This window comes from Paenalcaligenes sp. DL 463 (assembly GCF_057475185.1).
Genome location: NZ_JBYBKX010000001.1, coordinates 1,318,765 through 1,549,450 on the forward strand (window position 1 = coordinate 1,318,765; position 230,686 = coordinate 1,549,450).

At 49.2% G+C, this 230,686-nt stretch carries 215 protein-coding genes and 1 tRNA gene (2 of these 216 running past the window's edge); 157 read left to right on the top strand and 59 right to left on the bottom strand.

The window, feature by feature from the left end; genetic code table 11:
• The 3 genes from gph to ompA form a co-directional block, all read right to left on the bottom strand.
• A protein-coding gene (gph, locus tag AC2UZI_RS06160; RefSeq protein ID WP_486942931.1) for a phosphoglycolate phosphatase crosses the window boundary here: on the bottom strand, window positions 1-557 show its 5' portion. It extends 115 nt beyond the left edge of the window; 557 of the gene's 672 nt are visible here — the first part of the coding sequence; its start codon is at window positions 555-557; the stop codon falls past the left edge of the window.
• Between the two features lie 7 nt (window positions 558-564).
• Entirely contained in the window at window positions 565-1,278 is a 714-nt protein-coding gene (gene ubiG, locus AC2UZI_RS06165; protein WP_486942932.1) for a bifunctional 2-polyprenyl-6-hydroxyphenol methylase/3-demethylubiquinol 3-O-methyltransferase UbiG, read from the bottom strand.
• 93 nt (window positions 1,279-1,371) lie between these two features.
• The gene (gene ompA, locus AC2UZI_RS06170) at window positions 1,372-1,965 is read right to left on the bottom strand and encodes an outer membrane protein OmpA (protein ID WP_486942933.1); all 594 of its coding nucleotides are present in this window, start codon (window positions 1,963-1,965) and stop codon (window positions 1,372-1,374) included.
• A gap of 420 nt (window positions 1,966-2,385) precedes the next feature.
• Between ompA and gyrA the strand changes: the two genes are divergently transcribed.
• From gyrA to AC2UZI_RS06235, 13 genes are all read left to right on the top strand, one after another.
• The gene (gyrA, locus tag AC2UZI_RS06175; protein WP_486942934.1) at window positions 2,386-5,127 is read left to right on the top strand and encodes a DNA gyrase subunit A; all 2,742 of its coding nucleotides are present in this window, start codon (window positions 2,386-2,388) and stop codon (window positions 5,125-5,127) included.
• Window positions 5,128-5,139: 12 nt separating this feature from the next.
• Window positions 5,140-6,255 (top strand): 3-phosphoserine/phosphohydroxythreonine transaminase, encoded by a 1,116-nt coding sequence (gene serC, locus AC2UZI_RS06180; protein WP_486942935.1) that lies wholly within the window; start codon window positions 5,140-5,142, stop codon window positions 6,253-6,255.
• Complete coding sequence (gene pheA, locus AC2UZI_RS06185; protein ID WP_486942936.1) at window positions 6,248-7,333, top strand: prephenate dehydratase; 1,086 nt, start codon at window positions 6,248-6,250, stop codon at window positions 7,331-7,333. Before serC ends, pheA begins: the two co-directional genes overlap by 8 nt.
• 99 nt (window positions 7,334-7,432) lie before the next feature.
• Entirely contained in the window at window positions 7,433-8,335 is a 903-nt protein-coding gene (locus AC2UZI_RS06190) for a prephenate dehydrogenase (RefSeq protein WP_486942937.1), read from the top strand.
• The gene (gene aroA, locus AC2UZI_RS06195) at window positions 8,332-9,654 is read left to right on the top strand and encodes a 3-phosphoshikimate 1-carboxyvinyltransferase (protein WP_486942938.1); all 1,323 of its coding nucleotides are present in this window, start codon (window positions 8,332-8,334) and stop codon (window positions 9,652-9,654) included. Before AC2UZI_RS06190 ends, aroA begins: the two co-directional genes overlap by 4 nt.
• Entirely contained in the window at window positions 9,651-10,325 is a 675-nt protein-coding gene (gene cmk, locus AC2UZI_RS06200; RefSeq protein ID WP_486942939.1) for a (d)CMP kinase, read from the top strand. The genes aroA and cmk overlap by 4 nt, the downstream gene beginning before the upstream one ends.
• A 124-nt stretch (window positions 10,326-10,449) precedes the next feature.
• Complete coding sequence (gene rpsA / locus AC2UZI_RS06205) at window positions 10,450-12,168, top strand: 30S ribosomal protein S1 (RefSeq protein WP_486942940.1); 1,719 nt, start codon at window positions 10,450-10,452, stop codon at window positions 12,166-12,168.
• A gap of 5 nt (window positions 12,169-12,173) precedes the next feature.
• Complete coding sequence (locus AC2UZI_RS06210; protein ID WP_486942941.1) at window positions 12,174-12,497, top strand: integration host factor subunit beta; 324 nt, start codon at window positions 12,174-12,176, stop codon at window positions 12,495-12,497.
• 175 nt (window positions 12,498-12,672) lie between these two features.
• Window positions 12,673-12,993 carry a lipopolysaccharide assembly protein LapA domain-containing protein gene (locus AC2UZI_RS06215; RefSeq protein WP_486942942.1) on the top strand — a complete coding sequence of 107 codons (321 nt, stop codon included), beginning with the start codon at window positions 12,673-12,675 and terminating at the stop codon, window positions 12,991-12,993.
• A gap of 19 nt (window positions 12,994-13,012) precedes the next feature.
• Entirely contained in the window at window positions 13,013-14,278 is a 1,266-nt protein-coding gene (lapB, locus tag AC2UZI_RS06220) for a lipopolysaccharide assembly protein LapB (protein ID WP_486942943.1), read from the top strand.
• Window positions 14,275-15,204 carry a D-glycero-beta-D-manno-heptose-7-phosphate kinase gene (gene rfaE1 / locus AC2UZI_RS06225; RefSeq protein WP_486942944.1) on the top strand — a complete coding sequence of 310 codons (930 nt, stop codon included), beginning with the start codon at window positions 14,275-14,277 and terminating at the stop codon, window positions 15,202-15,204. Before lapB ends, rfaE1 begins: the two co-directional genes overlap by 4 nt.
• Window positions 15,201-16,193, top strand: coding sequence for an ADP-glyceromanno-heptose 6-epimerase (rfaD, locus tag AC2UZI_RS06230; RefSeq protein ID WP_486942945.1), 993 nt, complete (start codon window positions 15,201-15,203; stop codon window positions 16,191-16,193). Before rfaE1 ends, rfaD begins: the two co-directional genes overlap by 4 nt.
• A gap of 111 nt (window positions 16,194-16,304) precedes the next feature.
• Window positions 16,305-16,622, top strand: a complete 318-nt coding sequence (locus AC2UZI_RS06235; RefSeq protein WP_486942946.1) for a ComEA family DNA-binding protein — start codon at window positions 16,305-16,307, stop codon at window positions 16,620-16,622.
• Window positions 16,623-16,721: 99 nt separating this feature from the next.
• On the opposite strand, the gene AC2UZI_RS06240 is transcribed toward AC2UZI_RS06235, so the two are convergent.
• Window positions 16,722-18,305 carry a methyl-accepting chemotaxis protein gene (locus AC2UZI_RS06240; RefSeq protein WP_486942947.1) on the bottom strand — a complete coding sequence of 528 codons (1,584 nt, stop codon included), beginning with the start codon at window positions 18,303-18,305 and terminating at the stop codon, window positions 16,722-16,724.
• 207 nt (window positions 18,306-18,512) lie between these two features.
• On the opposite strand from AC2UZI_RS06240, the gene cysM reads away from it, so the two are divergent.
• Window positions 18,513-19,418: a cysteine synthase CysM gene (gene cysM, locus AC2UZI_RS06245; protein ID WP_486942948.1), complete on the top strand. Its 906-nt coding sequence runs from the start codon at window positions 18,513-18,515 to the stop codon at window positions 19,416-19,418.
• Window positions 19,419-19,514: 96 nt separating this feature from the next.
• Here the strand turns inward: cysM and mltB are convergent, their stop codons facing one another.
• Complete coding sequence (gene mltB, locus AC2UZI_RS06250; RefSeq protein ID WP_486942949.1) at window positions 19,515-20,681, bottom strand: lytic murein transglycosylase B; 1,167 nt, start codon at window positions 20,679-20,681, stop codon at window positions 19,515-19,517.
• An 11-nt stretch (window positions 20,682-20,692) separates the two neighbouring features.
• Between mltB and AC2UZI_RS06255 the strand changes: the two genes are divergently transcribed.
• From AC2UZI_RS06255 to AC2UZI_RS06290, 8 genes are all read left to right on the top strand, one after another.
• Window positions 20,693-21,619 (top strand): histone deacetylase family protein, encoded by a 927-nt coding sequence (locus tag AC2UZI_RS06255; RefSeq protein WP_486942950.1) that lies wholly within the window; start codon window positions 20,693-20,695, stop codon window positions 21,617-21,619.
• 176 nt (window positions 21,620-21,795) lie between these two features.
• Window positions 21,796-22,545 carry an electron transfer flavoprotein subunit beta/FixA family protein gene (locus tag AC2UZI_RS06260; protein WP_486942951.1) on the top strand — a complete coding sequence of 250 codons (750 nt, stop codon included), beginning with the start codon at window positions 21,796-21,798 and terminating at the stop codon, window positions 22,543-22,545.
• 1 nt (window position 22,546) lies between these two features.
• Window positions 22,547-23,476 (top strand): electron transfer flavoprotein subunit alpha/FixB family protein, encoded by a 930-nt coding sequence (locus AC2UZI_RS06265; RefSeq protein ID WP_486942952.1) that lies wholly within the window; start codon window positions 22,547-22,549, stop codon window positions 23,474-23,476.
• Window positions 23,477-23,591: 115 nt separating this feature from the next.
• A complete protein-coding gene (locus AC2UZI_RS06270; protein ID WP_486942953.1) occupies window positions 23,592-25,412 on the top strand; it encodes an acyl-CoA dehydrogenase family protein in 1,821 nt (606 codons plus the stop codon).
• A gap of 124 nt (window positions 25,413-25,536) precedes the next feature.
• Window positions 25,537-26,178, top strand: a complete 642-nt coding sequence (locus AC2UZI_RS06275) for a peroxiredoxin (protein ID WP_486942954.1) — start codon at window positions 25,537-25,539, stop codon at window positions 26,176-26,178.
• Window positions 26,179-26,329: 151 nt separating this feature from the next.
• On the top strand, window positions 26,330-26,551 hold the full coding sequence (locus AC2UZI_RS06280) for a hypothetical protein (protein WP_486942955.1): 222 nt from the start codon (window positions 26,330-26,332) through the stop codon (window positions 26,549-26,551).
• A gap of 228 nt (window positions 26,552-26,779) precedes the next feature.
• On the top strand, window positions 26,780-27,157 hold the full coding sequence (gene rplS / locus AC2UZI_RS06285; RefSeq protein WP_486942956.1) for a 50S ribosomal protein L19: 378 nt from the start codon (window positions 26,780-26,782) through the stop codon (window positions 27,155-27,157).
• Window positions 27,158-27,226: 69 nt separating this feature from the next.
• On the top strand, window positions 27,227-27,964 hold the full coding sequence (locus tag AC2UZI_RS06290) for an NUDIX hydrolase (RefSeq protein ID WP_486942957.1): 738 nt from the start codon (window positions 27,227-27,229) through the stop codon (window positions 27,962-27,964).
• A 30-nt stretch (window positions 27,965-27,994) separates the two neighbouring features.
• Here AC2UZI_RS06290 and rsgA read toward each other — a convergent pair whose 3' ends face one another.
• Both rsgA and AC2UZI_RS06300 read right to left on the bottom strand, forming a co-directional pair.
• Complete coding sequence (gene rsgA / locus AC2UZI_RS06295) at window positions 27,995-28,897, bottom strand: ribosome small subunit-dependent GTPase A (RefSeq protein ID WP_486942958.1); 903 nt, start codon at window positions 28,895-28,897, stop codon at window positions 27,995-27,997.
• On the bottom strand, window positions 28,887-30,137 hold the full coding sequence (locus AC2UZI_RS06300) for a M48 family metallopeptidase (protein WP_486942959.1): 1,251 nt from the start codon (window positions 30,135-30,137) through the stop codon (window positions 28,887-28,889). The genes rsgA and AC2UZI_RS06300 overlap by 11 nt, the downstream gene beginning before the upstream one ends.
• A 52-nt stretch (window positions 30,138-30,189) precedes the next feature.
• Between AC2UZI_RS06300 and orn the strand changes: the two genes are divergently transcribed.
• The 6 genes from orn to AC2UZI_RS06330 are packed head-to-tail and all read left to right on the top strand — an operon-like array spanning window position 30,190 to window position 35,966.
• Window positions 30,190-30,738: an oligoribonuclease gene (gene orn, locus AC2UZI_RS06305; RefSeq protein WP_486942960.1), complete on the top strand. Its 549-nt coding sequence runs from the start codon at window positions 30,190-30,192 to the stop codon at window positions 30,736-30,738.
• A gap of 45 nt (window positions 30,739-30,783) precedes the next feature.
• Window positions 30,784-31,245, top strand: coding sequence for a holo-ACP synthase (gene acpS / locus AC2UZI_RS06310; RefSeq protein WP_486942961.1), 462 nt, complete (start codon window positions 30,784-30,786; stop codon window positions 31,243-31,245).
• The gene (gene nagZ, locus AC2UZI_RS06315) at window positions 31,232-32,290 is read left to right on the top strand and encodes a beta-N-acetylhexosaminidase (protein WP_486942962.1); all 1,059 of its coding nucleotides are present in this window, start codon (window positions 31,232-31,234) and stop codon (window positions 32,288-32,290) included. Before acpS ends, nagZ begins: the two co-directional genes overlap by 14 nt.
• Window positions 32,253-34,076 (top strand): excinuclease ABC subunit UvrC, encoded by a 1,824-nt coding sequence (gene uvrC / locus AC2UZI_RS06320; RefSeq protein ID WP_486943727.1) that lies wholly within the window; start codon window positions 32,253-32,255, stop codon window positions 34,074-34,076. Before nagZ ends, uvrC begins: the two co-directional genes overlap by 38 nt.
• Before the next feature lie 29 nt (window positions 34,077-34,105).
• Window positions 34,106-34,675: a CDP-diacylglycerol--glycerol-3-phosphate 3-phosphatidyltransferase gene (gene pgsA, locus AC2UZI_RS06325; RefSeq protein ID WP_486942963.1), complete on the top strand. Its 570-nt coding sequence runs from the start codon at window positions 34,106-34,108 to the stop codon at window positions 34,673-34,675.
• A 1-nt stretch (window position 34,676) separates the two neighbouring features.
• Window positions 34,677-35,966 carry an MFS transporter gene (locus AC2UZI_RS06330; RefSeq protein WP_486942964.1) on the top strand — a complete coding sequence of 430 codons (1,290 nt, stop codon included), beginning with the start codon at window positions 34,677-34,679 and terminating at the stop codon, window positions 35,964-35,966.
• A gap of 19 nt (window positions 35,967-35,985) precedes the next feature.
• Here the strand turns inward: AC2UZI_RS06330 and queF are convergent, their stop codons facing one another.
• Window positions 35,986-36,810, bottom strand: coding sequence for an NADPH-dependent 7-cyano-7-deazaguanine reductase QueF (queF, locus tag AC2UZI_RS06335; RefSeq protein ID WP_486942965.1), 825 nt, complete (start codon window positions 36,808-36,810; stop codon window positions 35,986-35,988).
• A gap of 275 nt (window positions 36,811-37,085) precedes the next feature.
• On the opposite strand from queF, the gene aceA reads away from it, so the two are divergent.
• The 10 genes from aceA (at window position 37,086) to AC2UZI_RS06385 (ending at window position 45,257) form a co-directional block, all read left to right on the top strand.
• Window positions 37,086-38,393: an isocitrate lyase gene (gene aceA / locus AC2UZI_RS06340; RefSeq protein WP_486942966.1), complete on the top strand. Its 1,308-nt coding sequence runs from the start codon at window positions 37,086-37,088 to the stop codon at window positions 38,391-38,393.
• A 173-nt stretch (window positions 38,394-38,566) separates the two neighbouring features.
• Window positions 38,567-39,526, top strand: coding sequence for a hypothetical protein (locus AC2UZI_RS06345; RefSeq protein WP_486942967.1), 960 nt, complete (start codon window positions 38,567-38,569; stop codon window positions 39,524-39,526).
• Between the two features lie 8 nt (window positions 39,527-39,534).
• Entirely contained in the window at window positions 39,535-39,711 is a 177-nt protein-coding gene (gene ccoS / locus AC2UZI_RS06350) for a cbb3-type cytochrome oxidase assembly protein CcoS (RefSeq protein WP_486942968.1), read from the top strand.
• Between the two features lie 172 nt (window positions 39,712-39,883).
• Window positions 39,884-41,368 carry a cytochrome-c oxidase, cbb3-type subunit I gene (gene ccoN / locus AC2UZI_RS06355; RefSeq protein WP_486942969.1) on the top strand — a complete coding sequence of 495 codons (1,485 nt, stop codon included), beginning with the start codon at window positions 39,884-39,886 and terminating at the stop codon, window positions 41,366-41,368.
• A gap of 14 nt (window positions 41,369-41,382) precedes the next feature.
• Window positions 41,383-42,039, top strand: a complete 657-nt coding sequence (ccoO, locus tag AC2UZI_RS06360; RefSeq protein WP_486942970.1) for a cytochrome-c oxidase, cbb3-type subunit II — start codon at window positions 41,383-41,385, stop codon at window positions 42,037-42,039.
• Window positions 42,040-42,041: 2 nt separating this feature from the next.
• Complete coding sequence (locus AC2UZI_RS06365; RefSeq protein WP_486942971.1) at window positions 42,042-42,215, top strand: cbb3-type cytochrome oxidase subunit 3; 174 nt, start codon at window positions 42,042-42,044, stop codon at window positions 42,213-42,215.
• Entirely contained in the window at window positions 42,208-43,110 is a 903-nt protein-coding gene (ccoP, locus tag AC2UZI_RS06370) for a cytochrome-c oxidase, cbb3-type subunit III (RefSeq protein ID WP_486942972.1), read from the top strand. Before AC2UZI_RS06365 ends, ccoP begins: the two co-directional genes overlap by 8 nt.
• A gap of 47 nt (window positions 43,111-43,157) precedes the next feature.
• The gene (gene ccoG / locus AC2UZI_RS06375) at window positions 43,158-44,675 is read left to right on the top strand and encodes a cytochrome c oxidase accessory protein CcoG (protein ID WP_486942973.1); all 1,518 of its coding nucleotides are present in this window, start codon (window positions 43,158-43,160) and stop codon (window positions 44,673-44,675) included.
• Window positions 44,676-44,715: 40 nt separating this feature from the next.
• Window positions 44,716-44,949, top strand: coding sequence for a FixH family protein (locus AC2UZI_RS06380; RefSeq protein ID WP_486942974.1), 234 nt, complete (start codon window positions 44,716-44,718; stop codon window positions 44,947-44,949).
• Window positions 44,950-45,014: 65 nt separating this feature from the next.
• Window positions 45,015-45,257, top strand: coding sequence for a hypothetical protein (locus AC2UZI_RS06385; RefSeq protein WP_486942975.1), 243 nt, complete (start codon window positions 45,015-45,017; stop codon window positions 45,255-45,257).
• A gap of 34 nt (window positions 45,258-45,291) precedes the next feature.
• On the opposite strand, the gene fnr is transcribed toward AC2UZI_RS06385, so the two are convergent.
• Window positions 45,292-46,020, bottom strand: a complete 729-nt coding sequence (gene fnr / locus AC2UZI_RS06390; RefSeq protein ID WP_486943728.1) for a fumarate/nitrate reduction transcriptional regulator Fnr — start codon at window positions 46,018-46,020, stop codon at window positions 45,292-45,294.
• 425 nt (window positions 46,021-46,445) lie between these two features.
• On the opposite strand from fnr, the gene clpB reads away from it, so the two are divergent.
• Entirely contained in the window at window positions 46,446-49,046 is a 2,601-nt protein-coding gene (gene clpB, locus AC2UZI_RS06395) for an ATP-dependent chaperone ClpB (protein ID WP_486942976.1), read from the top strand.
• Window positions 49,047-49,144: 98 nt separating this feature from the next.
• On the opposite strand, the gene AC2UZI_RS06400 is transcribed toward clpB, so the two are convergent.
• Window positions 49,145-49,831, bottom strand: a complete 687-nt coding sequence (locus tag AC2UZI_RS06400; protein ID WP_486942977.1) for an epoxyqueuosine reductase QueH — start codon at window positions 49,829-49,831, stop codon at window positions 49,145-49,147.
• 31 nt (window positions 49,832-49,862) lie between these two features.
• On the bottom strand, window positions 49,863-52,622 hold the full coding sequence (gene glnE, locus AC2UZI_RS06405; RefSeq protein WP_486942978.1) for a bifunctional [glutamate--ammonia ligase]-adenylyl-L-tyrosine phosphorylase/[glutamate--ammonia-ligase] adenylyltransferase: 2,760 nt from the start codon (window positions 52,620-52,622) through the stop codon (window positions 49,863-49,865).
• A gap of 97 nt (window positions 52,623-52,719) precedes the next feature.
• Here glnE and AC2UZI_RS06410 point away from each other — a divergent pair, with 97 nt between their 5' ends.
• A complete protein-coding gene (locus tag AC2UZI_RS06410) occupies window positions 52,720-56,334 on the top strand; it encodes a YhdP family protein (protein ID WP_486942979.1) in 3,615 nt (1,204 codons plus the stop codon).
• 45 nt (window positions 56,335-56,379) lie between these two features.
• Here AC2UZI_RS06410 and gdhA read toward each other — a convergent pair whose 3' ends face one another.
• From gdhA to trxA (AC2UZI_RS06425), 3 genes are all read right to left on the bottom strand, one after another.
• Window positions 56,380-57,720 (bottom strand): NADP-specific glutamate dehydrogenase, encoded by a 1,341-nt coding sequence (gdhA, locus tag AC2UZI_RS06415; RefSeq protein WP_486942980.1) that lies wholly within the window; start codon window positions 57,718-57,720, stop codon window positions 56,380-56,382.
• A 298-nt stretch (window positions 57,721-58,018) separates the two neighbouring features.
• On the bottom strand, window positions 58,019-59,275 hold the full coding sequence (gene rho, locus AC2UZI_RS06420) for a transcription termination factor Rho (protein WP_486942981.1): 1,257 nt from the start codon (window positions 59,273-59,275) through the stop codon (window positions 58,019-58,021).
• Window positions 59,276-59,345: 70 nt separating this feature from the next.
• Window positions 59,346-59,672, bottom strand: a complete 327-nt coding sequence (trxA, locus tag AC2UZI_RS06425; protein ID WP_486942982.1) for a thioredoxin TrxA — start codon at window positions 59,670-59,672, stop codon at window positions 59,346-59,348.
• A gap of 235 nt (window positions 59,673-59,907) precedes the next feature.
• Between trxA (AC2UZI_RS06425) and AC2UZI_RS06430 the strand changes: the two genes are divergently transcribed.
• The 13 genes from AC2UZI_RS06430 (at window position 59,908) to AC2UZI_RS06490 (ending at window position 76,899) form a co-directional block, all read left to right on the top strand.
• Window positions 59,908-61,869 (top strand): DNA topoisomerase IV subunit B, encoded by a 1,962-nt coding sequence (locus AC2UZI_RS06430; protein ID WP_486942983.1) that lies wholly within the window; start codon window positions 59,908-59,910, stop codon window positions 61,867-61,869.
• Window positions 61,870-61,903: 34 nt separating this feature from the next.
• Window positions 61,904-64,213, top strand: a complete 2,310-nt coding sequence (parC, locus tag AC2UZI_RS06435) for a DNA topoisomerase IV subunit A (RefSeq protein WP_486943729.1) — start codon at window positions 61,904-61,906, stop codon at window positions 64,211-64,213.
• A gap of 77 nt (window positions 64,214-64,290) precedes the next feature.
• The gene (locus tag AC2UZI_RS06440; RefSeq protein WP_486942984.1) at window positions 64,291-65,325 is read left to right on the top strand and encodes a CDP-6-deoxy-delta-3,4-glucoseen reductase; all 1,035 of its coding nucleotides are present in this window, start codon (window positions 64,291-64,293) and stop codon (window positions 65,323-65,325) included.
• 64 nt (window positions 65,326-65,389) lie between these two features.
• On the top strand, window positions 65,390-66,643 hold the full coding sequence (locus AC2UZI_RS06445; protein ID WP_486942985.1) for a D-amino acid dehydrogenase: 1,254 nt from the start codon (window positions 65,390-65,392) through the stop codon (window positions 66,641-66,643).
• A gap of 8 nt (window positions 66,644-66,651) precedes the next feature.
• Window positions 66,652-67,950, top strand: a complete 1,299-nt coding sequence (locus AC2UZI_RS06450) for an extracellular solute-binding protein (RefSeq protein WP_486942986.1) — start codon at window positions 66,652-66,654, stop codon at window positions 67,948-67,950.
• Window positions 67,951-68,056: 106 nt separating this feature from the next.
• The gene (locus AC2UZI_RS06455) at window positions 68,057-69,016 is read left to right on the top strand and encodes a TrbG/VirB9 family P-type conjugative transfer protein (protein ID WP_486942987.1); all 960 of its coding nucleotides are present in this window, start codon (window positions 68,057-68,059) and stop codon (window positions 69,014-69,016) included.
• Window positions 69,013-70,593 carry a type II secretion system protein GspD gene (locus AC2UZI_RS06460; protein WP_486942988.1) on the top strand — a complete coding sequence of 527 codons (1,581 nt, stop codon included), beginning with the start codon at window positions 69,013-69,015 and terminating at the stop codon, window positions 70,591-70,593. The genes AC2UZI_RS06455 and AC2UZI_RS06460 overlap by 4 nt, the downstream gene beginning before the upstream one ends.
• Window positions 70,593-71,783 carry a hypothetical protein gene (locus AC2UZI_RS06465; protein ID WP_486942989.1) on the top strand — a complete coding sequence of 397 codons (1,191 nt, stop codon included), beginning with the start codon at window positions 70,593-70,595 and terminating at the stop codon, window positions 71,781-71,783. The genes AC2UZI_RS06460 and AC2UZI_RS06465 overlap by 1 nt, the downstream gene beginning before the upstream one ends.
• Window positions 71,784-71,809: 26 nt before the next feature.
• Window positions 71,810-72,235, top strand: a complete 426-nt coding sequence (locus AC2UZI_RS06470; RefSeq protein ID WP_486942990.1) for a hypothetical protein — start codon at window positions 71,810-71,812, stop codon at window positions 72,233-72,235.
• A gap of 11 nt (window positions 72,236-72,246) precedes the next feature.
• Entirely contained in the window at window positions 72,247-73,980 is a 1,734-nt protein-coding gene (locus tag AC2UZI_RS06475) for an ATPase, T2SS/T4P/T4SS family (protein ID WP_486942991.1), read from the top strand.
• Window positions 73,973-75,127, top strand: a complete 1,155-nt coding sequence (locus AC2UZI_RS06480) for a type II secretion system F family protein (RefSeq protein WP_486942992.1) — start codon at window positions 73,973-73,975, stop codon at window positions 75,125-75,127. The genes AC2UZI_RS06475 and AC2UZI_RS06480 overlap by 8 nt, the downstream gene beginning before the upstream one ends.
• Before the next feature lie 36 nt (window positions 75,128-75,163).
• Window positions 75,164-75,808 carry a prepilin-type N-terminal cleavage/methylation domain-containing protein gene (locus AC2UZI_RS06485; protein WP_486942993.1) on the top strand — a complete coding sequence of 215 codons (645 nt, stop codon included), beginning with the start codon at window positions 75,164-75,166 and terminating at the stop codon, window positions 75,806-75,808.
• Between the two features lie 17 nt (window positions 75,809-75,825).
• A complete protein-coding gene (locus AC2UZI_RS06490; protein WP_486942994.1) occupies window positions 75,826-76,899 on the top strand; it encodes a type II secretion system protein in 1,074 nt (357 codons plus the stop codon).
• Window positions 76,900-76,985: 86 nt separating this feature from the next.
• Here AC2UZI_RS06490 and AC2UZI_RS06495 read toward each other — a convergent pair whose 3' ends face one another.
• On the bottom strand, window positions 76,986-78,200 hold the full coding sequence (locus tag AC2UZI_RS06495; protein WP_486942995.1) for a urate hydroxylase PuuD: 1,215 nt from the start codon (window positions 78,198-78,200) through the stop codon (window positions 76,986-76,988).
• A 64-nt stretch (window positions 78,201-78,264) separates the two neighbouring features.
• A complete protein-coding gene (uraH, locus tag AC2UZI_RS06500; RefSeq protein ID WP_486942996.1) occupies window positions 78,265-78,618 on the bottom strand; it encodes a hydroxyisourate hydrolase in 354 nt (117 codons plus the stop codon).
• 193 nt (window positions 78,619-78,811) lie between these two features.
• Here uraH and AC2UZI_RS06505 point away from each other — a divergent pair, with 193 nt between their 5' ends.
• From AC2UZI_RS06505 to trmD, 7 genes are all read left to right on the top strand, one after another.
• Window positions 78,812-79,570: a GntR family transcriptional regulator gene (locus AC2UZI_RS06505; RefSeq protein WP_486942997.1), complete on the top strand. Its 759-nt coding sequence runs from the start codon at window positions 78,812-78,814 to the stop codon at window positions 79,568-79,570.
• Between the two features lie 8 nt (window positions 79,571-79,578).
• Window positions 79,579-80,517, top strand: a complete 939-nt coding sequence (puuE, locus tag AC2UZI_RS06510) for an allantoinase PuuE (protein WP_486942998.1) — start codon at window positions 79,579-79,581, stop codon at window positions 80,515-80,517.
• Window positions 80,518-80,676: 159 nt separating this feature from the next.
• Window positions 80,677-83,307 (top strand): alanine--tRNA ligase, encoded by a 2,631-nt coding sequence (gene alaS / locus AC2UZI_RS06515; protein WP_486942999.1) that lies wholly within the window; start codon window positions 80,677-80,679, stop codon window positions 83,305-83,307.
• A gap of 4 nt (window positions 83,308-83,311) precedes the next feature.
• On the top strand, window positions 83,312-83,557 hold the full coding sequence (locus AC2UZI_RS06520) for a sulfurtransferase TusA family protein (protein WP_486943000.1): 246 nt from the start codon (window positions 83,312-83,314) through the stop codon (window positions 83,555-83,557).
• Between the two features lie 131 nt (window positions 83,558-83,688).
• Window positions 83,689-83,949, top strand: coding sequence for a 30S ribosomal protein S16 (rpsP, locus tag AC2UZI_RS06525; protein WP_486943001.1), 261 nt, complete (start codon window positions 83,689-83,691; stop codon window positions 83,947-83,949).
• Window positions 83,950-83,993: 44 nt separating this feature from the next.
• Complete coding sequence (gene rimM / locus AC2UZI_RS06530) at window positions 83,994-84,596, top strand: ribosome maturation factor RimM (RefSeq protein ID WP_486943002.1); 603 nt, start codon at window positions 83,994-83,996, stop codon at window positions 84,594-84,596.
• Between the two features lie 93 nt (window positions 84,597-84,689).
• The gene (gene trmD / locus AC2UZI_RS06535) at window positions 84,690-85,448 is read left to right on the top strand and encodes a tRNA (guanosine(37)-N1)-methyltransferase TrmD (RefSeq protein ID WP_486943003.1); all 759 of its coding nucleotides are present in this window, start codon (window positions 84,690-84,692) and stop codon (window positions 85,446-85,448) included.
• A 101-nt stretch (window positions 85,449-85,549) separates the two neighbouring features.
• Here trmD and AC2UZI_RS06540 read toward each other — a convergent pair whose 3' ends face one another.
• Entirely contained in the window at window positions 85,550-88,405 is a 2,856-nt protein-coding gene (locus tag AC2UZI_RS06540; protein ID WP_486943004.1) for a valine--tRNA ligase, read from the bottom strand.
• A gap of 251 nt (window positions 88,406-88,656) precedes the next feature.
• Between AC2UZI_RS06540 and ndk the strand changes: the two genes are divergently transcribed.
• The 19 genes from ndk to rpoD all read left to right on the top strand — a co-directional run bounded on the left by ndk (window position 88,657) and on the right by rpoD (window position 109,906).
• Window positions 88,657-89,082, top strand: a complete 426-nt coding sequence (ndk, locus tag AC2UZI_RS06545; RefSeq protein ID WP_486943005.1) for a nucleoside-diphosphate kinase — start codon at window positions 88,657-88,659, stop codon at window positions 89,080-89,082.
• 43 nt (window positions 89,083-89,125) lie between these two features.
• Entirely contained in the window at window positions 89,126-90,280 is a 1,155-nt protein-coding gene (rlmN, locus tag AC2UZI_RS06550; RefSeq protein ID WP_486943006.1) for a dual-specificity RNA methyltransferase RlmN, read from the top strand.
• Entirely contained in the window at window positions 90,280-90,768 is a 489-nt protein-coding gene (locus AC2UZI_RS06555) for a helix-turn-helix domain-containing protein (protein WP_486943007.1), read from the top strand. Before rlmN ends, AC2UZI_RS06555 begins: the two co-directional genes overlap by 1 nt.
• The gene (gene ispG, locus AC2UZI_RS06560) at window positions 90,765-92,048 is read left to right on the top strand and encodes a flavodoxin-dependent (E)-4-hydroxy-3-methylbut-2-enyl-diphosphate synthase (RefSeq protein ID WP_486943008.1); all 1,284 of its coding nucleotides are present in this window, start codon (window positions 90,765-90,767) and stop codon (window positions 92,046-92,048) included. Before AC2UZI_RS06555 ends, ispG begins: the two co-directional genes overlap by 4 nt.
• A 43-nt stretch (window positions 92,049-92,091) precedes the next feature.
• Complete coding sequence (hisS, locus tag AC2UZI_RS06565; RefSeq protein ID WP_486943009.1) at window positions 92,092-93,381, top strand: histidine--tRNA ligase; 1,290 nt, start codon at window positions 92,092-92,094, stop codon at window positions 93,379-93,381.
• Between the two features lie 3 nt (window positions 93,382-93,384).
• Window positions 93,385-94,020 (top strand): YfgM family protein, encoded by a 636-nt coding sequence (locus AC2UZI_RS06570; protein WP_486943010.1) that lies wholly within the window; start codon window positions 93,385-93,387, stop codon window positions 94,018-94,020.
• 2 nt (window positions 94,021-94,022) lie between these two features.
• Window positions 94,023-95,183 (top strand): outer membrane protein assembly factor BamB, encoded by a 1,161-nt coding sequence (bamB, locus tag AC2UZI_RS06575; protein ID WP_486943011.1) that lies wholly within the window; start codon window positions 94,023-94,025, stop codon window positions 95,181-95,183.
• Window positions 95,184-95,188: 5 nt separating this feature from the next.
• A complete protein-coding gene (gene der / locus AC2UZI_RS06580) occupies window positions 95,189-96,565 on the top strand; it encodes a ribosome biogenesis GTPase Der (protein WP_486943730.1) in 1,377 nt (458 codons plus the stop codon).
• Window positions 96,562-97,650, top strand: coding sequence for a histidinol-phosphate transaminase (gene hisC, locus AC2UZI_RS06585; protein WP_486943012.1), 1,089 nt, complete (start codon window positions 96,562-96,564; stop codon window positions 97,648-97,650). The genes der and hisC overlap by 4 nt, the downstream gene beginning before the upstream one ends.
• Before the next feature lie 111 nt (window positions 97,651-97,761).
• Window positions 97,762-97,998: an RNA chaperone Hfq gene (gene hfq / locus AC2UZI_RS06590; protein ID WP_486943013.1), complete on the top strand. Its 237-nt coding sequence runs from the start codon at window positions 97,762-97,764 to the stop codon at window positions 97,996-97,998.
• Between the two features lie 72 nt (window positions 97,999-98,070).
• On the top strand, window positions 98,071-99,165 hold the full coding sequence (gene hflX / locus AC2UZI_RS06595) for a GTPase HflX (RefSeq protein ID WP_486943014.1): 1,095 nt from the start codon (window positions 98,071-98,073) through the stop codon (window positions 99,163-99,165).
• Window positions 99,140-100,468, top strand: a complete 1,329-nt coding sequence (hflK, locus tag AC2UZI_RS06600) for an FtsH protease activity modulator HflK (protein ID WP_486943015.1) — start codon at window positions 99,140-99,142, stop codon at window positions 100,466-100,468. Before hflX ends, hflK begins: the two co-directional genes overlap by 26 nt.
• A gap of 9 nt (window positions 100,469-100,477) precedes the next feature.
• Complete coding sequence (hflC, locus tag AC2UZI_RS06605) at window positions 100,478-101,362, top strand: protease modulator HflC (protein WP_486943731.1); 885 nt, start codon at window positions 100,478-100,480, stop codon at window positions 101,360-101,362.
• 157 nt (window positions 101,363-101,519) lie between these two features.
• The gene (locus AC2UZI_RS06610) at window positions 101,520-102,689 is read left to right on the top strand and encodes an ATP phosphoribosyltransferase regulatory subunit (RefSeq protein WP_486943016.1); all 1,170 of its coding nucleotides are present in this window, start codon (window positions 101,520-101,522) and stop codon (window positions 102,687-102,689) included.
• Window positions 102,690-102,758: 69 nt separating this feature from the next.
• On the top strand, window positions 102,759-104,054 hold the full coding sequence (locus AC2UZI_RS06615) for an adenylosuccinate synthase (protein WP_486943017.1): 1,296 nt from the start codon (window positions 102,759-102,761) through the stop codon (window positions 104,052-104,054).
• A 263-nt stretch (window positions 104,055-104,317) separates the two neighbouring features.
• Window positions 104,318-104,869 carry a phosphoribosyltransferase gene (locus AC2UZI_RS06620; protein ID WP_486943018.1) on the top strand — a complete coding sequence of 184 codons (552 nt, stop codon included), beginning with the start codon at window positions 104,318-104,320 and terminating at the stop codon, window positions 104,867-104,869.
• A 303-nt stretch (window positions 104,870-105,172) separates the two neighbouring features.
• Window positions 105,173-105,385, top strand: a complete 213-nt coding sequence (rpsU, locus tag AC2UZI_RS06625) for a 30S ribosomal protein S21 (RefSeq protein ID WP_238664740.1) — start codon at window positions 105,173-105,175, stop codon at window positions 105,383-105,385.
• Entirely contained in the window at window positions 105,382-107,358 is a 1,977-nt protein-coding gene (dnaG, locus tag AC2UZI_RS06630) for a DNA primase (protein WP_486943019.1), read from the top strand. The genes rpsU and dnaG overlap by 4 nt, the downstream gene beginning before the upstream one ends.
• 352 nt (window positions 107,359-107,710) lie before the next feature.
• The gene (rpoD, locus tag AC2UZI_RS06635; RefSeq protein WP_486943732.1) at window positions 107,711-109,906 is read left to right on the top strand and encodes an RNA polymerase sigma factor RpoD; all 2,196 of its coding nucleotides are present in this window, start codon (window positions 107,711-107,713) and stop codon (window positions 109,904-109,906) included.
• Between the two features lie 165 nt (window positions 109,907-110,071).
• On the opposite strand, the gene guaD is transcribed toward rpoD, so the two are convergent.
• From guaD to xdhA, 4 genes are read right to left on the bottom strand one after another with little or no spacing between them, the layout of a single operon-like run.
• The gene (guaD, locus tag AC2UZI_RS06640; RefSeq protein WP_486943020.1) at window positions 110,072-111,412 is read right to left on the bottom strand and encodes a guanine deaminase; all 1,341 of its coding nucleotides are present in this window, start codon (window positions 111,410-111,412) and stop codon (window positions 110,072-110,074) included.
• A gap of 22 nt (window positions 111,413-111,434) precedes the next feature.
• Window positions 111,435-112,406 (bottom strand): xanthine dehydrogenase accessory protein XdhC, encoded by a 972-nt coding sequence (gene xdhC / locus AC2UZI_RS06645; RefSeq protein ID WP_486943021.1) that lies wholly within the window; start codon window positions 112,404-112,406, stop codon window positions 111,435-111,437.
• Complete coding sequence (gene xdhB, locus AC2UZI_RS06650) at window positions 112,406-114,760, bottom strand: xanthine dehydrogenase molybdopterin binding subunit (RefSeq protein ID WP_486943022.1); 2,355 nt, start codon at window positions 114,758-114,760, stop codon at window positions 112,406-112,408. The genes xdhC and xdhB overlap by 1 nt, the downstream gene beginning before the upstream one ends.
• Complete coding sequence (gene xdhA, locus AC2UZI_RS06655) at window positions 114,757-116,256, bottom strand: xanthine dehydrogenase small subunit (protein WP_486943023.1); 1,500 nt, start codon at window positions 116,254-116,256, stop codon at window positions 114,757-114,759. Before xdhA ends, xdhB begins: the two co-directional genes overlap by 4 nt.
• Window positions 116,257-116,413: 157 nt before the next feature.
• Here xdhA and AC2UZI_RS06660 point away from each other — a divergent pair, with 157 nt between their 5' ends.
• The 3 genes from AC2UZI_RS06660 to AC2UZI_RS06670 all read left to right on the top strand — a co-directional run bounded on the left by AC2UZI_RS06660 (window position 116,414) and on the right by AC2UZI_RS06670 (window position 119,895).
• Window positions 116,414-117,373 carry a LysR family transcriptional regulator gene (locus tag AC2UZI_RS06660; RefSeq protein ID WP_486943024.1) on the top strand — a complete coding sequence of 320 codons (960 nt, stop codon included), beginning with the start codon at window positions 116,414-116,416 and terminating at the stop codon, window positions 117,371-117,373.
• 317 nt (window positions 117,374-117,690) lie between these two features.
• The gene (locus AC2UZI_RS06665) at window positions 117,691-119,064 is read left to right on the top strand and encodes an NCS2 family permease (protein ID WP_486943025.1); all 1,374 of its coding nucleotides are present in this window, start codon (window positions 117,691-117,693) and stop codon (window positions 119,062-119,064) included.
• A gap of 69 nt (window positions 119,065-119,133) precedes the next feature.
• Window positions 119,134-119,895 (top strand): LamB/YcsF family protein, encoded by a 762-nt coding sequence (locus AC2UZI_RS06670; protein ID WP_486943026.1) that lies wholly within the window; start codon window positions 119,134-119,136, stop codon window positions 119,893-119,895.
• Here the strand turns inward: AC2UZI_RS06670 and AC2UZI_RS06675 are convergent, their stop codons facing one another.
• The 3 genes from AC2UZI_RS06675 to AC2UZI_RS06685 form a co-directional block, all read right to left on the bottom strand.
• Window positions 119,896-120,078: a DUF3008 family protein gene (locus tag AC2UZI_RS06675; protein ID WP_486943027.1), complete on the bottom strand. Its 183-nt coding sequence runs from the start codon at window positions 120,076-120,078 to the stop codon at window positions 119,896-119,898.
• A 76-nt stretch (window positions 120,079-120,154) separates the two neighbouring features.
• Entirely contained in the window at window positions 120,155-121,351 is a 1,197-nt protein-coding gene (locus AC2UZI_RS06680; RefSeq protein ID WP_486943028.1) for a benzoate/H(+) symporter BenE family transporter, read from the bottom strand.
• A gap of 38 nt (window positions 121,352-121,389) precedes the next feature.
• Window positions 121,390-121,611, bottom strand: coding sequence for a DUF3820 family protein (locus AC2UZI_RS06685; protein WP_486943029.1), 222 nt, complete (start codon window positions 121,609-121,611; stop codon window positions 121,390-121,392).
• Window positions 121,612-121,973: 362 nt separating this feature from the next.
• Between AC2UZI_RS06685 and AC2UZI_RS06690 the strand changes: the two genes are divergently transcribed.
• The 7 genes from AC2UZI_RS06690 to AC2UZI_RS06720 all read left to right on the top strand — a co-directional run bounded on the left by AC2UZI_RS06690 (window position 121,974) and on the right by AC2UZI_RS06720 (window position 128,331).
• Entirely contained in the window at window positions 121,974-122,351 is a 378-nt protein-coding gene (locus AC2UZI_RS06690; RefSeq protein ID WP_486943030.1) for a DUF4168 domain-containing protein, read from the top strand.
• A gap of 238 nt (window positions 122,352-122,589) precedes the next feature.
• The gene (locus AC2UZI_RS06695; RefSeq protein ID WP_486943031.1) at window positions 122,590-123,360 is read left to right on the top strand and encodes a DeoR/GlpR family DNA-binding transcription regulator; all 771 of its coding nucleotides are present in this window, start codon (window positions 122,590-122,592) and stop codon (window positions 123,358-123,360) included.
• Window positions 123,357-124,421 (top strand): ABC transporter ATP-binding protein, encoded by a 1,065-nt coding sequence (locus tag AC2UZI_RS06700; RefSeq protein ID WP_486943032.1) that lies wholly within the window; start codon window positions 123,357-123,359, stop codon window positions 124,419-124,421. The genes AC2UZI_RS06695 and AC2UZI_RS06700 overlap by 4 nt, the downstream gene beginning before the upstream one ends.
• Before the next feature lie 47 nt (window positions 124,422-124,468).
• Window positions 124,469-125,725, top strand: coding sequence for an ABC transporter substrate-binding protein (locus AC2UZI_RS06705; protein WP_486943033.1), 1,257 nt, complete (start codon window positions 124,469-124,471; stop codon window positions 125,723-125,725).
• A 20-nt stretch (window positions 125,726-125,745) separates the two neighbouring features.
• A complete protein-coding gene (locus AC2UZI_RS06710) occupies window positions 125,746-126,636 on the top strand; it encodes a carbohydrate ABC transporter permease (protein WP_486943034.1) in 891 nt (296 codons plus the stop codon).
• Between the two features lie 9 nt (window positions 126,637-126,645).
• Complete coding sequence (locus tag AC2UZI_RS06715) at window positions 126,646-127,491, top strand: carbohydrate ABC transporter permease (RefSeq protein WP_486943035.1); 846 nt, start codon at window positions 126,646-126,648, stop codon at window positions 127,489-127,491.
• Window positions 127,492-127,506: 15 nt separating this feature from the next.
• A complete protein-coding gene (locus AC2UZI_RS06720) occupies window positions 127,507-128,331 on the top strand; it encodes a metallophosphoesterase (RefSeq protein WP_486943036.1) in 825 nt (274 codons plus the stop codon).
• Between the two features lie 61 nt (window positions 128,332-128,392).
• Here the strand turns inward: AC2UZI_RS06720 and catA are convergent, their stop codons facing one another.
• The 10 genes from catA to AC2UZI_RS06770 form a co-directional block, all read right to left on the bottom strand.
• Entirely contained in the window at window positions 128,393-129,343 is a 951-nt protein-coding gene (gene catA, locus AC2UZI_RS06725; protein WP_486943037.1) for a catechol 1,2-dioxygenase, read from the bottom strand.
• Between the two features lie 35 nt (window positions 129,344-129,378).
• The gene (gene catC, locus AC2UZI_RS06730; protein ID WP_486943038.1) at window positions 129,379-129,669 is read right to left on the bottom strand and encodes a muconolactone Delta-isomerase; all 291 of its coding nucleotides are present in this window, start codon (window positions 129,667-129,669) and stop codon (window positions 129,379-129,381) included.
• 15 nt (window positions 129,670-129,684) lie between these two features.
• Window positions 129,685-130,812 (bottom strand): muconate cycloisomerase family protein, encoded by a 1,128-nt coding sequence (locus AC2UZI_RS06735; RefSeq protein ID WP_486943039.1) that lies wholly within the window; start codon window positions 130,810-130,812, stop codon window positions 129,685-129,687.
• A 159-nt stretch (window positions 130,813-130,971) separates the two neighbouring features.
• Window positions 130,972-131,748: a 1,6-dihydroxycyclohexa-2,4-diene-1-carboxylate dehydrogenase gene (locus AC2UZI_RS06740; protein WP_486943040.1), complete on the bottom strand. Its 777-nt coding sequence runs from the start codon at window positions 131,746-131,748 to the stop codon at window positions 130,972-130,974.
• An 11-nt stretch (window positions 131,749-131,759) separates the two neighbouring features.
• Window positions 131,760-132,785 carry a benzoate 1,2-dioxygenase electron transfer component BenC gene (gene benC / locus AC2UZI_RS06745; protein ID WP_486943041.1) on the bottom strand — a complete coding sequence of 342 codons (1,026 nt, stop codon included), beginning with the start codon at window positions 132,783-132,785 and terminating at the stop codon, window positions 131,760-131,762.
• An 8-nt stretch (window positions 132,786-132,793) separates the two neighbouring features.
• Window positions 132,794-133,279 (bottom strand): benzoate 1,2-dioxygenase small subunit, encoded by a 486-nt coding sequence (benB, locus tag AC2UZI_RS06750; RefSeq protein WP_486943042.1) that lies wholly within the window; start codon window positions 133,277-133,279, stop codon window positions 132,794-132,796.
• A complete protein-coding gene (benA, locus tag AC2UZI_RS06755) occupies window positions 133,280-134,647 on the bottom strand; it encodes a benzoate 1,2-dioxygenase large subunit (protein ID WP_486943043.1) in 1,368 nt (455 codons plus the stop codon).
• Between the two features lie 112 nt (window positions 134,648-134,759).
• Window positions 134,760-135,734 carry an AraC family transcriptional regulator gene (locus AC2UZI_RS06760; RefSeq protein WP_486943044.1) on the bottom strand — a complete coding sequence of 325 codons (975 nt, stop codon included), beginning with the start codon at window positions 135,732-135,734 and terminating at the stop codon, window positions 134,760-134,762.
• A 292-nt stretch (window positions 135,735-136,026) separates the two neighbouring features.
• Window positions 136,027-136,293 carry a hypothetical protein gene (locus AC2UZI_RS06765; protein WP_486943045.1) on the bottom strand — a complete coding sequence of 89 codons (267 nt, stop codon included), beginning with the start codon at window positions 136,291-136,293 and terminating at the stop codon, window positions 136,027-136,029.
• 136 nt (window positions 136,294-136,429) lie between these two features.
• Window positions 136,430-136,843: a YchJ family protein gene (locus AC2UZI_RS06770; protein ID WP_486943046.1), complete on the bottom strand. Its 414-nt coding sequence runs from the start codon at window positions 136,841-136,843 to the stop codon at window positions 136,430-136,432.
• 386 nt (window positions 136,844-137,229) lie between these two features.
• Here AC2UZI_RS06770 and nagB point away from each other — a divergent pair, with 386 nt between their 5' ends.
• Together nagB and AC2UZI_RS06780 are read left to right on the top strand one after the other, a co-directional pair.
• Window positions 137,230-137,991: a glucosamine-6-phosphate deaminase gene (gene nagB, locus AC2UZI_RS06775; RefSeq protein WP_486943047.1), complete on the top strand. Its 762-nt coding sequence runs from the start codon at window positions 137,230-137,232 to the stop codon at window positions 137,989-137,991.
• Window positions 137,992-138,213: 222 nt separating this feature from the next.
• Window positions 138,214-139,401, top strand: a complete 1,188-nt coding sequence (locus AC2UZI_RS06780) for an MFS transporter (protein WP_486943048.1) — start codon at window positions 138,214-138,216, stop codon at window positions 139,399-139,401.
• A 15-nt stretch (window positions 139,402-139,416) separates the two neighbouring features.
• On the opposite strand, the gene AC2UZI_RS06785 is transcribed toward AC2UZI_RS06780, so the two are convergent.
• Window positions 139,417-139,641 carry a hypothetical protein gene (locus AC2UZI_RS06785; RefSeq protein ID WP_486943049.1) on the bottom strand — a complete coding sequence of 75 codons (225 nt, stop codon included), beginning with the start codon at window positions 139,639-139,641 and terminating at the stop codon, window positions 139,417-139,419.
• 190 nt (window positions 139,642-139,831) lie between these two features.
• Here AC2UZI_RS06785 and AC2UZI_RS06790 point away from each other — a divergent pair, with 190 nt between their 5' ends.
• The 5 genes from AC2UZI_RS06790 (at window position 139,832) to AC2UZI_RS06810 (ending at window position 142,773) form a co-directional block, all read left to right on the top strand.
• Window positions 139,832-140,032 carry a YqaE/Pmp3 family membrane protein gene (locus tag AC2UZI_RS06790; protein WP_486943050.1) on the top strand — a complete coding sequence of 67 codons (201 nt, stop codon included), beginning with the start codon at window positions 139,832-139,834 and terminating at the stop codon, window positions 140,030-140,032.
• A 119-nt stretch (window positions 140,033-140,151) separates the two neighbouring features.
• Window positions 140,152-140,228: transfer RNA gene (locus tag AC2UZI_RS06795), tRNA-Ile, on the top strand.
• A 178-nt stretch (window positions 140,229-140,406) separates the two neighbouring features.
• Complete coding sequence (locus AC2UZI_RS06800; RefSeq protein WP_486943051.1) at window positions 140,407-141,036, top strand: pyridoxamine 5'-phosphate oxidase family protein; 630 nt, start codon at window positions 140,407-140,409, stop codon at window positions 141,034-141,036.
• 43 nt (window positions 141,037-141,079) lie between these two features.
• A complete protein-coding gene (locus tag AC2UZI_RS06805; protein WP_486943052.1) occupies window positions 141,080-141,892 on the top strand; it encodes a hypothetical protein in 813 nt (270 codons plus the stop codon).
• Window positions 141,893-141,936: 44 nt separating this feature from the next.
• The gene (locus tag AC2UZI_RS06810; RefSeq protein ID WP_486943053.1) at window positions 141,937-142,773 is read left to right on the top strand and encodes a metallophosphoesterase; all 837 of its coding nucleotides are present in this window, start codon (window positions 141,937-141,939) and stop codon (window positions 142,771-142,773) included.
• 601 nt (window positions 142,774-143,374) lie between these two features.
• Here AC2UZI_RS06810 and AC2UZI_RS06815 read toward each other — a convergent pair.
• The 4 genes from AC2UZI_RS06815 to AC2UZI_RS06830 form a co-directional block, all read right to left on the bottom strand.
• The gene (locus AC2UZI_RS06815) at window positions 143,375-143,902 is read right to left on the bottom strand and encodes a hypothetical protein (protein ID WP_486943054.1); all 528 of its coding nucleotides are present in this window, start codon (window positions 143,900-143,902) and stop codon (window positions 143,375-143,377) included.
• Between the two features lie 20 nt (window positions 143,903-143,922).
• Window positions 143,923-144,420 carry a multidrug/biocide efflux PACE transporter gene (locus tag AC2UZI_RS06820; protein ID WP_486943055.1) on the bottom strand — a complete coding sequence of 166 codons (498 nt, stop codon included), beginning with the start codon at window positions 144,418-144,420 and terminating at the stop codon, window positions 143,923-143,925.
• Window positions 144,421-145,386: 966 nt separating this feature from the next.
• Window positions 145,387-146,574 carry an MFS transporter gene (locus AC2UZI_RS06825; RefSeq protein ID WP_486943056.1) on the bottom strand — a complete coding sequence of 396 codons (1,188 nt, stop codon included), beginning with the start codon at window positions 146,572-146,574 and terminating at the stop codon, window positions 145,387-145,389.
• A gap of 148 nt (window positions 146,575-146,722) precedes the next feature.
• Window positions 146,723-147,256 (bottom strand): methylated-DNA--[protein]-cysteine S-methyltransferase, encoded by a 534-nt coding sequence (locus AC2UZI_RS06830; RefSeq protein ID WP_486943057.1) that lies wholly within the window; start codon window positions 147,254-147,256, stop codon window positions 146,723-146,725.
• 126 nt (window positions 147,257-147,382) lie between these two features.
• Between AC2UZI_RS06830 and AC2UZI_RS06835 the strand changes: the two genes are divergently transcribed.
• Window positions 147,383-147,808 carry a VOC family protein gene (locus AC2UZI_RS06835; protein WP_486943058.1) on the top strand — a complete coding sequence of 142 codons (426 nt, stop codon included), beginning with the start codon at window positions 147,383-147,385 and terminating at the stop codon, window positions 147,806-147,808.
• Window positions 147,809-147,838: 30 nt separating this feature from the next.
• Here AC2UZI_RS06835 and AC2UZI_RS06840 read toward each other — a convergent pair whose 3' ends face one another.
• The 6 genes from AC2UZI_RS06840 to AC2UZI_RS06865 all read right to left on the bottom strand — a co-directional run bounded on the left by AC2UZI_RS06840 (window position 147,839) and on the right by AC2UZI_RS06865 (window position 152,866).
• Window positions 147,839-148,846: a YeeE/YedE family protein gene (locus AC2UZI_RS06840; RefSeq protein ID WP_486943059.1), complete on the bottom strand. Its 1,008-nt coding sequence runs from the start codon at window positions 148,844-148,846 to the stop codon at window positions 147,839-147,841.
• 35 nt (window positions 148,847-148,881) lie between these two features.
• Window positions 148,882-150,177 carry an NAD(P)/FAD-dependent oxidoreductase gene (locus AC2UZI_RS06845; RefSeq protein WP_486943060.1) on the bottom strand — a complete coding sequence of 432 codons (1,296 nt, stop codon included), beginning with the start codon at window positions 150,175-150,177 and terminating at the stop codon, window positions 148,882-148,884.
• Window position 150,178: 1 nt separating this feature from the next.
• A complete protein-coding gene (locus AC2UZI_RS06850; protein WP_486943061.1) occupies window positions 150,179-150,535 on the bottom strand; it encodes a c-type cytochrome in 357 nt (118 codons plus the stop codon).
• Between the two features lie 169 nt (window positions 150,536-150,704).
• Window positions 150,705-151,031 carry a thiosulfate oxidation carrier complex protein SoxZ gene (gene soxZ / locus AC2UZI_RS06855; RefSeq protein WP_486943062.1) on the bottom strand — a complete coding sequence of 109 codons (327 nt, stop codon included), beginning with the start codon at window positions 151,029-151,031 and terminating at the stop codon, window positions 150,705-150,707.
• Between the two features lie 13 nt (window positions 151,032-151,044).
• A complete protein-coding gene (locus tag AC2UZI_RS06860) occupies window positions 151,045-151,551 on the bottom strand; it encodes a thiosulfate oxidation carrier protein SoxY (protein ID WP_486943063.1) in 507 nt (168 codons plus the stop codon).
• Entirely contained in the window at window positions 151,538-152,866 is a 1,329-nt protein-coding gene (locus tag AC2UZI_RS06865; RefSeq protein ID WP_486943733.1) for an FAD-dependent oxidoreductase, read from the bottom strand. Before AC2UZI_RS06865 ends, AC2UZI_RS06860 begins: the two co-directional genes overlap by 14 nt.
• 244 nt (window positions 152,867-153,110) lie before the next feature.
• On the opposite strand from AC2UZI_RS06865, the gene AC2UZI_RS06870 reads away from it, so the two are divergent.
• The 5 genes from AC2UZI_RS06870 (at window position 153,111) to AC2UZI_RS06890 (ending at window position 157,671) form a co-directional block, all read left to right on the top strand.
• On the top strand, window positions 153,111-153,536 hold the full coding sequence (locus tag AC2UZI_RS06870; RefSeq protein ID WP_486943064.1) for an OsmC family protein: 426 nt from the start codon (window positions 153,111-153,113) through the stop codon (window positions 153,534-153,536).
• 155 nt (window positions 153,537-153,691) lie between these two features.
• Window positions 153,692-154,213 (top strand): cytochrome b, encoded by a 522-nt coding sequence (locus AC2UZI_RS06875; protein ID WP_486943065.1) that lies wholly within the window; start codon window positions 153,692-153,694, stop codon window positions 154,211-154,213.
• A 175-nt stretch (window positions 154,214-154,388) separates the two neighbouring features.
• Entirely contained in the window at window positions 154,389-155,549 is a 1,161-nt protein-coding gene (locus tag AC2UZI_RS06880; protein ID WP_486943066.1) for an aminotransferase class V-fold PLP-dependent enzyme, read from the top strand.
• A 79-nt stretch (window positions 155,550-155,628) separates the two neighbouring features.
• Entirely contained in the window at window positions 155,629-156,795 is a 1,167-nt protein-coding gene (locus AC2UZI_RS06885) for a PQQ-dependent sugar dehydrogenase (RefSeq protein ID WP_486943067.1), read from the top strand.
• A gap of 9 nt (window positions 156,796-156,804) precedes the next feature.
• The gene (locus tag AC2UZI_RS06890) at window positions 156,805-157,671 is read left to right on the top strand and encodes a pirin family protein (protein ID WP_486943068.1); all 867 of its coding nucleotides are present in this window, start codon (window positions 156,805-156,807) and stop codon (window positions 157,669-157,671) included.
• 38 nt (window positions 157,672-157,709) lie between these two features.
• On the opposite strand, the gene AC2UZI_RS06895 is transcribed toward AC2UZI_RS06890, so the two are convergent.
• Window positions 157,710-158,417, bottom strand: coding sequence for a glutathione binding-like protein (locus AC2UZI_RS06895; protein WP_486943069.1), 708 nt, complete (start codon window positions 158,415-158,417; stop codon window positions 157,710-157,712).
• A 369-nt stretch (window positions 158,418-158,786) separates the two neighbouring features.
• On the opposite strand from AC2UZI_RS06895, the gene AC2UZI_RS06900 reads away from it, so the two are divergent.
• On the top strand, window positions 158,787-159,152 hold the full coding sequence (locus tag AC2UZI_RS06900) for an HPF/RaiA family ribosome-associated protein (protein WP_486943070.1): 366 nt from the start codon (window positions 158,787-158,789) through the stop codon (window positions 159,150-159,152).
• Between the two features lie 9 nt (window positions 159,153-159,161).
• Window positions 159,162-160,277, top strand: coding sequence for a baeRF3 domain-containing protein (locus AC2UZI_RS06905; protein WP_486943071.1), 1,116 nt, complete (start codon window positions 159,162-159,164; stop codon window positions 160,275-160,277).
• Between the two features lie 20 nt (window positions 160,278-160,297).
• Here AC2UZI_RS06905 and AC2UZI_RS06910 read toward each other — a convergent pair whose 3' ends face one another.
• On the bottom strand, window positions 160,298-161,614 hold the full coding sequence (locus AC2UZI_RS06910) for an MFS transporter (RefSeq protein WP_486943072.1): 1,317 nt from the start codon (window positions 161,612-161,614) through the stop codon (window positions 160,298-160,300).
• Between the two features lie 235 nt (window positions 161,615-161,849).
• On the opposite strand from AC2UZI_RS06910, the gene AC2UZI_RS06915 reads away from it, so the two are divergent.
• The 5 genes from AC2UZI_RS06915 (at window position 161,850) to AC2UZI_RS06935 (ending at window position 172,607) form a co-directional block, all read left to right on the top strand.
• Window positions 161,850-167,744, top strand: a complete 5,895-nt coding sequence (locus tag AC2UZI_RS06915; RefSeq protein ID WP_486943073.1) for an alpha-2-macroglobulin family protein — start codon at window positions 161,850-161,852, stop codon at window positions 167,742-167,744.
• A gap of 3 nt (window positions 167,745-167,747) precedes the next feature.
• Window positions 167,748-169,997 (top strand): penicillin-binding protein 1C, encoded by a 2,250-nt coding sequence (gene pbpC, locus AC2UZI_RS06920; protein ID WP_486943074.1) that lies wholly within the window; start codon window positions 167,748-167,750, stop codon window positions 169,995-169,997.
• A 99-nt stretch (window positions 169,998-170,096) separates the two neighbouring features.
• Window positions 170,097-170,714 carry a SecDF P1 head subdomain-containing protein gene (locus tag AC2UZI_RS06925; RefSeq protein WP_486943075.1) on the top strand — a complete coding sequence of 206 codons (618 nt, stop codon included), beginning with the start codon at window positions 170,097-170,099 and terminating at the stop codon, window positions 170,712-170,714.
• Between the two features lie 9 nt (window positions 170,715-170,723).
• On the top strand, window positions 170,724-171,170 hold the full coding sequence (locus AC2UZI_RS06930) for a hypothetical protein (protein WP_486943076.1): 447 nt from the start codon (window positions 170,724-170,726) through the stop codon (window positions 171,168-171,170).
• A gap of 141 nt (window positions 171,171-171,311) precedes the next feature.
• On the top strand, window positions 171,312-172,607 hold the full coding sequence (locus AC2UZI_RS06935; protein WP_486943077.1) for an aspartate carbamoyltransferase: 1,296 nt from the start codon (window positions 171,312-171,314) through the stop codon (window positions 172,605-172,607).
• 74 nt (window positions 172,608-172,681) lie between these two features.
• Here the strand turns inward: AC2UZI_RS06935 and AC2UZI_RS06940 are convergent, their stop codons facing one another.
• Entirely contained in the window at window positions 172,682-173,584 is a 903-nt protein-coding gene (locus AC2UZI_RS06940; RefSeq protein ID WP_486943078.1) for a recombination-associated protein RdgC, read from the bottom strand.
• 464 nt (window positions 173,585-174,048) lie between these two features.
• Between AC2UZI_RS06940 and recA the strand changes: the two genes are divergently transcribed.
• The 23 genes from recA (at window position 174,049) to AC2UZI_RS07055 (ending at window position 195,487) form a co-directional block, all read left to right on the top strand.
• Window positions 174,049-175,137 carry a recombinase RecA gene (recA, locus tag AC2UZI_RS06945; RefSeq protein ID WP_486943079.1) on the top strand — a complete coding sequence of 363 codons (1,089 nt, stop codon included), beginning with the start codon at window positions 174,049-174,051 and terminating at the stop codon, window positions 175,135-175,137.
• Between the two features lie 5 nt (window positions 175,138-175,142).
• A complete protein-coding gene (gene recX, locus AC2UZI_RS06950; RefSeq protein WP_486943080.1) occupies window positions 175,143-175,676 on the top strand; it encodes a recombination regulator RecX in 534 nt (177 codons plus the stop codon).
• Window positions 175,677-176,030: 354 nt separating this feature from the next.
• A complete protein-coding gene (locus AC2UZI_RS06955; protein WP_486943081.1) occupies window positions 176,031-176,609 on the top strand; it encodes a DUF2889 domain-containing protein in 579 nt (192 codons plus the stop codon).
• A 74-nt stretch (window positions 176,610-176,683) separates the two neighbouring features.
• Window positions 176,684-177,844 (top strand): ADP-forming succinate--CoA ligase subunit beta, encoded by a 1,161-nt coding sequence (sucC, locus tag AC2UZI_RS06960; protein ID WP_486943082.1) that lies wholly within the window; start codon window positions 176,684-176,686, stop codon window positions 177,842-177,844.
• 21 nt (window positions 177,845-177,865) lie between these two features.
• A complete protein-coding gene (sucD, locus tag AC2UZI_RS06965; protein ID WP_486943083.1) occupies window positions 177,866-178,747 on the top strand; it encodes a succinate--CoA ligase subunit alpha in 882 nt (293 codons plus the stop codon).
• Window positions 178,748-178,996: 249 nt separating this feature from the next.
• The gene (locus AC2UZI_RS06970; protein ID WP_486943084.1) at window positions 178,997-179,710 is read left to right on the top strand and encodes a TerC family protein; all 714 of its coding nucleotides are present in this window, start codon (window positions 178,997-178,999) and stop codon (window positions 179,708-179,710) included.
• The gene (locus AC2UZI_RS06975; RefSeq protein WP_486943085.1) at window positions 179,707-179,832 is read left to right on the top strand and encodes a hypothetical protein; all 126 of its coding nucleotides are present in this window, start codon (window positions 179,707-179,709) and stop codon (window positions 179,830-179,832) included. Before AC2UZI_RS06970 ends, AC2UZI_RS06975 begins: the two co-directional genes overlap by 4 nt.
• Before the next feature lie 3 nt (window positions 179,833-179,835).
• Complete coding sequence (gene hemC, locus AC2UZI_RS06980) at window positions 179,836-180,786, top strand: hydroxymethylbilane synthase (RefSeq protein ID WP_486943086.1); 951 nt, start codon at window positions 179,836-179,838, stop codon at window positions 180,784-180,786.
• A 2-nt stretch (window positions 180,787-180,788) separates the two neighbouring features.
• A complete protein-coding gene (locus tag AC2UZI_RS06985; protein ID WP_486943087.1) occupies window positions 180,789-181,601 on the top strand; it encodes a uroporphyrinogen-III synthase in 813 nt (270 codons plus the stop codon).
• Window positions 181,602-181,625: 24 nt separating this feature from the next.
• Window positions 181,626-183,203 (top strand): uroporphyrinogen-III C-methyltransferase, encoded by a 1,578-nt coding sequence (locus AC2UZI_RS06990; RefSeq protein ID WP_486943088.1) that lies wholly within the window; start codon window positions 181,626-181,628, stop codon window positions 183,201-183,203.
• Window positions 183,204-183,212: 9 nt separating this feature from the next.
• Window positions 183,213-184,703, top strand: coding sequence for a heme biosynthesis HemY N-terminal domain-containing protein (locus tag AC2UZI_RS06995; protein ID WP_486943089.1), 1,491 nt, complete (start codon window positions 183,213-183,215; stop codon window positions 184,701-184,703).
• A 25-nt stretch (window positions 184,704-184,728) separates the two neighbouring features.
• Window positions 184,729-185,268: an inorganic diphosphatase gene (ppa, locus tag AC2UZI_RS07000; RefSeq protein ID WP_486943090.1), complete on the top strand. Its 540-nt coding sequence runs from the start codon at window positions 184,729-184,731 to the stop codon at window positions 185,266-185,268.
• Window positions 185,268-185,963: a fumarylacetoacetate hydrolase family protein gene (locus AC2UZI_RS07005; protein ID WP_486943091.1), complete on the top strand. Its 696-nt coding sequence runs from the start codon at window positions 185,268-185,270 to the stop codon at window positions 185,961-185,963. The genes ppa and AC2UZI_RS07005 overlap by 1 nt, the downstream gene beginning before the upstream one ends.
• A 269-nt stretch (window positions 185,964-186,232) precedes the next feature.
• Entirely contained in the window at window positions 186,233-186,496 is a 264-nt protein-coding gene (locus tag AC2UZI_RS07010) for a Flp family type IVb pilin (RefSeq protein ID WP_486943092.1), read from the top strand.
• Window positions 186,496-187,788, top strand: a complete 1,293-nt coding sequence (locus AC2UZI_RS07015) for a hypothetical protein (protein WP_486943093.1) — start codon at window positions 186,496-186,498, stop codon at window positions 187,786-187,788. Before AC2UZI_RS07010 ends, AC2UZI_RS07015 begins: the two co-directional genes overlap by 1 nt.
• On the top strand, window positions 187,788-188,414 hold the full coding sequence (locus AC2UZI_RS07020; RefSeq protein ID WP_486943094.1) for a TadE/TadG family type IV pilus assembly protein: 627 nt from the start codon (window positions 187,788-187,790) through the stop codon (window positions 188,412-188,414). The genes AC2UZI_RS07015 and AC2UZI_RS07020 overlap by 1 nt, the downstream gene beginning before the upstream one ends.
• Window positions 188,414-189,163, top strand: coding sequence for a hypothetical protein (locus tag AC2UZI_RS07025; protein WP_486943095.1), 750 nt, complete (start codon window positions 188,414-188,416; stop codon window positions 189,161-189,163). Before AC2UZI_RS07020 ends, AC2UZI_RS07025 begins: the two co-directional genes overlap by 1 nt.
• Entirely contained in the window at window positions 189,160-190,164 is a 1,005-nt protein-coding gene (gene cpaB / locus AC2UZI_RS07030; RefSeq protein ID WP_486943096.1) for a Flp pilus assembly protein CpaB, read from the top strand. The genes AC2UZI_RS07025 and cpaB overlap by 4 nt, the downstream gene beginning before the upstream one ends.
• 109 nt (window positions 190,165-190,273) lie before the next feature.
• Window positions 190,274-191,662: a type II and III secretion system protein family protein gene (locus AC2UZI_RS07035; RefSeq protein ID WP_486943097.1), complete on the top strand. Its 1,389-nt coding sequence runs from the start codon at window positions 190,274-190,276 to the stop codon at window positions 191,660-191,662.
• Entirely contained in the window at window positions 191,649-193,328 is a 1,680-nt protein-coding gene (locus tag AC2UZI_RS07040; protein WP_486943098.1) for a TadA family conjugal transfer-associated ATPase, read from the top strand. The genes AC2UZI_RS07035 and AC2UZI_RS07040 overlap by 14 nt, the downstream gene beginning before the upstream one ends.
• A gap of 58 nt (window positions 193,329-193,386) precedes the next feature.
• Window positions 193,387-194,235 carry a type II secretion system F family protein gene (locus tag AC2UZI_RS07045; protein ID WP_486943099.1) on the top strand — a complete coding sequence of 283 codons (849 nt, stop codon included), beginning with the start codon at window positions 193,387-193,389 and terminating at the stop codon, window positions 194,233-194,235.
• Between the two features lie 2 nt (window positions 194,236-194,237).
• Window positions 194,238-195,110, top strand: a complete 873-nt coding sequence (locus AC2UZI_RS07050) for a type II secretion system F family protein (RefSeq protein WP_486943100.1) — start codon at window positions 194,238-194,240, stop codon at window positions 195,108-195,110.
• On the top strand, window positions 195,110-195,487 hold the full coding sequence (locus AC2UZI_RS07055; RefSeq protein WP_486943101.1) for a hypothetical protein: 378 nt from the start codon (window positions 195,110-195,112) through the stop codon (window positions 195,485-195,487). The genes AC2UZI_RS07050 and AC2UZI_RS07055 overlap by 1 nt, the downstream gene beginning before the upstream one ends.
• A 21-nt stretch (window positions 195,488-195,508) precedes the next feature.
• Here the strand turns inward: AC2UZI_RS07055 and AC2UZI_RS07060 are convergent, their stop codons facing one another.
• Window positions 195,509-196,318: a BPSS1780 family membrane protein gene (locus AC2UZI_RS07060; protein WP_486943102.1), complete on the bottom strand. Its 810-nt coding sequence runs from the start codon at window positions 196,316-196,318 to the stop codon at window positions 195,509-195,511.
• Window positions 196,319-196,344: 26 nt separating this feature from the next.
• A complete protein-coding gene (locus AC2UZI_RS07065) occupies window positions 196,345-197,313 on the bottom strand; it encodes a homoserine kinase (RefSeq protein ID WP_486943103.1) in 969 nt (322 codons plus the stop codon).
• A 282-nt stretch (window positions 197,314-197,595) separates the two neighbouring features.
• Here AC2UZI_RS07065 and dusA point away from each other — a divergent pair, with 282 nt between their 5' ends.
• Window positions 197,596-198,549 carry a tRNA dihydrouridine(20/20a) synthase DusA gene (gene dusA / locus AC2UZI_RS07070; RefSeq protein WP_486943734.1) on the top strand — a complete coding sequence of 318 codons (954 nt, stop codon included), beginning with the start codon at window positions 197,596-197,598 and terminating at the stop codon, window positions 198,547-198,549.
• Here the strand turns inward: dusA and AC2UZI_RS07075 are convergent.
• Both AC2UZI_RS07075 and AC2UZI_RS07080 read right to left on the bottom strand, forming a co-directional pair.
• Window positions 198,546-199,001 carry a CBS domain-containing protein gene (locus AC2UZI_RS07075; RefSeq protein ID WP_486943104.1) on the bottom strand — a complete coding sequence of 152 codons (456 nt, stop codon included), beginning with the start codon at window positions 198,999-199,001 and terminating at the stop codon, window positions 198,546-198,548. The genes dusA and AC2UZI_RS07075 overlap by 4 nt on opposite strands.
• A complete protein-coding gene (locus AC2UZI_RS07080; RefSeq protein ID WP_486943105.1) occupies window positions 198,988-200,358 on the bottom strand; it encodes a YihY family inner membrane protein in 1,371 nt (456 codons plus the stop codon). Before AC2UZI_RS07080 ends, AC2UZI_RS07075 begins: the two co-directional genes overlap by 14 nt.
• Window positions 200,359-200,435: 77 nt before the next feature.
• Here AC2UZI_RS07080 and AC2UZI_RS07085 point away from each other — a divergent pair, with 77 nt between their 5' ends.
• The 14 genes from AC2UZI_RS07085 to AC2UZI_RS07150 all read left to right on the top strand — a co-directional run bounded on the left by AC2UZI_RS07085 (window position 200,436) and on the right by AC2UZI_RS07150 (window position 215,258).
• Window positions 200,436-200,843 carry a DUF2069 domain-containing protein gene (locus tag AC2UZI_RS07085; protein WP_486943106.1) on the top strand — a complete coding sequence of 136 codons (408 nt, stop codon included), beginning with the start codon at window positions 200,436-200,438 and terminating at the stop codon, window positions 200,841-200,843.
• A 12-nt stretch (window positions 200,844-200,855) separates the two neighbouring features.
• The gene (locus AC2UZI_RS07090) at window positions 200,856-202,322 is read left to right on the top strand and encodes a protein adenylyltransferase SelO (RefSeq protein WP_486943107.1); all 1,467 of its coding nucleotides are present in this window, start codon (window positions 200,856-200,858) and stop codon (window positions 202,320-202,322) included.
• A 79-nt stretch (window positions 202,323-202,401) separates the two neighbouring features.
• The gene (aroC, locus tag AC2UZI_RS07095) at window positions 202,402-203,472 is read left to right on the top strand and encodes a chorismate synthase (protein ID WP_486943108.1); all 1,071 of its coding nucleotides are present in this window, start codon (window positions 202,402-202,404) and stop codon (window positions 203,470-203,472) included.
• A gap of 15 nt (window positions 203,473-203,487) precedes the next feature.
• A complete protein-coding gene (locus AC2UZI_RS07100; RefSeq protein ID WP_486943109.1) occupies window positions 203,488-204,315 on the top strand; it encodes a M48 family metallopeptidase in 828 nt (275 codons plus the stop codon).
• Between the two features lie 185 nt (window positions 204,316-204,500).
• Complete coding sequence (gene leuC / locus AC2UZI_RS07105) at window positions 204,501-205,904, top strand: 3-isopropylmalate dehydratase large subunit (RefSeq protein ID WP_486943110.1); 1,404 nt, start codon at window positions 204,501-204,503, stop codon at window positions 205,902-205,904.
• A gap of 9 nt (window positions 205,905-205,913) precedes the next feature.
• A complete protein-coding gene (gene leuD, locus AC2UZI_RS07110) occupies window positions 205,914-206,564 on the top strand; it encodes a 3-isopropylmalate dehydratase small subunit (protein WP_486943111.1) in 651 nt (216 codons plus the stop codon).
• 97 nt (window positions 206,565-206,661) lie between these two features.
• Entirely contained in the window at window positions 206,662-207,738 is a 1,077-nt protein-coding gene (gene leuB, locus AC2UZI_RS07115; RefSeq protein WP_486943112.1) for a 3-isopropylmalate dehydrogenase, read from the top strand.
• A gap of 37 nt (window positions 207,739-207,775) precedes the next feature.
• Window positions 207,776-208,897, top strand: coding sequence for an aspartate-semialdehyde dehydrogenase (asd, locus tag AC2UZI_RS07120; RefSeq protein ID WP_486943113.1), 1,122 nt, complete (start codon window positions 207,776-207,778; stop codon window positions 208,895-208,897).
• Window positions 208,898-210,304 carry a type IV pilus assembly protein FimV gene (locus AC2UZI_RS07125; RefSeq protein WP_486943114.1) on the top strand — a complete coding sequence of 469 codons (1,407 nt, stop codon included), beginning with the start codon at window positions 208,898-208,900 and terminating at the stop codon, window positions 210,302-210,304.
• 20 nt (window positions 210,305-210,324) lie between these two features.
• Entirely contained in the window at window positions 210,325-211,140 is an 816-nt protein-coding gene (gene truA / locus AC2UZI_RS07130; protein WP_486943115.1) for a tRNA pseudouridine(38-40) synthase TruA, read from the top strand.
• 136 nt (window positions 211,141-211,276) lie between these two features.
• A complete protein-coding gene (locus tag AC2UZI_RS07135) occupies window positions 211,277-211,918 on the top strand; it encodes a TRAP transporter small permease subunit (RefSeq protein WP_486943116.1) in 642 nt (213 codons plus the stop codon).
• On the top strand, window positions 211,915-213,597 hold the full coding sequence (locus AC2UZI_RS07140) for a TRAP transporter large permease (protein ID WP_486943117.1): 1,683 nt from the start codon (window positions 211,915-211,917) through the stop codon (window positions 213,595-213,597). The genes AC2UZI_RS07135 and AC2UZI_RS07140 overlap by 4 nt, the downstream gene beginning before the upstream one ends.
• Before the next feature lie 99 nt (window positions 213,598-213,696).
• Window positions 213,697-214,353, top strand: coding sequence for a phosphoribosylanthranilate isomerase (locus AC2UZI_RS07145; protein ID WP_486943118.1), 657 nt, complete (start codon window positions 213,697-213,699; stop codon window positions 214,351-214,353).
• 83 nt (window positions 214,354-214,436) lie between these two features.
• Window positions 214,437-215,258: a TlpA family protein disulfide reductase gene (locus tag AC2UZI_RS07150; RefSeq protein WP_486943119.1), complete on the top strand. Its 822-nt coding sequence runs from the start codon at window positions 214,437-214,439 to the stop codon at window positions 215,256-215,258.
• A 14-nt stretch (window positions 215,259-215,272) separates the two neighbouring features.
• Here the strand turns inward: AC2UZI_RS07150 and AC2UZI_RS07155 are convergent, their stop codons facing one another.
• Together AC2UZI_RS07155 and AC2UZI_RS07160 are read right to left on the bottom strand one after the other, a co-directional pair.
• Window positions 215,273-216,274 (bottom strand): bile acid:sodium symporter family protein, encoded by a 1,002-nt coding sequence (locus tag AC2UZI_RS07155; RefSeq protein WP_486943120.1) that lies wholly within the window; start codon window positions 216,272-216,274, stop codon window positions 215,273-215,275.
• Window positions 216,275-216,282: 8 nt separating this feature from the next.
• Window positions 216,283-216,999, bottom strand: coding sequence for a glutamine amidotransferase (locus AC2UZI_RS07160; protein WP_486943121.1), 717 nt, complete (start codon window positions 216,997-216,999; stop codon window positions 216,283-216,285).
• A 202-nt stretch (window positions 217,000-217,201) separates the two neighbouring features.
• Between AC2UZI_RS07160 and AC2UZI_RS07165 the strand changes: the two genes are divergently transcribed.
• A complete protein-coding gene (locus AC2UZI_RS07165) occupies window positions 217,202-217,684 on the top strand; it encodes a YajQ family cyclic di-GMP-binding protein (protein WP_486943122.1) in 483 nt (160 codons plus the stop codon).
• A 3-nt stretch (window positions 217,685-217,687) separates the two neighbouring features.
• Here the strand turns inward: AC2UZI_RS07165 and AC2UZI_RS07170 are convergent, their stop codons facing one another.
• Window positions 217,688-218,449 (bottom strand): ABC transporter permease, encoded by a 762-nt coding sequence (locus AC2UZI_RS07170; protein WP_486943123.1) that lies wholly within the window; start codon window positions 218,447-218,449, stop codon window positions 217,688-217,690.
• Window positions 218,446-219,375, bottom strand: coding sequence for an ABC transporter ATP-binding protein (locus AC2UZI_RS07175; RefSeq protein WP_486943124.1), 930 nt, complete (start codon window positions 219,373-219,375; stop codon window positions 218,446-218,448). The genes AC2UZI_RS07170 and AC2UZI_RS07175 overlap by 4 nt, the downstream gene beginning before the upstream one ends.
• A gap of 149 nt (window positions 219,376-219,524) precedes the next feature.
• Between AC2UZI_RS07175 and tadA the strand changes: the two genes are divergently transcribed.
• From tadA to AC2UZI_RS07195, 4 genes are all read left to right on the top strand, one after another.
• Window positions 219,525-220,049, top strand: coding sequence for a tRNA adenosine(34) deaminase TadA (tadA, locus tag AC2UZI_RS07180; RefSeq protein ID WP_486943125.1), 525 nt, complete (start codon window positions 219,525-219,527; stop codon window positions 220,047-220,049).
• 66 nt (window positions 220,050-220,115) lie between these two features.
• A complete protein-coding gene (locus AC2UZI_RS07185; protein ID WP_486943126.1) occupies window positions 220,116-221,054 on the top strand; it encodes an LD-carboxypeptidase in 939 nt (312 codons plus the stop codon).
• Between the two features lie 67 nt (window positions 221,055-221,121).
• Window positions 221,122-222,723 carry an ABC-F family ATPase gene (locus AC2UZI_RS07190; protein WP_486943127.1) on the top strand — a complete coding sequence of 534 codons (1,602 nt, stop codon included), beginning with the start codon at window positions 221,122-221,124 and terminating at the stop codon, window positions 222,721-222,723.
• Between the two features lie 12 nt (window positions 222,724-222,735).
• On the top strand, window positions 222,736-223,338 hold the full coding sequence (locus AC2UZI_RS07195) for an IMPACT family protein (RefSeq protein WP_486943128.1): 603 nt from the start codon (window positions 222,736-222,738) through the stop codon (window positions 223,336-223,338).
• 88 nt (window positions 223,339-223,426) lie between these two features.
• Here AC2UZI_RS07195 and trxA (AC2UZI_RS07200) read toward each other — a convergent pair whose 3' ends face one another.
• Together trxA (AC2UZI_RS07200) and AC2UZI_RS07205 are read right to left on the bottom strand one after the other, a co-directional pair.
• Window positions 223,427-223,807 (bottom strand): thioredoxin, encoded by a 381-nt coding sequence (trxA, locus tag AC2UZI_RS07200; protein ID WP_486943129.1) that lies wholly within the window; start codon window positions 223,805-223,807, stop codon window positions 223,427-223,429.
• 95 nt (window positions 223,808-223,902) lie between these two features.
• Window positions 223,903-225,189: an NCS2 family permease gene (locus tag AC2UZI_RS07205; protein WP_486943130.1), complete on the bottom strand. Its 1,287-nt coding sequence runs from the start codon at window positions 225,187-225,189 to the stop codon at window positions 223,903-223,905.
• A 230-nt stretch (window positions 225,190-225,419) separates the two neighbouring features.
• Between AC2UZI_RS07205 and tsaD the strand changes: the two genes are divergently transcribed.
• Entirely contained in the window at window positions 225,420-226,460 is a 1,041-nt protein-coding gene (gene tsaD, locus AC2UZI_RS07210) for a tRNA (adenosine(37)-N6)-threonylcarbamoyltransferase complex transferase subunit TsaD (RefSeq protein ID WP_486943131.1), read from the top strand.
• Window positions 226,461-226,465: 5 nt separating this feature from the next.
• On the opposite strand, the gene plsY is transcribed toward tsaD, so the two are convergent.
• Window positions 226,466-227,110: a glycerol-3-phosphate 1-O-acyltransferase PlsY gene (plsY, locus tag AC2UZI_RS07215; protein WP_486943132.1), complete on the bottom strand. Its 645-nt coding sequence runs from the start codon at window positions 227,108-227,110 to the stop codon at window positions 226,466-226,468.
• 103 nt (window positions 227,111-227,213) lie between these two features.
• On the opposite strand from plsY, the gene surE reads away from it, so the two are divergent.
• From surE to rlmD, 4 genes are all read left to right on the top strand, one after another.
• Window positions 227,214-227,972: a 5'/3'-nucleotidase SurE gene (gene surE / locus AC2UZI_RS07220; RefSeq protein ID WP_486943133.1), complete on the top strand. Its 759-nt coding sequence runs from the start codon at window positions 227,214-227,216 to the stop codon at window positions 227,970-227,972.
• Window positions 227,956-228,774, top strand: coding sequence for a protein-L-isoaspartate(D-aspartate) O-methyltransferase (locus AC2UZI_RS07225; RefSeq protein WP_486943134.1), 819 nt, complete (start codon window positions 227,956-227,958; stop codon window positions 228,772-228,774). The genes surE and AC2UZI_RS07225 overlap by 17 nt, the downstream gene beginning before the upstream one ends.
• A gap of 39 nt (window positions 228,775-228,813) precedes the next feature.
• Entirely contained in the window at window positions 228,814-229,623 is an 810-nt protein-coding gene (locus tag AC2UZI_RS07230) for a peptidoglycan DD-metalloendopeptidase family protein (RefSeq protein ID WP_486943135.1), read from the top strand.
• A gap of 199 nt (window positions 229,624-229,822) precedes the next feature.
• Window positions 229,823-230,686, top strand: the 5' portion of a protein-coding gene (gene rlmD / locus AC2UZI_RS07235; protein ID WP_486943136.1) for a 23S rRNA (uracil(1939)-C(5))-methyltransferase RlmD. The gene runs 450 nt beyond the window's last position; only the first 864 of its 1,314 coding nucleotides appear in the window; the start codon lies at window positions 229,823-229,825; its stop codon lies off the right edge, out of view.

A 230,686-nucleotide genomic window follows, 5' to 3' on the forward strand; every position in this document is an offset into this window, starting at 1 on the left:
GCTGCTACCACCGTGGCCATGCCGGCGGCCTTACCTGCTTGAATGTCGCGCTGGTCGTCGCCGATATAGATACATTGCTTAGCATCAATTTTAGCGGCAGCTGCAGCGTGTAATAACGGCGCTGGGTGCGGTTTGATGTGTGGAGTGGTATCACCGCCAACCAAAACCACGCAGTGTTGATGTAAACCAAGGTGTTCTGCAAGCGGCTTAGTGAGGTATTCGGTTTTATTTGTCACGATACCCCAAGGTAAGCCCATCTCGGCTAAGTGATCCAGCATCGTTTGCACCCCATCAAAAAGGGTGGTGAGTTGGGTCATGTTTTGTTCGTAATCGACTAGAAATTTCTTTTTATAGGTTTCGTAGTCGGGGTCGTCGGCGTTGATGTCTAAAGCCGCTTTTAAGAGGCCTCTGGCACCGTGCGAGGCATAGGGGCGTAATGCGGCATAAGGTAAAGCTTCCAGGCCACGCGCTAAGCGTAAACGGTTGGCGGCGGCGGCAAGATCAGGGGCCGAGTCGGCCAGAGTGCCGTCGAAATCAAACAGTACAAGTTTTTGCATGATAGATTTAATTGTGTTTACGAGTAGCCAGCAAGTAGTTAACGGATGAATCGGACGTTAAGCTGTAGTGTTGGGTTAAGGGGTTGTATTCAAGTCCACGTAAATCGTGTGTACTTAAATTAGCCTGACGCGCAGAACGAGATAATTCGCTTGGTTTAATAAACGATTCGTAGTGATGGGTGCCAGTGGGTAGCAGTTTCAATAGGTATTCCGCTCCAACGATGGCATACAAAAACGACTTAGGATTACGATTCAAGGTGGAAAAAAATACCCAGCCGTTTGGTTTGACGAGTGTAGCGCAAGCGTGAATGATCGATGCTGGGTCTGGTACGTGTTCCAGCATTTCCATGCACGTGACAATATCGTACTGTTCGGGCTCGTCAGCAGCTAGAGTTTCGGCGCTGCGTAATTGGTAATCTACCGATATGCCGGTATCTAAACTATGAAGACGTGCGACTTTGAGGGATTTTTCGGCAAGATCAATGCCAGTGACTGCAGCCCCTTCTTTTGCCATGGCCTCGGCTAAGATGCCGCCACCACAGCCCACATCGACTATTTTTTTATTTTCTAACGAGCCAGCATGTTGAATAATCCATCCTAAACGTAGGGGATTGATGGCATGTAAGGGCTTGAACTCACTAGTAGGGTCCCACCAGCGAGAGGCTAGTGCACTGAATTTTTCGATTTCGGCAGGGTCGACGTTAACGCTACGATTAGGCATGGGCACTAAACACTATACAGAAATGAATAAAGGCTCCGACTAGCGGAGCCTTTATTGTATAGCTTTTCAGCTAAATACGTGACTTAACCCGTATTACTGCTTGCGTGAACCAACAATCTCGATCTCAACGCGACGGTTTTGTGCGCGTCCTTCACGAGAGTCGTTGCTGGCTACAGGCTGTAGTTCGCCTTTACCTTCGGTGTAGATGCGATCAGCAGGTACGCCTTTGCTGACTAGATACTCTTTAACAGAGTTAGCACGACGCTCGGAAAGCTTCTGGTTATACGCTTCTGCACCGATAGAGTCAGTGTGACCAGTAGCGATTAACGTTTCGAGTTCTACCGTATTAACTTGGTCTGCAATTTGATCTAGAACTTGACGGCCTTCAGGCTTCAATGATGATTTATCGAAGTCAAAGAAAGTGTCTGCGTTTAGAACAACTTTAGTTGTGGTTGGAGCAACAACTGGTGCTTCTGCTTGTGCAACGGGTACACCGTCACAACCGGCGATACCGGTAGCAGGAGTCCAGAAGTTATTGCGCCAGCACAGTTCGTTCGTGCCGTTTTTCCATACGTCGCCGAACGGGTTTTGCCAGTTATTTACTTCGCCTGATTGTGCTGACACAGCACCAGAGGCTGTGGCTGCCGCAAAGGCGAGTGCAAGTGCGATTTTGGAGGGTTTATTCATGTTTCTCCTCGTTGAGCTGATGCTGTTAATTGACTGCAGCGAACCCCTGCCGCTTATTTAACGGAACCAGTATAACAAGACTATGGGCTCGCCATAATATTGTGCTGGGTTTCATGCGTGTTAGCCCGAATCTTAAGACATTTATGCTCGGTTCGTTAAGCAGGAATAAGAGTTATGCCGTAGATAGGTCGAATTAAGGCCGTTACACCCCTTTATTGTGGGTTTTTGGCAACAAGGACGATGTAATGGATAATAGTTGCTCATGTATTCCGTCGTTTTGAGTAATTTGATCCTTGTTGCCGCTATCTGTCGCTCTTTTCAAGGATCAATTCTATAGAAGGGCGGAGTAAGTGCTAGAATTTCTTATTCGCCCGAGAATGGCCCGCTTCTTGCTTAACCTATATCGATAAAGACATTTATATGGATTCCTTTGCCAAGGAGACTCTTCCTATATCGTTGGAAGAAGAAATGCGTCGCAGTTACCTTGATTACGCGATGAGCGTAATTGTGGGGCGCGCACTACCTGATGTACGTGATGGCTTAAAGCCGGTGCATCGACGTGTGCTGTTTGCCATGCATGAATTGAATAATGACTGGAACCGCGCTTACAAAAAGTCGGCTCGTATTGTGGGTGACGTGATTGGTAAGTACCACCCGCATGGCGACTCCGCGGTTTACGACACGATTGTTCGCCTCGCCCAAGATTTTTCTATGCGCTATATGCTCGTCGATGGGCAAGGGAACTTCGGCTCTGTTGATGGCGATAGTGCAGCGGCGATGCGTTACACCGAGATTCGCTTAGCCAAAATCGCGCATGAAATTCTTGCGGATATCGATCAAGAAACTGTCGATTTTGTACCGAACTACGACGGCAGTGAGCGTGAGCCTGCATTATTACCTTCGCGTCTTCCCAATTTGCTTATCAATGGCAGCTCGGGAATTGCTGTGGGTATGGCCACTAACATCGCTCCCCATAATCTGGCGGAAGTTGTTGCAGGCTGCCTCTATTGTCTTGAGCACCCCGAGTGCTCAGTAGATGACCTGATTGAGTACATTCCCGCCCCAGACTTTCCAACAGGGGGCATTATTTACGGGATGTCTGGTGTTCGAGAAGGCTATCGCACAGGCCGCGGGCGAGTCATCATGCGTGCTAAGGCGCACTTTGAAGACATGGATCGTGGTGGGCGTCAGGCTATTGTTATCGATGCCTTGCCGTATCAGGTTAATAAGAAATCGCTGCAAGAGCGCATTGCTGATCTGGTTAACGAGAAGAAAATTGAAGGTATCTCTGATATTCGGGATGAGTCCGATAAAGATGGGATGCGTTTAGTTATTGAGCTGAAGCGCGGTGAAGTGCCTGAAGTTATTCTCAATAATTTGTACAAAAACACGCAGCTACAAGAAACTTTCGGGATGAATATGGTAGCGCTGGTCGATGGCCAGCCGCGCTTGCTTAACCTAAAACAACTGGTTGAGTACTTTTTGCTGCATCGTCGCGAAGTCGTTACACGCCGTACGGTGTTTCAGTTGCGTAAAGCGCGTGAGCGTGGCCACGTGTTGGAAGGTCTTGCGGTGGCTTTGGCGAATATCGATGACTTCATCGCTATTATTCGTGCTGCTCCTACGCCACCTGTTGCTCGCCAAGCCTTAATGGATCGTAACTGGGATGCGGCGTTGGTTCGTGACATGCTGTCTCGTGCTGACGAGAACGCTATTCCGGGCGGCCGTATTGCTTACCGTCCTGATGGCTTGGCTGCGGCCTATGGCTTGCAAGAAGACGGCTTATACCGTCTGACTGAAGTTCAAGCGCAAGAGATCTTGAACATGCGCTTGCAACGCTTGACGGGCTTAGAGCAAGACAAAATTGTCGACGAGTATAAAGAAGTGATGGCTCGTATTTCCGACTTGCTCGATATTCTTGCACGTCCAGAGCGTGTCACGGCGATTATTGGTGACGAGTTAACGCAAATCAGAGACGAGTATTCACGAAGCGATAAAGATGGTCGCCGCTCTGAGATTGAGCACAACGCGACGGAGCTAGACACCGAAGATCTCATCACGCCCATGGATATGGTGGTGACGCTTTCTCATGCGGGTTATATAAAAAGTCAGCCTCTTTCAGAGTATCGGGCACAGCGTCGCGGTGGGCGAGGTAAGGTGGCCACCACAACCCGAGAAGATGATTGGGTTGATCAGTTGTTTATCGCTAATACACATGATTTCCTCTTGTGCTTCTCGGACCACGGTCGGGTTTATTGGTTGAAAGTATGGGAAGTGCCACAAGGGTCAAGAAACTCTCGTGGTCGTCCTATCGTCAACATGTTCCCCTTGGTCGAGGGGGAAAAGATCACGGTGGTGTTATCCATTAAAGAATTCAGCGACGAACAGTATGTCTTTATGGCGACGTCGCGCGGAACTGTTAAAAAGACACCGCTCTCTCATTTCTCGAACCCTCGCAAAGCCGGTATTATCGCTGTGGATCTTGATGAGGGTGACTTCCTGATCGGTGCTCAGCTAACAGATGGTAAGCACGATGTGATGCTGTTTTCGGACGCGGGTAAAGCGGTACGCTTTGACGAAGGCGACGTACGACCCATGGGCCGCACGGCACGCGGTGTGCGTGGTATGCGCTTAGACGAAGGCCAGACGGTGATTTCCTTATTGGTGGCGGATGCCGAGAACGAGCTAGAGGTCGGCGAGGTAATCGAGAGCGCCGAGTCTGACAATGTCGAGTCATCGGGACGTTTGTCTGTGCTGACAGCAACAGAAAACGGCTATGGTAAACGCACGGCGATTAGCGAGTACACGCGTCATGGTCGCGGGACCAAAGGCATGATTGCGATTCAATCGTCGGCCCGTAACGGAAATCTGGTGGGCGCCGTATTAGTCGATACCTCAGACGAAATCATGCTCATTACTAACGCCGGTGTGTTGGTACGCACCCGAGTCGAAGAAATTCGTGAAATGGGGCGCGCTACACAAGGGGTCACGCTCATAAACGTTGAAGGGGAAAGTAAGCTTTCAGGCGTTTACCGTGTGGTTGAAACCGATGTGGATGCTGAGGACGATGACGAGGCGTTAGGGACAGAGAATGCCCCAGATAGCGAGGCGTCAACAGGCTCAGACACCGCAATAGATAGCGACGACACTAGCGATAATTAATAACGAATAGGATTGGAAATGCGTCCGTGGAATTTTTCTGCAGGCCCGTCTGTGCTTCCAGTGGAAGTGTTAGAGCAAGCCGCTGCTGAAATGTTGGATTGGCAGGGCAGTGGTATGTCAGTGATGGAGATGAGCCATCGTGGCAAAGAGTTCGTGCAAATTCGTAATGAAGCCGAGCGAGATTTGCGTGATTTGCTGAATGTGCCTGACGAGTTCGAGGTGTTGTTCATGCAAGGTGGTGCACAAGCGCAGAATGCAATCGTGCCGATGAACTTGTTGGGCTTGAAGCCCGGACGCAAAGCAGACTATGTGGTGTCAGGCAGTTGGTCTCAGAAGTCACAAGAAGAGGCGGCCCGCTATGGAGATATCCGCATAGCGGCATCGTCTTCGTCTACACGTCAGATTGATGGTTGTGAGCGTCTGCCTTATGCATGGTTTCCCGAAGTAGCGAGTTGGGATTTACGCGCTGATGCGTCTTACACTCACGTGTGCAGTAACGAGACGATTAGCGGTGTAGAGTTCACGGATTGGCCGCGTTGCGATGCGCCTTTGGTCGTCGATGCGTCGTCAAACATACTCTCTCGTGCTTTTGATTTTAGTCGCATCGATATGCTTTATGCTGGGGCGCAGAAAAATGCTGGGCCAGCCGGCGTGACGCTTGTCGTAGTACGTAAGTCATTGCTTGGGGCCGCGGATCCGTTGTGTCCTGGCGCCTTTAATTACGAAACTGTGGCTGCTAATAAGTCGATGTTTAACACGCCACCTACCTATGCCATTTATATTTCAGGCCTGGTCTATAAGTGGTTAAAAGCAAAAGGCGGCGTTGCGGCCATCGAGCAGAAAAATGCTCAAAAAGCCCAGTTTTTATACGATTTTTTAGATGCGTCTGCTTTTTATGTAAATCGTGTTGAGCCCAATGTGCGTTCGCGCATGAATGTGCCGTTTCAGCTACATAATGAGCAGCTTGAGCCCGTTTTTCTTAAAGAGGCCGAGCAGGCAGGGCTTTTGCAATTAAAAGGGCATAAAAGCGTGGGGGGGATGCGCGCATCAATCTACAACGCGATGCCTCTTGAAGGTGTAACCGCTTTGGTTGATTTTTTGAAAGATTTTGAGCGACGTCATGGCTAAAACATTACAAGAACGTTTGGCACCGTGGCGTGCAGAAATAGACAAGCTTGATGAGCAGATATTGGTTCTTCTCAATAAAAGAGCTCAGGCCGCTTTAGAGATTGGAAGCATTAAGCAGGACTATGATGCTGAAGATGCCATTCTTAAGCCCGAGCGCGAGGCTAAAATTGTCCGTCGATTGAACTCGATTAATCAAGGTCCGCTTACTGGTGAATCGGTGCTGGCCGTATGGAGTCAAGTGATCTCAGCATGCAGGGGCTTGGAAAGCGTCCCAAGAGTAGCCTGTTTAGGGCCCAAAGGGTCTTTTTCTGAAGAGGCCTCTTACGAACACTTTGGACACTATATTAAAAGTGTGCACTGCGAAAGCTTTGATGAGGTGTTTAGGACTGTGGAAGCAGGGCAAGCCGATGTGGGCATTGTTCCGGTTGAAAACTCGACAGAAGGCGCGGTTAATCGCACGCTTGACCTATTGTTGAACTCGCCGTTGAAAGTGCTGGGTGAACGCTCAATAAGCATTCGTCATAATTTGCTGACCAGCAGTGGCACGCTTGAGGGCGTTACCCGTGTGTTAGCGCATCCACAGGCTTTAGCGCAGTGTCAGTCCTGGCTCATGCGCCATTATCCTGAGTTATCACGCGAACCAGTGGCCAGTAACTCAGAGGCGGCCCGTATCGCTTCTTTAGATTCCAGTGTGGCGGCCATTGCTAGTATGTCGGCAGCCAGTGCATGGGGGCTTTCGGTTATTCAAAAGGGAATTCAAGACGATCCCCATAATCGAACGCGTTTCTTGGCCATCGGAGCCATTGAAACCTTGCCTAGCGGTAACGATAAAACAAGCATTATTTTGGCGGTGCCTAATCGTTCAGGTGCGGTTTACGACATGCTTGCCCCCTTAGCCAATCACGGTGTTTCCATGACGAGGCTTGAGTCCCGTCCAGCACGCACTGGGCAGTGGGAATATTATTTCTATGTGGATTTGTTAGGGCATCAAGACGAGCCTGCCGTGAAACAAGCCTTATCGGAATTGAAGCAGGGTGTGGCGTTTTTCAAGATATTGGGCTCTTATCCTGCTCAGTAAGAATGAGGTTGTAGGCGTCGAAGCGAGAAGAACACTCGCTTTAATCAAGGGTTATTAACGCTTGGTGGTTTTTTTCCTGCTTATTTCTTGGAATAACGAATGCTTCAAAAAGACGGTGCGGCGACAGAGAAAATCATTCCTACGTTGGCGATTGTTGGTGCGGGACTTATTGGTGGTTCCGTAGCGGCGTCGCTGCGTCAGAAAGGTTCAGTAGGTCGTGTTCTTGGGGTGGGTCGTAATGCGGGCAGTGTAGATAAAGCGCGTAAGTTGGGCCTAATCGACGAGGTGGTAACGGCTGAGCAGGCCGCTCAGCAGGCCGACGTTATTGTCTTAGCGACTCCGGTAGGCGCTACGCGTGGCCTTCTTGAAAAAATGCGTCCCTTCTTACAGCCACATACGGTCATCACGGATGCGGGTAGCACGAAAGCGGATGTCGTGAAGGCGGCCAGAGAGGTGCTTGGGCAAGCCAGCAGACAGTTTGTTCCTGGGCATCCCATTGCAGGTTCTGAGGCGACAGGCCCAGAGGCGGCTAATCCGGCGCTGTACGAGGGGCGTATCGTCGTATTAACACCGTTGGCCGAAAATGAAAGTGCCGCCAAAGACGTGGTGGTGCGTATGTGGGAGCACTGCGGGGCAAGCGTGTTAATGATGGAGCCCGAGGCCCACGATCAGGTGCTGGCGTCAGTCAGCCATGTCCCGCATTTTTTATCATCGATTTTTATGTGGCAAGTGGCCTCGGCCACTGACTCCGACATGCGTCTGGCTGTGGCAGGGAGCGGTTTTAGAGACTTTACCCGTATTGCGGCGGGCTCGCCTGAGATGTGGCGTGACATTTTTTTAAGTAATCGTGAAGCAGTGCTGCACGAACTGCAAGAGGTTCGTATGGCGTTCGAGCGCGCTGAGCAAGCATTGAAACAGGCGGATGGGCCTGAGCTTGAGAGCATTTTAGAACGTGCCGCATTGGCGCGTCGTTTGTGGGCGAGCAGGAGTGGTTTGGTATGACAACGGTTTCTAGTATTGAGTTATTGCCGGTCAGGTTGGCACAAGGGCGTATGGTATTGCCTGGCTCTAAAAGTATTTCTAATCGCGCTTTGCTTTTGGCCGCGCTCGCCACGGGTGAAACCACATTGACAGGCCTGCTAGCGTCTGATGATACACGCGTGATGTTGGATGCCTTGTCTCAGATGGGTGTTAGCGTTACACGTTTAGAAGATAATCAGGTCAGTATCCGGGGCGGGGTGCCTTTTAGTCAGCGTAAAGCAGATTTGTTTCTAGGCAACGCGGGTACTGCCGTGCGCTCGTTGACAGCCACGTTGGCGTTCATGGGCGGCGATTTCATATTGCGCGGCATTCCTCGTATGCACGAGCGTCCCATTGGTGATCTTGTGGATGCGGTGCGAAGCGCTGGAGCCACAGTGGACTATTTAGGCACAGAGGGCTATCCACCCCTTGCTATTGGTCAGGCAAAATTAGACTCGAACTCGACCATTCGCGTTAAAGGTTCTGTTTCAAGCCAGTATTTAACAGCACTACTGATGGCAGCACCGTTATGGACTGCAGAGCATAAGGCACCATTGCGTATCGAAGTCGAAGGCACGTTGATATCGCAACCTTATATTGCCATCACTCTGGATATGATGCATCGTTTTGGGGTAGAGGTTGAGAACCAAGATTGGCAGGCTTTTGTCGTGCCTAGCGATGCGGCCTACGTGTCACCCGGTTTGTTTCATGTAGAGGGTGATGCGTCTTCGGCTTCCTATTTTTTAGCGTTAGGAGCCATCGGGCAGGGCCCACTGACGATAGAAGGCGCAGGCTCGGCTTCGGTGCAAGGTGATATCACATTTGCTGAGGTTGTGCAGGCTATGGGCGCAACGGTGACCTTTACCCCGTATAGCATGCAAGTCACAGGTGTGAATGTGGCCGCCGGAGACCGCTTAAAAGCCTTTGACTTAGACTTTAACTTGATCCCTGATGCGGCGATGACGGCGGCGGCATTAGCGATGTTTGCCGATGGTCCGTGTACATTACGAAATATCGCGTCGTGGCGGGTTAAGGAAACCGACCGCATCCATGCCATGCACACCGAACTTGTTAAGTTGGGGGCGAAGGTAGAGTCTGGCCCTGATTGGCTGCGTGTGTGGCCCATTGCTACAGCTGATTGGAAGAAGGCGAAAATTGAAACCTATGATGATCATCGCATTGCGATGTGCTTCTCATTGGCGGCATTTGGATCTAAAGGCGTAGAAATACTCGATCCGAATTGTGTAGCCAAGACATTTCCCACTTATTTCACCGTATTCGATGAGCTTGTTACCGCATGAAGCCAACCATCTCTACCGTACCCGTTATTACCATTGATGGGCCTACCGCATCGGGTAAGGGCACCATTGCTAATCGTGTGGCACAGCACTTCGGGTGGCATGTGCTTGATAGCGGGGCGCTCTATCGTTTAACGGCTTTGGCCAGTCTAAAAGCTGGTTTAAATGTAGCTGACGAAAATGAGATCGCTAATGCCGCCTTAAGCTTAGACGTGCTTTTTGACGACGCTAGGGTTTTTTTGGACAACGAAGAGGTCACCGAGCAAATCCGAGCCGAAGAGGTTGGAAATACCGCGTCAAAAATAGCGGTGTACCCGTTGCTTAGACAGGCCTTACTGCAACGACAGCGCGATTTTCGTGTCTTGCCCGGCTTGGTTGCCGATGGACGGGATATGGGCACAGTAGTCTTCCCCGACGCCGATTTGAAAATTTTTCTTGTTGCGGATGTGCAATTTCGAGCAGAGAGACGGGCTAAGCAGTTGAATGAGAAAGGCTTTTCTGCTAATCTAGCGAGTCTTTTGGAAGACATGCGCAAGCGCGATCTTAGGGATAGTAGCAGGTCTAGTGCTCCCTTGGTTCCCGCGGAAGATGCTTATGTTATTGATTCTTCTACGTTAAACATAGAGGAAACGGTAAGCTTAGTCTTAACGCGTTGGTCAGAAAAAATGAATTAATTCTGGTTCTTATGGCTTAGAGCATGTAATAGCAAATGGCTAAGCCACTAAGGTTCTTTTAACTCCACCAAGGTTCATTTTGGTGTGTACAGTAGCCAGCAATGGCTGATGGATTTTATATTTAATGTCCTCCATCCCTACTACCGATATTTTAGGCGGCGAAAGCTTTGCCGATTTGTTTGCAGAAAGCGTCAAGAATCAAGATCTGAAAGCTGGCGAAGTTATTTCTGCTGAGGTTCTACGCATTGACCACAACTATGTGTTGGTTAATGCTGGCCTAAAGTCCGAGTCCCTCATTCCTCTTGAAGAGTTCTTGAATGATCAAGGCGAACTCGAAGTTGAAGCCGGTGATTTCGTTTCCGTAGCGATCGATTCTTTCGAAAACGGTTACGGCGATACGATTCTTTCCCGCGATCGTGCTAAGCGTCTGTCCGCATGGCTGGCTCTTGAGCAAGCGCTCGAGTCAGGCGAGCTGGTTAACGGTACAGTGACTGGCAAAGTTAAAGGCGGTATGACCGTTATGACTAACGGAATCCGTGCGTTCTTGCCGGGCTCTTTAGTTGATTTGCGTCCTGTTAAAGACACCACACCGTACGAAGGTAAAACTTTCGAATTCAAAGTTATTAAGCTTGATCGTAAGCGTAATAACGTTGTGTTGTCGCGTCGTGCTGTGCTTGAAGCAAGCATGGGTGAAGAGCGTCAGAAACTGCTTGAGACTCTCACCGAAGGTATTGTGATCAAAGGTATTGTGAAAAACATTACTGATTACGGTGCGTTCGTTGATTTGGGCGGTATCGATGGTCTATTGCACATTACCGATATGGCATGGCGTCGTGTACGTCACCCTTCAGAAGTCTTGCAAGTGGGTGAAGAGATCGAAGCTAAAGTTCTTAAGTTTGACCAAGAGCGTAGCCGTGTATCACTAGGTGTGAAACAGTTGGGCGAAGACCCATGGATCGGTTTAGCTCGTCGCTACCCACAAACAACGCGTTTGTTTGGTAAAGTCACCAACCTCACCGATTACGGTGCGTTTGTTGAAGTTGAAGATGGTATCGAAGGTTTGGTTCACGTATCCGAAATGGATTGGACCAACAAAAACGTTGATCCACGTAAAGTTGTTACGTTGGGCGATGAAGTTGAAGTTATGGTTCTTGATATCGACGAAGATCGTCGTCGTATCTCGCTTGGTATGAAACAATGCCGTGCGAACCCATGGGAAGAGTTTGCTATCAACTTCAAACGCGGTGACAAAGTACGCGGTGCCATTAAATCCATTACAGACTTCGGCGTGTTCGTTGGTCTTGATGGCGGTATCGACGGATTGGTCCACTTGTCAGATCTGTCCTGGACAGACACAGGTGAAGAAGCCGTTCGTAACTTTAAGAAAGGTGACGAAGTTGACGCCGTGGTGTTGGGTATCGACACCGACAAAGAGCGCATCTCTTTGGGTATCAAGCAGTTAGAGGGTGATCCTTTTAACAACTTCGTAGCGACTCACGATAAAGGTGCGTTGGTTGCTGGCACAGTTAAGTCTGTCGAAGCTAAAGGCGCTGTTATTACCTTATCTCACGATGTTGAAGGTTACCTACGCGCTTCCGAAATCTCTACAGGACGTGTAGAAGATGCGACGACCGTGCTAAACGAAGGTGATGAGCTTGAAACAATGATCATTAACGTTGATCGTAAAACACGCTCAATTCAACTTTCTGTAAAAGCTCGTGAAAACGCCGAAACAGCGACATCCATTCAGCGTATCTCAGAGGCAAGTGCTTCTTCAGGTACAACAAATCTGGGTGCCTTGTTACGTGCTAAGCTTGACCAGCAACAGCGTGACGACGGTTAATTAGCGTGACCAAGTCAGAACTTATTGCGCTATTGGCCAGCCGTTATCCGCAGCTGGCCTTGCGCGACATGGATTTGGCGGTGAAAACTATGCTTGACGCCATGACTCATTCTTTAGCTTCTGGCCAAAGGATTGAAATTCGTGGCTTCGGTAGTTTTTCATTGTCGACGCGTTCACCACGTATTGGTCGTAATCCTCGTTCCGGCGAAAAAGTAATGGTTCCTGCAAAACAGGTTCCTCACTTTAAGGCGGGAAAAGAGTTACGTGAACGTGTTGATGCGGCGTACCTTGAAGAGCAAAGTGCCGATCGAGAGCTTAGTAATAGCTAAAAAGGCTTATCGTTAATGCATTCATAACGAAAACGCCTATCACCTTCGCAAAATGCTGATGAACCCTGTCGTTTTTAACGTCAGGGTTCTTTTTTATAGCTCGCGTTATTCTGTGTGTGCCTAAGCATCGATTCAAATTACAATTAGACGAATCTACAATTTGTTGGAGTTAAATATGCGCTATCTCGTATGGGTGTTGCGATTACTGGTTTTTGTGCTGGTGTTGTTATTTGCCTTAAAGAACACAGAGCCGGTTAACGTTAATTTCTTTGCGGATTACGGTCTGACAAATGTGCCGCTCGTCGTGGTCATGCTCAGTGCAGTGCTACTTGGTTTGATATTTGGTTTGTTGTTGATGGTGGGTGTGGTGATGCGAAAGCGTCGCGAGGTGGCGAAGTTGAAACGAGAGGTCGCACGACTTGAAGAGTCGGCGCGAACGCCCGCTACGACAGATGCCGTAGCTCCAGAGACGGTTGCCCCTTTGGCACCGCTTTAAGTTTTACGGAGTAAGAAGCGTGGATTTTGAACCATGGTGGTTAATCGTTCTTCCCGTATTATTTGGCTTAGGCTGGTTAGCTGCTCGATTCGATTTTAAGCAAGTCTTATCTGAATCAAGAAATTTGCCCGATTCTTATTTTAAAGGGTTAAATTTTTTACTTAACGAGCAGCCCGATCGGGCCATCGACGCGTTTATTGAGGTTGCTAAGCTTGATCCTGAAACTACTGAATTGCATTTTGCATTAGGGAGTTTGTTTAGGCGTCGTGGTGAGATAGAGCGAGCCATACGCGTTCACCAAAGCTTATTAGCCAGAGCCGATCTGCCTGCTAAAGATCGCGAATCAGCACAATACGAGCTCGCACAGGATTTTCTCAAGGCGGGGTTGTTAGATAGGGCTGAAGAGGCTTTTGAGGCCGTTGTTGAAAGCCGCTTCTCCATTGAAGCAGTGCGTTCCTTAATACGCATTTACGAATCTGAGCACGACTGGCCACAAGCCATTGAAGCGGTTAGGCGGTTGCGAGAGCTGATCGATGAACCCGTTCCGCAATTGGTTCACTATCAATGTGAGCAGGCTCAAAGTGCATTAGAACAACGCGAACCCAATCTTGAACGAGCGCAAGCCGCGTTAGCTGAGGCCGATCGTGCAGACGACGCCTTGGGCGAAAAAAATGGTAGTGCGGCATCGCGGGCAAGAATTGCAATGTTAAAGGCGAAGCTAGCGCAGTTGAATGAAAACTATTCGGCGCAACGAGATCATCTGACTTCAGTGTTGCGTATTGCGCCCGAATATACGGGTCTTATCGCGGCTGAGCTGATGGTTTGCTATAAACACTTGGATCAAGCAGCGCAGGGGTTAAGCTTATTAAAAGCTCGTTACGAAGAGCTTCCCTCTATTGATGTGTTTAACGTCGTGTTTAGAGAGCTTCGCGAGCAGCAGGGCCATGTGCGTGCTTGGGCTTTTGCGCGTGCGGCGTTGCGAGCTCAGCCCTTACTGCTAAGTTTAGACCGCATGTTAGAGGTAGAGCTTACCTTTGCTGACAACCGTTCTGCCGTGCCCCTTACCGGAGCGCCTATCGAGGCGTTGCCTGCTTCGGCGGCGGCTGATGTTGTAGCGGGGGCCGATTTGGGCTTATTACGCCGTCTGGTTCATAAACATACTCAACGCTTAGATCGCTACTCATGCCGAGAGTGCGGTTTTGAGGCGCAACATTATTATTGGCAATGTCCTGGGTGTAACTCGTGGGAGACATACGCGCCTAAACGTTTAGAGGAAATGCAATGACTCCTTTTCCTTCGAGTGAAGTGAAGCATGTAAAAGTATTGGTTATTGGCGATGTCATGCTTGATCGATATTGGTTTGGAGATGTAGAGCGTATCTCTCCAGAGGCTCCGGTTCCTGTTGTGAAAGTGGCGAGGCGAGAGGACCGTTTAGGTGGTGCTGCTAACGTCGCACGAAATGTCGTGGCGCTGGGCGCCCATGCCACGCTTCTGGGTATTGCTGGACAAGACGATACGGCCATTGATGTAGAGCAATTGGCACACGGTGCAGGTATCCATGCCAATATTGTTCGGGATCCTCATATGCCAACGACCTTAAAGCTGCGAGTACTGGGTCGTCAACAGCAACTATTGCGCGTTGATTTTGAAGAGCGGCCAGCAGAGCAGACCTTAGTGACGATGCTTGATTACGCTCGTCAACTCATTGAGGGACATGATTTGATGGTGCTCTCTGATTACGCTAAGGGCACATTGGATCACATCGAACAACTGATTGCATTAGCTAACGAGTTTAATGTGCCCGTGATGGTTGACCCTAAAGGGGATCAGTATCAGCGCTATCACAATGCAACAATTATCACGCCCAATCGCACTGAAATGCAGCAAGCGGTTGGTTCTTGGGTCGATGAAAACGATTTGACTCAGCGGGCGCAAGCGTTGCGATCCAAGCTAGGTCTAGAGGCGATTCTGATAACACGTTCAGAGCAGGGCATGACAATTTTTACGTCCGCAGGTTCGCACCATGCTGATGCACAAGCCCAAGAGGTTTTTGATGTGTCTGGAGCAGGCGATACGGTACTAGCTACGTTGGCAGTAGCCAAGGCAGCAGGATTAGACTGGGCGGATGCGATGCGATGGGCCAATATTGCAGGTGGTATTGTGGTGGGTAAATTAGGTACTTCAATTGTTACGGTAGGAGAACTCGTATGATCGTCGTTACGGGTGGTGCAGGATTTATAGGCAGTAATTTGGTCGCTGGGCTAAACCGTCGGGGGTATACCGATATTTTGGTGGTTGATGACCTTTTGGATGGCGATAAGTTTGTAAACCTTGTCGACCTTTCCATTTCTGACTATATGGATAAAGACGACTTCCGTAAGCGCATTGCCGCTAATGCATTCACGGACATCGAGGCTATTTTTCATCAAGGGGCGTGCTCGGATACGACGGAACGCAACGGGCAGTACGTGATGGATAATAACTATCGCGTTACGCTAGAGCTATTCGAATACAGTCAAAAGCAGAAAATACCATTTATGTATGCCTCTTCTGCTGCTGTTTACGGAGCAGGCCCAGAGTACGTTGAAGACCCTCGTTATGAGGCCCCCTTAAATGTCTACGGCTACTCAAAACTTCTGTTTGATCAAGTGTTGCGACGTCGTCTTCAAGGTCTTACAGCTCCGGTGGTGGGCTTGCGCTATTTCAATGTGTATGGTCCACGCGAGCAACATAAAGGGCGTATGTCTTCAGTTGCCTTGCATAATATGAAGCAGTACAGAGCTGAAGGTTTTGTGCGTTTATTTGCAGGATGGGACGGTTACGAGAACGGTGGTCAGCAGCGCGACTTTGTTTTCGTTGAGGATGTGGTGAATGTAAATTTACATTTTCTTGATCACGCCTCGTCGTCGGGTGTGTATAACTGCGGCACGGGTAGAGCCCAACCCTTTAACGATGTTGCTATGACGGTGGTCAACACCATGCGCGCGCACGAAGGGCTAGAGGTCTTAAGTTTAGAGCAGTTGGTAGCGCAGGGGCTTATTCGTTACGTGGATTTCCCCAATGATCTAAAGGGTCGCTATCAAAGTCATACGCAAGCGGATTTAACGCAATTGCGTTCTGCTGGTTATCAAGCGGATTTTAGTACCGTGGCTGAGGGTGTGAAGCAGTACGTCGAAGCCGAGCTCGCTAAACAGATTTAGGGTTTTGGCGAGTTTTACGGATGGATAAGAGGGGCGCGAAGAGCGCCCTTTTTTTGTTTAAAAAGGGATCATAGGCTTTCGATTATTGTTATGGATTGGGAGCTTAGGATTATGAATCCTTTTATTCGTTCGGTTGTTGCTACACCGTTGCGCGTAGCAGTAGTAGTTTGTGGGGTGTTGTTCGTAACGCATGCCGTGGCAGTAGAGCTAAACTCAGCTACCGCGATCGAGTTACAAACGCTCAAAGGAATAGGGCCGAAAACAGCAAGCTTGATTATTGAAGAACGAGAGCGTGGCGGGCCGTTTGAAGACGCTCAAGATTTTAGTGAGCGAGTCAAAGGCTTGGGACCAAAAAAACTGGCTAAATTGCTCGAGGCGGGTTTAAAAGTTGACGAGCCGCCTAGCCCTATCCAAAAGGGCATGAAGTAGGCACACCCATGGCAGTAGCGATCTCGGTGAGCTAGCAGTAAAAATAAGAAAGGCTACCGTCTTAACCGACGGTAGCCTTATCAAGTATACAAGTTAGACTTATGACGTAAGTAGCACTGGGGCAGGGGATGATTCGTCTTTAATTCTGAGGGCCTGCACTGATTGCGTTAGGCGTTGCGTTTGATCCTCAAGGCTAGCCGTAGCCGCCGCAGCCTCTTCAACTAAAGCCGCATTTTGACGGGTGACTTCGTCCATCTGTAGCACGGCTCTGTTAACTTGTTCAATGCCAACGCTTTGTTCGTCGCTAGCAATTGAAATCTCGTTCACTAAGTTAGACACTTGCTGCACACTGGTGACAACCTCGTTAATGGTGCCGCTGGTCTCTTCGACAAGCTTGGCACCGTCTTGAATTTTACTGACTGCGTCATCAATTAGGTCTTTAATTTCGCGTGCAGCGGTGGCACTGCGTTGAGCCAAGGATCGGACCTCACTGGCAACCACAGCAAAACCTTTACCTTGTTCCCCCGCACGAGCGGCTTCCACGGCGGCGTTAAGAGCCAGAATGTTAGTTTGGAAAGCAATACCGTCAATGACGCTAATAATATTAACGATCTTGGCAGCAGAGTCGCTGATTGACGACATGGTGTGTGTGACTTGTTCGGTGGCCTCTCCCCCTTGGTTAGCGATGCTGGATGAGTTGAGGGCTAACTGGTTGGCTTGACGGGCGTTGTCGGCGGTTTGTCTGACTGTGTTGGTGAGCTCTTCCATGGCCGACGCGGTTTCTGTAAGCGAGGCGGCTTGCTCTTCAGTGCGCGAAGAAAGGTCGGTATTTCCGGCTGCAATTTGGCTGGAAGCCGTAGCAATGCTCTCGGCGCCGTTACGAACATTCCCAACCAAACGGTTTAGGTTGTGATTCATATCGGCTAAAGCAGACAGTAACTCACCGGTTTCGTCTTTAGAGTTTGCAACAATATGCCCGCTAAGGTCTCCTTTGGCGATGCGTTGTGCTGCACTAACAGCGGTTGAGAGAGGTACGGTGATGCCACGAGTTAAACGCCATGCGAAGAAGGCACAGAGAATGACAATCAGAAGTGAAGAGCCTAACAAGATGATTTGGCTCTGCTTACTGGTTTGTATAAGGGTGGCAGAAACGCGATCCATATACGTTTGTTGTGAGACGAGTAACTCGTTAAGCGTAGATTGATATTGATGTGCGGCTGGTGTGAAGTCGCTATTAAAGACGCGTTGAGCGTCACGTTCGTTTCCGGCGAGCTCAAGGTCGTTCATGTGATCGCGTACCTGCAGATAATGCTGACGTCGATCTAATAGGCGCTCGAAGATCTCGAACTCGTAATCAGCAACGAGCATGCCCTCGATTTGATTTTGCAATGCTGTAGATTGCTCAGTGGCCATCTGCGTTTGGGCAGCAAAAGCTTGAATCAATGATGAATCGGTGCTTTGAGCAATGGCTGTGGCGCGAGTGACTTCGTTGGTGGTGATGCGGTACCAGTCGTTAACGAGCCGTTCTTTGACAAGCGGGCTAACCATCATGTCTTGGAGTTCTTTGGCCAGCGTGTTGAAGTTCCAGGCTCCTAGAGCCGAGACCAATACGACGAATGTTACGGCGGTGCCGAAGCCAAGCGTTAACCTGCGGCCAATGCGCATATTGGTGAATAGTTTCATGGAGAGGCCTTTAAGCGAAGAAGTATGATTATCGTGTTTAGAGCCTTAACGACTACTGCCTGTGAAACTTTAGTTTTTGGATCTGCTTATGTCCCTCTTTTTCACTGTCTACAGCGACGTATTTTTATGTGGCTTTTATCTAGCGGGTAGTGGTAGTGTTAGTGTTTAATCGGTAGTATTGATTGTTCCCAGTTTTTGATTTCCGCTATGACTGCATATCCAACTATTGAAGACACTATTGGTTCAACTCCTTTAGTGCGTTTACAGCGAGTAGCCCCAGCCCTTACCGACGAGCGCGGTAATGTTATTCTGGCTAAGCTTGAAGGAAATAATCCCGCGGGTTCTGTTAAAGACCGTGCTGCCAGTTCTATGATTCGCCATGCTGAGGCACAAGGTAAAATTAAGCCTGGCGATACGCTTATCGAAGCCACGAGCGGTAACACAGGGATCGCTCTGGCTATGATTGCGGCTGTTCGAGGTTACAAGATGGTATTAATCATGCCTGATAACCTCTCGGTCGAACGACGAGCCTCTATGACGGCGTATGGGGCTAAGTTAATCCTCACGCCAGCCTCGGCAGGGGGCATGGAGTATGCGCGTGATCTGGCGCTAACGATGCAAGCCGATGGCGAGGGTATTGTGCTAGATCAGTTTGCTAATGATCATAATCCGCAAGCCCACATTCAAAGTACGGGTCCTGAAATTTGGACGCAAACCAATGGACGTGTCACTCACTTTGTGAGCGCTATGGGTACCACCGGAACCATTATGGGCGTGGGTTCCTATCTGCGTCGCCAAAAACCCGATGTGGTCATCGTAGGGGCGCAGCCCGCTGAAGGCGCGCAGATACCTGGTATTAGAAAATGGCCAGAGGCGTATCAGCCGGCTATCTACCGTCCGGTTGAGGTTGATCAGTTCGAATTAATAGGTCAAGCTGAAGCCGAAGACGCCGCCCGAGATTTAGCGGCTAAAGAAGGTATTTTTGCTGGCATTTCGTCAGGTGGGGCCTTGGTCGCGGCCTTGCGAGTTGCTGCAACGACAGAGAACGCCACGATTGTCTTTATTGCTTGCGATCGTGGCGACCGTTATTTATCGACGGGTATTTTTAATTAGCGATCACACCGCTTTTAAGTAGCGTTTTGTCGGTTTGGCCTCGCCAGAGCACTTGAGTTGATCAAGTGCTCTTTTCGTTGGTGATGCTCGGTGTGATTAAGGGGCATCCACTCCCATGTTTTGACTTAGCGCTTTGGCAAGCTCAGCAACGGACGCGGCATAAAAGTAGCTTCGATTGTAGTGTGTGATAGCAAAAAAGTTTTCTGAAGCAATGCGGTACTCGACAATGGATCGGGGTTCATCGACCAAGTTGATGACACCCAGAGGCCGAGTTTGCCATGGCTGCGGGGTCTCTGCCAGTGCTTTAGCACCAGCCTCTTGAAGCTCAGTAAAACTCAACGTAGGCTTCAGTCCGCCATTGACGAACTTGTCAGGATTAGTTGGTAGGGTAGCGTCAGGGAAAATGGGCAGTTGGGGCTGCCAACCGTGCACAATCAAGAAGTTTGCTACGGACTCCACGATATCAGGCATTGAGTTAAACAGATCAATTTTTCCATTATTGTCGCCGTCGACCGCGTATCGCATCAGGCTACCAGGCATAAATTGAGGTAGGCCCATTGCTCCAGCGTATGAACCGTAAGCATGACGCGCGTTCAGTTTTTCTCTGTGGTGCAAATCAATAAGGTCTGCAAGCTGGTTTCTAAAGAGTTCGCCACGCTCGGGGCGGGAATCATCAGGGTACGAGAAGCCCAACGTTGCAAGGGCGTTTAACACACTATAGTCACCTGTATGGCGTCCATACACGGTTTCTACACCGATAATAGCCACAATAATTGACGCTGGAACACCGTATTTATTCTCGGTCTCCTGCAGTAGCCCGTAGTGTTGTTGCCAGAACTCGGTGCCTGAACGAAGGCGAATAGGGTCCACAAAACGCTTTTTATAAGTTACCCAACTGCGTTTTACTCTTCCTTTGCTAGGGGCCATAAGCCGTGCTACATCGGCGTTATAGCGTACGTCTTTAAGTAGACTCTCTACCGTTTCGATCGGAATGGCACGTTGCGTTGCTACCTCTGCAGCCCACTCTTGTAACCATGGGCTTAGGTTACCGTTGGGCAAATGATATTGAGTGCGTGTGGAAACTGACGTTCCGGCTTGAAGGCTTGGGAAATCGGTTTGTTGTTGCGGCGTCAATGCGGTATTGGTATTGGCTTGTGAGGATGAGTTTTGTACGTTTGATGCGACCGGCGCTGGGGGTACTGCACACCCTACTATGAAGAAAGCGATCAGCCCGACTTGCAAAATACGTGCTGGTTTGAACATAATTCATCCTTATGGAGACACTATTAATTACTCATCCGTCGTTCCACTTACATGAAATGGGCTTAGATCACCCAGAGTCGCCCGCGCGACTTGAGGCGATTCAAACCCAGCTTTCTGAAAGTGGCTTATGGACACAACATAATGTGGAGCAGGCGCGGGCTGCAACCGATGTGGATTTATTGCGGGTGCATAGCGCCGAGCACCTATCATACTTAGGTGAGAAAGCTCCTGCCAATGGCTATTACGCAATTGACGCCGATACGATTTTAAATGAACATAGTTTAAAGGCAGCGCGCTTTGCTGCGGGGGCGGGGTTGGTGGGCGTGGATGCGATTATGCAGGGGCGTGCGCGCTCTGTTTTTTGTGCAGTGCGTCCACCCGGTCATCACGCGACACCGAATCAAGCGATGGGTTTTTGCTTCTTTAATAATATTGCCGTGGCTATGGCTTATGCCATCGCACAGTATCAGGTGAAACGTGTTGCCTTAGTGGATTTTGATGTGCACCATGGGAATGGAAGTGAAGATATTTTTGCGGGTCATGCAAACGTCTTGATGTGTGGCTTGTATCAACACCCCTTTTATCCGGGGGGTACTCACGAGCCTCCAGCGCAAAACATGGTAAATATACCAATGAGGGTAGGTAGTGGTGCTGAGAAAATGCGCCAAGTGGTTCACGAGCACTGGCTGCCGCGTTTGCATAGCTTTGCTCCTGAACTGCTGTTTTTCTCTGCGGGTTTTGATGCGCATGATGCCGACGATATGGCCCAGTTAGCCTTTCATGAAGCCGACTTTCAATGGATCACTGAGCAAGTCATGCGCAGTTGTGCTCATAGTACCCACGGCCGTGTGCTAAGCATGCTGGAAGGAGGCTACGATTGCCCCTCATTGGCGCGAAGTGTCGAGGCTCATGTCCGTGCTTTATCGGTTTACACGTAGTGCTTATGCTAGTATCCCCGAATTCAGGAAGGGTGTGTTCAAGGCTTGTTGGTAGAAACGATTAGGCAGATGTAAGTTAAGCGTTTTGATGAGCGAGCTAACGTGTTATGGCTTTTACTGGTATTGAGAGCCAAGTGAATGGAATTGTTTTTTAAAAGTGTTTTGGAGATAACCGGATGAAAGTCTTGGTACCCGTTAAACGTGTAGTGGATTTCAACGTTAAAGTGCGTGTGAAGTCTGATCAAAGCGATGTTGATATCGCTAACGTCAAAATGTCGATGAACCCGTTTGACGAAATTGCAGTTGAAGAGGCTATACGTCTTAAAGAGAAAAATGTTGCCACCGAAGTGGTTGCGGTTTCTTGCGGGGCGACTAGCTCTCAAGAAACGCTGCGTACAGCCATGGCCATCGGGGCGGACCGCTCGGTACTTGTTGAAACCGACGCCGAGTTGCAGCCCCTTGCTGTGGCTAAACTGTTAAAAGCCGTAGTGGAAAAAGAGCAACCTAAGCTGGTTATTCTAGGTAAGCAAGCGATTGATGATGACGCTAACCAAACGGGGCAAATGTTAGCGGCGCTATTAGATTGGCCACAGGCGACTTTTGCGAGCAAAATCGACGTCGAAGGCGATAGCGTTACGGTTACCCGCGAAGTTGATGGTGGTTTAGAAACCATTACGCTTAACTTGCCCGCTGTTATTACGGCTGACTTACGGTTGAACGAACCGCGTTATGTCACCTTACCTAATATCATGCGAGCCAAAAAGAAAACGTTAGACGTGTTGAAGCCCGAAGATATGGGTGTGGACGTAACGCCCCGACTGAAAACAGTGAAAGTTGAAGAACCTCCCGTGCGTTCAGCAGGTGTTATTTTGCCTGATGTGGCAACGCTAGTAGAGAAACTAAAAAACGAAGCAAAGGTGATCTAGGATGTCTATATTAGTTATTGCTGAGCACGATAATCAGCAACTGAATGCGGCGACGTTAAACACGGTGGCAGCGGCAACAAAGTTGGGCGATGACATCCATGTATTAGTGGCCGGTTTGAATGCACAGTCGGTTGCTGAAGCCGCGAGTGCAATTGTTGGTGTAACTAAAGTCTTGCATGCAGAGGGTGAAAGTCTGGCCAATGCTTTGGCAGAGAACGTTTGCGCTCAAATTCTTGAAATTGCGGATCAATACAGTCATATTCTTTTCCCTTCAACGACGGCCGGCAAAAATGTAGCCCCCCGAGTGGCGGCCAAGTTGGATGTGGCACAGATATCAGACATCATTAGTGTCGAGTCTGCCGATACATTCAAACGCCCCATTTACGCGGGTAACGCTATTGCTACGGTTCAATCGGCGGATCAGCAGAAGGTCATTACGGTACGTACCACAGCCTTTGATCCTCAGGCTACCGGCGAGGGCAATGCTTCCATCGAGACGATCAATGCGGTTGGTGCGCACACGGCATCGCAGTTTGTGAATCGCGAACATGCACAAAGTGATCGTCCTGAATTAAACGCTGCTACAGTGGTTGTCACGGGTGGGCGAGGTTTAGGAAATGCAGAGAACTTCAAGCTGCTTGAGCCTTTGGCCGATAAGTTAGGGGCTGCGCTCGGAGCATCGAGAGCGGCTGTGGATGCAGGTTACGCGCCTAACGATTGGCAAGTGGGGCAAACTGGAAAGATTGTTGCTCCGCAGTTGTATCTTGCTTTTGGGGTTTCCGGTGCCATCCAGCACTTAGCAGGGATGAAAGACTCTAAAGTAATCGTAGCGGTGAATAAAGACCCTGAAGCCCCCATTTTTGGTGTGGCAGATTACGGTCTGGTTGCCGACTTGTTTGATGTACTGCCAGAGCTAACTAACGCTTTGTAAATAAAAAAACCTGTGTAGCGTAGCGATCACAGGTTTTTTTTTGGGGCGCATGCGTCAGTATGAAGCCGCTTGCGTGACGATTTGATAACGCCCCTTTTCATTGTTTGGAGGCTGTATGACGTATCGCGTTCCGCGTGAAGATATCAATTTCGTATTGCGTAATTTAGCCGATTTGGATTCGGTATTACAGTTACCCACCAATGAAGAGCTCTCACGGGACCTTGTGGAGGCAGTGCTTGATGAGAATGCGCGGTTTGTGCAAGAAGTTATCGCGCCATTAAATGCACAAGCTGATCGTCAAGGAGCCCAATGGCACGATGGTGTTGTTACGACCACCGAAGGATATAAAGACGCTTTTTCCGCCTATGTTCAGGCGGGGTGGCAGGGGTTGCTGCATGACCCTGCTTACGGAGGGCAGGGACTTCCAAAGGTGCTTGGTGCCGTGGTGGGCGAGAACATGAATGCCGCTAGTTTGGCGTTTTCACTGTGCCCCCTTCTCACCGATGGCGTTATTGAGGCCTTGACCATCGTCGGAACGCCAGAGCAGCAGAAAAAATACATTCCTGCCTTAATCGAAGGGCGGTGGACAGGGACCATGAACTTAACTGAGCCGCAAGCGGGTTCGGATTTGGCCTTAGTTTCTTGTCGTGCTGAGCCACAAGAAAATGGCAGTTACCGCCTAAAAGGACAAAAAATATTTATCACCTATGGTGATCATGACCTTGCTGAAAATATTCTTCATTTGGTGTTGGCGCGTACACCCAATGCGCCGCAAGGCGTTAAAGGGCTTTCTCTGTTCTTGGTGCCCAAATATTTAGTGAATGACGATGGAGAGCGAACGCAGCGTAACGATGTATGGTGTGCTTCTCTTGAGCATAAGCTGGGCATACATGGCAGTCCAACAGCGGTATTGCTTTACGGGTCGGGGCAGGGTGATGTGGGTGAGGGGGGCGCCGTAGGCTACTTGATTGGCGAAGAAAATCAGGGCTTGTCCTACATGTTCATTATGATGAATGCGGCACGCTACGCCGTGGGGGTTCAGGGTATCGCCGTGGCAGAGCGTGCTTTGCAGCTAGCGGACCATTACGCACATGATCGTTTACAAGGTCAAGCGTTAGAGGGTTCAGATGGCCCTGTAGCCATCGTTCAGCACCCTGATGTTGATCGCATGTTGCGAACCATGAGAGGCTTAACAGAAGGTGCCAGAGCGGTTGCGTATTGGGCAGCTGTTGCCAATGATATTTCTAGAGATCATAGTGAAATAGAGTTACGTACACAGGCCAAAGCGCTGTACGAATTTTTGGTGCCGGTTGTGAAGGGGTTTTCTACCGAGATGTCACTAGAAGTGGCATCTTTAGGTGTACAAATACATGGGGGTATGGGGTACATTGAAGAAACCGGAGCGGCACAGCATTATCGTGATGCCCGTATTCTGACCATTTATGAAGGCACCACCGCAATTCAAGCTAATGATTTTGTGGGGCGAAAAGTACTTCGAGATGGGGGGAAGGTCGCAAATAGCTTGGCAAAGAGTATGCGTGACACCGTAGCCGAGCTTCGAGCTCAAGCTGAAGGGTTGGACGATGCTGATGGGCTTGGGTTCATTGCTGATCGTTTAGAGCAAGCCGTAGTGGCTTATGAGCGAGCCATCGCTTTTACGCTAAACCATGCTAAGCAGCAGCTACGCGCTGTTTTTTATGGAAGCGTCCCGTTGTTGATGTTAACGGGTACAGTTTTGGCGGGATGGCAGTTAGCTCGCTCAGCGTTAGTGTGTGCAACAAAAGGTAGTGGGCAATCCGCAGCCTTCGATGCTCAGAAAATGGCAACGGCTGTGTTTTATGCGGCCAATTTGCTTGCACGAGCTAGTGCTTATGCGGATTCCATCGAGTCTGGGCTAATGCTAGAGCGTTATAAAGCGAGGGCGATAGCGCAATAAGTAAATAGCAACAAGCTATTTGCCTTGCCATCCTCCTGCTGGGAAAATATTTCTATCTTCTCTGGTGTGGGCCTAGGTCATACATAGAGACTTATTTATTAAGTATTCACCGTACGGAGCAATTATGACAACTTTACGTTTAGGCGATACCGCCCCTGATTTCGAGCAAGCGTCTTCTGCGGGAACCATTAAATTTCACGAGTATTTAGGCGACAGTTGGGGTGTGTTATTTTCACATCCAGCCGATTTCACACCCGTATGTACAACAGAGTTAGGTTTCACGGCAAAGTTAAGCGATGAGTTTGCGAAGCGTGGTGTAAAAGTGATTGCCGTTTCTGTTGACGATAACGATTCCCATCACAAATGGATCGAAGACATTAACAACACGCAAAGTACCGTCGTGAATTTCCCCATTTTGGCGGACGAAGATCGTAAGGTTTCTAACCTGTACGATATGATTCACCCTAATGCCAGTACTACGGCAACGGTGCGCTCGGTTTTTGTGATTGATCCAGCAAAAAAAGTTCGTTTAATTATTACGTATCCCGCTAGCACTGGACGTAATTTTAATGAAATTTTGCGAGTGATTGATTCTTTGCAATTAACAGACAGCCACAGTGTGGCAACGCCGGTTAACTGGGAAGACGGCGATGACGTGATTATTGTGCCTTCTTTGGTCGACCCTGAGGTGTTGAAGCAGAAGTTTCCTAAAGGCTATACAGAAGTTCGCCCATATTTACGTATTACACCTCAGCCAAATAAGTAATTTTTTAGGTTTGAGTTGTCTTGAAAAGCCTCTGAGTCATGGCTCAGAGGCTTTTTTGTGGTTTTAACTCGACCGAAGTGCTAAGTGTGATTGCACCGTAAGCTGTTTTCTTATACAGTACTGTATAAATAAACAGGAAAAGGGGTTGCTCATGTCTTTCACTACTTATCGAGAACAGCGTCATCCTCATGCGTCAGTTCATTGTCGTTCTGATGTTTTACTTGCTATGCAAGCGGGCAGAAAAATAGCCACTAAAAAAGCAAATACAAAGCCACTTTCAAATCGCGATAAGATTCTTGATATTGTTGTTATTGTGGTTTGGGGGGCATCAATACCTGCTGTGATGTGGTTGGGTGCCCTAGGGGGGCTGTAGTACGTTGTCAGGCTACTGGTTATACGAGTTGCGCGTTAACTGCATCTTTTTTGCCTCATAGTTATTTGTTTTTACTGGGCTTTGAGAGAATTAGTGGTAGAATGTGCGGTTCATCCTCTGATGGGTAAATGCTGACCTTTAGTTAGTTATTGCATAACGAATTATGGGTTGTAGCAGGCACATGGCCATTCTTAATAAATACCCAGTCAAGATGCATTGGAGCAAGTTGTGAATTTAATTGATATTTTAGAGCAGGAAGAAATCCAGCGTTTGACCAACGGTCAACCTCATCCAGAGTTTGGGCCTGGGGATACGGTGGTAGTAAATGTTAACGTGGTTGAGGGTGCTCGTAAGCGTATTCAAGCTTATGAGGGCGTGGTAATTGGCCGCCGTAACCGTGGTCTAAACTCCTCATTCATCGTTCGTAAGATTTCTTCAGGCGAAGCGGTAGAGCGTACATTCCAGTTGTACTCTCCACAAATCGCTACGATCGAAGTGAAGCGTCGTGGTGCGGTTCGTCGCGCTAAACTCTACTACTTACGCGAGCGTTCAGGTAAATCTGCACGTATTAAAGAGAAGTTGGTACGTAAAAACGTAGCTAAATAACTTTTTAGTTGAATACGTAGTAGTATTAAAGGCACTCTGATCGAGTGCCTTTTTTATATCGTACACACTATGTCGTCGCTAAATATGCCTGCTCCTTCGCGTTTGATCACGCCACAGAGCTTTAACCCCGAAAGCCAGCCCGTGTTGGCGCTGGAGGCATTACCTGCGCTTGGGCACGACGCCATCCAAATTGAATTTATTCGTGAAGCGTTTAACTCGCCTGTTACGTGGCAAGTCGAGCCTGTCTTCAAGACGTCTTTTGTAGACAGCTTTCAGCGTTCACCTGAATCTGTACCCTCGGCAGTATTAATGGGCTTGCTTCAAGGGCCTACAGGCCTTTCGATGCTCTTTACGAAGCGCACCATGCGTTTGGTTGCCCATGCGGGGCAAGTTTGTTTTCCGGGTGGTCGTATTGATACTGTCGACTCCACTCCTCAAGATGCGGCCATTCGCGAAACTTTCGAAGAAGTGGGTATTGCGCCAACGTTTATCGAGCCCTTAGGGCAGCATCCAATTTTCTTAAGCTCTACCCAGTTCGCCATGTGTCCAATCGTGGGGCTGATACACGAGGGCTATCAACTTAAGCCCTCTCCAGACGAGGTGGAGTCAGTATTTGAAGTACCGCTTTCCGTGTTAATGGATCCACGAAATTTTCATCTGCATAAGGTTGAGACCGAGGATGGCAGTGGTCGCTTGTATTTCTCTGTACGCTGGCAACATCACTTCATTTGGGGTGCAACAGCGGTTTTGGTTCGAAACCTCTATCGCTACTTAGCAGCGGCAAAAATGCAGTTAAGTAAGGTGTAAGGTATGACCAACCGCTGGCGGCAGGTTGAGTTAATAGCGACTTTTAGCCTCATACTCGCTAAGCAGTCGTTGATAAAGCGCATAGCGTTCAGGTTGTATCTGTGCCGCATTTAAGGCGCTAACCACGCCACAGCCCGGCTCATGTCGATGCGTGCAATTATAAAAACGACAATGCGCGATGGCCTCAGCAAACTCAGGAAAGCCGTGCACAATATCTGAAGGTGTTAAGTGGGAGAGCCCAAATGCTTGAAAACCTGGCGAGTCGATGAGTTTCCCTGATGAGTTGGGCACGTGATAAAGCCGTGTGCTGGTGGTGGTGTGACGTCCTGCCCCGAGTGCTTGAGAGTGCTCTTGGGTTAAGGCATTGGCATCGGGCACCAGCGCGTTTAAAAGAGTGGATTTGCCCATGGCGCTTTGACCGAGTAGCAACGTGCTTTTATCGTGCAAATAGGGTAGTAATCGTTCACGTGTAGACGTGGTATCCAGAGCACTGAGCTCAATAATGTCAACGCCCAACTGAGAGAGTACCTGCAACCGTTTACGCGCTGACTCGACACTGGGTAAGTCCGCCTTATTAAGGATGATAAGTGGCTCGATATTAGCTGTCCAAGCGGCGACTAGTGCGCGTCCGGTCAGGTCCTCAGAAAATGGGGGCTCTGCGGCGACAACAATCAACAATTGATCAATGTTAGCAGCGAATATTTTGGTGCGCATCTCGTCCGAGCGGTACAGCAAGTTACGCCGTTCGTGGATACGTTCAATGGCCCCTTGGTCTGTACCTTGCATACTGATGTCTACGACATCCCCCACGCAAATGCCCGTGCGTTTGCCTCGTGTGTAGCATTTAATCACGTTGGCATCGCTTAACTCTACGAAATAGTGTCTTCCGTGTGCGGCGACAACGGTAGCTTCTTGAAGCGAATTAGATTTCATGAGTTTTTAGGTGTCGTAGTCGTGCGAGAGCGGGTGGGTGGCTATCGTAAAAAGCAGAGTGTAGAGGATCTGGCGTTAGCGTGGCAGCATTATCGTTGTAGAGTTTCAGTAAGGCGCTCCGAAGTGCAGCGGGAGGGCATTGTTGGGCAGCGTATGCGTCGGCTTCAAACTCATCGCGCCGAGAGAACCAGCTACCGAAGGGGCGCAGCCAAAAAGTGAAAACAGGGATGCAAAGGAAAAATAAGATAAGGCTGAGACCGTCGTTGGGTCGTCCTAGCAAGGGGTCAACGCCTAAGTCAGTATAAAACCACGTTTTTGTGCTGAGCCACGATAGTAATAACAGAAAGCCCAGCGCGGCACTAAAACTGATGACCATGCGTTTGATAATATGGCGATGCTTAAAATGACCCAGTTCGTGCGCCAATACTGCCTCGATTTCATCGTCGTTGAGTTGCTTTAATAACGTATCGAAAAATACAATACGTTTATGGCGACCTAAACCGGTGAAGTAGGCGTTCGCATGGGCCGAACGTTTAGAGCCGTCCATTACAAATAAGCCGTTCAATTCAAAACCGCACTGTGAAGCGAGCTGTTGAATTCGTGACTGCAAAGCGGGACGGTCTAACGGGGTGAACTTATTAAAAAGCGGGGCAATGACGCTGGGGTAGAGCCACAGAATAACAAGGTTAAAAGCAACCCAGAACAGCCAGACAAACCACGGCCAAAGCACTGGGATAGTGCTCATCAGCAGTAACGCCGTACTGATAAATATAGCGCCAAGCACTGCCGCGACGGCCGTTCCGACCAGTGTGTCGCGAATAAATAAAGCCGGTGTCATTCGGTTAAAGCCAAACTTAGCTTCTAACTTAAAACGGCGCCAGATACTAAAGGGAAGGTTGATCAGCCCTGAAATCGTGAATACGCTGAAGACCAACAGCAATTGGCGCAAAATTTCGTGAGAAATATGCTGTGCAAAAAACAGGTCTAGTGCGTTTAGCCCGCCTAAAAACGTTAAGCAGATGAGAACGGCGGCGTCGAAGATACGTTCATAACTAGAAAGTTGCACACGAGCCACCGTGTAATCAGCCGCACGCTGATGACTACGCAAGCTGATACGCTCGGCAAACTCTGGAGGCACTGCTGCCCGATGCCGCAATACATGTCGTATTTGGCGCTTAGCCAGCCAAAAACGGATACAAAGATCAGAGAGTAAAAACAGCAGAAAGAGAAGAGTGAACATATAGGCGTACGGTTTATGCGAAAATGAAAGTAACTTCAACTAAGGATTATAAATGGCAGTGAACATTCAGCAGCGTTTAGTATGGCTTGATATGGAGATGACGGGCTTAGATCCCGAAAAAGAACGAATCATTGAGATCGCCGTTATTGTGACCGAGGCCGATTTAACGTTTGTGGCAGAGGGGCCTGTTATTGTAGTGCACCAAAGCGATGCGTTATTAGACGCTATGGATAATTGGAACAAAGGGACTCACGGGCGCAGTGGCTTAATTGAAAAAGTGAAAGCCTCAACGGTGACAGAGGCCGAAGCTGAAGAGCAGGTGTTGGCATTCTTGAAGCAGCATGTGCCGTCGGGTAAGTCACCGTTATGTGGAAACACAGTAGGGCAAGATCGCCGGTTTATGGTCAAGTATATGCCGCGTTTAGAAGAGTTTTTTCACTATCGTAATTTGGATGTCAGTACGCTTAAAGAAATGGCCATGCGTTGGAAGCCCGAAGTGGTATCGAGTTTCGTGAAGAAAAGTAAGCATGAGGCACTGGCTGATATCTACGAGTCAATTGATGAGCTTAAGCATTACAGAGAGCATTTCATCAAGTTGTAATAGCCATTTCACGTAACGTATTCGATTAAAAAGGTAGGAGCCATTTTGACTCTATCTTCTCTGCCTCCGGCGATCGCAGGCATTGGTACTGACATTAGTTATGTATCGCGGGTGGCCGGCGTTTTTCAGCGCCACCCTGAGCGGTTTGTAAAGCGCATCTTGGGACACGAAGAGCAACACGTGTTTAAGCGGCGTCATGGGCGAGATCCACGGCGCGGCATGCGATATTTGGCGACACGCTTTGCAGCAAAAGAGGCTTTTTCCAAGGCGATAGGGTTGGGTATGCGTATGCCCATGGCGTGGTCAAGGGTGCAAATACTGAATGCCCCCAGTGGCAAACCACAAGTGGTGCTGGCGGGCGAGTTACGAGACTGGTATGAGCAACGGTTCGGCGTGGCGCATGTAAGCCTTACAGACGAGTCTGACACAGTGATGGCTTTTGTTATTGTAGAATCGCTCCTTCCTTCAACTTCCATGACGAGTATTGATAACAATGATTCAAAATAGTAGCGCTGCACTACAGTCGCCTGGACCAGTGATGGTTGACGTTGAGGGTTTTGTCCTTACCGAGGCTGAACGTATTCGTTTGCAGCATCCCTTAGTGGGTGGTGTGATTCTCTTTGCCAGAAACTTTCAGTCCCGTGAACAATTGACGGCACTTTGCGCGGATATTCATCAGACGCGTAACGAGCCTTTGTTGATTGCTGTTGATCACGAAGGCGGTCGGGTTCAGCGTTTTAAAACCGATGGTTTTACCACACTGCCTTCGATGCAAAAACTTGGGTTATTGTGGGAGCGTGATGCGATCAAAGCAGCCAGTGTTGCGGCAGATACCGGTTACGTGCTGGCGGCTGAGCTTCGGGCGTGCGGGGTTGACCTCAGCTTTACTCCGGTGCTTGATTTAGATTGGGGCGTCAGTAAAGTCATAGGTGATCGCTCATTTCATCAGAACCCTAAGGCGGTCTCGATGCTGGCAGCAGGGCTTGTTCGTGGCTTACAAAAGGCGGGGATGGCGAGTTGTGGCAAGCATTTCCCAGGGCACGGTGCCGTCGAAGCTGATTCGCATCATGAGATCCCTATCGACAATCGCAGCTTAGAAGAGATCCTCGATGCGGATGCGGCACCTTATGGCTGGTTAGGTTCGATGACACTTAATAGTGTGATGCCTGCCCACGTTATTTATCCTAAAGTGGATGAGAAACCAGCGGGCTTTTCAGAGTATTGGTTACAACGAGTATTGCGCCGTGCTTTGGCTTATGACGGCGTTATTTTCTCAGATGACCTGACCATGGAAGGGGCTACCGTAGCGGGAGATATTCTTGCCCGTGCACAAGCTGCGTTAACCGCTGGCTGCGATATGGTGCTGGTATGTAATAAGCCAGAACTGGCGGATGACTTGTTATCTCGTTTATCGTTCACCTTAAGCGATGAGTCAGTGCAGCGCATACGTAGTCTTATGCCTTCCGAGCCCGCATTAAGTTGGGATGCTTTACAAGACGATGAGCATTATCAATATGCCCGAGACCTTCAATCTCAAATCCTTTCTAGCTGAACTTCCCAACCTGCCTGGGGTATATCGTCACCTTGATGCGCAAGGGGAGGTGCTCTATGTGGGTAAAGCGCGGGATCTAAAGAAACGCGTTAGCTCGTATTTCCAAAAAAATCTGAGCAGTCCACGTATTGCGCATATGGTGGCTAGGATTGAGCGAATCGAGGTAACGGTTACGCCTAGCGAGGCCGAAGCCTTATTGCTTGAGAATAATCTCATAAAGCGTTTAAGGCCCCGCTACAACATCTTGTTTCGCGATGACAAGTCGTATCCGTACTTGCGTATTAGTGCGCATGTGGTTCCGCGTATTGCGTACTATCGTGGCAGTACAGGGGCTGGAGGACAGTTTTTTGGTCCTTACCCCAACGCTTGGGCAGTACGCGAAACCATACAGATTTTGCAGCGAGTTTTTAAATTGCGTACCTGTGAAGACAGTGTGTACGCCCATCGTACGCGCCCCTGCTTGCTGCACCAAATTGAGCGGTGTTCTGCTCCGTGCGTGGATTTGATTTCTCCCGAAGCGTATCAAGCAGATGTCAAAAGAGCGGTGCGGTTCTTAGATGGTCACGCCAGTGACGTGCTAGGGGAAATCGAGGCGCGCATGCTTGACGCATCCCAGCAATTGGATTTTGAGTTGGCTGCTGTATTACGCGATCAGATGAAAGCGCTGTCTACCGTGCTTCAACAGCAAACGATGGAACATACGGGTACCGATGATGTGGATGTCATTACTGTCGTGGCGGCAGGAGGGAAAACCTGTGTGAATCTGGCCATGGTGCGGGGAGGGCGTCACCTCGGTGATCGTGCGTTTTTTCCTACCCAAGCTCAAGGCGACGCCGAAGCCGAGGTGTTGGCGGCATTTCTCAGTCAACATTATATCGAGCGACCTTTGCCTCCGATTTTAGTGTGTTCGCATCGGCCGAATGATAAGAATGTGCTTGATATGCTTAAGGCACAGACAGGTGTTGATGTCCGAGTAATCACCCGTCCGCAAGGTGTACGTAAGGCTTGGTTAGAACAGGCCACTAAAAACGCCGAGCTGGCTCTGGCTCGCGTATTAAGCGAGTCAGTAACGCGTGCAGCACGAACGGCTGATTTAGCGCAAATTTTAGAGTTGGATACGGATGAAAACGCCATCGATGCGATAACCATCGAGTGCTTTGATATCAGCCACACGGCAGGAGAGGCTACGCAAGCGTCATGTGTGGTGTATAGGCATCATGAAATGCAGACCGCACAATATCGCCGTTACAACATTGTGGGTATCACACCGGGTGATGATTATGCAGCGATGCGGCAGGTATTAACGCGTCGATTTTCGCGTGTGGCCGAAGGAGTGGGAAGTCTGCCTGACGTGGTGTTAATCGATGGCGGTAAAGGTCAAATATCGACGGCGAAACAAGTGTTTACCGAATTAGGTCTTGATACACGAGTGCTGGTTGGCGTGGCGAAAGGCGATGCGCGTAAAGTGGGTTTAGAAACCTTGATTTTTGCTGATAATCGGCCAAGCCTAAACTTAGGGGTAGAGTCGCCTGCACTCATGCTTATTGCAGAAGTGCGTGACGAGGCGCATCGGTTTGCGATTACTGGAATGCGGGCACGTCGCGCAAAGTCGCGGAATGTGTCACGATTAGAGGACATTGACGGAGTAGGTGCTAAACGTCGCCAGCGCTTATTGGCACGTTTTGGCGGTTTTTCAGGGGTGGTAGATGCCAGTATTGATGATCTGCAATCTGTGGAAGGTATTTCCGCAGCGCTGGCCGAACGCATCTACTATGCTTTACGCTAGATTCAGCCTTCCAAAGTTATTCATTAATTATGCCTTTTAATCTTCCTATTGCGCTTACTTGGTTGCGGATCATTATGATCCCTTTGGTGCTTGGGCTCTTTTATTTGCCCGAAAGCTGGATGAGTGTGCCCCTGCGCGACACGGTGGCGTGTTTTGCATTTGTGGCGGCGGCACTAACCGATTGGTTTGATGGCTGGCTAGCTCGGCGCTGGAGGCAAACCTCGGCTTTCGGGGCCTTTTTAGATCCTGTCGCGGATAAGTTAATGGTGTGTGCCGCGTTATTGGTACTTGTTGACTTGGGGCGGGTTGATGCGGTCATTGCGTTTATTATTATTGGACGTGAAATCACAATTTCGGCACTTCGCGAATGGATGGCTAAAATCGGTGCCAGTTCAAGCGTTGCAGTCAGTTGGTTAGGGAAGTTTAAAACGGCTGCTCAAATGGTAGCTATTCCGTGTCTGCTTTTTTGGCAAGACTATATGGGCGTATCGGTAGGGCTAATTGGAAAAGGCCTCATTATTATTGCTGCCATATTAACTGTGTGGTCCATGTGCTACTACCTGAAAAAAGCGTGGCCAGAGATATTAAAAAAGACGTGATATGAGCCTTACAGCGTTAGAGATTAATGCGGACAGCATCGAACGCAAGCGACGCGATTGGCGGATCATTGCCTTAATCGGAACGGCTCACTCTTGCTCGCATTTTTTTCAGCTGGTTATCCCCACTCTGTATGTGTTTTTAGCGCAAGAGTTTGGCTATGACTTCGTGCGCTTAGGTGGGTTAGCAACAGCGTTTTTTGTGGTCTCTGGAATAGGGCAGGCCAGCTCGGGTTTTATCGTTGATCGGATTGGTCCAACCCCGGTTCTGTACTTCGGGCTTTCATGTTTTATCGCATCAGGTGCGCTGATCGGCTTGTCCGATGGTTACGGAATGCTGTTATTGGCGGCGGTCATCGGTGGTATTGGTAATTCCGTTTTTCATCCGGTTGATTATTCGATTATTAATCATCGAGTCAGTCCTTCTCGCTTAGGCCATGCGTTCAGTGTGCATGGACTTACTGGGAATTTGGGCTGGGCGCTTACCCCGCTATTCATAACGGGAATAGCATTGGCCTCATCCTGGCGCATTGCGGCATTTTCTGCATCCGCTCTGATCGCGATTGTGCTGCTATTAACCATTCTAGGGCGCCATTTATTATCGGGTAAGGCAAGCGCTAAGGAAGCGGTAAGTGACGACGAACCCGCGATTAACCATTCCTCTAGTAAAAGTGATCTATCGCAACAAAGTATTGGGCAAACCTTGATTACGTTGGGGTCACAACCAGCGTTGTGGGGCGCTTTTTTGTTTTTTGCCGCCAGTTCTGTGGCGTTATCATCCGTGCAAAACTATACGATCCCTATGTTGGGTGATGTGTATGGGGTTAGCCGTGTTTTAGCGGGCTCCGCCTTGTCGGGATACATGGTGGCTGCAGCCCTAGGAATGATAGCGGGAGGGTTTTTAGTGGGCGCTACGGCGAAAACGGAACGTATTGTGTTCGTATCGCTGATTGCTGCTGGGCTAATGTTGGTGCTGTTAGCCTCGGGGTTATTGCCACCACATTATGCTGTTGTGGCGGTGGGGCTTGCTGGCTTTTGTTCAGGAGTGGCGTCTCCATCTCGAGATATGTTGATACGTCGAGTGACGCCTAAAGGTGCTACAGGTACGGTGTATGGCTTGGTTTACTCTGGGATGGATGTGGGTTCATCGTTTGCACCCTTGCTATTCGGCGCAATGTTGGATGCAGGTTTAACGCGAGGCCCCTGGGTGGGGGCGGCCGTCGCGTTTAGTATTTCCGCTGTGATGGCAGTCTGGGTGGCTGCGCAAGCCAACCGTTCTCGTAGCGCAGCATAAATAACACAGGTAACGCGTATTACTGCCTTGGGGTGCGCTGTGATGGCAAGCTTACTTTATGGCTACTGCGCCACGGATTAATATCCAAACCGCCTCTACGTGTGTAACGCGCTTGAACCATCAATGAGTCTGGTGCGCAGCGTTGCATAATGTCGCTAAATATACGCTCTACGCAATGCTCGTGAAACTCGGTGTGCTGTCTAAACGATACGATGTAAGCGAGCAAACTTTCAGCAGCGATTTTTTTGCCACTGTATGTAATTTGTACGGAGCCCCAATCCGGTTGACCCGTTTGCGGACAATTCGACTTTAATAGGTCTGAGGTTAGGGTTTCGTAAACGGTGGCGCCGTTTGTTTCGCAATGCAGAAGCGTTGGCTCTGGCGCATAATGCGAAATTTCCACATCTAACAGATCAATATTTTCACCTTCTAATGGGTTCATCATTGGCCCATCGTAAGGGGTTAAGCCATAAAGTCGTACTTCTACGGGCGCTTGTGCAGCGGCACTGAGGTCGGCCTCAAGCAAATGCTGCACTTCTTTGATACTGCCGAAACGCACTTCATTAAACGAGTTGAGATAAAGCTTTAACGACTTAGACTCGATTAACAATGGGCTATCCCAAGGAATGACAAATTCGCCGATCATGACGATGGGTTTGCCTTTGGCGTTTAACCACGATACTTCGTAAGCCGTCCAAACATCCTGACCAAACCAAACGGTAGGTATCGTCAAACTGCTGCGGTTGGGTGCGCGTTCAATCGTAAATAATAGAGAGGGGTCGTAAGCAGTGGGGTATTGAACCGGTTGCCCCAAGGGCGATTGATCTAAAGTTTGCTTCGTCATGACAGTGGACTCATGGATAGAGGTAGGCTTAATAATGGTGACATTATCTCATATGGTGGATAGACGCTTTCATATTATAAAAAGGGCATGTTGCGTTGCGGTAAACTTGTTTTCATAATTAGGTTTTGTTTTTCGTATCTCGAAAACTGTTTTGTAATTAGTTGATTTAATTACATTAAATTAATAGTCTTATATAAGATATAAGTGTGTTTTTGTGGCGTAGTTCTCGTAAACTAATACTCATCAATCTAAGTACTTTTTATTAGGAGTTCGTGATGAGTTATCGTGAAGCAGAAATACGCCGTTTACAAGAAAGCTGGGCAGAGGACGCACGCTGGAAAGGGGTTAAGCGCAACTACAGTGCTGAGGCCGTGGTGCAACTGCGGGGCTCAGTCATTGAAGAGCATACGCTGGCGCGCCGGGGGGCGGAAAAACTGTGGACACTTTTGCATGATGAACCCTTCGTTAACTCATTGGGCGCATTGACCGGCAATCAAGCGATGCAGCAAGTTAAAGCAGGTTTGAAGGCCATCTACCTGTCGGGATGGCAAGTGGCCGGGGATGCGAATGGGGCGGGTGAGATGTATCCTGACCAATCCTTATATCCGATCAATTCGGTTCCTCAAGTGGTGCGCCGTATTAATAATTCGTTAATCCGTTGCGACCAAATACAGTGGTCTGAAGGAATGAATCCTGAGGATGACGGCTTTATTGATTACTTTGCTCCCATCGTGGCCGATGCAGAGGCGGGCTTTGGGGGTGTATTGAATGCTTTTGAGTTAATGAAAGCGATGATCGTAGCTGGTGCAAGTGGCGTGCATTTTGAAGACCAACTTGCCTCGGTGAAAAAGTGTGGGCACTTAGGAGGTAAGGTTCTGGTTCCTACACGTGAAGCAATCGCTAAGTTGTGTGCAGCGCGCTTGGCTTCTGATGTATTGAATGTACCAACGGTATTATTGGCTCGTACTGACGCGGATGCCGCTGATCTAATTACCAGTGACATCGATGAAAATGATCATCCTTTCATTACTGGCGAGCGCACGGTAGAAGGGTTTTATCGCACTCGCGCGGGTATCGATCAAGCAATTTCCAGAGGGCTTGCCTACGCACCTTATGCCGATTTGATTTGGTGCGAAACGTCAACGCCTAACTTAGCGTACGCAAAGCAGTTCGCCGAAGCGATTAGGCGTCAGTTTCCCGACAAAATGCTCGCTTATAACTGCTCTCCGTCGTTCAATTGGAAGAAGAATCTTGATGACCAGACCATTGCGCAATTTCAACGAGAGTTAGGCGCGATGGGATACAAATTTCAGTTTATTACCTTGGCAGGTTTCCATGCCTTAAACTATGGAATGTTTGATCTCGCCCATGGATATGCACGCCACAACATGAGCGCTTTTGTTGAACTGCAGGAGAAAGAGTTCGCCGCTGCGGACCGGGGCTTCACCGCAGTGCGCCATCAGCGTGAAGTGGGTACAGGATATTTCGATGCGGTTACGCAGGTAATTGAAGGGGGGCAATCGTCAACCACTGCATTGTCGGGCTCTACAGAGGCCGAACAATTTAGTACAGCGACTTCTTAAGTCATCGTCGTTATTGATAAACGGGATCCCACATTTATGGCTGTAAACAGTTCGTCAAGCCTTATAAAACATGATGTATAAAGGTGACAGAAAAGAGTGGGATCTCGTAATTTAAAACGGGTATTGATCTAAATCAATTGTGCTTTAAATTGAATGTATTATAGTTTACCCCTATGCGCGCGTATTCAATTTTCACAATTCCTTCTGACCTCCCCGAGGAACACCGTCAGCAGCGTAAACATATGCTGGCTCGACTTGGATTAGCTTGGTTGGCCATGATGCAAGTCATGATGTTTGCCTTTCCAGGCTATTTGCGTTCTGAATCCATGGCTCCAGAGAATCTAGCCATGCTAGATGACGCCATCTACTTAATGAACTGGGCTGGCTTGTTGCTAACCGTGCCGGTCATGATCTATTGCGCTTATCCTATCTGGCAGGGCGCAAGCAAAAGTTTGAAGCAAGGCAGAATCGGTATGGATATTCCGGTTGCCTTAGGCATTATTGTTGCCTTCCTACCTAGCGTTAGTTCCACATTGAAAGGGTACGGAGAGGTCTACTTCGACTCTGTAACAATGTTTGTAGCTTTTTTGCTAACGGCTCGCTATTTCGAGCTGTGTGCCCGTCAATCCATCCATCGTGGCCGTTCCTATCAGCGTATTGAAGACCTTCGTGCTTCCATTTCAGCGAAATCAAACACTCTGGCGTTTTGGTTTGTGTTGATACAGGTCTGTTTGGCTTTAGTGTTGGGCGTAATTTGGTACTATTACCAACCGGATCATGCGGTGGCGGTAATGGTGGCACTTTTTGTGATGAGTTGTCCCTGTGCTATGTCAATGTCGGTACCTACCGCCGTTGCTGCAGCGCAAGCTGGCCTCACCGCAAATCCTACGAATAATGATTTTGAAATTACCGCACTAAGCAAACAAACCGAACGAGTCGCTAAGCAAAATTTGTATGGCTCTATTGCATGGCATCTATTAATGACGCCTTTGGCTGCAGTAGGGCTAGTGTCTCCTTGGGTTGCCGCGGTATCTATGCTGCTTTCATCAATGTTGGTAGCGCTAAACTCTTGGCGTGTTTTCCGCCGTAGGGTGCAGGCGTCATCAATGGATGCTATTGAAGCGACAGCTTAAGGTATATCGTGCTTGAATCTCTGTTCCTCCTTATTCCTATCTCATTGTTTTTTGTAATCCTAATGGGTGTGGCATTTTGGTGGGCGATTTTTTCAGAACAGTTCGATAACTCCACTGCGGCTGGCGAGTCCGTCTTACTTGATGATGACGAGACAAGTAGCAAGTTGGAAATCAAAAAACACTAAGAAAAAGCGTTGTTCGCGCTTCCGTAGTATTGCTTAGGCAATAGAGAAGCTCGGATTACGTTGTTGTTTTAGGGTGAGTGCGTCTTGACGCAGGTCAAAGTGCAAAGGCCAAGCATGGGTAATCATGCTTAAAGCACATACTTTGTATTTAACGTTAGTATAGGGGAAGCAAATGGGCACTTCCGATGTAGTCGGAAAACAGGCCGAAGTCTTCAACTACGGGGTTATTAGGCAGTTTGCCATAATGACGGTAGTGTGGGGAGTTGTGGGCATGGGGGTCGGTGTTCTGATCGCCTTGCAGCTAATCTGGCCGGAACTAAATTTTGAGACACCTTGGTTTTCATTTGGTCGTTTACGGCCATTGCATACCAATGCTGTTATTTTCGCTTTTGGTGGTAGCGCGTTATTTGCAACGTCCTACTACGTTGTGCAGCGCACCTCTCAAGTACGGCTGTTTAGCGATAAACTGGCCTCGTTTACCTTCTGGGGTTGGCAGCTAGCAATGGTTGGCGCAGTGATCACGCTTCCATTAGGTTTCACTACAACGAAAGAGTATGCCGAACTCGAATGGCCTTTAGACATACTGATTGCTTTGGTATGGGTTTCTTATGCCGTGGTGTTTTTTGGCACGCTAGTAAAACGTCGTGTACGCCATATATATGTCGCTAACTGGTTTTACGGTGCCTTTATTACCACGATTGCGGTGCTTCATATTTTCAACAATATTGAAGTTCCTGTCAGTTTGTGGAAATCGTACTCGGTGTACGCTGGCGTACAGGATGCCATGGTGCAATGGTGGTACGGGCATAATGCGGTTGGTTTCTTCCTGACCACATCCTTCTTGGGCATGATGTATTACTTTGTGCCTAAGCAAGCAAACCGTCCCGTCTATTCTTACCGTCTCTCCATTGTTCACTTTTGGGCGTTGGCGTTTACTTACATGTGGGCAGGTCCTCACCATTTGCTCTATACCTCGCTACCCGACTGGACTCAGTCACTGGGTATGGCGTTCTCGCTGATTTTGTTGGCTCCCTCATGGGGCGGCATGATCAACGGAATTATGACCCTGTCAGGTGCATGGCATAAGCTTCGTACGGATCCTATTCTGAAGTTCTTAGTCACCTCACTCTCCTTCTACGGTATGTCTACCTTTGAAGGGTCGATGATGGCGATTCGTACCGTGAACTCGCTCTCTCACTACACTGACTGGACGATTGGTCATGTTCACTCCGGCGCGTTGGGCTGGGTTGCAATGATCACTTTCGGTTCGTTGTATTACATGATTCCACGTTTGTACGGTCAGGCTCAAATGGCACGTCCAAAATTGGTAGAGCTGCATTTCTGGCTAGCAACCTTAGGCGTGGTTTTGTACATCGCCGCGATGTGGATTGCAGGCGTGATGCAAGGTCTGATGTGGCGCGCTACATCGCCCGATGGCATGCTGACTTACAGCTTTGTCGAAGGCGTTAAAGCTACCTATCCGTTCTACATGATTCGTGCTCTCGGTGGGTTTATGTTCCTCGTTGGTGTCATCATCATGGGTTGGAATACCTTCCTAACCGTATGGGGCAAGCCTCGTGTGAATCCAGTCGTTCCTTTAACAAACCCTGACGCGATTGACCCAGCAAACGTTGGCCCCGCTGTCGTTACAGAGTAAGGAGCTAACGAATAATGTCTCAGCAGAAAAAAGGTTTTACGCACGCTACGATCGAACGCAACGTTGGATTGTTGATTGTGCTAAGTATTCTTGTCATTTCGTTTGCCGGCTTGGCTCAGATTGTGCCGCTGTTTTTTCAGCACTCCACAACTGAGCCAGTTGAAGGCGTGACACCCTACGAGCCCTTACGTCTTGTCGGTCGCGATATCTATATTCGTGAAGGCTGCGTGGGCTGTCACTCGCAGCAGATTCGTATGCTGCAATCCGAGGTTCAGCGCTATGGCCCTTACTCCTTAGCCGGAGAGGGTGTGTACGAGCATCCCTTCCTTTGGGGTTCTAAGCGTACGGGCCCTGATTTGGCTCGCGTTGGTGGCGTCTATACCGACAACTGGCACCGTATTCACTTGCGTAATCCGCGTGATACAGAGCCAGCTTCGAATATGCCGGCCTACCCGTGGTTACAGCACGCAACAGTAGAAGGGGCTAACGTCCAGCGTCGTATGCAAGCGTTGCGTTCCATTGGTGTTCCTTACACCGATGAGCAAATCGAAGCAGCGCCTGAGCAGTTGGTCGGTAAAACTGAAGAAGATGCGTTAATTGCCTATCTTCAAGGTTTAGGGCTTCAAGGTCGTGCTGCCGCAGAGCGTGCAGTTGCTGAAGGAGGGTATTGATCATGGCGTATCTAAATGGTTTCGTCACCATTGTAGGAATGCTGACATTCTTTGGCATCGTTATGTGGGCTTGGTCTAAAGGACGTGTGCAAGCCAATGAAGATGCAGCATCGCTTCCATTTGCATTGCCAGATGAAGCCGACGTAGTCAATAAAGCTGGAGGCTCAAATGAGTGATTTTTTCAATAGCGGTTGGAGCATTTATGTTTCCGTTATTGCAATTGGTGGGATCGTGTTTTGTGTCTGGCTATTATGGACACAACGTTCATGGCTCAGTCCGACCAAAGAAGACGAAGAGAGCGCTCATGTCTGGGACGGTGACATTACCGAACTGAATACCACGGTGCCACGCTGGTGGACCATTATGTACATTGCTCTGTGTGTGTTCGCTTTCGGTTACCTTCTCCTTTACCCCGGACTAGGAAGCTATAAGGGCATGTTCGGCTTTACTGCAGCCAAACAAGTTCAACAGCAGCAGCAACAGGTTAACGAGCGTTTAGCACCGATCTACGAGCGGTTCCGCGAAATGCCTATTCCTGCTATCGCTGCGGATGACGAAGCCATGAGTATCGGCCAGCGCTTGTTCTTGAATAACTGCGCTCAATGTCACGGATCGGATGCACAAGGTAGCCCAAGCTTTCCGAACCTGACTGATTCCTCATGGTTATGGGGCGGAGAACCTGAACAAATTCTTCACACCATTGCTGAAGGTCGTCGGGGCATCATGCCTCCTCAGGCGGTGACGCCAGCTGAGGCTTCCGATATTGCACATTATGTTCGCTCTCTGAATAACCTTGCACACGATCCGATTCGAGTCGTGGCGGGTAAGCGTAGCTTTGATAGTACGTGTGTGGCTTGCCACGGCGCAGAGGCTAAGGGCAATACGTTACTTGGTGCTCCTGATCTTACCGATGGCTCATGGTTGTATGGTAGTTCCCATGCCGTAATTGTTGAAGGCATTTTAAAAGGTCGTGATAACGAAATGCCTGCACAAAAGAACCGTTTAACGGATGAGCAAATTCGTTTGTTAGCCGGTTGGGTTTGGGGTTTAAGTAACGATGCACACAATTAACGGTGTGCATGGCATTAAGTGTTAAAGATTAACTTGAGAGGTTCATTATGAGCAGCGACGCTCCCGATAACGTAGACAATGGTCGTGAAGACGAGAAGGTGCCAGAGTGGCGTCCTGTAGCACGACCAAAAGCTGCTGGGGGAGCGTCACCTCAAGTTGAAAAAGCCATCTCAGATGTGCGTAGCAAAATATACCCCCGTGCTGTCACGGGGATATATGCTCGGTGGCGCATCATTATGGTGTATTTCACACAGATCATTTTTTACGGCTTACCTTGGCTGCAATGGAACGATAGGCAGGCGGTTCTTTTTGATCTGGGTGCTCGTAAGTTTTACCTGTTCGGTATGGTGATGTGGCCGCAAGATATTATTTATCTTGCGGTTTTGCTGATTTTGTCAGCGTTCTCCCTATTTTTATTTACCGCATTGGCGGGACGACTGTTTTGTGGCTATGCCTGTCCTCAAACGGTCTATACACAGATTTTTATGTGGGTCGAGCACAAGGTCGAAGGCGATCGCTTAGCTCGTATCCGTCTTGACGAGGCCCCTTGGAGCGCTAAGAAATTACGTCTTAAAGCAACAAAGCACGCCATTTGGTTGGCCATTGCTTTCTGGACGGGTTTTACCTTTATTGGATATTTTGCGCCGATCCGTGACTTAGGTACTGCGTTGTTGGCGTTTAGCTTGGGTCCTTGGCAATGGTTCTGGCTGGTGTTTTATTCCATCGCCACGTGGGGTAATGCTGGGTTTTTACGGGAAGCCGTCTGTAAGTACATGTGTCCTTACGCTCGCTTCCAAAGTGTCATGGTCGATGATGACACCTTTGTTGTCAGTTACGATCATATTCGCGGCGAACCGCGAGGCGGGCGTTCACGCCGTATCGATCATAAAGAAGCGGGAATGGGCGACTGTGTTAATTGCAGTCTCTGTGTGCAGGTGTGTCCCACAGGGATCGATATTCGCGACGGCTTGCAGTACATGTGTATTGGTTGTGGGGCCTGTGTAGACGTCTGTGATCAAGTCATGGACAAAATGAATTACGATAAGGGGCTTATCCGCTATACCTCTGGGCGAGCGATTACTGAGCGACTGACTCAGTCGGATGTACGTCAAAAGATGTTCAGACCCCGTGTTTTGATTTATGTCGCCATTTTGCTCGTCATTACCGGTGTGTTCATCTTTTCGCTTGTTACCCGTCAAACCTTACGCATGGATGTCATTCGTGACCGAGGGGTATTAGGTAGAGAGATACCCGGAGGGTACATTGAGAACATTTACCGATTGCAGCTGATGAACACCTCTGAACAGCCGATTTCGGTTGAGTTATCAGCAGGTGGTATTCCTGGTATTACGATCAGCACAACCAATCAAGAGGGGAACACGGTGGTAATGGTTCCTGCAGCATCCAACGAGCTGATTCCGGTTCACGTACAGGTACCTATTGATTTGGGGTTGGCGGAAGGGATGCACGATGTGGAAATAACGGCACGTACTGTTGTTGAAACCGATGCTAGCGGTTCGGCAGAATCCATCACCGAACAGTCTCGCTTCTATATACCGCGTTAATTTTCTTTTCGACAGTCGGTGTAAACACTAAAGGAAAAATATGGCAACAGCCGCTAAAACAGATATGGATGACAGACCTTGGTATAAAGAGCCATGGCCTTGGATTTTAATGGCCGGTCCATTCCTTGCTGTTGTTGGGTGTATTATTACTATTACACTGGCTTTCCAGAATCAAGACGGTGTAATTAGAGATGGCGGAGTAAAACAGGGTTTGGTAGTATCAAAACCTGCTGTTGTTGAAGTTGAGCAGTCAGACGCCTCAACCGACTCATAAGCCTGACTGCCACTTCTCTCTGATAGGCTGTAAAGATGCTAAAGATCTTACTTAAGGAGATTTTTATGAGCAGGCAAGCCTGGATGTGGATATTGTGGCCTTCATTTTTAATGGCTGGTGTAACAAGTGGCATTGTGTTTGCGCTGATAGACCCGATGGATATCGTCGTCTATGGCATACAACCAACCAGTCGGCAATTGGTTTACGCGCTTAGCTTTTTCTTTTTTTGGGGAATGCTAGCGTTAACAAGTGGTTTTAGCTACTTGATCTCACCCATACGAATCAACCGAAGGCGCCGAGCTTACTAAGTAAGCAATTGCTATGATGCATAGCGCCTTGGCATTAGGCACAGTCAGTGCCGGCGAGCTCTTGCAATGCGTTTAGATCTAATAGCAGCACATTGCGTTGTTGGATGCGTAATAAGCCTTCGCGAGAGAACCGAGAAAATAATCGGCTAATTGTTTCTAAGGTAAGGCCTAGAAAATTACCAATTTCCTCGCGACTCATTCTTAATACAAATTCGTAGGGCGAATAGCCCAATACACCCAATCGTTGCGACAAGTTAACCAAGAATGCGGCAAGCTTTTGCTCAGAGCGCAGCGTGCCTAAATTCATAATCAGATGATGCGAGCGATTGATTTCTTTGCTCATCAGGCGTCGCAGTTGTTGCTGCAACTGTGGTAGTTGGCTTGATATACGGTCTAGGTCTTCCAGACGCATAATACAGAGCTCACTGTCTTCAAGAGCAATCGCATTGGAGACGTGCTTGTTGTGCAGCAGCCCGTCCATGCCTATCAGTTCACCAGGCAGCATAAAGCCCGTAATCTGGACTTGTCCTCCCGCATCTTCTAGTTGGGTTTTTATACACCCAGAACGTAAGGCATAAATGGCATTAACCTCATCTTCAAGGTGAAATAAGGCCTGTCCTTTGGCTACGCGCACGCGCTCTTGGACGAGGTCGTCAAGCTTAGCGCGGTCGTTACTGGACATGCCGAATGGCAAGCAGATGTCGCTTAACATACATGTCGAACACCGCATAGCATCTTCAGGGATGGCGTAACGTTTTTGAATAGACAAAGTTTGCTCCAACATATTAAGCATCGTTGCTTTGAGATAGATCAAAGGTAATTGTAGCTATAGATTAGAGAAAGTACCTAAAGAACCCCTTAATTTCTTTGTTACCCCTATTGTTATTAATACCTTTACGCAGTAACCCTTGATTTATAACGATTTTATGTATCGCTTTTCGTTACGTTTTTGCGTAATGAAATGTAATCCTTTGACTTGGGGACGATGGAATGCTTTGGCTTGTGTCGTTATCGAAGAAAGTAGGGGTAATTACGCTGACAGCGGGGTGCGTGCGGTGCGCCAAGTGATGGTTAGCTTGAATTTCATAAAATTGGCTTCATCTATAAGTTAATTCTTAGTTATTACCGGCGCGGCTCTTAGCATTTAGGCTTCGGCATCCGTGCCTTTACTGTGTAGGTATGCCAGATATGCGAATCGATAAATTAACGACCAAGTTTCAGCAAGCGCTAGCCGATGCGCAAAGCTTAGCGTTACAACATAACCATCCTTACTTAGAGCCTATACACGTGTTGTCGGCGTTGCTGGCGGATGCTGATTCCGGTGTGGGCAGCCTTCTAGCGCGCGCCGGGGTCGCGGTTCCTCGATTGCAAACTAGCCTTAAAATGGCGCTTGAAGGGCTTCCGCAAGTTCAAGGAAGTGAAAGTAACTTTCAAATTAGCCGCGAACTGCAGGTGGCCTTGGCTCACTGCGAAAAAGAAGCCACCTCTCGTGGCGACACTTACATCGCTAGTGAGCTTTTTCTACTCGTGCTAAGTCGAGACAAAGGTCAAACCGGACGTCTGTTACGAGAGGCTGGATTACAAGAGGCCTCCTTAGTTGCTGCGATTGATGCTGTTCGTGGTGGAAGCTCAATTAATGATGCTGAAGGCGATGCTAACCGTGAAGCGCTAGCGAAGTACACGACCGACCTTACTGAGCGCGCGCGTTTGGGTAAATTGGATCCTGTCATCGGTAGGGACGATGAAATTCGCCGCTCAATACAAATATTGCAACGTAGGACCAAGAATAACCCAGTGCTAATTGGCGAACCAGGCGTAGGTAAAACGGCTATTGTGGAAGGTTTAGCACAGCGCATTGTTAATAATGAAGTACCTGAGAACTTGAAAGGTAAGCGAGTTTTGGTGCTGGATTTAGCCGCGTTGTTAGCAGGTGCAAAATACCGTGGCGAATTTGAAGAGCGCTTAAAGGCAGTCTTAAAAGAGCTTTCGCATGATGCAGGTCGTACGATTTTATTCATTGATGAAATCCATACTGTCGTCGGTGCAGGTAAAGCGGAAGGGGCGATGGATGCTGGCAATATGCTCAAACCTGCGCTAGCGCGCGGAGAGCTGCACTGTATTGGTGCGACAACGCTGGACGAGTATCGCCAGTACATCGAGAAGGATGCCGCGCTTGAACGTCGGTTTCAGAAAGTTCAGGTCAATGAGCCGGATATAGAATCCACAATTGCGATCTTACGAGGCTTGCAAGAGCGTTATGAGTTGCACCATGGCGTCGCTATTACCGACCCAGCTATCGTGGCGGCGGCAGAGTTGTCGAATCGTTATATTACCGATAGGTTCTTGCCCGATAAAGCGATCGATCTTATCGATGAGGCGGCGGCCCGTATACGAATGGAGATCGACTCTAAGCCTGAGGTCATGGATAAATTGGATCGTCGGATGATTCAGTTAAAGATTGAACGTGAAGCGGTACGTAAAGAAAGTGATGATGCTTCGCAACGACGTTTACAGGTGATCGAAGATGAATTACTTCGCCTTGAGCGTGAATATAACGATTACGAAGAGGTCTGGAAGGCTGAGAAAGCAGCTGTGCAAGGTACGCAGTCGATTAAAGAAGAAATTGATCAGCTACGGGCCGAGATGGCCGAGCTGCAACGTAAAGGGCAGTTTGATAAGTTAGCCGAGCTACAGTACGGGCGTCTTCCAGCGCTAGAGGGACGTTTGCAAACAGCGGAAGACAGTAAGACACATGTGGCTGAAGATAAACCTAAGCTGCTGCGCACAGAGGTGGGCGCTGAAGAGATCGCTGAGGTGGTGTCTCGTGCCACCGGCATTCCGGTCTCACGCATGATGCAGGGTGAACGCGAGAAACTGCTGCAGATGGAGAACCACCTAACACGCCGAGTGGTGGGGCAGTCTGAAGCCGTTACGTTGGTTTCTGATGCGATACGTCGCTCGCGAGCTGGGCTGTCCGACCCTTCTAGGCCTTACGGTTCCTTCTTGTTCTTAGGGCCTACAGGTGTGGGTAAGACTGAGCTAACCAAAGCCTTAGCTAGCTTCTTATTCGACTCTGAAGAGCATCTGATTCGTATTGATATGTCAGAGTTTATGGAGAAACACTCGGTTGCGCGTTTGATCGGTGCGCCTCCTGGTTACGTGGGTTACGAGCAGGGAGGGTATTTAACGGAAGCGGTTAGACGCAAACCCTACAGTGTGATTTTGCTGGATGAGGTAGAAAAAGCGCATCCTGATGTATTCAACGTGCTGCTTCAGGTGTTAGATGATGGGCGCTTGACGGATGGTCAGGGACGCACTGTTGATTTTCGAAATACGGTAGTGATTATGACGTCTAACTTGGGGGCGCATCATATTCAGGAAATGAGTGATGAGCCTTACGAGACGGTCAAACAAGTGGTCTGGGAAGAGGTGAAACTTGCCTTCCGTCCTGAGTTTTTGAACCGTATTGACGAAGTCGTGGTATTCCATGCATTAGGGGCTGAGCAAATTCAGGCAATTGCCAAAATTCAACTTGAACGTTTGGCCGAGCGCTTACGAGATCGCGATATGCATTTAGAAGTGAGTGAAGCGGCATTGAACGAATTAGCAGCCGTGGGTTTCGATCCGTTGTTTGGTGCGCGTCCGTTAAAGCGCGCGATACAACAACATATAGAGAATCCGGTGGCTAAGTTGATACTCGAAGGGAAGTTTGGTGAAAATGACGTCGTGCCTGTGGATTGGCAAAACGATCAGTTTGTATTTGATGGGGTGCCACCCGTCGTGCATTAAGTCACCTTGCCCAGCTTGGTATTGATGAAATAAAAAGCTCGACCTTAAGATGAGGTCGAGCTTTTTTTAAATTTAAGCGACGTTAGGGGTGTTTTTCCTTAGTCTTGGCTGTTTAGCGTTTCTCGATTTGCATCCCAAGAATAAAATTTCACGCCTATTTCAATACGGTCACGTCCTTTAGAACGGCGCCACCGGTTGGTGTCACGCAAGGAATACACACAGCCACAGTACTCTTGCATGTAAAACGCTTCGTCTTTGCTAATTTCAAGCATGCGTTGCGAGCCACCGCCTTTGCGCCAGTTGTAAGTCCAATAGTGTAAATCGGGGTAGCGGGCCGCAGCGCGTAGGCCACAGCCGTTAATTTGATCCATGTCTTTCCAGCGAGAAATGCCTAAAGAGCTGGTGATTGTGTCAAAGCCATGCTCATGTGCATACAACGCGGTTCGTTCAAAGCGCATATCGAAACACTCTGTGCAGCGAATGCCGCGCTCGGGCTCGTTCTCCATTCCTTTCACACGGTCAAACCAATTGTCGACATCGTAATCGGCGTCGATAAATTCAATACCGTGCTTCTCAGCATAGCGAATGTTTTCTTGTTTGCGGATTTCGTATTCGCGAACGGGGTGAATATTCGGATTATAAAAATAGATGGCGTAGTCAATGCCTGATGCCGTCATGGCCTCCATCACTTCGCCCGAGCAAGGGGCACAGCAGGAGTGCAATAACACTTTCTTTCGCTGCTCTGGAAGGGCTAGCGGTACGCGGGTAGTAGGAGGGGTAGACATTGATGAAAATCCTTACAGTAATGCTTGTATTTTAGCTGCCAATCACAACATCCCAAAGCTGCTGTACGGCGGCGCGGTCAGCTTCGTGTTGTTCGGGAGGGACACGCACCCATGTCTGAGCTTGTAAGCGTAGGTTGTGTTGACGTTTTCGGTAATGCCGATAAGCGGCTATTACTTTAGCACTAAGTGCTTGATCGATCAGTTTCTGATCAGCGGCAAGGCCGAGTAGGGCGATGTTCCCTAGGTTGTTCAAGAGGACAGGGTGTTGATGAGCGTGCGATAACACTAGGTACTGTGTGATGAACTCGATGTCGACCATGCCCCCTTTGTCGTGCTTTAAGTCGAACAGGTCACTGTGGTTAGGGTGTCCGGCTCGGATGCGTTCGCGCATCTTGCTTATGTCTTCGCGCAATTGAAGGGGATCGCGTTGGCGTAATAAGATCTTTCGCCTTAGCTCTTCAAATCGAGCCCCGATACTAACGTCTCCGGCAACAAAACGAGCTCGGGTGATCGCCTGATGCTCCCAGCTCCAGGCGCTACGACTTTGGTACTGTTCAAAACCATCGATGCTAACGGCGATTAAGCCGGCGTCTCCGTCGGGGCGAAGTCGCGTATCGACCTCGTATAAGCGGCCGGACGACGTAAGAGTAGACAGCCAAGAAATCATGCGGCGCCCCAGTCGAACGTACTGTTCCACAGCATTGTTGTCGGGGTCGTCGTAGAGAAAAACCAGATCTAAATCAGAAGCATACCCCAGCTCTTTTCCTCCCAGTTTTCCATAAGCGATGACCGCAAACTGGGGTGGGCGTAGTGGGCCACCTGTGTTGTCTCGGCTCTGGGCCAGAGGCCAAGTGCGACTTATGGTCTCCTCTAGCATGAGATCGGCGAGGGCCGAAAGCGAATCGGCAAGTTTTTCTACGCTGTGCAGGCCTGAAAGATCTTGGGCGATTAACTGAAACGTGACTTGGTGTTGGACATTGCGCATCAAGTTCATCTGTTGCTCAATGTCAGGTTGCCCGTTGGGAAGCCGGCATGCATCGAGTTCGCGCTGCAATTGAAGTTTCAAGGCTTCAAAGTCAGGTTCTTGCATTAACGATTGCCACTCTATAAGGCTATCGAGCACCAGTGGATACTGGGCCAGATACTGCGCCACCCAAGGGCTGGCAGCGACGATAGTGGTGAGTCGTTTTAAGGTATCGGGGTATTCGGCAAGTAAGGCTAGGTAAGCACTACGTTGGGAGATACTTTCTACCACATTGAGTAGGCGTAATAAGGTCTCTTGCGGAGCCTCCGACAACGAAGCTTCCTGCACGATAAGTGGCAATAAAAGCTCTAGGCGCTCACGGCTTTGACGGGGTAAGTGACGTAGGCGATGGCTCTTTCGTATAAGTTCAAGTTGTGTGCTGGCATACTCTTGAAACTTTGTTTGTTCAGGGCATGGCTCTGTTACCGGTGCTGATGGGGCAGGCGGGGAAGCTGGGTGTGTATCTTTTTCCTCGCCTAAGCCCGCAATACGGAAGGCATTTCTGAAGCTTTCATTAACGAACAGTCGGTGCTGATTAAGTTCTGCGCTGAAATCCGTTGTCGACATTCCAAGCACCTTAGCTAAGGCGGCGTAAGTGTCGTCTGACGTGGGTAGGAGGTGGGTTTGGGCGTCGTCTTTGTACTGAAGCATATGCTCAACGCGACGTAGAAAGCGATAAGCCGCTTTTAATTTGGTTGCTACGGTTTGATCAAGAACGCCTGCCTGCACCTGCATGTCAATGGCGCAGAGAAGCGTTTCAGTTTGTAGTGAAGGTTGGCGTCCGCCACGGATGAGCTGGTTCAATTGGATGACGAATTCAATTTCACGTATTCCTCCGTCCCCCAATTTGATATTCAACTTTGCATCGGTAGCATTTCGAGCATACGCTTTTTGTTGCCAATCTTCGCGAATGCGTTCTCGTAAGTTTCGCAGGGATGCTAAGGCGTCAAAATCGAAGTATTTGCGATAGACAAAAGGGGATCGCAAACGTGTAAAGGCTTCGCATAACGCTTGCGTATTACTGTTGGGGGCGTAAGACTGTGTTAATGGCCGAGCTTTTAACCAGGCGTATCGTTCCCATTCGCGTCCTTGTAGCACTAAGTAGTTCTCGACGGCGGTTAGGCTCCATGCTAAAGGCCCGGAATCGCCGTCTGGACGCAAACGCAGGTCACATCTAAAGACTTGTCCATGCTCGGTCATATCCGAAAGAATGAGGTTGATCTGTTTAACTAAGCGCTGATAAAACTCGTGATAACTAATTTTCCGCTTTCCATCCGTTTCACCTTCAGCGTCGTAGATCGCGATAAAATCGATGTCGGATGAGACGTTGAGTTCCTTACCTCCCCATTTACCCATGGCGATAATCAGTAACTCTAATAGGCGTCCTGTTTTAGGGTCGGTCGGAGCCCCATGACGCTCGATTAAGAAGCTCATGGCGCAGCGGTAGGCCTCGCCCATGGCGATGTCGGCCAAAAAGCTCATGGCTTCCACAACTTCCTGTAGAGAGGCGGCGTCCTGTGTGTCTCGTACCATCAGTGTATAGAAAACACGCTCGCGCAATTGTCGTAAAACGCGTTTTGTCTCATGGATGTTGGTGTCGACTGCGCCCGCCGTTAGTTCTTTTAGCCAAGCGCTAATTTGCTCTGTGCTGACGGGCCGCTTAACGTAGTGTTGCAGCTCAATGGCGAACTGGGGCGAGGCAAGGAGCTTACGTTGCAAAGCGCCAGACCATTGCAGGGCAGACTTCAATATAATGGCTTCATTCATTCGATTTTTTTAATAGAAATCATTGCCCCGTCTGGGACGTTAAACGCTCTGTTTATGCTGATGAGGCATCAACAAATTATTCCCCGTTAAGGATCCGATGCGAAAGGTGTTCCGCTTTAGCCTCTATCTACTACTTACGTTGTATGTAGTAGTGGTAGTGGGTGTGTCGGTCTTGCGGTTTTGGGTTTTACCACAGATTAATCACTGGAAAGCTCCCATACAAGAGCAGTTGTCGTCGGCGCTTGGGGTTTCCGTCGAGTTCGAGCATATCAGTGCGAGTTGGAAAGGTATACACCCCCGCCTTGAGCTAAGGGGTATAAGCTGGTCTACCACTCCTCACAGTGCGCCAGCGTTACGAGTTCCCCGAGTGGCGTTAGTGCCTAGTTGGCGTGCTCTTCTCGACAAGCGTATTGGTTTCGAGCATATCGAAATAGAAGGTCTTGATGTGTCGCTGCGCCGAGACGCACAGGCTGCCCTGTATATTGAGCATATCAAACTGGGCTCGCATTCCGAAGCGGCTGTCGCTCCTCCAGCACAGGATCCAGGGCAAGCACCGCTGTTAACGTGGTTAAGTCAACAGCCTAGTGTCCGCATCATCGACGCGAACTTAACGTGGACGGATCAGCTGCGCGGTTTAGCTCCGGTGGCGATACATGGTTTGACACTGTCCTTAAGCGCTTTGCCTGAGCGACATCATGTTGTGGTGCGAAGTGATAATCAGGATACGGGTCAAAACGAATTGCTGGCCATTGCTGACATTCAACCTACTGAGGGACAGGCGTTATCCATAGAGCAAGTGTTTGGCAAGCTTTACGTCCAAATGAGCGGTGACAGCGCCCAGCTCTGGAGCCGTAGCCTGAACCTTCCTGAGGGATGGGCGGTATCGCTGAATACGCTTGAATTGTGGGCCGATCTTGAAGCCGGCCAGATGGCCGCTTTGCAGTTGAACGCAGAGCTTGAAGACCTAAGCATGATGGTGGCTGAACAAAAGCTGGAAGCGAATCGCTTCTCGTTTTCTGCGCGCGGAGACTGGAGCAGTATCAATGGCCTCATACAAGCAGAGGCAGCCACAGATTCGGCGCTGCAGTTTAAGGCCTTGGCCTCTCAGATCAGTATTGCTGAGGGCCCGGTTTGGGATCAGTCTATTGTGTTGGATCAGGCTGCCATCAGTGGCCAATGGCAGGGTGAGGTTTTAGCCTTTAATCAGTTATCCATAGAAAACAGCGACTTTTGGGCACAAGCGTCGGGCGAGTGGTCGAATCCCTTGCATTCAAATTTGGGCCAGTTACGTCTCTATGGCGATTTACAACGTGTTGAGTTGTCGTCGCTGTATCGCTATTTTCCTCAAGCGATTGATGACGATGTCACAGAGTGGTTGCGGCAGAGTTTGGTCGAGGGACAGGCTCCACAAGCTAAGTTTGTGTTGCTTGGCGAGCTTGAGGACTTCCCTTTTTCGGAACAGTCTGATCAAGGATATTTCTATGTGGGTGCGGCGATTCAGAACGCGACTGTCGATTATCTGCCAAGTGAAAATAACGAGCCGTCATGGCCTCAGGTCAGTCAGGCTACAGGCCATTTATACATCGAACGAGCGGGGCTGTATGCTGACTTCCACCATGCTTTGGTAGAGATAGATCCTGAACATCCTGTGGTGGCTAAGCAGATTCGAGTCGACATCCCGGATATGAGTTCCGAGGCCGTATTAGGGATCCACGCGCTGACTGAAGGGGCTGCACCTGAGTACTTGGCATTAATGACGCGCTCTCCGTTAGGGGGCATACTGAGTCATTATTTAGATGACGCGCAGGGCGATGGCTTGTGGCGCGTGCCGTTAAGCCTGCGTGTACCGCTTCTCGACACTGATCGTACGACGCTAAGCGGAGAAATTCAGATGGAAGACGCATCGCTGCAGCTGATGCCAAACCTGCCTCCGTTCAGCGATGTTAAGGGTAGTTTAGGCTTTAATCATCAAGGGGTAAGCAGCGATGATTTAATGGCGCGGTGGCTCGGTCAGGCGATCACCATTCGAGGTGTATTAGCACCTGGTGAAAGCGGTTTAGGGGTGCAGGCAACCTTAGATATAGCAGCGCTACAGTCCTATTTGGGGGACAACTCATTGCACGTTTTATCTGGCCAGACGCCTTTTTCACTCAACTTCAGTTTCTCGCCGCAGGGCCAATTGCTGATTGCGGGGAACTCTACCTTGCAGGGCATAAGCACAGATCTTCCCGAGCCTTTGAGTAAGAAGGCCGAGCAACGTTGGCCGCTTCACGTTAGCTGGACCCCTATTGGTGATCAGTCTGATTATCGTTTACAGGCTCGACTGGGGGACGAGTTAAATGCAGAGTTTCGCTACACACCTCAACGTGTAGAGGGTGAAAACACGCTTCAGGCAGGCATTATCTCTACGAATACGAGTGCAAACCCACCTGAGAAAGGGATGGATATTGATGTTAGTTATCCGCGCTTAAATTTAGATCAATGGTACGAGTGGATACGTAGCACGCGTTCAAATACAGAACACAGCGATGATTTCTTTTGGCCTGAGTTAAGGCGTTTGCGCTTACAAAGTAGCGAGTCGCAAATGCTGGGTATGCCATTTAGTCAGTTGACGTTTACGGCACATCGTCCGGTTGAGCAAAGATGGCGGGTTGATTTAAGCTCTACTGAGCTTGCTGGAAATGTGCAATGGGCGGTAGATGATCAGGGTGAAATAGACGGTGTTCTCGATGCCAAACTGCAGCGTCTGGTGTTGTGGGAACCGGCCTTTTTATCAGATTCGTCTGAACTTATACAAAGCGATCCACCAGAAACGGATGAGGCGTTTTTTGAAGGGGATCTTCGTCTACCAGACTTAACGGTAGAAATTGATCAGTTGCGTGTGGCGGGTCTGAATGTGGGGCGTTTTTATGCCACTGGAGAAGGGCTGTCGCATCAAAATAGCTGGAGATTATCCACCTTAGAGGTGGCGGGCCCTGGGCTGGCATTAGCGGGTAGCGGCACATGGCGCTTATCGGGACCTGAAAGGGGTTTAGGTATTGATGCCAATATTGATGTCGAGAATCTGGGCGAATACTTTAGTTTCGCGGGTAGGCCTGAATGGGTGCAAGCGGGTAATGGGAAGGTAACAGCAACGCTAAATTGGCAACGCCTGCCTTGGAGTATTGATCTAGCTAACCTACAGGCAGACATCGACGTTGACCTTAATAAGGGGCGGCTTAATGGTATTAATTCCAGATCGGCTCGTTTATTAGAATTGTTGTCGGTACAGTCATTGGGGCGTTTAGCAAGTTTAGATGTGAACCTGTCGGGGGTAACTCAAGACGGTTTTCCTTACGATACGCTCAATGGCTCAATACAACTGAATGAGGCGATGCTTACCACCCAACATTACAGCGTGATTGGGCCTGTGGGTGCCATAGAGATTGAGGGTAACGTGGGACTGAAGTCAGAGCGCGTTGATTTGAATGCCGTGGTGGTGCCTAAGTTGGACGTTAGTGGTGCGGCGATTGCGGCTGGCGTGGTCGTGAATCCCTTGTTAGGGGTAGGGGCGTTTCTAACACAATGGTTGATGCAATCGCCTTTATCTGAGGCAATGACCTTACGCTATTCGGTCGATGGCGATTGGAATGATTTACGAATCCAAGAGGTTAAAAGCGCTAGTGATAAACCGCGTGCTGAGAAGGAAGCGTTTATTTTTATCGAGCCATAAAAAAAGGGGCGAAACGCCCCTTTTTATTGATAGGAAATGAATGCTTTAGTGTACCCCTTGCTGGAACATTGCATCGGCCACCTTCACAAAGCCGGCGATATTAGCGCCGTCTACGTAATTGATAAAATCGCTGGTTTCACCATGAGTGACGCAGCTCTCGTGGATACAGCGCATGATTTCGTGTAGTTTCTCGTCAACTTGTTCGCAGGTCCAATGTAGTCGTTGCGCGTTCTGACAAATTTCTAATCCCGAAACAGCGACCCCACCTGCGTTACTGGCTTTACCAGGCGCATAAAGAATTTTAGCTTCAACGAACAGGTTAACAGCCTCAAGCGTAGAAGGCATGTTGGCGCCCTCAGCCACACATTTCACTCCGTTAAGAAGTAGTGTTTTTGCATCCTCAAGCTCTAGCTCGTTTTGCGTGGCGCAGGGCAATGCGACATCAACAGCAACATCCCAAGGGCGTTTGCCAGCGAAGTAGTGAATGTGTGCCGCTTTAGCGTAGTCTTCCACGCGACCATGCTCTTCATTACGAATACGCATCAGTAATTGCAGTTTTTCAACAGTAAAACCGTCGGGATCGTGGGCATATCCATGAGAATCAGATACGGTGAGCACTTTAGCGCCCATCTGCATGCACTTCTCAATCGCGTACTGAGCAACGTTTCCCGAACCTGAAACCGATACGGTTAAACCATCCATAGAGAGCTGGCGCGTTTTCAACATTTCTTGAGCAAAATACACGACACCATAACCGGTGGCTTCAGGACGAATTAAGCTACCGCCGTATGTCGTACCTTTGCCGGTGAAAACGCAGGCATTCGAGTTGTTGATCTTCTTCGCCATGCCTACCATAAACCCAATTTCGCGACCCCCAACACCAATGTCGCCTGCAGGAATATCGGTATCAGGACCGAGATGTCGATACAGTTCCAGCGTCAGTGCCTGACAAAAACGCATGATTTCGTTGTGGGAACGGTTTTTCGGGTTGAAATCCGAACCACCCTTAGCACCGCCCATGGGTAAGGTCGTCAATGCATTTTTGAACGTTTGTTCAAACGCGAGAAATTTGAGAATGGATAAATTGACGGAAGGGTGAAAGCGCATACCGCCTTTGTAGGGGCCGATGGCATTGCTGTGTTGAACTCTAAAGGCACGGTTGGTTTCTACTTTGCCTTTATCATTAACCCACGATACCCGAAATTGGATAATACGTTCGGGTTCAATGAGGCGTTCGAGTAAGCCGTGATCGGCGTAGTGTGGGTTCTTCTCTATAAACGGCCACAAACTACCCATAACTTCAGTGACTGCCTGCATGAACTCAGGCTGGTGTGGGTCACGGGCACGGACAGATTCTAGGAACTGCTCTAGGTTCGAGTTTTTCATGGATAGAAGCTCTGTCGTAAAACTGAGTACGTAGATCAATAAACCATATGCTCAGCAAGATTAAAAGAAAGGAAGGTTGATAGAAAGCCGCTAATGAATAACGGCTGCGGGGATAACGTTAAAGACGTTATTGCGTTGATGGTTTTGCTTGATGTGCTGGATCGGAACGTAGCACCTAAATGGGGTGCTAAGAATGACAATACCCTAAAGGTATACGGAGAGGTGAGATTCAGCTTGTTAAATAGCATGGAACCAAAAATAAATAAGCCTCGTTATCGAGGCTTATTTATTTTAAAACTTATTTTTTCATCATATCGAAAAATTCGGCATTTGTTTTCGTTGCTCGAATTTTATCGAGGATGAAGTCCATGGATTCGACCTCGTCCATATCGTGAATGAACTTACGTAATACCCATATTTTCTGAAGTAAATCGGGTTTAATAAGCAGCTCTTCGCGACGTGTTCCAGACTTGTTTAGATTGATGGCTGGATAGATGCGTTTCTCTGCGAGGCGGCGTTCTAAGTGGATTTCAGAGTTTCCTGTACCTTTGAACTCTTCGTAGATCACTTCGTCCATGCGGCTACCGGTTTCGATCAAAGCAGTACCGATAATGGTCAGCGAACCGCCTTCCTCTAAGTTACGGGCAGCACCAAAAAAACGTTTTGGACGTTGTAGCGCATTTGCATCAACCCCACCTGTGAGTACCTTGCCTGATGACGGCACTACCGTGTTGTAAGCGCGAGCTAGGCGCGTGATGGAGTCAAGCAAGATAACCACATCTTTTTTGAGCTCGACCAAACGTTTGGCTTTTTCAATCACCATTTCGGCAACTTGCACGTGACGTGTAGCGGGCTCATCAAACGTCGAGGCAACCACTTCACCGCGTACGGTACGCTGCATTTCAGTGACTTCCTCTGGGCGTTCATCCACCAGAAGAACAATCATGACCGAGTCAGGGTAGTTTGAAGTAATCGCATGAGCAATGTGTTGCATCATTACGGTTTTACCCGACTTAGGGCTGGCCACAATAAGCCCACGCTGCCCTTTACCAACCGGAGCGAACATATCCAGAATACGACCAGTGATGTTCTCTTCGCTTTTGATATCGCGCTCAAGCGTCATGGGTTGATTCGGGTGTAAGGGCGTAAGGTTCTCAAACATAATGCGATGTTTGATGGCCTCGGGTTGCATGCCGTTAACCTTATCGACCTTCACTAACGCAAAGTAGCGCTCACCATCTTTAGGGGTGCGAACCTCGCCCTCGATGGAATCCCCCGTGTGCAAATTAAAACGTCTGATTTGCGAAGGGGAGATATAAATGTCGTCAGTGCTAGCCAAGTAGGAGGTTTCCGGCGAGCGTAAAAAGCCGAAACCATCAGGCAGTACTTCGAGTACGCCGTCGCCGAAAATCTGTTCGCCTTTCTTGGCGTGTTTTTTCATGATGGCAAACATCAGCTCTTGCTTGCGAAGGCGGTTTGCGTTGTCGATTTCCAGGCTGGCAGCCATTTCTAGCAACTGCGAGACGTGCAGAGCTTTTAATTCGTTGAGGTGCATGAGAGGAAAAGAAGGGTTTCAGCCAACGGCGGCGAGCCTAGACGAGGCCCGCGCGAAATTGTTTGTAAGTTTATAGGGATTCGTCGAGGAAGGCATTCAGTTGCGACCGGTTTAAGGCGCCAACTTTAGTTTGGGCTACTTCGCCATTTTTGAACAGCATAAGGGTGGGAATACCACGGATACCAAATTTAGCGGCTGTTTCCGGATTTTCATCGACGTTAACTTTAGCAATGATAACACGGCCTTTAAAAGTTTCAGCAGCTTCGTCCAGTAAAGGCGCAATCGCCTTGCACGGACCGCACCATGCTGCCCAGTAATCAACCAAAACGGGTAAGTTAGCTTGCAAGACGTCGTCGTTAAAAGAAGCGTCAGTTACGTGTTTAATAGAATCGCTCATGAGGGATAAGAGATATAAAATTAAAGAAGTGGTTTTTAGAGACCAATGCCTATATTGAGGGCAATTGGTTCTCTGTTTATTTGGGGACGATAATGTAATACATCTCTACGGCTGCTTTAGTCGTAGAATTGAGTTCATTGTAGTGGTTGTTGCCACAAGGCGCGAGCCGTCATTTTGGCTTCTTGACCACAATTCGTAAAATACCTGTTTAATCTGCATTCAGCTAGAGATTACTTTGGCCATTCCTAACTACGACGAAAGCTCTATACGGGTGCTTAAGGGTTTAGAACCGGTGCGCCAGCGCCCCGGTATGTATACCCGCACCGATCATCCACTTCATATACTTCAAGAGGTCATTGATAATGCGGCTGACGAAGCGTTGGCAGGCTATGCAAATTTATTGAAAGTTTGTTTACACACCGACGGCAGTATCTCAGTCGAAGATAACGGACGAGGCATACCGGTCGGAATGCATCCAGAAGAGGGTGCCCCAGTGGTAGAGCTTGTGTTTACGCGCTTACACGCCGGCGGTAAGTTTGATAAAGCGGACGGTGGGGCCTATGCCTTTTCAGGTGGTTTACACGGTGTAGGTGTCTCGGTAACGAACGCGCTTTCTACTCGACTCGAAGTCGACGTTAAACGTGATGCGGCACATCACCAAATTGTCTTTGCTGGCGGCGAGGTGATCACGTCGTTGCACGAAGTTGCGAAGGTCGGTAAACGCAATACAGGTACACGGGTACGATTATGGCCCGATGCCAAATATTTCGATTCACCCCATATTCCTAATGCAGAGCTCATTCACGTATTGCGTAGCAAAGCAGTGTTGTTAAGTGGCGTCACTGTGCAGCTCGTTACGGAAAAAACGGGTGATATTCGTGAATGGTGCTATGAAAACGGGTTGCGCGGTTATTTAGAAGAAACGCTTGATGCGCCCGAGTACGTGGTCCCGCTTTTCGAGGCGCAGCAGTATGCCTTGGCGGATGATGATGACTACTCTGAAGGCGAAGGAGCACACTGGGTCGTGGCCTGGACAGCCGATGGCGCTATCGTACGCGAATCCTACGTTAACTTGATTTCAACACCGGCCGGAGGTACGCACGAATCGGGTTTGCGCGATGGGTTGTTTAATGCGGTGAAGAACTTTGCTGAATTGCATAGTCTTATTCCTAAAGGGATACGGTTGCTTCCCGAAGACGTTTTCGCTCGGGCTAGTTTCGTATTGTCAGCCAAAATATTAGACCCTCAATTTCAAGGTCAGATTAAAGAGCGACTTAATAGCCGTGATGCGGTGCGCATGGTTAGCACCTACGTCAGAAATGCGTTTGAATTAACATTACATGCCAACGTCGAAGCGGCCAAGAAGCTGGCAGATTTTGCCATTAAGCATGCACAAGCGCGTGTGCGGTCATCTCAACGTGTTGAAAAGCGTAAAAGCTCGGGCGTTGCGGTGCTGCCAGGGAAGCTAACTGACTGCGAGTCTCAAGATCCAACACGCACTGAGCTCTTTCTTGTCGAGGGGGACTCTGCAGGTGGCTCCGCCAAAATGGGACGCGACAAGACAGTACAAGCTATTTTGCCGTTGCGAGGAAAAGTACTGAACTCATGGGAAGTGCACAAAGATCGTTTGTTTGCGAATCAGGAAATTCATGACGTTTCTGTGGCGATCGGGGTGGATCCTCATTCGCCGACTGATGACGTCGATCTTTCAGGCCTACGTTATGGACGCATTTGCATTCTGTCGGATGCCGATGTCGATGGCTCGCATATTCAGGTGTTGTTGTTAACGTTATTTTTTAAGCACTTCCCACAGTTAATCGAGAAGGGGCACATTTTTATCGCCCGTCCGCCGTTATTTAGGGTGGATGTTCCGGCGGTGGGCAAGCGTGTTGCGCGCAAAATATATTGCTTGGATCAGGCCGAGTTGGAGGGTGTTCAAGAGAAGCTTCGTCTTGAAGGTGTAAAAGAAGGGCATTGGGCCATTAGCCGTTTTAAGGGCTTGGGCGAAATGAACGCCGAGCAGCTTTGGGACACCACTTTAAACCCCGACACGCGGCGTTTGCTTCCGGTTCAGTATGGTGCATTAGGCGTCGATGGAACAGAAGAGCTGTTCGACATGCTGATGGGACGAGGCGAAGCCGCGCAGCGCCGTAGTTGGCTTGAAACGAAGGGCAACTTAGCGGATGTCGACGTCTGACGGTAGACGCCATATTAACGATAAAGAATTAGGTATTATGGATTTCGTACAGAACGGCCTGTTTATACAAGATGACGGTGATGAAGGTTTAAGCTTAGGTGTGTATGCCGAGCAGGCGTACTTAGATTATGCCGTGTCCGTAGTACGGGGGCGCGCGCTTCCCGACGTTTCAGATGGGCAGAAACCGGTGCAACGGCGCATTTTGTACGCCATGCAGGCCATGGGCTTGGTGGCAGGGGCGAGACCGGTTAAATCCGCTCGCGTCGTGGGCGACGTATTAGGTAAGTATCACCCGCACGGTGATCAAGCCGCTTATGACGCCATGGTTCGCATGGCACAAGACTTTAGCTTGCGGTATCCATTGGTAGATGGTCAGGGTAACTTCGGTTCGCGTGATGGGGATAACGCGGCCGCAATGCGTTATACGGAAGCTCGTCTGACCGCCTTTTCTCGTTTACTGTTGGATGAGTTAAATGAAGGAACGGTAGATTTTGCAGCCAACTATGACGGTTCGCAGCAAGAGCCATTACTGTTGCCTGCACGATTACCCGTTGTGCTTTTAAATGGGGCATCCGGTATTGCCGTGGGCATGGCAACCGAAATTCCGCCTCATAACTTAACGGAAGTGGCGAGGGCGTGTGTTAGCTTGATTAAAGACCCTTCGTTAAGCGATAGCGAGTTGTTTGATATTGTGCCAGGGCCCGATTTTCCGGGTGGTGGGCAAATCATTTCCAGCCGTGATGAATTAGCACAAATTTACTCCACAGGTCGAGGCAGTATCAAAGTGCGGGCTCGATGGGTGTTTGAAGAAATGGCCAGAGGCCAATGGCAGCTAGTGGTAACAGAGCTACCCCCTGGCACCTCTACCCAAAAAATCCTTGAAGACATCGAAGAGAAAACGAATCCGCGAGTTCGCGCCGGGCGTAAAGCACTCACGACCGAGCAACAACAAACTCGAGCATTGCTATTGGGGTTACTTGATACGGTACGTGATGAATCGGGTAAAGAGGCTCCGGTGCGATTGGTTTTTGAGCCTAAAAGTAGTCGTATTAACCGCCAAGACTTTGTGAATACTTTGCTTGCTCAAACCGCGATGGAAGGCAACAACACCATTAACTTGGTTAGTATTGGTATTGATGGGCGACCGGGGCAACGCACGTTGCGTGCGATGCTAGAGGAATGGCTGCAGTTTCGTAGTCACACCTTGCGTAGGCGCACTCAGTTTCGCTTAGATAAAACCTCAGATCGCATCCATATACTGGAAGGGCGGATGGTGGTCTATCTTGACGTGGATGCCGTGATTCAAACGATTCGCGAGGCGGACGAGCCACGTGTGGCACTAATGGATCGGTTCAAGCTCTCCGAGCGTCAGGCTGAAGACATTCTTGAAATGCGTTTGCGACAACTGGCTCGTCTCGAAGGGTTCAAGATCGAGCAAGAGCTGAATAAGCAACGAGCAGAACAAGAAAAGCTGCAGCAGCTACTGGATAGCAAAGCGGCGTTTAAGCGCATGATGATCAAAGAGATCGAAACGGATGCGCAGACCTACGGTGATGAACGTCGAACGGTGATTGAAGAGGCCGAACGGGCTGTGCTAGAAGTCAAAGTGGCCGATGAGCCCGTCACGATTATCGTGTCTAATAAAGGCTGGCTGCGTCGACGTCAAGGTCACGGGGTGGAAATAGAAAGCCTCAGCTTCAAAACAGGTGATGGGCTCAATACCGTACTCGAGTGTCGCAGTACAGAAGATGTCATAGCGATAGGTAAAGATGGCCGAGTCTATACTGTTGCAGCGGCGAGTATCCCTTCAGGTCGCGGTGATGGACAGCCAATTACGGCCATGGTTGATGTCAGTCCTAAAGCGCCGGTGTCGCACGTGATAGCTGGTCCGGCCCCACAGCGCTATCTATTAGGGGCTGATAGTGGTTACGGCTTTATTACGACCTTAGCGGACATGACGACTCGTCAACGGGCAGGTAAGCAGTTTGTGAGCGTGGCCGAAGCTGATCGTTTATTACAGCCTCTTGCGCTACGCGACACGGATGTTGCCGTCGCCTTATTAAGTAAAAAAGGTCGTTTTATTGTGGTGGATATTGCAGAGCTACGCCAACTTTCGGGTGGCGGGCGAGGCACGGTCATGATGGGGCTTGATCCCGACGATGGGTTGGCTCAGTGGGCGCCTATAGGGACGGGTGGATTGCAAATTACGGGTATTTATCGTCGACGAGAGATAACAGAAACGTTGTCTCTGATCGACCTCGATATTTACCGAGCAAAACGAGCCCGCAAGGGTAGGTTGCTTGACACTAAAATTACTAAACCGTTGATTCAACGAGTTGAGTAGCCACCTGTTATTTGCGTAAATTACGAAAGCATGGGCAGTAGTGACATGCACAACGATTTTATAAGATGAAAGATGTTATGAGTTTTACGATTACAGTGCAGCCTTCAGGCTTAACGTTTCCTGTAGAGTCTGGACAAACATTGTTGGACGCCGCCTTAGCGTCGAAAATTCTTTTGCCTCACAGTTGCCGAAATGGGGCCTGTTCCTCGTGTAAGGCAAAAGTGGTTGAAGGTCATTTTCAAGCGGGTGATGCGCCAGAGCAGATATTAGAACCTGATGAGTTGGCTGAGGGCTACACCTTACTGTGTCAGGTTCAGCCCGAGTCAGACATGGTGATCGAGTCCTTGCAAGCGCAAGTGGCTAGCGATATTGAAGTGCGAAAGATGCCTGCAAGGGCGATTAGCCTTGAAAAACTAAGCGATGATGTCATCGTATTGACGTTGCAGCTTCCCTCAGCAAATCCCTTTCATTACTACGCGGGACAGTATTTAGAGTTTATTTTGAAGGATGGCCGCCGACGTAGTTATTCCATGGCAACGCCTCCCAATGAAGAAAATATTGCTGAATTACACATCCGTCATTTAAAGGGCGGGGCGTTTACAGATCATGTGTTTGGTGCGGGTGAGACGCAAATGAAAGAGCGTGAAATCCTTCGTGTGGAAGCACCGTTGGGCTCGTTCTTTTTACGTGAAGACAGTGATAAACCCATCATCATGCTCGCGAGTGGAACGGGTTTTGCCCCGATTAAAGCCATTGTTGAATTGATGCAGAATAAGGGGATTGAGCGGCCAGTTACGTTGTATTGGGGAGGGCGTCGTCCTCACGATATTTATATGCACGAGCTTGCTCAATCATGGGCGAAAAGCCTTCCTAATTTTACGTACGTACCGGTAATTTCTGAAGCCACGACTGAGGATGCATGGACGGGACGCACTGGTTTTGTGCACCATGCTGTTATGGAAGACTTGCCAGATCTTTCCGCTTACGAAGTGTATGCGTGCGGTGCGCCGATTATGGTTGAGACTGCCCGTAAAGACTTTGTCGCCCAGTGTAAACTGCCAGATGAAGCCTATTACGCTGATGCGTTCACCTCTGAGGCTGACGCCGTCTAAAAGCGTTAAAAGGTAGATTACAAGTGACAGTACCTTCGCATGTGTGTCCAGTAGGAAGATAACGATGAAAATTGCGGTGCTTGGCAGTGGGATTATTGGCGTGTCTACGGCATGGTGGTTACAAAACGATGGCCATGAGGTGATTGTTATCGACCGGCAGCCGGGACCAGCGCAAGAAACATCGCGGGCGACGGGTGGTCAGATATCCGTCTCCTATGCCGAGCCATGGGCTAATCCGCAAGCACCATGGCGCTTAGCGCGATGGTTGCTTAAAGATAATGCACCGCTTTGGTTTAGACCGTCGCTGGACCCTAAACAATGGGCGTGGGGGGCGAGGTTTTTAGCAGAGTGCCTGCCTTCAAGGTTCGAGCCAAACGTACGAGCTCTCGTGAATTTGGCCGAATTTAGTCGCTCAACGCTGCAGCACATGCGTTCTGACTTAAACATCCAATATCACTGTGTACAGCGCGGCGTTTTGCACTTTTACCGCGACGCTCGAAGCTTTGATGAAGCGCAAGATATGGCCGATGCGATGCGAGATTTAGGCGTAGAGCGTCGGCTGTTAAGTCCCGATGAAATTGTGGCTGTAGAACCTGCGCTGTCGTCGATCAAAGACAATATTGCAGGGGGCGACTACAACATCGATGACGAGTCTGGTGACGCCTATGCTTTTACGTGTGAACTAGCGCAACGGGCACAAGAGCGGGGCGCTGTTTTTAAGTTTTCGACACAAGTCACGCGGCTTCGAGCAGAAGGCGGGGAAGTGAAACGAGTCGAGCTTATCGAGCCAGACGGTAGCTACAGCGAGCTCGATGTTGATGCGGTTGTCGTTGCGCTTGGCGCTTATTCGTCTAAGCTTGTGGCTCCTTTGGGGGTTTCTTGCCCCGTTTATCCTGCAAAAGGGTATTCGGCCACGTTTACGATTGTGAATGACGAGGCTGCACCGCACGTGAGCCTAAGTGACTCCGCTAATAAAACAGTGTACTCACGATTTGGCAATCGTCTACGGGTCGCGGGAACAGCCGAGCTAAGTGGCTTTTCAAGAGCTTTAAACACGAAACGTTGCAATTCAATTGTGAAGCACGCTCAAGAATTGTTCCCAAGTGCTCTCGATTTTGATAATGTGCAGTTTTGGGCTGGCTTGCGACCTGCAACGCCATCCAATATTCCCCTTATCGGCCAAACCAAGATACGTAACCTTTATTTAAATACGGGGCACGGAACCTTGGGCTGGACGTTGGGGGCCGGCTCTGGGCAAGCACTAGCGGATGTTATCGCTGGGCGTAAGCCAGAGGCAGAATTTCCTTTTTTGCGCTGAATCGTATCATGAAGACCCCCCACTATTTATCTGTCTCCCGTGCGCTGCTACCCATTGTGGGAGCTACATTTTTATTTGGTGTCAGTTCTACCGTATGGGCTGCCACAGATGTGCAGGTTTGGCACTCGCTGTCAGACTACAACAAAAAAACCTTTGAAAAACTGGTGTCCGACTTCAATCGAAGCCAGAAAGACACAAAGGTTGAATTACGCTCTTTTAACGACGAAAAAGCCCTTAATCAAGCATTAAGCGCTGCGGCTGATAAGGCTCGACCTCACTTATTTCAAATGGGTGAAACATCAGGTTTAGATGACGTAGCTAAGCGTCCTTATGTGTTGCCTATTCATACCTTAATGGCGAAATCCTCTGTTAAGAATAGCGAGTGGTTTTTGCCTGCAGCGAATAACTTCATGCATGACACTAAAGGTCGCATGGTGGCGTTGCCGTTAATGGCAGAGATTCCTGTCATGTTTTACAACATCGATGCGTTTAAGAAAGCGGATCTGATACCAGCTGAACCTGCTCGCGCTTGGCACGACCTCCAAGCTCAACTTGTTACCTTGGCAAATAATGGTTCCAGACGCTGCCCCTTAACCTCAGACCAACCTGTTTCCATTAATTTAGAGAACTTGGCTGCGGTGAATAAGCAGTTTTACGCGGGAGGACCAAAGGCGAAGGCGGGGTTTGAGTTCGACACCCTCTACATCCGACATCTCTCAACGATGATTAGTTGGGTTCGCAGCGAAATTATGGTGGGCCCCGAGTTTGGTCCTCAGTCGGTAACCCGTTTTGCCGATGGTGAGTGCGCGGTACTTTTATCGAACTCGGGTAACATCGGGCAGCTAAGTAATGATTCTAAGGTCAGTTATGCGGTAGCAGGGTTGCCGTATTATCCGGAAGTTACGGCACAACCTGGAAGTCCGTTTGTTAGCGGGTCAGGCTTATGGGCGACTAAAGGCCATAACGCCGAGCACGACAAAGCCACCACCCAGTTTATGACGTGGTTAGCGTCGACCCCAGTGTCGTCATCGTGGTATCAGGCAACGGGCTATCTTCCGTTAACGAAAGAGGCCTTTAGCAGCACGAACGAGAAATACTATAAAAAACTGGGTGATTGGCAAGGTTTAGTAGCGACTTATGCACAAAACCCCGAGCACACCACTCGTGGCTTTAAGGTGAATAACTATCACCAAATTCGTGCTATGTTTCATCAAACACTGACCACAGCGTTAGAAGGCAAGCAACCTGCTGTCACAGCATTACGTTTGGCCGCAACTGAAGCGAATAAATTGGTGAATACGAAGTAACGACAAGAGTCTCCATGCGTACATCCCAGTCTAGCGCCTAGCGCCAGACTGTCCGAACATAGCACTCAATACATTTCATTGAGTGCTATTTTTTTGGGATAACGGTATGTGGTTACGCTGGGGAATGCTGGGAACGTGCGCTATTTTAAGTGCATGTGCTGCTCCAAATAATACATCGTGGTGGGATGGATTGGGCTCAGTGGCGTCTAGCCACGGGTCGAATCAATTCAATTTCGAGTGGAGTTTGGTGGGTGACCAGCAGGCGGCGCCGTTGCATGTTTTTAGCTCTGAAACGCAAGTTTGGCTGCAGTACCCGTCGACGCAAACCCCACCAGTCGTGTTCTCAATAGGGGCAGCGCACACCGAAATGTTAGATGCGCGAGCGCAAGGGCGTTATTGGGTCGTTGATACCACGGCTAAGGCCCTACAGTTCCAAAACGGGCGGCAATCCGCGTGGGCGTTTTTGTCTGAGGCCGAACATTTCATACGTCCGCTTATTGCATCGACGCTAGCGCATACCGTTGAGCCTAACGCTTCATACGAGGGGGTGGCCGTTACGGCCCCCATGCTGAATGACCATGCTCCGATATTGAACACAACGGTTTCGAGCGAGCGTGGCACGGCTTCTGTTGATCACGCTTCGTCTGCCGGGTCTCTGCAAATGACAGAGATGAAAGAGGTATCAGGTTCCGAACTGAAATTTACTGAAATTAGCGCCACGGCTGAGGCATTAGCCGTTGTAGAGGCAGATGTTAAAACGCTACTGCCCACCTTTGCCGCGCAAGCTAGCGATCAAAATCTACGTGCTGTCTTGCAACGCTGGGCGCAACGTAGCGGCTGGACATTTGAGGCTGAGCATTGGGCTGTGGATGTGGATTTACCGATCACCGCTAGCTTTAGTATCCAAGGCGAGTTTACCGAAGCGGTACAGGCCGTAGTGGCCAGCACGCATTTGGGTACCCATCCTCTCAAACCTTGTTTCTATTCGAATCAGGTATTACGCATTGTTCGTATGGCCCAGTCTTGCGCCCCTAAAGTCGCCATCAGTGATGGGGGGCTTTCATGAGGGCATTTTATATTGCCGTAATGGCTGGCTGCTTAAGTGCGTGTACCGTTCATGAAAGATTGCAAGATCTCGATAAACAAGCTGGAAAAGCAGCGACTCATATTAGTTCTACGCAGCATGACTTTTACCAACGGGTTGATGACAGGCATAAGGGGGCCGATCCTTTTGTAGATCGGCCATGGGTAGTCGGTCGGGCCCAGCCCTTGGCCCGAGAGTTACGTTTGCCTTTGCCGTTACGCCAACATATTCGTACGACTTTGGTGTTCGGAGACAAGCGGCTCAATCTAAAAGAAGTAGCAGAGCGCATCGCTATCACTACGCAAATTCCTGTTCGAATTCAACCCGAAGCATTACTACCTTCGTCTCGTTTTATTAGGGGCAGCAGTCGCGCTGGGGCAGGGGGCGGTTACGCTACGCAAGAGTTAGCGACCATACAGTTAAACGGTATTGATGAAGCCTTAGCATCCATACTGGATCGGATTTGCGCTCAATTGGATATCCATTGGAGGCAGTTGGGCACTGGTATTGAGTTCTATAAAGTGGATTCTCGTCTCTTTGAGTTAAAAGGGCTGTCATTGCGTTCCAGTGCGCACGCTGCGCTGGGGTCCAACAGCAGATCAGACGAAGGGTTCAATAGCCAATCGGGCACGCAAATACAAAGTAACGATCACGAAATCATGGAAGTGGTTCGCGCCAGAGTAGAGACCTTATTAACTGAAATGGGAAAGGTCAGTGCGCTGTCCGGCGGTAGTTCTACGTTGCTGGTCGTGGATACTCCGGAAGTATTGGATGCTGTTGATCATTATTTGCAACGAGAAAATCGAAACTTAAGTCGCCGTGTCCGTCTCGTGTTTGAAGAACTGACTGTCGAGTTACGAGACGATAGCGAAACGGCGATGAATTGGGGCGTATTGTTTAATGCCGCCCGTTGGTCAGGGTCACTACTCTCTCCTCAGCAGGCGGTGAGTGGTTCGTTTGTTTCGGGGTTGCAATTAGGCCAAGGCTCTTTTCAAAGCAGCGAGGCAGTGATATCAGCCATTAGTACTTTAGGCACCGTGGTAAGACGTAATACGGTCCCCGTCTTGACACTGAATCGTCGCCCTGTGACCCACGCCTTACGCACTACATTCACTTACATCGATCGTGTAGAAAGCACGCCTTCCGTTAGTTACACCGGTAGCGCAACGCCGTCCATATCCATCAGCCAGCGCGAGCAGACCGTTGGCTCCTTACTTACCTTGATCCCAGAGGCCTTAGATGATGGGCAAATTATGTTGTCGGTTGCTTATGACAATACAACGGCTCAACCACTCAACACAGTGGGTGTGGGCCGAGGGGATCAGGCGTTAGAGGTGCAACAGTTGACGATTGAAGGCGCCGGTATGGTGCAGCAGGTAATTTTAGACCCCGGTAAACCCTTACTGATTTCGGGTTTCGATCGATCTGAACAGGTTGGTGGTGAAAGACGGTTAAACCCAGGGGCGTCTTTGGCGTTTGGCGGCTCAAGCAAGCATGCAGCGAAGTCGCTAAGAACGGTGATTTTACTGACAGCACAGGTGGAAGAGGGAGTGGAGTAATGCGCCAGAAGCTCTTGATGCACACGGGTTCGGACTGTGTGCTGTATGCCGGTTTGTCCTGGCAAGTCGTCGTGGGTTTCGGTGGTGTTAAGCGTCTTCAGAGAGAGGCCCGTCTACACGAGTACACACATGGAGTGTTATGTGGGTCGACGTTTAAGAGCTTTGGCGTTCTTAAGCAATCGACTATCGAGAAACGACGTTTGCTGACGCACCACAGTGCAGCAGCTTGCTTTGCCAGCATGACGGCGAAGACGGCGCAGGCCGTGGTATTAACCTTAGGTTGCGGGCGTTGGCTATTGCTGGCGGCAAGTGATGGTGCCGTGTTGGTCAAAGGGGATCAACAGTTTGCAGATTTGGAGGCTGCAAGGGCAGCAGCCGAGGCCTTATGTGAAAGCAGTCCCCAATTGCGAGTACGTTACGTCGACAACGGTGATGAATTTCTCGACTCGCTTCAGACCTATTGTTCAACGGCTACGCAGTTAAACCCCCTTTTTTCTCGTCGCGTTTGGCCGATGGGCTTACTAAGTTGTGGCGTGCTGGCTGGCGGCTTTTTATGGTTAGCCGGACCAAGCTGGCCTAAACCTGAGGTCTCAAGCGAACAAAATAATGTCTCGGTGGCGGTTGATCGTTTAGGCAGTTCTTACGCTTTAGAAGCGCTGTTAGTGGAATGGCAACGTTTGCCGTTGCGTGTCGACGGTTGGCAGCTTTCGATGAGCGATTGCGTGATCGCTGACATTAAAACGTGGTCTTGCTCAGCTATCTTGCTCCTCGATGAAGGGGCAGTCTTTGAAAATACCCCAAAACTACCAGCATGGGACACGGTTTCGCATTCCAACTCACAAGTGGAGTTTCATCGCTATATCCGCTATGCGGCGCCTGCCTATTTGTCAGGGCAAGGTACTCAAAATAAAGGGTCTCTACGCGCCTTGCGGCAAAACTACGGAACCTTGTATTCGGTTTTTCAGCTTCAAGACACTGATTCTCGCGATGACAAGAGTAGTCTCGATAACCGTCGTTTCGGCTCAGGGTCAAAGGTGCAAATTGAAGGGCCGTTGCGAACGCTTGTGCTAGCGCGTGAGGCCATGCAAGAGCTTAAGAATCCTCAAGTCAAGCTTGAAGTAGCAGCTAGTGCGCCTTCGTCTGCGCAGAAAAGTCGATTGGTATTTCGCTTAAGTGGAGAACAGCGATGAGGAGGTTTGACGTGATAGATCGGGGGATGAGTCTTTTGTTTTGTGGCTTGCTCATCGTACCCACAGTCAAAGCCACTCAAAGCAACGAGTTCGACGCTCAAGCGATGCAGGTGCGGGAACTACTGCTATTAGAACAGCAGCAGCTACGCCGCGAGATCAGCCCAACGCTTAACGCGGATGAGCTCCCGATAAGGGGGGAAGCAATGGGTAACGTGGAAGAAGAGCCTCAGCTCATTGCTATTTATGGGGTGGGTAAACGACTCATGGCGGAGTTTCGTCGTAATGGGTTAACCACAGTCTATCTACATGGTAAAGAGTTCCCGATCGGGCATGTGGGGCGAGCAGATATGTATCGATTGACAGGGATTAACGAGCAATGCGTTAGCTTAAAAAAACATCAGTACGAAGTAACGCAATGTTTGCATTCAGCCTTAAGTCAAGGAGAGCCTTAATGCTAGGCCGGATGCGAAAGCGTAGAAAGTTAGCTGAGCCGCAGGCGTTGTTTATTGAATCCCATGTAGGTGATGAACTTGTCATCATTGAGACCCGCGCTGCGCTTCATGAGTTAAGTGCCAGAATTGAACGAGGGCTAAGTCATGAGCTAGGTATACAAGAACTGCATCACACTATTTTTCCGGTTGTGCTGGAAAGCCAACGTGTGGCGGTTCTGTGTACTCATGATTACGCCGATAGTGCGTACGTAAATGAAATTTTACGTCTGATAGTGAGCGCAAATTATCGCCTCGAAACACCCGCTCGCTATGTCCTTAATCCGGCTCAGTTGCTCTCGGTGATCAGATTGCTTCAGCCCTTGCAGCAGGGGGTAGAGCATCGATCTCGAACCATTCAAGACGATGGGGGTTGGGAGCAAGGTGAGCTCTATACCGTCTTCTTGAGCTTGGTCGAGTGGGGGGTAGGACAGAACGCTAGCGACCTACACATTAATGTTTTGCTAGAGCAGCCTTACTCTGAAATTCGTTACACCATCGACGGTAGGTACATCACACCCACTCATTTTCAGGGCATGAGTACATCGATGGTGAAGGCGATGCTGTCAGCAGCATGGATGAATATTGACGGTGGTAACGGTGCTGTTTTTGATACTCACCGTGAACAGCAAGGAAGTTTGCAATGTCAGATTGCAGACAAAAAAGTTGTGCTGCGCTGGGCGTCGTTAGCTGCCGAAGCGGGCCCTAGTGTTTGTTTACGTTTACTGGTGGATGAGGGTGGGGCCCATCTGCCTTGTATTTCTTCTTTGGGCTATAGCGCTGCCCAACAATCAGAAATCGATCAGGCGATGTTGGCAGATGGGGGCGCTGTCATTTTCTCGGGGGTGGTGGGTTCGGGTAAGTCGACGTCATTAGCCGCATTAGTGGCTGCGCTACCGCCATGGCGCAAAGTCATTACGGTAGAAGACCCTGTAGAACAACGCATACCTAACGCGGTACAAAATTCGTTGTCCCGTAACTTAGCCGTCGACAGCCACGATGGCTTTGCCTCAAAGCTACGAGCCTTAAAGCGCTCTGCCATGACAGATGTACTATTGGGCGAAATACGAGATCAAGAAACTGGTCGAGCCTTTAGTGATTTAGCGTCGGCCGGTGTGCGTGTGTACTCCACCGTACATGCAGGCTCGGCCGCATTAATCCCCCAGCGCTTAGCGTCTGATTTTATCGGTGTGTCTCCTCAGTTGTTGGCGGCGCCCGGCATCCTTAGGTTACTTATTCATCAGATGTTGATATCGACGCTATGTGAAGGGTGTGCAGTACCCATGTCGTCGCTCACAGATTACCCTTCGTGGCTGCCAGTACGAGCTCGGCATAAAGCCAGTTTTGCACTGTGGCTTGACGATTTTGAGCGTGCAGGTGGGGTAATTAAACAAAACGTAGTGCGAAACACAACGGGGTGCGATTTGTGTAGACGTGAAAGCGTACCGGATTTAAATGGTTACGCTGGCCGCACTGTGGTGGCTGAGATTTTAAACCCTCATACCAATAGAGACTGGTTAGGTCGTATTGCGCAATACGGCATCTCGGATTTTAAAGAAAGAGGAGTTCGTTCCTCACCCAAACACCAAACGGCTTTGCATTACGTCTCGGGAAGTTTGGTTGAGGTGGGCTTAGAGAAAAGCAATGCAGGGCTGGTGGATGCCTTCGATCTTGAGCAGCGGATGGGCGGGTGGGGCCAGCATGTTTAGGAAACTGCAAAGCACGCTACAAGCCGGTAGGTTTTCTGTGCGAGCCAGCCAGCATCAAAGCTGGAAACCTAGTCGCAGAGCAGACAGACGACGCTTTGTGACAGCACAAGTCGAGTATTTTACTTATCTGCATCACATGCTCTCGGCGTTAAAGGGTAGTCGCACCCTACGTGATGTCTTCCTGATTGATGTGGTCCGTTACGGCCCTAAGCACTGGCGTGGGCGATTAGCCGCTCGTTGGTCACAGCGCTATGAACATTCGGGAGGCGATTTATACGCTACATGGTTTGATTGCTGTGACACCGAAACATTGGCGTTACTGAAATCAGCGCAGTCTCAGGGAGAGCAAGCCTTAATCACAACATTTAAGCAAGTGGCAGATGTGCTGTTAACCAAACGCCAGATAAAACGAGCACTTCTGGAAATGGCTGGACCGGGAGTGTTAGCCATCTCCATTTTTATTGCCATGTTAGCGGTGGTGCCGTTGTATAGCGTTCCACAACTGTTTTCCGCTTTTGGGGACTTGCCCGACATGTATCTGGGCACCTACAGCATCGCCTTACGTCAATTTGCTGAACAGCTCAGTGCTTTAGGAGTAGTGGCGCTAAGCATGAGTCTTTTCCTCGTAATACTTCTACGCTTAAGCCTTTCTCGTTTGCATGGAAGAGTTCGGCATTATCTTGACCTATGTCAGCCGTGGAGTAGCTACAGGCTTTATCACTCATATCGGGTTTTTGCCTTGTTAAGCGTACTACTGCAAGTGCAAAGCGCTTCACAGGGACTCAGCGTTAGTTTGGATGCGGTGGAAACGGGCGGAAATGGTTGGCTACGGTGGCGGCTAAACCAAGTTAGACAGCGTTTACGAGAAGGTGCCACGCCCTACGTCGCTTTTAATGACGGTTTTCTCCGCCTGTCCGAGGCTTGGTATTTCAGTGATATTACGTCGGCTCAGGGCTTAGAGCAGGGGTTGGCGGCTACGGCGTCACACCTACATCAGCAGTTACTTTCAATTTTTAGGCGCTACGCCCAAGTGTTGAAGTGGAGCCTGCTTATAGGAAGTGTTTTTGGGTTGATGTCATTAGGATTGTGGCATTTTTTGGCCATTGAAGAGTTGCGTTCAGGACTGTTGTTGTTTCATTCAAGTTAAGGCGTTAATGCCTACTGTGTGTGTTTAAAGGAATAAATGAAAATGTTTATATGTGATAAGAGACTGCTGACCCAACCATTATTGAACGAGGTTAATCATACGTCGAAGCCGTCCAGAGCGAGTTTGCCGGTCTCAAAAGGGCAAGAGGGTTTCTCATTAATTGAGGTGTCGTTAGTGACTGCGATCGTTCTGCTCTTAGCTGTTATCGCGGTACCCGCTATCAATAACTACGTTGTTGAAAATCGTGTGCCTAAAGTGGCAGAGGAGTTGGCTCGGTTTATGCTGAACAGCGAAATTGCCGCGCCCACTTCTACGCTAAATCCCTATACGCATATTGATATGAATACGTTGGCTCACTATGTCACCGAAAGCGGGGTGCTTGATGTACGCGGCCAAGGAGGCAGTACACGTATTTTGCACGGCCTCGGTAAGGACGGGCAAATTACATTACAGGCGGTAGAGCAAGGCGAGCGATATCGATTGGTCCTTGATAAAGTGCACCATGCCGCGTGCCCCGGTATTGCCTCGGTTTTACAGCGGGTAAGTCATCATATCGAGATTGCGTCCGGGTCTGGCGCGGCAGCAGTGGTTAAAGGCGATGGAACCAGCTACAACGCGTTAACGGCCAGAGCGGCTTGTGGACGAGGTAATGTGAACACCTTTAGTTTTATTGCTGGTTAATCGTGATGCATAAAGCCATGCTTCTGATCCGCCCGAGAGGGCGGATCAGTCATTTCTTCTTGCGCTCGTTTTTATCCACTTTTATTCAGCCTCGGCGCACGAAACGGGGGCAGGAGGGGGCGTTAATTATCGAGTTGGCGGTGGTGTTAAGTGTGGTGATGCTTATCGTTGTGTACACGGTGTCTGCGTTTAACCATCGTAATGCTGAGCTGCGTATTCAAGGCTTAGCGTTATGGATGCGCTCGGTGCATCAAGCCTTTCATTCTTACCTTAGCGATCATGGCACCTTGCTTAATCAAAGTGGGTACCAAGTGATGGGGGTAGCGTATCCATTGGCACCTACTGTTTCAGAGTTAAAGCTGGCGGGTTACCTGACACATGATTTTCCTTTAGCCACTGCGCAGCGGTACAAGGTCAAGCTGCAGGCTTTTGCTAATAGCTCATGCTCTTCATCTGTGTGTGCAATGTATGGTTTGATTTGGGCCCCTGAGGCGGTAAAAAGCAACCATGACTTTGCCTATTGGCGCTTAAGCACGAATGCAGAAGGTGCTATTGTCACTGCTCAACGGCCACATTTCATTAGTGCAGTGAATACCGAGATAGCGAATCCGCCTCAATCAACCATGGCAGCGCTTCCTGCGGGTAGTGTGGCATGGATTATTACGCCTAACACGCTCGGATTAGATTATTTGCGCGTGGGAGACGAGCGAAACCCGGATTTTCAAAACCATGTCAGCGTGGGGGGAGGGCTGCAGGTTGAAGGGGTTGCGTCAACCGTTGGTGGACTACAGCTTGTTGGCTCTCATGAGCAGAATAGTTCGTGTCAAACCTCAGGCTTGATTAGCAGAAATGCTCAAGCGAATAGCCTGTTGATCTGTAGCACACAGAAAGTGTGGCGCAGTATGGATACCTTTGCAGGTGGCACTTACACGCTAAACCCTAATGGCCAGTGCTCACATCCGGTGGTGGGCAATACCGCGAATCCCTATACGAATGCATGTACTTGTCCGGTGGGTTATCAAAAGGCGTTAATTGCGATTAGTGGTACCACGCCGGCAGACACCTACCTAACGTATGCGTGTAGACCGTAAGGCAATAAAAAACACCCAAAAGCAGATGGTTGCTTTTGGGTGTAAAGAAAAAGTTTAGAAGTATAGGTTGTGCTTAAGGCTGAAAATTACTCAGCTACACCACTCCAGGCTCTAATCGTTTCACGTTCTTCTTCTGTCATTTGCGTCACGTTACCTAAGGGCATGTAGTGATTCTCGGTGACTTTTTTCACTTCAGCAGCGTGCAACAGCGTTTGGTCTTCACTGTCTAGCAGCATGCCTAGCGGTGGTGCTGTGAAGCCGAAGCCCTCTGGCGAGACCGCATGACACTGAATGCAGCGTGCGTCCATGATCTCTTGTACTTGTTGTATGCTCACCGCCGTTTCACCGGCATCGGCTGCTGTGACCGCACGAGGTGCTGGTGCTGCTAACCAACCAATAATGACGAGAAGCAATACACCGGCTACTGGGTAGCCCAGTTTGTTTTGTCCAGTATGGAGTAATACAAAGTACTGGCGAATGAGGGCGCCAGAGAAAATAAAGAGGGACATAATAATCCATGCGTACGGACTATTATAAGTAAAGGAGTAGTGATTACTGAGCATCAGTAACACCACAGGCAAGGTGAAGTAAGTATTGTGTACCGAGCGCTGTGTACCACGCTTACCATCTAGCGGATTGGGTGTACGACCTGCTTTAAGATCAGCGACCATGCGTCGTTGTCCTGGAATAATCCAGAAAAACACGTTGGCCGACATGCTGGTTGCCATCACAGCACCAGTGATCAAGAAGGCAGCACGGCCTGAGAAAATCTGCGTGCTAAGGTAGGCAACCAAAACCATCATGACGGCTACGGCAACACTGAGGATTCCGTCGCGATCCATGTTTGGACTGATACGTTTACAGAGCTCGTTATAGACAACCCAGCCGGCAATTAAGAATAAAATTGCAGCGATGTTTGCCTCGGTACCGCTCATGCTGGCTGCCCATTCCCAAGGACTATTTGGGTTGACCAAATAGAACGTCGGTTTTGCCATATACAGTAAAACGAACAGGGCGAAACCAGACAGCCACGTGGTGTACGACTTCCAGAAAGACCAGTGTAGGTCGTCGGGAAGCTCAGCAGGGTTAGTTAAGTACTTTTGATTGTGATAAAAACCACCACCGTGTACAGCCCACATTTCACCAAACACACCGCGTTTGATGCTTTCTTCGCCTTTGGGCGCGCGTAAGCTGCGGTCCAGCATAACGAAATAAACGGATTCACCAATCCAGGCCACTGCGGCGATGACGTGAAGCCAACGCAGCAAGAGGTTGGCAAATTCCAATAAATACGCTTCCATGATTATCCTTATATTCTGATATCAGATATTGTTTTTACGTTTTTTGAGGAGGTTGATATTGGAATTAGCTACCGCGGTAGGTAGACCATGACCAGGGTGTTACAACGAGTGGGACGTGATAGCTGCCACCGTCTTCGTTAATGCCGAAGTGGATGGAGACTTGGTCAACAAATCGTGGTTCGGGGAGATCAAGCCCTTTATCGGCAAAGTAATCACCAGCGTGAAAGACTAGCTCGTAGGTACCTTTGCGTACGTCATTACCTTGTAGCAAGGGCTCATCGCAACGGCCATCGCTATTGGTTTGCTCTTTTTTAATAAGAGTACGGGCGCCGTCTTTAAGAACATACAGTTCAATTTTAACGCCTTGGGCTGGACGGCCGTGTGTAGTATCAAGAACGTGGGTAGAGAGTTTTCCCATGTGTGTCTCCGGTTTTTGGTTTCCGTGAATACAAGAAAATTCCAGCGAGCCCAGTTTTGGGAACCGGCCGTGGGGCAAGCGGTGCAAGGATCAGTGCGCTGGGATTTGCCCCAAATTCAAATTGTTGACAATTTATGTTGACGATTTTGTTCGGATATCCAATAATTGTCAAGGTTTATGACGAGGATATTTCATGCTCCAGATTAATCAGTATGGCAATAGCCACCTAGATACTGATGCGCCATCAGCATCTTCGTTACTCGAAGGCAGTAAGCCAGATTCGGATGTAGGCCGTGTTTACAGCGAAATATTTGACGCTGTGATGGATCGGCGTTTACTACCCGGCACAAAACTTACTGAAACTACGCTATGTGACGTTTTTTCCTGTTCGCGCACAGTGGTGCGCGGAGCGTTGGCGGCTTTGGCACATGACAAAATTGTCAGTATAGAGACGAATCGAGGTGCTTTCGTCTGGAAGCCTGACCCCAAAGAAACAGAAGATATCTTTGAGCTTCGTCGCGATGTCGAATGCTTAATCGTCGAAAAATTACTTAGGCTGTCCGATTTACGCGAAAAACTGCAAACGCTCTATGACATGGTAGCCCGAGAACGCCATGCATTCGAGACCGGAAAACGTATAAGCTGGATTCGTTTATCGAATGCTTTCCACGTCGAGATGGCCCGATTATTAAATAATGACGTACTGACTGAGCTCATGCATATGCTTTGTGCTCGTACTTCGCTCATTATTGCTTACCACGATACGCCCGGAGAACGCGCCTGTTCGTTCTTCGAGCACGAAGAAATATTGAATTTTCTTAGTCGTTACGATAAAGAAGGGGCGTTACAAGCCATGACGCATCATTTAGAAGCTTGTGAGCACCGTATTAATGACTTGAACGACGAAACCCAGCAAGACCCATGGCAGGCTTTTAGCGTTCAGCGTATTTAGGAGACCTTATGTCTAGCAATACCCATTACCCGCGAGACCTCGTAGGTTATGGCCGCAATGTTCCGCATGCGAATTGGCCAAATAAAGCACGTATCGCCGTACAGTTTGTGCTGAATTATGAAGAGGGTGGGGAAAACTGTGTTTTGCATGGTGATCCCGCGTCAGAGCAGTTTTTGTCTGAAATTGTTGGCGCCGCGGCCTATCCCGATAGACATAAGTCTATGGAATCCATTTACGAGTATGGTTCTCGTGCCGGAGTATGGCGTATTTTGCGCGAGTTTGAGCGTCGCGATTTACCGTTGACAGTTTTTGGCGTGGGTATGGCGTTAGAACGTCACCCCGAGGTTGCGCAGGCCTTTGTTGATCTAGGCCACGAAATTGCGTGCCATGGTTATCGCTGGATTCACTACCAAGATAAGCCAGAGAGCCTTGAGCTTGAGCACATGGAGCGCTGTGTTGAAATTATTAAGAAGCTCACTGGGCATCATCCCGAAGGTTGGTATACAGGTCGAGATAGCCCTAACACCCGTCGTTTGGTGGCAGAGAATGGTAATTTCCTTTACGACTCCGATAACTATGGCGATGACTTACCGTTTTGGGACGAGGTAACGCTATCTGACGGTACGATTAAACCGCAGCTTATCGTACCTTACACCTTAGATACGAATGACATGCGCTTTGCTACGCCCCAGGGCTTCAACACCGGCGATCATTTTTACCATTTCTTAAAAGACGCCTTCGATGTGCTGTACGAAGAAGGCGCTGAACGCCCGAAAATGTTATCGATAGGGTTGCACTGCCGTCTTATTGGTCGTCCCTCGCGCTTTAAGGGTTTACAGCGTTTCTTAGACTACATCCAAGGCCACGAGCAGGTTTGGGTTGCCCGTCGCGTAGATATTGCTAAGCACTGGGCGCAGCACAATCCTTATCAGGGTGCTAATAAATAGAAAGTTTGGTGGTGGTTTTATTAAGGGCTTTTGGCGTACACCAAAGGCCCTTAATTTGTTATTGATGTCGTAATAGCACATCGTGTATGCCTATCGTTAGGCTTAGTGGCTATCTATCACTATAATAAGTGGTTAATTATTTTTATCTCGTTGCTTTCAATGAAGACATCCGAAATACGTCAGAAGTTTCTTTCTTTCTTTGAGTCTCGTGCTCATCAGATTGTGCCTTCAGCTTCGCTGGTGCCTGGGAATGATCCCACCTTGCTCTTTACCAATGCGGGCATGGTGCAGTTTAAGGATGTCTTTACCGGAAAAGAAACCCGTCCTTACCATCGCGCTGTTTCATCACAGCGATGTGTGCGAGCAGGTGGTAAACATAACGATCTCGAAAACGTTGGTTACACGGCGCGACACCATACCTTTTTCGAAATGCTCGGAAACTTTAGCTTCGGTGATTACTTTAAGCGCGAAGCAATACAGTACTCTTGGGAATTGTTGACCTCGGTATATGGTTTGCCAGCAGACAAACTTTGGGTCACTGTGTATCAAGAGGATGACGAGGCTTACGATATCTGGTGCAATGAAATCGGCGTACCTGCCGAACGAATCGTACGCATTGGTGATAATCACGGCGCACGTTATGCCTCCGATAACTTCTGGCAAATGGCCGACACAGGGCCCTGTGGCCCATGTTCAGAGATCTTCTACGATCATGGCCCAGAAGTGTGGGGTGGGCCACCTGGGTCTCCTGAAGAAGATGGCGACCGTTATATTGAAATCTGGAACCTAGTGTTCATGCAGTTCGATCGCTCTGCCGATGGCGTCATGAATCCGTTGCCGCGCCCTTGTGTGGACACTGGCATGGGTTTAGAGCGTATTGCGGCAGTGCTTCAGCATGTGCATTCTAACTATCAAATTGACCTTTTTCAGGCGCTGATTAGTGCAGCCGGCCGCGAAACGCATTGCTCGGATTTAAACAATAACTCCCTGAAGGTCATTGCAGATCATATCCGCGCATGTGGGTTTTTAATTGTCGATGGTGTGATTCCAGGCAACGAAGGGCGTGGCTATGTTTTGCGTAGAATTATTCGTCGCGCATTGCGTCACGGTCATAAGCTCGGGCAAACCAAGCCTTTCTTCTATCGTTTGACTGCCGATTTGGTGGCCCAGATGGGTGAGGCTTACCCTGAGCTAGCTCAACAGCAAGTGCGTATTGAGCAAGTGTTAAAGCAGGAAGAAGAACGTTTTATTGAAACCCTTGAGCACGGCATAAAAATTCTGGATGCGGCCCTATCCGAACTAGAGTCTGGCCAACCCCTTGATGGGCAGACTTTATTTACGCTCTACGATACTTATGGCTTTCCTGTTGACCTGACCGCTGATATTTGTAGAGAGCGAGAGGTGGCGGTTGACCTTGACGGTTTTGAACAGGCCATGCAGCGTCAACGCGATCAAGCGCGCGCAGCGGGTAAGTTTAAAGCAAACGTAGACGATTTATCTTATAAAGGCGTTGATACCCGTTTTGAGGGGTACGAAAGCTTACAGACACCGGCCACGGTCACTGCATTGTACGTGGATGGCCTATCGGTTGACTCAATACAGGCAGAGCAAGAGGCGATTGTCGTGTTGGATGTCACACCGTTTTATGCCGAGTCCGGCGGGCAAGCCGGTGATGCTGGGGTGTTGCGTAACGAGGCGATGCTCTTCAGTGTTAACGATACGCAAAAAATTCAAGCTAACGTGTTCGGCCATCAAGGTCAGCTGCAAAATGGTTCGTTATCGGTAGGCGACGCTGTTAGCGCTCAGGTCGACGCTGATTTGCGTCAGAAGACCATACGTAACCACTCAGCCACACACTTGATGCACAAGGCGCTACGCCAAGTGTTAGGCGAGCATGTGCAGCAACGAGGCTCATTGGTTGATGCGCAAAAGACTCGTTTTGACTTTGCCCATGACAGCGCCATGACCGCCGAACAAATAGCTGAGGTAGAGCGTATTGTTAATAGCGAGGTGTTGGCGAATAACGATGTCGCAACGCAAATGATGTCATACGACGATGCGGTTGCTGGTGGTGCGGTTGCTCTGTTCGGCGAGAAATACGGTGATGAAGTTCGGGTGTTAGATATTGGTTTTTCTCGCGAGCTTTGTGGTGGTACGCACGTTAGAAGAACAGGTGATATTGGTCTGTTTAAGATCGTTTCCGAAGGCGGTGTCGCAGCGGGAGTTCGCCGAGTCGAAGCGATTACCGGAGAGAACGCATTGAATTGGGTGTTGGCGACCCATAGCACCTTGCTCGGTGCTGCATCATTGTTAAAGACGCAGCCTGATGCGGTGGTTTCGCGTATTGCGTTGTTGCAGTCTCAGTTACGCGACATCGAACGCGAACGTGATCAGCTTAAAGATAAACTGGCGTCCTCGGCGGGGCAGAGCTTGGGAGAGCAAGCCATCACCCTTGAAGGCGGCGTGCAGTTATTGGTTGCCGATTTGCCAGGGGTAGAGGCGCGGTCTTTGCGTACAATGGTAGATCAACTTAAAGATAAGCTTCAAACAGCCGTTGTGTTACTGAGCACCAGCGCTGATGATAAAATTAGTCTTGTGGGTGGCGTGAGCAAATCTCTGACCGCTCAGGTTAAGGCAGGTGACTTGGTGTCCCATGTGGCCGTTCAAGTGGGCGGTAAGGGCGGCGGTCGGCCTGATATGGCGATGGGTGGAGGGTCTGACCCTGCCGCGTTGCCGGGAGCCTTAGCCTCCGTGCAAAGCTGGGTCGAACAGCGACTCGCAGGCGGGTAAGATCATGACTAATCTTGAAACCATAGAATTTCAGCTCGAAGTTAACGCTTCGGGCTTGAAGTGCCCACTTCCAATTTTACGTGCCAAAAAGGCACTTTCTCAAATTGAAAGTGGGCAAGTCCTAAAGGTGTTAACCACTGATACGCACGCAATCACTGATTTTCAGGCGTTTGCGCGGCAAACAGGAAACACCTTGCTTAAGCAAGAAGAGAGTGACGGCGTTACCGTGCATTTTTTGCAAAGACGCTAGCTTCTTTTCCTATTTATGTTGTTTTTATTCGTGTTTATTACCATCGCGAACGAAGTTAAATTACCGTTCGCACCTAGATGGTGGTAAAATCTTTCGTTTTACACTTTTACCTAACAAAAAAGGGATTATCAATGGTGGTAATTCGCCTGGCCCGTGGTGGCTCGAAAAAGCGTCCGTTTTACACTGTAGTAGCCGCCAACCGTAGCGATCGTCGTGATGGTCGTTTTATTGAGCGTCTGGGCTTCTACAACCCCGTAGGTGGTGAGAACCAAGAAAACCTACGCCTGCAACTCGATCGTATTGAATACTGGACAGAGAAGGGTGCGCAAATGTCGCCAGCCGTTACTCGTCTCGTTAAAGAGTACGCTAAAGTTGTAAACGCAGCAGCTTAAGTGCTACCCCGTAGTGTTCGCCATATCATTTAGTCAGAGTTTTAATGCCCGCTGTTCCAGACGATCTTGTTGAACTTGGGCGTGTAGCCTCAGCTTATGGTGTGCGTGGTTGGGTTAAAATTCAACCACACGCGGCTGGTGGCGAAACATTACGTGCAGTTAAGCAGTGGTGGTTAAAGGCGCCCAATCCTAATGCAAAAAAGGAGGGCGTTTTTTCATCTGTATTGCCTTTTTCGGTAGAGCAGTCGCGCCTGCATAGCGGCACAGTTGTGGCTTTATTTGACGGTTTTACTAACCGTGACCAGGCTGAGGCGCTGAAGGCGCATACGGTGTGGGTGTCGCGGGCAAGTTTTCCCGAGTCCGCCACGGAAGAGTATTACTGGGTCGATCTTATCGGCTGTGTGCTTTACGGCGAACACGATGGTCAGCCTGCGCTACTGGGCAAAGTGGTTGATGTTTTTGAGAATGGCGCCCATGCGATTTTGCAAGTAGAGTGCGGTTCCCTTGATTCTGATAACCACTTCACGCCTACGTTAACAGCGCGCGGCGGTAAAACGATAGAATTGGTGCCCTTCGTTAAGGCGCATGTTCATACTGTTGATCTTCAACGTCAGCGCTTGGATAGTAATTGGCCGGTCGATTTATAAATCGTGCGGTACCGTCATTCCTACCTAATCTAGGCGAGTTTTATCAGGCTACGTTATTTTTAGACTGATATCGTCATAAGGCAAAGCGTTATTATGCGTATTGACGTCGTCACATTATTTCCTGACATGTTGGCTATGCTCGCAGAGCAGGGCGTAAGCGCTAGAGCAATTAAGAAGCAGCTCTGGAGCCTGCATACATGGAACCCCCGCAGTTATACGGCAGACGTGCATCGTACCGTGGACGATCGCCCTTACGGCGGTGGGCCGGGTATGGTGATGCTTGCTGCTCCGCTGGATGCGGCGTTGGACGAGGCTGTAGCTCACCGTCGTGAGCACGGGTACTCCGAGTCGCCAGAGGTAATTCTGCTCAGTCCTGTGGGCGAGTTGTTTACCCAAGCCACGGCACAGTCTTTGGCTCAAAGCGAGGGTGCGATATTCATATGCGGTCGTTATGAAGGTGTCGATCAGCGTTTTATTGATAGCCGAGTTACCAAAGAGCTTTCGTTGGGCGACTTTGTGTTGTCAGGCGGTGAAATTGCTGCATCGGCAATGATTGATAGCGCAGTGCGTTTGTTGCCGGGTGCATTAAATGGCGAGCTCTCAGCGGCGCAAGATTCCTTTCATGAGTCCAACGACGGACTTTTAGATAGCCCGCATTACACACGGCCTGAATGCTATCGTGATGTGAAGGTGCCCGAGGTTTTGCTATCCGGTAATCATCAGCATATCAATGTATGGCGTCGTCAGCAGTCGTTGAAACTAACGGCCCAACGTCGACCCGACTTATTACTTAAGGCGCGAGAGCTTGGCTTGTTAAGCGAAGCTGATGAGTGCTTTTTAAAAGGCTTATAAGTTGATTTGTTTGCTCTGATTTGTTGATGCGTTTAAGAATAAAAAATGCCGCACATACTATGGAATGTGCGGCATTTTTGTTTTTTATAGAAACCTTATGCTTAACTTGATAAGCGTTCCAGTTGAGCTTCTACTTTAACAAGTGTTGCGCCAAATTGGCTTAAACGAGAACGTTCTTGCTCGACCACAGCGGCGGGTGCGCGCTCTACGAAACTGGCATTAGCGAGCTTGCCTTCTGCTTTAGCAATTTCTGTACGTAGGCGTTCGATCTCTTTGTTTAGCCGTGCGGTTTCTTCGGCAATATTGATTTCTACTTGCAGCATAAGTTGAGTGCTGCCCACGACTTGCACAGGGGCGCCTAGGTCAGGTAGCGACTCATGAATTTCTACGCTTTCCAGTTTGGCGAGCGCTCGCAAGTAAGGACTGTTGCGCTTAAGGGTGGCCTCGTTGCCTTGAGCAAGCAGGGGGACACGCTCTGCCGGAGAAAGGTTCATTTCTCCCCGTAACGCACGAATGGCATCCACTTGTGCTTTCAGTTCGGCAATGGCGTCCTCGGCAGTCTCATCAATTTTACCGAGATCGGCCACTGGGTAGGGCTGCAAGCTGATGCTGGTATCTTCGTTTGCGCCTCGTTTGCCGGCTACGACAGCCACTTTCTGCCACAGCTCTTCCGTAATAAAGGGGATGATGGGGTGCGCGAGGCGCAATAAGGTTTCCAAAACAGCGATGAGTGTACGGCGAGTGCCCAATTGTTGGGCTGGGGTTCCTTGCTGAATTTGAACCTTGGCTAACTCTAGATACCAGTCGCAGTATTCGTCCCAAGCGAAGTGGTAAATTGAGTTGGCAATGTTATCAAAGCGGTACTCGGTGAAACCACGTTCTACGTTACTTTCAAGGCGTTGTAACTGGCTGATAATCCAGCGATCGGCGACTGATAAATCGCTAACGCCTTGGTTTTCGCCTAGGGCGTGATCTTGCGTATTCATCAATACGAATCGCGTGGCGTTCCATAGCTTATTGCAGAAGTTGCGGTAGCCTTCGCAGCGTTTTAAGTCGAAATTGATATTACGGCCCAATGTGGCGTAAGCAGCCATCGTGAAGCGTAAGGCGTCGGTGCCGTATGCAGGGAAGCCATCGGGATAGTCTTTGCGAGTACGTTTCTCAATATTTTGTGCTTGGCGCGGGTTCATTAAACCAGTCGTGCGCTTGGCAATTAAGGATTCGAGGTCAATCCCATCAATGAGGTCAACGGGGTCAATGGTGTTGCCCCGAGATTTACTCATTTTTTTACCTTCCATGTCACACACCAGGCCGTGTACATAGACCGTTCGGAAGGGTACTTTTCCTGTCATGTGCATCGACATCATCACCATTCTGGCAACCCAGAAAAAGATAATGTCGAAACCGGTAACCAGTACGCTAGACGGGAGGTATTTATCGAGGTCGGCTGAAGGGGTAGGCCATCCTAAATCGGTGAATGGAACCAGAGCCGACGAAAACCAGGTGTCGAGAACGTCTTCATCGCGTCGTAGGCTACCTGTGATCCCTGCGGCTTTGGCTTTTTCTTGTGCTTCGGCTTCAGTGCGAGCAACAATAATTTGACCGTCTTCGCTGTACCAGGCGGGAATTTGGTGGCCCCACCAAAGCTGGCGTGAAATACACCAGTCTTGAATGTTGTTTAGCCACTGATTGTAGGTGTTGGTCCAGTTTTCTGGGTAAAACTGGATGCGTCCGTCGGCCACCACATCAAGGGCGACTTCTGTAATGCTTTTGCTGGGATGCAAGCTGTCGGCAGGAGCAGCTTTGCTCATGGCGACAAACCATTGGTCTGTCAGCATGGGCTCAATAATAGTGTTAGTGCGATCGCCGCGAGGCACCATTAACTTATGGGCTTTAACGTGTTGAAGCAGGCCCATCGAGTCTAAGTCGTAAACGATTTTATCTCGTGCAGTAAAACGGTCTAGTCCACGGTAGGCTTCGGGGGCATCATCGGCTATTTTGGCGTCTAAGCTTAGGATGTTAATTAGCGGAAGGCTGTGGCGTTGTCCTACGGCATAGTCATTGAAGTCATGCGCAGGAGTCACTTTGACGACGCCTGTTCCGAAATCCTGATCTACGTAGTCATCGGCAATAATCGGTATCTCTCGTCCTACCAACGGCAAAGTGACGGTTTTTCCGATCAGGTGTTGGTAGCGCTCGTCGTCGGGGTGTACCATAACCGCTACGTCGCCTAACATGGTCTCTGGGCGCGTGGTGGCGACAACTAAATGACTAAGGCCATCGATGGCTTGGGTAAGTGGGTAGCGAATTTCCCACATGTGGCCATCCTCTTCTTCACTAACCACCTCAAGGTCTGAAACGGCCGTACCCAGAACAGGATCCCAGTTTACTAGACGTTTTCCACGGTAAATTAGACCCTGTTCGTATAGGCGTACAAAGACCTCTGCAACGCCAACAGAAAGGTTGTCATCCATCGTGAAGTATTCACGATCCCAATCGCAGGAAGAGCCTAGTCGACGGAACTGCTCGGTGATGGCGCTGCCAGATTTCTCTTTCCACTCCCAAACTTTCTCGACAAATTTTTCCCGACCTAAGTCGTGACGCGACACGTTTTGCGCATCAAGTTGACGTTCAACCACGATTTGTGTGGCAATACCCGCATGATCGGTTCCTGGGATAAAGGCGGTGTCATCGCCACGCATACGGTGATATCGAGTTAAGCCGTCCATAATCGTCTGGTTAAAGGCGTGTCCCATATGTAGGGTGCCCGTGACGTTTGGTGGGGGAAACTGGATAACAAAAGGTTGGCTTTGGTGGTCGGCCTGTGGCGTTACGTGTTGGCCACTATTGAAGAAACCACTGCGCTCCCAATGTGCGTACCATCGAGCTTCAATTTCATTGGGCTCGAAACTTTTTGCGAGTTGGTCTGGACTAAGGGTAGGGGATGTTTTAGTCATTGTGTTGCGAGTTATAGCAGCACAGCTTTTCACGCCAAAGGGCGCTTATGTGTGCCGAAAAATAAGGTACAAAAAGCAATCATTTTATGATGCTGCGATGCTTCGTGGGCATGGTAAAATGGTCGGTTGCCGTAAAAGCTTTAAAAGTGGTTGTTTTTATTGTTAAAAACAACGCTTGTATTTAATCGGTCGTTTTCTCCATCTATAAAGGGGGCGAACGACTACACTCTTCGTTTATTCTGGAATTTTACATGGCTATTGAACGTACACTGTCTATTATTAAACCCGATGCTGTAGCAAAAAACGCAATTGGTCAAATTGTGGCTCGTTTTGAGCAGGCTGGTCTTAGCATTGCTGCGGCTCGCATGGTGCATTTATCCCGTGCGGAAGCCGAAGGTTTCTACGCTGTGCACAAAGAGCGTCCTTTCTTCAACGATCTTGTTGAGTTCATGATCTCAGGCCCTGTGTTCGTGCAAGTGTTGGAAGGCGAGAACGCTATTCTAAAAAACCGCGAATTAATGGGTGCTACAAACCCCAAAGAAGCTGAAGCTGGCACCATTCGTGCTGATTTCGCTGAAAGCATTGACGCGAACGCTGTTCACGGATCAGATGCTGCTGAAACGGCTGCAGTTGAAATTGCTTACTTCTTTCCGGCAAGCCAAGTCTACAGCCGTTAATTGCTAAAAACGCGCTGATTACTCTGCGCCAAAAAATTGTCATATGTCTGATACTACTTCTACTCCTCTTAATTTATTAGGTTATGCTCCCGAGCAATTAACCGAGCTTGTCGCCCAATGGGGTGGCAAGCCGTTTCGTGCTCGTCAGTTGCAGCGTTGGATGCACCAACGAGGGGTGGATGATTTTGAACAAATGACAGATTTGGCGCGGAGTTTTCGCGAGCAATTGTCAGAACACTGCTCCATTTACGCACCGGATGTTGTACATGAGCAGCGTTCTGCCGATGGCACCCGTAAGTGGTTGTTCGATGTAGGTAAAAACAATTCGGTGGAAACCGTGTTTATACCTGAGGATGATCGAGGAACCTTATGTATTTCCAGCCAAGCGGGTTGTACCGTGGCATGCCCGTTTTGTTCGACAGGTTATCAAGGTTTTAATCGTAACTTAACGGCAGCCGAAATTATCGCCCAGTTATGGCACGCGCGACGAGCGCTCATGCAAGAACCTGATAGTTCGCGTATTAACGCGAACTCGTCCGCTCCCCAACATCGGGTCGTAAGCAATGTGGTCATGATGGGAATGGGCGAGCCACTATTGAATTACGATCAAGTATTAATTGCGTTGCGGTTAATGCTTGATGATAATGCCTATGGGCTGTCGCGTCGTCGCGTAACGGTATCCACATCGGGTGTGGTTCCTTTCATGGACCGATTGGCTCAAGATTGCCCCGTAGCACTGGCCGTATCTTTACATGCTCCCAACGATGAATTGCGAGATAAGTTGGTGCCGTTGAATCGCAAGCATCCGTTGCGCGAACTTCTTGATGCCTGTAACCGATATTTAGAACATGCACCGCGTGACTTCATTACCTTCGAATACATTATGCTTGACGGTATTAACGACAGCGACTTGCATGTGAAGCAACTGCTCGATATTGCCCGTGAAGTGAAATGCAAATTCAATTTGATTCCTTTTAATCCTTTTCCGCAGTCAGGATTAAAGCGCTCCTCTAATCAGCGAGTTCGCGAATTTGCTCAACAGTTGATGGACGGGGGAGTCATCACGACGGTGCGAAAAACACGCGGCAATGATATTGATGCGGCGTGTGGGCAGTTGGCAGGCGATATTCGTGACCGGACACGCATTGATCAGCGTTTACCCGAGCGCGGCACCATCATGCTTAAGCAGGAATCCTAATGAGCCAGCCCCCTACGTCAGATTTCCAAGATGCGGCGTCGCCGGCTGTCAGTAATGTGGGTGCATTTATACGCCAATTGCGCGAGTCACGTCGATTATCCGTTGCTGATGTTTCGGCCCGTCTAAAGTATTCATCGGCGCAAATTAAGGCCTTAGAGTCGGATGATTTCGAACGTTTGCCTCAGGGCGCGGCCTTGCGTGGTATGGTTCGCAATTACGCCCGTTATTTGAACACTGACGAACATGCTGTGCTGTCCATGCTTGATCAGCAAGCAGGAACGGCACCCATGCCCGCTATCGCACGTAGCGCTGATGCCTCGTGGGTAAGCGCCGATATGCCACTGTATGCCGAGCCAAAACAGCGAGCTTGGGGATGGATGTTAATAATCGGCGTCCTGCTATTGGTGGTGGTGTTTTACGCATTAGATCGAGGCTGGATTCCAGACTCGTGGTTGTTATTCGACTGGCTTAAAGATCTTAAACAATGACGCAAATCCTGACTCCTTTCGCGAATGAGGCCCCGCTACAGATCGGAGCAAACCCACGTTCAATGACTCGAGCGGTAACGGTTTCTTGGGGCGAAAATAAGGTGGTGATCGGTGGGCAAGCGCCTGTTGTGGTGCAATCCATGACAAATACCGATACGACTGAAGCCATTGCTACGGCCATTCAAGTTAAAGAGCTAGCGTTGGCTGGTTCCGAATTGGTTCGTATCACGGTTAATACGCCTGAAGCGGCTAAAGAAGTGCCCGCCATACGTGAGCAACTTGATCGTATGGGGGTTAATGTCCCCTTGGTTGGTGATTTTCATTACAACGGCCATAAACTACTCAGCGACTATCCTGATTGTGCGCAAGCACTGTCTAAATATCGAATTAACCCTGGAAATATGGGGGGAGGGAAGCGTCGCGACGATAATTTCGCCAAAATGATCGAGGTGGCCTGTCGTTACGATAAGCCCGTCAGAATAGGTGTTAATTGGGGTAGTTTGGATCACGAGCTGATGGCTCGCATGATGGATGACAATAATAAGCAGGCTCAGCCATGGGGCGCGCAAGCAGTAATGCGCGATGCCTTGGTTATTTCTGCTATTAGTAATGCACGACGGGCAGAAGAGCTTGGTTTGTCGCCTAACAATATTGTGTTGTCGTGCAAAGTCAGCCATGTGCAAGATTTAATTACCGTCTATCAAGACCTTTCATCACGTTGTGATTACCCACTGCATTTAGGTTTGACCGAGGCCGGCATGGGTAGTAAGGGGATCGTGGCATCAACGGCAGCGTTATCCGTGTTGCTGCAACAGGGCATAGGCGATACCATTCGTATCTCGCTCACGCCGGAACCGAGGGGCGATCGAACTCGCGAAGTTATCGTGGCTCAGGAAATCCTTCAAACGATGGGTTTACGTGCTTTTACGCCTATGGTTGTTGCTTGTCCAGGGTGCGGGCGCACCAGTAGTACGGTTTTCCAAGAGTTGGCTGATGATATTCAGCGCTATCTACGCGAACAGATGCCGGTATGGAAAACCCATTACCCTGGTGTTGAAACGATGAATGTTGCGGTAATGGGGTGTGTGGTTAACGGCCCAGGGGAAAGCCGACACGCCGACATTGGTATCAGCTTACCCGGAACAGGGGAAGTTCCTTCGGCGCCAGTGTATGTTGATGGCGAACGAGTGGTGACATTAAAGGGCGATACGATCGCTAAAGAATTTCAAGATATCGTACTGAACTACGTCGAGCGTAGGTACGGTAATCGACCAAACTAACTCCCCGTCAGGGTTTAATAGTAAGAATAGATAAAGAAGAGTTATGACGCAGTCGTTTCAAAAGCTCCGCGCCTTGACTGGCATGAAAGACATTCTTCCCGACACAAGTGCTCAATGGGAGCAATTGGAAGAAACCGTACGCCAATGGTTGGCGAGTTACGGTTATCGAAATATGCGCACGCCGGTGCTCGAGCACACTCAGCTTTTTGCGCGTGGTATCGGTGAAGTCACTGATATCGTCGAGAAAGAAATGTACTCATTTACCGACTCATTGAACGGCGATAAGCTCACCATGAGACCCGAATTTACAGCCGGTATGGTTAGGGCATCGATCGAGCATAATTTGCTTTATGATCGCCCTCATCGTGTGTATGCAATGGGCCCTGTGTTTAGGCACGAACGCCCTCAGAGGGGTCGCTATCGCCAGTTTCATCAAATTGACGTCGAGGCTTTGGGGTTACCGGGGCCGGATGTTGATGCTGAACTTATTTTAATGTTGAATAGGCTCTGGAAAATTCTAGGGCTACGTGATATTCGTCTTGAGATTAATTCGTTGGGCCAAGCGAATGAGCGTGCGGCGCATCGTGAAGCATTGGTGACTTACCTTGAGCAACACAAAGACGTGTTGGATGAGGAAGGGCAGCGACGGATGTATTCCAACCCTTTACGTGTATTGGATACCAAAAATCCAGTCATGCAAGACATGGCCAATAATGCTCCGCGGCTTTTTGATTTTCTGGGTGAAGCATCATTGGCGCACTATCAAGGGGTTTGCGGCCGATTGGATGATGCCGGTATTGCTTACACGCTTAATACGCGTTTGGTGCGCGGCTTGGATTATTACAATCTCACGGTTTTCGAATGGGTGACTGATAGACTTGGCGCCCAGGGGACCGTATGTGGTGGTGGGCGTTACGACGGGCTAATTGAATTGCTCGGTGGTAAGTCGGCTCCGGCTGTGGGCTTTGCTATCGGCGTAGAGCGTTTGCTTGATTTGTGTTCTCAAGAAGCCACCGAGCAAGTTCAGCCCGAATGCGAGGTTTACATGGTTCATCAGGGTGAGGCCGCTCAACGTCAAGCAGCGGTGCTTGCCGAGCAGCTACGAGACCACGGTGTACGCGTTATTGTGCACGCAGGCTCAACGGGGTTTAAATCGCAGTTTAAACGCGCTGATAATAGTGGGGCCATTGTGGCTGTCATTATCGGCGAGAACGAGCTGGCATCGAAGTCTGCCAGCGTGAAATGGCTACGTACTGATGGTATAACCGCAGACGAGCAGCAGCAAAGCATCGCATTTGAACAATTAGCTACAGAACTGAAAGCAAGGATGTAAAGCATGGCCTACGATTTAGAAGAACAGGAAAAGCTAGACGCCATACGTGATTGGTGGGCTCGCTATGGCACGGTTTGCGTGATTCTTGCCTTTGCTGTGGCGGCAGGCATATTAGGTTGGCGCGGATGGCAGTGGTATCAAAGTAGCCAGAACACACAGGCAATGAGTTACTTCGAGGCACTAGAGAGCGCAAGTCGTGAGAACACGCCTGAAGCCCACGCACGTATTACGGCAGCCAGCGAAACCTTGCGATCTGATTTTGCACGGTCTGGTTACACTGGTCGCGGCGTTCTTATTGCCGCCTGGGCATTTCAAGAGCGTGGTGAGCTTGAGGCAGCTAAAGAGCAACTTGAATGGCTTGTTAAGAATGGCCAAGAGTCGGCATTGGTCGCACTCGCCCGATTACGACTTGCCGGAGTCGCGCTTGAACTTAACGATTACGAGTTGGCCTTGAGCAACTTAAGTAATGCACCGGCTTCCTTTGAGGGTTTATATGCCGATCGACGTGGCGACGTGTATGCGGCCCAAGAGCAATTTGAGCAAGCTCAGACTGAATGGGAGAAGGCACTTACAGCGTTAAATGGTGACCCTGTTTCACAAATTGTTCAGCTAAAACTCGATGCGATTGGAGAGCAATAATTATGACATCACGTTCATCAGTTAAAAATATAGCCAAACGCACCGCCATTGTATTTGGCTTAACGGCTCTTACTGCTTGCTCTATGTTTTCTAGCAAGGACCCTCGTTACGAGCCAGCGCCTTTGGCATCCTACGAGGCTGGGGTTTCCGCAGGGGTGCGGTGGACAGTGTCCTTAAGTGGCGGCGCGGGTTTTGGTTTCGCCCCTACAGTGGTTAACAGCCATGTTTACGCAGCTTCACAAGGCGGGCAGGTTGTAAAAGTAGATATTGCCAGTGGACGAACATTGTGGACGAGCAACGTTAATAAAAAGCTGTCTGCAGGGGTCGGAGCCGATGGAAACACGGTCGCCGTGGCCTCGGCTGACGGGACTGTGATTGCATTAAACGACCAAGGTGTTGAAATGTGGACGGCCAAAGCGGCCAGTGAAGTTTCAGTTCCACCGATTGTTGGCAGTGGTGTGGTTGCCGTTCGTAGTAGTGATTATCGTATACAAGCTTTTGATGCTCGTACGGGAGATTTGCTCTGGAGTCTACAGCGTCCCGGCCCTGCTCTGGCTTTGAAAACCAACATTCAAATGGAAATGATTGATGGCTTACTCATTTCGGGTATGCCGAATGGTCGCTTAATGATCATCGATGCGCGTAGTGGGGCAGTCCAGTGGGAAGGAACGGTGGCCGTTTCTCAAGGCGCTACCGATCTTGAACGCATCATTGATGTGGTAGGTGCGCCGCAACTACAAGGGCCGTTGTTATGTGGAGCGGCCTATCAGGGGCGTATTGTCTGCTTCGATGTCTCTCAAGGCGGTGTGCCCGTATGGGATAAAGAGTTTTCCAATAGCGTAGGGCCCGCCTCAGACGCTCAGTTTTTGTATTCTTCAGACAGGCGTGATGTATTGCATGCCTTTAACTTGCGTGATGGAACTCCCGTTTGGACGCAAGACGGCTTAAGAAACCGTAAACTTTCCGCACCTGCCGTAGTTCCTCAGGCTCTTGCCGTGGGTGATTATGAAGGTTTTGTGCATTTGTTGTCTCGCACCGATGGCCGTTTATTAGGACGTGTTAGTGTGGGTGGCGGTGCAATAACATCCCCCTTAATAGGGAGTGATCGTGGTGTGCTAGTTCAGGCACGCAACGGTAATTTGGTATTGGTTGGCGTCAATTGAATCGCATCGCATTTAAACCCGTTGTAACGTTGGTCGGCCGCGCTAATGTCGGCAAATCCACGTTATTTAACCGCCTGACTCGTTCGCGTCAGGCTTTAGTGGCTGACTTTCCTGGCTTGACACGCGACCGTCACTACGGTGAAGGGCGCATGGGGTCACGCCCTTATCTCATCGTGGATACTGGCGGTTTTGAACCGGTATCTAAAGAAGGGATGCTGCGCGAAATGGCTCGGCAAACGCATCAGGCCATTGCAGAGTCTGATGTGGTGATTTTTCTAGTCGATGCTCGTGAAGGACTTAACCGACTCGATTATGATATTGCTCAGTTACTGCGTCGCTCGGGTCAACCTGTCGTGTTGGCGGTCAACAAGGCAGAAGGCATGCGTTATGGCGCTGCGGCGGTTGACTTTCACGAGTTAGGCTTAGGCGAGCCTCACCTGATTTCCGCATCCCATGGGGATGGGGTGGGTGAGCTCATTGAGGAAGCGTTAGGTTTGGTTCCGATGCCTGAGCAGCAGCCTGAAGAAGTGGTGTTCGATGAAAATGCGGTGGATATCGACGCCGATACCAATCATCGTATCAAACTAGCAATCGTTGGACGCCCTAATGTGGGGAAGTCCACGTTCATTAACACCTTGCTGGGTGAAGAGCGGGTCATTGCCTTTGATCAGCCCGGTACCACACGCGATGCCATTGAAATTGAATTCGAACGTGATGGCGTTCCTTACACGTTAATTGATACGGCGGGCCTTAGACGTCGAGGCAAGGTTTTTGAGACCATCGAGAAATTCTCGGTAATTAAAACCTTGCAGGCTATTGAGGCTTGTAATGTCGTGCTGTTAATGCTTGATGCACAAACGGAGATCTCTGACCAAGATGCAAGTATCGCAGGCTTTGTGCTAGAGACGGGCAGGGCGTTGGTAGTGGCGATTAATAAATGGGACGACTTGGATAGCTACAAGCGTGAGTGGGTTCAGCGTGAGTTCGATCGTAAGTTGCGTTTTTTGAATTTCGCGAAAGTTCACACGACTTCGGCACTGAAAGGTCAGGGCATTAATCCGGTCATGAAATCGGTGCGTAAAGCCCATGCAGCCGCTTTCCGCCGTCTCCCAACGCCGCAGCTAACGCGCGTAATACATGACGCTGTTGAGCAGCAACAGCCTCCGCGTAAAGGTATCTTTAGGCCTAAGTTGCGTTATGCGCACCAAGGTGGTCAAAACCCACCTTTGGTTATCGTGCACGGGAATGCTTTAGAGGCTATTTCAGACTCCTACAGGCGTTACTTAGAAGGTCGTATTCGTGAGGTTTTCGATCTGGAAGGTACGCCGCTGCGTATAGAAATGAAATCGTCTCGCAACCCTTATCTTACGGAGAAGAAGTGAGCCGTCTTTTAAGTGATCATTTAAGCGCTTTGCAGCCTTACGTACCGGGTGAGCAGGCCGTACTTGATAACCTGCTGAAGCTTAATACGAATGAGCATCCCTGTGGGCCTTCCCCCAAGGCCATTGAGGCCATTCAGGCAGCCGCCTCAGAAACGTTGCGCCTATACCCAGACTATCAAGCTCGCGATTTACGCGAAGCTATCGCCGAGCTGCATAATGTAGACGCCGATAATGTCTTTGTGGGTAATGGTTCAGACGAGGTGCTGGCTCATATATTTAGTGCCTTATTTCTGCGGGGAGGTAGAAAGCTACTTATCCCTGATATCAGTTATAGCTTTTACACCACCTATTGTCGCTACTATCAGGTGCCATTCGAGGTCGTGCCTTTGGCCGACGATTTTAGTATTCGTGTAGACGATTACATTAAGCCGCGAGAGCAGGCCCCCGTTGGTATTCTGCTCGCCAACCCAAACGCGCCGACCAGCTTGTTACTGAGCTTAGCGCAAATTGAGGCCATGCTTCAGGCTCATCCAGACTCGGTAGTGGTGGTGGATGAGGCCTATATTGATTTCGGCGGTAAGTCGGCCATTGCATTGCTATCCAAATACGATAATGTTGTTGTGGTACAGACCTTATCGAAATCCTATGCCTTAGCCGGTCTGCGAGTGGGCTTTGCTGTTGCAAGCAAAGCAATCGTGGCGGGCCTTATTGCAGTGAAAGATAGCTTTAATTCTTATCCGCTGGATGCCTTGGCACAGGCTGGCGCAACGGCGGCGATTAAGGATCAGCCACATTTACAAAAAGCGTGTGAAGGTATTATTCAGTCGCGTACTGATTTAAGTCAGCGCTTAACCGAGCTGGGCTTCAATGTGCTGCCCTCTCATACCAACTTCGTATTTGTCAGCCATCCTCAGCACGAAGCGGTCCAGTTGCAAAGGGCGTTACGTGAACAAGGCATTTTAGTGCGCCATTTCTCACAAGCTCGTATTCAAAACTACTTGCGTATCACTGTAGGTAGCCAGAAGCAATGTGACCGGTTAATTACAACGCTTGCGTCGGTAATGGAAGGCAAAACGTTAGTTTAAGTAACAAAATACAGTGTAGGTCGCATCTTTGGATGCGGTTAGCGGGAAAACCCTGTAAAGTATACCTACGATAGATTAACCTGAAAAAACAACATAATTGGAGCATAACCAATGAGCAACAAAGGGCAAATATTACAAGACCCATTTCTAAACGCCCTACGTAAGGAACATATTCCTGTTTCTATTTATCTCGTCAACGGCATCAAGCTTCAAGGCCAGATAGAGTCGTTCGATCAGTACGTAGTTCTGCTACGCAATACTGTGACTCAAATGGTATATAAGCACGCCATTTCCACCGTAGTGCCCGCTCGTCCGGTCTCGTTAAAATCGGATGAAGACGCTGAGTAAGCGTCGGTCGTACCCCCTCTCACCCGCCACTTTATGCATTAAGGTAGCGGGTATTTATTTAGAGGCTCAACCATGAAGGCGCTAATTATTAGTGTTGATATGGGGGAACTCGACTACCAAGCGCACGCAGAAGAGTTTGTGATGCTCGCGGAAGGCGCAGGTGCCGTTATTGCCGATAGTGTGGTGGTAAAGCGCAGTAAGCCTGATGCGGCCTATTTCATTGGCTCGGGTAAGCTGGAAGAGGCGCTGCTTTTAGCGCAAGAGCATGACGTCGGCCTCATACTCTTTGATCAAGCACTTAGTCCAGCCCAGCAGCGTAACCTAGAGCGACGATTTAACCTTCGTGTCGTAGATAGAGTGGCACTCATTCTTGATATATTTGCGCTGCGAGCGCAAAGCCACGAAGGTAAGCTGCAGGTAGAGCTAGCTCAGTTGCAGCACTTATCTACGCGTTTAACGCGCTTATGGACCCACCTTGACCGACAGGCGGGCATTGGTATGAGGGGCCCTGGTGAGTCCCAACTCGAACTCGATCGTCGTATGATCGGCGATAAGGTTCGGAAACTTCGAGAGCGTTTAGCCAAGGCTCAACGTCAACGCAGTACGCAGCGACGTTCTCGCATGCGCAGTGATACCTTAACCGTTTCATTGGTTGGTTACACCAATGCGGGTAAATCCACGTTATTTAATGCCCTAACTCGCGCTGATGCTTACGCAGCCGATCAACTTTTTGCTACGCTAGATACCACAACGCGTCGCGTTTGGATCGAAGGTGCGAATCAGGTGGTCATCTCAGATACAGTAGGGTTTATTCGTGATCTTCCTCCTACCTTAATTGCCGCGTTTAGGGCTACGCTCGAAGAGACTATTCATGCTGGGCTATTACTGCACGTGGTCGATGCAGCAAGCCCCCAACGCGATGAGCAGGTTCACGAGGTACACAAAGTTTTAGAAGATATTGGTGCCGATCATATCCCTCGTGTATTGGTCTATAACAAAATAGATCAAGCTGGATTCAAGCCTAGAATCGAGCGCGACGAGCATGGTAAGATTGCGCGAGTCTTTGTAAGCGCTTTACAGCGGATCGGATTGGATGATTTACGTCAAGTAATTGTCGAGTCGGGTCAAATTCCGGAAAACTATGCGTTCAATGTCAAGAATTTATAATCTCAATGACCCCGGTTGGGGGCGAAATGGCGAGAAGGGGAAGGATCAGCCTCCCCGTCGTCCTGAATCCAATCCTGAAGGGCCTCCAGACCTCGATGAGGTATGGCGCGATTTTAATAAACGTTTAGGCTCAGTGTTTGGTCGTAAGCCCGGTCGTGGTAATCAACCTCCCGGTGGCGGTGGCTCAGGGCCTACCATGCCAAAAATGCCTAAAGGCTCACCTAAGATCTTTCTGGGTGGGGCGATTGCCGTAGTGGGTTTATGGCTAGCAAGTGGCTTTGTCATCGTTGAAGAGGGTCAAGTGGCCGTGGTGACGCGTTTTGGTCAATACACCAAAACGATGGCGCCGGGTCTGCAGTGGCGCTTGCCGAATCCGATCGAGGCGCACGAGAATGTCAACATTGCTCAATTGCGTACCTTTGAAATTGGTTTTAGAGGAAGCTCTCGCAATAAGGTACTGCCCGAGTCATTAATGCTGACCGCTGACGAAAGTATTGTTGATGTGCAGTTTGTTGTTCAGTACCGTTTGCAACCTACGGGTGCACCCGATTACGTATTTAATACGAATCAACCTGACGAAGCTGTGCGCCAAGCAGCCGAAACGGCAATGCGTGAAATTGTGGGTCGTAAGCCCATGGACTTCGTGTTGTACTCAGGTCGTACAGAGGTAGCACAAGAAGTACATCGTCTGGCTCAAAGTATTCTAGAGCGCTATCGCACTGGTATAGAAATTAGCACCGTAGCGATCCAGAACGTACAACCTCCAGAGCAAGTTCAAGCCGCCTTTGATGATGCAGTGAAAGCGGGTCAAGATAGAGAGCGTCAAATTAACGAAGGGAATGCTTACGCCAATAAAGTATTACCGGAAGCACAGGGTTATGTGGCGCGTATGCTTGAAGAGGCAGAAGGTTTCCGCGCCACTGTTGTGGGTGATGCCCGAGGTGATACGGCACGCTTTACCAGTGTGGAAAGTGAATACGTGAAAGCGCCTGACGTGATGCGAGATCGTTTGTATCTGTCTACCATGCAAGAAATTCTTGAAAATAGCAGTAAGGTTATGGTCGATGTTCCGACTGGCAATAATATGTTGTATTTACCTTTAGATAAAATAGCCGGTCAGGTGGCTCGTCAGCCACAAGCCACGGACGCGCGGGGTAGTGCCTCCACAAGCTCTGCCGCCGGAGCAGGTGCAGCAGCAGCTAGTACATCCTCCTCGGGCAATGCTAATTCAACGCAATCCGTTCCGTCTTCGCTTGGCAGCAGTAATAGCTTAGCGAATCCTTACTCACCTTACGCACGCTAGGAGGTCATGATGCAACGTCTGTTCCCTGCTCTGATCGCTCTGGCCATAGCCTTGGCGATATTATCCTCCTCGGTCTTTGTGGTGCGTGAGCGCGATTATGCTTTGGTTTTTGCGCTGGGTGAAGTGAAAGAGTCCATCGCTAAGCCAGGCCTGTATTTTAAACTTCCGCCTCCTTTCCAAAATATCGTTACGCTCGATAAACGTCTGCAGACTATCGAAAGTAAAGATCCTGAACGTATTCAAACAGCAGAAAAGAAAAACCTGCTGATTGATTTGTATGTGAAGTGGCGTATTGCAGACCCACGTCTGTTTTACGTGACATTTGGGGCAACGGATCGCGGTGCAGTAGAGCGCTTACAAGCACAGATTCGCGATGCCTTGAACGCATCGGTCAACATCCGCACTGTTAAAGAGGTGGTGTCCGATGAACGGGATGCGATTATGCGCGAAATTTTGACTGCCGTCGAAGCTCGTGCAAGACCTTTAGGTGTAGAGGTCGTTGACGTACGTTTGCGCCGTTTGGATTTTGCACCTGAAATTTCCGAGTCGGTTTATCTTCGTATGGAAGCCGAGCGTAAGCAAGAGGCTAACCGCCTTCGTGCTACGGGTGCTGCGGAAAGTGAACGTATTCGTGCGAGTGCAGACCGTGAGCGTCAAGAACTGATTGCCGACGCTTATGCGAAAGCTCAGGCTATTCGAGGTGAAGGTGAGGGTGAAGCGGCCAGTATCTATGCTTCGGCTTATCAAAATAACCCCGAGTTTTATCGTTTCTATCGTAGTTTAGAAGCCTATAGAGGTGCTTTTGACTCACCAAATGATACCTTAGTGATTAGCCCTGATTCCGAGTTTTTCAACTATTGGAAAGCAACGGAAACGTCTGCTGCGGATCGTTAAGTCACATTGAGTTGGCATAGCTTGCCAACTTAGGGTGTGATTCGTTTATACTAACGTGTAAGTTATTTACACCATATCGCAAGCGACTTGGCAGGCTTACGCCCCAAGTCGCTTTTTGTTTGTCCGCTGCATCGAGAACGCAGCACGAGGCTGATTCATGTCTAATTGGTTGTTGCCAGAAAGTCTTGCTGATATTTTACCGGCAGAGGCCAGGCGCATCGAAGAATTGCGTCGCTATTTGTTAGATCTCTACCGTACTTATGGTTTTGAGTTGGTGGCTCCGCCTTTGGTGGAGTATTTAGAGTCGCTCCAAGCTGTGTCCGGTACCACTTTGAATTTACGTACGAATAAGCTGGTTGATCAGCTTTCGGGTCGTACCATGGGGGTACGTGCTGATATAACGCCTCAGGTGGCACGTATTGATGCCCACTTGCTGAATCGCGAGGGGGTTACGCGCTTATGTTATTGCGGCACGGTATTGCATGCACGTCCAGCGGGTCTTATGTCCGACCGAGAGCTGATTCAAATCGGAGCCGAAATATTTGGCTACGCAGGTGTAGAGGCCGATATTGAAATCATCCAGTTGGCGCTTGCTAGCGTAGAGCGCGCTGGGGTGAGACACGCTAGGTTAGATCTTAATCTTCCTGCAATTGGCCACGCTTTAATTAATCATGATAGTGCGCTAATACCGTTCGCTTCAGAGATTTTTAATTTACTGAGTGCTAAAGACACGCCCGGCATACGCGACTTAAGCTTACAAGCACCCGATTGTCGTGCTGAAAGTATTCAGCACTTGCTCGCGTTAACTCATTTATACGGCGAGGCCGATCAAACCATTGCTAAGGCTAGAAAAAGCTTACCGGCTTTACCTGAAATCGTTGATTCATTAAATCGATTGGAAAGTTTGATTCAGGCGTTGTCAGAGCAAGTCATCACTATCGATTTAGCTGATATGGGCGGCAGTTATGGCTATCATACGGGCGTGGTGTTTTCTGTTTATGCTGACGGCTGGCATGACGCCTTAGTTCGAGGTGGACGTTATGACGGGGTCGGAGCCATGTATGGTCGTTCACGCCCCGCCACAGGCTTTAGCTTAGATTTACGCAAATTATCGGGTGGATTACCGCCCGCTAAGGCGGCTCGTGCTATACGAGCGCCGTGGGGCAACGATGCTTCGCTGATAACCATGCTTGAGCAATTGCGTGAAGCGGGCGAGATTGTTATTCAAATGCTGCCAGACCAACCGCACACGCTTGACGAATTTATTATCGATCGAGAACTCGTGAAGCAGGATGGTTCGTGGCAGGTGAGGGCGGTTTCTGCGTAGTATTTGTGCGGAATTCGTATGTTTATCTATCAAACCAATTGGTTTGATTCGACTTTTTAAGTACGCAACATGAGCAAAAACATTGTGGTGATCGGCACCCAGTGGGGTGACGAGGGTAAGGGTAAAATTGTTGATTGGCTAGCTGAATCGGCGCAAGGAGTTGTGCGTTTTCAGGGTGGCCATAATGCGGGGCATACTCTTTGGATTAACGGTCAGAAAACGATACTACGTTTGATTCCTTCTGGCATCATGCACCCGCACGTAACGTGCTATATCGGTAACGGTGTAGTGCTATCTCCAGATGCGCTGTTAGCAGAGATCGGTGAGCTTGAGGCGGCGGGTGTGGATGTACGTAGCCGTTTACAAATTTCGCACGCTTGTCCGCTAATTTTGCCCTACCACATCGCTGTGGATCAGGCGCGAGAAAAGCGTAAAGGCGAGGGAAAAATTGGTACCACGGGTCGCGGTATAGGTCCTGCTTACGAAGACAAAGTGGCTCGCAGAGCGTTGCGCGTACAAGATTTATACGATCCCGAGATTTTTGAAGAGAAGCTCGGTGAAGCGCTTGATTACCATAATTTTGTGCTCAGTAATTACTTAGGGGCCGAGGCGGTTTCTGCCACGCAGGTAATGGATCAAGCTTACGCCTATGCCGAAAAGCTAAAGCCAATGGTCGCCGACGTGGCCAGCAATTTATTTGCAGCGAAGAAAGCGGGCCATAAATTGTTATTTGAGGGTGCGCAGGGCGCGTTGCTCGATATTGATCATGGAACCTACCCCTACGTCACCAGCAGTAATTGTTTGGCTGGTGCCGCTTCTGCAGGTGCCGGCGTGGGGCCACAGCAGTTAAGTTATGTGTTGGGTATTGCTAAGTGCTACACCACCCGTGTAGGAGCAGGTCCTTTTCCTACCGAATTGCTTGACGATACAGGTACTCGGTTGGCAACAGTCGGTAAAGAGTTTGGCTCGGTAACCGGTCGAGCACGTCGCTGCGGTTGGTTCGACGGGGCGGCCATGAAGCGCTCGGTAATGATTAATGGCATTTCCGGTTTGTGCGTTACAAAACTCGACGTGTTAGATGGTGTTGAGCAGCTCAAAATCGGGGTGGGATATCGCTATAAAGGCGAGTTCCTCGACGTTTTACCCTACGGAGCTCACGCGGTGGCCGAAGCAGAGCCGGTACTAGAAGATATGCCGGGCTGGACTGAGTCCACCGTCGGAATTACCGAATACGACAAGTTGCCTATTAACGCGCGTCGTTACTTAGAACGTATTGCTGAGATTTGTGAAGTGCCTATCGATATGGTTTCGACCGGTCCTGACCGTAATGAAACGATAGTATTACGCGACTCGTTCACAAATTAAGTATAATGACGCGGAAAGTGGTCCTGCATAAGTAGGGCTTGGCTTTCGCTCTCAACAGGCGACTCTTTATAGTCGCTTGTTGCGTTTTATTATCAAGATTTGTCGTAAATCTATCCGTTAGTACCTTGGGAATGTTGTCGGCTGTTGCACACTAACATCGCTTTTAAACACGTTGATGTTACCCGCGACGCTTGACCTATTTGTTAAGCTGTCTGTTATCGGTATAGGGTTACGCATCTTTAGCTATTCAGTCAGGAACTGTTATGAGTCTGCCCCCCAGTACCGATAGCGACCTATGGGTCAGTTGGAAAGATTACAATCGTCTTATCGAGCGCATGGCGCTACAAATACACGAGTCGGGTTGGAAGTTCGACAAAATCGTGTGTTTGGCACGTGGAGGCATGCGTGTAGGCGATATATTGTCTAGAATTTATGACATACCCCTAGGTATACTCGCAACAAGTAGCTATCGTGAAGCGGCGGGTACAGAGCAAGGAAGTCTCGACATTGCTCAGTTTATTACCATTACCCGTGGCACCTTAGATGGCAAGGTATTGCTCGTTGATGATATGGTCGATACTGGTATGACGTTCATGCGTGTCAGAGATCATCTACGAGAGCAGTTTCCCGCCATCAGTGAATTACGTACCGCTGTATTGTGGTGGAAAGGGCGCTCCGAAGTGGAGCCGGATTATTACGTAGATCGTTTGCCAACAAACCCTTGGATTCACCAGCCGTTTGAAGACTACGATAGTATTCGCCCACACCAGTTAGAGTCGTGGATGCGTAAAGGTACTACGCCAGAGACAGATTAATTTACGCCCTAGAGCCGTTGTTTAACCGCTCAATTGAATAAAGCGTAGCTTGGGTTGTTTGTTAGGTGCCAAGTTTCATGGTACTCTTATGGGCTAACCTATTTATTTTTTCCGGTTTTTTGCAAAGGCTGGCTAAATACACTAGGTGTAAGGGCAGTGCGTGGTTTTGTACTGCTATGAATCAAACAGGCAAACAAACACAATGTAGTACGTTTGCTTGTTTGAGCTTAAACCTCATTAGCCGCTTTTTGATTTTGTAAAAAGCTATTTATTACTTATTTATTTACAAGGCTTTACGACTACATGCCTATTGTTCGCCTAAAAGAGAACGAGCCTTTCGAGGTCGCAATGCGCCGCTTTAAGCGCACCATTGAAAAAACAGGTTTGCTGACTGAACTGCGTTCACGCGAGTTCTACGAGAAGCCAACTGCCGAGCGCAAGCGTAAACATGCTGCCGCAGTTAAGCGTCACTACAAACGTATTCGTAGCCAGCAGTTGCCTCCTCGTTTGTATTGATACCTGAATCTTTCATTCAGGAGTTGCTCGTACGCGTCGACATCTCTGATGTCGTAGGTCGCTACGTGCAGTTGCGAAAGGGCGGAGCCAACTTGCTTGGTCTTTGCCCTTTTCACAACGAAAAATCCCCATCTTTCACAGTTAGCCCAACGAAACAGTTCTATCACTGTTTTGGCTGCGGAGCCCACGGTAATGCGATTGGTTTTCTCATTCAGCATACAGGGGCCAGTTTCCCAGAAGCCGTTCGATCGTTAGCCTCCGAGGTGGGATTGACTGTGCCCGAGGCGCAGCGTAGCCCTCATCAACGCGCAGCAGATCAACGACGGAAGGCCGAGGTTTCGCAGCATCAGCAAATACTGGATGCGGCGCAAGCTCACTATCTTCGTGAACTAAAGCGAAGCGATGACGCTAAAAATTACCTTAAGCAGCGTGGGTTAACGGGCCAAATCGCTAAGCAATTTGGTTTGGGTTGGAGTGGAACCGAACGCAGAGGCTTAAGCAGCGTCTACCCCAACTACGAAGATCCTTTATTGATCGAGTCCGGCTTAGTGATCGAGTCTGATGATGCTCGTCGTTATGATCGATTCCGTCGACGGATCATGTTTCCGATTCGAAATACGCGTGGGCATCTGATCGGTTTCGGTGGTCGGCTGATTGCCCAGGGCGAACCTAAGTATCTGAACTCACCCGAAACCCCTTTGTTTTCTAAAGGCCATGAGCTTTACGGGTTGTGGGAAAGTCGACAGGGTATTCGCCACGAAGGGTTTGTGGTTGTAGTTGAAGGGTATATGGACGTAGTCGCCCTAGCGCAAAGTGGCCTGCAGAACGCTGTGGCCACCTTAGGCACGGCGACTTCAGAGCACCACATAAAGAAACTGATGCGCGCAAGTGATCGAATCGTTTTTAGTTTTGACGGGGATCGGGCGGGCAAGCAAGCCGCATGGCGTGCATTAGAAAGTTGCTTACCCTTAGTTCGAGATGATGTCACGATACGATTCTTGTTCTTGCCCGAAGGGCATGATCCTGATTCTTATGTTCGAGAGTTCGGAGCCGAGGCATTTCGCGAGGTCGCCACAGCGGCTGACGCCTTATCTACCTTTATGTTCAACGAACTTTCATCGCGTCACCGTATGGACGAGGCAGAAGGGAGAGCAGCTTGTGTACACGAGGCTTTGCCATTAATTAAGGCCTTACCCGACACCACGTTGGCATTGCAATTGCAGCACGAGTTTGCAAAGTTGGTGCAGCTGACCCCTGACGAGTTGCAGCAACGGTTAGAGGGGGTGGAAACGTCTCGCTATGCGCCGGCCCCAGTAGCGTCGGGTCAAACGCCCAGCTCAAGCTCATTTGATGACATCCCTCCGGACTTTTCTGGAAATTACGCGCTTGATGATGCGAATTACGATGCTTCATTGTCTGCGTACGATGACTATGATTCGTTTTCATCGTCATTGGCTCCCACAGAAAAATCGTATAAGGGTTCACGAAACTCAAGGCGTCGTGTCAACGATAAGGTACAGCCTGTAGGCCTAGGGGCGCAGAAACGTAGCGTAACGTCAATTGCGAAGCGTTTATTGCGTCTTTTAGCTGCTTATCCTCAACTTGTAGAAAGCATCCCTGACCCACAGCTTGAAATTATCGTACAAAGCCCTAATCTAATACTTGTACAAGAATTAATTTCTTTAATTAATATCAGTGAAGCCAAGCACTCCGGAGCATTATTAGAAGTTGCTGATCCAGATAGTGAGTTAGGGGCGTTATTAATGTCCTTGACTACTGACGTGTTAGGCGACGAAGAGTTGCCCGATCCGCAGTCTGAATGGAATGATGCCTTGCGTCACATTGAACGCGAGCTTATTAAGTCAGAACAATCGGAACTCATTAATGCCGGTTTGCCCGATGAGGCTTCTCGACGACGATATCAAGAGTTAACTCGGCGTATGAGCTTGCTTAATGCTGCACCGAATAGTTAACTGAAGTAAAATCGAAAGTTTAGGTAATAAACGAAAATATTATCGCTGGTTGTGTTTACACATAGCTTTAGCAAGAAGAATGTTCTTTTTTAAGCATTACTTACAGTCGAGCAACGCATAGATTACCGCTGCCCTTAAGCATCATAGCTAGGGACTTTATTCTTACTCGAACCTTTGCGAACACGATGTGAAGTAATGTTTGGTTAATAGCAGTAGTTATTACGTAATTACGTTTTGTCCTGCATCACACCGCACCACGGTGCATTATGTGTGTTTTGCGTCTATGGAATCCACTATGACACAAACGACTGGTAAAAAATCTACGGCGACAAGTACCGCAGCGACGTCTACGATGGCTCAAGCCACGAGTTCAGACAACACTACGGTAAACGTCGAAGAAACGGTCCAGGGCGCGGCAACTAAAACCGTTGCCAAGAAAGCCGCTAAAAAAGTTGCTGCCAAAAAGTCGACAGCAAAAAAAGCGGCTACCAAGAAAACCGCCGCAAAAAAAGCTGTTGCTAAAAAAGCGACGGCAAAGAAGGCAGCCGTTAAGGCGCCTACCGGTGGTCGTCGTGGTCGCCCAGCAAAGAATACAAATTTTGATGATGACGATGATAATTTGCACGATAGCGACGAGGTCATTCCAGATCTCAAGCCCGTCGCTAAAAAAGGTGCAAAACGAGGACGTGCTGAGCGCGATGTCTTTGGTAGTCGTGGGCAGCTAACACCTGAAGAGCAAGAGGCTCGTCGTAATCGACTTAAAGCCTTAATTAAGTTGGGCAAAGAGCGAGGTTATTTAACCTACGGCGAAATTAACGATCACTTGCCTGACGACTTGGTTGATGCGGAAGCGATTGAAGGCATTATCGGTACCTTCAGTGATATGGGTATTTCGGTTTATGACCAAGCGCCTGACGCTGATACCTTGCTCATGAGCGACAATGTTCCCGCAGCCTCTAGCGACGATGACGTAGAAGACGAAGCTGAAGCGGCACTAACAACTGTTGACTCTGACTTCGGTCGTACGACTGACCCTGTACGTATGTACATGCGTGAAATGGGCTCTGTAGAGCTATTGACGCGAGAAGGCGAGATTGAAATTGCTAAGCGCATCGAAGATGGCTTAAAGCATATGGTCATGGCTATCGCCGCATGTCCTACTACGGTCAACGAAGTGCTTACTTACGTCAACGAAGTGCGCGAAGGCACGATGGAAATCGATGACGTTGTAGACGGCCTTATTGACGACGAAGGTGAAGAGTACGCTGGTTCGGGTGTAACTCGGGACGAAGATGACGAAGGGCCTGCTGGTGGCATGAGCAGTAAGCAAATTGAACATTTGCGCACTAAGTCTCTGAAAAAGTTCGAGCTCATCGGCGAATGGTTCGAAAAAATGCGTAGTTCTTTCGAAAGCGAGGGCTACAAAAGCCCGGGTTATATCGAAGCTAAAGAAGCGATTCTTGAAGAGTTTATGGGTGTGCGGTTTACGGCCAAAATGGTTGAGAAACTGGCTGACACCATGCGGGCAACGGTTGCCGAGGTTCGTGCCTACGAACGCGAAATCTTACAAATTTGTGTGAATCGTGCAGAGATGCCGAGATCCTATTTTATTAAGAGTTTCCCGGGCAACGAAACGAACCTAGAGTGGATCGTTAACGAGGTTGCTGCTGAGCCTAAGTACGCTGAAACGCTTGAGCGATATGTGCCTGCCATTCAAGAAATTCAACAGAAATTGATTGATTTGCAGACCAGTGTCGTACTGCCGCTTAAAGACCTTAAAGAGGTGAATAAGCGCATGTTGACGGGTGAAGCTAAAGCTCGTAAAGCGAAGCGTGATATGACAGAGGCTAACTTGCGTCTGGTTATCTCGATTGCGAAGAAGTATACAAACCGTGGTTTGCAGTTCTTGGATCTAATTCAAGAGGGCAATATTGGTTTGATGAAAGCGGTTGATAAGTTTGAGTATCGCCGTGGTTATAAGTTTTCGACTTACGCCACATGGTGGATCCGTCAAGCGATCACGCGATCTATTGCTGATCAGGCGCGTACCATCCGCATTCCGGTTCATATGATTGAAACCATCAATAAAATGAACCGTATTAACCGCCAGATCTTGCAAGAGACCGGTGTAGAGCCAGATCCCGCTACCTTAGCTCAGAAAATGGATTTACCCGAAGATCGTGTACGGAAAATCCTGAAAATTGCTAAAGAACCGATTTCGATGGAAACACCGATTGGTGACGACGATGATTCACATTTAGGTGATTTTATCGAAGACAACAATACCGTTTCACCTTCGGACTCTGCGTTGCATGGTTCGATGCGTGATGTGGTCAAGGATGTCTTAGACTCGTTAACACCCCGTGAAGCCAAGGTTTTACGTATGCGTTTTGGTATAGAGATGAGTACTGACCAAACCTTGGAAGAAGTGGGTAAGCAATTTGACGTGACGCGTGAACGTATTCGACAGATTGAAGCGAAAGCGTTGCGTAAACTGCGCCACCCAAGTCGCGCTGATAAGTTGAAGTCCTTCTTAGAGGGGCAATAACTCAGTTTAAGGCCATACTCTGTATGGCTTTAGTTGAACGCTTAGCGAATAACAGCTTTTAGCGGTATAAAAAAATGCCCAACGAGATTATCTCGTTGGGCTTTTTCTATGGGCAAGAAATAAAAGGTAAAGACTCTGTTTTTATATAATTAGTTGAACCGGTTTTTAGTGTCGTTCGTGCAGACAGACACCTGCGCCGTAAGTTGCTTTAATGCTGCGATCATCGCCGAGTAATGCAAAAGCAAATAGAAGCTCTTCTAAGTTGTTGGCACTGGCTGCGCGACGTGCTAATAACGGTGTGGCCTCGGGGTCGAGCACAATGAAGTCGGCCTCTGTACCGGCAGCTAAACTACCAATGACTCCGTCTAGGTCTAAGGCTTTTGCTGCGCCTGCAGTGCTGAGATAAAACATGTTCTTGGCATCAAGGTGATAGGCACCTAAGCGACCAATTTTATGTGCTTCATCCATCGTGCGTAGCATGGAGAATGAGGAGCCTCCGCCTACATCGGTGGCAACCGTATAAAGCATTTCACTTTCGTCGGCTGCGGCGAAGTCGAATAGACCACTACCTAAGAATAGGTTAGAGGTGGGGCAGTGGGCTGCACTGGACTGTGTATCACGCATGCGACCGCGGTCGGTTTCATCAAACCAGATGCAGTGCCCGTACATGGATCGAGGACGCAGCAATCCGTACTGATCGTAGATATCAAGATAGCTACGATACCCAGGAAACAGTTCACTGACCCATTTAAGTTCGGCCTTACTTTCGGCAACGTGGGTTTGTAAGTACACCTCGGGGTAAGCTTTAGCCAGCTCACCGCAAGCACCTAGCTGTTCTGGCGTAGAGGTTGGAGCAAAACGAGGCGTCAAAGCATACATTTGACGGCCTTTGCCGTGCCATTGCTGTATGAGCTCTTCACTGTCTTTGGCCCCTTCGACTGCGGTGTCCTTCAAGAAATCAGGGCAGTTACGATCCATCATGACCTTACCAGCGATCATGCGTAAATTTCGTTTACTGCTTTCATTGAAAAACGCATTAACCGAGTTTTTGTGCGAAGTACAGTAGACCATGGCACTGGTTGTGCCGTTTCTGAGTAGTTCATCAATGAAAAACTCGCTCACCTCTGAGGCATGCTCGGCGTCATGAAATTTTCCTTCGGTAGGAAAGGTGTATGTTTCTAACCAAGGTAATAAATCAGGTGCGGGTGAGGCAATGATATCGGCCTGCGGGTAATGTATATGGGTATCAATAAAACCAGGCATGATCAGTTTGCCACGCCAGTCATGCACTGTTGCCGTGTTGTCTAACGTATTAATAAGGTCGTCGTAGTTTCCTGATGCGACGATTTTTCCATCAGCAACGATAAGCAATCCGTCGGCATAATGTATAACGTGCGGATCCTCTTCGGCCGAAAGGGCGGACGATGGACGGCCATTAAAATAGAGTAGTTGCGCACGATATCCCACCTGCTGTTGTGTGGGTGTAGAGCTTGGAATTGTAGACATAATTGTTCTCGGAATATTGTTCTTATGAGCGTGATTCGTTTAAGCGCAGTAGTTCGGCAGCGATCGATACGGCGATGGCTGCAGGGTCTTTGCTATTAATACTGCTAATGCCTATAGGGCAAACCAGCTTATTGATAACCTCGTCACTAAGGTGGCGCTGTCGAAAGCGTTTTATAAATTGATTATGTTTGGTTTTTGAGCCGATTAGGCCTGCGTATCGAAAATCATCACGTTGCAAAATTAACTGGCATAGTCGTTGATCAAGGTCGTGTCGATGAGTCATTACGATGTAATAACTATCAGGAGGAGCGAGTTCAACGGCCTCTTCGGGGATGTCGTTAATAAAGGGCTGTACGTTACTGGGGATGTGATCTGGAAATTCGCTTTCTCGTTCGTCTACCCACGTTATGGTGCATTGCAGGTTACCCAGAATATGAACCAGTGCTTTTCCTACGTGGCCAGCGCCGAACAGCACGATGTGCATAGAAGGTGGAGATAGCTCGTCGATAAACCACTGCACGTCTTCGGAGACCTGATCAAAGCGGATGATGCTTGAGGCGTGTTCCTGCTCGTGGAGTTCGACGTTGTTGCCGTTCTCTGGGCGGGCCAAATTGACACGCCGCTGTACGGTTTTGCCGCGTTCTAAGGTCTCGATGAGTTCGTTTAGCCATGGTAGATCTTGGCTACCCAAAAGCTCAAATACCAACGTGACAGCACCCCCACAGCACTGGCCCAAGCTTGGGCCAAGTGGGTAGTGTTCGACTTGACGTATGGAGGTTCCGAACGGCTGGGATTCCATCAAGGAGCGAGCAAGCGCCGCTGCCTTCCATTCTAGATGCCCCCCGCCAATGGTTTTCCATTGACGGGCTTGGCTAACTAGCATGCGAGTACCAGCATCCCGTGGTGTGGAGCCCTTGGATTGGGCTACCGTCACCATAACAATCGCTTCACCTAAGTCCAGATGTCGCCGAGCTTGGTAAATAAGATCCAGCATTACGCAGGGCTCGGGACGGGTACTTGGCTAAGTGCATCAACCGCTTTCAGAATGGCTTCTGAAGTGGCTGGGGCATTAAGTTGTGGTTGTACCTCGTAGTCAGCCACGCTGGCCACTGCATCACGAATAGCGTTGAACACACTAAAAGGAAGAAGTAGAGGAGGTTCACCGACGGCCTTAGAGCGATGCACCGATGCTTCAGCATCTTGATTGTTAAACAGGCGCACATTGAAGTGATCAGGGCAGTCACTAATCGCCGGAATTTTGTAAGTGGAAGGGGCGTGAGTCATCAATCGCCCTTTAGGGTTCCACCACAATTCTTCGGTTGTGAGCCAGCCCATACCTTGAATGAATGCACCTTCGACCTGACCGATGTCTAAAGCAGGGTTTAACGAGCGGCCAACATCATGTAGTGCATCGGCGGCCAATAGTTTCCACTCACCGCTTAAGGTGTCGACGATAACTTCTGATACGGCTGCGCCATAAGAGAAGTAATAGAAAGGGTTACCTATCATCGCGACGGGGTCCCAGTGCAGACCTGGTGTGGCATAAAAACCGTCAGACCAGAGCTGAATTCGGGCCTGATAGGCCATTTCTACAAGCTCAGGAAAGCTAATGCTTTCGTTTCCGACACTGACTGTACCGTTAGCAAAGCGGACTTCGCTTGCCTCGGCATTATGCATTTGGGCCATCAAGCCAGCTAGACGCTCACGGATTTGTTCGGCGGCGTTTTGCGCTGCCATACCGTTTAAGTCGGTGCCTGTGGAGGCAGCGGTTGCAGACGTGTTGGCAATTTTCGTTGTGTCGGTGGCAGTAGAGCGTACTCGCTCTAGATCTAGGCCTAGCTCGTGAGCGACAACTTGGGCCACTTTCGTATTAAGGCCTTGGCCCATCTCTGTTCCGCCATGATTGACCAAAACAGAGCCATCACGGTAGACGTGAACTAAAGCACCGGCTTGGTTAAAGGCAGGAACGTTAAACGAGATACCAAACTTTACGGGCGTAAGGGCGAGCCCTTTTTTGAGTACGGGGCTGTTAGCGTTGAACTCTCGTACCGCTTCGCGACGAGCCTGATAGTTAGAGCTGCTACTAAGCTCTTCAACGAGTTCAGCAATAACGTTGTCTTTAATAACTTGCTGATAGGGCGTAACGTTTCGTTCTGTTTTACCGTAGAAGTTGCGCTGACGAATAACGAGCGGGTCGATTTTTAAATGACGCCCGATATTGTCGAGAATGACTTCCATGACTAAAGCGCCTTGAGGGCCACCAAAACCTCGGAAGGCGGTATTAGATTGCGTGTTTGTGCGGCCACACATCGCGCTAATATCAACGTGCTCTAGGTAGTAGGCGTTGTCAAAGTGGCAAACAGCGCGAGTAGCGACGGGGCCTGATAAGTCAGCTGAGAAACCCGAGTTAAGGGTCATGTCTAGCTTAGCACCCAAAATTTGACCATCGTTGTCGAAGCCAATTTCCCACTCGTAATAAAAACCGTGTCGTTTTCCGGTGATCATGAAGTCATCTTCACGGTCAAGACGGAGTTTGACAGGACGGTTGAGCTTAGTGGCAGCTAGGGTAGCCAGACAAGCATAAAGCGCGGATTGGGATTCTTTGCCCCCGAATCCACCACCCATGCGACGGCAGGTAACTTCAACGCGGTGCGATGGCCAGTTCATAGCGCGCGCTACGAGCGTTTGCATCTCGCTTGGGTGCTGAGTTGAGCACCAAACTTTGATGGAATCGTCGTCTTGAGGAATGGCGTAGGAAATTTGTCCTTCAAGATAGAACTGTTCCTGACCGCCACACTCAAAGGTGCCGCTAAGAGTATGGGGCGCCGACGCAATTTTTTCGTCTGGCTGACCACGCACTAACCCCATCGGTGGCAGTACGCTGACACCAGCCTCTTTGGCTTCCTTCGCGGTAAGGATAGCGGGAAGTTCTTCGTATTCGATGGTGGCAGCACGAACGGCTCGGCGTGCCGCATCATGTGATGTAGCAACGACTGCAAAGACGGGCTGACCAATGTAGTGAACAACCTCATCCGCTAGAATTGGGTCATCTTCAAGAATAGGACCGCAATTGTTGTTGCCGGGGATGTCGTTGACGGTTAGTACTTCGATTACGCCAGGCATTGCCCGAACGGCATCGATATCCATACGAAGAATTTTTCCATGAGCCACACTTGAAAGGCCTAGCGCCATGTGCGCTGTGCCGTAAGACTCGGGAATGTCGTCGGTGTAGACGGCTTGGCCCGTTAGGTGACGTTCGGCAGATTCGTGGAAGAATGAGACGCCTACGCGTTCGCCTTGTGCGGGGGTGGGCTCTAAATTCAGAAAGGTATCGGCAAGTTTATTCATTTCGCGACTCCGTGGTGCAATTGACGCGATGCTTCGAACACATTTAGTTGTCCAGCATGTAAAGGCTGATCAGCATTCGTTTCCAAGTAAAAACGTTTCAGTAAGTTGGCCGCTGAACGGCTGCGGTACTCGGAGCTGGCTCGCATATCGCTAAGGGGCTGATAGTCTTCGGCTAAGGCTTGCATGGCAATTTCGATGTTTTCTAAGGTCCACGCGTTACCTAGCAAGCGGCTTTCTGCTTGCTTTGCGCGGGCAGGCGTTGCTGCCATGCCACCGAATGCGATGCGAATTTTCTCAACGACGTTGTTGTTTAGTACGACAGAGAACGCAGCGCAAACCGCTGAAATGTCTTGGTCGAAGCGCTTAGAGAGTTTGTAGGTGCGGAAAATAAGCTCAGGCTGGTGAAGCGGTACACGAATACCTTGTACGAATTCGCCTTCAGCTAGCGCTGATTTTTGATAAGCAAGGTAGAAGTCTTCTAGCGGCATTTCGCGGACTTCGTCACCTTTGCGTAAAACGATCTTGGTACCCATGACGATCAATACAGGCATCGAGTCGCCAATAGGCGAACCGTTGGCGATATTTCCACCTAAGGTTCCCGCATTACGTATGGGGTAGGATGCAAATCGTATGTGCAGTTCGTGTAACTCGGGGTAGTGTGAGACTAAAGCATCGTACGCGGTGTTCAATAGCGCGCCTGCGCCAATGTACAAATGATCCTTTTCTTCGACGATGTTTTTCAGCTCGGCGACTTGACCCACGTAGATTAAGTGTGGAAGTTCGCGGAACTGTCGTGTTACCCAGAGCCCAATATCAGTAGAGCCTGCTAGGATGCGAGCTTCTGGGAAGTCGAGTCGTAGCTGGGCAAGCTCGTCTAGCGTGCGTGGGGCGTCAAAGCGCTGCTTACCACTTTCGTAGTTAAACGTACTGGTGCGTTGCAAGCTTTCAAGCGTGGCTTGTAAAGCTGCCTTACTAAATTGCGCTTTAGGTAGCTCGAACATACGCACGCAGGCATCGATGATGGGGCGATAGCCTGTACAACGACAGAGGTTACCCGATAGGGCAACGTTGATTTGCTCGCGACTGGGTGGGGTTTCAGCGTCGGCGTGCTCAAGGTATAAGCCCCACATGGACATTAAAAAGCCCGGTGTGCAGAAACCGCATTGCGAACCGTGACAATCTAGCATTGCTTGTTGTACTGGGTGTAGTCGCTGATTGTCGAGTTGCAAGTCTTCAACGCTGTAAATTGCTTTACCGTCGACAGATGGTAGAAGCTGGATGCATGAGTTGACCGCCCGCATTTCGATTTCATTGTCGGCGTTTAACTCGGCCACCATAACGGTACAGGCGCCGCAGTCACCCTCGGCGCAGCCTTCCTTGGTACCTGTAGAATGTAACTCTTCACGTAAGTGTTGTAGTAAGGTACGAGTGGTGGGGGCATGAGTAACCTCATGCACTTGACCACGATAATAAAAGCGTATTCCTTGTGTCTCCATAGCTCAACTCAAATGAATGGTTAATAATGTACTTATTTACAGGATACCAGTGCTGAGACGAAAAATTATCCGTATGTAGTGATGATGAATATCATCTTAACTTCATGATGGGTTTCCACAGCTGGACTCTGAGGGAAACCCCTTACATAATTACATCATGCAAAGACCACGAGAACCCTTAGACACTTATTTGCTACGCGTACTACAAGTTTTGCTTACTGAGCGAAGCGTATCGCGTACGGCGTTACTACTGGGACAGTCCCAGCCAGCCATCAGTAATGCGTTGCGCCGACTGCGCAACATCACTGGTGATCCCGTTCTCTTGCGAGGTAAATCAGGTATGGTGCCAACAGCTCGAGGAGAAGAGCTGCTTAGTCAGGCGAACGAAGCATTGGCTGCTATTGAACGCATTGCCAACCCGCCCATTGATTTTGACCCTGAAACCTCAGAGCGAGAGTTCCACATTGCGGCACCTGACTATTTAGATGCGGTGTTCTTACCGAACATCGCCGAGCGTTTGCGCCGCGAGGCACCCAAAACACGATTGATTATTCATCCCATCAGTAATGATGTTAATTATGTATCATTGCTTGAGGAGGGCACGTTGGACGTTGTGATTGCCAACTGGTTAGAGCCACCTTTACAGCTGCATATGTCGCGCTTATTTGATGATGAAGTGGTTTGTATGCTGGGAACGCACAATCCATTGATTGAGCGAGGTATAACGATGAGCAATTTTCTCGAAATGCCTCAACTTGCACCAACGCCTTACGTGGCACAACGGAAAAATTTCATCGATGGCTGTTTGGCCGAGGAGGGAATGAGTCGCCGCATTCAAATGACGGTTCCTTATTTTGGCTTGGTGCCGTATGTGTTGATGCGCACCGACTTGATATTTACTACAGGTAGACAATTTGCACAGCATTATGCCAATTATCTGCCCATTACGGTGCTGCCTTCTCCTTTTCATTTTCCGCCCATGCGGTTTTATCAGTTATGGCATCGGCGTTCAAATAAGGCTCAGGATGTTATTTGGTTGCGTCGCCGAATTACGGATGTTGCTAACACCTTATTGCGCCGTGGGCAGGAAGTGGAAGAGCAACCACCCACTAACTAAGTGTAAATACTAGGTAGCGTTTTTTTCGAGCTATTCCACGGTTTTATCAAAAGCTTAAAGTTTAATAATTGTTTTTAATCAACTGCTTAGCGCTTTCTTATGATTAAGGAAGCTTTTTTTTTGCCTGTTATTTATCATTCCTGCTTGATAACCCTCATCATTAACAATCAAAAAATAAATTGAGTGGTGTTTTTACAATATGCACACATCCACTTTTTTACATACGAATTGTGTTTTGAGCCCTGACGTAAGGGCTTGGTTATTCAAAGCGTCTTTGAAGAGACTTGAATAAATAAACGCATCACGGAGACGGCATAATGTCCAACGCTCAAGTCGAAACACCGGCATACCCTTCGAAGGAAGGCACATCCGGTGCATGGTTACAAAATTATTTTAAACTCGCAGAAAACGGTAGTTCCGTACGCCAAGAGGTAGTAGGGGGCTTAACCACCTTTTTAGCGATGGTGTACTCGGTTTTTGTGGTGCCCGGCATGCTGGGGCAGGCGGGTTTTGATACGGGTTCCGTTTTCTTGGCAGTCTGTTTAACAAGCGCCATCGGTTCTTTGGTTATGGGTTTTTGGGCAAAACTACCCATTGCAGTGGGATGTGCCTTATCCCTGACTGCGTTTACCGCGTTTGACCTTGTGTTAGGACAGGGTCTTAGTATTGGTGTCGCATTGGGCGCCATTTTCTTAATGGGTGTGATTTTTACGTTGATTTCCGCTACTGGTGTGAGACGTTGGATTTTACGTAATTTACCCGCTGGCGTTGCACAAGGAACAGGTATAGGTATAGGTCTATTTTTGTTCTTGATTGCCGTCAATAGTATTGGTTTAGTGATTAAAAACCCGGGGCCAGGACTGCCTGTTACCTTGGGCGAGATTGGTTCGCTTCCTGCCATACTCAGTTTGGTGGGCTTGGCAGTGATTTTTGGTCTTGAGCGCCGAGGTGTGCCAGGTGGAATTCTGCTGGTTATTATTGCGTTGTCAGTCATTGGGGTGATCTTTGATCCTGCTGTGAAATACAGTGGCGTAGCGGCAATACCTTCCTTAGATAAGCTCACCACTGGAGTACAAGAAATAGATATTATGGGGGCGTTGAATCTCTTGGTTCTCCCCAGTGTCTTGGCCTTGGTGATGACCGCTGTGTTTGATGCTACCGGTACGATACGTGCTGTGGCAGCTCAGGCTAAACAATTAGATGCTGACGGGCAAATTATCAATGGTGAGAAAGCCTTAACCACTGACTCAACCATGTCCATGGTATCGGCTACCTTAGGTGGTTCGCCTGCCGCGGCTTATATTGAATCGGCGGCGGGTGTAGCGGCAGGTGCGCGTACCGGCTTATCAACCGTGGTTGTGGGTTCACTATTTTTATTAATGGTGTTCTTTTCACCTTTAGCCGCATTAGTACCAAGTTACGCCACGGCGCCAGCGCTGATGTATGTTGGTCTGCTGATGTTAAGTAACGTGACGCAGCTTAACTTAGACGACAGGGTCGATGCCCTAGCGGGAATGGTCTGTGCCGTTTTCATTGTGCTGACTTGCAATATCGTTACAGGCATTATGATTGGCTTTTGTAGCTTGGTTATTGGCCGTGTTGTATCCGGTGAAATCAAGAAACTAAACGTTGGAACGGTGGCCATTGCCGTCTCATTAGCTATTTTCTACTTGGGTGGCTGGGCAATTTAAAGTCATTGCTTTTTACTTGTACACTGGGCTTATTTGCTTTGTCGTGATTGATGAATAAAGGGCGAACAAATGAGCTTGGTGTTAGACCTAAATGCAGACTTAGGTGAAAGTTACGGTGCATGGACAATGGGTAATGACGAGGCCTTATTGCCGTTGATTACCTCAGCCAATATCGCATGTGGTTTTCATGCGGGCGACCCTTCGGTTATGCGCCGTACTGTGGCTTCCGCTCTTCAGCATGGGGTGGCAATAGGCGCCCATCCCTCGTTACCTGACTTAGCGGGGTTTGGTAGACGAGAAATGGCGATTAGCGCCGAAGAAGTCTACGATATTGTTGTGGTGCAAATTGGTGCGTTACAGGCAGTGGTGACTTCTCAGGGGGGAATGCTTAGTCATGTAAAGGCACATGGTGCTTTATATAATCTGGCAGCGCAATCCCTTCACTATGCTCGGGCAATAGCGCAAGCTGTGTACGATGTCGATGCACAGTTGCTACTGTATGCCCTAGCTGGAAGTCAGCAAGTGCAGGCTGGTCGTCGTATCGGCCTAAGGGTGGCCGAGGAAGTCTTTGCTGACCGTAGTTACCAAGCCAACGGTATGCTCACTCCACGTACGCAGCCTGATGCCTTAATCGTGGATATTGATGCCGCGATCAATCAAGTCATACGAATGGTCACAGAGTCGGTTGTGCAGACACCGCAAGGGCAAGAGGTCGCGATCCATGCGGATACCTTATGCATTCACGGTGACAATCCCAATGCGCCTGCTTTTGCCGCTGCTATACGTGAAGCGTTACAAGAAAAAAACGTTCAGTTAAGAAGCATAAGTTAGCTAGTCTTTGTGCTCGGGCAGGTTTTCATGAGAGGTTGAGGCAACGTCCTCTAACTCTTTTTTCGTCATCGAGTCATACATGTCTTTTGCGGCACCTTCTAATTCGCTAACCTTAATTTCTTTGCGTTTTGCTGCAAGGGCCATTCCGGAGGCCTTTTGTTGAGCTTTAGATACGGCTGGCATGAGGGTTCTCCTAACGTCACAGTTCGAGACTTTAGCGTGACACGATGAGCACCTACATTGAGTGACAAAGCGTTGCTTAACGCTGCTGCCATTGTCTTAAGCTGTGCACCAACATGCCCAATACGAGTCCCCAGAAGGCGCTTCCGATAGAGAGTAAGGAAAGGCCTGATGCGGTGCATAAAAACGTGACGAGTGCCGCTTCGCGGCCGTCGTGGTCGCCGATAGCTGTGTGCAACGAGTTGGCAATCGTGCCGAGCAAGGCGATGCCTGCTATGGCGGCGATGAGTTCGACGGGAAAAGCCGTAAACAACGCGACGACTGTCGCCCCGAATATTCCTGTTAATAAATAAAATACGCCGGCCCAAACTGCCGCCTTGTAGCGCTGAGTGGGATCGGGGTCCGCATCGGGACTCATGCATAGGGCTGCGGTGATAGCAGCCAAATTAAAAGAGAAGCCTCCAAATGGGGCAAGAAGCATACCAAATACGCCTGATCCGGCGATAAGGGGTGTAGCAGGCGTTTGGTAGCCATTTGCGCGTAATACCGCTAGCCCAGGCACATTCTGCGAGGTCATCGTCACCATAAATAATGGAATTCCTACTCCTAGCAACGCACTGATGTTCAATTCTGGGGCCATGAAAATCGGTACGGCGGGAGTCCAGTTAAGTTGACTCAAATGAAGCTGTTGGTTTAGCAATGCATAGAGAACTCCCACGAGTAGTGCTACGACGACGGCATAGCGTGGGGCAAAGACGCGGCTTAATAAAAATGCGGCTAGCATGCTTAAGCTCATTAACCATTCGGTTTGCATGGCGGTGAAAAGACCGATGCCGAAATTTAATAGGATGCCCGCGAGCATTGCCGCTGCAATATGCCGAGGCACCCATTGCATGATTTTTTGAAAGGCGCCCGTCATGCCTGCTACCGTAATTAACGCTGAGCAGAAAATGAAGGTACCGATGGCTTCGCCCATGCTTAAGCCTTGCAAGCTTGTTGCTAGCAGCGCTGCACCGGGAGTTGACCACGCCGTGAGTACGGGCGCCTTAAAAATTAGCGAGGGAATAATGCAGCTTAAACCCATGCCTATTCCTAGTGCCCACATCCAGGAGTTAAGTTGTTCGGGGGTGGCACCGGCGGCAAGTGCCGCTTGAAAGACAATGGCGACCGAGCTTGTGTAGCCGACGAGCACGGCAATAAAGCCTGAGTTTAGGTGAGAAAGTTGAAACCAGGGCTTGGGGTAATCGGTCTTGGTGGTAGACGAAGATTCGGGCATGAGAAGGTTGTAGTCACATAAAGCGATGGAAGGGTGGGCTAAGACGAGGCTGTGAGACGTAAAGGGTCCAGCAGATGTCGAAGATCGTTATGGTCTAGCTCATACATTAGCGCTAACAGTTCCCCTAGGTTGCCTTTGGGGAAGCCGTTTTGCGCAAACCATCCTAGATAGTGACCGGGAAGATCTGCGATAAGGCGGTCTTGGTATTTACCAAAGGGCATTTTTGTTGTGACCAAGCGTCCAAGGTGTGACGAATTCATGGGTTAATTGTTTTTAGAGAAAAGGGCGGGAATCTGTGGTTTCTACATATTACTAAACCTACATGCCATGCTACGAGTTGTACAATATTGCGTTGTGATTGTATAGCTGGAAGTGGCACACCGTTGTGTCAGGGTTTAGGTTTCTTTCACCTGCATTTGAGTAAAGCCATCACCTTGCTTTAAGGGCTGAGGGGTTATTGAGGAGCAGGACACAACGATAGAATCCACGTGCATTTATGGATAGAGATCAGTGTTTGGGGTTTCGTAGACTAGACACACGAACTCACACAATGAAACTTGAAGCGGGTGGGGCTTCCAAGCATGATGAACTCATTAACGATCACGATTAGGAGAGTTAGTGTATGAATTTATCTGTTAAAGCATTTTTAAGCGCGGCGGTGGTTTCTTTAGGTTTGAGCGCACCTGTCGCTATCGCACAAACGGCTCCTGCTGCGCCAGCAGCCACGCCACAGGCAATACAACCTGATTCGACGCAATTGAACAATTACGCAAAAGCAGCGAAGCGCGTGTCCGACGTTGTAGCTGAGTATCAGCCTAAGTTGGAAGGTGCACAAGATGATAATGCGCGCCAGCAGATTCTTTCAGAGGCTGACTCCAAAATGGTCAGTGAAGTGGAAGGAACGGGCATGAGCGTTCAGGAATATAACGGTATTAGCGTTGCTGTGCAGCAAGACCCCCAACTGCGCCAGCAAGTTGAAGACATGGTCGGCTCTATGTAATGACGCGAGCTTTCTCGCTGCACTGATACATCATTACTGCAGTTCGTCTCTTTTGAGGTCTCCTTTGATGGAGCAACACCCTTTACCCGCTACTGTAGCGGGTTTTTTTCGTTCATACGCAACCGATGTTCATTTGATCAATCGTGACTTGTCATTTAGACGTCATCTGCGCGTAACGGTGGTGTAACGCAGGTTTTCTACACTCCTTTTTGTTCGAATGAATATCAAGAGTGTTTACATGAACCTATCTGCACGGCAAGACGGCATCGTCTCGCTACTACACGCCAAGGGAGTCGTATCCGTCGATACCTTGGCGACTCATTTCGGTGTCACGCCGCAAACGATACGTCGTGACTTAAACCATTTGTATGAAGCGAATTTACTGAAACGTCGTCATGGGGGCGCGGAGCCCATCTCACGTCCACAGAACGAATCTTTTTATGCTCGACGTATATCGCGCTTGAAAGCGAAAGAGCAGATTGCGGCGGTGGTGGCGGGGTTGATTCCGTCAGGGGCGAGCCTATTGATTGGTTTTGGTACGACGCCAGAGCAGGTGGCAATGGCCTTAGCAGATCATAACGATTTGACGGTGGTGACCAATAACTTATGTGCAGCGCTGGCATTAACGCAGAACATGAGTAATAACGTGGTTTTGCCCGGAGGTCAGATACGACAACCGAATCCAGAAATACTAGGCGCTGAAGCGGTACAACTGTTCTCCGATTTTAAGGCCGATTTTGGTATTTCTGGGGTCGGAGGGCTGGATACCGATGGAGCGCTTCTGGATTTCGATATGGATGAAGCCAATTGTCATCGCGCCTTACGGAGTAACTGCAGACAACGCATTCTGGTATTGGATCATTCTAAATTTGGACGCTTAGCGCCAGTGCGTAGTGGGTCGTTAGTCGATGTGGATGTTTTGGTTACGGATAGAGAAATAGCGCCTGCTTTTCGGGCGCTGATTCCCGAGCGAGTTCAAGTGTTCGTTGCGTCTGAGGTAAGGGTATGAGTGACATTGCGATCGAACTGCGCCATCTGCAGAAATCATGGGGCGAGCAACACGTGATCAAAGATGTCAGCTTGCGCATTAAAAAGGGGCAATTTACGGCATTGCTTGGCCCCTCTGGATGCGGTAAGTCCACATTGTTACGGATGATTGCCGGCTTAGAAAAACCGGATGCGGGGCAAGTGCTGATTAACGGAACGGATGCCACGGCGTTAGAGCCAGCTAAGCGGCAACTTTCGATGGTGTTTCAGTCTTATGCGCTTTTTCCGCATTTGTCGGTTCGAGACAATATTTTGTTTGGGTTGCAGGTGCGTCGTAGGCCTAAAACTGAACAGAAGGCTCAACTTGCCGAGGCCTTACGCCTTACTAACTTAGAAGCTTTATGTGATCGTAAGCCCGGGCAATTGTCAGGGGGGCAGCGACAACGTGTGGCATTGGCTCGCAGTATTGTCTCGGGCCACGATATTTGCCTGATGGACGAGCCGTTATCCAACTTGGATGCCAAGCTAAGACATTCCGTGCGTCATGAGATTCGAGATTTACAACAGCGCTTGGGGCTTACGGTGGTTTACGTCACACACGATCAAACCGAAGCCATGGGCATGGCCGATCAAGTGGTGTTGCTACGCGAGGGCGAAATTGCTCAACAGGGCAGTGCGCGCGAGTTGTATGAACAACCCAACGGTGTGTTTAGCGCTGAGTTTATAGGCAGCCCGCCGATGATGTTGATTCATAGTGATGTGGTGCCAAGTGGGTTGTGGCGTACTCGAAAAGGGTTTAATCAACCTCATTCAGTCAGCATTGGTGTGCGTTCGGAGAACTTGCGCTTGGGCCCCGAACAAGACGATGCTATCCCTGCACTAATCGAGCATCAAGAGTTTCAAGGTGCGGAATCCTACGTATACGTGCGATTGCGCAATCAGCAGAAGTTAATTGTTCGCGCCTCGGCCGCAGACCAGTACACGGTGGGCCAACACTACGGTATGGGTTGGGCTTCTGAACATGCCTACTACTTCGATACACATACGGGCGGGCGTCTTGAGGATGCTCCCCTTGTTAATTAAGCCGTTTTACCACGACAGAACTATTCATGAATTAAGGGGCTACACCCATGTTTAAAAAACTTCTACTTGCGACTTCTCTGAGCTTTGCCTTTGGCGCCAATGCTTATGCCAATACTGAGCTAACGATGTATTACCCCATTGCAGTGGGCGGATCATTGACGGAAGTGGTTGATGGTTTTATCAGCGAATTTGAGTCCGAGCATCCGGACATCACCGTTAAGGCGGTGTATTCGGGTAACTATGATGAAACGCGTGTCAGAGCACTATCGGCGCTACGTGCTGGAGAGCCCGTTCAGCTTTCCGTATTGGGTGCTTTGGATACGCATGATTTAGTTGAGCAAGGTCTAGTGGAGTCATTCAGTGACATTGCCAACACTGAAGAGTCTCGTCAATGGATAGAGAGCTTCTACCCCGCGCTGATGGCAAATGGCACGTTGGAAGGAAAGGTCTGGGGCATTCCTTTTCAGCGCTCGACGATTGTGATGTTTTACAACAAAGATATGTTCAAAGCGGCTGGTTTAGATCCAGAGCAGGCGCCCACCACATGGGATGAAATGGTTGAAGCGGCGAAAACGTTGAAAACAGAAGATCGTCACGGCTTAATGATTCCATCGACGGGCTACCCTTATTGGATGTTTCAAGCCTTGGCTCTGCAAAATGGTCAGCAACTGATGAACGAGGATGGAACGGAAGTCTATTTGAATACACCAGAGGCGATTGAAGCGCTTACCTTCTTCCGCGATTTGGCGGATAAACATGAAGTCAGTCCCAAAGGCACTATCGAGTGGGGAACATTACGCCAAGCTTTTGTGCAAGGGCAGACCGCGATGATGTGGCACACCACAGGTAATCTGACAGCCGTCAGGGATGAAGCTGAGTTTGATTTTGGTGTGGCTATGCTTCCTGCCAAGAAAGAGCCCGCATCGCCGACTGGAGGTGGAAACTTCTATTTGTTTAGCGGTGCTACTGATGAGCAAAAGCAAGCTGCACTGAGCTTTGTTAAATGGGTTACTGCGCCTGAGCGTGCTGCCGAATGGTCCATGGCTACGGGCTATGTAGGCACCAGTCCGGCAGCTTATGAAACTGAAGCGTTGATCGCTTACGCTGAAGAGTTTCCGCAAGCTCTGGTTGCAAAAGATCAGTTAGCAGTGGCGTCTCCAGAGTTTGCCACGTATGAAACCGCACGTGTACGTGAGCTGGTTTCTAACGCGGTACAGGCCGTACTAACGGGGTCTGCCACGCCAGAGGCAGCGTTAAACGATGCGCAACAAGCCGCTGAGCGTTTGTTGCGTCCGTTTAACTAATCAGCGCGAGGCTAGTAACCATGTCTAGACCACACCGCGGCGTTAACCGTGAGTCTCTGTATGCCTACTTGCTGTTAATGCCAGCGTTTGTCTTGCTTAGCTTGTTTGCATTTATTCCTACGGTACACACGGTGTGGTCGAGCTTGTTCAGTAAAGGAACAGCCCGACGTCCATCCGTATTTGTAGGGCTGGATAACTATAGTGCGGTGATGGCGGATCCGGCTTTTTGGGTAATCGCTAAGAATAACCTTTGGTACGCCGCGATCACTATTCCTGTCTCAATGTTGTTAGCGCTACTGATGGCTTTATGGGCGAATCAAGCGATGCACATGAGGGGTTGGGTACGGTGCGCTTACTTTACCCCCACGATGCTACCGATGATAGCGGCTGCTAACTTGTGGTTGTTTTTCTATACCCCAAATTTGGGGTTGCTTGATCAGGTCTTAGGCTTGTTTGGCGCCTCTCCAACCAATTGGCTAGGACAACCGCAAACGGCTTTAGGGGCTGTGATTGTGGTGACCATCTGGAAGGAAGCCGGCTTTTTTATGGTGTTCTATTTGGCGGCTTTACAGACGGTTTCGCCTGAGCTGCGAGATGCGGCGCGACTTGAAGGCGCGAGTCGCTGGCAGTATGGACGTCGTGTGTTGTTGCCGTTACTGGCTCCCACCACTCTGTTTATATTGATTAATGCGTTGATTAACTCGGTGAAGCTTATCGACCATTTGTTCATCTTAACCAAGGGTGGGCCTAATAACTCATCAAAGTTGTTGCTGTATTGGATTTGGGAGAATGCGTTTGCTTACATGGATACGCCCAGTGCGGCAGTGCTAACGGTGATGCTGTTATTGGTATTAGCGGGGATTGCGGTGTTTAAATTTAGCTACGCTGAAAAGCGGGTGCATTATCAATAGGCCTTTATCATGCGTTTATTAGTCGTGTCTGCTGCAACCGCATTCCGCCGTTGTCCTCGTCCTAATCTTGATCACATTGGAGCCTACGCTTTAGCGTTGTTATGGGTGGCTCCGCTGCTTTATGCAGTTTGGACGGCCTTTCGCGACCCAGCGGCCGTATTTAATTTGGATATGAGTGCTGGGTGGACTTTGGATAATGTGCAAAAAGCCTGGAGCAGCGCCCCATGGCTTGTCTATATACGAAATACCACTTTTTTAGTCGGTAGTATTCTGATCGGGCAGTTTGTACTTTGCACCTTAGCCGCTTATGCTTTTGCGCGGTTCCAGTTCAGGGGTAAAGGCATTCTTTTCAGTTTGGTATTACTGCAGTTATTTATTTTGCCAGAGGTCTTGATCGTCGAGAACTATGCCATGGTCTCTCGTCTAGGTTGGAGTGATTCTGTTCTGGGTATGGGTGTGCCGTATATGGCAAGTGCTTTTGGTGTGTTTTTATTGCGCCAAGCTTTTAAGCAAGTACCCACCGAGCTTGAAGACGCTGCACGTATCGAAGGGTGTGGTCGGCTGGCTGTGTTGTGGAAAGTATATGTCCCGCTGGCCAAGCCTGTTTACTTAGCCTATGCCTTAGTGTCAGTCTCTACGCATTGGAATAATTTTTTATGGCCGTTGGTGGTCAGCAGCTCTGTTAGCACGCGCCCCCTAACGGTCGGTTTGTCGTTGTTTGGTGCTCCTGAAAGTGGGGTCAGTATTTCGCTGATTAGTGCGGCTACATTGTTGACCATGCTGCCGCTATTAATTGGGTTTCTGCTGTTTCAAAAGCAGTTTATGCAAGCGTTTTTACATTCAGGTCTACGTTAATAGGTGGCTAAGGTCATGAAAATCATACAAATTTCAGATTTGCATATTACGGCACCTGATGTGTTGTTGTTCGGGATGGATCCGATTGAACAGTTAAAATCATGCCTTGAGCACATACTGACTCATCACGGAGATGCGGAGTTATGCGTGTTGACGGGCGACCTCACCCACAATGGTAATCGCCAAGCCTATCAGCGCTTACGTCAGTGTTTGGACGAGTTCTTGCCCATACCTTATCGATTGCTTTTAGGAAATCATGACGACAGAGAGGTGTTCAGTGATGTGTTTGCGGACTATATCCAGACGCAGTCATTAAAACCTGATGCCTTTGTGCAAGGTGTTGAGCAGTTAGGCGAGTACACGGCTATTTATTTAGATACCTTGGCGACGGGCTATACCAACGGACATTTATGTGAGACCCGCCTGCAGTGGTTAAATGCTCAACTGAAAGCGGCGAAGGGGCCCGTTCTGATTTTTTCGCACCATCCCATTCCGGATTTGCAATTTCCTGCTATGGATTGGTTAAAGCTGGCTAACCATGAGTCAGTGGTGAATTTCATTAAGCAAGCAGAACAAACGTGCTATTTGTTTGCCGGGCATGTGCATCGAAGCGCAGCGGGCATGTGGCACGGGCTGCCGTTTTATACGGTAAACGGAACCAACCACCAACATGAGCTGGATGTAAAAAATGAAGGGGTTGCTACGTCAACCGTAGAGCCCAGCAGTTACGCTGTGATATTACCGAGAAGCAGTGGTGTTACTGTGCACTTTCAGCCGTATCGGTATACAGAGGTACGCTTTCCCTATGAAGGAAAACCATCAGATTTACCCTGTATTTAGTGTTTTTCAATGTGAGTCAATACGACTACCCCCGTTTAGAGCGGGAGTAGTCGTTATTGTTTTAGGAGGTAACAGAGCTGTCTGTGTCCTGCAGCGCGCGGGGGCGTTGGCTTCGATTCTCGTCAGCTTCGTTAGCAGAGAGTTGAAGTTGGAAGTCAAAGTTAACTTCAGCGTAGCGGCGGTCTACGCCTTTTTCTGCCCACTTGCTTTCGTCATCGATAAAGTTGATGTCGGCGACTAAACCTTCTCGTGTTGCATAAGCAAAGTCTTCCCATAGGTACTTATCGCCAGCGAGGTTGATCTGCGTCGTTAGGTGGCGATAGCCTGTTGCGTGCAAGAAGAAGTGAATATGAGCAGGGCGCTGACCGTGACGACCCAACTGGTTCAATGCTTCTTGAGTAGGGCCTTCGGGCGGACAGCCGTAACCCACGGGCACAATACTGCGAGCGCGATAGCGACCATTTTCGTCAGTAATGATTTGACGACGAAGGTTGTACTCGGACTGACTTTGATCGAAGAACGAGTAATTACCTTTAGAGTTGGCATGCCAAACCTCAACGGTAGCATTCGGTACGGGTTGACCGGCTGGATCGCGCACCACACCCTCTAGGAACATGATGGTCGTGTCATCTTTGCCGTCGTCCATACGAGCTTCACCGTGAGCGACGGGTGCGCCTGCGACATAGAGCGGACCTTCAATCGTGCGGGGTGTGCCACCGAGTAGGTTTGCTTGTCTGTCTTTCTCGTCTTGCAACACATCCATGAAATGCTCAAAACTTGAACCAGCCACTAACAGGCCAAACTCACCGCTTGCGCCGAGTCGGTTCAAGTAATCGATGGCTTTCCAAAACTCTGTTTCACTGATGTTTAAATCTTCCACGATTTTTGCTAAATCGTTGAGTACACGGAAGAAAACTTCTTTAGTGCGCGCATCGCCATCTGTGTTGTTAAAACCGCTGGCGTCTTTGAATAGATCTTGTACTTCTTGAGTATGTGAAACACGTATAGTCATAATTTTTCTCGCATTAGATACGGTGATTGAACAAGTTAGCGGTCATCGCTGTGAATAGAGGAGGGGTGACGACAAATCGCAGTGACGTCAATTCGCATGAAGCGATACAAGGGCAGACTCATAAGCAGCTCATGTAGTGCTGCGGTGTCCTCTACATCAAATACGCTGTAATTTGAGTACTGTCCGGCAATGCGCCACAAATGGCGCCATTTACCTTCTTCCTGCAACTTCTGAGCTAAGGCTTTCTCCTCAGCGATCAGTTTTTGGGCTTCTTCTGGGTTGTAGTCCAGTGGGATGTTGACATCCATTCGTACATGAAAAAGCATGGGTAACGACTCCTGTTAAGTGTGCGATCGGGTGTAGTGGTTTAGCTTGTCTTCATCAATTTCCACTCCTAAACCAGGATCATTAGGCACGATTAATTCAAAGTTTTCGTAAACTAAGGGGGTACTGACAAAATCATCGCTAAGTAATAGAGGACCGAACAGCTCGGTGCCCCACGTAAGTTTGCTTAAGGTAGAACAAGCATGTGCGGTTGCTGCCGTACCGACTGTGCCTTCCAGCATGGTGCCGCCATAGAGAGCAATGCCTGCGGCACTGGCAATCGAGGCGCTACGTAACATGGCGCTGGGGCCGCCGTTTTTGGCGATTTTCAATGCAAAGACCGAGGCCGCTTCGGCGGCGGCAAGGTTGTAAGCGTCTTCGACACTTTCAATGGATTCGTCCGCCATGATGGCTGCTGGAGAACGTAGATTCAGCCGGGCTTGTGCAGCTAAAGACTGTCGGCCTATAGGCTGTTCGATAAGGTCAATACCGTTTTCACCCAGTACTCGGCAGGCATAGAGTGCGGTGGATTCATCCCACGCTTGATTAACATCAACGCGTACGCTTGCGCTGTCGCCCAACGCTTTTTTGATGTTCAGTACGTGTTTTAAGTCGGTATTCACCGCATTAGCACCAATTTTTAACTTGAAGATGCGATGACGTTTTTGTTCTAACATGCGCTCGGCTTCGGCGATGTCGGTCGCGGTATCGCCGCTGGCCAAGGTCCATGCGACTTCCAGACGGTCGCGAACGCGGCCACCCAGAAGTTCGCTAACCGGAACGCCAAGTCGCTTGCCTTGAGCATCAAGCAGTGCGGTTTCAATGCCTGAAAATGCAAAGGTATTGGACTTGATATGGGTACGTAAACGGTGCATCAGTGCACCCACACGATCAGCGGCTTGATCGATCATCAATGGGGTGAAGTGCGCATCAATATTTGTCTTGATGCTCTCTGGGCTTTCCCCACCATAAGCGAGTCCACCAATGGTGGTGGCTTCGCCTAGACCTACGATTTCATCACTACAACGGATGGTAATGTGCACAACGCTTTGCCGATTCATGGTGTGCATGGCCAAACGGTGGGGGCGAATCGTGGGCAAATCAACGATTTGAGTTGTTACAGATACGATAGTGGCTTGGGACATAGGTTATTCCAACAAAGCTAAAGCGAGGAAAGCGAAGTAGTGAGCTTGCTTTGCTTCTCTTTAGCGGGTATATGACATTTTTTCACTATAGAAATAGTGCCTTGGAACCGAACAAAATCATAGCTAGGGGTAGCGATTAATCATGTTGCTAGCGTTCAATTACCCTAGATCACCTCCCCCTACGGGCAGGGTGATGCCTGTTATGTATGACGCATGTTCGGAGGCTAAAAACAAAATGGCGCCCACTTGCTCATTCAGTGTTCCATAGCGCTTCATTAAGCTGGTGTCTATGGTTTGATCCACAATGGCTTGGTACCACTCTTGCTCTTGTCCTGATAACGGTTGTTCATTTCTCGGTACGCGGCGTGTTGGGGCTTCGGTGCCTCCCGGGGCGGTGGCGTTGACACGAATACCGCGTTGAGCTGTTTCGAAAGCCAGACTTGCCGTCAGGGCGTTGATGCCTCCTTTAGCGGCGGCGTACGGTACCCGATGCAGGCTTCGTGTTGCCACGGAAGACACGTTTACGATCGCGCCTTTTTCTGCCTGAAGCATGTGAGGCAGCACGGCGTGACAGCACCACAGGGTAGGGAATAACGAACGCTGAATTTCGGCTTGAATTTCTTCACTACGATAATGTTCGTATGGTTTGGCCCAGATCGTGCCCCCGACGTTATTGACCAGAACATCAATACGGCCGGCAGCTGCGGCGATGGCATCCATAGCAGCAGTTGCCTCGCTAGCTTGCTCCAAGTCTGCCAGCCGTGTTTGGGGAGCATGCGCCACGCCTGTTAAACCTTCCAGTTCTTCAACAATGGGAGAACGGTCTATGCCCCAGACCTGAGCACCTTCGGCTGCAAAAGTTTCTGCCACTCGTCGTCCTATGCCTTGTGCTGCACCCGTAACGACAACGACCTGATTAGTAAAACGAGGATTCATAGTCTGTACTCTTATGCAGGAATAGCGGCTGGATTGAATTTTTCATAATGAAAATTAGCAGGTGCTAAGGATTGTGCTGTAAAGAATTGCTGCACAGCATCGACCATGGCAGGTGGTCCGCACAAATAGGCATCAAACTCGCCGTGGCTTTTCCATAAGTCGGTGTTCAGATGCTCGGTAACGTAACCAGAGCGGGGGTGGGACGTGAGCTCGTTGGCAACACAGGTGGTGTAGCTAAAGTTGCTGAGTGCTGCAGCGTAGTGCTCAAGCCTTTCTAGATGAACCAGATCTTCGTCGGCGCTCACGCCGTAAACAAGGTGCGTTGGTTGAGTGAGTTGCTGTTGCTGATACTGATCTAACATGGCTAAAAATGGTGCCAATCCAGTGCCGCCCGCTAGCATCAGTACAGGCCGATCGTTATCGCGTAGGTAGAAACTGCCAAAAGGTCCAGTTAGCGTCAGTTGATCACCAACCTGGCAATGGTTTGCTAAATATTCGCTCATCAGTCCATCGGGAACATTCTTAATCAATAGTTCGATGGATTGACTATCGTCCACCAAGCAGGCGAACGAGTACGAACGAGTCTCGGTGCTATTGGGCACCCCTACGTTAATGTACTGGCCACTTAGAAATTTAAGTGTTTCAAACTCGGGGGAACGTAGACGCAATAAAAATGTGGATGCACTGAGTGGCTTGATTTCAGTCACTTCTGCGTTAAAACTGGCGGCTGCAATTTTACAGACCTCAGAGCTAGCTGGAATGCTAATAACGCAGTGGCTTTCAGCGCGTAACTGACAACTGAGTGCAAACCCCTGTTCGGCTTCTTCCTCGCTAAGGGCTTCGTCGATGTAGTCATCGCCTAAATCGTACTGTCCAGACTCGACCTTGCATTTACAGGTGCCACACGCGCCATCTCTACAATCTAGCGGGATATTAACGCCTTGGCGGTAGGCAGCATCTGCCAAAAGTTCGTGGGCAGCAACGTCAATAAATCGGGTAACACCGTCTTCAAAATTAAGTGCAATGGAATAGTTCATGGTCGCTCCTAGATGTGATAGATATCGATAACCTGACGCACGTAGTCGTTTTTCAAAACGACTTTTTTGTTGTGAATCAGAGGCCGGGCACCTGTCGTATCTAGTGAGTAAAAGCTGGTACCGAAATAACTGTCAGTGTGGTTGTAGCGAAAGCTTAAGGTGTGCCAGTTGAAGCGGACGTCACAGCGGCCATCTTCCTGAGACAGAATTTCGATGTTGCTGATATTGTGCGATGTGCGTGTGTCTGGGATGGTCGCACTCGAGCGTTCAGTTTTAATCCTGAAAACCCGATCTTCCAGCCCACCTCGGTTGCCATACCAAATTAATGAGATTTCTGTTTCTGGGTTATCGATCAGCTGGTCACGATCATCCCAAGCAGGCATCCAGAATGTGACATCTTCACGGTATAAGGCAAGCCAGTCATCCCATTGTTTGTCGTCAAGTAAGCGGGCTTCCTGATAGAGAAAATCTCGTACATGGTCGTAGCTAATCATTTATACGGTCTCCTTTTCTCGCAGGCTTGGCTCAGCGTCTTGCGTCTGTGTTAATCGGTGAGTTAAGGCTTCTTGCCAATACTGATGTTGCAGCACAAACAGACCTTCATCTTCTGTGTAGACACCGCTCAGTAATGGGTTTAGGTCGATAGCGCTTGCGGCATCATCGGGGCCGCTGACCCAATGGTTGGCACCACGTGACATATCGTTCCAACCCAGACCGGCTGAGGCGCCTTGTTGGCACGAACGGAATTCTTCTAAGTCGTCGGGTGTGGCCATTCCACTGACATTAAAAAAGTCTTCGTACTGACGGATACGCTGACGACGTGACTCAGCCGTCTCTCCTTTTGGCGCAATACAGTAGATGGTGACTTCGGTTTTGTTAACGGATAGCGGACGAGTGATGCGGATCTGAGAGCTGAATTGATCCATGATGTAGAGGTTCGGGTAGACGCATAGGTTGCGTGAGTTCTCTACCATCCAATTGGCTTTGGCCTCGCCAAACTCGGCGCTCAACTCAGGAAGGCGTTCAAAAGTGGGGCGGTCTTCAGGGTTTGCCCAGCGTGACCATAACAACATATGGCCATGTTCGAACGAATAGAAGCCTCCGCCTTGTTTGCCCCAGTTGCCGGCGCTCATGGTGCGCACTTCTTCGCCAGCCTCGCGTTGTTTGCGTTGTCCTTGTGTCGCCGCGTAGTTCCAATGTACGGCTGTGACATGGTAGCCATCAGCCCCGTTTTCAGCTGCAAGCTTCCAATTACCCTCGTACACATAAGAGGATGAGCCGCGTAGTACCTCTAAACCTTCTGGGCTTTGATCAACGATCATATCGATGATTTTTGCAGCTTCACCTAAATGTTCCTGCAGAGGCTTTACGTCGGCGCTCAGGCTACCAAAAAGAAACCCACGATAGGATTCAAACTTCGCGATCTTATTAAGATCGTGGGAACCTTCACAGTTAAAGCTATCGGGATATCCAGCTTCCTTAGGGTCTTTAACTTTCAGCAAACGGCCCGAGTTATTGAAAGTCCAGCCGTGAAAAGGACAGGTAAACGAGCTGCGGTTACCGCTTTTGTGACGGCATAGCATGGCACCTCTGTGGGTACAGGCATTCAGGAAAGCGTGTAGCTCTCCCTCTCGATTGCGGGTAATAAATACGGGCTGCCGTCCAATCGAGGTGCTGAAGAAATCGTTGTTTTCTGCAACTTGGCTTTCGTGAGCCAGATAGATCCAATTGCCCTCGAAAATATGCTGCATTTCCAGATCGAAGAGGGCAGGGTCCGTAAATACCTCTCGGCTGCAACGGTAAATACCTTTTTCTTTGTCCTCTTGAGCCAGGGCGTTCAAGTGTTCAGGCTTTATTGTCATATACCCTCTCCATTAACGTAGTGTGACTAAGTTGGATGCTAGAGACGGTTTATAACTTTCAATATCCGTTTACTGCAGCAATATGCTCCGTTCCTGCAATTGGGCGCTGAAATTAGGGTAAATGCCTATAAGGCTCTTGTGTTCGACGCTGTGTTTCGGTAGGGAGTTCACCGAAAAAATCACGATATGTGGCGGAAAATCGCCCTAAGTTCTGAAAGCCATATTGCAAGGCTAATGAGGTGATATGGCCCCGATCGCGCGGGCTAAGTTCTAATTGATCGCGTATTTCGCGCAGCCGACGTTGTCGAATGTAGTGCGCCGGACTGACTGATAAATGGCGTTCAAATAAGGTGTAAAGCGTGCGTTCACTGCAGTGCGCCAAACGGCTTAATACCTTCATGTTTAAATCATCTTGTAGATGGCTATGTATGTAATTAAGCGTAGTTTGTAAAGCTTGGGGAAGATCCGTGCGGGTGTTGTTGACGTTATTATCAAGTAGCGTCATGAGTTTTACGGCAACGGTATTTGTGTACTGGCGTTGAAGCAGCGTGATTCGCGGCGATGATTCCGATTCAGAGCAAACGAGTTGTAATAGGTTCAGCAACCCTATTTTTTGTTCTAAGAGATAAGGGGTGCTCTCAAAAACAATGCCATCTTTGGGGAAAAGTAGCTGATGTTCATCGCACACGCGGTTAAACACCCGTGTGGGAATGGATAAGATCAGCTTCGCACAGTCAGCAGAGTAGGTCAGGTCGATAGGGTCTAGCGGGTTGATAGGAACGAGCTTACCTGCTGAGAGCATAAGCTCTTCGCCCTCTGGCGTACGCAGCAGGCAGGTTCCTCTGAGCAGAATTTGGAAGTGGTAAACGTGCTCTAAACGAGGAGAGTGAACACGAACGGGGTGCCCATACGACAAGTGGGTGATATCAAGTTCCCCATAACGTTGATGACGCAAATGAGCGGCATGATTTCGTATTTTCGATACAGCAATAGAGTGGCTTCCTACATGCTCGTTCACGAACTCCGATACTAAGGTAGGATCTACAGCGTTGAATACATTGCTTTTTTCAGTCAATAATTCGTACATGGCAGCCACTTAATGGTTGTCTCTAAAGGTGCCTACGTTTTTTTATTTTTTATTAAGTGGGCACAAGCGTATATGTCAGTCGTGTTTCATAGCATAGGCGATATTGCGCAAATCGCTTTGTTCTATGTCCACCTGATAGACAAAATAACGCATTAAAGTCAACTGCTTAGGACGCTGCTAGCACAGGCTAGTGCGTTTGTAAGTCCCGCGTTTAACAGTACGTGTTTTGACGCAGGGCGACGAGAATGTGTCGCACCGATGCACTGTAGCGGCTGAGGGCAATGCTGCGTTTTTAATCATTCAAGGCGCTTCTCGCTTCCTCTCGATAAGCGCTTTCTAAGCCCGCACCCTGATGAACTTGCTCTAGCCACTTCAGACCAACTTGGCTAATTTGTCTGGCTTGCGTATCGTCCAGCGCCGCATCAATCTTGAACAACGCAAAGTCAGTAATGGCCTCGGTGTCGAGTAACGCTTGTTGGAGTCGCTCGTAGTCGTGGTGCATGTCCCCTTGGCTAAGAATATAAGCGTCTAGAATGTCAAAGAGTGTTCTGGAAAACATAACGGCCTCCAGTGTAATGAGCATTAATAGAACTCTATGTATAGCTTAGGGCATTTCTTGTTTGATTGCAGTATCGCTTGGTGAGCGTATAGCGTAACGGCTGGCGCAGGTTCACGGCGGAACGCGCCGTGATGACTTAACGATTTAAGAATAGACCATCCACATAAAACCAGCGCTTTTTTTCGTATAGAAAGCGGCTACGCTCGTGCAGCCGTGACGCTCGACCCGCCAAGCGGCTGCGAGCAACGAACTCAACGTAAGCCTCTGTAGGGGAGGCCAGATCATGGGCCCGTATCGACAAGCCTAACCATTTTAGGCCGTAAGGGTTTGGTTCGAGCTCGGTGGGGCGAGTACTTGGGTGCCAAGTTTCAAGCAAATAGTTAAACTCATCCAGCACAAAGGCGCTGTATCGCGACCGCATCAAGGTTTTGGCATCTGGAGCCTGTAATCGTTGTTCACCATGGTGCCATTGAGCACAACAGTCTTTGTACTTAAGGGCGCTGTCACAAGGACAACGTATGGTGCTTGCCTGAAATAAACGATCGGTCATAAATTCAAATAGAGTATTGAAAAGCGAAGAAAGTCGTTATTAGAAAGCTGGCATTGGCTTGAATGCGTCAAAATTGTGACAAAAAACACCGCGTCTAATTGGGTTTTGGGCCTTAGGCTTGATGTATTGCAACATAAGACACGATGTCTGTGGTCAAATAACACGTTGTGAGCGTTACATATCGTCGATTACCCAACGAGATAGTGCTTTCTTGGCCGAATTCTGGACACCGATACGCTGCTTACATTTGTAAACCACCCTAGTGGTTTTGTAGCTGGCTGTTTTCTCAATACTGATTATTGTAGTAGCTACACGTGTTCGGGTACGTCGATATCTCATGGGACGTGCTTTTTTAATGCAGACACAACTATCTAAATAACGAATCTATGTTCCTAGTCTTTCCAGATCCACAATCCATTGCCAATCACCTGAGCTCTTTATTTGTAGAGAAAATTCAGGCGAAGCCTGACTTGGTGCTTGGTTTGGCCACAGGCAGCACGATGGAGCCTTTGTATGCGCGTTTTGCGCAGAAGGCGAAAGCTCAAGCCTTGGATGTGTCGAAGGTGACGACATTCAACTTAGACGAGTACGTAGGGCTAGCGGCAAGTCACCCCCAAAGCTATAACTTTTACATGCACCAGCACCTTTTTAATTTGGTGGGTTTTGACGAACAGCGATTATTTTTGCCTGATGGGCAGTGCGTAGACTTAAACGAGCAGTGTGCACGTTATTCAAGCCACATTCTTGAGTGTGGAGGCCTAGATCTTCAGCTGCTGGGTGTGGGCTCAAATGGTCACATCGGTTTTAACGAGCCGGGTACGTCGTTTGATAGTCGTACTCATGTGGTGGGCCTATCTGAACGCACACGAATCGATAACAGCCGCTTTTTTGATGATAAAAGTGAAATGCCCACGCAGGCTATTACGATGGGAATTCTTGATATCTTAGAAGCTAAGGAAGTAATTTTAGTTGCTACCGGACAGCATAAGGCGCAAGTCGTATCCGACTACTGGCGCAGTGAGGTATCTGAGCACATGCCTGCCTCAGTGCTTAAAGAGCACCCGAAAGCTATGATTATCGTTGATGAGGCGGCTGCTTCTTTATTGCCTGCACACGTTTGTCAGCCAGCGTTGGCGATGGCTGGTTAATTAAGAAACGTATTGAATACGCTAGCTATTTACACGTCGTAAAAGAGAACTGATAACTACTACACCCCAAAAGTTGGACGCTGATCCAACCTTTGGGGTGTTTTTTATTGGCGTTTGCTTAAACGTAACAGCTAGAGCTCAATGCTTTGAATCTGCTATGGTGGGACGTAGGCTGTTAAGCTGTCATGTTAGAAAAATAAAACAAAGATACTGGGGCAATGAATGGAGCGTGTTACTAAAGCTCAGGGGCAACGTCTGCCGCCGTGGCTGATGTTTGTTGGGTTAATGTTGCTCGCGGCAAACTTAAGAGGGCCGTTTACCAATGTAGGGCCCATACAAGATTTAATTCAAGAAAGTTATCGTTTGTCTGCAACGGCCATTGGGCTGTTAACCACGCTTCCGCTCGCTGCTTTCGCCATTTTGTCGCCTTTTGCAGCCTCACTGTCGCGGCGGTTTGGTATTGAGTTATGTTTGGTTGTGGCGATGTCTACCGTGGCATTTGGTGCGGTACTGCGTTCGTTCTCTCCGGTGTGGGGCTTATACATTGGAACGATCTGTGTGGGGTTAGGGATTGCTATCGGGAACGTGCTGTTGCCTACCGTTATAAAGCGAGATTTCTCAAACCACATACCGACGATCACAGGCTTAAGCACAGTAACCATGGGGCTGACGGCAGCGATGCTATCGATGGCGATGGTGCCACTTGCCACGATGTGGGGCTGGCGCATGGCCTTGAGTACCAATATTTTGTTAGCCTTCTTCGCTGCATTGATTTGGTTTATGCGCTTAGGAACGGATAACTCGCCAATAGTAACCAGAGCAAGCTCGTCTAACTTCGGCGTATGGCACACCCCATTAGCTTGGTATATCACCTTGTTTATGGGGGCGAACTCCTATCTTTATTACGTGTTAATTAGTTGGCTGCCGTCCATATTAACGTCAAGTGGATACTCCCCCGGACAAGCGGGTACCTTGCACGGCGTCATGCAATTAGCCACAGCATTGCCGGGGTTGTTTTTGGGGCCAGTAGTACATCGTCTTAAGGATCATCGTCTATTGGCTGGAGGCATGGCTGGTTTAATGACTGTCGCTACCCTCGGTCTGTTAGCGATTCCTCAGTATGCGGTGGTTTGGGTGTCCTTATTTGGTATTGGATCGTGCAGCATCATTATTCTTTCTTTTGTGTTTATGGGGCTACGGTCTCATAGTAATGATCAAACGACAGCACTTTCTGGAATGGCCCAATCACTAGGGTATTTGGTGGCAGCAGTGGGGCCTTTTGTGGCAGGCTTTGTGCACGAACAAGCGGGTAGCTGGACACCACCGATGTTAATTAGCATTGCTGTGGGTGTGGCGATGATTGTATTTGGTATTAAAGCAGCGCAACCTGGGGTCATGCTTAGGGCCTAAAAACTTAAAACCAACCTAATTTAAAGGTTCTCGCCGCTCGGGTACAGGGTCATCAATGTCCTCATTAGGCTCATCAATCGGCTCAGGCGTATTGGGATCGTAATCCGGGTTGTGCGGATCTTTGATCGGGTTTCGTCCGGGCTCAGGCGGTTCACGGTGTTTAGGATCAGGCTCTAAAGGTGGTGGTTTAACCGGCTGGTGGCCAGGAGGGTAGGGCTGAAACGGATTATCTTGCGTCATGAGAGGCCTCCGCATAATCAAGATAGGGCATTGATGTAGCGTTAATCGGTACGGCGTATCGTGTGCGAGTTCATTGATTGTATCGAGAATGCACCAAGCTAAGGGTGTTAAAGGTAAGCGTTTATTGTAAAAGTACTGGAATACCCCAATATCGAGTAGAATTTTATGTCTTAAATTTTGGGCATCTATTATGCGTTTACTTATTGCGTTAATTCTTCCTTGGCTTACCTTTTTCACGATTGGCCGCCCCATTGCAGGAATCATTTGCTTGATTTTACAAATCACCGTTATTGGTTGGGTTCCGGCAGCCATCTGGGCCGTGTATGCGCTTAGTCAGTACAAAACGGATAAGAAAATCGAGAAAGCATTTCAGCAGCAAGGAAGGAGTTAATTGCCTAGGCAGGGCTATTTATGACTAGCCAGTGACGGCTAAACTGTGTAATAATCCTTGTCTTTGATCGCACTACCTTTGGTGGTTATTCACGCCGCAGTGCGAGCTTGCGCAGTAAAGGGCCTATAGCTCAGTTGGTTAGAGCAGCGGACTCATAATCCGTTGGTCGCTGGTTCAAGTCCAGCTGGGCCCACCAGAAATACGAAGTATATCAAGCAATTAGCGCTACCCTAGCCGGTGGCGCTTTTTTGTTTCTCAATCCCGTTTGACCAAAAGTTGGCTACCTTTGCATGGCTAACCAGAAAAGAAGTCGCTAGGGCATCGGTGTGATCGCCGTTGTATGATGAATAAACATTTCAACATGGATTACTGCTTTGAGTGTATTCAATACTGTTCACCAAATTCACGATCTTGAGTCTTTAGAGGCGCTTTACGGGCAGCCTTCTAGCGCTTCTCTCAGAAAGGAAGTGAGTTATCTTCATCCTTATTATCAAGAGTTCGTAGAGGCGTCGTCGTTTGTTGTTCTGGCCACGAATGGGCCTGAAGGTGTGGATGCATCCCCCAGAGGGGATCCCGCAGGTTTTGTCCGCGTTTACGATAAGCAAACGTTATTGCTTCCAGATCGTCGCGGTAATAATCGTATCGATAGCCTACGTAATATTATTCATGACTCTAAGGTGGCGCTATTTTTTCTTGTTCCCGGCGTCGGAGAGACGTTACGCGTGAACGGGACCGCTTCGATTACTACCGACCCAGCGTTACTACAGCCTTTTTCCGTGAACGAAAAGCTACCAACTTCCTTGCTTGTGATAACCGTAGAAAGGGTGTTTTTTCAGTGTTCACGCGCTATTTTTCGGTCGAAATTATGGGACCCCAGTTTACATGTGAAGCGCGATACCTTGCCAAGCACCGGTGCGATACTGGAAGCGCTAAGTAATGCGGAAATCGATGGCGAAACATACGATGCAGCCTTGGCTGATCGCGTGCAGAAGACCCTGTATTGATCTCTTTTGCTAACTTTTACAGAACCACCTTGAGGTAGATCCTATGGAAACAGTAATAGTGATAGGAATGGTACTGGCGATTTCCATTGGCGCGTATTGGGTGTTACGAAGAAAAAACGAAAGCCCGTCGGCGGCCAGTGGCATGGAGGGCAATCCGTCAGGCGCGAACAAGAAGGGCGCTCTGGATATCGACGAAATGAGGCGCCAGGAGGCCGAAGCAGCACGGCAGTTAGCGTTAAGTGGTCTTAGTAACGACGAGGCCAAGTGTTTGGCGCAAGCTCGTCAGTTATTAGAGCGGCTTAGCCCCAGTACCGAGTCCATCGAAAGGCGTACTAAAGAGAAGCTTATTACTGATTTGTTCTTTCAAACCCGAGCGGTGACCGAAGTCCGTCATGGGGCTGATGTGTGTCGAACAAATTATGGTGATGAAGTAGTGAATGATGCGTCATATATGGCTCCCAGACTTGAAAGTGGGTTAAGCACTGACGAGGTTCGCGAGTATTGGAGTCAACCGTTATTGATGGCGATGTTAATTCCTGAAATTCATGCTTTGTCGAAAAGCTTATATGAAAATGCGTTAGTTGAATCAGCTAAGGTAAGTCAGCAAGAGGCGGAGCGTCAGTTTAGGCAAGCGCACGTGGTATACGGTAATCCTATTTCAGATAGGCAGCAGATTTTACAGATGGGTGGCTACACCGAGCAGGATGCCGCATTGTATGTAGAGTTTAGTAAACGAGCGCAGCGCTTGGCATCGACGCTTAAAACCGCTTTGAAACGGAACCCTGATCCTGATTCAGCGTTAAACATTTCGATGAACGCTAAGCTCAGGCGTTTATTTGCCGAAACGCAACGCTAAGCCTACGTACACTTGATTCGGTCTTGAGGTAATACGGTTAATTTATGCGAATCCAGCTTCTTTCTGATCTTCACCTTGAGGTTGACCCCGATTACATGCCCGAGGCGGCCGACAATGTAGATGTGCTCGTTTTAGCGGGCGATATTGCGTCGTACGCTTCACATTCATTGATGGTAGATGATGATTTTGGGTTGAGGCGATTTTCACCATTGTTACCGGACGCTAAATGGCCTCGGGTGCTGTACATTCCGGGCAATCACGAATTTGATGCTCTCGATTATGAAGCCACCTATCGTCGATTGCGTTGTCTCTGCGAAAGCCTTGGAATAGAGTGGTTAGACAGAGAGACCATTACCATTGGTGAGGTACGTTTTATAGGTACCACACTGTGGAGTGATTTCGAGGCACTTGCCGTGAATAAAAACACCATGACTGAACAGATGCGAGAATTAGAAAAAGCGTACAGGGCAGCTAATTATTACTTGAATAAATACACGAGCTTACGCCACGGTAAGCCTATGTTGGCAGAGGACATCCGCCTTTTGGCTAAAGAGTGTCAGGGGTGGTTGTACGAGGCACTATCAACACCTTTTGACGGAACAACTATCGCCGTTACCCACTTTGCCCCTACGTTAGAAAGTGCCGATCCACGATACGGTGTTAGCCCTGGTACAGCAGGCTTTTGTAATGCACTTGAGAGCTTCTTACCCTTTACCTCTATTTGGATGCATGGACATTTACATTGTCCTAATGATTTTTTAGCGACAGGTACTGTTGAGGGTAGAGCCTACCGCTGTCGTGTCGTTGCAAACCCACGGGGATACGAAAAAAATGGAGAGCAGGAGAGCTTTCAAGAGGGCTTTTACATCGATGTTAATTAACTAAACAACACGGTATTTTTCTTTCGCCGTAAGGCGATGGCTCTTCTGCTAAGACGACAGAAAAGCAATTTTTTAAAATAATAATAATGTAACAGTCGGCTGGATCAGAGTGGATGCTAATTAATAGTCAAAGAACCTCGTTTTCCCACTTTATGCGATCTACAGGCATTTGAGCTTCGGTTATCCCCAAAGTTATGCACAGAAAATGGGGATAACTTTGCGCTTGACATTTAGCTGTGATCGATAGAATAGATCCTAAAATAGGTCCACTATAAATCTGGTGATGTTTTTATCAATATTCCGATGTGTTTATTAAAATTTGGTTTATAAACAGCAGCTTACGTTTATATATTAAACTATTATATTAGCGTTAGTTAAAATATTAGGCTGATCTTGCAACGATGAAGGCCTATAAGTCTTGACATTTCAAATTCATAAACAACTGAAGCAAGTAGGTTTGGCAAGCTACCGTTGACGAGATATCCACTGTTAGTGAATTTCTAATGTCAAGACACTAAAATTGCTTTTTTGGGTTATTTAGCGCAATAAACCTTGCTTGCGTTTTGTAACGCAGCCCTAATTTGAGGGTGGTGAAGCGTTGTTAGCTAAGCTTGGTCTTTTCGGTGGCGACAACATCAATCACATCGGCGTCGGTCGTCTGTTTTTCGTTAAGTAAACGGCTTGCCATGGCGTGGCATTCATCAATGTGTTTGTTGCATACGCGACTTAAAACCACGTAGCTAATCGTAGAGGCAACCACTGTCCCTACGACAGGAACGTATTTTGAAGCGTATTTTCCAGCCAATCGTTTAGCCCCTAGCGACTGTAATAGTGCAATGATGCGGCTAGGAGTAATCATTTTTCCAAGCAACCCTACGCTAAAACTTGCGCTACTGACAATGATCAGCTTTTGAAGTTCTGGCGATAGTTCTTCAACTTGCTTGGCGCTTAAGCCGAACTTTTCATTGATTTGCGGAAGTACCTGCAAAAGTATAGCGACGTCGGTACTGACATCGACGCCGGGTATGGGTACGACGGCAGCGGCTGCTGATAATAAGGCTCGCCGGCTCACCATCTTTCGGCAAGCGCTTTTAATTTCATCGAGTTCTTTCAGAGTAGTCGCTGCCATAAGAGTCACGCTAGAAAAGTTTAGCTATGCTTTAGTTGACGGGCTTTTACGATACGTTTACGCAAGGTGTCGTAAGCTAAATTATAAAAGAAAGTATAGGGCATGAAGAAGAGAACGATGCCGATGTTCAATGCCAGAGCATGCCATAACGTCGTATCAACCCACCATGCGATTAAGGGTACCACCATCAAAATAAGACCGGACTCGAAGGCGCAAGTGTGAAGAATGCGCATCCAGAAGCCGCGTTTAAAACCGTAGCGATATTGCAGGCGATCAAATAACCAATTAAAAAGCATATTCCATAGCATCGCGATAGCAGAGATGGTCGCTGACAAGGCAGCCATAGAACCAACCGGTTTTCCCGTGATCCACATGGCAAGGGGTGTAGCAAAGAGGATGCCAAGACCTTCAAACAATACGGCGTGAAAGATCCGTTCTTTGGTGCTGCGCTGATATTGGCTTAATTCGGAAAGCGAGGCACGGTCGGGTGAGGTAGTGCTATGAGTGAGAGATTCCACAGCTAAATATAATGTTCGTCGCCAGAAGTGGTTTAACACCGAGCGGCTGGTTGATCGGGATAGGGTGAAGGTGCCAAGGCCCGAGATAAGAAAGGCATCGGGGAAATGCTTGGGCCCAATTCGTTATTGTAGCGCTGGGAAAGAAGTAGGGGTGAAAAGGCGATCATAAATTGTTCAGTTGTGCGGACATCAAGTAACGATGTAGCTGCTGAGCCTTTGGGCACAGATTATCCTCAGGCTTATGCACATAATTTGCGTATAACTTTGCCTTTCTTATTACGTTGCCAGTTGGTTAATGTTTGATCAATAGGCTGTGAGCCTTGTCTAATAAGGCTTACAGCAACTTAATATGCCGTTATTAACAAGCTTCTGCACAGTTGTTGTGTGTAAGCGCTGCCACGACATTATTTCTGTTTTTTATGCTGTCTTTATGCGCTGATCTAATACGCGCCATCCGATCACACCCCAAAAAAGGTCGGTTTTCAGCAGAATTCGTAGTTATTCGAATGTTGGTCGAAAACTACTCACCTCATGCATAGCTAAGCGGTATGCGAGTTAGCGGAATGTATTAGCGATGTATCCCCATTGTTGTACACATAATTTGGGGATAAGGTCACGAAATTAGCGCCTTGATAGCCTGAGCTAAAACTATGCATACCCCGCTAAGCCGCAACGAATAAGGCTTAGCGGTGCTTGTTAGGGACTTACTAACATGCTTCTGCACATTTTCTGTGGGTAAGCCACTTCAGGTGCTGAAAGATGGGCTACACATAAAAAAACCAGTCCGAAGACTGGTTAAAGAGGAGACCACTACAGAAAGGAACGTCAATTCACTATAAACCAACTTCTTGCTATTTCTGTCTTTAGTAATAAAGCTTAACAACTCATAGCAAAGCGACGGAAGTTGTTTGCTGAATGTGCCTCGTCATCGGTTAAGAAGCGTCATTGATACGTGTAAAAAAGCACCTAGGCAAGTGAGCTTTTATAAATGTATCGTTTGATGAGGGCTACGCTAAGAAGGCCGCATAGAAAGATAATGATCCCTACCGAGGGCCAGCCAAAATGTTCCACACTTGAGCCCACCAGAGCAGGACCTACCACTTGCCCCATATTACTGCCCTGCATGGTTAAACCAATGGTGACAGGGATGGCTGCGGCAGTAGGTGCGATACGAGGAACGGAAGACACGATAGCGGCAGGAATTAAACCTCCTAGGCTAGAGAAGCTTAAGCACAGCAGCAATGACACAATCGGAGTGGGCTGCGTGAAAAATAAGCTTGTTCCGCATAAGACCATCCCTAATGTTGCTATGAACAATAAGGTGGATCGTGAGACTCCCGCTGTGATTAATGTTGCTGCACTGAGGTTGCCCGTCACGTTAGCGAAAGTGGCCAAGGCTGTGAAGTAGCCCGCAGCGCTAACACTAAAGTCCATGCGCTCGACTAATAACAGAGGCAGGAAGCTAAACAGCGCAAAGTACATCATCGAGTACAAAGCAAAAATAGCGGTAAAGGCAGGAGCAATACTGGTAGAGAATAATTGCTTTAGATGCGATTTGATTTCTTCAAACTCTGGAAAGATCAGTTCTGGGGGGGGAGGGGATGTGAAGCATAAAACCAATGCCAAAGCGATGAGTGGAAGCAGGGCGCATAACCACCATAAAAGCCTCCAGTCACTAAACCAGCCGCCTATCAGTATAGAGATCGCCATACCGATGGGCATAAAGCAGCTCCAGAGTGATAGGCTGATGTTTTTATTGCGCTGGTGGGTGGCTTTATCAATCAGTGCTGGGCAGGCAACGATGATTAATACAAAGCCTAAACCTTCTAGGGTGCGCCAGCTAAGTAGCCATATTAGGCTGTCAGCCCAGGTCGAAGCCGCAGACGCCGTAGCAAGTATGATTAAACCCAACATAACAGAGCGTCGTTGGCCATGGCGCATGACCAACGTGCCCAACGGAATGCCTCCGAGCATTCCAAGAATGGAAAATAGTGCCGTTAACCAACCAATGTGCGTGAAGCTTAGTTGAAGCTGTTGTTGCAGAAGTGGAGCACCAATGGCAAGTTTACCAATTTGCATCGCTGCGACTACGCCGCAGAAAATCAGCGCGATGACTGAGCTCCATCGTGTCTTATTATTTATAGAGGCTTGCATGAGATGATGAATAGGTTAATGGATATGTAACACTACCCTAAGTCAGGCAATGAAGCGAATCGATTAACCCCTCATTTAGGCCTTATCTCTACCCAAGCAAACGTAGTTGAAGCAATAGAGTTCGTTCTCTTTCGAATGTATGGCAGAGCTACATGGTGTGCGTAGCGGCCTCAAGATCTAGAAGCTCGCGTTTACGCTCTACACCCCAGCGGTAGCCTGATAGCTCGCCGCTGCGTCGCCGTACACGATGACAAGGGATGACAACGGCAAGTCGATTGGCGGCACACGCACTCGCTACTGCACGTGAGGCGTTCGGGGAACCAATGCTTTCTGCAAGCTCAGAATAACTCACCGTTTGTCCAACTGGAATGCGTAGTAATGCTTTCCAAACCTTTTTTTGAAAATCGCTACCTTGAATGTGTAATGGCAGTTCTACGCCTAATTTTGGATCTTGAATAACGCCCACGACCTTGTTGACAAGCGGTTCTAGCGCTTGCTGTGTTTGGCTAAGTTGTGCCTGCGGAAACTCATCGCGCAGTTGTTGAATAAGGGGCTCAGGGCCTTCACCTAAAAAGAGAGCGCAGATCCCTTTCTGGTCTTGTGCAACAAGAACAGTACCGAATTGGCACTGGCCCACTGCGAAATCTATCGTGCTTGTCTGACGAGAAGAAGATGAGCTCATGGCATGCCTCCGGTTAGTCACTAGTATCTATAGCATAAGACAGGTCGCTACGTAAAAATATCCGTTTCTTGTGTTCTTGCTTACAATACGGGCGGTATGTAAACGAATCAATAAGGAAAGCGGTTAATGAAACTTACTCCATTTCACTTGGCTATACCTGTTTATGATTTGGCGGGTGCGCGACAGTTTTATGCTGAAGTATTGAACTTAGAAGAGGGACGTTCAAGCCGTCAATGGGTCGACTTTAATCTTTATGGACATCAGCTTGTTATCCATGAGCACCCGAAGACTCCAGCTCAGGAAAAAGCATACACGAATGCGGTTGATGGCCATGATGTGCCTGTACCCCACTTTGGCGTGGTGTTGGCTTGGGAGCAATGGGAGGCCTTGGCCGAACGATTAGCATCGTTTAAGGTCAAGTTTTTGATTGAGCCTTATGTTCGCTTTCAAGGACAAGTTGGTGAGCAAGCGACGATGTTCTTTCTTGATCCTTGTGGTAATGCCTTAGAGTTCAAGGCGTTTAAAGATATGGATCAATTGTTTGCGAAATAAGATAGCGATTGCGTGGTAGCCGGCAGGGCTTCAAGCTGTTGTAGCTTTGAAGCCTATACGTGCGCCGATTATGATTGTAATGGCGGCAATTACCGAACTAAACGCAAGCGTAGAAAGTCCGGTTAGGCCTTGGCCAATGGTGCAACCGAAGGCAAGTACACCACCCACCCCCATTAGCAAGCCCCCCACGATATAGCGGGCCATTTGCTTGGGAGACTCAAAACTACTAAGTTGGTAGTTACGACGAATTAGTGCACTGAAAAACGACCCTAGCAGCACACCGAATACAAGTGCAATGCTAAATTTCAGGTTAATTCCAGTAGAGAGCATGGCGTATTGAATGGTATCCCCGATAGGGGCTACGAAGCTCAGCGACGTTACCGGTATGGGTTCGAATGGGTCGTCTCCTAGCCAGCCTGTTGTTAGCCACCCAGCAATGATCAGTATCCCCACGATAACGCCGCTGATAAGGTCTTTGGCGCGCTGCCCCGAAGCTTTAGATACCAGCGCAAACCACAGTAACAGCACGACAAGCGACCCAATAATAATTGTTCGCAGAAGCCCTTCGCTAATAGTGACAGCAGTAGGGGTGAAGCTGGTTAGCTGATTGAGGTAAATACGTAGTGGCGCGAGCACCCCGGTAAGTGTCATATAAGCCGCAATGCCTAAGCATAGCAAGACCACAAATGACCGAAGGTTACCCTGAGCTAATAAAACTAAGGCTCTTGCCCCGCAACCATTGGCTAAGCTCATGCCGTAGCCGAACAGCAGCCCACCGAGGGGCAGTAGAAACCAGGAGTATGACGGCATCAAGTAAAGGGACTGGTTAAGGTTAACCAGATTCATCGATGCGATAAGATGCGTACCTGCTAATGCCACCGCTAGAGCGATGGCAAAAGCATGTAACTTATAGCCTGTGCGTCCAGACCAGAACTCGCTTAGGCCGCGATGTAGGCAAAAACCGGTAATTTGTCCGGTGACGCCGAAAATAAGACCGATGGCCAAGGCAGCCCAAAGTACGAGTTCAGTTTGTATCATGAATAATGTAGAAAAATGGACACCGGCCTAATAGCTTAAGTCCGTGTGCCCCACGCATCAAGGGAAATAGCGTTGTACCAGGCTTCGCCGTACTCAGCTTCCAGCTTACGGAATTTAGCGTCAGCATCTTTGGGGCTTACGCCACCAGACGCTTCTACTATTTTACCGTCTTCAACAGCGTATTGGTGGCCGACGGAGATGCCATAATCTGGAGCAATAAGGCTATAGCAGGTATTGGTAAAAGCAGCCTTAGCAGGTGCTTTGCCTTCTAGCGAGTTTACAATCGCCGCCGCTGCAACTTTGGCTTGCGCACTGGCTGAGAACCCTGACTTAGGCATAGGCGAGGCAATGGTAGCGTCGCCCACAACGTAAATGTCAGCGATGAGTTCGGACTCGAACGTATCGTGTTTTACCGGTACCCATCCACTTGCGTCGGTAACCCCAGCTTGTTCTGCGATGGCACCGGCTTTCTGAGGAGGAATAACGTTAAGTACGTCGGCCTGATGCGTTTCACCGAATTCGGTAACAACGGAGAGGTTAGCGGCGTCAACGCGAGCCACTTTTCCGTCTTGCGACATCGGTACCCATTCGATCAGGTCGCCATAAAACTGATTCCATCCGTCTTGAAACAGGCCTTGCTTCGAGAAGGCGTCTTTAGCGTCAAGAATAAGAATTTTTGATTTGGGCTTATTGTGCTTAAGATAATGCGCAACCATACTTACGCGCTCGTACGGTCCAGGAGGGCAGCGGAACGGATTCTCTGGGGCGACCATTAGGAAGGTACCCCCATCTTTCATGGCTTCCAACTGTTTTTTTAGCAATACGGTTTGTTCGCCGGCTTTCCACGCGTGCGGTGCCAATAAGGATGCCGCTTCGTCGTAACCTTCAAGCGTTCCCCAGCGGAAATCAATACCTGGGGAGAGTAGCAGCTTGTCGTAACTTAAGGAGTCGCCATTGGCTAATTTTAGTTTCTTCGTGTCGGCATCAACGGCGGCAGCAAAGTCATGAACTACATTAACGCCGATGGAGCGAAGGTCGTCGAAATTGTGGCCTTGTTGTTCAAAGGTACGCAAACCACCAAAGTGCAAATTCGTGAAGGGGCACGTGTAATAGGTTTTTGAAGGCTCGATAAGGGTGACATTAATAGCGGGATTTCGGCGCTTAATGTACCTTGCTGCGGTTGCTCCGCCGAAGCCTCCGCCGACTACGATTACATTACCGGCGGCTGGGCGAGCATAAGACGGAACAGATAATAAAACAGCAGAAGCTGCTGTGATTTTGCCGACTTGGCCTAACCATTGGCGACGAGAGAAGTTAATGTTTTTTTTCATGTTATTTAGCCTCATTGCCGGATTTGGTGGCATCGATCTGCGAAAAGTGTTTAGCGAGCGCGGCAATTTCCTCATCGCTAAAGCCTTTAATGAGGCGATTCATGATGGTGGTATTAGCGGGCGGATTGTCTGATTTGAAGGCAAGTAACTGATCAAGCAAAATACTTTCTGATCGTCCTGCGATGGTAGGGATCACCCCCGGAGAGCGACCATCCGTGCCGTGACAGTTGGCACAGGAGGCAGCCTGCACCGTGACATCGAATGTGGATTGGGCTGACACGGCAGGCTGTATGGCAAAAGCGGCAAAAAGAGCAGATGCCACAGCAGCGGATCGACCTAAGCTAAATAAAGTGCGCATGGTTTTACTTTTATTCAATTTGTAATAAAAAGCATGGTACCTAGAGGCGGTTTTGATTCAAACAACCTTTCTCGTACATGAATATAGCTTTTGGTTATAAGGGATGGCATATCCGCTTAAGCAGAAAATGGCATTCCTTTCGATCCACGACTATTTTAAGGCGCCGTTATTAGGCGACGGACAATTCGGTACCGTCATCCGTAATGACCGTGCCTTCGTCGTCAATCCATTTCATTTGCAACATTCCTGATTGCGTGGCGACGAAGGTGAACTCAATGTATGGGTTTTGAGAAATGGCGGTTTCGGGTTGCCAGGTGAACAATAACTCGTTGTCCAGCGTAGCCTCAAAGGTGTGAATGATATTGCGCTCAACCTCATTGCCGTCTTGATCTAAGCGCAGGCCGGTTTCCATACGGTGCACGATGAGGGCGCGCACGCGCACGATTTCACCTGCCTTAGGGTTGGCATTACTAATCCAGATACGTGGTTTACTCATTTTAAAGCCTTCATTACATGCCGCAGCCGCCGGCTGTCACGGTGATGTGTTGACGAGCCATCAGGACGCGTCCGTCGCTCATGCGCGCAAGCGCTCTGATGGTTTGCGTTTCAATTAGACGCAGTCGTATTGCCGCCTCTGTGGTTCCCGCTAAAGGGGTGAATTGAAAACGGCAAGCTAGCGGGCGTGGGTTACCTTCAGCGATCACAATCAGTTCTTTGCAATAACTGTCAGGTGTAATGGGTGTTTCGAACACCACCTTGACGGGTACAGCCGATGGGTTGTCTCCCAAAGCGGGCATATCCAATTTAAGGCCTTGTTCTACCGGCTGATCGCCTTGCAAGAACGCGTCAATAACAGCTTGAACTTCAGTTTCACTGGCCGATTTTAACGCTTGCTGTAGCGCTTGTTGTGCGTGAAGCGCAGTCGGTAATAAGGACGTACTCAGCCCGAATGCCACCCCTTTTAGTAATTGGCGGCGTCGGGCGAAGTTCGTTTTATCGATGTTAGAGAAAATCATTGAAACGACTCTTAATCCATTTGAAATCGTCTGCTACGAGGTCAGCGGTGCGCACGTCCATGTCAATTTGGGTTTGAAGCACGTTACCCGAGGGGTCGAGTTCGTATTCAAATACAACTGAGATTTCCTCTTGTGGGTCACCATTAACCATCATGTAGCATAAGTTATCAGGTAATACGGGAACGACCTCTTTGTCGGCAACCCGCTCGTATATGTTTTGTGCGACGATTTTAGCAATGGCGTGAGCTACGTGCGCACTTTTAGGGTAATGTCCGAATTGTTCAGAAATAAAGCCCATCGCGTCGCCCACGACGTAGACGTCTTCGTCGGCATTAGCGGTAAAGAATCGAGGGTGTATATCTGCCCAGCCGGTAGGTTTACCATCAGGGCCTGTACCAATAAGATCAGCGTACCAGATCATATCAGCGGCTTGATGCGGGGGCATCAATACGGCATCGTCGAACTCGAAATCGCCCGCCGTCGTTTTAATGCGTTTATTAAACGGATCTACCTCTCGGACAGAGGCATTGGGAACGTGGGTAATAATGTCTGGATAGAGTTCTTGGAACGCGGCGCGGTATCCCTCACCAATAGGAGCAATATTGGGTTTGGGATCCAATATGATGATTTTTGCTGGGATGTTATTGGTTTTAAAATGCCAAGCCATCAGACAGGCACGCTCATAAGGCGAAGGCGGGCATCGATGCGGGGGAGGGGGGAGCGTCATGACAATCGTGCCCCCCTTGAATGTTTTTAGCTTATTTTTAAGCGCCAACATTTCAGCGTTTGGGATGTAAGCATTTGGAAAGTGCTGACGCGTGTACTCAGCGGCGTGAATATCGTTTCCAAACCACGCGTCGTAGGCGTTGCGTATGCCCCCAGACAAGATTAAGAAGTCGTAATCGATAGTGCCGTGAGACGTTCTGACCGATTTTTTATCGCGCTCAATTGCGGTGACTTCGGTGTTAATTAAGGTGTAGCCATACTTAGTGGCAGGGTGCAACATATCGTGGTTAAGGAAATCCGTATTAACGATATCAATTAACCATTTATTGCTCATGGGGCCAGACCAGAACGTAGGGTTACGTTCTAAAAGCACAACCTCTGCATTGGGGATCAGTTCACGTAAATAGCGAGCTGAAGTCATTCCTCCCCATCCGCCGCCGCAAATAACAATGCGAGGCCCTTTGCCTGAGCGGGGGAGTAGTTGAGTTTTGCTGTGGATGGCAGCTGGGGCCGTTAGGCCGGTGGAGGGAAGGATAAGTGAGCCGATCGCCAAGGCAGGGGGCGTCAGCATAAAGCGTCGTCGATTCAATGTAGCTCTCCTCGTAGTCATGACATGACACACGTTAATTGGGCCGACTTGCCCAAAGATAAGTTAAGAATAACTGAATAACTTAATTACTGATAGAAATAAGTGGGTTTCGTCCAGCGGATGGTTAGCGTTGTTACGTGTGGTAATGGCCTTTTTGAAGTGATGCGTTATGGTTGAAGCGCGTTTAGGTATCTTTATTAAAAGGTGCTTTCCTTGCGTAATGACACTGAGAGATGGAGGCATTATGAGTAAAAAAGGATCTGCGGTTTGGGAAGGAAGTATCAAAGAAGGTGGCGGCACGATTTCAACCGAAACGGGTGTGCTTCGCGATGCCCCTTATGGCTTTAATGCCCGTTTTGAAGATGGGCTCGGTACCAATCCTGAAGAGCTTATCGCTGCTGCCCACGCAGCGTGTTTTTCGATGGCGTTATCGTTGATGCTGGGGGAGGCGGGAGCCACGCCTGAGCGTTTGGCGACGACGGCTGCGGTCACTATTGAGAAAAAAGGGGATGGCTTTGAAATCACATCAAGCCGTTTAAGTCTTCAAGCTAAAGTACCGGGAATTGACGAGGCTCGCTTTCATGAAATCGCCAATCAAGCGAAAGAAGGCTGCCCTGTTTCAAAGTTGTTGAATGCGGAAATTACATTAGAGGCGACCTTCGAGTCGTAGCGATAGATGTTTTGTGAAAATAGAATAGGTAAAAAGCGTGCCTTTATGTATTGAAGGCACGCTTTTTGCGTTTACGTATCAACCGCTGTAATGAAACAGTATGCCAAACTATGTTAGACCTGTGCCGTCAGTATGTTTACGTAAAGGAGCACCACATGAAGGCAGATTCTAAAGAGCGCTACGGTAGTATTTCTCGATTATTTCATTGGGGGATGGCGTTTTTCATTACTTGGCAGCTATTAAAGTTCTTTGACCGTATCAGTGACGGAGAGCATTGGGTAGGGGAGAATCTCGTTTCCTGGCATATTTCAATTGGTGCGGTGCTATTTGTACTTATCGTGTTGCGATGTATTTGGGCTCTGCAACAAAAAGGTAAGCGGCCTGAACAGGAGCCCGCAACCGCCTTCTTAGTGAACGCAGGGCATTTTTTGTTGTATGCCGCGATGTTGCTCATGCCCATTACCGGTATTTTGTATATGGTTGGTAATGGATATGGCCTAGACCCGTTTGGCGTAGAGCTTATTGCGGGCGGTGAAGAAATTCCGTGGATGATTAGCGTGGGTGGGCTGCATTCCCCCTTGGCGTGGCTGCTTCTTATCATGATTGTTGGCCACATTGCGATGGCGTTGTTTCATCACTTTGTTAAAAAAGATGGCACCCTAAAGCGTATGCTGTGACCTAAGTCTGTAGCCATTTTTTGGGTTGGGATTAAAGCCTGCGTCAACGCGCAGGCTTTTTCCTTGTCTGCGTCATCCGCTAACAAGGTTAGGCTGGTGTTTGAAGGCCGCACACGATGACGTAATAGACTAAAATTAAACCTAATTTTGTCTATTTTTAATACTGGAGCCTATTATGTCTCGCTTGCCGTCTCACGCCGACGATGACGAATTGCTTGAATATTCGGTGGTCTATACAGACCGAGCTACCAACCATATGTCTAGTGCTTTTCAAGGTGTGATGAGGGATATCTCCAGAACACTAAAGCAGGTTTATAACGCGCATTCTGCGATTGTCGTTCCTGGAAGTGGAACCTTTGGCATGGAAGCCGTGGCTAGGCAGTTTGCAACGAATAAGTCATGTCTGGTTATTCGCAACGGTTGGTTTAGTTTTCGCTGGAACCAAATTTTCGACATGGGTGATATTCCCAGTGAAACCGTAGTGCTTAAAGCACGTCCGGCTCATGATGGCAAGCAAGCTCCTTTCTCGCCACCTCCGATTGAAGAAGTGGTTGCCGCCATTCGAGAGCATAAGCCAGATTTAGTGCTTACCGCCCATGTGGAAACCGCGTCAGGAATTATGCTGCCAGACGATTACTTACGAAAAGTGGGCGATGCCGTGCGTGCAGAGGGTGGGCTTTTTGTGCTGGATTGTATTGCGTCAGGCACTATGTGGGTTGATATGCAGCAAGCCGGCGTGGACATTCTGATTACGGCTCCTCAAAAGGGGTGGTCTTCATCCGCCGGATGTGCGTTGGTGATGTTGGGAGCCACCGCACGCCAGCATATTGAGCAAACCACCAGCACGTCGTTTGCTTGCGATTTACGTAAATGGCTCCAAATTATGGAAGCTTATGAGGGCGGCGCTTTTGCCTATCACACGACCATGCCTACTGATTCGTTAGTTACGTTACGCAATGTGATGGCCGAAACCGAAGCCTATGGCTTTGAGCGTTTACGACAGAATCAGCTAGAACTCGGTAACAAAGTACGCGCCTTACTCAGCCGTAAAGGCTTTGCTAGCGTTGCGGCTAGCGGCTTCGAGGCACCTGGCGTGGTGGTGAGTTATACCGATGACGATGGCCTGCATTCCGCTAAGAGATTTGCAGAAGTCGGTTTGCAAACGGCTTCCGGTGTGCCGCTTGAATGCGACGAACCAGCGGATTTTAAAACCTTTAGAATTGGGTTGTTTGGTTTAGATAAATTGCATAACGTCGATCGCACGGTCGCTTATTTAGCGAAGGCATTTGATGATATGGGTGAAGCGTATGCTGATCACACCGAGCTAAGTCACTAAGATGTTTTCTGTCCGTTGCGTGGTGGACAGGAAGAAGCTCGGTTGTGACATGTAATGTTCATGATGTGGGGGCGGTGTTATGTTGAGGTGCATTATGCGTAGTCGCTCATTATGCAGTAGCGTAGCCTTAGGCATGGTTATGGTTCTGCCCTCGTGGCAGAGTATCGCCAGCCCACAGCCAGAACCGACTAAAGCAGCCGTGCAGGTGACTGAGCTTGTTTCCGGGTTACGCAACCCATGGGCACTTGCCTTTTTGCCTGATGGCCAAATGCTCATCACCGAGAAGTCAGGCAATTTACGTGTACTGAACGCAGAAGGCCAACTCTCAGAGCCATTGGGCGGTACGCCTGAAGTGGCTGATAAAGGTCAGGGTGGGCTACTTGATGTGGTTTTGTCTCCGAGTTTCGAACAAGATCGCTTTGTGTACCTTAGTTATGCCGAGTCTGATGGCAAGCACGCCGGCACGGTAGTCGGGCGCGGAAGGCTCGCTAAAGACCTCTCCTTCCTAGAAGCCTTCACCCCCTTTTTTCATCAAGAACCTAAGCTGTCTACAGGACACCATTTTGGTAATCGCATGGTATTTGCGCCAGACGGTATGTTGTACGTGGCGCTGGGTGAAAACAATCAACGCTCGAGCTCTCAAGATTTAGATAAATTACAGGGGAAAATAGTTCGGCTTCATCCCGATGGGGCTATTCCTGATGATAATCCTTTCGTCGGGCATCTCGAGGCTAGGCCTGAAATTTGGTCATATGGGCACCGTAATCCGCAGGGTATGGCATTAAACCCGTGGTCGGGGCAGTTGTGGGCCCACGAGCATGGGCCACGCGGCGGGGACGAGGTGAATCTGATCAAGTCGGGTCGCAATTACGGTTGGCCATTAGCGACGTATGGCATTAATTACACGGGTTTTGCAATTCCTGAAGCGAAAGGCCAAGTGCTTTCAGGGACCGAACCACCGCTTTTTTGGTGGAAGCGATCACCCGCTATTAGCGGAATGGCCTTTTACGATGCTGACCGCTTTCCTCAATGGCAGCATTCATTGTTTATCGGCGCGCTACGAGACAAAGTGTTAATTCGTTTAACCTTAGACGGTGACACGGTCGTGGCTGAAGAGAGGCTGCTGCAGGAACGTAATGAGCGTATTCGAGATGTACGTCAGGGGCCGGACGGCTATGTGTATGTGTTAACGGATTCGTCTAATGGGACACTGCTTCGTCTTGCACCCATTGACAGTGATAAGTGAGAAACAGCGATGCTCGAGCTAGTTATTGATCCAAGAGTGCAAAGTATTGGCGCCTTTGACGTAGAACGAATTCTTCCGTTTCGACGTCGCCGTATGGTGGGGCCTTTCATCTTTTTTGATCGTATGGGGCCTCATCAACTTGAGGGGCCTGTTTCATTACAAGGTGATGTACGACCGCATCCGCATATTGGACTATCGACGGTTACGTACTTGTTTGACGGAAGTCTTACTCATCGTGACAGTTTAGGCATAGAGCAAACGATTGAACCGGGGGCTGTGAATTGGATGACGGCGGGTTCGGGTATTAGCCATTCTGAGCGATTTGATGAAATGCGTCAGCAAGGGGGGCGTATTGATGGTGTTCAAGGTTGGGTTGCGCTTCCTGCCGAGTTTGAAGAGATTGATCCTAGTTTTGAGCATGTTGATCAAGATGATTTACCGGTACTCGAAGAACCCACATGGCAAGGACGCCTTATTGCGGGTGAAGCTTTCGGTTGTACCTCGCCGGTGCAAACTTACTCGCCGTTGTTTTACATTGATCTCAGTCTAAGCGCCGGTGCCAGTGTGCCACTTCCCACTCAGTATGCAGAGCGCGCTATTTATCTCATCAGTGGCACGGTGGAACATGCAGGCCATCGCTATGAGGCCGGGCGTATGCTGGTTTTTGCAGAAGGGAGTGACCCAAAGGTGGTGGCGTTAACGCCAGCGCACATGATGATATTAGGGGGCGAAAGTATCGGAGATCGACACATTTGGTGGAACTTTGTGTCGTCCAATAAAGATCGTATTGAGCAGGCCAAATCAGATTGGGTAAAAGGGCATATTGCTTTGCCACCTACCGATAAGGATGACTTTATTCCTTTGCCTGCGCGTTAAAAAATGCCACGATGCTTAAAAAACATCGTGGTATTTTTTTAGTTGTTGGCGGGGATTTCCAATCCGCGCTGCACCGCAGGCCGTGCAAGAAACTGTTCCAGCACACGTCTTACGTTACCGTATTTTTGAAATTCGACTAAATCTCCGGCCTCATAGAACCCCACTAAATTACGTACCCAAGGAAATATGGCGATATCGGCAATGGTGTATTCGTCTCCGACTACCCAATCTTGATCTTTCAGTTGTACATCAAGTACGCGCAGTAAACGTTTGCTTTCTGATACGTAGCGCTCAAGTGGGCGCTTGTCTTCATACTCTTTACCGGCAAATTTGTGGAAAAAACCCAGTTGGCCAAACATGGGGCCTATGCCCCCCATTTGAAACATCAACCATTGCAAGGTTTCCATGCGCAGTGCAGGGTCTTGAGGTAGTAATGAGCCTGACTTCTCGGCCAGATAAATTAGAATTGCACCAGATTCGAACAAGCCAAGGGGCTCGCCATTCGGGCCATTAGGATCAAGAATGGCAGGAATCTTATTATTGGCACTTAGTGAGATGAATTCGGGGGTGAGTTGATCATTGGTCTGGAAGCTAACGAGATGTGCTTCATAGGGTAGCCCGATCTCTTCAAGCATGATCGATGCTTTTACCCCGTTTGGCGTTGCTAATGAATAGAGCTGCAGACGGTCAGGGTAAGTCGCTGGCCATTTGCGAGTGATGGCAAATTGATCAAGAGGAGTAGACATTCAACAGCATCCTTGCGAAGAGTTCGACGTAAGCTTCACTATATCGTTGTTTGTTAGGCTGCCGCAATTTAGCTGCATTTCTATTGGCTATTGAACGTGTCGATCTGTTTTGAAATATATGGACTAAATAGTGCAAAGGGGCTTGAGTTAGATCAATGGGAAAGGCAATCTATTGTTATACGTTTAAGGAGTCTGTTCAGGTACCAGCATTCACTACCTTCGATTGAGCAACCCACTTGAGTCCAGACAAACGACTATGGGTTGCGAATTTCTGAACTTCGTAACAAGTCAGTTTTGGCTATTTTTGCTAGCATGGTTAATGTAGTGTGCAGTTTCGGATCTTAGGTATTTTTATAATAAGGCGTAAGCATGGAAATAATTACTAACACCGATACCCGTATTGAAAACACTGCCGATTTACGTGAGCGAGTCAGTCAGGTCTTGCGTCAAGAGCTTAAACACGTTTCGGACTCAATTACTCGCATTGAGGCCCATTTACGGGATGTAAATAGCGATCGCGGGGGCGCTACCGATCGAAAATGCCTGTTGGAAGCCAGAGTATCCGGCCTACAGCCTATTGTTGCCGAACATCGTGCGACAGATATTGGACTTGCCTTAACTGGGGCTGCGAAGCAGCTTGCCCGTGCTGTACGTTCTGCCCAGGGGAAGGCGGGTGGAAATGGTAGCCGTAGTGATGCGCATAAGCGTATTGATCCTACGCCTGAAGACGTTTAAGGAGTTTATATGCACGTACTTAACAATCAGTTATTAGCTAAATTGCTCAATCAACGCTCAGGACCTTGCTTATCTATCTCACAAAAAACACATCGATCTTTTCCCGATAATGCTCAAGATGTGATTCGTTTTAAAAACCTCATCAAGCAACTTGAAGGGGCCTTGGACAAGGCAAACGGAGATATCAACAAAGAGGTATTGTTAGCACCTTTTAAAAAGCTCGCAGCCGATACCGAGTTCTGGAAGCGCAATTTTGATGGGCTGGTGGTGCTGAGCAATCTAACTGAATCGTATGTGTTTAAAGTTCAGCGGCCAGTTGCTGACTTTGCGGTGGTGGCTGACTCTTGGCACCTTAAGCCCTTGCTGCGCAGCTTACAGACGGCGGATCGTTTTCAGGTTTTGGCGTTAAGCCGGGACTCGGCCGTGCTTTACGAGGGCAATCGCTTTGCACTTGATAAAGTGGCGACAGCATCCAGTTTTCCTCATACAAACGAAAATATCGGTGGAGCGATTGATGACACCCATGTCACGAGCGCTAAGACACATCATATTGAACGGTCCAACGAGATTGATAGAGAGGCGGAAAACTATTTTCGTGCCGTAGACCGAGCCACCACAGAGAGCTATTCGGCGCCCTCTGATCTGCCACTGGTTTTGGTAACCTTACCCGAACACCAAGGTGTATTTAGACGAGTATCGCATAATGGCAACCTGCTTGATCAAGGGGTGTCTATCGACCCTAAGTCGTTAGAGCCTAATGAATTGCTAGAGCGCGTTTGGTCGGTTATGGAGCCTACCTACCATGCTCGCACACGCCATGAAATCGAGCGATTCAAGCAAGCTCAAGGTACGGGCTTATCACAGGATGATATTGAACAGGTTTATGTGGCGGCGTTAGCGGGACGTGTTGAGCATTTGCTCGTCGACGCCGATCTACGCATCGCAGGACGACTTCACGCAGAGCAAGAACGCATTGAGTTCTTAGGAGGCTTTGATGGGCCTGATGCGGCCGATTTATTAGACGATATGGCTGAATTGGTATTAAGAAATGGAGGCAGAGTCATGGTGATCCCTTCCGAAGTCATGCCTAGCGGCAGCGGAGTGGCTGCCGTTTACCGATACTAGTTTACGGGATGAGGCCAGTCTCAAAGCGTATTGGGACTGGCTTCAGGTGAGACGATGGCAGGACACTTCTTTGCGAGATAGCATAATATAAAAGTTAATAAGCTTAGGAACACGCAAAAGATGATTAGGGCGACGTTTAAGCTGAAAGCGTCAGCAATCCAACCCACCCCAAGAATGGGGGCAATCGCCCCTAAATAGCCCGTTATCAAATAGGTAGATGTCAGTGCAGATCGCTGATGTGGCATAGCGACTTTATTCACGACGGCCATACCGGCTAATAAGCACAGACCATGACCTAAAGCGGTTGCTAGTAGGCTAATCGCAAAGATCGTAATTGAGTTCGTGTAGAGGTTGATGCCTAATAGAATATTGCTTACGGCTAAGCTAAGTAGTCCCAGCATAATGCTTCGTCGTATTGGCCACTGCCGAGCCATTAACTGAAAAGAAGCAGATAAAAACAAGATGACGCCTATGGATAAGCCACTGATGGCTGGTCCGTGCCAGGGCAGCATCATCCCCATAAAGGTCGGTGCTAACGATGCGAAAAGACTGAATACGCCAAAGGCGCTAAACGCTGAGAAACTCCCGATCAGAAAGGGTCTTCGTAGGGCGCCTTTGGGTAGCAAAATGCTAGGTAGCCAGTTTTTCAATGACGAAGGTTGCCGAATCTCAGGGCCTGCTTGAATGCCTAATCGTTTTACGTTCAGTGTTAACAACGCGTAGATGGATAGCACCCCCATCAAGATAGAAGGGATGTAGCTGGACCGTAATGGGGCAGGTGCCCACTGAGCAATCAGTCCGCCTATTACCGGCCCTAAGCCAAAACCAAATGCCAACATAAGACTAGTCGTCGCCGCGGCGCGCTGTAGATCGGATGATCTTGTAAGCCGTGTAAGGCCGATTGACGCCGACGTGACGATTAGGCTGGATGCGATGCCGATAAGCACTCGACTGAAACTAAAAGATGCAAAATTCCATGCTACGGCCGAAAACGTGATGCCGACGGTGACCAGAATGAGACTGACACGTAGCACAGGCATAAATCCGTATTGGTCGCTTAGTTTCCCTAAAAACAATAAGCCGCAAAGGGCGGATGCCATATAGACGACGTAGATTACGGTGATGTCCCCAGTGCTTAGGCTCCAGAGATCTTGATAGAGTGGGTATAAAGGACTGGCAAGGGCGGTTCCCATTACGCCCACGCACATGGCAAAGCAGACCCAAAGGTAAGGGTAGCGGTGGATGTTTTTCGCTAGAAACCGACGATGCTCTTGGTTTGCTTTGGGCTTATCGTTGAGCGTAGTGGCGGTCTCTGGCTTATTTGAACGTGGCGTCATGGGCTAGAAAATTAAATCAAGCGTTAAATTAATAACGAACTTACGGCTAATCGCCATAGAATAGCAGCTAGAAAACGGATGCCTTCCATCGCATGGCGGAATGCGTGAGTAATGAGATAGGTATAAACCCTATAGCATACCTATTTATAAAGTAGGTGTGGTTGTTTAATGTACGCTACGCTGGAAGAGACGATTCGCCACTGTGAGATCTAGACCCATTAAAAGTGTGTGTGCTATGAAACAACTTCTTTTGCCCAGTGTTTTATTTTTGATGGGTACTACGTTAGCGGTCGCCGAAACCGCGGTACAGGTTTCACGCTTTACTCCACAAGGTTATACGCCTAACTTGAAAACGGTGGTGGCAGAGTTCAACGCCCCCGTTCATGCGTTGGGCGACCCGACCCAAATAGCCCCTTTTGTCGTGCATTGCGATGACCCTGCATTAAGCGGAGAGGGTCGTTGGCTGGATGATCGGCGTTGGACCTATGCGTTTACCGAGGCCCCTTCCGCGGGGGTGACGTGTCAAGCCAGCACGAATGCTGCATTTGCCGAGACGCAGGGTGTCAACATAAAGGGCCCGAGTCGCTATACATTTAGCTCGATGGGGCCTGAGCTACAAAGTCAGCGTCCTTACTATGAAAACATCGCAGAGGATCAGGCTTTTGTCCTGCGCTTTGCTACGCCTGTGAATTCCGCCCAGTTGACAGCACTTGCGTCGTGCGAAATCGAGGGGCTGGGGGAAGCCGTCCCCGTAAAGCTGCTGACTGGAGAAGATCGTCTAGCGATTTTGTCGGCATCAGTTTATGATTTTGATCCAGATGACGACTCGGCGGCGGATCAGGTGCTGCAATGTCAGCGTACCTTGCCCCCAGGCGCCAAGGTTTCGGTGCACATTGCGACGGGGCTAGCGACTGCTATTGAAGGTAGGGCGGCGGTAAGCTTGGTCAGTCCAATCTCGTTAGACTTCACGGTGCGTGATCGCTTTAGTGCTCAGTTACTGTGCGAGCGTACAAAGGCGGATGCGCCTTGCCATCCTTTATTGCCGATACGTGTCCGTTTTACGGCGGATGTGCCCCCAGAGCAGCTGGCTCAAATTCGCTTACGCTCAGAAAGCGACGAATGGGCTCCTGCGATTGAGGACGACAGTGATTATGTATCCGGTCAATCGATGGCTTACTTTGAAGGCCCGTTCCCGGCTGAACAGACATTGAAGCTATGGTTACCTGATGACTTTAGTGACGAGGATGGCCGTTCATTACAAAACGCTGAGTCGATCCAGTCGGTACCGCTTGCAACGGCGGACTACCCCCCATTATTGAAATTCGCTTCGGGTAACTTTGGGGTGCTTGAACGTTTTGCGCACGTTGGGAGTAAAGGGAATGAACTACCAACGGTTCCCTTAAGTGTGCGTGCTGTGGAATCTGAATTGCAAATTGATGGCGTCTCTATTCCTGCAGGCGAGATCTCCTCGATCGTGACCGATGATGATGTAGAGGTATTGGCTTGGTGGAATCGTCTACAGCGCTTAGGAGAGTCCAGTATTGCAAAAGCGCATTTTCAGGCCATTGTCTCAGGGGCCGAATACCGTTATCGCTCAGACGCACCCCGCGTGGATGTGCGCACGCTGTCACTTTTTGATCATTTAGGAATAAAAGCCACCTCTCTTAAACTGCCACAGGCTCCCCGTGCTGACGAGCGACCTTTCGAGGTGATTGGTATCCCTGTCGCAGAGCCGGGCTTTCATGTTTTAGAGGCAAAGTCCCAAAAATTAGGCGCTGCTATGCTTGAGAATGAGCAGCCCATGTACGTGCGCACTAGTGTATTGGTAACCAATTTATCGGTGCATATGAAGCAGGGGCGGGATGATTTTCTTGTTTGGGTAACGACTTTAGACGATGCGAAGGTAGTGGGTAATGCCTTTGTCAGAGCATTGGATTGCGCTGGCGAGGAGCTGTTTAGCGGCTATACCAACGAGCACGGCGTATTGCATGTGGGGCAAGCGGTGTCGCAGCGCTATTGTCGCGCGACGAGCAGTAATGCGATTTATGTGTCGGCTCGTATTCCTGCTGATCACCCTCAGGCACTGGGTAAAGCTGATTTTGGTTTTGTGCTATCGGACTGGAATCAAGGTATTGAATCGTGGCGATTTAATGTCCCCGTCGGCTATGGCGTCAAACGCGATACCGTAGCGCATACCATTTTAGATCGTAATTTATTTCGCGCGGGTGAAACCGTGCACATGAAGCACCTCATGCGCAGTCAGTCCCGAGAGGGCTTAGTTAACCCGCAACGAGATCGTTTAACCAACACCCTGCGCATCACTCATGATGGGACAGGGCAAAGCACGGAATTACCGTTGCGCTGGGATATCGCTCCACATTCTGGGGCAGCCGCTTATTCCAGTTTCGAGTTACCTAAAGAGGCCAAGCTAGGCCGTTACAGTCTTGCGTTAACAGGTGAAAATAACTGGCATCGAACCGGTAACTTTAGGGTCGAAGAGTTCAAACTGCCCTTACTGGCAGGGTCGATCAAAGTGGCGGATCAGAGCCTATCGCCCATTTTAGTAAAGCCTGAGCAGATTACGGTCGATATGCAACTGCATTACTTATCTGGTGGGGCTGCCGCCCAGTTGCCGGTTACGGTTTCTGCCGTTTCGCGGCGTTATCATCCAACATTTAATGACTATCGCGAGTACTCGTTTACCGATCGTCGTCGCTTTTTCTCTGAGGATGCAGGGCCCGCGGCAGAGCAAGTGTTGTTTCTTGATAAGTACCCAGCCGTATTAGATGACGAGGGAGGGGCCCGTATTACGCTGGACAACGCGCCGCCTTTAGCTCAGCCTGAGCAGTGGGTTTTCGAAGCCAGCTTTGCAGATCCGAATGGGCAATTACAAACTTTGACCCAGCAAGCGACGGCGTGGCCTGCTCATCATGTCGTGGGGCTATCCACCCCATCGTGGGCTAGCGCTCAAGAGCCTGTACGCATAAAGACGGTGGTCCTCAGCCCCGAGGGTACGCCGCAGCCCGATCAGAAAGTGAGGTTACTGGCTGAGCAACGTCAAATTATGACAGTGCGCAAGCGCATGGTAGGGGGCTTCTATCGATATGATAATCATGAGGAGCACACGGATTTGGGTCAGCTTTGTCACGGTGTGACCAATGCGAAGGGCGAATTCGAGTGCGAAGTAGAGCTTGATACCTCAGGTTCCATTACCGTTGTCGCCGAAAGCGTAGATGAGCTGAATCACGTGGCGAAAGCCTCCAGTACTCTCTGGTTAAGCCGAGGCGAGGCTTTGTGGTTTGGTGGGGAAAATGATGATCGTATTGATTTAATTCCTGAGTCGAAAGTTTACGCCCCTGGTGACACGGCAGAATTCCAAGTCCGTATGCCTTTTGCGCAGGCAACGGCATTGTTGAGTGTGGAACGTGAAGGCGTACTGGATTACCGCATTATAGAAATCAGTCGTGACAATCCCGTTATCCATCTGCCGATTAAGGCAGAGTGGGGGCCTAATGTCTATGTGTCGCTTTTGGCGATGCGTGGCCGTGTGCGTGAGGTGCCATGGCAATCTTTTTTCTCATGGGGTTGGAAACGGCCGACTGAATGGTATCAAGCATGGAGTGATCAATCAGCAGTACCTGTTCCTACCGCTACAGTGGATTTGGCAAAGCCATCTTATCGTCTCGCTTTGGCGGCGATCGATGTGCGTACGGATGAAAACCAGTTGGACGTGAAGGTAGAGGCTGATCGTGGCCAATATCGTGTGCGAGATCAAGCGCAGGTCACGCTTAAGGTGACGCTGCCGGATGGGACGCCTGCGGCGGGAGGGCGCGTCAGCTTTGCGGCGGTTGATGAGGCCTTGCTTGAGCTTTCTCCCAACCCAAGTTGGGATACGTTGACGACTATGATGGCTCCTCACCGATATGGTGTCGATACGGCGACGGCGCAGTCGGAAGTGATTGGTCGACGACATTATGGTCGTAAGGCTGTTGCAGCAGGCGGGGGCGGGGGGAGCGCACCGACTCGAGAGCTCTTTGATACCTTGTTGCTTTGGGAACCTGATGTAGCATTGGATGAGCAGGGCGAAGCTCAGCTTAGTGTGCCGTTAAATGACAGCTTATCGAGTTTTCGTTTGGTGGCCATGGCAGAGCATGGCACACAGCGATTCGCTAAAGGTGAGACAACGATTCGTACAACACAAGACCTTCAGCTTGTTTCAGGGCTTCCCTTAGTGGTACGTGAAGGTGATCAATACGAGCCGACGTTCACTGTCCGTAATAGCAGTGATCGCGATATGACAGTCAGTATCGAGGCGCAGGTTTTTCGCGATGACACACTTATCGAGAATTTAGCGCCAGTAACAACTCAAATTTTGGCTGCTAAAGCGCAGCAGGTTCGTTGGCCGATGCGTGTTCCGCAGAATCAGCATGGTGAACCGGAGTCGACGTTATCGTGGTCTGTGTCTGTTAAAGAGCGGGATCCAGTCGCTACGGAAGAAGGCATGGCTGTTGACACCTTAACCGTATCGCAAAATGTGTTAACGGCGAACCCTATTCAAGCTCAGCAAGCTACTTTGATTCGCGTTGGCGAGCGGGACAGTTACGGGGTGGAGATAGCGCCGCCGGCCAATGCGTTAAAAGACGATACAGGCGCTGTGTTAGGGCATCTTGCTATTCAGTTGCGTTCCAGTCTGGCCGGAAGCATGCCTGAGGTAAGGCGGTGGCTAAGTCGTCGTACCTACACCAGTTACGAGCAACGAATCTCAAAGGCTGCTGGATTACGAGATTTATCACGTTGGAATCACGTATTGGCAAGTATCGATGCTTATTTGGATCGAAATGGCCTGATTCGCTATTTCCCTAGTACATCGGTTTCAGGTAGTGATGTGTTAACGGCGTATGTGTTGAGCGTGGCCGACGAACTTGCGCAACAGGACGCTCGTTTTACGCTTCCTGAGACGGCAAAGGAGCGTATGTTAAGCGGATTACAGCAGGTGGCTTTAGGCAAAATTAAGCCAGAGGTGTGGGACGCTAATCATCGAGGAGTGCCGCGACAGTTGATGGTGCTTGAGGCCTTAGCTCGGTACAACATGGCACAGGCAACCATGTTGGATAACATGAGTATGACGCCCGAGCGTTGGTCCGTCGAGATGTTGGTCGATTGGTTACGCATTACAGATCAAATCACGTTGTCAGAGTCGATGGCTGAACAGCGACAGCACGTTGTTGGCTTGTTGCGATCGGCGCTGACTGAGCGTGGAACGGTGTTGGTGGTCTCAGATACTGAGGTGGCAGCACCTTGGCTAATGCGTAGTGATGTCACCGCACAGGCCCGTTTACTGCTCTGGGCGCGAACGCAGGCAGACTGGGGTAACGATGTTGCTCGCTTAATGCAGGGATTGGTAGCAAAGCAGAAAAATGGACGTTGGCGCACCACCACGGAGAACGTATGGGCAACAATTGCTCTTCAAGGCCGCACCTCCACCGTGTTGACGCAGAGTTCGATCAGTGTCGAGGGCGAAGACGTTGAGCTGATAGATTGGACGGCACAATCAACCACGGAAGGGGTGAAGGCGGTGGATCTTGAAGTGCCATGGACGACATCTACAAGAAGGCTTAGCGTTGATAATCTTGAGGGTGGCGAGTTATGGGTGTTGTTACGGTCATTAGCGTCGGTTCCAGTGACGAAAGCCGTAGAATCAGGCTATGCGTTGCAGCGCGAGCTAAGTCCGGTGAGCCAAAGCTCTCCCGAACGGTGGGCTGTGGGGGACACCTATAAGGTGCGTTTGACCCTACAGGTGCAATCGCCCATGACATGGACAGTGATCAATGACCCTATTCCGGCCGGGGCCACTATTCTCGGTTCGGGCCTTGGACGAGACTCTGTCATTGCGCAGGGGGGGCATGAGCGTCGTTACTCTGCTGGGTCTGTACCCAGTTATGTCGAACGCTCTGCTGAGGCCTATAGAGCGTACTTTGCTTATTTGCCAGTAGGCACTCATTATCTGGAGTACACCGTGCGGTTAAACACCTCAGGTGTTTTTAATTTACCCGCCACGCGAGCAGAGGCGCTTTACGAGCCTGATGCCTTTGCTTTGGTCCCAAATACGCCTTTTACGATCGAGCCGTAGCCAATGGTTAAGCATTGGTTGTTAGGACTGTTGACAGGGGGGCTAGTGCTTAACGCCGCTGTAGGCAAAGGTATGGTGCCTTATGAAGCGTTAAGCTTACAAAACCCCTCTTCTTTCTTTCAACTGCTCGATCGAGAGCAGCGTCTGATTCACGAGTTGCGTACCGATTTTAATAAGCGACGTGGTAACTGGTTAACGTTAGACCACGTGTCGCCGGCTTTGCAGCGAGCCATTTTAGCGTCCGAAGACCAGCGTTTTATGCAGCACAGGGGCGTAGATTGGTTGTCAGTCGCTGGCGCAGCATGGTCTCATGTTGCAACCCCAAGGGGGCGTGGTGCTTCCACGCTGAGTATGCAGTTAGCGGATTTATTGGGACAAAGCACAGGGCGTGGACCGCAAGGCAGAACCCTAAGTGGAAAGTTAAATCAGGCTTATGCCGCTTATGAAGTCGAAGGGCGGTATGACAAGTCAGAAATATTTGAAGCGTATTTAAATTTAGCCCCTTTCCGTGGCGAAATCGTCGGAGTGGATGCGTTAGCTAGGGTGTTGTTTCAAAAACATGCATCGGGCCTGAATATGGCCGAGGCAGCGCTAGCCGCCGCCATGTTACGCGCACCGAATGCGAACAAGATTGTGCTAACACAAAGGGCCTGTGCGGTACTTGTTCAATTAGGTCGACCTGAGCTATGCCGTTCATTAGACGGTATTGCAGCGGCCGTTATTCATCGAGCTCATGCCCCGATGTGGGATGCGGTGCAACTCGCCCCTCATTTTACTCAACGTTTTTTCCGTTCGGATGTGCGTGCGGGTTTGCCGACCACGGTGCCGAGTACATTAGACCGTGATCTGCAAGAAACGGTTCAGCGCATTGTGTATGCGAACTTGCATGAGCTGCAAGAAAGTCGAGTAAACGATGCGGCAGTGGTTGTACTCGACAATGACAGTGGTGAAATACTGGCCTATGCTGGCGCTAGTTCGTTTTCTGAAGCGCCTGAAGTGGATCATGTGGCGGCTCGACGACAAGCGGGCTCAACGCTGAAACCCTTTCTTTACGCCCTTGCTATTGCAGACCGCCGGCTCACGGCCGCGTCACTGCTCGAAGACTCTGCTCTTAGCCTGAATACGCTGAATGGTTTGTATGTGCCGCAAAATTATAATTTGCAGTTCACGGGTTGGGTCTCGGCACGAAAAGCGCTGGCGTCTTCGCTAAACATTCCCGCGGTTCGGGTACTAACACTGATGCCCATTCCGGATTTTTGGCAGTTGTTACGTTACTTAGGGCTGCCTTTGCAGCAAGACGCAGATTTTTATGGGTACAGCTTAGCGTTGGGCAGTGCTGATGTAGATCTTCTGTCGCTCACGAATGCGTATAGAACGCTTGCTAATTTGGGCTGTCATAGTGCTCCTGTTTGGAGAAGAACCACAGTTGTTCACAAATCTTTAGCTTCTTCCGATGAGCTAAGTGATTCGAATTGTAACGTTGGTGGGATGGCCGAACAGCGGAATGACGTTGACCCAGTGCAGCCCTCGTTAAAACGGGCTTTGCTCGATCCTGCTGCGGCATGGATTGTTTCTGATATGTTGTCAGATCGCCAAGCGCGTGCTTATACCTTTGGGTTGGATAGCGCCTTAAGCACACCGTTTTGGACGGCCGTGAAAACAGGTACCAGCAAAGACATGCGAGACAACTGGGCAATAGGGTACAGCAGTCATTATACGGTGGGTGTTTGGGTGGGAAACAGTGATGGTGAGCCCATGATGAATGTCTCAGGAGTGAGCGGGGCTGCCCCTGTTTGGCATGAAGTCATGCGCTACTTGCACAGCGAGCACACGTCAACACCGCCATTGCCTCCTCATAATGTGGTCAGCACTGCACTGCGATTTGAAGGGGTCGCTGAGCCGGACCGAAATGAGTATTTTTTGGCAGGAACAGAGTTCGACCTTGTAAAGCGAGCAGCTGTTGATTTACAGCTCGGACAAGAGCTCATACAGATGGCACAGATTGTGTCTCCCGTAGCGGGTACGGTTTATGCTTTTGATCCTGACATTCCTGCTGAGCATCAAAAAATTAGATTGGCGGCGAGCAGGGACACCGACTTGATTTGGAAATTTAACGGTACGACGGTTGCAAATGGTAGCGTTGCTTGGTGGCCGCTCACGCCAGGTCGCTTTATTATCGACTTATTCGATAAGCATGAGCGACATTTAGATCGTCGCGAAATTATGGTGCGGGGAGCCAAACTCTTGCATTAGGTTTAATAAACGTTCTACTGCGGAACATATTGTATTAAGCTGTTAAACTTTTTACCCCGTACAGCGCTTACAGTAACTTTGAAAATAAGAGGAAGTATTATGCACAGTAAACGATGGATCAGCCGTATTTTTGCTTCGATGGGTTTGGTTGCGCTGGCCGCGTGTCAGACTGTGCCCCAACAGACGGACACGGCAGCTCAAGCGCCAGCGACAGGCCAGCCTCAAAGCGCAGTAACGCCAGAGGCATCCGCGCAGCAAACAGCGCCAGAACAGCAGATATCCCCCGTATTGGTATTCTTAGCCGACACACAATCGCAGCCAAACTGGGTAGAGGTTGATATTGAACCCAATGGCAAACTGTATGTACAGCCCGAGGCGTTTATTGGTGTAGAGGACTTAATGAGTGTCGAGGCAGGGCGTAGTGAAGCAGGTGATGGATTGCTGGCTTTAGATTTGAACCCACAGGCAGCCGCACTACTAACGAAAGTAACCTCAGAGAATATTAATAAGCGTTTAGCGCTAGTTGTGGATGGAACTATGCTGGCCGTACCGGGTTTTTCTGAACCGATTTCGGGTGGACGTTTGGTGTTCATGGTTGGGTCAGAACAAAATGCGTTAACCGCCGCCCGTATTATTGCAGGCGAAGGTGCTACACCTGATCGTGGACCAAATGCTCAGCCTGCTACCAACACTGCACCAAGCATTCCTGCACAATAGAGAGCGGCGTTGACACACTCTACGGGTATTGCGGCTTATGGCACCTTAATAAGCCGAAGCCTGCATATCGGTTTCTACAGTGTGGTCGTGCTGAATGCCGGCGGACTATTTTTGGTTCTATTAGCAGCCTTTGATACTGTTCCGTCGGTTTTTAGCCCGATGTGGTTACGCATGCCATTACTTATTTATGTAGTGGGTGTGCTATTTGCTTTTATGGGTTTGTTTTGGACCCATTTGCTTAGTGTTAGCCTATTGGCTCAAAGTGTGGCTGGACGTCTAGGCCGAGGCCATTGGCTGCCTATGCTGTGCGCCACCTTGTCTTACGGTTTAAGTCTTCTTGCTTTTGTAGCCGGCTGCTGGCTCAGTGTCGCCTTAGCGGGCGTAGCAAGCTCACACGCTACTACGTCTTACGAACTTCCAAAAAATCATCCTCCTGTTGTTCCAAGATACGAATAAATGTCGTGTTTTCGCGAATTTCTACTCGTTTTGGACGACTCCTTCATCGAATTGACAACGGCGCTCGCTTTTATCAAGCAACCTAAATAAAATATACGCAATGCGTATATTTTTGTTTATGTTCTTTATAAAGGAACTGCCATGGCCGTCTCCCAACAGGTGTTTTTACGCGACGCAATGCGTCGCTTGAATCTGACTCGTGATATTTTCGCAGCGCGTATCGGTGTGAAGCGTAGAGCATTGGATACTTGGCTGCTACCCGAAGGGTCGCAAGAGTTTCGTAGTATGCCCGAGGTAGTACAGCGATTCGTCACCGAAATCGTAGAAAATGAATTGCTATTGGCTAAATATGCGCAGAGCGCACAGTCAGGCCCTTTACGCGAACGTATTGCCACTGGGGGGAAGCATCAGTTACTGTCAGTAGAGCAATTTACACGAGAATCGGTAGAAGAGCTTTTTAGTGTGGCTGATATCATGCAACCCATAGCACGCCGACAAAAGGTTTCTAGGGTTCTTGAGGGTGCAGTACTTGGTAATCTATTTTTCGAGGCCAGCACACGGACTCGTGTCAGTTTTGGTGCGGCATTTTGCCGTTTGGGTGGTTCGGTTTGTGACACCACTGGCTTTACGTTTTCATCCATGGCGAAAGGCGAGTCCATTTATGACACCAGTCGAGTAATGAGCGGCTATGTTGATGCCATGGTGATCCGTCATCCTGAGCAGGGTTCAGTCGCTGAATTTGCTAGGGCGACCAATATCCCCGTTGTGAATGGGGGGGATGGAGCAGGTGAGCACCCGAGCCAAGCATTATTAGACCTCTACACGATCTTGACCGAATTCTCTCGGTTAGGGAAATTGTTGGATGGAGCTCATATTGCTGTTACTGGCGACTTAAAGTATGGGCGCACTGTGCATTCGTTGGTGAAGTTATTGGCCCTTTACAGAGGGTTAACGTTCACGTTGGTCTCTCCGCCCGGCTTAGAAATGCCTGACGATGTCATTGAGCAAGTGGCCAAACAAGGTAATCACGTTATCGAGCAACATCACTCTTTGGAAGAGGGGATAAAAGGGGCGGATGTTATTTATGCCACGCGTGTGCAGAAAGAGCGCTTTTCTGATGAGCAGCTAGAGGGCTACACCTCTGACTTCCAAGTGAACAAAGATGTGGTCGATCGTTGTTGTGGTCCTGACGTTATTGTGCTGCACCCACTGCCACGAGATAGCCGAGAAGGGGCACATGATTTACACGTGGATTTGAATCACGACCCGCGTTTGGGAATTTTCCGGCAGGCGGATAATGGTATCCCTGTACGAATGGCCATTTTTGCGGTGTTGTTAGGGGTAGAGAATTTGGTGCAACACTCAATGCGCGATGTGACGTGGAGTCCACCTTCACACATTGGACCTGAGGATGCCGTGTTCCACGGAATGTACTAATTTTTCAGCTGCTACATAAACTAACGCCATGCTAAGCATGGCGTTAGTTGTGTTAAGACGGCGTTATCCTTGTGTTAAACGACGGTTTTTTCACCGCCTAAGGCTTCAATCAGATCATTGAGCATCGGGGCTAATTCGGCGGTCATCAATGTCATATCAGAGTCAAACAGTTCCGACTCATCACCTGATAGAGACTCGTTTTGCTCTTTCAGTACATCCAACGGGGCCAGTCGTTTAACTTCTAGCCCATCCGTTAGTACAAATGAAATTTTGTCATTCCATGTGAGCGCAAGGCGGGTGCATTGCTTGCCGGATTCGATGTGTTTACGTACCTCTTCGATATCGATGCTGTGACGAACGTAGCGCACGACAGCCCGACTCTCGCTGGTTGAGCGTAGTTCGGTGTCTTGGTCAATGCTGAAGTTGCTAGGGGCTTGATCTTCTGCCAACCACGACGTCATGGCAGAGGCGGGCGACAGTTCGGTGTACAACGGCAAAACGGGGAAGGGGTCTAAGCTTTTAGCCAGTAAGCCCATGACCTCGTCACCGGTGGCAGCCGCTGCTGCATCAACAATTAACCAGTGGTTTTTGGTGTCAATCCAGATTTTGGTGTCGCGATGAATACTAAAGGCTCGTGGCATGAGCTCGGTAATGACTTGCTCTTTGATTTCACGAACCTGCTTACGCCCCGGCTTGTACCCTTGCTCATCTTCGATGTCTCGCGCTTTAACGCGGGTGACTTGGTTGATGACCGTAGCGGGAAGCAGCTTCTTTTCAGACCGTACGCTGATTAATAACTGACCATTAAGGTTGTGAACTAAAGGGCCGCCTTCGCGAGGGGCGATCCACCCCACACTAACGGGGTCTTGACTGGTTCCTGGTTGGAAACTGTGGGTTTCTAAAGCGCTTTCTAGCTCATCAGGCGTGTAAGACCAAGCTTGGGAAAGACGGAAAATACGTAAATTTTTAAACCACATGAACAATACTTTAGGATGCAGCCAAAGCCGTTGGTAGCGATACCGCTTTGACAAATGAGTGAGAGAATGGAGGTTGATTGTACGCCCAAATTTATCTCTGTCGAGCGCTTAGCGTTGGTCTAAGCTTAGCAACCTTGACCTTCGTTGACAAAGAATTGAGCCGTGTTTAACCAGCGTTGATCCGGCGCATAGTACGGGAAGTAGGCGTTTTGATCCAGAGTGACTTCTACGTTAGCGCCCCCTTTTTTCTGTCGCGTATGGCCTAATTATGTTTAGGTGTGCAGACACAAAAATTAACGAAAGTTGTAATCGTTGCTTGATAGCCTATGGCAAGTCAGATTATTTTACTTTACTGGTTATCTGTGTATTTATACAGTATAATTTAAGATTCGCTATTTAAGGTCAAAATTGTATGATGTGGCCTGCACGACTTTTTCCGTATATTTATATTCAAGGAATCCTTCATGGACGATAAACGAAGCAAAGCTGTTTCAGCCGAGCGTAGCAAAGCCCTCGCAGCTGCTTTGTCTCAAATCGAGAAGCAATTTGGTAAGGGCTCGGTCATGCGCTATGGCGACAACCAAGTCGAGCACGATATCCAAGTTTGCTCAACGGGCTCACTGGGGTTAGATATTGCCTTGGGGGTTGGGGGCTTACCGCGTGGCCGAGTGGTTGAAATCTATGGCCCTGAGTCTTCCGGTAAAACAACGCTTACGCTACAAGTTATTGCTGAAATGCAAAAAATTGGTGGCACCTGCGCTTTCGTTGATGCCGAGCACGCGCTTGATGTTCAATATGCTCAAAAAGTGGGTGTGAATATTAGTGATTTGCTTATTTCACAGCCTGATACGGGTGAGCAAGCCTTAGAAATCACCGAGGCTCTCGTACGCTCTGGCTCTGTAGACCTTATTGTGGTCGACTCTGTAGCCGCCTTAACGCCTAAAGCGGAAATCGAAGGTGATATGGGCGATTCCCTACCCGGACTACAGGCACGACTGATGAGTCAAGCCTTACGTAAATTGACCGCCACCATCAAACGCGCTAATTGCATGGTTATTTTTATTAACCAAATACGCATGAAAATTGGGGTCATGTTTGGTAACCCTGAAACGACCACAGGCGGTAACGCACTGAAATTTTACTCTTCAGTCCGCCTTGATATCCGTCGCATCGGTTCAATTAAACGTGGCGACGAGGTTGTCGGTAATGAAACCCGTGTAAAGGTTGTTAAAAACAAGGTGGCGCCTCCCTTTAAGCAGGCAGAGTTCGACATCATGTATGGCGCGGGTATTTCTCGTGAAGGCGAAATTGTTGATCTAGCGGTGCAGGCAGGTATTGTTGATCGTGCAGGGGCTTGGTATAGCTACGAAAGCACTCGAATTGGTCAAGGTAAAGACAACGCCCGCGAGTTTCTGCGAGAGAATCCCGTTATGGCGCGCGAGATCGAGAATCGTGTGCGTGAAAAGTTTGGTGTTGTGCAAATGGCAGCGGCAGAGCCTAAAGCGGCTGAGTCCAAGCCAGAAAGTGTAGATAGCCCTGAAATTAAAGACTAGTTTTTATGGTCTACGATAACGAGCCTTTCGAGTCCGATCCTGACGAGTTTGCTGAACGTTTAGCGACGTCTCACAAGCCTGCAGGGCCTTCTTTGAAGGCTCGTGCTATCGATTTCCTTTCTCGTCGTGAGCATTCCCGCGTAGAGTTACAACGCAAGCTAATGCGGTATAGCGATGATTCATCCGAGATCGAGTCACTGCTTGATCAATTAGAACGTGAGAAATGGCTATCAGACGAACGTTTTGCTCAAAGCTTGCTTAACCGCCGGGCCCATAAACTGGGTTCTCGGCGTATAGCGCAAGAGCTACGTCAGAATGGGATTGATGCCGATAGCGTTACAGAGCTGCTTGAGTCCTTAAGTGGCTCTGAATACGAGCGCGCTTATGAGGTATGGGAGCGAAAGTTCGGTGCTGCGCCGCTTGACCAAAAAGAATACGCGCGCCAATGCCGTTTTATTCTAAGTCGTGGTTTCAGTAGCGATATTTTTAATAAGATCATCAGCGCTGCTAAAAAAGACGCAGCCCAATCTGATCGGTAATTATAAAAGCGAACTTCATTAAACGCTTGAATGTCACTCAGGGTTTCAAAGCAAGTACGTTTTGCTTGCTCTAAAAATGCTTTGACATAGCCCGAGTCATGATCTTCGGTACGCACGGCTGCGTATAAATCTAGCCAAATGCCGTTCTCAGCCAATTTGACCGTGCGTCGCCATCCATATTTTTAGCGTCAGACTTTCCACCTGATAAGTCTGCCACGCTATACCTTAGTATTACTACAGCTTATCAGCACTGAATGCCTACAAAAATGAGTTCTTGTCTAGTTATACTCATGATACGAGGTGCGTTATACTCTTTGAATCATTCTGTACTTTGCCGCTTTAAACCCTTAATACATGCCGCTTCCTCCTCCTTCCGCCTCACGCGAAGCTCTACATACTCGAACCATTCGCGCGCAAGCTTTCACGCGCGCTGACGGGCAATGGGATATCGAGGCTCAGCTTACTGATATCAAGGCTTATGATTTTCCTGCCGCATTTGGTGGAACGCATGAGGCCGGCAAGCCAGTACATCATCTATTATTGCGAATCACGATAGACAAAACGTTCACGATCACTGAGGCTGTGGCGGCTTACGATGCTGCGCCTTACGGGGCGGCATGCACCGCGATTACGCCAACGTATCAACAGCTTATCGGCTTAAATTTAGTGAAAGGGTTTCGTCGTGCTGTGCGTGAGCGATTTGGCAGAACGGCTGGATGCACCCACATGACAGAGTTGACTGATGTCCTGCCTACTGTTGCGATTCAGTCCATGGCAAATCGTGTGCATAGCCCTAATCCTCCCACCGGAAACGAGGCGACACGTCCGTTTCATGTTGATGGCTGCCATGCTATGCATAGTTCGGGCGAGGTGGTCAAAGCGAAATATCCCCGATGGTACATTGAGCCTGAAACCGTTGAGGTAGAAGCGTAGATTGGTTCCTAATATTTTGTCGGCACGCCGACTCTAGTTTTTTTTAATGTGTTTTTAAGACTGACAGGTAATAAATGAAAATTCATGAATATCAGGGCAAAGCACTGCTACGGAAGTACGGAGTGGTTGTACCACGCGGTAAGCCGGCATTTTCCGTTGACGAAGCTGTAGCCATCGCTGAAGAGTTGGGTGGACCCGTCTGGGTAGTTAAAGCACAAATTCATGCCGGCGGTCGAGGTATGGGTGGTGGTGTTAAATTGGCACGCTCAATCGATGAGGTTAAAGAGCTGGCGAATGAAATTCTAGGTATGCAACTGATCACGCATCAGACCAGCCCTGAAGGACAAAAAGTACGCCGCTTACTCGTTGAAGACGGTGCAGACATCAAAACGGAATACTACGTAGGGATCGTCACTGATCGCGAATCTCAGCGTGTTTGCGTGATGGCCTCAGCTGAAGGTGGTATGGAGATCGAAGAGGTCGCTGAAAGCAATCCCGATGCCATTCTTAAGGTTTTTGTTGACCCTGCCACAGGATTAACCGATGAAGAGGCCGTAGGTTTAGCCGCAGGTATTGGTATTCCTGAAGCTTCTCAAGCCAAAGCGGCTGCTGAGTTCCAAAAGCTTTATAAAGCTTATTGGGAAACCGATGCGTCACTGGCTGAAATTAACCCGCTGATTCTCACCGGCTCTGGTGACATCATGGCCTTAGATGCGAAGTTTAATTTCGACACCAATGCTCTTTACCGTCAACCTGAGTTGGTCGAATACCGCGACTTGGACGAAGAAGATCCCGCTGAAATCGAAGCGAGCAAATACGACTTAGCCTACATTCAATTGGATGGCAATATCGGATGTCTAGTAAATGGTGCTGGTCTAGCGATGGCCACGATGGATACCATTAAGTTGTTCGGTGGAGAGCCAGCAAACTTTCTGGACGTAGGTGGTGGCGCAACAGCAGAAAAAGTTACCGAAGCCTTTAAGATCATGTTGTCTAACCAAGAAGTGAAAGCCATTTTGGTGAACATTTTTGGTGGCATCATGCGTTGCGACGTCATTGCAGAAGGTGTAATCGCTGCATGTAAAGCCGTGAACCTTAACGTGCCGCTCGTGGTGCGTATGAAAGGCACCAACGAAGAACTAGGTAAAAAAATGCTTGCCGACTCCGGTCTGCCCATCATCAGTGCCGACACGATGGCTGAAGCAGCCACTAAAGTCGTTGCCGCAGCCAAATAAGTACGGGAAAAGGTTTAATAAATGTCGATTCTAATCAATAGAGACACAAAAGTTATCACGCAAGGTATTACTGGTAAAACAGGCCAGTTCCATACACGCATGTGCCGTGAGTACGGTAATGGCCAAGAGGCCTTCGTTGCAGGGGTAAACCCAAAGCGTGCAGGGGAAGACTTCGAAGGTATTCCTATTTACGCTAACGTCAGCGATGCTCGTGATGCGACCGGTGCTACGGTTTCGGTTATTTACGTTCCACCAGCAGGCGCAGCAGCGGCTATCTGGGAAGCGGTTGATGCCGATCTGGATTTGGTGATTTGTATTACTGAAGGTATTCCTGTGCGTGACATGCTTGAGCTACGCAATCGCATGCGCGCCGAGAACAAAAAGACCTTATTGCTAGGTCCTAATTGCCCCGGTTTAATCACTCCCGACGAAATTAAAATCGGTATTATGCCTGGGCATATTCACCGTAAAGGGCGTATTGGCGTGGTAAGCCGTTCAGGTACGCTGACTTACGAAGCGGTTGCTCAGGTGACCGAGCTTGGTTTGGGCCAATCCGCTGCGGTGGGTATTGGTGGTGATCCGATCAACGGTCTTAAACATATTGATGTATTGAAAATGTTTAACGACGATCCAGAGACCGATGCCGTGATCATGATTGGTGAAATTGGTGGTCCAGATGAAGTCAACGCTGCATTGTGGGCTAAAGACAATATGACTAAGCCTATTGTTGGGTTTATTGCTGGTGTGACAGCGCCTCCAGGAAAACGTATGGGCCACGCCGGTGCGCTAATTTCTGGTGGTGCCGATACGGCTGATGCCAAGCTTGAGGTTATGGAAGCTTGCGGTATCCGTACTACTCGCGATCCATCTGAAATGGGCAAACTGCTTAAATCCATTCTGTAAGATCGGTGATAAGTAGGCGCTAATTTTATGAACCCATAAAATCAGCGCAGCTTCGTTAAAACACCCCGTTGCTTCATCTAGCACGGGGTGTTTTCTCTTTCTTGGAACCCCAACCCTCTTACTTTACTGTTTGTGATCAAACGGTATTTAGTATACAGTTTGCCTTGGTTGTTTTTCGTCATCAATGGCGCAAAGCAAAACGACATTACGTTATAAACTTGCTATACAACGTTCCCAATAAGGAAAAAAATGATCGAATTCTTTGAAATGCTCCATTGGGGAGCACTACTGCAGATAGTGATGATTGATATCTTGCTAGGTGGAGATAATGCCGTGGTTATTGCCTTGGCCTGTCGAAATTTAGATCATAAGAATCGGATGAAAGGTATCTTTTGGGGCACTGCAGGTGCAATTGGATTGCGCGTTATTTTGATCTTTTTTGCCTTAAGTTTATTGGGTATCCCCTTCTTAAAGATTGTGGGGGCCATATTACTTGTTTGGATTGGTTTAAAGCTATTGATGCCAGATGACGGTCATCATGATGGGATACAAGCCAGCTCTTCCGTTTGGGCCGCAGTAAAAACCATTCTAGTGGCCGATTTTGTGATGAGTTTAGATAACGTGATTGCTATTGCAGGTGCTGCTCAAAATGTGCAAGCGGATCACCAAATGGGGTATGTCATTTTTGGTCTACTGCTAAGCGTACCCATTATTATCTGGGGTAGTACTATCGTCTTGCGTTTAATTGACCGTTTCCCTATTGTTGTTACACTGGGCGCAGGTCTATTGGGCTGGATTGCCGGAGGCATGCTGGTAACGGATGTTATTGTCGAACGTCAATTCGGTGTCATACCAAATGGGTATAAAATAGCAATAGAGCTAGGCCTTGCTGTCTTGCTCGTTGTCGTCGGCAAATGGATGGCCAGACGCAAAACATTAGCTAAAGAAAGGATTACATCATGAGTTTTTTACGCAACTCAGATCGAAAAAAACACGAATCAGGCCTGTCTCTGTTACAGGGTCTTGGTATTCTTGCTGTTATCGGCATTGTCGGCGCTGCCATCGCACGCTATTTTGCAGGTTAAGTAATGTCGTTAGCAACACCAGAAACCTTGGTTATCGCCACGCGAGCAAGCCGTTTAGCCATGTGGCAAGCCGAGCATGTTCGCGATCGTATTAAGTCCTTGTACCCACAGTGTGACGTGCAGTTGTTAAGCATGACAACACGTGGCGACCAGATCCTCGATAGAACGCTTTCTAAAGTGGGTGGAAAAGGCTTATTTATCAAAGAGCTTGAATTGGCCTTGTTAGATGGTAGGGCCCATTTAGCGGTGCATTCGCTAAAAGACGTGCCGTTTGACTTACAGCATCCCTTTGCGCTGCCTATCATTTTAGAACGAGGGGATCCTCGCGATGCGTTCGTGTCTCCTACGTATGCGCAGCTTTCCGACCTACCTGAGGGTGCGGTCGTCGGTACCTCTAGTTTGCGACGCGAATCACAAATTCGCGAGCGCTATCCCCATCTCAATGTCACCCCCTTGCGCGGTAACCTAGATACGCGTTTGGGTAAATTAGATAAGGGTGAGTATGACGCCATTATTTTGGCTGCTGCGGGTTTAGAGCGCCTTAATTTAGGTGAGAGAATTCGTTCGTATTTGTCGTGTGATGACAGCTTACCCTCGGCTGGCCAAGGGGCGTTGGGCATTGAGGTGTTAGAAGAGCGTACGGATGTGGCACAGTGGTTAGCCCCGCTAGCATGCCCGCTATCCACCAGTCGAGCGTTGGCTGAAAGGGCCGTTTCGCGAGTATTGGGCGGTTCGTGTCAAGTACCCTTAGCCGCATACGCCGAATTAGCGGAAGATCAAATCCGTATCCGAGCGTTTGTGGCAGAGCCAGACGGTACACGTGTTATCCGCGCACAGACCACTGGGGCTGTCTCTCAAGCTGAAAAACTAGGTGAGCAAGTGGCTAACGAGTTGTTAGCTAATGGTGCCCGCGACATACTTTCACGTTTAGCGATCGAGAACGCACAGGAATAAGCGTGACAAAAGCTGCACCGGTCGTTACAGCAGTGCTAACCCGTCCTGAAGGACGAAATGATGCCTTGGTGGAGGCACTGCTAAAGCGGGGGGTAAGCAGCTTGGCACTGCCCGCTTTGCAGGTAGAGGCGATGGACTTTTTTGATGTAACGATCCATCATCCTTCCTTATATGACGCCGTAGTATTTGTGAGTAGTAAGGCCGTAGAGTGTTACTTAACAGCACTACAGAAGCAGGCGATAGCATGGCCACAGGGCGTTTACGCGGCCACGGTTGGGTCAGCATCCGCCTCAAGGCTTTATCATTTTTCTGGTTTAAGCTCTGACGTAATCGTTCATCCTGACGAACACGATCCCAATCAAGATTCTGAAGCCCTTTGGGCACAACTGACACGTCGTCAGTTGCGTTTCAAACGCGTACTAATTATACGGGGGCAACAGGGGCGTGAATGGTTAGGCGCACGATTTGAAGCCGATGGGGCTCAAGTTGAACGAGTCGCTGTTTACCAGCGAGTGCCGTCAATTTGGTCAGAACAGCAGCGTGTAGCCTTAGAACAAGCACTTTTAAGCGATACTTGTGTATTCTTATTAACGAGTTCTGAAAGTGTTTGCGCTATGATTCAAAATATTGTGCGTTTTGGTTTGGAAATACCTTGGGCCAAGGCGCGTTTTGTAGCGATACACGAACGTATCGCTGAACGACTACAATCAGAGCACCTAGCATTAGGCTTATCCCAAGCGACGATGCTTTTTCGGTCTTCGCCTAGCGTCGAGTCGATGTGCGATGCCATCGTAGACGCTGCAAGAGCCAATTAGTCTTTATCGGATTACAATCTTGCTATGACAGATAAAACAGATAAGAAAACAGAGACTGGAAAAAACGTACAGGTCGAAACCACAGTGAAACCTGAGCGAGATCCTGTTGCAAATCCTAAGCTTCCTGAAAAAGAAGCGGCTAAGACCGCTTCTGCAGAGGACATTGCCCCAAAATCCGAACCTGCAGCGCCTATGCCTCCTCCAAAAAACTCAGAGAAAGCGGTTGAAAAGCCCAGTCAGTCAGGTGGAGGTCGAGGTGCACCTCCCTCCGGTCCAGCGCTTGGCGTCGCACCCGGCGGCTCTAAAAAAGCGAAATCGGCTGCGGGCCCGGTGTTGGTCACTGCAGTGGTGGTAGCGGCCTTGGCAGGGGCGACTATTTGGTATTTGCACCAGCAAAATCAGCGTCATAGTCACGATTTACAGCAGCAGTTACAGGCAAATATACGCGCCAGTAATCAGGCCAACGAGAAAGCCGAGCGGGCATTATCGCAACTACAAGCTCAACAGCAACGCTTACAAGCGCTCGAACGTAGTTTGGCAAGCTCACAAGAGCAGACCGCTGACTTGCACCAAGCCTTTCAGACCTTGACCGATGCTGGAACAGAAGTGGTCTTGCTGAATGATATTGATCACCTCGTTACCATTGCTCAACAGCAGTTATTGTTGGGCGGCAACGTGGCGAATGCCATTGTTTCATTAGAAACGGCCCAAGCACGTTTAGCTCGAGCCAATAGGCCCACTTTAGCGTCGTTGCAGCAAACCATAAATGGCGATCTTGATCGCTTGCGGGCTTCCTCAACGACCGATGTGGCGAGCTTGTCCCGTCAATTAGAACAGTTGGCTGACCAGCTTAGTAGCGCACCACTTTTGATGCCAGATGACGTGCACCTGTCATCCCAAGACAAGGTAGAGAGTAATGCATCAGCATTCAGTGCCGAATCGTCGGCCTCATTAAATGATAACAACCCAGATGCCCCTTGGTGGGAGCGAACGGCTTCAACAGCGTGGCATTGGGCGGGGCAGGGTTGGGCCGCAGTACGTCACGACTTAGGTGAGTTTATTACCGTTCGTCGCGTTGATGACGCCTCGGCGTTGTTAATGTCTCCCGAACAAGCGAATCGTTTTCGTGACAGTTTAAGGTTGCGAGTTAGCTCGGCTAAGCTAGCGTTGATGACAAACCAGCCTAGCGTTTGGAAAGCAGAAACGGCGGCGATTGTGAATGCATTAGAGCAGCGTTTTGATTCGCGCTCGTCTGCTACGGCTTCCGCGCTGCAAAATGCAGTGGCGCTTAGTCAGATCGATATCACGACCGAGCTTCCGAGCCTTGATAATAGCTTGAGTGCGATCGAGGCTTTGCTGCAAGCTAAGGGAACGACGGCACCTGATGCATCTCACTCAGGTGCAACCGAGCCCGAGCAAAGCTCCCCTGACTCCAACGAGACAGAAGCTGAGCCGGTCGAGCCCGAGCAGCTTGACCCGCAAACAGAGGAGCAACCAGCAGAAGCGACTGACGACAGCGCAACGCAAGACGATAATGTGCAGGCTGGAGCATGGCTAACGCCAACCACTGCATTACATGCAGGTTTAGCAGTTCATCTATAGGAATTAGCAATGAGAACTTGGTTTTGGACTGTTATTTTATTGGTCGCCGCCGTTGCTCTTGCTTTGGTACTGCGTGATCATAATGGCAATGTAGTGATCGCAGCCCCACCGTATCACGTGAGTTTTTCACTCACGTTCGGGGTGCTTAGTGCACTAGCGATCTTCTTTGGTATCTATGTTTTTATTCGTTTTTTAGCATGGGTAAGCGGTGGCCCGCAGCGGTTTCGTTTATGGCGCGGTCGACGAGAGCAAAAGCGTGATCGTGATTTACTTGAGAAAGGATGGTTAAACGTTCTCGAAGGGCGATACGAGCAAGCAGAAAAAGACTTGTCTAAACTGTTGGCGAGAACACGATCTAAAAGTAGTAAGGTTTTAGCGGGGCTGGCTGCGGCTCGTGCGTCACATAACTTAGGTGAGTATCAGCGCCGAGATGAGGCTTTGGCATTGACTGCAGACATTGCAGAAAGTGATGTGCGGTTAAAGGTCGCTGCAGCGACAGCGGCTGCAGAGATGTATGTGGATCAAGGACAATCGCAGAAGGCGATTGATTTATTGCAGCCATTGCAAGATGCAAGCTCTCGTTATTTTCATACCACGCGATTGTTACTTCGTGCTTACCGCCAACAAGGCGAGCACGAGCGGGTGTACGAGCTTACGCGAGTGTTATTAAGGCGCAGCGCTATCGATAAAACAGAGGCGCTGGATGCTATTCAGTCTGCAGCGGCGGCTCGCATCGCGGCGGGTGGGCCCGAGCAATTTAAATCGCTGTGGGGCGATTTACGTTCGGATGAAAAAACGCTTCCTTTGGTCGCGCTAGCGGCGGCTAAGGTCAAAGAGCAAGCCGAAGAGTTTGATGAAGCGGCCCGCATACTTGAAGCTGCCATTACGGTACATTTCGATCCCGCATTAATACAAGCTTATGCGCAATGCCCACCAGAATACTATTCACGTCGTCTGAGTAAAGCAGAAGAATGGTTACGTAAACACCCCCACGACTCCGTGTTGCTAGCGGCTCTAGGCCAATTATGCTTGACGGGCCAGCTTTGGGGACAAGGCGAACATTATCTTAAGCGCAGCATGAAAATTCGCAACGATATGCGTATTCATGCGTTGCTAGGCAACTTGTATGATGGTTTAGGTCGTACTGACGAAGCGATAAAACATTGGCGTTTATCGGCATCGGTCGCAGGCTCATTATCCTTGTTAGCCACCAGCCGATCGTTACCCGCTGCCGACACTAGCGATGATCCCACCTTGGTTCATAGCGCTTATGTGGCCTCTAGCGAAGTGGCTTTTCAAACGACTTCTCGTCAACCCATTGCCGCCAGTGCGGCCGATTACCAGCACGAAGAAAGCTCGTTAATCATAGAACCACCCGTTTCCAAAGATGTGATTACGGAAGTGGCGAGTGAAAGCGACGACGATTATTTTGACTCGGCTCCTATCCCTGGGGTCGACACATCCATAACCTCCGATCGTCCTGCGCGTCGGAACGATTAATTACTGTTTATTTTAAGGTTCTTGCATGAGCTTAGATCGTATTACCCCCGGAGAAAATGCTCCCGAAGAGTTCAACGTTATTATCGAAATCCCGATGAACTCCGATCCCGTAAAGTATGAAATTGATGACGAGAGCGGTGCGGTATTTGTTGACCGTTTTATGTTAGCGGCCATGCATTACCCCGTGAACTATGGTTATGTTCCCAAAACCATTTCGGAAGATGGTGATCCCGTAGACGTGTTGGTTTTATCTCCTTTTCCCATCAATGTGGGTGCTGTAGTTAAGTGCCGTGTTGTAGGGGTATTGCAAATGGAAGACGAGGCAGGTGGTGATGCTAAAGTGCTCGCCGTGCCTGTGACAAAACTGTACCCTCCCTATCGTCACATTAATACGCCTGACGATTTGCCTGAAGAAGAGCTAGCTCGCATTAAGCACTTCTTCGAGCGTTACAAAGACTTAGAAAAAGGTAAGTGGGTAAAAGTGAAAGACTGGGAAGGCCCTGAGGCGGCTAAGCAAGAAATCACAAGCAGCATTGCTCGTTACGAGCAATCTCGCAAGGCCTAATGAACTGGGCCATCAAGCCGCAAGCTCCCGCCGAACTTGCGATTGCGAGCCGTAGCGAGCTGTTCCCCATACACCGCATTTTTTGTGTAGGGCGTAATTACGCCGAGCACGCAGTTGAAATGGGGCACAGTGGTCGCGAAGCGCCTTTCTTCTTTACCAAACCAGCGCATGCTGTCTTTGCATTGTCAGAATCCGAAACGACTGACTGGCCTTATCCGTCAAGCACACATGACGTGCACCACGAGGTAGAGCTGGTGGTGGCTTTGGGATCAGGCGGAACAGACTTAAGCATTGAGCAGGCTCAGCAAGCCATTTGGGGGTTTGCTGTAGGTATCGATATGACCCGTCGCGACCTGCAGGCTGAAGCAAAGAAGTTAGGGCGGCCTTGGGACACAGCTAAAGGCTTTGATTATGCTGCTCCGATGGGGCCTCTCTATCCTCTAGAGCAAGTGTCGTCCTTTAGTGCCGGATCGATTCTTTTGTACGTTAACGATAGCTTGCGACAGCAAGGTGATCTTTCGCAAATGATCTGGTCCGTGACGGAGACCATCGCCTATCTTTCCACCTTATATGAGTTAAAGGCAGGCGATTTAATTATGACTGGCACCCCAGCCGGAGTCGGCGCAGTCACAAAAGGCGATCGGTTACGAGCAGAGGTCCAAGGCTTTAAACCGCTAGAATTGCGAGTTATTTAGCGTCTTTATTCTTACACGCTCCTGTTAGAGAGAAACCCGCTTACTAAAGCTGTTACAGCTTAGTGTAAGTGGGTTTTTTATTGGCCGTCACATCGAACATCGGTGCTTACTTTTATGTTTTCTAGCCAGTTTTGTTCCCGTCCTACTTTTTGTAAAACGTAAGTTTTTCTGCTGCATATCGTGCCCAAGATGTTTTGATCTAGCTCGGCTTCTCCGAATTGTGGCCGCTGATGTTGCCGTGCAAACTAGGTGCTTTTTAGGAGAGGCATATGCGTTTGCATTTACGTCAGCGGGGACAGGGTATGGTCGAGTACGTCATTATCGTAGCGTTGGTAGCGGTGGCTTCCATCGCGGTCTTTCAGCTCTTTGGTCAAGTGATACGCTCACAGACGGCGGCGATGGCCCATGAGCTTGCCGGAGAGGACGGCACTCGATTCAGTGAAGTCGCAGGAGGGGCGGCGGCCGCTGCCGGAGCGCAGTCAGCAGCGAAAAACTTACAGTCCTTCACTGGCAACGCTAGCGCGGGTAACTGATGAATCACGGGCCTCGTCTGCAGTCGGGTCAAGCCGTAACGCTGGCGGTGATTGTGATGGCGTTAATACTGCTCGCCATGACACAGTTCTACAAGCTAAGTGGTACCGCGACCGATCGTATGCGCCAAACAAGTAGCACAGATATGGCTGCTTACAGTGCGGCCTTAGTACAGGCCCGTGCCTTAAATTACATGGCTTATCTAAATAGAGCTTACGTCGCTCATCATCTTGCGACGGCTCATATGTTGAGCTTAGCTTCGTGGGGTAATTTTGCAGCCCAAGAGGCCATTCAGTTAGGGAGGCGAAACCCTCCGGCCTCGGTGATTTCAATGATGTTTGGTCCCCCGCATGGCATTGCCTATCGGCAAGCAGCAGATGCCAGAGCCCTTCGGTTGAACGGTCACTTGGAAGCGCCACTCGTTCAAGCGCTAACGGCGCATCAGCGTTATAGCAATCACACGTTTCTCGCTCTGCAACAAGCGCTCGTACACCATTTTAATAGTGAGGCGCGAGAAGCCGCCCACCTTGTATTGGCTGAAAACATGGGTCATAAGGCATTAGGCGATGGCGTTGATGTGCAGATTGAGCTGAGTTTGGAAAAACCGTTTAACACCTTAGCCATTAATAGTTTTGTTGCGGACTGGTTGCATAGCACAAGTCAACAATACGAGTTTTTAAAACCGCGTAATCGAACAGCTTATAACTGGTGGTCGGTCAGTAAGCGTTGCCCTCATTTGCGCCATCAACTGCGACGCAGGGGACGTACGACGCTCGACCGTGATGGGCGTTGGGCAAGTGCTGATACGCAGTCGTATCACGCCTTACGATCGAATCGATGGATTCTTTGCTATTACCGCGAGTACGAAATGGGCTGGGCATGGATACCTACGACAAATACGCAAATTATTGATGCGCCCACAGTGGATAGCCCACCAGAGAATTTTTCGAATCAAGCCTTTTGGCGATGGGTTGAGGCCGTGGGTAAGTGGGATATTCATACCGGCGTCTCTAACCCCATGGCTTCATCTCGCGCACGAGCTCAACGGATGCGTTTACCGAGCTCGCGTTTGGTACCCGTGACGGTGTTAAAGGAGCAAGTAGAGGCGGTTTCTGTGGCCTTGCAGGTCAGTAATAAAACCTTAAGCCCCAATATTCACACTTACGCCGCAGCCCAAGCGTACTTTGCGCACCCTGATTTTAGGAATGAAAAGTCCAATGTGTTTAACCCGTACTGGCAAGCGCGTTTGGTGCCAGCTAATGAGCTGAAGCTTACGCAGGTAAAGGGGTCCTGATGCAACGAGGTCAAGCGATGGTTGAGCTTATTATTTTATTGCCATTGTTGCTGTTATCGGTGATGGCGGCGCATTGGCTGTTAAATCTACAGTATCAAAAGTCCACTTTACAAAGTAAAGCGGCCGAGTCGGCTTGGTTGTTGACTCGTTTGGCCTCCGCCGATGTCGATAAACACACACCACTTCAGCGTCTTTCCTCGCACAGCAAGGTGCATTCAGCGCTAACAGGACATGCTTTTAACTTACTTCGTTTTGACCCTACCTCAACGATCGCTTTAGGGCTTTCCGAAGAACTGAGTACAACGGATAAGGGGAGGGCTTATCGAGTCGGTCACAGTCAGAGACTTGAGTCGGCCACTTTTACTTCCCCATTATTGACCCAGTCTCATGTGATTATCTCCGGCGCTGGTCATGCTGTGGCACCGCAATGGACACGTCGTCGTATCGCTAGTAGCGAACAGCTTTGGGCCGAAGCGCACCGTCATAGTACGCAAGTAGGGCGGGTTATTACTCGTTATAGCGCGCCGGTCGATAGTGCATGGCGTCGTGCTGGACCTGATTTTGATTGGCTCACGCGTTGGGAAGATTCGATTCCCACTCGCTATCGTTCTGGTGGGAAACGCTGATGCGAGTATTGCGCCGTTGTGTCGTTTATTTAGCACGAGGGATTGTTGTACTTGTCTGTGCCGTGCCCACGTCTAATGCCAGTGATGCGCTGCAAGACAGTCGGCCATGGGGAAGTCACAAGCAAATGGTCACGCGTTTTACTCAAAGCATAGGGCAACATGCCTCGTTTACGAACACGGTCGATGTCATGAACCTAAACGGAGAGCGACTTAGTGCTAGTAACGTAACCGTAGCTGGTATTACGCCTTTGTCGTTGGCACGGCATTTACAACGTGAGTTTCCTGCTTTAACTCAGCTTGAGGTCGCCGAGAATCGACTAACGCTTAGCGGGCAGCAGGGGCTGACACATTGTCTGATTCAACTGGAATCCGTTGACTGGAATCGACAGAAAATAGTGCTTAGCTGTGTCGATACCGGAAAGATTCAAGCTCAGCCGCTTATCCGACGCACAGGGCTAAACGTGCTGTGGGAATGGCGTGAACAGCACCCAGGGCAATGGGTGACTCAACAAATTATAGAAATCAATGCGAAAGATCGAGAATCCGCCACTTCAATGTTGATTCCCAGTTTAGAAAAGGAAGGTTGGAGTGTGAACCAAACTGTGAATGGCTTTGCGGCTCGCCATGGACAACGTCATCTTGTGCTCGGTTATTTGGACTCTAAGGAATGGAGGCAGACGGCCTACCTTATTGATGTACGTCCAGACGTTGATATCTCTTCAGATTTTATGCAGATAGGTCAGAAATGAATTTTAGAACCATGGTCAGTGCATTGTTTTCTATGCAAGGGGTGCTGATTCTTATTTCTTTGCTTTGTGCTGGTTTGGCGGCATGGACAGGAAGTCGCTACTTGCAAACGAAAGTGCAAGAGCTGGAATCTCAGGTTTCGTCGTCTCAGGTGCAGCGTGTGGTTGCCGCACACACTCTGGCTGCGGGCACCGTTATTGATTCCACGCATTTAGCGTTGCGAGATTTTCCTTTTGAAAGCGTAAGTAGCGATAGCGTTTTAGCAGAACAGTATCTTCGCCTTGAGGGGCAGGTACTCAGTTACGCCTTGAAAGCGGGAGATTTGATCTTGCCCGCGCATTTGGCCCCACTTCCGCTTGAAGCATTCTCTGGTGTGCTGAGGGAAGGGCGTCGAGCGATAACCATCCCGGCCGATGCCTTAAGCTCTGTAGCTGGGCTGGTTCGTGCCGGAGACATCATTGATGTGTACGTATCGTTTGACTATCAACGACGGCGAGTTACTGCGCCACTTCTTCAGCGCGTGCGGGTTTTGGCGGTGGATCAAGCCAGTGATGTTTATGATCACGATGGAAATACCAATGTAAGTACGTTAACGCTGGAAGTCAGCCCTGAAGATGGTGTGACACTCCTAGCAGCTCGGCAAGCGGGCACCATAACGGCAATGTTGCGCCATCCCGGTGATACAAAACTTAGCGATGCCGCCGTCCGGGGGGATTTGGCGGCGCTGCTGGGTATTGCGCAAGCTCCGGTGACGCGTAGACCTGCTACAGCTCCGATTATTTACGGAAATAAGGAAAGCCGGCGAGTACCAAGCTTGAATCCCACTGAAGCAGTAGCGAGATACCCGCGTGCGTTATTTACCTTGCCACAACATGCTTACAGCATGGTTCAGCCTCCAGCCTCTTCAGAGACGGATCACGGGATGGCCGACGAGGACGACCCCAATGGAGCTCAGGCTTTAGCCAATTTTGATATGGAACAACCTGTCTACGATGACTATTAAATTCTTATTTTGCAGCGTTAAGCAAACCCCTTTTTTGCGTACGTGGTTTTGCAAACCAGCTTTTGGCTTACTTTTGACGCTCGGGCTCTTTGTTGTCAATGGCAACGTCATGGCGGTGGTGACAGAGACGTGGAAAATGCAAGTTGGGGATATGCGGGTATTAAGTGTGCCAAATGTGGCCAGAGTGGCTGTGGGTGATGGGCATGTAGTTAATGCGGTAACGACGGACGAAAAAGAAGTCATCGTGTTTGCACGCAATGAGGGCACCAGCGCGGTTCAAGTTTGGACTATTGATGGATCACGCTCTGAGTACTTGGTCCACATTACTCCAGAAGGGGTACGACAAGCTAAAGCAGAGTTGCGACAGTTACTGTCAAAGATTCCGGGTCTAGAGCTGAGTGACGTGGGCGATAAGATTGTTGTAGAGGGAGCCCATTTACGTGATAGGCAGCGTGAACAGTTGCAGGCCTTAAGCCAGCGTTATCCGCAACTCTTAGACCTCAGTGACACACAAGGCTGGGATGACATGGTGCTGCTGGATGTACAGGTGGTCGAAGTGCCAAGAAATGCCATGCGAGATCTCGGTGTGCGTTGGGGCCAAGCGAGTGTGGGCGGGTTGAACGCGGGATTGGCATGGGAAGGTGCGGCATCTCGGTTTGAGGCTTTACCCGGAGAGAGGCCTTTTGAGACGCAAGGTGCAACGCGGGCGCTGGGCGGGTACTTTGGTCTAAACGCGTTATTGTCCGCGCGGGTTCACGCCCTCAGTGAGATCGGAGCTGCTACCGTGCTAGCCCAGCCGCAGCTTTTAGCCCGCAGTGGTACGACAGCAGAGTTCTTGGCTGGGGGCGAGGTACCTTACACCACGACCGATAGCAATGGGACAAGTAGCACGCAGTTTAAATCTTATGGGGTTTCGTTGCGTATTACGCCCCTTATTCAACGATCTGGAGCTGTGCGTTCTCAAATTGAGGTTGAAGTTAGCTCTATTGACCCGAGTCTGTCCGTGCCCAGCGGGCCGTCGCTAAAAACCCGAAGAACCGCTACTGAGTTTAATGTGCAATCTGGTCAAACCTTAGTGCTAGCAGGCTTCATATCACGTGAAGTCTCCCGAAACGTGGATCGTTTGCCGGGGCTAGGTCAGTTACCGGTTTTAGGAAAACTATTCAGCTCTGAACGCTTTAGGCGTAATGAAACTGAACTGGCAATTTTTGTGACGCCCGTTGTGGTGGATGCGAAGCATCCCGACATGCAACAGCGAGTGCATCGCGCCGAGGCGGTAATACATCAGCAGTTTGGCAGTGAAGATGTGTTGAACACGCCGATTCGGCATCAGGTGATGACGTCCGATCAAGAAAACTCAGCAGCACGACCCGATTGGGCTATGCCAGTATGGACGGCGGCTGAGTTCGCCCATCGTACAAGCTCAGATGCGGGCTTGAACGCCATGGCGCTTCCTGCTACGTCTGATTCTACGAGGACATCTCATGCTGAACCTTAAAGTCGAACATCAGAATGGTGAGGTGATGCACCGTTCATTGCAGGTGCCTTTCATGATTGGCCGTCAGGCTCCAGCAGAACTGTTGTTAAAGGGGTGGCGTATCGCTAAACAGCATGCCGAGCTTTTACGAATTGCTAATGACTACTTTATCAAAGACTTAGGAAGCTTAAGTGGCACGATGGTGAATGGCGTGCGTATCACAGAATATGGGCCTTTGCAGCCGAGTGACACGGTGGTCATCGGGCCTTGCCAAATTCATATTTTGTCGACGACGTTTGCCGATAACGTGGGTGATGAGAGACCAGTTGCTATTCCCGATACGGAGGCGTCGTTTGAAGCGATACAACAAGAGGACCCCCCCTTAAGCGTAACCGTTGCGAAGAAAGAGCCAGAATTTTCATCGATTGATGGAGCCGATCCTTATGTGTCCTATATCGGGCCACTGCATCATAAATTAGTTAACGCTCTGGATCTACGGCGTAAAAACTATCGGTCTGAAGCCGTGGACAGTCTGCGAGCACAAGCCGAGCGCTGCTTAGTCGATTTGATCGACTCCGAGCCTGACTTGGCCCCTGCGCTTTGTAGAACGACGTTATCAGAAAGGGTGGTCGATGAAGCGCTAGGCTTGGGTCCGCTAGAACTATTGCTGAGGGACGATAGTATCAGTGAAGTGATGGTGAACTCTCCATCCGAAGTCTTTGTTGAACGGGCAGGGCGTTGTGAACGCTCGACGTTGCAGTTCAGTAGTGAAACCGCTCTTTTAGCCGTGATCGATAGAATTGTTTCACCGTTGGGGCGCCGTATCGATGAAAGCTCTCCCATGGTCGATGCACGGCTTCCTGATGGATCACGCGTCAATGCTGTGGTCGCTCCTATTGCCTTAAAGGGGCCGACCCTAACCGTAAGAAAGTTTCCTCGCAATCGTTTGGCAGGGGGCGACCTGTTGGCGAAAGGCGCAATGAGCAGCGCTATGCTCGCTTTTTTAAAAGTGTGTGTGGAACATAAAAAAAATATCCTCGTGTCGGGAGGTACAGGCTCGGGCAAGACGACGCTATTGAATGTATTAACCGATTTTATTGGTTCGTCAGAGCGGATCATCACCATCGAAGATGCGGCGGAATTAAAGCTGGAACATGCAAACGTAGTGACCTTAGAGGCAAGGCCGGCGAACGTTGAAGGAAAAGGTTTAATCAGCATTCGGGATCTGGTGCGCAATGCGTTGCGAATGCGGCCCGATCGGATCGTGGTAGGAGAATGCCGTGGGGGTGAGGCATTTGATATGTTAGCGGCGATGAATACTGGGCACGAGGGGTCAATGACCACCTTGCATGCGAACTCGCCTCGGGAGGCGATGAATCGGTTAGAGACATTAATTATGCTGGCTGGAATGGATTTACCACTGACAGTGGTGCGCGATCACATTTCGGCAAGTATCAATATTATCGTTCAGCAAAGCCGGTTGAATAATGGGCGCCGTGTAGTGAGCTCTATTACTGAAATATGTGGGCAAGAAAGTGGTCGAATTCTGCTTCAAGAGCTGTTTCATGCCAAAGAGCACGAGGGAGACAGGGTGGAGTTTAATGCCAACGGATTATTTCCACAGAGCTTTGAAGCTCAAGCTAACGAGCTGTGTTCCGAGTGGTTTACCGCAAAAACGCTGGCATAACTGGATGGCCTCGACGAAAGGTCATAGTAAGCCACCGCACGTTTTCTTAGGTGTTTGAATGTTGTTTCTTCTTTTTATTCTATTAATCATTACGGCAGTTTCTTTGGCGTTGTATGTGGCGATGCCGTGGTCATTAGCGTCATGGATTAAGCGAAAAAGACAGCTTGATGTGCAGTCTAAAGAGGCGTTTGAAACCGTATTTTTGTTCTTCAGCTTAGCTTCCTTACGTACCGCATTAAGTGTCGCTTTAGGACTGAGTTATTTTCTGCTTGTAATTACCACTGGAAGTTGGCTGATTGCTTTGCTCGCCCCGACTGCACTGATGACGGCATGGCCTGCCTTACTGCGTGCAATACAAACAAAGCGCCAACGAAAAGTGTGCAGGCAACTGCCTGATTTTATTCAAGCGTTAGCGCTCAGTTCCAGAGCAGGATTGGGCGTGCAGACCGCTTTCATACAGCTCGTTCCGCGCTGTGCGAACCCCCTTCGTTCAGAGCTTGAGCTTTGTATAAAAGAACAGCAACTGGGTATTACGTTGCAGCAAACACTACAGAGTCTTTATCTGCGCGTCCCTCATGAGGGTACGCAGTTATTAGCCTCTAGTTTAACGATGGTGCAACGCAGTGGTGGACGTATTGCGGACATTCTGGAGCGATTGGCCTTAAGTTTACGTACCCAGCTTCATCTCGAAGACAAGGTTAAGGCGCTGACGGCACAAGCCACCTTGCAAGCTTGGGTTATGGCGGTCATGCCCTTGTTCATCGCCATGTCACTGAGTCTGATGCAGCCCGAGTTAATGCGTCCATTGTGGACTGAGTTTAGTGGGTGGGTAGTCATAGGCATTGTGTTGTTACTGGAGTTTGTCGGGTTGCGCTTACTCATCAAGATTGCGCGTATACAGGTATGACAATGCAAAATTTATGGTTCTATTTATCGGCGTGTTTACTGGCCGTAGCAATAAGTCTTTGTTTTATGGTGTTAACTCCCTATGTGGTGAAGTGGGTGGTTGCCATTGCTTCAAGATTGAAGCGAATGGAGTCAAACTGGACGCGTCGTTCTATTCAAAAAATAGGACGTAGGGCTTGGCATTATGTACCTTGGACAGCACGACGTCATCTGCGGCAGGTAATTCACGGCGATGAGGCTCAATATGTAATAGCTGCCCAACACATGCTGGGTAAGCAGGTGCTGATAGCGGGGTTAATGCCGCTAGGTTTTGTCGCTGTTCGATGGGTATTGGCACTAAAAGTAAATGTGTGGTGGGTTCCCGTCGCGGTGTTATTCGCCACCTTAGCGCCTTATTTACAGTATCGTTCGCAGCAACGTAAGTACCAGCGTCAACTTCGTCATCAATTGCCTTTTTTCCTTGATATTTTTGCGCTCTCTGTTGAAGCGGGTGCTGGCACGGTGTTGGCATTGCAAACCACTGCTGAAGCGTTGCCGGAAGGCTTATTGAAAAATGTCATCGAACGAACGGTGTTCGACATGCGTTCTGGACTCAGTCGTGAGCACAGTTTTAAAAAACTCGCTGTAGAAACAGGGGTCGACGAGATGGAGGCGCTAGCAAGCAGTATTGAGAATGCTGTGCAGATGGGGTTAAGTTTAGCGCCGGTATTAAGAGCACAATCGGATCAGTACCGCCAAGAGCGATTTTTGCGTGCAGAAAAGGCGGCGCTTGAGGCTCCGGTGAAAATGCTGTTCCCCATCGTTAGCTGCATTTTTCCTTGTACCTTTTTGGTGATTGCTTATCCCATCGTCCATCGTTTATTGAGTTCTTTTTAATGAAAAACGTAATGAGAGATGGGGCGCTAATTCAACCCGCTAGGTTAACGCAACTTCGTGTTCTGAAGGCGCGTAGCTTCAGAAGTCGATTGTTAGGGCTGCATGGCATTCCACTTCACGATCGACAAGATACGGTGCTTTGGTTGCCCGAGTGCCGGGCTGTACATAGTTTCTTCTTAACTAGTGTTCATACCGTTGTTTTCTTGGATGAACAGTATCACCTATTGAAAGGCCAGCAACTTATGCGGCCTTATGGCTATTACTACAGACGTAGAGCCACTCATGTGGTCGAGTTGCCCGCCGAGTTCCATGCGTATTCTGTTGATGTCCTACAAGCCGCTATTACTTCCCTACTTAAACGCGCTCGAAACATTTAACGAAATCATGTGTGCTGGCGATTAGTGATCGAGTTCGTTTTCGTTCACATTGGATTCGGCTTGTCTGGCCATGGCACTGGGGCCGAACACAGTTAAATAGATGGGATAAAAGCTGCAGTACAGCACCGCCATCAAGGCGAGGGTTACGGGTGTGCTGAGTAACTGTGCGCCGGATGGGCTTAAACCCATGGCTAATAGCAAATGCCCCAGCTTGTAGGTAAGGAAATACAGGCCTGCCCAGCATAAGCCGTAAACGATAAAAGGAAGCTTATTGCGCCAGCAGGCTACCATGGAATAGAAAAGCGCTTTTTTTATTGGAATGTGATGCCAGCCGACTAAGGCAGGAGCATGCCAAAAGATTGCTGAAATAAGAATATAAATCGCCGTAAACGTGATCATTGGTGCTCGCATCAGCGCAATGACGTCGGACTCAACTACCTGTCCTTCTTGAGGAATGGCGTTAAGAATGCCATCAACAAAGGGCAGGGTTGAAAGTAGACCTCCGGCCATGCATGCCAGCATATAGAGCAGCCCAAGTCGCAATAAAGGGCCCTTCACTTCAGCAGGTTTAATGGGCTTTAGCCACGCATTTAATGGCATGGTTTCGCCTTTAGCAATGCGATGACATGCGTTAAGGACGATAAATGTCAGCAGTGGTGTTGCGGTAATTAGCGCAATTTGTCCTAATACGGGTACGAGGTAGCTCAGGTTAATGAGCATGTTTGTGACTAGGCTCCAGAAGAACATAGCCATGGGTTGGCGTTTAAAAAGAAGCATGCCTTCTTTAACCCAAACCCAACCGTACGAAAGTGGCAATGTAGCTGCTTGCATGATGAATCTCTGAGGGTAAAACGGGATTAACCTAGTTTGGGTGCGCTATGAGCACGTCTTTCACGTAACACTCGTTCAAAGTGTCGAGGGTCGTGAGGCTTAAGCGTTTGCGCGGGTCTGGGTAAAAAGAAATCATAAAGTCGTGATATCCAGAAACGCAAGGCGGCTGCTTGCAATAGGTAGGGCCACGCCTCATGTTCTGCCTCGGTAAAGGGCCTGATTGAATGGTAGGCGCTTAACCAAGACTGTACTTTGTGAGTATCAAACTTACCCGTATTTCGATGGATGCACCAGTCGTTCACACTGACCGCTACGTCAAATAACCACGTGTCGCAGCCTGCAAAGTAAAAGTCGATGAAACCACCCATCACCGGCGCTTCACTTGTGCCTGCAAACAGCACATTGTCGCGAAACAAGTCGCAATGCGCAGGCCCAAAGGGTAAAGACTGGTAGACGTCAGAAGCAGCAAATTCGCGTTGCTCGTCCAGCACCGTCAACAGTAAGTCTTTTTGATCAACTGACAAAAACTCAAGTAAAGAGGGGGCTGTTTTTAGCCACCACTCTAAACCACGTAAGTTGGGCTGTTGAATATGAAAATCTTTGGCGGCTAGGTGCGTACGAGCCAAGGTGAGGCCTGCCAACGCACAGTGTTTTGCACTTGGGTCTGGCTCATACCCACCTGCTAGCCGGCTCACAATGGCAGTAGGTTTATTGTGTAAGGTCGTGAGGCGGCCACCGTTGTTTAGGGTTTGAGGTTGTGGAACAGGAATCCCTTTCTGAGCGAGGTGATGCATTAACTCGATATAAAAAGGTAATTGCTCGGCGGTGAGTACCTCAAACAAGGTCAGTACAAACTCACCCTTCGTCGTGGTTAAAAAGTAATTCGTATTTTCAATGCCAGCGGTGATACCGCGCAAACTGATCAGTTCGCCTATATTGAAGTTAAGCAATAGCCCGCGCGCGTCGTCATCGGTAACAGTGGTAAAAACAGCCATACTTTATGAATTTACGAGTAAAGGTAAGAATGCGCCTAATCTGGCGATCGAATCGCTAACTTTAACCTTTTTATAGCGTTGCTGCGAGAAAGTGGGGCCTATTCTAGTGAAAATAGGCTTGTTTTGGCGCTGAAGCACGTTGCTAGCGTAAAATACGTCTTTATTCGTTTTGTTTTGGTGAAGTTTTTTGTGACCGCTCCAATTTGCTCTGACTCTGTATCCTTACCCGCCAAGGGTGCGGCGCCCGATAGCTTAAGTCCTTGGGCGCTATGCGTAGCACCGATGATTGACGTAACGGATCGCCATTGCCGTTATTTCCATCGCCTACTCGCGCCCAAGGCTCGTCTCTATACCGAGATGATCACCACGGGTGCGTTGCAGTATGGGGATGTCGAGCGCTTATTGCGTTTTGATGCATCTGAAAACCCGATTGCGTTGCAATTAGGAGGCTCCGACCCCAGCGCGTTGGCTCTCAGCGCTAAATTGGGAGAGCAGTGGGGTTACGATGAAATTAACCTGAATTGCGGTTGTCCTTCCGAGCGCGTTCAAAAAGGTGCTTTTGGTGCTTGTTTGATGGCCGAGCCCGAATTAGTAGCAGACTGCGTCAAGGCCATGCAAGATGCCGTATCGATTCCGGTGACGGTAAAGCATCGTTTGGGCTTAGATTACATGGACAGCTATGACTTTGTCCGTGACTTTGTGGGGAAGCAGCATGATGTGGGTGTACGCGTTTTTATCGTTCATGCCCGAAATGCCGTGCTGAAGGGGTTATCGCCTAAAGAAAATCGAGATATTCCCCCTCTACGTTACGATTGGGCCCATCGTTTAACGCTGGATTTTCCTGACTCAATTTTTGTATTGAATGGGGGATTAGCAACGTGCGAGCAGTCATTAGACCAGTTACAGCGTTTTGATGGCGTAATGCTGGGCCGAGCCGCTTGGCACACACCGGGCGTGCTTAGGGAAATCAGTCAGCATTTATGGCCTACGCTTGCACATCAGCCAGACGAAGCGATCGTGCAACGTATGTTTAATTATGCGCAGCAATTGATTGCTGAAGGGCTGAATTTACGAATGGCTACGCGAGCGATGTTAGGTTGGCCGCACGGTAAGCAAGGGGCAAGAAAATGGCGGCGCACCTTGTCAGATGCGCCAACCATGAATACTAACGATCCCGCGGTATTGTTAACGGCATGGGAAGAGCTAAAACAGGCCCAGTCGCTTGCAACGGATTAAGCAGCACCTTCTTGGTCACTTGGCCAGTCGCGTATATACGCCTTAAGCATCCGGTTCTCAAACTGTTGCGCCTCTACAATGGCTTTTGCCATATCGTAGAACGAGATAACCCCCATGAGGGTAGGCCCATCCATGACGGGCATGTATCGAGCATGTTTAGCGAGCATTAAGCGCTGAACTTCGTCTGCGCTTGTGTTGGGCGTGACACTAACCGGAGCGTCATCCATGATGGCACGGACCGTTGTTTGTTCGCTGCTTTTATTTGAATGATGAATGTGCCGAATTAGCTCGCGGAAGGTCAACATACCTACCAGTTCCCCATGCTCCATAACGACTAACGAGCCCACATCTTGTTCGCTCATGATTTCTATCGCTTTTTTTATGAGAGTGTCCGGTGAAGCCGTATACAGGATATTCCCTTTGACCCGTAAGATTTCACTAACTTTTAACATGTGATGACTCCTGAACAGTGCTAAGGGGCGTACTTAGCGTGGTTTCTAATGATTTTGATAATTGGTTAAGGGTTTCAGGGGACTGAAATAATTGTTTTAAGCTTAAAGCTTGATTTCCCAATGTCGCGCTAAGCAATGCCATCATCGAGCAGGTCACGGGCTGATCAGCTTGTGTGCGGTTAATGAGGAAGCGATCGATTAACGGCGCTAAGACTTCGTTTTCTGTATTACACGTCAAAGCCCAACGTTCCACGTCGTTCTCAATGGTATTGGCAACGTAGGCTTCCTTCTTAAGTTCTGTTAATACGGCACTTAAGTCAGAGGGGTCTCGATGTAAGCGTTCACTTAATTCATCAAGGCTTAGGCCGATCGGTGTGCCGCCCTGATGGCGCCAAAGCTCGTACAGTAACGCAATGGCGTTAACAAAAGGGGCGCCGGAATAGGTGCGAGTGTAACGCTCTCGTTTACGTAAGTCGGGCAAAATGGCGACAACGGTTGCCCCCAGCAGTACGACCATCCACGACAAGTACATCCACATCAAAAAGATAGGAACCGTCGCAAACGCCCCGTAAATAAGCGTATAGGTAGGGAATTGCGTGATATAGAAAGCGAAGCCACTTTTCAAGACCTCTAAACAGAAAGCGGTGAACACACCACCCACCAACGCATCACGCCATAAGACTTGTCGGTTGGGGACATAGGCAAATAGGGCGGTTAACCCAATGACAGTGAGCAGAAAAGGTAGGTATGACAGGCCGAACCCGGTGATAAGAGGAAGATTGCCAATGTAGCCCAGTGATTCACGGGCTACCACCGAGCTTGCCCAAATACTGGCACCTGCCAAAATGGGACCTAAGGAAATAATGGCCCAATAAACAAGAATGCGTTGTCCGATTGGACGTTTTTCAGTCACTAGCCAAATATCGTTAAAGGTTTCATCAATCGTAGAGATCAACATGATTGACGTTACAATTAAAAATAAGCTACCGATTGCCGTCAGGCTTGATGCCTTTTCAGCGAACTGGTTTAAGTAGGACATTACCGTCTCAGAGACGGCGGCAGGCATTAGATTCGATGTTAAAAAAGATTCTAAGGCCCCTCTGAATTCGTTGAAAAGCGGAAAGGCCGTGAACAAGGCCAATACCACTGCCAGTAGCGGAACAATGGCCAGAATGGTCGTGAACGTAAGACTGGAAGCCACTTGTGTTAATTTACGCTCGGCAATACGCCCCAACATAAACGTTAACGTGCTTTTGGTGTCAGTCCACCAAGACGTCCCTGAAGCGTTAACTGAAACGACGGGGGCCTCGGCCGGTTTTGCTGGCTGGGTTTCTGGCACAGGTGTTTTCGTAGTCATAATAGGGCGTCACCGCTTTGTGAAACAAATTAAGGCCTTTACTGCCTTTATAGTTCGGTTCAGGTGATAATAACAGTATGGAACAACGATTGAATCCCGTATTACACCGAGTTGCAGCCTTCGCGTTACTCGCATTGATCATTTTATGCTTAGGGTGGGAGCTCTGGTGGGCACCCTTGCGCCCGGGCGGCTCTTATTTAGTCCTGAAAGTCATCCCGCTGCTTTTTCCACTTCGTGGGGTATTAAAAGGTAATTTGTATACCTTGCAGTGGTCATCCATGTTGGTACTACTGTATTTCATGGAAGGTTGCGTGAGAGCCTGGTCTGACCCCGACATAATGTCGGTCTATCTGGCCATGATTGAAATCGCACTTTCTAGCCTGTTTTATTTTTGTGCCATTTTCTATTTATGGCCGGCCAAGAAGGCGGCAAAATCGCGAGCGAAGTTGGCGAAAGCAGCGAAAAGCTCTGAACTTGACCATTAAGGTAAAACTACCATGTCATTGTCTTTAGACGAGCTTCGGGTTAGCAATTCTTTTGCAGAACTGCCTTCTGATTTTTACACCGAGCTGTCTCCCGAAGGATTGCGTAACGCTACCTTGCTGCATGTGAATGAAGCGCTGGGACAACAATTGGGGTTGTCCAAAACGCTCTTGCACAGCAAGGAAATGCTATCGGTTTTTTCTGGAAATGCGCCATTACCTAATGGTAGAACATTGGCCGCAGTCTATAGCGGCCATCAGTTTGGTGTGTGGGCAGGGCAATTGGGTGATGGTAGGGCGCACCTATTAGGAGCCTTACCCAGTGCATCAGGTCCTCAAGAATTGCAACTTAAAGGTTCAGGCCTAACACCTTATTCACGCATGGGCGATGGGCGCGCTGTTTTGCGTTCCTCAGTACGTGAGTATTTATGTAGTGAAGCCATGCATGGGCTGGGCATTGCCACAACGCGTGCGCTGGCCCTTGTTACATCTCCCGTTCCTGTGTATCGCGAAAGTGTGGAAACGGCAGCGATTGTCACGCGAGTGTCTCCTAGCTTCGTGCGTTTTGGCTCTTTTGAGCATTGGTTGGGTAAGCCCGAGCCGATGCGCCAGCTTTTGCATTACGTGCTTGAGCACTTTTATCCGCATATTAAACAGCAAAATAAGCTTGATGATGCGGGCCTAGCGCGCGAGCTGTTGCGTGAGGTTAGTGTTCGCACTGCCCAAATGGTCGCCGACTGGCAAACAGTGGGCTTTTGTCATGGTGTAATGAACACCGACAATATGTCCATTCTGGGCTTAAGCATTGATTATGGCCCCTTTGGTTTTATGGATGCCTTCAGGGTGAATCATGTTTGTAATACCACCGACAGGCAAGGCCGGTATGCATGGAACAACCAACCTTCTATGGCACATTGGAATTTGTTCCGCTTAGCCAGTGCGTTGACAACGCTGGGCGCAACGCCGGACCAACTGACCGAGAGCCTTGATGGCTTTGAGTCTGCTTTTTTAGAGCGCTACCATACGAATCTCGCTGCTAAGCTCGGGCTAAGCGAATGGATAGAGGGCGACAGTGCCTTAGTCGATAATTGGTGGCGCTTATTGCATTATGATCAAGCGGATTTTAGTTTAAGTTTTCGAGCCTTAGCGTGGGCTCCCGAGCAGCCGGATGACTTTATCTCTTTATTTAACGATAAAGATAAGGCCCGCGAATGGTTGGACGCCTATCAACATCGCTTATCGGCACAAAGCCTAAGTGTTGAGTCGCGTAGGGCGTCAATGAACCAAGCTAATCCTCTTTATGTGTTGCGCAATCACTTGGCACAAGAAGCGATCGATGCGGCAAAGAAAGGCGATAACTCGGTGATACGTGATTTGCTTAAAGTCTTGGCGGATCCGTACGTCGAACACGCAGGTTTAGAAGCGTATTCAAAACCACCACCTCCTGACCTTAGTTCAACGCCGTTAAGCTGCTCTTCTTGATGCGTCGGTTTTTACGATGCACGTCTGGTGCATTAGTGCAATAATTGCCGTTCTATCGGCTTGTTTTTGAAAATTGTTTATGTCTGCAAATACATTAGGAACACTGTTTCGCGTCACGAATTTCGGCGAGTCTCACGGACCGGCAATCGGCGCGGTGGTTGATGGCTGCCCACCCGGTCTGGACCTGTCTGTAGACGACATACAGTTCGAGCTTGATCGGCGCCGACCCGGTACGTCACGGCACGTAACGCAACGCCAAGAAGCCGATAAGGTTGAAATTTTATCGGGTGTGTACGAAGGGAAAACCACAGGCGCCCCGATCGCGTTGCTTATTCAAAATACGGATCAGCGAAGCAAGGACTACGGCAATTTGCTGGAAACATTCAGACCGGGTCACGCCGACTACACGTACTGGCGTAAGTACGAACATCGCGACCCCCGTGGGGGTGGCCGCTCATCGGCTCGCCTTACGGCGCCTACTGTCGCGGCGGGTGCTATTGCGAAAAAATGGTTAAAACAAAGCTTTGAAACAGAAATACGGGCCTACATGAGCCAGCTTGGCCCGATCGTGATTCCTTTTAAAAATTGGGAAGATGTTCCTAATAACCCTTTCTACGCCCCCGATGCATCGGTGGTTCCAGAGCTTGAGTCCTTTATGGACTCCTTGCGCAAAGACGGTGACTCTATCGGCGCGCGGATTGAGGTCGTGGCCGAACAGGTGCCCGCCGGATTGGGCGAGCCTATTTACGGACGATTAGACGCTGATATCGCCTATGCCATGATGGGCTTAAATGCCGTCAAAGGTGTTGAAATCGGAGCAGGCTTTGAAAGTGTGTCACAACGGGGTTCCGAGCATGGCGACGCGATACATCCCGATGGTTTCGAGACGAATCACGCGGGCGGTATCTTGGGTGGTATTTCCTCAGGTCAAGAGATCCGGGTATCCCTTGCTATTAAGCCCACCTCTAGCATCCGTATTAAGCGACCCTCGATTAACCAGCAGGGCGAAAGCGTAGAAGTGCAGACCTTAGGTAGGCATGATCCATGTGTGGGGATTCGAGCAGCTCCTATTGCTGAGGCCTTGTTAGCCATCGTTCTGATGGATCAAGCGCTACGTCAACGCGCACAGTGTGGTCACTGGCAACCCTAAAAGGAATACGTTTTCATGAAAAAACACTTTCGTTTTGGACGAACTTTAGTGGCAGGCGCACTTAGTGTGTCTTTATTAGCCAGTTGTGCAGCGGTTAACACGACGTCGAGCGGAGCGGTGGGCGTTGAGCGTAAACAATACATGTCCGGACTCGTCTCTGAGGCTGAGCTGAATCAAACGGCTGCCCAACAGTATGCGCAAACCATACAAAAAGCGCGCAGCCAGGGTGCCGTTGATGTCGATGCCGCGCAAACCAAACGTGTGCGTGCGATTTCCCAACGTTTAGTTCAGCAAGTGGGTGTATTCAGACCAGATGCCGCCAACTGGAACTGGGAGGTGCATGTTCTGAAGTCGGATGAGGTGAATGCCTGGTGTATGCCGGGTGGCAAGATGGCGGTCTACAGTGGGTTAATTCAAAAAATCAATGCGACGGACGACGAGCTTGCGGCAGTGATGGGCCATGAAATTGCCCATGCTTTGCGCGAACACTCCAGAGAACAAGTATCGCAGCAAATGGCGACAAACATTGGTTTATCCGTGTTGTCTGCGGTGATTGGGAACGCCGCCGTAGGAGACATGGGCTCGACCTTAACAGACGTGATGTTTACGCTACCCAATAGTCGCACTCACGAACTCGAGGCCGATCGGATTGGTGTTGAGCTAGCAGCTAGAGCCGGATACGACCCTCGTGCAGCCATTAGTTTGTGGAAGAAAATGGAACAACTCTCTGGTGCGGGCGGACCTCCCGAAATACTTTCTACGCATCCCTCGCCACAGTCTCGTATTGCAGACTTGCAAGTGGCAGCAGAGCGCGTTCTTCCTTTGTATCAGCAAGCCAAATAGTCTAAACCGTTAAATACGCCCGCTGCACCGCGGGCGTCATGCATTATTGAACAGACGTTTCAACTTAAGCTAGCAGTGATGGTACTAGTATAGATACTGGTCTTGTTTGAAGTTTAGTGACTGGCATAATAAGAATTATCGATAGTAAATCACGCTTACCGCTATGTTTTTAAAGAGAATACACCATGGCAAAAACCTTATATGACAAGTTGTTTGATGCACACGTGGTGCATCAAGAGTCGGATGGTACCTGTTTACTGTACATAGACAGACACCTTTTGCACGAAGTGACCAGCCCCCAAGCTTTCGAAGGGCTGCAGCTGGCGGGTCGTAAACCATGGCGTATCAGTGCAAATTTGGCTGTTGCCGACCATAACGTGCCGACCACTTCTCGAGCAGCGGGCATTGAAGATCCTATTTCAAAACTGCAGGTTGATACGCTAGATAGCAACTGCGATACCTTCAATATCACGCAGTTTAAAATGAATGACTTACGCCAAGGGATCGTGCACATCATTGGTCCAGAACAAGGTGCTACGTTGCCTGGGATGACCGTTGTGTGCGGCGACTCACACACCAGTACGCATGGTGCCGTGGGGGCGTTAGCTTTTGGTATCGGAACCTCTGAAGTCGAGCACGTACTCGCTACACAGACCTTGTTGATGAAAAAGAACAAGAGCATGTTGATCGAGATCGACGGTAAATTGCCGTTTGGGTGCACAGCGAAAGACCTCATACTGTATGTAATCGGAAAGATCGGTACCGCTGGTGGAACCGGTTACGCCATCGAATTTGGTGGTTCTGCTGTTCGTGATCTCAGCATGGAAGGGCGCATGACCGTCTGTAATATGGCGATTGAAGCCGGAGCGCGTTCTGGAATGGTGGCGGTAGATCAGAAAACCATTGATTACTTCGTGGGTCGTCCTTATGCGCCCAAAGGCGAAGCCTGGGATCAGGCGGTGGAATACTGGAAAACGCTGCATTCAGATGAGGGCGCAAGCTTCGACGAGGTGATTCGTTTTAACGCGGCTGATATCACACCTCAAGTCACGTGGGGCACCTCACCCGAGATGGTATTACCGATTGATGCACGTGTCCCCGATCCTGATAAAGAAAAAGACAGCGGTCGTCGCGACGGTATGATTCGTGCGCTAGAGTACATGGGACTTAATCCTAATCAGGAATTAAGCGATATTCGTATTGATCGTGTCTTTATTGGCTCCTGTACCAATGCGCGTATTGAAGATTTACGTGCAGCGGCTCACGTGGCACGTGGACGAAAAGTGGCATCTAATGTCATACAGGCTATGGTTGTACCCGGTTCTGGCTTAGTAAAAATGCAGGCAGAGCGCGAAGGTTTAGATAAGATTTTTATCGAGGCGGGCTTCGAGTGGCGTGAGCCCGGATGCTCCATGTGTCTGGCTATGAATGCAGATCGCCTTGAGCCCGGAGAACGTTGTGCATCAACGTCAAACCGAAATTTTGAAGGTCGCCAGGGGCAAGGTGGTCGTACTCATTTAGTCAGCCCAGCCATGGCCGCTGCCGCAGCAGTAGCGGGTCATTTCACCGACGTACGTAACTATAGCTAGGAGCCATTAATGCAAGCCTTTACTACACATACGGGTTTAGTTGCCCCTTTAGATAGGGAAAACGTCGACACTGACTTGATCATCCCTAAGCAGTTTTTAAAATCCATTAAACGCAGTGGTTTCGGGCCTAACTTGTTTGACGAGTTACGTTATTTGGACCACGGTGAGCCGGGGATGGATAACAGCAAGCGACCCTTAAATCCTGATTTTGTGCTTAATCAGCCCCGTTATCAGGGTGCCTCTGTGCTTTTAGCCCGCAAGAATTTTGGTTGTGGCTCTAGCCGAGAACACGCGCCATGGGCGTTGTTGCAATATGGTTTTAGAGCGATTATTGCGCCTTCTTTTGCTGATATTTTTTATAATAATAGTTTTAAAAATGGGTTGTTACCCATCACGTTAAGTGAGCTAGAAGTGGCTCGTTTATTTGATGAGGTACGCGGTTTTCCAAATTACGAATTACGCATTGATTTAGCGCAACAGCTTATTAGCACACCAGAAGGTCGTGAAATCCACTTTGAGATGGAGCCGTTTCGTAAAGAGACCTTATTGAAAGGCTTAGACGAAATTGGTCAAACCTTAGAAAAATCGGATTTGATTCGCCAATTCGAGGCTGAGCGATTGATGCGTCACCCATGGTTGGTAGGGTCAGCTAAAGGCTAGATTTCATACAGTGAGCGCGGGCGGACAGAGCCCGCGTTTTTATTTCTTTTATGTTCATGCCGTACTGATTGCGGCTTGAATTTTTGTTGATACGATTATGACTACACAAATTGCAGTATTACCCGGTGACGGTATTGGACCAGAAATTACGGAACAAGCCGTACGCGTTTTACGTTCTCTAGACTTAGACTTAACATTGGTCAACGCGAATGTAGGCGGCGCTGCCTACGACTCGCACGGCCACCCTTTGCCACCAGAAACCTTAGCGCTTGCAAAATCCTCTGCAGCCGTGTTGTTTGGTGCGGTAGGTGATTGGAAGTACGACAACTTGGCTCGCGAGTTTCGTCCAGAGCAAGCGATTTTAGGCTTACGTAAAGCGCTCGGTTTATTCGCCAATTTCCGTCCTGCGATTTTGTACCCGCAGTTGGCAAATGCCTCATCGCTAAAACCGGAAATTGTGTCGGGCCTTGATATTTTGATTCTGCGTGAACTCACTGGCGATATTTATTTCGGTCAGCCGCGTGGCGTGCGAACCGTAGAAGAGGGGCCTTTTGCAGGGCAGAAGCAAGCCTTTGATACCATGCACTATGCAGAAAGCGAAATTCGACGCATTGCGCACATCGGCTTTCAGGCTGCACAAAAACGCAGTCGAAAACTGTGTAGTGTTGATAAGGCAAACGTGCTTGAGACATCGCAGTTCTGGCGTGACATCATGATTGATGTATCGAGCGAGTATCCCGATGTCGAGCTAAGCCATATGTACATTGATAATGCGGCGATGCAGTTGGTGCGGGCACCTAAAGAATTTGACGTCATCGTAACGGGTAACTTGTTCGGTGACATACTTTCCGACGAGGCCGCCATGTTGACGGGGTCTATCGGTATGTTGCCTTCCGCTTCGCTTAATGCGTCGAATCAGGGGCTTTACGAGCCTAGCCATGGTTCAGCACCTGATATCGCAGGTCAAAATAAGGCCAATCCTTTAGCCACTATTTTGTCGGCAGCGATGTTGTTACGTTACTCCCTGAACGAGAATGCGCTTGCATTACGCGTGGAAAATGCGGTGCAATCGGTATTAGAACAAGGGTTGCGCACGTCAGATATCCATCAGCCGGGTACACAATTGGTGGGTACAAGTGAAATGGGCGACGCGGTCATTAAGGCATTAAACTAAAGGTAGCCAGTTTTTAAATTTATTTCAGGTGATTTTCATGACAAAAGCGGTAGGCTTAGTCGGATGGCGAGGTATGGTTGGCTCAGTGCTCATGCAACGCATGCGCGATGAGAACGATTTTTCATTGTTTGAGCCCGTGTTCTTCTCTACCAGTAATGCGGGTGGAGCGGCTCCGAAGTGGGCAGAAGGCGCAGGCCCCTTACAAAATGCGTTCGATATTGAAAGTTTGAAGAAACTTCCAATTATCGTCAGTGCGCAAGGCGGGGATTACACCAGCGAGGTCTATCCTAAGCTTCGTGCAGCTGGGTGGGATGGCTTGTGGATTGACGCCGCAAGCACGCTACGTATGGATGAAGACTCCATCATTGTTCTCGATCCTATTAATCGCGATGTGATTGATGCAGGATTGGCTAAAGGCGTAAAGCAGTTTATTGGTGGTAACTGCACGGTAAGTTGCATGTTGATGGGCTTGGGTGGCTTGTTTAAGCATGACCTGATCGACTGGATGACCTCCATGACCTATCAAGCCGCGTCGGGCGGTGGGGCGCAGCACATGCGTGAGCTCTTGACGCAGTTTGGTGATCTTAACGAGGCGGTTAAACCGCTGTTAGACGATCCGGCTTCTGCTATTTTAGAGATTGATCGTGGCGTTTTAGCCAAGCAACAAGACCCTAACTTGGGTCAGCAGCATTTTGGTGTGCCTCTTGGTGGTAGTCTCATTCCCTGGATCGACTCTGATTTGGGTGATGGAATGTCCAGAGAGGAATGGAAAGGCGGAGCAGAGACCAATAAGGTGTTGGGCCGCGATGCCAGCCGCTATGTTCCTGTTGATGGCCTTTGTGTGCGTATTGGTGCCATGCGCTCGCACAGCCAAGCGCTTACGATCAAGTTACGTCGTGATGTGCCTTTGGATGAAGTCAATCAAATCATTGCTGAAGGAACGCAATGGGCGAAGCTTATTCCCAACGAGCGTGAAGCCACTATGCAACACCTTACGCCTGTTGCGGTAACGGGTACGATGGATATTCCTGTTGGTCGCACACGCAAACTAGCAATGGGACCTGAGTATCTCAGCGCTTTCACAGTAGGGGACCAACTGTTGTGGGGTGCTGCAGAGCCTCTACGCAGGATGCTACGCATTGCACTCGGAGAGCTCTAAATGACTAAGCGCCGCCTTGGGGTGATGACTGTAAAAACGTCGTTGGCTGTATTTTTGGCGGCGCTTTCCGGGGCAGTCTCTGCTGTGGATATAGGCCATGCTCGGGTAGTTTCTGCGTCGAGCGAACCGCTACGTATTAGTGTACAACTGCGCAATGTAGACGACTTTTCAGCGTTGAAAGCGAGTATGGCGCCGCTAGCAAGTTGGGCGAATTACGCATTAACGCCTCCGCCAGAGATGTCCAGCTTGAAGATAGAGCTCGACCCGAAGACGTCACGCTTATTGATTCGAAGCGAGCACCCTAGCGATTCAAAAATAATAGATTTATTATTTGACGTTTCAAGTCCAAGTGGCGTGCAACGTCATCAAGTAAGTGTCTTAAACGCCTCAGCGTTAAGTTCGGTCAGTATTCCTGGCCAAGCACAGGACGAGTCGCCGTCGATAGCGGGTCCGGTATCAACAAACCAACAATCAGACCGGCCCGAGCCTGACGCTTCTGACGCCAGTGTGATGGTTAAGCGAGGGGATACCTTAAGTGCTATTGCCCGTCGTAACGCGTCTGCTGAATATACTGATTACCAATATATCGCAGCGCTTCATGCGTTAAATGAAAGCCGGTTCACGCACGGGAACATTAATTTTATTCAAGCTGGTGCACAGCTTCAACAACCAAGTCTTGATCAGATCTTGCAACACTCAGACCGAGACGCTCGCCGTTTCTTTGTGCAACAAGGGCAATGGTTTACGCAGTATAAGTCGCTCTTGGCTGCAGGTAACGCTCCGTCTTTCGCCGCAGAGCAAGCGACACAGGGGATAACAACTTCCTCTCAAGCGTCGTCGCCGACTGTTGAGCCTCAAGAGGACCGCTTGGAACTTGCTAACGTTGCTACAGATGGAACATCGTTTAGCGCTGATCAGGCAGTGTCCAATGCCGAGGCATTGGCCCACACTACGCAGCAGGTTTCCCAGTTAGAAGAAAACCTTAGTCATTTAAGTCGAGCGCTTCACGAGCAAGGTGAGGCAGCGAAAGATGCCTTGCTTGATGGTGCTAAAGAGCTAGGCGTAGATTTAGGGTCTCTTTCAACTTCGAACTCCACAACGAATCAGGCCAACGGCGCTGACTCTTCTATTAATAAACTCGCTGCTGCATCAAACGCATCAGTGGCCTCACCGACTACAGCAGGTAAAACAGTGTCTTGGATTCAAGAGCATATGCTCATGGTAATGTCGCTATTACTCGTCCTTTTAGTGGTATTAACTGTTTGGATATTACGCAGGGCTAACACGAGTCGGGGTGATATTGATTCGCCAGCACCCGTTAGTAGCGATATGGTCAGAGAAAAATTAGAAAAAATTAATCTTGATCTGGATGTACCTCCCTCTGATGAGCCGCCCAAGTCTTCTTAAGTTTTAAGGGTTGTAGCTTCATGACACGTATGGCGTTGGGGGTGTGTTACGACGGAAGTCCATGGCACGGCTGGCAAAGTCAGCCTAGCGGTAATACGATTCAGGATCAGTTGCAGCGGGCATTAAGTCAATTTTTAGCGCAGCCCACTTCAGTCATTTGCGCTGGGCGTACCGATACAGGCGTGCATGCCTTGAATCAAATTGTGCATCTGGATAGCACAGCGAATCGGACCATAGAGTCGTGGGTGAGAGGACTGAATGCACTCTTGCCACCCAGTATTTCGGTGCGCTGGGCACAGCCTGTTGACGACGAATTTCATGCTCGTTTTTCGGCATTAAAGCGCACTTATTTGTATGTGCTTAGGCTGGATCGTGTGCGTTCGCCGCTGCTTCACGCTAAGGTGGGTTGGGAGTATCGATCACTTGATGTAGCGGCAATGAAGCGGGCAGCGCAGTGCTTTGTAGGGCAACACGATTTCAGCAGTTTTAGGTCCTCTGAATGTCAGGCTAAAAGTCCGGTGCGTGATCTGAGCCTGTTGCATATAGATGAATATTCAGGGTTCTTGCTTTTTCAGTTCGAAGCTAACGCTTTTCTGCATCACATGATACGTAATCTGATGGGGGCTTTGCTGTACGTGGGATTGGGGCGAATGACTGTCGACGAGGTTGCTGATCTAATTTTGCGTAAAAATCGTCAGTTTGCGCCTCCCACCTATGCGCCCGATGGTTTGTATTTGGCTCAAGTGAACTACGACGTTAAGTATGGGCTGCCGGTGTACGAGCCTTTCGAGTTGTTGCAACAGCACTTAGGGCCTTGGGGCAGTAAAGGCGCGTAGAGCACTCATTTCGTGTGGGTTTACTACAGCATGCGTAGTGTAGGTGAATAGTATAAAATTGCAGCCTGAGCCTATATTGTCGGCTTTCATGGTGCCATCATTTCCGATCGCATCATTGTCTTGCGAATACTAATTTATGTCCTTTCTTTTACAACTATCGCGATTTATCGACTGGCTCAATAGCACTGTCGGTAAGACGGTGTCGTGGCTTACGTTACTGGTGGTCGTAGTCAGCGCTAGTAATGCCGTCATCCGAAAAATATTTAACAGTAGCTCTAATGCTTGGTTAGAACTGCAGTGGTATTTGTTTGGCGCCATTTTTTTGCTGGCTGCTGGCTACACCTTTTTATATAACGAGCATGTTCGCGTTGACGTGTTGGCTCAGCGCTTTTCTCGCCGGACCCAGGTTTATATCGATATTGCTGGGGTATTGCTGTTTTTACTACCTGCAGCGGTGCTTGTTTTTTGGTTGTCTCTGCCTTATTTTTGGCAGTCGTATGTCACTCACGAGCTGTCATCGAATACGGGCGGGTTAATTCGATGGCCTGTGAAACTATTGATACCGTTGGGCTTTGCGTTGCTGATTTTAGCTGGAGTGTCGCACGTTATTAAATCGGTGGGCTTTTTGATGGGCAAGTGTCCTGACCCCATTGCCAAGGGTAAAACCATCGAGTCCGAACTCGAGGTTGTTGACGACATCCGTCGATTAGCAGAAGAAAAAGAACAGCATCGTTTAGCGGCGATGCGTCAAAAAGAAAATAACAAGGGTCAATCATGACGGAGCTTCTCATCGCAAACTTGGCGCCCATCATGTTTGTGAACTTAATCGTTTTTTTACTGCTCGGTTTTCCGGTGGCATTTACGTTAGCGGCAACGGGCATTTTGTATGGTTTATTTGCGATTGAATTAAACCTAATGCAGCCCGCATTATTCCAAGCGTTACCCCAACGTATTTTTGGAATTGTGGCCAACGACACCTTGTTAGCTGTGCCGTTCTTTACCCTGATGGGGTTAATTCTAGAACGTTCGGGTATGGCTGAAGATCTACTCGATACTATCGGTCAGTTATTTGGACCCATCCGTGGTGGCTTAGCCATTGCAGTGGTGTTAGTGGGGGCTATGCTTGCCGCGACAACGGGTGTGATCTCTGCATCGGTTATTTCGATGGGGTTAATTTCTTTACCGATCATGTTGCGCTACGGTTACGACCGACGTTTGGCCAGTGGTGTCATCGCCGCTTCGGGAACCTTGTCACAGGTTATTCCACCTTCTATTGTCCTCATTATTCTTGCCGACCAACTTGGCAGATCAATTGGCGACATGTACAGAGGGGCCATGATACCGGGCTTGATCTTGGCCGGGTCCTATATTGCCTACGTGGTGATCTTGTCGTTGATTAAGCCTAAAAGTGCTCCCGCATTACCCGAAGAAGCGCGGGTATATATAGAACCTGACGGTAGCCGAGGCTTACGCTCGTTGCTAGTATTAACGGTGGTGGCAGCCATCGTTGCATATATTGGTGCAGGCTACTATTTTGGTGAGCAAGCCAATATTCCTGTCGATGAGCGTGTGGTAGTGCTGTTAATGATATGGGGGGCTACCGCGTTAATTTGTGCTTTGTTAAATAAGCACTTGAAGCTGGGGCTGTTGTCCCAAATTGCAGAGCGTGTCACCTTTGTCATGATCCCACCTCTGTTTCTTATTTTCCTTGTATTGGGAACTATTTTTATTGGTGTGGCCACCCCAACAGAAGGTGGAGCAATGGGAGCGGTAGGAGCCATACTGATGGCGGTGGGACGAGGCCGTTTGTCGTGGAAACTGCTGAATCAAGCCATGGTCTCCACCACGCGTTTGTCATGTTTTGTGGTCTTCATTTTGGTGGGCTCTACCATTTTCACCCTGAGCTTTAGGGGGATCGATGGGGATTTATGGGTTGAAAGCCTGCTAATAGATTTACCGGGTGGTGAGTGGGGCTTTCTGATTTTTGTTAGCGTTTTTACCTTTCTACTGGCGTTTTTCCTGGACTTCTTTGAGCTGGCCTTTATTATCGTGCCGTTGTTGGGCCCGATTGCCGATAAAATGGGAATAGACTTAATTTGGTTTGGCGTATTGTTAGCCGTTAATATGCAAACCTCGTTTATGCATCCTCCCTTTGGCTTCGCCTTGTTCTTTTTGCGCTCTGTTGCGCCGAAAGAAGATTACACCGATAAAGTGACAGGTCAGCGCATTGCAAAAGTCACCACTGGTGATATCTATTGGGGCTCGGTGCCTTTCATTGTGATTCAAGTGTTGATGGTCGCTGCCGTGATGCTTTTCCCCGGTATGGTCACGCACTATAAACAAGGGGTGGTTTTACTTGATGAGTCCAGCATTGAGTTTGGTACCGAGAACATCTATGGGGCTGACGCGTTTGGGGCAGACCCTTTTGGTGGCGACGCCGGAGCCGCCTTTCAGTAAATGATTGGCGTTGTTTGGTCTTAATGAATACCCCACAATACGAGTCCGTTTGTGGGGGTTCTTTTTTGTACCGTTTGAAATGATTAAACAGGAGTAAGCATGTCGTCTTTTAGCCGAGTTCGTGTCAAGTTATGTGGTTTTACTCAAGAAGCCGATGTGGATGTTGCTGTTCGTCTGGGTGCGGATGCCGTGGGGTTCGTGATGTACGAGCCCAGCAAACGTAATGTAAACATTGCGACGGCGGCACGACTTCGCCAACAGGTGCCTGCCTTTGTGTCTAGTGTTGCGTTGTTCGTGAATCCTACTTCTGAGTTTGTGCGCGAGGTAATCGAACGAGTACAGCCAGATTTGCTTCAGTTCCACGGCGATGAAAGTGTGAGTTTCTGCGAGTCGTTTCACCACCCGTACATTAAGGCATTCCGAGTGGGGGGGCCTGCCTCTGAAACGGCGGACCAAGTGCTAACCATGTGCTTGCCTTATCAGTCGGCAAAAGGGTGGTTATTTGACAGCTATAGCCCACAGTATGGGGGTACTGGCGTGCGCTTTGATCTGTCATTGCTCAGTGCGGTCGAACCGTACAGCCAACGTTGCGGCATTGCTATGATACTGGCAGGCGGGCTAGATGCCGAAAATGTTAAAGGCGCATTGAACGAAGTGGCTGCCTTTGCCGTTGATGTCAGCAGTGGGATCGAGTCGGCGCCAGGGCAAAAGCTAGCGTCTAAAATGCAGGCCTTTTTGCAGGCAGTACAGGCATAGGCACATCAGCAACGGGGCATTCGTATGCTTTTTATGCTGGATATCTCACAATAACGTATTGTTTTATCGCTTAAGGTGTAGAGATGACGACAGTGAGCATTGGGCCTTTTGTTTTTAATGCCACAGTGTTTTGGGCCTTTGCCTCGTTACTTGCGGCAGTCTTATTGGCCGCCTTTTACGAGAGACGTTATCAGACTCGTCTTGAAATCGTCGTTTGGCTTACCGCCTTTGTTGGGTTGCTCTTTGGCCGTTTAAGCTTTGTGATTCAATATTGGGATCACTATCGTCAACAGCCCATATCAATAATCGATATACGTGATGGCGGCTTAATTTGGCAATGGGTGTTGTTTGGCATGGCCGCTGTGCTCGCCATTGCGTTATGGCGATCCAGTCGTGTGCGCAAACGCGGTATTTTTGGGTGTTTACTTGCTGGTGCAGCAGTATGGGGGGCAGGGTTTGCTTATGTCCAGTTACAGCAAGAACCGTCGATGTCATTACCCAATCTAACGCTTACTGACCTAAACCTCGAGTCCGATCAGAGCGTAAACTTGAATGATTATCTCGGAAAACCCATTGTGCTGAATCTGTGGGCCACATGGTGCCCGCCATGTCGGCGCGAAATGCCCGTGTTACAAGCCGCACAAAGACAATATAGCGATGCACATTTTGTCTTCGCTAATCAACAAGAGTCTGATGCCGATGTGCTGAGTTATTTGGCGGCAGAGAACCTTGAATTACGCAACCTATTGCAGGATAAACGCGGCGAGCTTGCAGGGCTAGTCAACAGTAATGGGCTTCCGACGACGTTGTTTATCGACGCTTCTGGAACTATCAAGCAGGTGCGTATGGGTGAGGTGTCGTCGGCGAGTTTGGCCCATGAGTTAGAAAAAATCGGGGTTCGATAATTAACCGCCGATTATTACGCTTTCGCTTCTCTGGTTGCCATCGTCGTTGGTTTGGTTTGCAAGGCGTATCGGTTGGCGAGCACAGCGCATGCCATGAGCTGCACTTGATGGAAAATAATAAGCGGCAATAAGGCTGGCCCGATTGCGGCGCTGCTAAATAGTACTTGTGCCATGGGTACGCCTGTAGCCATGCTTTTTTTAGATCCGCAAAAGACAATGGTAATTTCGTCTTCGCGGTTAAAGCCTAAACGACGTGACAGTTGAGTCGTGGCGTACAGCATGACGGCCAGTAGAAGAAGGCAAATAGCGGTTAACAGCAACAGCGATGCAATGGGTACGGTTTGCCATAGTCCCCCAACCACAGAAGCACTAAAGGCTGTATAAACCACAAGTAAAATCGAGGTTTGATCCACGTTTCCTAGCCACTTTCGGTTGCGATCGATCCATTCCCCGATGAGTGGGCGCATGAGGTGCCCAACGACAAAGGGTAATAACAGCTGAATACTGATTTGGATCACAGCGTCTAAGGTATTGGCACTGCCGGGGTCTGCATCCAGCAATAACTTCAACAGTAAAGGGGTTAGGGCGATACCAATAAGGCTTGAAGCAGAGGCGCTACAAACGGCCGCCGGCACGTTTCCACGTGCGATCGAGGTAAACGCAATGGCGGATTGAACCGTACCTGGCAATACGCATAAATACAGCATCCCAACGTATAAAGGCCCCCCAAGTAAGGGTACGAGTATTGGCTTTGAAATCCAGCCTACGAGAGGGAATAAGACGAATGTGCAGGCAAACACAAGTAAGTGCAGCCGCCAGTGCATGATCCCCGCCAAAATGGCGGTTCGTGATAACTTGGCCCCGTGGAAGAAAAACAATGAGGCAATGGCGAGATTCGTAATCCATTCAAAGATTGTTGCGCCCACTCCCTGTGCGGGAAAAAAAGTGGCTGTGATCACAACAGCCATCAATATGAGCGTGAAGTTATCGAATAAAAGGCGTAGCTTAGCAATCATCGGAAGGGTTAACGGTAGGTTTCAATAAAATTATGTAAGATTTGACGCGCAATGGGCGTGTTTTTAAACTGCTCAAGGTGGTGCTCAGCGTCTAATTCTGACGCCATTTCAGGCGAGAGTCGTCCTATTAAACACGCTTGCATAATAGCGGGCGTAAACTCAGGATGAAACTGAACCGATAAGGCATGGAGGCCGTAGCGTAATATTTGGTGAGGATCCATTTTGCTAGACGCTAATACTTGGGTATTGGCTGGCAGTTTTAGCACCGCTTGCATGTGACTCAGATGCGCCAAAAAGGCGTCGTTCACGTGTGCCAGCAGAGGATCGTTTTTGGCCTCAGGGGTAGGATCGACACTGAAAGTGCCAAACTCGCGTCCTACTTGCAAATTGCCGACCACGCCGCCAAGGGCATGGGCCAGTAGTTGGTGGCCGTAGCAAATTCCTAAAATAGGCACCTGCTTAAGAAAAGCCTCTTTTAGCCAAACAGCGGTGCGCTCACTCCATGGTTCGCGGTCAGTGATCATGGCCCAAGAACCGCTAATCATGACTCCTTGATAGTCAGTTGGGTCTGGCAGCGGCGCCTCGGACTCCGCTACATTAACGCTAACGATTGGCACTTGATGGGCCATTTCTATAGCCTGTTTAAACCAGTCACTTTGATCCCCGACTCGCTGGGTGATGGCTTTGGGTGGCGTACCCGCTTGTATAAGTAAGAAAGCGCGCATGGCTGATATCTACGTCAAAATTACGATGGCCTGATTAAAATAGAAAGGTTTCGAGCGCTAAGTCTACACTGTGAACAGGGCTTGTGTTAGCAGAGGGACCAAGCGTTAGACTAAAAGCAATGTCGCATTGTGGTTGCTGGATTCCAGGGTTACACTTTGCGCGCCACTTTTTTCATCTGTACGGATTTATAAGGAAGTTACCATGCCTTCATTTGATGTTGTGTCTGAAGTCGATAAACATGAACTAAAAAACGCGGTTGATCAGGCTAACCGCGAGCTGGTTAATCGTTTTGACTTTAAGGGAACCAATGCTCGTTTCGAGTTAAATGAGTATGTGGTAACTCAGTTCGCGCCCAGCGTGTTTCAACTGGGCCAAATGTTACCTATTTTACGAGCACGTATGTCGGCACGTGAGATTGATGTTCGATGTCTGGATATCGCCGAGGCACAGGAAAACTTGGCGGAAGCCAGACAGGCTATTACGGTACGACAGGGTATCGATCAGCCAAACTCAAAAAAGCTCATTGCTGCATTAAAAGCCGCCAAAATTAAAGTTGAAGCCCAAATTAACGGTGATAAATTGCGAGTGACTGGTAAGAAGCGCGATGATCTACAGCAGGCTATTGCTCTGCTGCGTAAAACCGAGATAGAGCTTCCTTTGCAGTTTGAGAACTTTAGAGATTAAGCACTATGGGCGTAAGCGATATCCTGTGCGAAATATCCAGGTAATGATGGCTATGCAAAGGGCTAAAAACAGCAAGGTCATGCCCAGACTAAGCCATACGTTTACGTCGGCAATGCTGTAGAAGCTCCATCTAAAGCCGCTAATGAGATAAACCACTGGGTTGAATAGGCTGACACTTTGCCAAAAGGGCGGAAGCATATCAATGGAATAAAAGCTTCCCCCCAGAAAGGTTAACGGCGTAATAATCAGCATGGGCACTAACTGAAGCTTTTCAAAGTTATCTGCCCAAATACCGATAATAAAACCGAATAATGAGAAGGTAAAAGCGGTTAGAAATAAGAAGCCCAGCATCCAAACGGGGTGATCAATGCTAAAGGGTACAAACAGCTTTGCGGTAAGCAGAATGATGATGGCCAGTAAGATTGACTTGGTCGCGGCGGCGGCCACAAAGCTAAAGGTGATCTCCAAATACGAAACCGGTGCGGACATAATTTCGTAAATAGTTCGAGAAAACCTGGGGAAGTAAATGCCAAACGAGGCGTTAGAGATACTGTGCGTTAGTACCGAAAGCATCACTAGCCCGGGAACAATAAATGCACCGTAATTGATGCCTTGTACTTCGCTAATGCGTGTGCCTAATGCAGCACCGAACACAACGAAATATAAGGCAGTGGAAATTACGGGAGCAATAATGCTTTGTAGCAGTGTGCGTCGGGTTCTGGACATTTCGAAGGCGTAAATCGCTTGCATAGCGCGTAAATTCATTGTTTCGCCTCCATTAAACTCACAAAAATATCTTCCAACGAACTGCGATGTGTATCCACATCGTTAATCTCGATACCTGCTTGCTGCACGCGCATTAATAAATCAGGAACAGTTAGACCAATCTGCTCTTTGGCGTAGGTGTAAAGAATGGACTCACCGTTGTCGCTTAACGTTAAACCAAGTTCAACGAGGGAGTCTGGCAGTTGCTTAAGCGCGGTGCTGAGGTGTAATTGCAGTTGTTTCTCTCCAAAGGTTTGCATCAGCTTTTGTTTAGACTCAACAAGCAATAACTCACCATTTTGAATAATGCCGACGCGGTCGGCCATCTCTTCCGCCTCTTCAATGTAATGGGTGGTTAAGATGACTGTGACTCCTTTGGCTCGTAGGCGCCTAACCAATGCCCACATGTCTTGACGTAACGAGACATCCACGCCAGCGGTGGGCTCGTCTAAGAATAAGATGTCAGGTTGGTGAGACAAGGCTTTGGCAATCAGCACGCGCCGCTTCATTCCCCCTGATAGCGAAATTTGCGGGCTATGTCGTTTATCCCAAAGGCTTAATTCTTTTAGAATACGCTCGATCAGTTCGGGGTTTTTATCTTTACCAAACAGACCTCGACTGAAACTCACGCTATTTAATACGTTTTCGAAAGTTTCGGCCCCAATTTCTTGGGGAACCAAGCCGATCAGAGCACGCGCTTGGCGGTATTGTTTAATGTAATCATAGCCACCGATGGTTACGCTTCCACTGGTCGGATTGACCAAGCCACATATCATGCTGATAAGGGTGGTTTTCCCCGCTCCATTGGGCCCCAGCAGGGCGAAAATCTCCCCACGTTTTATGTCCAGACTGACGTCCTTAAGCGCGGTAAAGCCGTTGGCATAAACTTTAGACAAGTGTTTTATTTCAATGATGGAGTCGTTCATGGGCAACGAGTGGGCATAAAATGAATAAGAAGGGCTTGGATAGCAGTATACGTAATGGCGTAGCTCAATAGCTTAAAACCCGTGCTTTCTTCGTGGATCGCTTAGGTAGTCGTTAAAATGTAGTTCGTATTTGTAAAGTGAAGCAAGTGATGAGTCAGTTATTTAGCTTTTCCGATTACGACGAGGCTGCGATGCAGCAGGCGTTGATGTTGGCTAAAAAAGCATGGGAGTTGGGCGAGGTACCCGTGGGGGCCGTGTTAACAGACCCTCAAGGGGGCGTTATTGGCACGGGCTATAACCAGACCATTAGCATGCATGACCCAAGTGCTCATGCAGAGATGGTGGCGTTGCGTGATGCGGCTTTACGTCATAAAAATTACAGGTTGCCCGATACATCGCTATACGTCACGTTAGAGCCGTGTGTGATGTGCATAGGAGCGTTGATCCATGCGAGGGTTAAGCGAGTCGTTTTTGCCGCCTTGGATCCAAAAACAGGAGCTTGCGGCAGCGCACTAAGCCTACACCTTAGTGCCCTAAATCATCAAACGCTGGTCGAACACGGTTTGTTGGCGGACGAGGCTTCAGCCCTGCTGCGCGATTTTTTTAGGCAGCGCCGAGCGCAAGCAAAGCAGGCCAAACAGAACGCAAAGCAAGAAGAAAACGGGCTGCTATAGGTGCTTGCGATGTTGCGCTAAAAGCGCGATGATGAGCGCTTACCTCACTTAAGAAGCTATCGCCCCATGAGTCACGTTCATACCGATGATTGTCAAATCTGTCGCTCCGAAAATGATGCCATCTACATTATTTCTCCCTCCAGTGCTCTACCTGATTCCAACGCATTGTTTCGGGCGCAAAGCACCTTAAGTCAGTTGGGTTTCAGCAGTGTGATTGATTCGGATGCTACGGCAACCTTTCAACGCTTTGCGGGGACGGACGAGCAACGGCTTCAGGCATTTGATCGAGCATTACTTGGCGAGCATTCTATTGTTTTAGCCAGCCGAGGCGGGTATGGGCTCTCACGTTTACTTCCCCATATCAATTGGAAAGCCATTGCTGACAGTGGCAAACGCTTTGTTGGACATAGTGATTTTACGGCGTTTAATTTGGCGCTGCTTGCTCAGACAGGGGCTATTAGTTATGCAGGGCCTTGCGCAGCGTTCGATTTCGGTGCCGAACAGGTTGATGAGCTGACGGCTGATTTATTCGCTGAAACGATGCGCCACGAGTTAGAGGTTTTGAGTTTCGAATCCGTAGGCTCAGATCCCGTGGATGCTCGCGGTATATTGTGGGGGGGTAATCTCGCCATGGTGTGCTCGTTGTTGGGCACGCCGTACTTTCCTCAAATTGATGGCGGCATACTCTTTCTGGAAGATGTAGGTGAGCATCCTTACCGTATCGAACGCATGCTAAGCCAATTGCTTTATTCGGGCGTGCTCGATCGTCAGCATGCCATTTTATTGGGTAAGTTCAGCGACTACCGTTTAGCAGAGCACGATAACGGTTACTCCTTAGAAACCGTGATTCAGTGGCTTAAGCGCAACACCAAAGCGGCAGTTATTATGGGCCTACCTTACGGACATACCGAGATTAAGGCCACGTTGCCTGTGGGCAAGCAGGTAGGCGTGGCATGGGAAGACGACATGGCCTACTTATTGCTCGATGAACATCAGCACGATTAAATTTATTTAGAACAGGCTCTTGCTACACTAGAGGGTTGTTCACTTACACACTGAAAGTAAAGCTCTCGTGATTTCAACCGCAAACTTAACCATACAATTTGGTGCTAAACCCTTATTTGAGAACGTCAGCGTAAAATTTGGCGATGCTAATCGTTACGGCTTAATTGGTGCTAACGGCTCGGGCAAGTCAACGTTTATGAAAATCATCGGGGGCGACCTTGAGCCCACGGCAGGTAGCGTTGCGCTAGAGCCCGGCGTTAGGCTAGGTAAACTCAGACAAGATCAGTTTGCGTTTGAAGAGTATCGGGTGCTCGATGTGGTGCTCATGGGGCACACAGAGATGTGGGAAACCATGAGCGAGCGCGATGCGATTTACGCCAACCCCGAAGCCACTGAAGACGATTACATGCGAGCCGCCGATCTAGAGGCCCGTTTTGCTGAATACGATGGCTACACGGCGGAATCCCGAGCTGGCGAGTTACTGCTTGGCTTGGAGATCCCAGTAGAGCAGCATCAGCTTCCCATGAGTGAAATTGCACCGGGGTGGAAATTGCGAGTGCTATTGGCGCAAGCTCTCTTTTCTAACCCGGATGTGTTGCTACTTGATGAGCCCACGAATAACTTGGATATCAATACCATTCGTTGGCTAGAGGACGTACTCAATAGCTACCAAAGCACAATGATTATCATCAGTCATGACCGCCACTTTTTAAATCAAGTGTGCACGCACATGGCCGATTTGGATTACCGCGAGTTGCGGGTCTATCCTGGTAATTACGATGACTATATGTTGGCATCAAGCCAAGCGCGCGAGCGTGTGATGCAAGCCAATGCCAAAGCCAAAGAGCGTATTGGCGAGTTACAAGATTTCGTACGTCGCTTTTCAGCCAATAAGTCCAAAGCGCGTCAGGCGACCTCTCGTATCAAACAAATTGGCCGCATTAAAGCGGAAACGGTTGAGGTAAAACCATCGTCACGTCAAAACCCCTTTATTCGATTTGAACAAGCTAAGCCTTTGCATCGTTTGGCGGTAAAGGTAGAGGGGCTATCGAAGTCATACGATCGTCCGATTATTAACCGTCTTAATTTATCGGTAGATGCTGGCGAGCGTATCGCAATTGTGGGTGCGAACGGAGTAGGGAAGACCACTCTGCTACGGTTATTGCAAACAAATCTTGCACCCGATAGTGGCACGGTTGTTTGGGCAGAGAATGCCGATATTGGCTATATGGCCCAAGATGTTAGCGATCAATTCTCGGCTGATGTTAATTTGTTCGATTGGTTAAGCGACTATCGTCAAGAGGGCGATGATGATCAGTCACTTCGCTCAGTGTTAGGACGGTTATTATTTTCAGCTGATGACATTAAAAAAATGACCAACGTACTGTCAGGCGGTGAGAAAAACAGAATGACCTTCGGTCGTTTAATGTTGGGCCGTCATAATGTGCTGTTGCTTGACGAGCCGACGAACCACTTAGACATGGAATCCATCGAGTCGTTGCAGTTTGCACTTGAGAAGTATCAGGGTACGTTAATTTTTGTGTCGCATGACCGAGAGTTCGTATCCGGAGTGGCGACGAGAATTCTTGAGGTATTGCCAGAAGGTAAAATTGAGGACTTCATCGGCAATTACGATGATTATCTGGCCTACCGAGGTCTTGAGGTTTAATCACGCGAGTTCATGCTGTATACCCTGTCCCAATTTGCTCAATACGAAGAGGATATTAAACGCAGTCGATTCCTTGCTTTAGCCGCTCCCGTGACAACGGCTGAGCAAGCTCTCGCGTTTATCACCCAGCACAGTGTGCCAGAGGCCACTCATAATTGCTGGGCGTATCGAGTAGGTAGCGCCTATCGTTTCAACGATGATGGTGAGCCTGGTGGCACTGCCGGTAGGCCGATATTACAAGCCATTGAGGGGCAAGATTGTGATCAGGTAGTGGTTCTGGTCATTCGTTGGTTTGGCGGAGTCAAGCTTGGCACGGGTGGTTTGATGCGTGCTTATGGGGGCGTTGCCGCACAATGTTTGCGGCTAGCTGAAAAGCGAGAGCTAATAGATGAAAGTGAGCTCCACTGCCATTGCCCTTATCCCGATATTGATTTACTGCGTTCCAGAATGACTCAGTTCGATGCGAGGGTCATTGACGAGAGTTTCGGTGCAGAAGGGGTCGAGTGGCGTTTGGTGTTGCCGACAAGCTTGATTGATGATTTGCGTACAGCTTTTACGAATCTAAGCCGTGGGCAAATTCGCTTTTTTGATGATAACGAATCAACTAATGATTAAAAGCCCCTCGTTCACAAAATGTGGTGTCAACGAGGGGCTGAGATTTCACAGGGCTAGTGGTATACCACTGGCTTTTGCAAATTGAAATCTAATGGGCCGCAGGGCCTTTGCTTTGTTCGGCAGCAATTTCCGCATGAACTTGTTCCATGTCTACGGCTTTTACTTGGGCGACAAGCTCTTCAAGCTGTGACTCGGATAATGCACCCGAATGAGAAAACAATAGGACTTTTTCACGAAACACCATGATGGTGGGAATGGAGCGTATGCGCAGGGCAGTAGCTAACTCTTCCTCTTCTTCGGTATTCACTTTAGCAAAACTGATGTCTTCGTGTTTAGCCGCTACCGCTTCAAAGGTCGGTGCAAATTGGCGGCATGGTCCACACCAGGGTGCCCAAAAGTCAATGATAAGAGGTTTATCACCTTCTACTGCTGCTTGAAATGTACCTTCGCTTAGGTCGATTGTGCTCATCTGGTGAGTCCCCTATAAAAAAAGCGGCTTAACAAAGCCGCTTGGTTTTAACTGTATCGCTACCTTAGTGTAACGTGTTTTTCAACGTTGCTGCGTTATTCTAAAGCGTACTTTGCAACAAAGAGCAGCGCAACAATGATGGTGGCTGGGTGCAGGTCGCGGAAACGGCCTGTAGCGATTTTCAAGGCAGCGTAACTAATAAACCCGAAAGCCAAACCGTTCGCGATAGAGTAAGTGAAAGGCATCGCTAGGGCAGTTAGGGCTGCTGGAGCGGCCTCAGTGACGTCTTCCCATTCGACTTCTGTAATTTCACGCAGCATCAGACCCGCAACGTAAAGTAGGGCCGGAGCAGTAGCGTAACTTGGCACCACACCTGCTAATGGCGAGAAAAATAGCGCCAATAAAAAGAGCACACCAATGGTAAGTGCGGTAAGACCTGTACGGCCGCCCGCTTGAACGCCAGAGGCACTTTCTACATAAGCGGTGGTGCTACTGGTACCAATTAAAGAGCCGGCAACGATGGCAGTACTGTCAGCAAAAAGCGCGCGGCCTAAACGGTTGGGTTTGCCTTCTTCCATCAGGTTTGCACGTTTGGCTACACCGATCATGGTGCCTGTTGCATCAAACACTTCGACCAGAACCAGCACTAAAATCACATGAGCTAAACCCATGCTTAAGGCGCCCATGATATCCAGTTGTAGGAAGGTAGGGGCGAGGCTTGGCGGCATGGAGACGATGCCTTGGAATTGAGTGTGGCCTGTAAAAATTGACAGTACGGTCACGATCAAGATGCCAATTAAGATAGAGCCTCTAACTTTAAGCGCGTCCAGGGATGCGATGATGAAGAAGCCTAATATGGCGTAAAGAGCTTGATGCGAGGTCAGGTCACCTAAAGTGATGTTTGTTGCAGGGTTAGAGACAACGATCTGACTACTGGTTAAGGCGATTAAGGCTAGAAACAGACCGATACCCGCTGCAATGGCTGAGCGCAGAGAGCGAGGAATACCATCGACAATCCATCGTCGTACGCCGGTCACGGTCAGAATGATAAATATCACACCGGAAATAAAAACAGCCCCTAGCGCTTGTTGCCAAGTAAAGCCCATGGCTGCTACGACGGTAAAGGCGAAGAAGGCATTTAAGCCCATGCCCGGCGCCATACCGATTGGCCAGTTAGCGACAAAGGCCATGATGAAGGTACCAATCACAGCTGCTAAACATGTGGCGACAAAAATGGCGTCGCGGTCCATGCCTGTGGTGGATAGAATGTCTGGGTTTACGAAAATAATGTAGGACATGGTCAGGAAAGTGGTGATGCCCGCCACTATCTCTGTTCTTACGCTGGTACCGTGTTCGCTTAGCTTGAATAGACGTTCAAACATAAGTCTCCCCTGAGTGTTGTTATCGTGATCAAGATGACCTAGTGTGTCAAATTGTAAGTGGGATTCTAATCGCTTTTCATAGAAGTAGCCATTAGTGAATTTATCCCCTAGGTTCGGAAGTGGCAACGAGGAGTTTTCCCATATGGGAAAAACTTGTTATCTATGGCTATGACTGATAGATAGCGGGGGGGATTATACAGAATCCGTTAATTTCGAGTTAAACTCTGACTATGATTATTATTGGTTATGAAAGCTCTTGCGATGAAACAGGCGTGGCCGTCGTGTGCACAGAACGAGGCCTGTTGGCCCACGCCTTACACAGTCAAATCGCGATGCACGAAGCCTACGGTGGAGTCGTTCCCGAATTGGCATCTCGCGATCATATTCGTCGGGTGCTGCCTTTAACAGAGCAAACGCTGGCTCAAGCTAATTTACAGTTATCGGATGTCGACGCGGTAGCGTATACCGCAGGGCCGGGGCTGGCTGGGGCATTATTAGTGGGCGCCAGTGTCGCACGCTCAATGGCATGGGCCTTGGATTTACCCGCTATTCCCATTCACCACCTTGAAGGCCATTTGTTATCGCCGTTGCTCGCTACGCCAACGCCCGAGTTCCCGTTTATTGCTTTACTCGTGTCAGGTGGCCACACGCAGATTATGCAGGTCAATGGTGTTGGTGACTATGCGTTGCTAGGCGAGACCTTAGATGACGCGGCCGGAGAAGCCTTTGATAAAAGTGCGAAGCTAATGGGGCTGGGCTATCCAGGGGGGCCGGCGCTTTCGAAATTGGCACAACAGGGCAGGCCAGAGCAGATTGTGCTTCCTCGGCCCATGAAGCACAGCAAAGATTTGGATTTCAGTTTTAGTGGTTTAAAGACAGCGGTGCTTACTAAACTACGTGCCTTAGAGGCTGAACAAAAACCAGTTTCTACGCAAGATCTGGCGGATCTGGCTGCGGGCACTGAAGCCGCCATTGTTGATGTGTTGGCCACCAAAGCCATACGGGCACTTAAGCAAAGCGGATTGAAACGCTTGGTGGTTGCCGGTGGGGTCGGTGCTAATGCTCCTTTGCGTGCTCATTTGTTGCGTGAAGCGCAAGCCTTGCAGGCAGAAGTCTACTTTCCTCCTTTAGAGTTCTGCACTGATAACGGGGCAATGATTGCTTTTGCCGCCGCTTTACGTGCGCGAGCGGGCTTGTTACCCGATAATCTGAAAAAGGCCAGTTTTACCGTTAGACCTCGCTGGGATCTACACGAGGCCTCGTCTGTATAAGTCGTTTACCGCCGCTTTGATTTCACTTTAGGTTCTTTGCCTTGTAGCAGTCGACTAATATTGGTTTGGTGACGCCACAGCAAAATAACGCTAATAAGGCTTAAGCATAGAGCGATGCCTAGATTCAGAGACCAAATAGCGTTGCCCCCTATTACGTAATATACGGGGGCTAATACCGCGGCAATAATGGCGGATAGTGATGAATAGCGGCTAACGTAAAACACCAACACCCAGGTAACGAGGCTAAGCAGGCCGAGTAGGGGCTCGAGAGCAAACAGTATGCCCAAGCTGGTCGCCACGCCTTTACCCCCTTTGAATTTAAGGGTGAATGGATAAACATGCCCTATAAACACGGCCAGCGCAGAGATACCTGCAAGACTGGGGCTTAAGCTCCATAGGCTAATAGCAAGCTTCGTTAGGCACACGGCAATAACGCCTTTTAAGGTGTCTCCCAGTAAGGTGAAGGCCGCCGCCTTTTTATTACCACTTCGTAGGACATTCGTTGCTCCTGGATTCTTTGAGCCAAAATGTCGAGGATCTTCCAGCCCCATCAGCGCGCTCACAATTACCGCAAAAGGGATGGATCCCAGCAGGTAAGAGATAACCGAGACAAGGGGGGCAGCGATCAATAACGGTAACGAACTATCCATGAGGGCTCCAGAGGCTAGAGTCGCGATTCTAACCACTTCCATTCAAAACGACAAAGCATACGGGTACAATTAACTTGAATTCTGTAAATTATTTGGTTTATAAATGAAAATACTAGTTTCTAATGATGACGGTTACAACGCACCCGGTATCGAGGCCCTTTATGCAGCGTTAGCGGATTTAGGCGACTTAACGGTAATCGCTCCAGAAACTAACTGCAGTGCATCATCGAATGCGCTTACGTTAAATCGTCCTTTATTTGTAAAGCAAGCTTCAAACGGTTTTTATTACGTAAACGGTACGCCTTCTGATAGCGTGCACATTGCACTCACTGGGTTGCTTGACTTCAGGCCCGACCTTATTGTGTCAGGCATCAATAATGGGGCAAATATGGGTGACGACACCTTGTATTCCGGTACCGTTGCTGCAGCGATGGAAGGGCATTTGTTTGGAATACCGTCCATTGCGTTTTCCTTAGTCGATAAAGGCTGGGAGCATTTAGATACGGCTGCTCGTGTGGCGAAAGATGTGGTCCAGCGCTATCAGCACGAGCCATTGCCTGCAGGAACATTACTAAACGTGAATATACCGAATGTTGCCTACGAGGCGATCACTGAAACTCGAGTCACTCGCTTAGGTAAACGTCATCCCTCAGAGCCCGTCATTAAAAGCGTGACCCCTTCGGGTGAACCTATTTATTGGATTGGGCCGGTGGGTAAAGTCCGCGACTTTGCTAATGACACCGATTTTGGTGCCATACAGGATCGTGCCGTATCCATCTCCCCGCTGCGTTTTGATTTGACGAGTTATGACGATATTGCAGGGTTGCGTGGTTGGATGAGCAAAAATGAAACGCACAACTAATCGTTTTAATTGGACTGATGGCACCACCAACCGCTTTGGTCGTTCGCGTTTGGGAAGTGGTTTAACCACGAGCAATAGCAACGCGCGAGTCGTTCAGCCGGGACAACTGAAGCCTAAACAGCAGTGGGATGCCGCCACAACGTTAAGTAGCGTTAATTTGGGTTTGAACTCCGAGCGCTCGCGTGGCATGATGATCGATCGCTTGCGTCGGCAAGGAATTAACAACGAGCGCGTGCTTCAGGCAATGATGGCTGTGCCTAGACATTTGTTTATCGACGAAGGTTTAGCCAGCCGTGCCTACGAGGATGATGCACTACCTATAGGTTATGGGCAGACGATCTCTCAGCCTTGGATTGTTGCGCACATGATCTCGATGTTGTGTGAGCATCAACTGCCTGCTAAGATTCTCGAGGTAGGCGCTGGCTGTGGTTATCAAGCTGCAGTGTTAGCGCAGTTAATACCTGATGTTTACGCAATTGAACGTATTCAAGGGCTTTATCAGTTGGCGAATCAAAAAATACGCGAACTTAGGTTATCAAGTCGCGTTAGACTTAGCCATGCTGATGGCATGCTTGGGTTACCCCATGCTGCACCTTTTGATGCGATCATTGTTGCTGCCGCAGGTATTGCCATTCCTAAAGCGTTGCTTGAGCAATTAACAGTAGGCGGGCGTTTAATTGCTCCCGAAGGTTCGACAACGCAACGATTAATATTGATAGAGCGTACTGGTCCAGCGTCTTGGAATCGCGAAGAGCTTGATGCAGTTCGCTTTGTTCCATTACGATCCGGTACTCAGATTTAAGATTCTCAGGAGAGCCCTATGCAGCATTTAGGCAAAACTTTGTCATCAGCTGCTCGAGATTATCGATTCCGTCCTTTTAGTTCTGCAATGCTAAGCGTTGCAGCGGTCGCCGTGCTATTGGTTGGGTGTGCAAGTCGTACAGACCATGCCCCCATCGTTGATGGCACATCGGGTGCCCCTTCGACAAGCATTACGGCGCAAGGTAGCTACGTGGTTCAGTCGGGCGATACGTTGTACAAAATTGCCCAAATGCACAATATGGATGTGGCAACGTTAATCAACATCAATAATATCACTGACCCCTCACAGTTAAGAGTGGGTCAGCGTTTGGTGTTAGATAGCAGTGCAAGCCCTACAGGGCCAACCGTCGCTGTCATACCACCCCCCGTCACCACAACGCCTCCTACGGCTCCTGCAACCGATGCGCCCTTAACACCGCCTAAGCTTGAGCAACCCGCGAGTGCGCCGCGAGCAAGCGACGCTAGTTTGATTTCTTGGGATTGGCCAGCCAGAGGCGACATCATTCAAGCGTTTAATGCCAATACGAAGGGCATTGATCTTGCCGGAGCAGTTGGTGACCCTATTCATGCAGCGGCAGACGGTAAAGTTATGTATGCAGGCAATGGCGTGCGAGGTTTAGGTAATTTAATCTTGCTCGGTCATACAAACGGATTTATCACCGCATACGCACATAACGATTCCTTGGCCGTTAAAACGGGGGATGAAGTTAAAAAAGGTCAGCGAATCGCGTCCTTGGGTCAAACAGATACCACATCACCACGCCTGCACTTTGAGGTGCGTCGTCGTGGTACGCCAGTGAACCCTTTATCGTATTTGCCTGAGCGTTAAGGCTATTTTAGCTCTAACGTTTTTAAAGCCATAAGCGTAAACGCGGTGCAAAAAGGTACTTTGCATCGCGTTTTTGCGTTTTGATGCGCTGGGAGGCATGAGTTGATAAACTTAGCAGCGAGTTTTTATAGTAGCGGGTTTGGGCGTACGCTCTAGCTCGAGTAATTAGTGTTGGAATCATTGGGCTAGTGGTTTAACGATGACATACATATTGGATATAGAGTCTCTCGATTTAGAGGGACGTGGGGTGGGGCATCACGAAGGGAAGGTGGTGTTTGTGGATGGGGTGCTGCCCGGTGAGCGCGCAGAGGTTAAAACGGTACGTGCTAAGACGTCTTATGATAAGGCCAGTGTAGTAAAGCTATTAACTCACTCTGCGCAGCGTGTAGAGCCTCCCTGTCCTAATTTCAATCTATGTGGTGGGTGCGTCATGCAGCACTTGCAGCCCAGCGCGCAGGTGGCTGTAAAGCAACGTGTTCTTGAAGATGCCCTACACCACTTAGGGGGTGTTAAAGCGCAAACCATGTTGCCGGCCATGCACGGTCCTTATTGGGGTTATCGTTATCGAGCTCGTTTTTCAGTTCGTTTGGTCAATAAAAAGGGTGGGGTGCTCGTAGGTTTTAGAGAGCGCAGCAGCCGATATGTTGCCGATATGCACGAATGCATGATTCTTCCCGCCCATGTGTCTGCTTTGCTGACACCGCTGAGGGAGCTCATCACTGGCATGTCCACACCCGATCGAATCCCTCAAATTGAAGTGGCAGTGGGTGACAACGACACGGCGCTAACCTTGCGTCATTTGAACCCACTCACTACAGACGATATTGACGCCTTGCGAGCCTTTGCAAAAAAACACGGTATTGTCTGGTGGCTACAACCTAAAGGCCCAGAAACGATGCACCCCTTAGATCGAGAGGATGCGTCTGGCTTGTATTACAGCCTGCCTGAATACGATTTACGTATGCCTTTTAAACCGGCGGACTTTACTCAGGTTAATCCGCATATTAATCAGGCATTGATACACCGCGCATTAACCTTGTTAGACACCCAAGAGGGAGAGCGC

Coding starts and splice junctions, on each gene's coding strand:
- pbpC (WP_486943074.1), top strand. CDS start 167,748: ATGGTTAAGCATTGGTTGTTAGGACTGTTGACAGGGGGGCTAGTGCTT.
- AC2UZI_RS06780 (WP_486943048.1), top strand. CDS start 138,214: ATGGAGCGTGTTACTAAAGCTCAGGGGCAACGTCTGCCGCCGTGGCTG.
- sucD (WP_486943083.1), top strand. CDS start 177,866: ATGTCGATTCTAATCAATAGAGACACAAAAGTTATCACGCAAGGTATT.
- AC2UZI_RS06570 (WP_486943010.1), top strand. CDS start 93,385: ATGGCCTACGATTTAGAAGAACAGGAAAAGCTAGACGCCATACGTGAT.
- AC2UZI_RS07005 (WP_486943091.1), top strand. CDS start 185,268: ATGAACTGGGCCATCAAGCCGCAAGCTCCCGCCGAACTTGCGATTGCG.
- AC2UZI_RS06735 (WP_486943039.1), bottom strand. CDS start 130,812: ATGTCCCAAGCCACTATCGTATCTGTAACAACTCAAATCGTTGATTTG.
- AC2UZI_RS06290 (WP_486942957.1), top strand. CDS start 27,227: ATGTCGTCGCTAAATATGCCTGCTCCTTCGCGTTTGATCACGCCACAG.
- glnE (WP_486942978.1), bottom strand. CDS start 52,622: ATGAATGAAGCCATTATATTGAAGTCTGCCCTGCAATGGTCTGGCGCT.
- hemC (WP_486943086.1), top strand. CDS start 179,836: ATGTCGTTAGCAACACCAGAAACCTTGGTTATCGCCACGCGAGCAAGC.
- AC2UZI_RS06540 (WP_486943004.1), bottom strand. CDS start 88,405: ATGACTAAAACATCCCCTACCCTTAGTCCAGACCAACTCGCAAAAAGT.
- rho (WP_486942981.1), bottom strand. CDS start 59,275: ATGCACCTCAACGAATTAAAAGCTCTGCACGTCTCGCAGTTGCTAGAA.
- AC2UZI_RS07140 (WP_486943117.1), top strand. CDS start 211,915: ATGACGGAGCTTCTCATCGCAAACTTGGCGCCCATCATGTTTGTGAAC.
- AC2UZI_RS06695 (WP_486943031.1), top strand. CDS start 122,590: ATGAACCTATCTGCACGGCAAGACGGCATCGTCTCGCTACTACACGCC.
- AC2UZI_RS07045 (WP_486943099.1), top strand. CDS start 193,387: ATGTTGTTTCTTCTTTTTATTCTATTAATCATTACGGCAGTTTCTTTG.
- AC2UZI_RS06785 (WP_486943049.1), bottom strand. CDS start 139,641: ATGACGCAAGATAATCCGTTTCAGCCCTACCCTCCTGGCCACCAGCCG.
- AC2UZI_RS06410 (WP_486942979.1), top strand. CDS start 52,720: ATGCGAAAGGTGTTCCGCTTTAGCCTCTATCTACTACTTACGTTGTAT.
- AC2UZI_RS07015 (WP_486943093.1), top strand. CDS start 186,496: ATGAATCACGGGCCTCGTCTGCAGTCGGGTCAAGCCGTAACGCTGGCG.
- AC2UZI_RS06760 (WP_486943044.1), bottom strand. CDS start 135,734: ATGTACGAATTATTGACTGAAAAAAGCAATGTATTCAACGCTGTAGAT.
- truA (WP_486943115.1), top strand. CDS start 210,325: ATGACACGTATGGCGTTGGGGGTGTGTTACGACGGAAGTCCATGGCAC.
- dusA (WP_486943734.1), top strand. CDS start 197,596: ATGATTGACGTAACGGATCGCCATTGCCGTTATTTCCATCGCCTACTC.
- hflX (WP_486943014.1), top strand. CDS start 98,071: ATGAAGGCGCTAATTATTAGTGTTGATATGGGGGAACTCGACTACCAA.
- AC2UZI_RS06830 (WP_486943057.1), bottom strand. CDS start 147,256: ATGAGCTCATCTTCTTCTCGTCAGACAAGCACGATAGATTTCGCAGTG.
- AC2UZI_RS06460 (WP_486942988.1), top strand. CDS start 69,013: ATGAGGGCATTTTATATTGCCGTAATGGCTGGCTGCTTAAGTGCGTGT.
- AC2UZI_RS06330 (WP_486942964.1), top strand. CDS start 34,677: ATGAGCCTTACAGCGTTAGAGATTAATGCGGACAGCATCGAACGCAAG.
- bamB (WP_486943011.1), top strand. CDS start 94,023: ATGACATCACGTTCATCAGTTAAAAATATAGCCAAACGCACCGCCATT.
- mltB (WP_486942949.1), bottom strand. CDS start 20,681: ATGTTCAAACCAGCACGTATTTTGCAAGTCGGGCTGATCGCTTTCTTC.
- AC2UZI_RS07035 (WP_486943097.1), top strand. CDS start 190,274: ATGGCGGTGGTGACAGAGACGTGGAAAATGCAAGTTGGGGATATGCGG.
- tsaD (WP_486943131.1), top strand. CDS start 225,420: ATGATTATTATTGGTTATGAAAGCTCTTGCGATGAAACAGGCGTGGCC.
- AC2UZI_RS06255 (WP_486942950.1), top strand. CDS start 20,693: ATGGAGACACTATTAATTACTCATCCGTCGTTCCACTTACATGAAATG.
- AC2UZI_RS06475 (WP_486942991.1), top strand. CDS start 72,247: ATGCGAAAGCGTAGAAAGTTAGCTGAGCCGCAGGCGTTGTTTATTGAA.
- queF (WP_486942965.1), bottom strand. CDS start 36,810: ATGACGAAGCAAACTTTAGATCAATCGCCCTTGGGGCAACCGGTTCAA.
- aroA (WP_486942938.1), top strand. CDS start 8,332: ATGACAACGGTTTCTAGTATTGAGTTATTGCCGGTCAGGTTGGCACAA.
- AC2UZI_RS07125 (WP_486943114.1), top strand. CDS start 208,898: ATGACTAAGCGCCGCCTTGGGGTGATGACTGTAAAAACGTCGTTGGCT.
- trxA (WP_486942982.1), bottom strand. CDS start 59,672: ATGAGCGATTCTATTAAACACGTAACTGACGCTTCTTTTAACGACGAC.
- ispG (WP_486943008.1), top strand. CDS start 90,765: ATGACGCAAATCCTGACTCCTTTCGCGAATGAGGCCCCGCTACAGATC.
- cysM (WP_486942948.1), top strand. CDS start 18,513: ATGACTGCATATCCAACTATTGAAGACACTATTGGTTCAACTCCTTTA.
- hflC (WP_486943731.1), top strand. CDS start 100,478: ATGCAACGTCTGTTCCCTGCTCTGATCGCTCTGGCCATAGCCTTGGCG.
- catC (WP_486943038.1), bottom strand. CDS start 129,669: ATGCTTTTTCATGTACGAATGGATGTCAACATCCCACTGGACTACAAC.
- tadA (WP_486943125.1), top strand. CDS start 219,525: ATGAGTCAGTTATTTAGCTTTTCCGATTACGACGAGGCTGCGATGCAG.
- AC2UZI_RS06680 (WP_486943028.1), bottom strand. CDS start 121,351: ATGCCCGAATCTTCGTCTACCACCAAGACCGATTACCCCAAGCCCTGG.
- AC2UZI_RS06880 (WP_486943066.1), top strand. CDS start 154,389: ATGTCTCGCTTGCCGTCTCACGCCGACGATGACGAATTGCTTGAATAT.
- AC2UZI_RS06440 (WP_486942984.1), top strand. CDS start 64,291: ATGAGTTTTACGATTACAGTGCAGCCTTCAGGCTTAACGTTTCCTGTA.
- AC2UZI_RS06900 (WP_486943070.1), top strand. CDS start 158,787: ATGGAAATAATTACTAACACCGATACCCGTATTGAAAACACTGCCGAT.
- ccoP (WP_486942972.1), top strand. CDS start 42,208: ATGAGTGATTTTTTCAATAGCGGTTGGAGCATTTATGTTTCCGTTATT.
- benA (WP_486943043.1), bottom strand. CDS start 134,647: ATGACAATAAAGCCTGAACACTTGAACGCCCTGGCTCAAGAGGACAAA.
- AC2UZI_RS06870 (WP_486943064.1), top strand. CDS start 153,111: ATGAGTAAAAAAGGATCTGCGGTTTGGGAAGGAAGTATCAAAGAAGGT.
- AC2UZI_RS06860 (WP_486943063.1), bottom strand. CDS start 151,551: ATGATTTTCTCTAACATCGATAAAACGAACTTCGCCCGACGCCGCCAA.
- alaS (WP_486942999.1), top strand. CDS start 80,677: ATGAAGACATCCGAAATACGTCAGAAGTTTCTTTCTTTCTTTGAGTCT.
- nagZ (WP_486942962.1), top strand. CDS start 31,232: ATGATTCAAAATAGTAGCGCTGCACTACAGTCGCCTGGACCAGTGATG.
- ccoN (WP_486942969.1), top strand. CDS start 39,884: ATGGGCACTTCCGATGTAGTCGGAAAACAGGCCGAAGTCTTCAACTAC.
- rfaD (WP_486942945.1), top strand. CDS start 15,201: ATGATCGTCGTTACGGGTGGTGCAGGATTTATAGGCAGTAATTTGGTC.
- pheA (WP_486942936.1), top strand. CDS start 6,248: ATGGCTAAAACATTACAAGAACGTTTGGCACCGTGGCGTGCAGAAATA.
- AC2UZI_RS07165 (WP_486943122.1), top strand. CDS start 217,202: ATGCCTTCATTTGATGTTGTGTCTGAAGTCGATAAACATGAACTAAAA.
- AC2UZI_RS06275 (WP_486942954.1), top strand. CDS start 25,537: ATGACAACTTTACGTTTAGGCGATACCGCCCCTGATTTCGAGCAAGCG.
- AC2UZI_RS06935 (WP_486943077.1), top strand. CDS start 171,312: ATGGCCGTCTCCCAACAGGTGTTTTTACGCGACGCAATGCGTCGCTTG.
- AC2UZI_RS06740 (WP_486943040.1), bottom strand. CDS start 131,748: ATGAATCCTCGTTTTACTAATCAGGTCGTTGTCGTTACGGGTGCAGCA.
- AC2UZI_RS06890 (WP_486943068.1), top strand. CDS start 156,805: ATGCTCGAGCTAGTTATTGATCCAAGAGTGCAAAGTATTGGCGCCTTT.
- AC2UZI_RS06480 (WP_486942992.1), top strand. CDS start 73,973: ATGTTTAGGAAACTGCAAAGCACGCTACAAGCCGGTAGGTTTTCTGTG.
- AC2UZI_RS07195 (WP_486943128.1), top strand. CDS start 222,736: ATGCTGTATACCCTGTCCCAATTTGCTCAATACGAAGAGGATATTAAA.
- AC2UZI_RS07170 (WP_486943123.1), bottom strand. CDS start 218,449: ATGAATTTACGCGCTATGCAAGCGATTTACGCCTTCGAAATGTCCAGA.
- AC2UZI_RS06975 (WP_486943085.1), top strand. CDS start 179,707: ATGAGTTTTTTACGCAACTCAGATCGAAAAAAACACGAATCAGGCCTG.
- AC2UZI_RS06690 (WP_486943030.1), top strand. CDS start 121,974: ATGAATTTATCTGTTAAAGCATTTTTAAGCGCGGCGGTGGTTTCTTTA.
- AC2UZI_RS06910 (WP_486943072.1), bottom strand. CDS start 161,614: ATGACGCCACGTTCAAATAAGCCAGAGACCGCCACTACGCTCAACGAT.
- uvrC (WP_486943727.1), top strand. CDS start 32,253: ATGCCCGAGACCTTCAATCTCAAATCCTTTCTAGCTGAACTTCCCAAC.
- AC2UZI_RS06715 (WP_486943035.1), top strand. CDS start 126,646: ATGCGTTTATTAGTCGTGTCTGCTGCAACCGCATTCCGCCGTTGTCCT.
- AC2UZI_RS06235 (WP_486942946.1), top strand. CDS start 16,305: ATGAATCCTTTTATTCGTTCGGTTGTTGCTACACCGTTGCGCGTAGCA.
- nagB (WP_486943047.1), top strand. CDS start 137,230: ATGTTCCTAGTCTTTCCAGATCCACAATCCATTGCCAATCACCTGAGC.
- AC2UZI_RS06445 (WP_486942985.1), top strand. CDS start 65,390: ATGAAAATTGCGGTGCTTGGCAGTGGGATTATTGGCGTGTCTACGGCA.
- AC2UZI_RS06765 (WP_486943045.1), bottom strand. CDS start 136,293: ATGTTTTCCAGAACACTCTTTGACATTCTAGACGCTTATATTCTTAGC.
- recX (WP_486943080.1), top strand. CDS start 175,143: ATGGTCTACGATAACGAGCCTTTCGAGTCCGATCCTGACGAGTTTGCT.
- AC2UZI_RS06995 (WP_486943089.1), top strand. CDS start 183,213: ATGAGAACTTGGTTTTGGACTGTTATTTTATTGGTCGCCGCCGTTGCT.
- AC2UZI_RS06845 (WP_486943060.1), bottom strand. CDS start 150,177: ATGAAAAAAAACATTAACTTCTCTCGTCGCCAATGGTTAGGCCAAGTC.
- cpaB (WP_486943096.1), top strand. CDS start 189,160: ATGAATTTTAGAACCATGGTCAGTGCATTGTTTTCTATGCAAGGGGTG.
- rimM (WP_486943002.1), top strand. CDS start 83,994: ATGCCCGCTGTTCCAGACGATCTTGTTGAACTTGGGCGTGTAGCCTCA.
- AC2UZI_RS06790 (WP_486943050.1), top strand. CDS start 139,832: ATGCGTTTACTTATTGCGTTAATTCTTCCTTGGCTTACCTTTTTCACG.
- AC2UZI_RS07080 (WP_486943105.1), bottom strand. CDS start 200,358: ATGACTACGAAAACACCTGTGCCAGAAACCCAGCCAGCAAAACCGGCC.
- ccoG (WP_486942973.1), top strand. CDS start 43,158: ATGAGCAGCGACGCTCCCGATAACGTAGACAATGGTCGTGAAGACGAG.
- AC2UZI_RS07040 (WP_486943098.1), top strand. CDS start 191,649: ATGCTGAACCTTAAAGTCGAACATCAGAATGGTGAGGTGATGCACCGT.
- AC2UZI_RS06620 (WP_486943018.1), top strand. CDS start 104,318: ATGAGTCTGCCCCCCAGTACCGATAGCGACCTATGGGTCAGTTGGAAA.
- leuC (WP_486943110.1), top strand. CDS start 204,501: ATGGCAAAAACCTTATATGACAAGTTGTTTGATGCACACGTGGTGCAT.
- xdhB (WP_486943022.1), bottom strand. CDS start 114,760: ATGAATAAACTTGCCGATACCTTTCTGAATTTAGAGCCCACCCCCGCA.
- AC2UZI_RS06365 (WP_486942971.1), top strand. CDS start 42,042: ATGGCGTATCTAAATGGTTTCGTCACCATTGTAGGAATGCTGACATTC.
- aceA (WP_486942966.1), top strand. CDS start 37,086: ATGAGTTATCGTGAAGCAGAAATACGCCGTTTACAAGAAAGCTGGGCA.
- AC2UZI_RS07010 (WP_486943092.1), top strand. CDS start 186,233: ATGCGTTTGCATTTACGTCAGCGGGGACAGGGTATGGTCGAGTACGTC.
- AC2UZI_RS07225 (WP_486943134.1), top strand. CDS start 227,956: ATGAAACGCACAACTAATCGTTTTAATTGGACTGATGGCACCACCAAC.
- aroC (WP_486943108.1), top strand. CDS start 202,402: ATGTCTGCAAATACATTAGGAACACTGTTTCGCGTCACGAATTTCGGC.
- AC2UZI_RS06345 (WP_486942967.1), top strand. CDS start 38,567: ATGCGCGCGTATTCAATTTTCACAATTCCTTCTGACCTCCCCGAGGAA.
- AC2UZI_RS07025 (WP_486943095.1), top strand. CDS start 188,414: ATGCGAGTATTGCGCCGTTGTGTCGTTTATTTAGCACGAGGGATTGTT.
- AC2UZI_RS06470 (WP_486942990.1), top strand. CDS start 71,810: ATGAGTCTTTTGTTTTGTGGCTTGCTCATCGTACCCACAGTCAAAGCC.
- AC2UZI_RS07100 (WP_486943109.1), top strand. CDS start 203,488: ATGAAAAAACACTTTCGTTTTGGACGAACTTTAGTGGCAGGCGCACTT.
- AC2UZI_RS06815 (WP_486943054.1), bottom strand. CDS start 143,902: ATGGCAGCGACTACTCTGAAAGAACTCGATGAAATTAAAAGCGCTTGC.
- rpsP (WP_486943001.1), top strand. CDS start 83,689: ATGGTGGTAATTCGCCTGGCCCGTGGTGGCTCGAAAAAGCGTCCGTTT.
- AC2UZI_RS06810 (WP_486943053.1), top strand. CDS start 141,937: ATGCGAATCCAGCTTCTTTCTGATCTTCACCTTGAGGTTGACCCCGAT.
- AC2UZI_RS07020 (WP_486943094.1), top strand. CDS start 187,788: ATGCAACGAGGTCAAGCGATGGTTGAGCTTATTATTTTATTGCCATTG.
- AC2UZI_RS06660 (WP_486943024.1), top strand. CDS start 116,414: ATGCAAAGACCACGAGAACCCTTAGACACTTATTTGCTACGCGTACTA.
- ndk (WP_486943005.1), top strand. CDS start 88,657: ATGGCTATTGAACGTACACTGTCTATTATTAAACCCGATGCTGTAGCA.
- AC2UZI_RS06685 (WP_486943029.1), bottom strand. CDS start 121,611: ATGAATTCGTCACACCTTGGACGCTTGGTCACAACAAAAATGCCCTTT.
- ccoO (WP_486942970.1), top strand. CDS start 41,383: ATGTCTCAGCAGAAAAAAGGTTTTACGCACGCTACGATCGAACGCAAC.
- AC2UZI_RS06555 (WP_486943007.1), top strand. CDS start 90,280: ATGAGCCAGCCCCCTACGTCAGATTTCCAAGATGCGGCGTCGCCGGCT.
- AC2UZI_RS07060 (WP_486943102.1), bottom strand. CDS start 196,318: ATGCAAGCAGCTACATTGCCACTTTCGTACGGTTGGGTTTGGGTTAAA.
- AC2UZI_RS07175 (WP_486943124.1), bottom strand. CDS start 219,375: ATGAACGACTCCATCATTGAAATAAAACACTTGTCTAAAGTTTATGCC.
- rpsU (WP_238664740.1), top strand. CDS start 105,173: ATGCCTATTGTTCGCCTAAAAGAGAACGAGCCTTTCGAGGTCGCAATG.
- AC2UZI_RS07085 (WP_486943106.1), top strand. CDS start 200,436: ATGGAACAACGATTGAATCCCGTATTACACCGAGTTGCAGCCTTCGCG.
- AC2UZI_RS07205 (WP_486943130.1), bottom strand. CDS start 225,189: ATGTTTGAACGTCTATTCAAGCTAAGCGAACACGGTACCAGCGTAAGA.
- AC2UZI_RS07090 (WP_486943107.1), top strand. CDS start 200,856: ATGTCATTGTCTTTAGACGAGCTTCGGGTTAGCAATTCTTTTGCAGAA.
- cmk (WP_486942939.1), top strand. CDS start 9,651: ATGAAGCCAACCATCTCTACCGTACCCGTTATTACCATTGATGGGCCT.
- rsgA (WP_486942958.1), bottom strand. CDS start 28,897: ATGAAATCTAATTCGCTTCAAGAAGCTACCGTTGTCGCCGCACACGGA.
- AC2UZI_RS06925 (WP_486943075.1), top strand. CDS start 170,097: ATGCACAGTAAACGATGGATCAGCCGTATTTTTGCTTCGATGGGTTTG.
- AC2UZI_RS06455 (WP_486942987.1), top strand. CDS start 68,057: ATGTGGTTACGCTGGGGAATGCTGGGAACGTGCGCTATTTTAAGTGCA.
- leuB (WP_486943112.1), top strand. CDS start 206,662: ATGACTACACAAATTGCAGTATTACCCGGTGACGGTATTGGACCAGAA.
- AC2UZI_RS06670 (WP_486943026.1), top strand. CDS start 119,134: ATGAGCTTGGTGTTAGACCTAAATGCAGACTTAGGTGAAAGTTACGGT.
- asd (WP_486943113.1), top strand. CDS start 207,776: ATGACAAAAGCGGTAGGCTTAGTCGGATGGCGAGGTATGGTTGGCTCA.
- AC2UZI_RS07055 (WP_486943101.1), top strand. CDS start 195,110: ATGAAAAACGTAATGAGAGATGGGGCGCTAATTCAACCCGCTAGGTTA.
- AC2UZI_RS06520 (WP_486943000.1), top strand. CDS start 83,312: ATGACTAATCTTGAAACCATAGAATTTCAGCTCGAAGTTAACGCTTCG.
- AC2UZI_RS06215 (WP_486942942.1), top strand. CDS start 12,673: ATGCGCTATCTCGTATGGGTGTTGCGATTACTGGTTTTTGTGCTGGTG.
- recA (WP_486943079.1), top strand. CDS start 174,049: ATGGACGATAAACGAAGCAAAGCTGTTTCAGCCGAGCGTAGCAAAGCC.
- AC2UZI_RS06485 (WP_486942993.1), top strand. CDS start 75,164: ATGAAAATGTTTATATGTGATAAGAGACTGCTGACCCAACCATTATTG.
- AC2UZI_RS06940 (WP_486943078.1), bottom strand. CDS start 173,584: ATGTGGTTTAAAAATTTACGTATTTTCCGTCTTTCCCAAGCTTGGTCT.
- AC2UZI_RS06805 (WP_486943052.1), top strand. CDS start 141,080: ATGGAAACAGTAATAGTGATAGGAATGGTACTGGCGATTTCCATTGGC.
- ppa (WP_486943090.1), top strand. CDS start 184,729: ATGAGCTTAGATCGTATTACCCCCGGAGAAAATGCTCCCGAAGAGTTC.
- AC2UZI_RS06700 (WP_486943032.1), top strand. CDS start 123,357: ATGAGTGACATTGCGATCGAACTGCGCCATCTGCAGAAATCATGGGGC.
- AC2UZI_RS07145 (WP_486943118.1), top strand. CDS start 213,697: ATGTCGTCTTTTAGCCGAGTTCGTGTCAAGTTATGTGGTTTTACTCAA.
- rpoD (WP_486943732.1), top strand. CDS start 107,711: ATGGCTCAAGCCACGAGTTCAGACAACACTACGGTAAACGTCGAAGAA.
- hflK (WP_486943015.1), top strand. CDS start 99,140: ATGCGTTCAATGTCAAGAATTTATAATCTCAATGACCCCGGTTGGGGG.
- AC2UZI_RS06490 (WP_486942994.1), top strand. CDS start 75,826: ATGCTTCTGATCCGCCCGAGAGGGCGGATCAGTCATTTCTTCTTGCGC.
- AC2UZI_RS06505 (WP_486942997.1), top strand. CDS start 78,812: ATGCTCCAGATTAATCAGTATGGCAATAGCCACCTAGATACTGATGCG.
- AC2UZI_RS06240 (WP_486942947.1), bottom strand. CDS start 18,305: ATGAAACTATTCACCAATATGCGCATTGGCCGCAGGTTAACGCTTGGC.
- AC2UZI_RS06770 (WP_486943046.1), bottom strand. CDS start 136,843: ATGACCGATCGTTTATTTCAGGCAAGCACCATACGTTGTCCTTGTGAC.
- AC2UZI_RS06835 (WP_486943058.1), top strand. CDS start 147,383: ATGAAACTTACTCCATTTCACTTGGCTATACCTGTTTATGATTTGGCG.
- AC2UZI_RS06710 (WP_486943034.1), top strand. CDS start 125,746: ATGTCTAGACCACACCGCGGCGTTAACCGTGAGTCTCTGTATGCCTAC.
- AC2UZI_RS06990 (WP_486943088.1), top strand. CDS start 181,626: ATGACAGATAAAACAGATAAGAAAACAGAGACTGGAAAAAACGTACAG.
- AC2UZI_RS06610 (WP_486943016.1), top strand. CDS start 101,520: ATGTCTAATTGGTTGTTGCCAGAAAGTCTTGCTGATATTTTACCGGCA.
- rpsA (WP_486942940.1), top strand. CDS start 10,450: ATGTCCTCCATCCCTACTACCGATATTTTAGGCGGCGAAAGCTTTGCC.
- AC2UZI_RS06955 (WP_486943081.1), top strand. CDS start 176,031: ATGCCGCTTCCTCCTCCTTCCGCCTCACGCGAAGCTCTACATACTCGA.
- AC2UZI_RS06380 (WP_486942974.1), top strand. CDS start 44,716: ATGGCAACAGCCGCTAAAACAGATATGGATGACAGACCTTGGTATAAA.
- ubiG (WP_486942932.1), bottom strand. CDS start 1,278: ATGCCTAATCGTAGCGTTAACGTCGACCCTGCCGAAATCGAAAAATTC.
- AC2UZI_RS07155 (WP_486943120.1), bottom strand. CDS start 216,274: ATGATTGCTAAGCTACGCCTTTTATTCGATAACTTCACGCTCATATTG.
- AC2UZI_RS06260 (WP_486942951.1), top strand. CDS start 21,796: ATGAAAGTCTTGGTACCCGTTAAACGTGTAGTGGATTTCAACGTTAAA.
- AC2UZI_RS06190 (WP_486942937.1), top strand. CDS start 7,433: ATGCTTCAAAAAGACGGTGCGGCGACAGAGAAAATCATTCCTACGTTG.
- AC2UZI_RS06970 (WP_486943084.1), top strand. CDS start 178,997: ATGATCGAATTCTTTGAAATGCTCCATTGGGGAGCACTACTGCAGATA.
- puuE (WP_486942998.1), top strand. CDS start 79,579: ATGTCTAGCAATACCCATTACCCGCGAGACCTCGTAGGTTATGGCCGC.
- AC2UZI_RS06720 (WP_486943036.1), top strand. CDS start 127,507: ATGAAAATCATACAAATTTCAGATTTGCATATTACGGCACCTGATGTG.
- AC2UZI_RS07150 (WP_486943119.1), top strand. CDS start 214,437: ATGACGACAGTGAGCATTGGGCCTTTTGTTTTTAATGCCACAGTGTTT.
- AC2UZI_RS06850 (WP_486943061.1), bottom strand. CDS start 150,535: ATGCGCACTTTATTTAGCTTAGGTCGATCCGCTGCTGTGGCATCTGCT.
- AC2UZI_RS06265 (WP_486942952.1), top strand. CDS start 22,547: ATGTCTATATTAGTTATTGCTGAGCACGATAATCAGCAACTGAATGCG.
- hisS (WP_486943009.1), top strand. CDS start 92,092: ATGACGCAGTCGTTTCAAAAGCTCCGCGCCTTGACTGGCATGAAAGAC.
- plsY (WP_486943132.1), bottom strand. CDS start 227,110: ATGGATAGTTCGTTACCGTTATTGATCGCTGCCCCCCTTGTCTCGGTT.
- AC2UZI_RS06675 (WP_486943027.1), bottom strand. CDS start 120,078: ATGCCAGCCGTATCTAAAGCTCAACAAAAGGCCTCCGGAATGGCCCTT.
- benC (WP_486943041.1), bottom strand. CDS start 132,785: ATGAACTATTCCATTGCACTTAATTTTGAAGACGGTGTTACCCGATTT.
- AC2UZI_RS06450 (WP_486942986.1), top strand. CDS start 66,652: ATGAAGACCCCCCACTATTTATCTGTCTCCCGTGCGCTGCTACCCATT.
- AC2UZI_RS06400 (WP_486942977.1), bottom strand. CDS start 49,831: ATGTCTACCCCTCCTACTACCCGCGTACCGCTAGCCCTTCCAGAGCAG.
- AC2UZI_RS06270 (WP_486942953.1), top strand. CDS start 23,592: ATGACGTATCGCGTTCCGCGTGAAGATATCAATTTCGTATTGCGTAAT.
- clpB (WP_486942976.1), top strand. CDS start 46,446: ATGCGAATCGATAAATTAACGACCAAGTTTCAGCAAGCGCTAGCCGAT.
- trmD (WP_486943003.1), top strand. CDS start 84,690: ATGCGTATTGACGTCGTCACATTATTTCCTGACATGTTGGCTATGCTC.
- uraH (WP_486942996.1), bottom strand. CDS start 78,618: ATGGGAAAACTCTCTACCCACGTTCTTGATACTACACACGGCCGTCCA.
- gdhA (WP_486942980.1), bottom strand. CDS start 57,720: ATGAAAAACTCGAACCTAGAGCAGTTCCTAGAATCTGTCCGTGCCCGT.
- rfaE1 (WP_486942944.1), top strand. CDS start 14,275: ATGACTCCTTTTCCTTCGAGTGAAGTGAAGCATGTAAAAGTATTGGTT.
- catA (WP_486943037.1), bottom strand. CDS start 129,343: ATGACTATACGTGTTTCACATACTCAAGAAGTACAAGATCTATTCAAA.
- AC2UZI_RS06665 (WP_486943025.1), top strand. CDS start 117,691: ATGTCCAACGCTCAAGTCGAAACACCGGCATACCCTTCGAAGGAAGGC.
- orn (WP_486942960.1), top strand. CDS start 30,190: ATGGCAGTGAACATTCAGCAGCGTTTAGTATGGCTTGATATGGAGATG.
- AC2UZI_RS06280 (WP_486942955.1), top strand. CDS start 26,330: ATGTCTTTCACTACTTATCGAGAACAGCGTCATCCTCATGCGTCAGTT.
- AC2UZI_RS07185 (WP_486943126.1), top strand. CDS start 220,116: ATGAGTCACGTTCATACCGATGATTGTCAAATCTGTCGCTCCGAAAAT.
- rlmN (WP_486943006.1), top strand. CDS start 89,126: ATGTCTGATACTACTTCTACTCCTCTTAATTTATTAGGTTATGCTCCC.
- ompA (WP_486942933.1), bottom strand. CDS start 1,965: ATGAATAAACCCTCCAAAATCGCACTTGCACTCGCCTTTGCGGCAGCC.
- AC2UZI_RS07135 (WP_486943116.1), top strand. CDS start 211,277: ATGTCCTTTCTTTTACAACTATCGCGATTTATCGACTGGCTCAATAGC.
- gyrA (WP_486942934.1), top strand. CDS start 2,386: ATGGATTCCTTTGCCAAGGAGACTCTTCCTATATCGTTGGAAGAAGAA.
- AC2UZI_RS06495 (WP_486942995.1), bottom strand. CDS start 78,200: ATGGAAGCGTATTTATTGGAATTTGCCAACCTCTTGCTGCGTTGGCTT.
- AC2UZI_RS06705 (WP_486943033.1), top strand. CDS start 124,469: ATGTTTAAAAAACTTCTACTTGCGACTTCTCTGAGCTTTGCCTTTGGC.
- AC2UZI_RS06615 (WP_486943017.1), top strand. CDS start 102,759: ATGAGCAAAAACATTGTGGTGATCGGCACCCAGTGGGGTGACGAGGGT.
- trxA (WP_486943129.1), bottom strand. CDS start 223,807: ATGAGCACAATCGACCTAAGCGAAGGTACATTTCAAGCAGCAGTAGAA.
- leuD (WP_486943111.1), top strand. CDS start 205,914: ATGCAAGCCTTTACTACACATACGGGTTTAGTTGCCCCTTTAGATAGG.
- xdhC (WP_486943021.1), bottom strand. CDS start 112,406: ATGCTGGATCTTATTTACCAAGCTCGGCGACATCTGGACTTAGGTGAA.
- AC2UZI_RS07050 (WP_486943100.1), top strand. CDS start 194,238: ATGCAAAATTTATGGTTCTATTTATCGGCGTGTTTACTGGCCGTAGCA.
- guaD (WP_486943020.1), bottom strand. CDS start 111,412: ATGTCTACAATTCCAAGCTCTACACCCACACAACAGCAGGTGGGATAT.
- AC2UZI_RS06875 (WP_486943065.1), top strand. CDS start 153,692: ATGAAGGCAGATTCTAAAGAGCGCTACGGTAGTATTTCTCGATTATTT.
- AC2UZI_RS06300 (WP_486942959.1), bottom strand. CDS start 30,137: ATGTTCACTCTTCTCTTTCTGCTGTTTTTACTCTCTGATCTTTGTATC.
- AC2UZI_RS06895 (WP_486943069.1), bottom strand. CDS start 158,417: ATGTCTACTCCTCTTGATCAATTTGCCATCACTCGCAAATGGCCAGCG.
- AC2UZI_RS06915 (WP_486943073.1), top strand. CDS start 161,850: ATGAAACAACTTCTTTTGCCCAGTGTTTTATTTTTGATGGGTACTACG.
- AC2UZI_RS07065 (WP_486943103.1), bottom strand. CDS start 197,313: ATGGCTGTTTTTACCACTGTTACCGATGACGACGCGCGCGGGCTATTG.
- AC2UZI_RS06840 (WP_486943059.1), bottom strand. CDS start 148,846: ATGATACAAACTGAACTCGTACTTTGGGCTGCCTTGGCCATCGGTCTT.
- AC2UZI_RS06885 (WP_486943067.1), top strand. CDS start 155,629: ATGTTGAGGTGCATTATGCGTAGTCGCTCATTATGCAGTAGCGTAGCC.
- benB (WP_486943042.1), bottom strand. CDS start 133,279: ATGATTAGCTACGACCATGTACGAGATTTTCTCTATCAGGAAGCCCGC.
- surE (WP_486943133.1), top strand. CDS start 227,214: ATGAAAATACTAGTTTCTAATGATGACGGTTACAACGCACCCGGTATC.
- sucC (WP_486943082.1), top strand. CDS start 176,684: ATGAAAATTCATGAATATCAGGGCAAAGCACTGCTACGGAAGTACGGA.
- AC2UZI_RS06825 (WP_486943056.1), bottom strand. CDS start 146,574: ATGCAAGCCTCTATAAATAATAAGACACGATGGAGCTCAGTCATCGCG.
- AC2UZI_RS06385 (WP_486942975.1), top strand. CDS start 45,015: ATGAGCAGGCAAGCCTGGATGTGGATATTGTGGCCTTCATTTTTAATG.
- soxZ (WP_486943062.1), bottom strand. CDS start 151,031: ATGAGTAAACCACGTATCTGGATTAGTAATGCCAACCCTAAGGCAGGT.
- hfq (WP_486943013.1), top strand. CDS start 97,762: ATGAGCAACAAAGGGCAAATATTACAAGACCCATTTCTAAACGCCCTA.
- AC2UZI_RS07075 (WP_486943104.1), bottom strand. CDS start 199,001: ATGTTAAAAGTTAGTGAAATCTTACGGGTCAAAGGGAATATCCTGTAT.
- AC2UZI_RS07160 (WP_486943121.1), bottom strand. CDS start 216,999: ATGCGCGCTTTCTTACTTATACAAGCGGGTACGCCACCCAAAGCCATC.
- AC2UZI_RS06465 (WP_486942989.1), top strand. CDS start 70,593: ATGCGCCAGAAGCTCTTGATGCACACGGGTTCGGACTGTGTGCTGTAT.
- AC2UZI_RS06905 (WP_486943071.1), top strand. CDS start 159,162: ATGCACGTACTTAACAATCAGTTATTAGCTAAATTGCTCAATCAACGC.
- xdhA (WP_486943023.1), bottom strand. CDS start 116,256: ATGGAGACACAAGGAATACGCTTTTATTATCGTGGTCAAGTGCATGAG.
- pgsA (WP_486942963.1), top strand. CDS start 34,106: ATGCCTTTTAATCTTCCTATTGCGCTTACTTGGTTGCGGATCATTATG.